Source organism: Salmonella sp. 32100201201700099SM, from assembly GCF_017572645.1.
GTDB classification, from domain to species: domain Bacteria; phylum Pseudomonadota; class Gammaproteobacteria; order Enterobacterales; family Enterobacteriaceae; genus Salmonella; species Salmonella enterica.
Genome location: NZ_JAGERQ010000012.1, coordinates 1 through 173,018 on the forward strand (window position 1 = coordinate 1; position 173,018 = coordinate 173,018).

The following is a 173,018-nucleotide window of genomic DNA, read 5'->3' on the forward strand; positions in this document are numbered from 1 at the left end:
TCCGGGTGTTAAGCCTGTATGCGTTCAGCGCCTTTGAGCAGCAGCGCTTTGGCGAGGCGGTGGCGGCCTGGGAGATGATGCTGAAGCTGCTGCCGGCGGGTGACGCCCGGCGGGCGGTGATAGAGCGTAGTATCCGGCTGGCGCAGGAGAAATAAGACCCTGACGGCCCGGTGGCGTGGCGCCACCGGGCCTGGCTTGTTACTGCATTCCGCGTGTTTGTAAAAATAGAATGGTCGCCGCGACGCGCGAGCGCACGTTTAGCTTACGAAGTAGATTACGAATGTGCACCTTAACCGTCTGCTCAGAAATATTCAGTACTGATGCAATCTGTTTGTTAGAAAGCCCCTGCGCCAGCTCATGCAAGACATCTAACTCTCGTTCGGTCAGGATACTAAAGGGATCTTCCTGCGCGCCAAACCGTTCGCGCTCACGCAGATATTCATTGACCCGATCGCTAAAGACTTTACCGCCGTTAGCGCCTTTGCGAATGGCCTCCAGCAGCACTTCCGGATCGCTATCTTTGAGCAGATAACCGTCGGCGCCGGCGTCGATCAGCGCGTAGATGTCGCTGGCGGAATCCGAGACGGTAAGAATAATAATTTGCGCCGTCACACCATCCCGGCGTAGCGCGTTCAGGGTATCTAACCCGCTCAGACCTTTCATATTCAGATCCAGCAGGATCAGATCGGGCTCAATGCGATTCGCCAGATCGATCGCACTCGCCCCGTCACCCGCTTCGGCAACGACATAAAAAGCCGGGTCCAGTTCCAGTAATTGACGAATACCTCGCCGCATAAGTGGATGGTCGTCCACAATAAGCACCTGAAAAGGTGTTACTTCAGGCATGCTATATCTCCTGAGTTTTATTAGAATGATTATTGTTTTCAGCGCGGAAATCGTCCAGATTTGCCACATTGTCAAGCGCGTAAATTTTACCTTAATTAGTGCATGGGTAAGTAGTAAAACCTGTGACAGGCGAGTCATTAGCTGAACGATAGAAAGGATAAAACAACCTGTTGTGAGAGAAAACAGAATACTCCCTGAAGTTGAATACTGGTCTGGACGCTTTTTTCGGACAATGTGACATAACAGAAGTGTGGCATATGTAGCTGCGCCCTTGCGCCCGTAAGTCCAGACTATCTTTACTGGCAGGAAATTCCTTATTAAAAGTCATAGCGTCTAAAGATTTTCATTATTAACAAATTATTTTAATTGAATTTATTTATGGTTTTATTAATGCCAATGAAATACATCTGAGCAGAACGAATAAACCGCGACATCTGTTAAATTAAATATTAAGTCAATAGCAGAGGTATTTTTATGCGATAAAGAGATTCTGACGATATTCTTATCATAAATGAAAATGTGGTCAGGAATGAGAGTCATTCACTTATAACTTATCCTGGATGTGCCTGAACAACACTCGCGGCGTTTTGAGCACCCGTTGGGGCGGCTCAAGGGGAGAGCGTAGTGTGGATGCTATATCAGCCGTTTCTGTGAGCGTAAGCATGGGGTAGAAAATTTTAAATATGTTATCCGGTTAAAAAACTATTGACATTGAAATGGTGGTGGAGTGTATATGAAGAGAATATTTATATATATATATTATTACTTTGTGCATTCGCATGTTCTGCTAATGATAATGTTTTTTTTGGCAAGGGCAATAAGCATCAGATCTCTTTTGCTGCGGGAGAAAGTATAAGAAGAGGAGGGGTTGAGCACTTATATACGGCTTTTCTGACATACAGTGAACCCAGCGATTTTTTCTTTTTACAGGCAAGAAATAATCTGGAGTTAGGAGGATTTAAGGCTAAGGGTATCGATGATTGTAGTAAACATTCTGGCAGCGTTCCCTGCAATAAATATAACCAGGGCGTATTGGGTATCTCGAAGGATGTGGCGCTGGTTCATTTCGCTGGTATCTATACCGGTATTGGTCTGGGGGCTTATATAAAATCTAAGTCGCGAGATGATATGCGTGTCAATTTTGCATTTACCTTTGGAGAAAAAGCGTTTCTTGGCTGGAACTTTGGGGCTTTTTCTACAGAAGCTTATATCCGGCATTTCTCGAATGGATCACTCACGGATAAAAATTCAGGGCATAATTTTGTAGGTGCTTCAATTAGTTATAATTTCTGAAGTTGAATAACAATTAGCGAGTTGCTGGCTGAAGGAGTAATTAATCACCGTACGTTGTCTACAAAAACGTGTTGTGGCTGGCCGATCATTATCGGCCCTATGGCGACAGGGAGGCTAATTGTTAGTGACAAAGAAGTGGTAGGCCGTTTACCTTACCAGAACGTTTTATTATTACTGCGACAGATTGCTTACTCATTTACCTGCCACTGCAAACATTTCTTCCAGCATAGGGTATAGATGCGCTTTTTCTGTTTTAGTACAAAAATGGTTTACGTTATTTGCCTGCATTGACTTTACGTTGACCACTGCACGGGAAAGGTGTCCGATCAGTTTATGCAAAATCAGTTCATGCAAAATAACGTCTCTGGCATCAGCTAACTTTTTAATTGCAGGCATAAAAAAACCAGCCCTGAGAGGCTGGTTTTTAAGGGGAATTTTGGTCGGCACGAGAGGATTTGAACCTCCGACCCCCGACACCCCATGACGGTGCGCTACCAGGCTGCGCTACGTGCCGACTTGTGGGTGCTAATACTACCTCTTTCCAACGCGAATGCAAGGGGAAACGGTGCTAACTGATTTATAATTAATCAGTTAGCGATAAAACGTTTCTCTTCTGTTAGCACTTGCAGCAGCAGACTGAGCTGCGGCTTCTGATCTTTGATCTTCTCGCCGTGTAAGTCATAGGTCTGATAATGACCGTTATTATTGAGCACCAGGGTCATTTGCGGCGTCGTGATTGCCAGCGTACTGCCGTCTGCCGCCGTTACCCAGTTATGGCGACGTGGAACGGTAAAGATGTCCTGGCCCTGTGAATATTCGTTCGCTGGCGTGCTGACATGTAACAGGCGTTGCATCAACGTGGTCATCACATCAGTATGATCGGTAAGCACATTAATACGCTGCGCAGGCGTCCCCGGCCAGTGGATCACCAGCGGTACTTGCAGATGTCCTCGCGACCAGTCGAAGCGATTTTCTTCCGGCGTCAACGGTATGCCGCGTCCTGCGGTAATGATCACGACGGTATTGTCGAATTTACCGGCCTCTCGCAGCGCGTTCAGAACCCGATTGATTTGCGCATCCACGTCGCTGGCGGCGCTGGCGTAACGCTTAACAAAATTCTTCTGATTACTGTCATCAATGTTAGTACCGTTAAACGATACCCATGAGAACCAGCGGTTATCTTCCTGTGCGTAGCGCCCAAGCCAGTCTATCCACTGGCTGGCCGTTTGCGCATCAGACTGCGTCTGCGCTGCCGGCATCGAGAAATCGGACAGTAATGCCTGACGGTAAAGCGGGCTGGCGAAGCCATCCGAAGAAAACAGTCCCAGTTGGTAGCCTTGCTGATTCAACGCGGTAATGAGCGCCGCAGGGGTTCTGGTGGATAACACGCCATCCATATAGCCTGGCGATATGCCATAGAACAGGCCGAAAATACCGTTATCAGTGGTATTCCCTGAACTCATATGACGGGTGAAGTCGATGTTTTGCTCGGCAAATGTAGCCAGCTCCGGCATCTGCTTCTCAAAGCGGGAATAGTTCAGGCCGTCTACGGTAATGAGCAGCACATTCTGACCGGTGCCCATATCGCGATAGTGCAAATTGCTGAGCGGGTACTGTACGGAGACCGCTTCCGGATTGCCTTGCTCTACCAGACGGCGCTGATATTCCTGCGCATCCAGCAGACCGTGTTTTTCAAGAAAACGTCGCGCCGTCATCGGATAAGAGAGCGGCAGGTTTGCCCGCTGCATGGTAATCGGCCGGTAAAAATTAGCGTCTGCCCAGATGTAGATAAGATGCGATGCGATAAAGGAGACGAAAAAGAATGCCGCAAGCGGCCTTGCGAAATGGCGGCGGCGCGTGAGACTGCGCAGCTTTTGCCAACTCCATGTCGCAAATAGCATCTCAATCAATAAGATAACCGGCACGCTAATAAACATAAGCTGCCAGTCGCGCGCCATTTCGTTCTGGTCAGGGTTGATGACCAGCTCCCAGACAATGGGATTAAGATGCAGGTGAAAACGGGTAAAGACTTCGCTGTCGATAAGCAACAACGTCATACCCGCGGTCGCCAGAATGGCTGATAAAAACCGCATCAGCCGCTGGGACATCACGATAAACGTGAGCGGAAAAAGAATAAGCAAATAGGTGGCGAACACCAGAAAGCTAAAGTGCCCGACAATGCTCAGGTAGGAGTATATGCGACCCGCAAGCGTTGTCGGCCAGTCGGCGACAAACAGGTAACGGCTGCCGAGCAACGTAGCCAACAGTATATTGAACAGAGCGAACCAGTGCCCCCAGCTAACCATCTGGGAGACTTTTTCACGGTAGCGCTGACGATGAGTTACCATACCTGTCGCTTGTTTCTCCGGAGTCGGCTTTTTAGTGCGCGTTGTCTTCGCTAATCGAAGACTGCAAGGCGCGGGCAAAAGAGTTCGCAATCGCCTGGCGTTGAGCCGGCGCAACGCTGGTGTTGATAAGGTTGGTGACCATATTTCCCAGCACCATCAGGGAAAGATCGGTCGGCGCCTTATGTTTTTCCAGTACACTGAGCAGTTCGCTCAGCAGTTGTTCAACATGTTCATCACTATAGCGGGAGAGTTGTGGCATAAATCAAAATCTGTTTGTTCATGAAAGGGCAACATATTACCGTAGCAACAGTTTTTTTTCTGCATTTTTATCCCCTAAATCATTCGCGTTACGGATAACGCCTGAAATGACAGGGCGATTGCTTGCGTCTTCCGGCAGGCGGTGGTTGAATACCGCCCGGTCTTAAAGGAGAGTTTATCATGAGTCTGGATATCAACCAGATTGCCCTGCACCAGCTTATCAAGCGCGATGAGCAAAATCTTGAGCTGGTCTTGCGCGATTCATTGCTGGAGCCGACAACCACCGTTGTCGAGATGGTGGCTGAACTGCATCGGGTCTATAGCGCCAAGAATAAGGCGTATGGCCTGTTTAATGAAGAGAGTGAACTGGCGCAAGCGCTGCGGTTGCAACGTCAGGGGGAAGAAGATTTTCTTGCCTTTAGCCGGGCGGCGACCGGACGCCTGCGTGACGAACTGGCGAAATATCCCTTTGCGGACGGCGGCATTGTATTGTTCTGCCATTATCGTTACCTGGCGGTGGAGTATCTGCTGGTTACGGTACTGAACAACCTGAGCAGTATGCGGGTCAATGAAAATCTGGACATTAACCCGACGCATTATCTTGATATCAACCATGCGGATATCGTGGCGCGTATCGATCTTACCGAGTGGGAAACTAATCCGCAATCGACCCGCTATCTGACGTTTCTCAAAGGTCGGGTAGGGCGCAAGGTCGCTGACTTCTTTATGGATTTCCTCGGCGCCAGCGAAGGGTTGAACGCCAAAGCGCAGAATCGCGGCCTGTTGCAGGCAGTGGATGATTTCACCGCAGAAGCGCAGTTGGATAAAGCAGAACGTCAGAACGTGCGTCAGCAGGTGTACAGCTACTGCAACGAGCAGTTACAAGCCGGGGAAGAGATTGAGCTGGAATCGCTGTCTAAAGAGCTTTCCGGCGTCAGTGAAGTCAGCTTCAGCGAATTTACTGCCGAAAAAGGCTATGAGCTGGAAGAGAGCTTTCCGGCGGATCGCAGTACGCTGCGCCAGCTAACCAAATATGCCGGCAGCGGCGGCGGGTTAACGATTAACTTTGATGCGATGCTGCTGGGCGAGCGGATTTTCTGGGACCCGGCGACCGATACCCTGACTATCAAAGGGACGCCGCCGAATCTGCGCGATCAGTTGCAGCGACGCACGTCGGGCGGGAAATAAAGGCATACGACATAAAAGGACGCCGTAGTGAGTAAAGGAATACGTCAGAAGCCGCCTGTTAATTTCAGTTTATTTCGGCAGGTTTTGTATGCGCACATTGTCGCATTTTTGATGATGTTGGTGCTCGGCATGGTGTTCACCGTTCTCTCGTTGGTACTGTTTTATACTTATGGCGCCAACTGGTTACTGAGCTTGTTCATATGCCCGCTGTTCTTCTTAAGTGGTTTATTCATTACTGGATTTGCTTTTAAATCAACCTGGTCCAGCATACGTTACTATTACGACAAGGGGCAGTTGAAACGGTATGGACTCAATCTTGATGCAACTTTGACGCATAAAGAGAAGGTGGAAATACGCATCGATAATGCAAAGCGTCAAGTGCGTGTAGATGAACTGGAGCTCCATGTCTTATTTGATTTTCAGTTTGATAGCAAGACATGGAGCTGCGGCGACTTACTGACCAATGAAAAGGTATTTGATGCGTTGAATGGCGGGCAAACGATACCAATACGAATTTTGCCATGGAAACCAGAAAGTGCCAGCGTTCGTCAACGGGCATTATTCAATCGGCTTAAAGGTATGAATACCGCGGCGGAAACTACAGATCCTCGATTAGGGGAGGCGCTAATTGAATATGGCGAGGTGTAAGAAAGCAGAAAAGTAAAGTGGGTTCTCGTTGCTCTGCATGTCGTCAAATTCAATTAAACGCATAAAAAAACCCCGCCGGGGCGGGGTTTTTCTTCAACTTCCAGGCGATTACGCGCGAACGAAGTCGATGTGAGTCAGCTTCGGTTTGTAAGCGTGACGCTGTACAGCCTGAGCTTTAACTTTTACTTCTTTACCGTCAACAACGAGGGTCAGAACTTCGCTGTAGAATTCAGCTTTAGCTTGCATGTTCATCACCTGGTCGTGGTCCAGTTCGATAGCAATCGGGGCTTCAGAACCGCCGTAGATGATTGCCGGGAACTTGTTAGCGGCGCGCAGGCGGCGGCTCGCACCCTTACCCTGCTCTTTACGTACTTCTGCGTTGATAGTAAACATTTAAATCTCTCTTTAATAATTCCTGCTACAGGCGACCCAGCAACAGGTAAGTGATCTGCTTTGCGTATGCAAAGGCGGGCGGGATTCTATACTCAAATCGCCGTTACATCAATGAAAAGTACAATTAACCACGTAATTCGTGCGCCCGGCGGAAGCGGCCTTCATAGTCGAACACTTTTTCACGCACCTGCCAGTACTGGCCTTTCATCCGCGCGACCACAAAATCGGGATGCCGCAACAGCGCCTGCTGCGCGACAATATCCGCCGCCGTGATCCAGCGTAAAGGAACGCCGGGCGTACAGGTATGCGGGCGAATAAATAGCTGTTCGAAAGCGGTACGCTGGGCGGGCGTGTGCAAGCGGAAGCGCTCACTGACATCCGCGCCGTCCTCGTCATAGTAAGTGATTTTCAGCCATTCGCCTTTCTCATCCTGCCCATGCTGCATCGTCATTCCGCTACAGCGCAGGACTAACGCATCCTTGAGCCTGAGCGCCGCTTTTAACATATCGTCCGGGTCGACCAGAATGGCGTCACATTCCCGGCAGCGTCGGGCGGCAATATCGTTTTCGGCATTACACTGCGGGCAGTTTTTGAAGCGAAAGCGAAAATCGCACTGCTCGCGATGGCCGTCGTCATCCTCAAACCAGCCCTGGCAGCGACGGCCAAAGTGTTCAATCAGCGTGCCGTCGGCAGTGGTTTTCCCCCAGAAGGTGTTGGCAAAGCCGCAGGCCGGGCAAAATACCTGGACAGGGACGTTATCGCTTTTTCCCTTCGGGCTACCGACCTCCGGGGCATACAGGTCGTGCGGGTTGCCTGCGTAATCAAGAATCAGGCAATCGGTCTTTCCCGGCGCAAGGCGCAGACCACGCCCGACAATTTGTTGGTAAAGACTAACTGACTCCGTGGGACGTAGAATCGCGATGAGATCAACGTGTGGGGCGTCAAAGCCGGTGGTCAGCACCGAGACGTTAACCAGATAGCGAAAACGCTGCGCCTTGAAATTATCAATCAGCGCATCGCGCTCGGGCCCTGGCGTATCGCCGGTAATCAGCGCCGCGTCTTCCGCCGGAAGCAGACCGACAATCTCTTTCGCATGTTCGACCGTGGCGGCGAAAATCATCACGCCTTTGCGCGTTTGCGCAAATTCCATAATCTGGCTGATGATGTGCGGCGTAATCCGCTGCTGCTTTTTCAGCTCGCGGTTCAGGTCGGCTTCGCTGAACAGCCCATTGCTTTGGGCCTGCAGGCGACTGAAATCGTATTGGACCACTGGCATATCAAGCCGCTCAGGCGGCGTCAGATAGCCGTGTTTAATCATATAGCGCAGCGGCAGTTCATAAATACAGTCGCGAAACAGAGCGTTGTCGTTGCCGCGCACCATACCGTGATAATGAAATTGATAAATCCAGCCTTTTCCGAGGCGAAAAGGCGTGGCGGTGAGTCCAAGCAGACGTAAGTGAGGATTAACTTTACTCAGGTGAGTGAGGATTTGCTGATACTGACTGTCTTCATCGTCACCGATGCGGTGGCATTCATCGACAATCAACAGCGAAAACTCCTCCTGGAAGGCGTCAAGATTACGCGCCACCGACTGTACGCTGCCGAACACGACTTTGCCCTGACTCTCTTTACGTTTGAGTCCGGCGGCGAAAATATCCGCTTCCAGCCCCAGCGCGCAATATTTGGCGTGGTTCTGCGCGACCAGCTCTTTCACATGCGCCAGCACCAGTACCCGTCCGCGGGCGACGCGCGCCAGTTCGGCGATCACCAGGCTTTTACCTGCGCCGGTCGGCAGAACAATCACGGCGGGCGTACGGTGGCGGCGAAAGTGGCTGAGCGTGGCGTCTACGGCTTCTTGCTGGTAGGGGCGGAGTGTAAAAATCATGGTCTCACTACGTTAAACGCTTCCGGGAATAGTATGCCATGAATCATTTCCCTTGAGGGATATAGTTAGCCCGCTATACTGAGCGGATAGCAATTCCCTTTTTTCGGGTAGAATGCCCGATTTCCGTATTATTACAGGCTAAATCACACACATGCGACTTGATAAATTTATCGCTCAGCAGCTTGGCGTCAGCCGCGCTATTGCCGGGCGTGAAATTCGTGGTAACCGCGTTACCGTCGATGGCGACATCATTAAAAATGCGGCCTTCAAACTGCTCCCGGAACATGCGGTTGCGTATGACGGCAATCCCTTAGCGCAGCAACACGGGCCACGCTATTTTATGCTTAACAAGCCGCAGGGATACGTTTGTTCAACCGATGATCCCGATCATCCAACGGTGCTGTATTTCCTGGATGAGCCGGTGGCGTATAAGCTGCATGCCGCAGGACGTCTGGATATCGATACTACCGGTCTGGTGTTAATGACAGATGACGGTCAGTGGTCGCACCGCATTACGTCGCCGCGCCATCACTGTGAAAAAACCTATCTGGTGACCCTGGAGTCGCCGGTGGCCGACGATACGGCAGCGCAATTTGCGAAAGGCGTGCAGTTGCATAATGAAAAAGATCTCACTAAACCCGCTACGCTGGAGGTGATAACGCCTGTGCAGGTCCGGCTGACCATCAGCGAAGGCCGTTATCATCAGGTGAAGCGGATGTTTGCCGCAGTAGGCAATCACGTTGTGGAACTGCACCGCGAACGGATTGGCGCCATTACGCTGGATGAGAATCTGGCTCCCGGCGAGTACCGCCCGTTGACTGAAGAAGAAATTGCCAGCGTCGGCTAACTATCTCGTTAAATTCAGGAGTTCGATGTGACCACCCGGCAGCACTCTTCCTTTGCTATTGTCTTTATTCTTGGCCTGTTGGCCATGTTAATGCCGCTGTCGATTGATATGTATCTTCCAGCGCTGCCGGTGATTTCTGCGCAATTCGGCGTGCCTGCCGGTAGCGCGCAGATGACGCTCAGCACCTATATTCTGGGGTTTGCGCTGGGTCAGCTTATCTATGGACCGATGGCGGATAGCCTCGGGCGTAAGCCGGTCATCCTGGGCGGGACGCTGGTATTTGCCGCTGCGGCGGTCGCCTGTGCGTTGGCGCAGACTATCGATCAACTGATCGTGATGCGTTTTTTCCACGGTTTGGCGGCCGCGGCGGCAAGCGTCGTCATCAATGCGCTGATGCGGGATATTTATCCAAAGGAAGAGTTTTCGCGCATGATGTCATTTGTCATGCTGGTCACTACGATAGCGCCGTTAATGGCGCCCATTGTTGGCGGCTGGGTGTTGGTATGGTTAAGCTGGCACTATATCTTCTGGATACTGGCCATTGCGGCGATTCTGGCGTCAGTCATGATCTTTGCTCTGATTAAAGAGACGCTGCCCGTTGAGCGGCGTCAGCCTTTTCATATTCGTACCACAATAGGTAACTTTGCCGCGTTGTTTCGCCACAAACGCGTACTGAGCTATATGCTGGCGAGCGGGTTTAGTTTTGCCGGTATGTTCTCTTTTTTGAGCGCGGGGCCGTTTGTTTATATCGAAATTAATCATGTTCCGCCGCAGGATTTCGGCTACTACTTCGCGTTGAACATCGTATTTCTGTTTGTGATGACGATTATCAACAGCCGTTTTGTCAGACGGGTAGGGGCGCTAAACATGTTTCGGGCCGGGCTATGGATTCAGTTTGCGATGGCGGTGTGGATGGTTTTCAGCGCGCTGATGGGCATTGGATTCTGGGCGCTGGTGGTTGGCGTTGCGGCGTTTGTCGGCTGTGTGTCGATGGTTTCGTCCAATGCGATGGCGGTCATTTTGGATGAGTTTCCGCATATGGCCGGAACGGCGTCTTCGTTGGCGGGCACTTTCCGCTTTGGTATTGGCGCTATCGTCGGCGCGTTGCTGTCGCTGGCTACCTTTAACAGTGCGTGGCCGATGATCTGGTCGATTGCGCTTTGCGCCGCCTGTTCCATTCTGTTTTATCTCTACGCCAGCCGTCCCAAAAAACGGTGAAGGGTGCGGTGTCCCTCAATGGCGCCGAAGAATGCGCAGGCGGCGTTGGGGGGCGCTATCCGCTACACGATGGCAAAGCCAAACGGCTTTCATAGTTGATGTATATCAATTACCAATTCATCATTTTCCTCCTTTATGTTTATTTTATGTAAAATCCATTTATGTAAAAAGTCACATCATTGTAGTTAAAAAGGTTGAGTTAGATCGCAGAAACGGGTACATATAGCCCGCCGCTATCTCCGCGTCGGTAAAACTATTTTAACTCCCGCTTGCTGTAGAGCCACTGACGGAGAGAAGGGCGTTAGCAATCTGTTTAAGGACGGGTTGTCAATGATGTGTTAATATAAATGTAAGTAAATTGTGAAGTAATTGTGCTTCCGGGGAAAGAAAGTGAATACATTACAGCTCTCAATTGTTCACCGTCTGCCGCAAAACTATCGCTGGTCGGCGGGTTTTGCGGGGTCAAAGGTTGAACCGATTCCGCAAAACGGGCAGAGCACCGAGAATAGTCTGGTGGCGCTTAAACTGTTGAGTCCGGCAGGCGATAGCGCGTGGTCAGTGATGCATAAGCTCAGCCAGGCGCTAAGCGATATTGAAGTTCCTTGCTCCGTGCTGGAATGCGAAGGGGAACCGTGCCTGTTCGTTAATCGTCAGGATGAGTTTGCCGCCACCTGTCGGCTGAAAAATTTCGGCGTGGCGATAGCGGAACCTTTTTCTAACAATAATCCTTTTTAGGCGTCAGCTTAACGCGAGTAGCTGACGCGTATAGGCCTGTTGCGGTGCGGTAAACACGCGCTCGCATTGCCCCTGTTCAACCACCTCCCCCTGCCGCAGCACGATAACCTGATGGCACAGCGTGCGTACTACATGCAGATCGTGGCTAATGAAGATATAGGCCAGACGGTGCTTTTGCTGGAGCGATTTCAGGAGGGCAAGAATCTGCGCCTGAACGGTTTTATCCAGCGATGAGGTCGGTTCATCCAGAATAATAAGCGACGGTTTTAAAATCAGCGCCCTGGCGACGGCGATACGTTGACGCTGGCCGCCGGAAAACTCAGCGGGGTAACGATGCCGTGTTTCCGGGTCCAGGCCGACTTCCATCATGACCGCTTTCACCTGCTGTTCGCGCTGCGCGCCTGAAAGCGTAGGCTGGTGGACGCGCAGGCCTTCTTCGATAATTTGCAACACGTTTAAACGCGGGTTTAGCGATGAGTTCGGGTCCTGGAATACGACCTGGATACGGTGGCGAACAGGTAAAAGCTGGCGGCGGTTTAACGTATCCAGCGATTGACCGTCAAATACGATGCGGCCTTCGGAGCGGATAAGCCGTAACAGCGCCAGACCGGTGGTGCTTTTTCCCGATCCTGACTCGCCGACCAGACCCAGCGTTTCGCCTGGATGCAGGGTGAAACTGATATTGTTAACCACCACATTATGATCCACGACGCGCTTCAGAATGCCTTTGCGGATCGGGAAGGCGACGCGCAGCCTGTCCACTTCCAGCAACGGCGTCTGCCCGGCGGGGAGCGGAACCGGATCGCCAGTGGGTTCGCTGTTGAGTAGTTTTTGCGTGTACGGATGGGGCGGCGCGGAGAGCAGCGTGTCGGCGCGTTGGTTCTCTACGCACTTGCCGTGTTGCATTACCGCCACTGAATCCGCCAGTTTTTTTACAATGCTGAGGTTATGGGTGATAAACAGCAATCCCATATTGAGCTCGCGCTGGAGTTCCCGCAGTAGAGATAAAATCTGCGCCTGTACGGAGACGTCGAGGGCGGTGGTCGGCTCATCGGCGATCAGTAATTCCGGCCGTGTTAACAGCGCCATGGCTATCATGACGCGCTGGCGTTCGCCGCCGGAAAGCTGATGAGGGTAATCGCGCAGACGCTGGCTCGCCTGGCGGATACCGACCCGATCCAGACAACCGATCATCTCCGCTCTTGCCGCCTCCCGACGCATTCCCCGATGGAGCGACAGCACTTCATAGAGCTGTTTTTCCAGCGTATGCAGCGGGTTAAGTGAAACCATCGGTTCCTGAAAAATCATGGCGATTTTATTGCCGTGCACGCCGCGTAGCGTCTGCTCGCTGGCATGAAGCAATGATTCGCCGTGAAAGCGAATATCGCCGGAGAGGTAGACGGCGGGAGGGGTAGGCAAAAGACGCAGAATGGAAAGCGCCGTCACGCTTTTTCCTGACCCGGACTCGCCGACCAGCGCCAGCGTTTCCCCGGCGTTCACCTGTAACGAAATGGCGTTAACGACAGGGCGCACGTGCTGTTGCTGACGGAAACCTACCGATAAATTTTCAATCGCAAGCAATGGAGATGTCATCTTATACCGCCTTAGCAGGATCAAAGGCGTCGCGTACCGCTTCGCCGATAAAAATCAGCAGCGATAGCAGAATGGCGACAGACAGAAAGGCGGCGATCCCCAGCCAGGGAGCCTGTAAGTTGTTTTTCCCCTGTAAAAGAAGTTCGCCGAGAGAAGGGGAGCCAAGCGGCAGACCGAATCCCAGAAAATCCAGCGACGTCAGGGTGGTGATGGAGCTACATAAAATGAACGGTAAAAATGTCAGGGTAGCGACCATCGCATTAGGCAACATATGGCGCAGGATAATGTCACGATCGCTGACGCCAAGCGCCTGCGCGGCGCGGATATAGTCAAAATTGCGGGTCCGTAAAAACTCGGCGCGCACCACGCCCACCAGACTCATCCAGCCAAACAGTACGGTTATGGCCAGCAGCCACCAGAAGTTAGGCTGCACTACGCTGGAAAGTAAAATAATCAGAAACAGGGTCGGCATCCCCGACCAGACTTCGATGAGACGTTGCCCCCATAAATCGACTTTGCCGCCATAATAGCCCTGTAGCGCGCCCGCCAGTACGCCCATGACGCTGGAGCAAATCGTTAACATCAGGCCAAATAAAATAGAAATGCGGGTGCCGTACAGGATGCGGGCGAAAACGTCGCCGCCATTCGCATCGGTGCCCAGCCAGTTTTTCGCCGAAGGCGGGGAGGGGAAAGGCTGCGTGGTGGCAAAATTAATGGTATTGGCGCCAAAGCGTACGGGGGCCCACAACACCCAGCCCCGATTCTCAAGCTGCCGTTGTAGCCAGGGGGCCTGATAGTCTGCCGTTGTCGCCAGCGGGCCGCCGAAATCGCGCTCGCTGTAATTTTTTACCAGCGGAAAATACCACTGGCCTTCATAGCGCACCAGCAATGGCTTATCGTTAGCAATCAGTTCCGCGCATAAGCTCAGGCTGAACACGACCAGGAAAATCCATAGTGACCAGTAGCCCCGGCGATTATGGCGGAAACGCGCCCAGCGGGCCTGATTGACCGGGCTTAATCGCGGCATTATCGTCCCTCAAAATCAATGCGTGGATCGACCAGCGTATAGCTGATATCGCTCAGGATATTCAGTAATAAGCCAATCAGGGTAAAGATATAAAGCGTGCCGAACATCACCGGATAGTCGCGCGAAACGGTTGCTTCATAACCCAGCAGCCCCAGGCCGTTGAGCGAGAACATGACTTCAATTAGCAACGAGCCGGTGAAAAACATACTGATAAAAGTGGCGGGAAACCCGGCGATCACCAGCAGCATGGCGTTACGAAAAACATGTTTCCAGAGAATGTTTTTTTCACTCACGCCTTTAGCGCGAGCGGTAACGACATACTGTTTACGCACCTCGTCGAGAAACGAATTTTTCGTCAGCATCGTCAGGGCGGCAAAACCGCCGATGACGGTCGCCAACACCGGCAGCGTAATATGCCACAAATAATCGGTGATTTTCTGGTACCACGGTAACGTGTCAAAGTTGGCGGAGACCAGGCCACGTAGCGGAAAGATATCGTAGTAGCTGCCGCCGGCAAAAAAGACGATTAATAAAATAGCGAACAGAAAGGCGGGGATCGCATAACCAATAATGATAAACGCGCTGCTCCACACATCAAAGCGACTGCCGTTATGGACGGCTTTGCGAATCCCCAGCGGGATAGACACCAGATAAATAATCAGCGTGCTCCATAATCCCAGGGTAATGGAGACGGGAAGGCTATCTTTGATCAGCGTTAGTACGGATGCGCTGCGAAACAGACTGTCGCCGAAGTCAAAAGAGAGATAGTCCCGTAGCATCTTGAAATAACGCTCATGCAGCGGTTTGTCGAAGCCGTAGCGATGGGTGATCTCCGCGATCACCTCCGGATCGAGTCCCCGGCCGCCGCGATAATGGCTGTCGCTGATATTGCCGACGCCGGTTTGCGCATGACTGGCGCGAACGCCTTCGCCGCTGGCGCCGGGCAACGCGCCGCCCTGACCAAATTCAATCGCGGCAATAGCCTGATCGACAGGGCCGCCGGGAGCGATCTGCACGATAAAAAAGTTAATGGTAATAATGGCCCATAGCGTGGGGATCACCAGTAACAGACGGCGGATAAGATAGGCGCCCATTGATTCTTACTACCTCCTGGCTGCCGGTAGTTTGGCGGCTTTGTTGACATCATACCACCAGGTATCTAACCCGATGGTATATACCGGGCGAATCGCCGGATGGGAGAATTTATCCCACCAGGCGAGCCTGTCTTGCGCCATATACCACATCGGCAGCATGTAATAGTTCCAGGTCAGCACGCGATCCAGCGCCCGTCCCAGCGGCACCAGTTTCGCTTTATCACCCTGCGCTGCGATAATTTGCGCGATCAGTTTATCCACCACCGGGCTTTGTACGCCGGGAGCGTTATAACTGGAGTCAATGTATTCCGACGCCCATGAGATTTGTAGATCGGAGCTGGGCCAGGGCATCGCCCGCCATAGCCTCGGCATCATGTCATAGTCGCGGCTACGCATCCGGTTGGTGAGTTGAGAATTATCAACCTGACGGATAGTCATCGTAATGCCCAGACGCTGAAGATTATGCTGGAAGGGCAGAACCCACTGGCTATTACTGCTGGCAGGAAGGAGAAGTTCAAACGTCAGAGGCTTACCGGTGACGCTATTGACCCGTTGCTGTCCGTTGATCACCCATCCGGCCTGCGTCAACAAGGCGTCAGCTTTAAGAAGATTTTCGCGATCGTAGCCGTCGCCGTTAGAGACCGGCGGCTGATAGATCTGAGTGAAGACTTCAGGAGGAAGATCTTTTTTCATCGGCGCGAGTAATACCAGTTCGTCGGCGTCAGGATAATTTCTGGCGGCGTACTCGGTATTCTGGAAGTAACTGTTGGTTCGGCTCCAGGCATTATAGAACAGCGCTTTATTCATCCACTCAAAATCGAAGGCCAGGGTGACGGCTTCACGTACCCGCCGGTCTTTAAATACCGGGCGCTGAATATTAAAGGCCAGCCAGCGTGTGTCCTGCGCCGACTCGTTTTTCTGCTCTTCTTTAATGATGTAATGATTATCGAAATTTTTACCGATGTAGCGCGTTGCCCAGTTTTTAGCGTCGTTTTCCAGCCGTAGATCAAATGCGCCCGCTTTAAACGCCTCGAAAGCGACATTGTCATCAAGGTAGTAATCGTAGCGGATAGTGTCGAGGTTAAAACGTCCACGATTGACCGGCAGATTAGCCGCCCAGTAGTTTTTGACGCGTGAATAGACAATGTACTGGCCCATTTTCCACTGAGTAATCCGGTATGGCCCGCTGGCTAAGGGCGGCGTTGAAAGCGGATCGCTAAGTTTATGATTTTTCCAGAATTTTTCGGGCATGATCGGTAATGAAAACAGACTAAGCATGTCTTCTTTACCAGGCTTCGCCAGCTCAATTCGCACGGTTAAAGGCGCAATCGCCTTCACGGTAGTACCTTTATAGACCAGACGGAACTGCGGTACGCCTTCGGTCATAAACTTATGAAAGGTAAAGGCCACATCGCGGGCGGTAATGGGCGTGCCATCGTGAAAACGAGCGCGGGGGTTAATCGAGATTTCCACCCAGGAATAGTCGGCGGCATAGCGGGCATGGTCGGCAATCAGCGGATAATAGCTTCCGGGCTCATCATCCGAGGTGGTAAAAAGCGTATCGTAAAGGGCTTCGGTACGTACGCCGGGATTGCCGCGCAGCGAATAGCGATTGAAATTATCGAACGTACCAATGGCGGAAAGCGTCATCTGACCACCTTTCGGCGCAGCAGGATTCACATAATCAAAGTGATCAAAGTTAAAAGCATACTTAGGTTCGCCGAGTACGGCGAAAGCGTAGCTTTCTTTGATTTCCTGGGCCTGGGCGCCAGCGCTAACCAGTGCGACAAGCAGAAGTATTACGCGCGCAATCATCTGAAAGCGGTTTCCTTATCGTATTGCCCGCTGCAAACCGGCAGGCGTTTCGCTGAATAATAAGTGACGTTGCGTCTGATGTGAATCCGTTAAAACCGTAAGGGGACTACCATTCAGGCACGGAAGGCGCCGACATCCACAGCACGAAATCTTTTAGGGGTAAAGGACGGCTAATCCAGTACCCCTGCAAGTAATTAACACCGTGATCGCGTAGCCAACGGGCCTGCTCCGGCGTTTCAACGCCCTCGGCCACCGTCAGCATATTCAGGCGTCTGGAGAGCGTCAGCACGGTATCCAGAACCGGAGACGTGACGGTTTCCGTGCCGATCGCCTGGATAAAGCCGCGATCGATTTTCAGATAATCTAAAGTAAATCGCTCCAGATAAATCAGGGCGCTATGGCCTGTACCGAAATCATCTATAGCGATTTCAAACCCGGCGGAATGCAGCCATTCGAACAGTTTGGCCGCTTCATACTGCTGGAGCATATCGCGTTCAGTGATTTCCAGCACGATATGAAAATGGTGCGCGGGCAGGGCGTCCCTGAGCCGGTGCATATCCTCTTTAAAACTGTCGCTGTGCAGATGTTCCGGCGCGATGTTAATGCCAAATTTGGCACCGACGGGCATCACCTTCTGTAACGTGGGCGCGTCGCGGGCGATCAGCTCGAACAGATGCTGCGTTAACGGTACGATAAGTTGCTGCGCTTCGGCATAGTGGATAAAGGCATCCGGCGGAATCTCGCCTGCCGTAGGGTGACGCCAGCGCAGTAAGACTTCAAGCCCGGTGACGCTCAGCGTACGAGTATCGACGACGGGCTGATAAACCACATAAAACTGCTCGTGTTTGATTGCCGTTAAAATCTCTTTGCCCGGTCGCGTCCGGAGGACATAGATAAAGTAACAGATAAACCCTGCTACGATGCCGCTAATGCAGCCCAGCATCAACGCATACCACAAGTCATTGTAGGTCCAGCTATCGGCATAAAGCCGTATTTTAAGCGGCAGGCCGTTGATAGTTGCCAGTCGTGATGGCGTGCCCGGCAGCTCCGCGACAGTCAGTAGACGCGAAGAAAAGGTCGACAGAGCGGTATTGCCGACAATCAGCGCGATGCCGTTAAAATCATCCTGGCGCGTGGTATAGAGTAAGTAGGGCGTCAGGTTAATATTCAGCGATGTGAATACGCCGCTGTCATTTAATAATGGGTTTCGATACCAAATCACCATTGTCGGTTTGTTGGGCATCATTGGCGTGCCGGGCAGAATCGCCATAGCAACGTCTTTGCGGATATCTATATCCGGTACCAGTTGCTGAAGCGGCATATTCATGGCGCCAGTGGCGGAAGAGCAGAACACTTTTTTATCTTTAATCAATAAGAAGGCGCGGACATTAAGGCTAAAAGCGGCTCTTGAGGTGAGTTCTGCGCCAACCTGCTGACAGGTGTTGATCGTCAACGGTTGAAGAATATCGGTGGTGGCTTTCAGGTCGGCGAAATAGCTGGCCAGGTAATGTTGTACATCAGAAAGGAGCGTATTGTATTTAACATCCCGTTTATGCCACGACAGGAAAAATTGCAGGCTACCAATAAGTAATGCTGCCGCTATCCCCGTAATGATACAGGTAAGCAGGATTTTCCGACCGGAAGAGGAGTCGCGTGTTAGCATAATTCCTGGTGTGACCTGAAAAGGCGGATGCCGGTTAAACTGGTTGATTTATAAGACTATAGCCTGGATTACCCCGGATAGTCATGCTTTTCTGTGATGCGCAGGAAAGCGTATTGTCGCAGTAGCCGTTGGCGGAAACGACCTGAATGTCTGATGGCGCTATGTTTATCAGGCCTACGTTCGTGTGTTGTAGGCTGGATAAGACGCCACACGTCGCTATTCGGCAAAACGGATTCAGAAGGGATAATAAGCAAAAACACTGCCGAAGCAGTGTTTTTTATGTCGTCTCATCAGGTAAGCCAAGGGAGGTGCTGCCTGATGAAGATTAACTGCGGCTCAGAACTCGACGCGCTTCATTATAGCGTTTTTTCCAGTACGGTTCGTTCATACTGGAGATAATGACGCCGCTACTGGTAGACGCATGGACAAACTGGTTATTGCCGATATAAATACCGACATGACGACCAGTGGAACCGGCGCGGAACAGAACCAGATCGCCCGTACGCAGGTTATTGCGTGAAACCGCTTTGCCCATTTCCTGCTGTTCATAGGTTGAACGCGGAAGCTCTAAACCAAACTGTTCACGGAAGGTGCGCTGTACAAAGCTGGAACAGTCGACGCCTTTCTTGGTGCTGCCGCCCAGGCGGTAACGCACGCCTTTCCAGTCAGCATACTGATCCATAATCCGCGACTTAACGTCGAGGTTACGCACCATATTTTCAAATTCATCCTGAGAGGCTTGCAGTGAAGAGCTATCGCTATTGCCCACAGCATGCGTCTCAGAATGCATATTCTTTGCGGTATTGGTGGTTGTGCTACAAGCAGAAAGCAGAACCGCAACTGCAATCGCAGGAATCCCGCGCAAAATATATCTCAAAATCGGTTGAGATTTGACCATGTTGTTTGTTTTCCCTTGAAGTCCTTAACGATAAATATCGTTATAAAAATGCCAAACGTGATGAGACTAATTACCTGCACAGCTTGAGACAATTCTTTGTGCACAAATCTGTGGCGGAACGCACAAATTTATTCGCAATGAGAATAATTATCTGGCGAGGCAAAACGAGTTTGAGATTACCCGATTGTTGCTGTCATTGCGAGCGATTTCGCGTGATTTTTTATAAGAATTTATGATACGAAAAGTGAACTATCAGCACGGGTCAAATTAAACGCAAATCGTTTAAAAATCGGGCAACCTATTCATTTTGTAGAGGAATAATATGACCGAAAAATGATGGGCTGGGGGAATATCATCATAAATTACCTTCAACGATGTAAAATTATCGCTGAAGGTAATGTTAATGGCATGGGTTATTTGTTTGAGATTTGTTTATTTCCGCCCGGGAGATAATTCTCAAAAAGCGCTATCGCCCGGTCGCTGAGCGGGGTCATCAGCCACCAGGGGAGGCCAATCAAAATAACCGTGAGCGAACCGACCACAATATCGGTGAACCAGTGAGCGCCAATCATAACGCGCGGAAACGAGAAAACCACAAATATAATAAGGGCGATGATCCCCGCCGTTTTGCCGAAATAACGCAGCATAAAGGCGGAAAATATCAGCAGCATCATACCGTGATCGCCTGGGAAACTGTCTTTTGACGCGTCTTTTGTCGGGATGTGCAGCAACTCGCTGACGCGATAAATATGCTCAAAAGAGAGCGTTGGGCTGGCGCGCTTGACGGGGATCAGCGCCTGACCGAGTTGGTTAAGCACCACCGCTGTTAGCAGCATGACCAATCCGATTATCACAATGTGCCGCCGGCCCGACGCGTCTTCTTTTAGCCAGAAACTGAGCATCAGTCCGCCCATCGCCAGCAGCGAACAGCCGTCAAACGCCCGATTATTGGTAATAGCGACCCACCAGAGGAACGCGTGGCTTTCCACCAGTTTCTGGTTAAAGAAGTGGAATATGCCGAAATCAATGGTGAACCAGAAGCCGTGATTGACGGGAAGATACCATGACAAAAACAGCGCCAGACCGGCGGCATTAAGCAGAATTATCAAGGAATAGCGGGTTTTCATCGTCATTTCGCCATAGTTTTTAAACGGTGGCAACCTTACGCGTGCGTCGCTAAACGAAGCTTCAACAAGGCCGTCTGTAACGTATTCCAGTCGGTTTCTGTGTTTGAGATAAGTTCAACCCGGCTATCCGGCGGCGCGACACTCTGTGTTTCGATGTGCAGGTCATCGCCCTGGCGATTGATGCGTACCAGCCCCTCTTGTATGCGCATAACGCCTTTCACCCGGCCCACCGGCGCCAGACGAGCCCATTCGAGGAGGCCAATGGTGTCAAACACGGTATCGGCATCGAAAATCCAGCCGCAGGCCTGATGACCCTGTCCGCTATTGAGGCTGCGTCGCCAGCGCTGCTGTGCGGGCAGATTTAGCGCGGCGAGTCCTTTTTTACTGGCATGAGTGTGAGAATGCGCGGCGCTGGCCGGCAGTTCCGCCAGATTTTGTCGCGGTAAATCCAGAAGCTTACCATCTATCTGTCCATGTTCGGCATGAATCAGTTGACGATCGCCGTCGTACTGTCGCCACCACTGTTGCAGGGCGGCATCGCTCTGCGCCGTGGCGCGGTCGGTTTTATTGGCGATGATAATATCGGCTGAGGCGAGCTGATCGCGGAAATTTTCATTGGCGACGCTCTGTTGGTCCAGTAGCAGGCGAGGGTCCAGGATGCAGAGCGTGGCGCGTAAATCAATCCACGGCTCATAAACTGGCGCAGTTAATAAATCCAGAATCTGTTTTGGGTGCCCCAGTCCGGTTGGTTCAATCAGCAACCGGTCAGGTTTGCCCTGGCGCAGCAGCGTGTTGAGCCCCACCTGCATAGGCAATCCGTTGACGCAGCACATGCAGCCGCCGGGAATCTCTTTTAGCAGTGCGCCGCTGTCGGCAAGCAGCGCGCCGTCAATACCCACTTCACCAAATTCATTAACCAGGACGGCCCACTTTTCAGCCGGATCTTTATGAGCTAATAAATGAAGGATAGAGGTGGTTTTTCCGCTACCGAGAAATCCAGTAATAAGATTGGTTTTGGTCACGTCAGCTCCAGAATATTGATACAACATAACAACTTTAATAATCCTGGCGAATAAACGTGAAAAAGAGAAGCGCTGAGTTGACGAAGTCGTGCTTCTGCCATCTTAAGAGCAGAAAATGTTAAATTTTTAACGTTTCTCTTGCCTGGTGCAGAACAGTCAATAAATAAAAGGGGCAGACTGCGCCCTGGGGCGCAGCCGAAAAATGTGAAACTTAATCCGCGCGCCCCATATAACGGCGCTCTTCGATATGAATGCGGATTTTCTCACCTGCGCTCAGGTATTCGGGAACCTGAATCACCAGACCGGTGCTTAATGTCGCGGGTTTGTTACGTGCGCTGGCGGACGCTCCTTTAATACCCGGCGCGGTTTCGACGATTTCCAGATCCACGGTCTGCGGAAGCTCTAGCGCCAGCAGTTGGCCGTCCCAGGTCAGAACCTGCATATCCGGCATTCCGCCTTCAGGCATAAACAACAACTCTTCTTCAATCTGATCTTTGGTGAAGGTATACGGCGTATAGTCTTCTTTATCCATGAACACATATTCGTTGCCATCGACATAAGAAAAGTCAACGCCGCGACGGCTCAGGGTGACGGTATCAACGATATCGTCGCCTTTGAAACGTTCTTCCACTTTCAGACCGGTGCGGACATCGGAAAAGCGCATTTTATACAGTGTGGCGGCGCCACGGGCGGTAGGCGACTGAATGTCGATATCTTTCACAATCAGCAATTTGCCGTTGTAGTTCAGTACCATACCTTTTTTGATTTCGTTCGCTCTTGGCATCGAGGAGATCCTGTTGTAGAGATTATCTAAAATATCGCGTAAAACTACTCGCGCCGGGCCGTCCAGGCAAGTGGAATTGTCACTTTTGCTGGTGCAAAAAAGGTGATACTGTTCGCCCGCTTTCCGCTCCGCGTTCAACGAGAATAGGCGATGGCATGTCGCCTGGAGGGGGGAAGTGTGCTGTGTTGTCCCTTCTGTTTCCAGCCTTGTCTTCGGAATGTCTGAGGACAGGCCTGATCATGATGACGTCCACATTTTAAATCTGGATTTTTCTTTGGACAAATTCTGTTATCTTTCATTTGGTTATAAATAGAGGGGCTGAGCATGGACTGTCGTAGCGGTTGTGGCGCTTGCTGTATTGCGCCTTCAATTTCGTCGCCGATACCCGGAATGCCGAATGGCAAGCCGATGAATACCAGATGCGTGCAGCTTTCGGAAGATAACTTGTGCCTTATCTTTGGCTCGCCTTTACGCCCAAAAGTGTGCTCTGGTTTGCAACCGACAGGGGACATGTGTTTAACGACCCGGGAAGAGGCCATTATTTATTTGCTGGAACTCGAACAGAAAACCTTACCATGAGCTAAGAGCCTATCCCAGTAGGCGTAATTGTTGAAGCCAGTTTGGGGTCGGCCAGCGCGCAGAAACCGGAGCGTACACGTAGTACGTGAGGATTTCGAGCACTGCCCGGTCTCAAAATGGCGAATAAAATAGCCTAATGCGATAGGCTCTAAGCCAGCCGCTTTTGATAAATGTGCAGGGGCTTACGTTATATCCCGAAATAGTCTGCAAAAGCTGCGCATCAAATTACCTCCTTTTACCATTAAATAGCGTAATACATGCTTCCCTTATTTCGTGGCTTCTGAAGCGGTAGATGTCGCCGCTCAACCCCGTTGGTGCCTGAACGTGTACCGAACAAACCGTCACATAAAACAAAAACGATCAATTTTATTTATATGATAGTTTTTATCTATTAAAAAGAGGAATTTTGATCGATTTTAATTATTTATAACGATCGATATCATGAATTTGATAGTTTATATCTATCATTGATGTATTTACCGATCGATATAACCAGTGTGAATGTGTTGTTATTTTCCTTTAAAATACTCGAATTCTTATGTGTGGGTTTTATCTTATGAAGAAATATACGTTCGCAGCCAGGGCGTTTATTTTTACGCTGGTGTTGCTTTTTGTTATTTCAGTATTCGGGTTGACTATTAGCGTTTTAAAAGGGATGTGAAATGCGGGGAGAAAATAGTGAAATTGATTTAGTCGACGTTTCCTTATTCCTTATAAGAAAATGGCTAAGTATCGTGATCGCTACCTTTATTTTTGTCGCCATTGGCTATGTTTTTGTGAGCGTGCAGCATGATACAAAGGTTGTGAGTATTACGATCAAACCTAATCTGGATACGCCTGCTACCTATGCGTTATGTGGCTATACTAATGATATTCAATGTAAAACAACGGTTATCCTTAACCAGTTTAGCCGTTTCTTGCCTGCGAACTATAAAAATAAAATAAGTTTTGACGCGAAAAAACAGCTTGTTCTTTTTAAGGCGCAGGGGAGGGAAGAAAGGGTCAATAATATTATTTCCACCCTGAAAAATAGTGTCGATAAAATGGCAGCATGGTATATCGATGATGGTGACATTAAACGTTATAGTGTGCATAAAAATATGTTACAAACGGAAACATATGCAAAGCTATCATTGTTGTCGGAGGCGGTTAAAAATAATGCTAACATTGAAGTGATAGATGTTGCTGTAACACCAAAATATAAGATGCGGCTGGTGTTGGTCCTTTGCGGGCTGATGGGCGTAATTTTCTCAATAACCGGTCTTTTATGTAGGAGGGCGCTTACAGAATATCGTATTGAGAAAAAGACAATGAATGACCGTGCATGAACATTGCGCAGAGATAAACTCTGCGCTGAAATGTGTCGAAGAGTAAAAGTATCAGGCTTGCAAGTTAAACATCTTTAATACGCGCCAGGCAGAACATGGTGGCGACAATCATAACTAACGCAAACCAGAAGACCGCATGATAATTCCAGATTTCTGCGGCGATTCCCGCCAACGAACCGGCAATGATCCAGCCGACGCGAATGGTATTGGTATACAGCGTGGTGGCTGAACCCGCCTGGCCTGGCATGAGATCCTGAAAATAGAGCATGCCAATCCCGCCAAGAATGCCGATGTAAATCGCGTTCAGCAACTGCAAGCCGAGCAACGTTGCCGGCGTGTGCGCCAGCAACATCCCCGCATAAAAGCACAGTCCGGCGACAACGGCGATGCACATTAACAGGCGTTTTCCCAACCGTTTGGCGAAGTAACCTGCAATCAGCATTGTGGGAATCTCCAGCCCGGCGGCGGTGCCCATCATCACGCCTGCAAGTTTTTCCGGAAGATGTAGCTCATTGATGATAAACAGCGGCATATTAATGATATACAGGCTGTTAGTTCCCCACATTAACGTACAGATGACAAACAGCAACAGCGTATCGCGGCGATTACGACGCGGTGCTTCCAGCGTGCCGGTCGCCAGCGGCGCGTCTTTGCGCATTGACGGTAAAAAGAACCACACCATGACGCCGCAGACGATAAAAGCTACCGCCGCGCTCAAATACATCACCGTAAAGCTAAAACCCATCGCCAGCGCATAGGCCAGCGGCGGCCCAATGACCCAGGCCAATGAGACCTGGGCGCGGAGGATTGAGCTGAACATCACCGCTTCACGACCTGTACGATCGGCATGTTCACGGGCAAGCGCAAACATCTGCGGGTTGGCGGTAGAGCCGAAGCTACTGAGAAAGACGCCGATAAACAGCAAAATAAAGTAGTTGCGGTTCCAGGCAAACAACACGCAGGCCAACATGCCCAGCACGCAACAGAAAACGATCAGTTTCTTGCGATCGTCTTTTTTATCTGAGCGACCCGCCAGAAACTGGCTCACGATAATGCCGATAACCGCGCTGCCGGTAAAAAAGAATCCCACCATGCCGGGGCGGGCGTGAACCTCATCCGTCAGAAAAATACTGAGCGTCGGCGTCTGTAGCGCACCGGCAATACCGGTGAGAAAAGCGACGATCAAAAAGGCGGTAGACGTCAGGTCAAACGATTTGGGCGCAGCGGCGGCGGGACTGTTGTGCATGTTTCTATATCAGTGGTGTGAAGAGAGGCGGAGTTTACGCTGCCCGTCAGAAAATAAACAGGCGTCTGAATCAAAATCGACACGAAAAATCAAAATAGCATTCCAGTTTGTTACCAGGGCGTGCTAACGCAAGCTGAAAGAAAAAAGCTGAAGCCTTTTATGCGTCAGCTATTGAGGGGCTGTTGGAGAAAAAATGTGCTTTACCTCAAAAAATTGCTACAAAACCGGTAACTTTTCTTGCGTGCTGAAGCAGAAAGATCCAGACTTCTTGAAACGTTTCAGCGCGATCTGGTTTTTTTGACAACTCAGATTGGCGCTTTTTTTCTCATAGTGGCTGAATCGTTTCAATTCAGCAGGAGAGGAGACACATGTTCCAGTTATCGGTTCAGGACATTCATCCGGGCGAGCAGGCCGGAAATAAAGAAGAGGCCATCCGGCAAATCGCCGCCGCGTTAGCGCAGGCGGGGAATGTGGCGGGCGGCTATGTTGACGGTATGCTGGCGCGCGAACAGCAAACCTCGACCTTTCTTGGCAATGGTATTGCGATTCCCCATGGCACAACAGACACGCGCGATCAGGTGCTGAAAACCGGCGTCCAGGTCTTTCAATTTCCGCAGGGCGTTATCTGGGGAGAAGGCCAGGTCGCCTACGTGGCGATTGGTATTGCCGCCAGTTCGGACGAACACCTCGGCCTGCTGCGTCAGCTGACGCATGTGCTAAGCGATGACTCCGTGGCTGAGCAGCTGAAATCCGCGACAACGGCGGAAGAGCTGCGCGCATTGCTGATGGGCGAGAAGCAAAGTGAACAATTAAAACTTGATAACGAGACGATGACGCTGGATGTCATCGCCAGCTCGCTGGTCACATTGCAGGCGCTAAATGCGGCGCGTCTGAAAGAGGCGGGAGCGGTTGATGCGGCGTTCGTCGCAAAAACGATTAACGATAGTCCGATGAATCTGGGACAAGGCATCTGGCTGAACGACAGCGCGGAAGGCAATTTGCGCAGCGCTGTTGCGGTAAGCCGCGCGACCCAGGCGTTTGACGTGGAGGGTGAAAAAGCAGCCTTATTAGTCACTGTCGCGATGAACGACGAGCAGCCGATTGCCGTGCTAAAACGCCTCGGCGACCTGTTGCTGAACAATAAAGCCGATCGTCTGCTGAGCGCTGACGCCGCGACGCTGCTGGCGTTGCTGACCAGTGATGATGCGCTGACGGATGACGTACTGAGCGCGGAATTTGTAGTGCGTAATGAGCATGGTCTCCATGCCCGTCCGGGCACCATGCTGGTGAATACGATTAAACAATTTAACAGTGAAATTACCGTGACAAACCTTGATGGAACCGGCAAACCGGCAAACGGACGTAGTCTGATGAAAGTGGTGGCATTGGGCGTGAAGAAAGGCCATCGTCTGCGCTTTACCGCGCAGGGTGAAGATGCTGAACAGGCGCTGAAAGCAATTGGCGATGCGATCGCCGCCGGTCTCGGGGAGGGCGCATAATGAGCAGGCGTGTCGCCACCATTACCCTTAATCCGGCTTATGATCTGGTTGGGTTTTGCCCTGAAATCGAACGCGGCGAAGTGAACCTGGTGAAAACCACGGGTCTGCACGCGGCGGGCAAAGGCATTAACGTTGCCAAAGTGCTGAAAGACTTAGGCATCGACGTCACCGTCGGCGGTTTTCTCGGTAAAGATAACCAGGACGGTTTTCAGCAATTGTTCAGCGAACTGGGTATCGCTAACCGCTTTCAGGTGGTTCAGGGCCGGACCCGCATCAACGTGAAGCTGACGGAAAAAGATGGCGAAGTGACCGACTTCAACTTTTCCGGCTTTGACGTGACTCCCGCAGACTGGGAACGCTTTGTTAACGACTCCCTGAGCTGGCTGGGTCAGTTCGATATGGTCTGCGTCAGCGGTAGCTTACCGGCTGGCGTGAGTCCGGAAGCGTTCACCGACTGGATGACGCGTCTGCGCAGCCAGTGTCCATGCATTATCTTTGATAGTAGCCGTGAAGCGTTAGTCGCCGGTCTTAAAGCTGCGCCGTGGCTGGTGAAACCGAATCGCCGCGAACTGGAAATTTGGGCGGGTCGTAAGCTCCCGGAAATGAAAGATGTGATTGATGCGGCGCACGCGTTACGCGAACAGGGTATCGCCCATGTGGTGATTTCGCTGGGGGCGGAAGGCGCGCTGTGGGTTAACGCCTCAGGAGAATGGATCGCTAAACCACCGGCGGTTGACGTGGTAAGTACCGTCGGCGCAGGCGATTCCATGGTTGGCGGATTGATTTACGGCCTGCTGATGCGCGAGTCCAGCGAACATACGCTGCGTCTGGCGACGGCGGTTGCCGCGCTGGCGGTCAGCCAGAGCAATGTGGGTATTACCGATCGTCCTCAGTTGGCCGCAATGATGGCGCGTGTCGACTTACAACCGTTTAACTGACAGCAGGAGAGGCATAATGAAAACGCTGCTGATAATTGACGCTAATCTCGGCCAGGCTCGCGCTTACATGGCGAAAACCCTGCTTGGAGCGGCGGCGCATAAAGCAAATCTGGAAATTATCGATAATCCAAATGATGCTGAGCTGGCGATCGTGTTGGGCGAATCTCTGCCGAACGACAATGCTCTGAACGGCAAAAAGGTTTGGCTGGGGGATATTGGTCGCGCCGTCGCGCATCCGGAACTGTTTCTGAGTGAAGCCAAAAGCCATGCGACCCCTTACAGCGCCCCTGCTGCGGCTGCTCCTGCGGCGAGCGGCGGTCCGAAACGCGTGGTCGCGGTAACGGCCTGCCCGACCGGCGTCGCCCATACTTTTATGGCGGCTGAAGCCATTGAAACAGAAGCGAAAAAACGCGGCTGGTGGGTAAAAGTCGAAACGCGCGGCTCCGTGGGGGCCGGCAATGCCATCACCCCGGAAGAGGTGGCGGAAGCGGATTTAGTGATTGTGGCGGCGGATATCGAAGTGGATCTGGCGAAGTTTGCCGGTCTCCCGATGTACCGCACGTCGACCGGCCTGGCGCTGAAAAAGACGGCGCAGGAGCTGGATAAAGCCGTAGCGGAAGCAACGCCGTATCAACCGGCGGGTAAGGCATCGCAAGCGGCGACCGAAGGGAAGAAAGAGAGCGCTGGCGCATACCGGCATCTATTGACGGGCGTTTCTTACATGCTGCCTATGGTGGTTGCCGGGGGACTGTGTATTGCACTTTCCTTCGCCTTTGGTATTGAAGCCTTTAAGGTGCCGGACACGCTGGCGGCGGCGCTGATGCAGATTGGCGGCGGTTCGGCGTTTGCGCTGATGGTGCCGGTACTGGCGGGTTATATCGCTTTCTCCATCGCGGATCGCCCAGGCCTTACGCCGGGTCTGATTGGCGGTATGCTGGCGGTTAGCACCGGTTCCGGTTTTATCGGCGGGATCATTGCCGGCTTCCTTGCCGGGTATATGGCGAAGCTTATCAGTACCAAACTGAAACTTCCGCAAAGTATGGAAGCGCTGAAGCCAATCCTGATCATCCCGTTAATTTCCAGTCTGGTGGTGGGGCTGGCGATGATTTACCTGATCGGTAAACCGGTTGCCGGGATTCTGGAAGGGCTCACCCACTGGCTGCAAACCATGGGAACCGCAAACGCAGTGCTGTTGGGCGCGATTCTCGGCGGGATGATGTGTACCGACATGGGCGGCCCGGTGAACAAAGCGGCGTATGCGTTTGGCGTTGGTCTGCTGAGTACGCAAACTTACGCGCCGATGGCGGCGATCATGGCCGCAGGTATGGTACCGCCGTTAGCGCTGGGTCTGGCGACGATGGTGGCGCGCCGTAAGTTCGACAAAGCGCAGCAGGAAGGCGGTAAAGCGGCGTTGGTGCTGGGGCTGTGCTTTATCACTGAAGGCGCTATTCCGTTTGCGGCGCGCGACCCGATGCGTGTACTGCCGTGCTGTATCGTTGGCGGCGCGTTGACCGGGGCCATTTCTATGGCGGTAGGCGCAAAATTGATGGCGCCGCATGGCGGTCTGTTTGTTCTGCTTATCCCAGGCGCAATTACGCCGGTATTGGGATACCTGCTGGCAATTGTGGCCGGTACGCTGGTGGCAGGGCTGGCTTATGCCGTCCTGAAACGTCCGGAGACGGAAGTCGCGGCAAAAGCGGCGTAAGAGAAACACGCTAAAAAAGGCAGAGCGCGCTCTGCCTTTTTTATTGCCTGAGCGTCAGGCCATCACTTCGGCAATTTGCTGGGCTTTTAACCACGCAATCTCTTCCGCCCAGATATCAGGATTAATGGTCTCCAGTATCAGCGGAATACCGTCAAAACGCGCATCCTGCATAATCCAACGAAACGCATCGTGGCCGATATTGCCTTCACCCAGACTGTGATGGCGGTCAACGCGGCTACCGAATGCGCTTTTGGCGTCGTTAAGGTGCATTCCGCGCAAATACTGAAATCCGACAATTTTCCCGAATTCGGCGAATGTTTTTTCGCACGCCTCTGGCGTACGCAGATCGTATCCGGCGGCAAAGGCATGGCAGGTATCGATACAGACGCCAACGCGCGACTTATCTTCCACGCCATCGATGATGGCGGCTAACTGTTCAAACTCAAACCCCAGATTACTGCCCTGACCGGCTGTATTTTCGATAACCGCCGTAACGCCCTCGGTCTGCGCGAGGGCGATATTGATAGATTCCGCGATCCGCGCCAGGCAATCCTCCTGTGCAATCTGCATCAGATGGCTACCGGGATGAAAATTAAGCAAGGTTAAGCCGAGTTGTTCACAGCGCTGCATTTCATCGAGAAAGGCATCGCGTGATTTTTCCAGCGCTTCACTGACCGGATGGCCCAGATTAATCAGGTAACTATCGTGGGGAAGGATTTGCGCCGCCGAAAAATGATACTTTTCACAGGCGATTTTAAAGTCATCAATGACCTGGGGAGTAAGGGGGGCGGCACGCCACTGACGCTGGTTTTTTGTGAAAAGCGCAAAGGCCGTTGCGCCAATTTCAGCCGCGCGGGCAGGGGCGTTAGCCAGACCGCCAGCAGCGCTGACGTGCGCTCCGATGTATTTCATAAAAGACTCCTGTTAAACCCGCTAACGGTTCATTACGAACGCTATGATAACGGGTTAACAGGCGTGAAACGTAATAATTTATGCGATAAGGCTATGGATTAGGACGTTAATGGCGCCACCGCCAATAATCAGCCAGGCGAATAATGCCAGCGCCATCAGCAGCGGTTTCGCCCCCGCTTTTTTCAATGCGCTAACGTGAGTGGTCAGACCCAGCGCCGCCATTGCCATCGCCAGCAGCACCGTGTCCAGCGTCACCAGCATATCCACCACGGCTTTCGGCAGCAGGTGGAAAGAGTTGAAGATCGCCACTACGATGAAGAAAATAGCAAACCACGGAATGGTAATTTTGCTTTTTTCCGCGCCGGTCGCTGGTGAAAGCTGTTTAACGCGCGCCGCCAGAATGATCAGGAACGGAGCCAGCATCATGACACGCAGCATCTTAGCGATAACTGCCGCATTTTCCGCATCCGGACTAACAGCGTGACCCGCTGCGACCACTTGCGCGACTTCATGCATGGTTGAGCCGATATAGATGCCGTAAGTTTCCGGGCTGAACCAGTGCGCCAGCAGCGGATACATTGCCGGGTAAAGGAAAATAGCGATGGTGCCGAAAATAACGACAGTCGCGACGGCTACAGTAACCTTACTGGCTTCCGCTTTTACCACCGGTTCTGTCGCCAGTACCGCCGCCGCGCCGCAGATACTGCTACCGGCGCCAATCAGCCAGCTGGTATGCCTGTCCAGACCAAAGACTTTTTGGCCTAAGAAGCAGGCCAGCATGAACGTGCTGGAAAGCGTTAATACGTCAATCACAATACCGCTAATACCCACGTCGGCGATTTGTGAAAAGGTAAGGCGGAAGCCGTAAAGGATAATCCCTAAACGCAGTAAATGTTGTTTTGCAAACAGCACGCCGCCGTCGCATTGTTTCCATATTTGTGGATAGACGGTATTCCCGATAACCATACCCAGCAGGATAGCCAGGGTCAGGGCGCTGAACCCCGCGCCTGCAACGGCAGGGATAGCGCCGCCCCACAGGGCGACTCCTGTAATGACGGCGCTCAGAGCGAGCCCCGGTATAAAATGCCACATTGTACGACGATGATTCTGCAAGGTGAGTTCTGTCATAACCTTCTCCTGTATATGGACAATAAGGTTACGGTGATCTGGTTTAAAAATAAAATTGATTATATATTTATAATTAATCTTTATAAGTGGTAAGTGAAACGCTATCGGTGGGATACGACTATGCATATTACGCTACGACAACTTGAAGTGTTTGCTGAAGTACTGAAAAGCGGTTCAACAACCCAGGCGTCGGTCATGCTGTCATTATCGCAGTCCGCCGTTAGCGCCGCGCTCACCGATCTGGAAGGTCAGCTCGGCGTACAGTTGTTTGATCGGGTGGGGAAACGGCTGGTGGTCAACGAACATGGGCGCTTGTTATATCCGCGCGCGCTGGCATTGCTGGAGCAAGCGGTAGAAATTGAGCAGCTATTTCGTGAAGATAACGGCGCGATACGGGTTTATGCCAGTAGCACCATCGGCAATTACATTTTACCCGCCATGATTGCCCGCTATCGCCAGCATTATCCGGCCTTGCCGCTGGAGCTCAGCGTGGGAAACAGCCAGGACGTGATTAACGCGGTGCTGGATTTTCGGGTTGATATCGGCCTGATTGAAGGACCATGTCACAGTACAGAGATTATCTCTGAGCCGTGGCTGGAAGATGAGCTGGTGGTCTTTGCCGCGCCGTCCTCGCCGCTGACGCAGGGGCCGGTGACGCTGGAACAGCTTGCGGCATCCCCATGGATTTTACGCGAGCGCGGTTCCGGTACGCGGGAAATTGTCGATTATTTGCTGTTGTCGCATTTGCCGCGCTTTCATATGGCGATGGAGTTGGGGAATTCAGAAGCGATCAAACATGCGGTGCGTCATGGACTGGGGATAAGCTGTTTATCGCGCCGGGTGATTGCTGAACAACTCCAGGCGGGAACCCTGGGCGAAGTCGCGGTGCCGTTACCGCGCCTGGTGCGCACGTTGTGGCGTGTTCATCATCGGCAGAAACATCTTTCTAACGCGTTGCAGCGTTTTTTGAGTTACTGTGAATAAAGGTGAAGAGGAGGGCTGCCCGGGCGGCATCGCCATTTTTAGTATCCGCTTACGTATACGTTATTCTCTGCTTTACTTATAATCCGTGGCCGGTCATGAAGGTCTCTTATAACCGCGCATTTGTGTCGGAAGGATAGTATTTCGTCTGTTACAATCGCGCCTCATTTTTTGGATGGATAGCATTTCCACATGGGTTCCAAAACTAAAACCACAGAAGCGCCCGCGCTACGTCGCGAATTAAAGGCGCGTCACCTGACGATGATTGCCATTGGCGGCTCCATCGGGACAGGTCTTTTCGTTGCATCTGGTGCGACAATTTCTCAGGCGGGGCCAGGCGGCGCGCTGTTTTCTTATATTCTGATTGGTTTGATGGTCTACTTCCTGATGACCAGTCTTGGCGAGCTGGCGGCCTATATGCCGGTATCTGGCTCGTTTGCGACATATGGTCAGAACTATGTGGAAGAAGGCTTTGGTTTCGCGCTGGGCTGGAACTACTGGTACAACTGGGCGGTGACTATCGCTGTTGACCTGGTTGCCGCACAATTGGTGATGGGCTGGTGGTTCCCGGACACGCCGGGCTGGATCTGGAGCGCGCTATTCCTCTGCGTCATTTTCTTGCTGAACTACATTTCTGTACGTGGTTTTGGCGAGGCGGAGTACTGGTTCTCGTTAATTAAAGTCGCGACCGTTATTATCTTCATCATCGTTGGCGTAGCGATGATTATCGGTATCTTTAAAGGTGTCGAGCCGGTCGGCTGGAGCAACTGGACGACCGGCGATGCGCCTTTCGCTGGCGGTTTTGCGGCAATGATTGGCGTCGCGATGATCGTGGGCTTCTCTTTCCAGGGAACTGAGCTGATTGGTATTGCCGCCGGGGAATCTGAAAACCCGGAGAAGAATATTCCACGCGCGGTGCGTCAGGTGTTCTGGCGTATTCTGCTGTTTTATGTTTTCGCGATTTTGATTATCAGCCTGATCATTCCTTATACCGATCCAAATCTGCTGCGTAACGACGTCAAAGACATTAGCGTCAGTCCGTTTACCTTAGTGTTCCAGCATGCGGGCTTGTTGTCTGCGGCGGCGATAATGAATGCGGTTATCCTGACGGCGGTACTGTCTGCGGGTAACTCCGGGATGTATGCCTCGACCCGTATGCTCTACACCCTGGCCTGTGACGGTAAGGCCCCGCGTATTTTTGCGAAATTGTCCCGCGGCGGCGTACCGCGCAATGCGCTTTATGCCACCACCGTGATTGCCGGTCTTTGCTTTTTGACCTCAATGTTCGGCAACCAGACGGTCTATCTGTGGCTGTTGAACACCTCCGGTATGACGGGCTTCATCGCCTGGCTGGGGATTGCCATTAGCCATTATCGCTTCCGTCGCGGTTACGTGTTACAAGGGTATGATGTGAATGATTTGCCGTACCGTTCCGGGTTCTTCCCGCTGGGGCCGATTTTCGCCTTTGTACTGTGCCTGATTATTACGTTGGGGCAGAACTATGAAGCGTTCCTGAAAGATACCATCGACTGGGGCGGCGTCGCGGCGACCTATATCGGTATTCCGCTGTTCCTGCTTATCTGGTTCGGCTACAAGCTGATAAAAGGTACGCATTTCGTGCGCTATAGCGAAATGCACTTCCCGGAACGCGTTAAAAAGTAACGCGGTATTCTCGTCATAGGCCGGATAGGCTTTATGCCGCTATCCGGCACGGACAGCCTGAACCTGACCCTTCTAACCCTCTCATTCGAGAGGGTTTTTTGTTTTTTCTTTATGATTGGTTCAAATGACATAATTATTAACAATTAAATTGATAATTATTATCGTTTGCTTTATCGTTACGCTCGAAATCAGAAAGGATGAAGATTCGGGCGCGACCGTCACTAATGAGCCCGACTCGCCTGCATAAAAAGAGTTCGCCGTGATAACCGTTATCGCAGGCGAAACGTAATGCGTTGTGAGCGATAACCGATTTTTTTGTCGTATTTACCTCATGGAGAAATGGAATGTTTAGGTTTAACCCTTTCGTTCGGGTAGGGCTTTGTATGTCCGCAGTTACGTTGGCCTGGCCGGTTGCCGCGGCAACGGATGATGGTGAAACCATGGTCGTTACCGCGTCCGCCATCGAACAAAATCTGAAAGATGCGCCAGCAAGTATCAGCGTCATTACCCAACAAGATTTACAGCGCAGGCCCGTGCAAAACCTGAAAGATGTCCTGAAAGAGGTGCCGGGCGTACAGCTCACTAACGAAGGGGATAACCGTAAAGGCGTGAGTATTCGTGGTCTGGACAGCAGTTATACGCTGATCCTGATCGACGGTAAGCGCGTTAACTCCCGTAACGCGGTCTTCCGCCATAATGATTTTGATCTGAACTGGATACCGGTTGACGCTATCGAACGTATTGAAGTGGTGCGTGGCCCCATGTCCTCGCTGTATGGCTCCGATGCGCTGGGCGGCGTGGTCAACATTATCACCAAAAAAATTGGTCAGAAATGGCACGGCAGCGTCACGGTTGACTCCACTATTCAGGAACATCGCGACCGTGGCGATACCTATAACGGTCAGTTCTTTACCAGCGGTCCGCTGATCGACGGCGTGCTGGGAATGAAAGCCTACGGTAGCCTGGCGAAACGCGAAAAAGACGAGCAGCAGAGTTCCGCCACCACCGCTACGGGTGAAACGCCGCGCATTGAAGGATTTACCAGCCGGGATGGAAACGTCGAGTTTGCCTGGACACCAAACGAAAATCATGACGTTACCGCAGGCTATGGTTTTGATCGCCAGGACCGGGACTCCGACTCGCTGGATAAAAATCGTCTGGAACGGCAAAACTACGCGTTGAGCCATAACGGACGTTGGGATCTCGGCAACAGCGAGCTCAAGTTCTATGGCGAAAAAGTGGAAAACAAAAACCCCGGCAACAGTAGCCCTATCACGTCAGAAAGCAATTCGATTGACGGGAAATACGTTCTGCCGTTAGCGTCTGTCAACCAGTTCCTCACCTTCGGCGGCGAATGGCGTCACGATAAACTGAGCGATGCGGTGAACCTGACCGGCGGTTCCAGTACTAAAACCTCCGCCAGCCAGTATGCTCTGTTCCTTGAAGATGAGTGGCGCATCTTCGAACCGCTGGCGCTGACCACCGGTATTCGTATGGATGACCATGAAACCTATGGCGATCACTGGAGCCCGCGTGCTTATCTGGTTTATAACGCAACGGATACCCTGACGGTGAAAGGTGGGTGGGCTACGGCCTTTAAAGCGCCGTCGCTATTGCAATTAAGTCCGGACTGGGCGACCAACTCCTGCCGTGGCGGATGCCGCATTGTCGGTAGCCCGGATCTGAAACCTGAAACCAGTGAAAGCTGGGAGCTCGGCCTTTATTACCGGGGCGAAGAAGGCATACTGGAGGGCGTGGAAGCGAGCGTTACCACGTTCCGTAACGATGTGGACAATCGCATCAGCATTAGCCGTACCCCTGACGTTAACGCTGCGCCCGGCTATTCCAACTTTGTCGGTTTCGAAACCAACAGTCGGGGACAGCGCGTTCCGGTCTTCCGTTATTACAACGTGAATAAAGCGCGTATTCAGGGCGTGGAAACCGAGTTGAAAGTTCCGTTTAACGAGGCGTGGAAACTGTCGTTGAATTACACCTATAACGACGGACGCGACGTCAGTAATGGCGGGAACAAGCCGCTTTCCGATCTGCCGTTCCACACCGCGAATGGTACGCTTGACTGGAAACCGGCGCAGCTCGAAGACTGGTCATTCTACGTATCAGGGAATTATACCGGGCGTAAGCGGGCCGACAGCGCAACGGCGAAAACGCCGGGCGGGTACGTGGTCTGGGATACCGGCGCGGCATGGCAGGCGACGAAAAACGTTAAACTGCGTGCGGGCGTTCTGAACGTGGGCGATAAAGATCTCAAACGCGACGACTACGGTTATACCGAAGACGGACGCCGTTACTTTATGGCGGTGGATTACCGTTTCTGACAGAGACTGGCGACAGCCGCGTTTTGCCGCTGTCGCCAGAATGTTATAACCGATGCAGCCTGGAGAGCAGCGCCAGCGACAGAGTCGTTAGCAGAATGGCGATCACCGCATAGATATAAACGCCCGACCACGCCCAGCTATTTTTCACCATAATTACCGGCACACCGGCCATTGCCGCGCCGACATAGCTGAACAATCCCCGAAAGCCGGTAATCGATCCCGCCGCATCCTTATGGGTCACATCCAGACAGCCGACGGCAAAAAGCATATGCGGTCCGTATAAGGCGAAGCCCATGATGGTGAACAGAATCGCGGTGAGGGTGTAAGAGGTATCCTGAACTAGCGGCACCAGCACGATGCATATGCACAGCGCTAACGCGAAGATTAATCCGGTCATCCAGCGGTTACTTTTGAACATAAAGTCAGACAAGTAGCCTGCCAGCAACCCACCTGCCAGTCCGCCCGCCTCAAACCAGGAAATAATCGAGTTCGCTTTTATCAGGCTCCAGCCGTGAACCTGCGAATAGTAAATCTGCGGCCAGTCGTTAAGAATAGTGCGCGCAATATAAACCGACATATCACCGATAATAATGATCCATACCAGTGGATTGGTCAGGATATATTTCACAAAAATCTGCCAGAAGCTCAGGTTGACCGGGCTGGCCTTGACCTGGGCCAGTTCCGTCGGGTCGTTACGCCACTGCCCCACGTTGGGCAAACCTAACGTACCGGGACGATCTTTAATGGTAAATAGCGCCACTATCCCCATCAGCAGTGAAATGGCGCCGGGAACATAAAACCCCATTTTCCAGCTACCGCTAAAGGCGATAGCAAAGCTGGTCAGCAGCGGCGCGAGGCTGCCGCCGATATTGTGCGCCGCTTCAACGATAGCCCACCAGCGTCCCCGTTCGTTTTTCGAAAACCACGAGGCCATAATTTTCGCCATCGGCGGAAAGCTGGTGCCCTGTAATATCGCGTTGAGGCTGTACAGTACGTAGACTGCCGCCACGCTATCGGAAAAGCCGAACAGAATATTTACAATCCCCACGCCAATCAGCACCGGGCCGGTCATGGCTTTCGGGTTAATTTTATCGACCAGCATCCCGCCGACAAACTTCATCGCACCATAAAGAATGTAAAAAATAGAAGACATAATGGCGAAGTCTTCTGCGGTCAGCGACGTTTCCGTCAGCATGGCCGGCATCGCGGCGGAGAAGTTTTTACGGGTAAGATAAAAGACGGCATAAGAGATAAAGACCGAGGCGATAATCTCAAAACGAAATTTTTTATAGGTCTGGTCTATCTCTTTTTTCTCTTTTACAATCGGCTTATCGGGCTGGCTGAAAATAAATGTTTTTATACTCATTTTAAAATTCCCTTCCGGCGAGGTGAGTCGCGTTATAATTCATCTTCAATAAGAAAAAGAAGCAATTCGAAACCGTGATAATTAATCTGATGGTGGATTTTTTCCCGTACAACCGGCTTCGCTTTCCAGGCAATACCGGTGCCAGCATGTTCTAACATCGGCAGATCGTTGGCGCCATCACCGCAGGCAATAATATTCTCCGTGGTAATATTTAACCGGGCAGCCAGGTCAACCAGCGTCTGTTTTTTGTTTGCGGCATTCATAATCGGCAAAGTAATGTTATCCGTCAGAACGTTATCGCGTATTTCAACCGTATTCGAAAAGGCATAATCCAGTTGATACCGTTCTTTTAGACGCTGGGTGAATATATCCAGTCCCCCGGAGATAATCGCGGTTTTAAATCCTTTGGCCTTGATGACTGGCAGAATAGTTAACAGGCTTGGCGAAAGGGTCATGCGATCGCATACGGCGTTCAGCACTGCTTTCGGCGTGCCTTTCAACATTCCGATACGTCGGGTAAAACTGGCGTTAAAATCAAGCTTGCCCTCCATCGCCTGTTGGGTAATGGCGGTGATTTGCGTCGACATGCCAAGCTCGCGGGCAATTTCATCCACGCCTTCTTCCGCAATAAATGTGGAGTCCATATCAAACGCGATAATACCGTTAGCAGGCAGTGGCTGCGGCTTAATAAAAAAATCAAACTGCCATTGCAATGAGAGTTCGCGTAAATAGCGATAAAATTCAGGCGTCAGACATTCCGCTGGCAGCGTAAGTTTTAAATAAGCAGTATTGATAAGCGCGGCATAACGTTTATCAAATAATAGCGGAAACGGCATGGTGACGGCATTTAATAACGTTTCCTGTAATTTTTTCTGAAACGTATCGATATCCTGTGTAGTAATAAAATAAATAATGCTCATATGATAACTCCCTTAATTTACGGGTATTATAATGGCTCTTTTGCGGCGAAGATTCTCGTGCTATCACAGATATCACAGCCAGAAAAGGGCTAAAAAAGCGTTGTTTTTGATACCAGGTAAAGTTCAGACACAAAAGGTATCACTTTTGATATGCCAACTGTGCGAGGATGTTATTTATTACTGAACGCGAATGAGACTGAAAGGATTGATATAACGATGGAGAGTTGCCTTGATATATTCAAAATAGTAATAGGTCCATCCAGCTCACGTACCGTAGGGCCGATGCGCGCCGCCTGTCACTTTATTTCATTGCTCAGAGAACAAGAGACGTTGCCGCTAATTCGGGAAATTGAAATCGAGCTGTATGGCGCGTTATCGTTAAGCCGCAAGTGCCACAATGTGGATACCGCCCTTTATCTTGGGCTACTGGGTTGCCAGCCGGAGAATGTCGATCTCCGTTCGCATATGGCGGTGATTAAGCGTGCGGAAAATGAAAACAAAATCGAACTCCCGCTCTCCGACGCGGGCGGAATCACGATAAAAGTCAAGATTATCGCCAATCACCAGGCGCATCCAGGCCATCCTTATGCCATGACGTTTCGCGCCAGGGATGATTATTTTACGGTGTATGAAGAGACCTGGTTTTCTACCGGCGCCGGGCAGGTTCGTAAACATGGCGAGCCGCTGACGCCATCGCTTCCTTTGCGTACAGTGTCGCCCTTTGAATTTAGTCATGCCGCGCAGTTGCTGGCGCTGTGTCGGCGTAACGGCCTGTCCGTGGCGGCGCTGATGATGAAAAATGAGCTGTGCCGCCACTCGCCACAGACGTTGCAGAATTATCTGGCGCAAATATGGGACGTGATGTAGCAGGCGGTTTATCGCGGCCTGCATACTGAGGGGGTATTACCCGGTCCCTATCAGGTACCGCGGCGCGCCTGTGCGTTACATAAGACGTTACAGGCGAACCGTTCCGCCAGCGATTTTTTAACCGCGCTGAACTGGGTCAATGCCTTCGCGATTGCGGTAAGCGAAGAAAATGCCAGCGGCGGACAGATTGTTACCGCGCCAACCAATGGCGCGTGCGGCATCATTCCGGCAGCGCTTTGCTGGTATGATAAATTTGTCACGCCGCTGGAGCCCGGTGCTCTGACCCGTTTCTTCCTGACCGCCGCCGCTATCGCGATGTTGTTTAAACAAAACGCCTCTATTCTGGGATCTGAAGTTGGCTGTCAGGGGGAAATCGGCGTGGCGTGCTCAATGGCGGCGGCGGGCCTGGCTGAACTAATGGGCGCATCCGTGGAGCAAACGCTGAGCGCCGCTGAAATTGCCATGGAACATCATCTGGGATTGACCTGCGATCCGCTGGGCGGACAGGTACAAATTCCCTGCATAGAGAGAAACGCCATCTCTGCCGTGAAAGCGATAAACGCGGCGACGATGGCGATGAGTCGCGTAAGCGAACCCTGTATTTCGCTCGATGAGATCATTGCTGCGATGTACGAGACCGGTAAAGACATGAGCGCTAAATACCGTGAAACGTATCATGGTTCGCTGGGGAAAATTCAGCCGCGCAAGAGAGGGTAACAGCGTGAAATACAATACGATGAATAACGATGAGATTATCCTGTCGTTGTGCGCCCGCTTAAAGGAGACGCGTCTGTCTCTTTCGATGACCCAGCAGCAGCTTGCCGATCGCGCGCACGTTGGCATCGCCACCATCAAGCGTATCGAGAGGGGGGGAGGGCTCAATCTTGATACGTTAATTTCTCTCCTGCGGGCGCTGGATAAGTTGCATAATCTTGATGCGGTGCTGTTTGAATCCGAGCTGCGTAATTTTCACGAAAGTTATGAAGGCGGAGAGGGCAGCGGCCGCCTTCAGGTACGCCAGCAGGCCGCAGACTTAAATAATAAATCTTCCGCGCCGCAGTCAGAGGAGGTGAATTACAGCGCGGCGCTGGAAAATTCATTATGTTGGTGACGTCTCACGCTCGTCCCGTAAATACCGGGCATGAAAGCGCAGATGGTCCTCAATGAAGGACGCAATAAAATAATAGCTATGATCGTAGCCGGGCTGGATTCGTAGCGTCATCGGCCAGGCGGTTTGCCGCGCGGCTTCCGCCAGTACGGCGGGCTGAAGCTGATCGGCGAGGAATTGATCGCTGTCACCCTGATCGATGAGCACAGGAATGGCGTCCTGCGGCTGGCTGGCCAGCATTAATTCGCAGCTATCCCACTCAGTCCAGGCTGATTCATCTTCGCCGAGATAAGCGGTAAGCGCTTTGATTCCCCACGGCACGCGGCTGGGGTTGACGATGGGCGCAAAAGCAGAGACGCTGGTGTATTTTCCCGGATTTTTCAGCGCCATGATTAACGCGCCGTGGCCGCCCATCGAGTGCCCGCTGATGGCGCAATGGTCGCTGACGTTAAACTGTGTCTGGATAAGCGCCGGAAGCTCATCGCGCAGGTAATCGTACATGCGATAATGGCTGGCCCAGGGCGGCTGTGTGGCATTGAGATAAAACCCGGCGCCGTGGCCTAAATCGTATCCGCTATCGTCGGCGACCTGTTCACCGCGTGGACTGGTATCCGGCATCACCAATACAATGCCCAGTTCTGCTGCGATACGCTGCGCGCCTGCTTTGGTGGTAAAGTTCTCATCATTGCAGGTCAACCCGGACAACCAGTACAGTACCGGAGGCGGTTCATTATCCTGAGTCGGCGGAAGAAAAATGCTGAATGTCATGGCGCAGTTTAGCGTGGCGGCATGATGACGCCAGCGCTGCTGCCAGCCGCCAAAACATCGGTGCTCTTCGAGCATTTCCATGCGGGGGCTCCTTTTATGGTGAACCTGATAAGGTATGCAGATTCTTCATAATACAGATTATTCACCGCGTTGTGAGTAACTTTCACTTCCGTAATACATAAACATGCTTCATCATTTAAATAACGTTGCGTTAACAAATATGCCCTTTGTCCTGCCAGCATTCTCGCACCGGAAAAGATGTCATGAAAGGCAGCGACAATTTCAACAATTATGGGCGTGAATACTGGATTATGTGCGCTACCTCACGCACAATAATCACACTGTCACAATATTGACAAACTTTGCCCCATGCAGGGCAGAGGCGCCACACCTGCAGGAGAACACGATTAATGCCATCACTCAGTAAAGAAGCGGCCCTGGTTCATGACGCGCTGGTTGCCCGGGGGCTGGAAACGCCGCTGCGCCCGCCTATGGATGAACTGGATAATGAAACGCGAAAAAGCCTTATCGCAGGGCATATGACTGAGATTATGCAGTTGCTGAATCTCGATTTGAGCGATGACAGTCTGATGGAAACGCCGCATCGTATCGCTAAGATGTACGTTGACGAGATTTTCGCTGGCCTCGACTATGCCAATTTCCCGAAAATTACCCTCATTGAAAATAAAATGAAGGTGGATGAAATGGTCACCGTCCGCGATATCACGCTGACCAGCACCTGTGAACATCACTTCGTGACCATTGATGGCAAAGCGACCGTCGCGTATATCCCCAAAGATTCCGTGATCGGCCTGTCAAAAATTAACCGCATCGTGCAATTCTTCGCCCAGCGTCCGCAGGTTCAGGAACGTTTGACCCAACAAATTCTGACGGCGCTGCAAACCTTGCTCGGCACCAATAATGTAGCGGTATCGATTGATGCGGTGCATTACTGCGTGAAAGCGCGCGGTATTCGTGACGCAACCAGCGCCACGACGACGACGTCGCTGGGCGGATTGTTTAAGTCCAGCCAGAATACGCGCCAGGAGTTTCTGCGTGCCGTTCGCCATCATCCATGATTAAGGCGGAGACGATGGAGCGTAATGTCACGCTGGATTTTGTACGTGGCGTCGCTATCCTCGGTATCCTGCTTCTTAACATTAGCGCCTTTGGATTGCCGAAGGCGGCTTATCTCAATCCCGCCTGGTACGGCGCGATCGTTCCCGAAGACGCCTGGTCCTGGGCGATTCTCGATATTGTGGCGCAGGCTAAGTTTCTTACGCTGTTCGCGTTGTTGTTTGGCGCGGGGCTACAAATGCTGCTTCTGCGTGGTAAACAGTGGATTCAGTCGCGCTTAACGCTATTGGTACTGTTAGGTTTTATCCATGCGTTATTCTTTTGGGACGGCGACATTCTGCTGGCCTACGGTCTGGTCGGGTTAATTTGCTGGCGACTGGTACGCGACGCGCCTTCGGTAAAAAGCCTGTTCAATACCGGCATACTCCTTTATCTGGTCGGGATTGGCGTGCTACTGCTGCTGGGCGTGGTATCGAGTAGCGAAACCAGCCGCGCCTGGACGCCGGATGCGTCGGCAATATTGTATGAAAAATACTGGAAGCTGAACGGCGGCATGGAGGCTATCAGCAACCGGGCAGAGATGCTGTCGAATAGTTTACTGGCGCTCGGCGCGCAGTATGGCTGGCAACTGGCGGGTATGATGCTGTTGGGCGCCGCGCTAATGCGTAGCGGCTGGCTGAAAGGTCAGTACAGTCTGCGGCACTATCGCCGTACCGGGGCTCTGCTGGTGGCGTTAGGGCTAATGATCAACCTGCCTGCGGTCATTTTACAATGGCGGCTGGACTGGGCGTACCGCTGGTGCGCCTTCTTATTGCAGGCGCCGCGCGAACTGAGCGCGCCGTTGCAAACGCTGGGCTATGCCGCGCTGATGTTTGGCTTCTGGCCGCAGCTTAGCCGATGCAGACTGACGCTTGCCATTGCCTGCGTAGGGCGAATGGCGCTGACCAATTATTTGCTGCAGACGATCATCTGTACCACACTGTTTTATCAGTTTGGCTTATTTATGGAATTCAATCGGCTGGAACTCTTGTTCTTTGTCGTTCCGGTATGGGCAATAAACCTTCTCTTTTCCGTCATCTGGCTACGTTTCTGGCGACAGGGACCGGTCGAGTGGTTATGGCGTCAACTCACGTTGCGCGCGTCAGGATCGCTCAGATAACGATCTGAATCACATTCATTAACAAAATCGCTGTAACCGTTTCCATCCCTGTGATGTTTCTCACGTAGTCCTGTGCAGGGTGCTGACAAAATAGCCGCCTGTTAACGGGGCATTTGTGAGCATTTTTGAACTCAAACAGGGCAGTGAATATGATCACCATTCGTGATGTAGCGCGCCAGGCTGGCGTGTCTGTAGCGACCGTTTCCCGCGTACTGAATAACAGCGCGTTGGTCAGTCCCGACACCCGTGACGCCGTTATGCAGGCCGTCACCCTGCTGGGATATCGGCCAAATGCGAATGCGCAAGCGCTGGCCACCCAGGTGAGCGACACCATCGGCGTCGTGGTCATGGATGTTTCCGATGCCTTTTTCGGCGCTCTGGTGAAAGCCGTAGATCTGGTCGCGCAGCAGCACCAGAAATATGTTCTCATTGGCAACAGTTATCATGAGGCGGAAAAAGAGCGCCATGCGATTGAAGTCTTGATCCGTCAGCGTTGTAACGCATTGATTGTTCACTCAAAAGCCTTAACCGATCGCGAGCTGAGCGACTTTATGGATCAGATCCCCGGTATGGTGCTGATTAACCGTATCGTGCCGGGTTATGCGCATCGTTGTGTCTGTCTCGACAATGTGAGCGGCGCCAGAATGGCGACCCGAATGTTGCTGAATAATGGACATCAACGCATCGGCTACCTGGCCTCCAGCCACCGTATTGAAGATGACGCGATGCGCAGAGAAGGGTGGTTACACGCGCTGCAAGAGCAGGGGGTTGCTGCGTCGGAGAGCTGGATTGGCACCGGCACGCCGGATATGCAGGGCGGCGAGTCGGCAATGGTTGAGTTGCTGGGACGCAATCTGCAACTGACGGCGGTATTTGCCTATAACGATAACATGGCGGCGGGCGCGCTGACGGCGTTAAAAGATAACGGCATCGCCATTCCCTTGCATCTGTCTGTCATCGGTTTCGATGATATCCCTATTGCTCGTTATACCGATCCTCAGTTGACTACCGTGCGCTATCCTATTGCTTCTATGGCGAAAATCGCGACCGAGCTGGCGTTACATGGGGCCGCAGGCACGCTGGATATCACGGCGACGCACTGCTTTATGCCGACCCTGGTGCGGCGCCATTCGGTGGCGTGGCGACAGAATGCGGTACTGATCACTAACTGATTACGCCCCGCATGTAACCGTTTTCAATCTGTGAGTAAATTCACAGTTTATTAACATTGTGATAGCTATGATGACAACGTTTGTCGCACTGTAACTAATGTGTAACAGTTAGTTGTCAGTTTTGCTGGGGTATTTCGCTTATAAAAACCGTTATCACAATATCCCGCGACTACCGGACAAAAATAAAGAGTTGAATAAGAGCCTATCCCATTAGGGCTATTTTACTTGCCATTTTGGTCCTGGGCAGTGCTCGCCAAAACGCGTTAGCGTTTTGAACGCCGCTAGCGGCGGCCCGAAGGGCGAGCGTAGCGAGTCAAACCTCACGTACTACGTGTACGCTCCGGTTTTTGCGCGCTGTCCGTGTCCAAACTGGCTGCGCCAATAACGCTTGGTGGGATAGGCTCTAAATACGCTTCGGCGTTCAGTAACATGTGTTAACGTGCTGAACAGCCGGGCATTTTTTTACGCTATACCCTACATAATAAAACCGGAGCTACCATGAATAAGAAGGTACTGACCCTTTCTGCCGTGATGGCAAGTCTGTTATTCGGCGCGCACGCACACGCGGCTGATACTCGTATTGGCGTGACGATTTATAAATATGACGATAACTTTATGTCCGTGGTGCGTAAGGCTATTGAAAAAGATGGCAAATCCGCGCCGGATGTTCAGCTACTGATGAATGACTCGCAAAACGATCAGTCCAAACAGAATGATCAAATTGACGTTTTATTGGCGAAAGGGGTTAAAGCTCTGGCGATTAACCTGGTCGACCCGGCAGCCGCCGGTACGGTGATTGAGAAAGCGCGCGGGCAAAATGTGCCGGTGGTGTTCTTTAACAAAGAGCCTTCCCGCAAAGCGCTGGACAGCTATGACAAGGCGTATTATGTCGGGACTGACTCTAAAGAATCCGGTGTGATTCAGGGCGACTTGATTGCCAAACACTGGCAGGCGAATCAGGGTTGGGATCTGAATAAAGACGGTAAAATTCAGTATGTTCTGCTGAAAGGCGAGCCGGGGCACCCGGATGCGGAAGCCCGTACGACGTATGTGGTGAAAGAGTTAAATGCTAAAGGTATTCAGACCGAGCAACTGGCGTTAGACACCGCCATGTGGGATACCGCGCAGGCAAAAGATAAGATGGATGCCTGGCTGTCTGGCCCGAACGCTAACAAGATTGAAGTGGTTATCGCGAATAACGATGCGATGGCGATGGGCGCGGTAGAGGCGCTGAAAGCGCATAATAAATCGTCGATTCCGGTCTTTGGCGTCGATGCGTTACCGGAAGCCCTGGCGCTGGTGAAATCGGGCGCGATGGCCGGTACGGTACTGAATGACGCCAACAATCAGGCGAAAGCGACATTCGATCTGGCGAAAAACCTCGCCGAAGGCAAGGGCGCGGCTGACGGCACCAGCTGGAAGATTGAGAACAAAATCGTGCGCGTGCCTTATGTCGGCGTGGGCAAAGACAATCTGAGCGAATTTACCCAAAAATAACTTTTCCGTCTGTGGGCGCAATTTTGTTGCGCCCTGAAACCGTGGAAGGGTGACGCGCCGCAGACCGGATAACGTATTTCTTTTGCCATCCGGCGCGGATAGTCATAATTAAAAAGGCCGACAGGGTATCATTATGGGCAGCACGATCTCTCCGTCGTCGGGTGAATATTTGTTGGAAATGCGTGGCATTAACAAATCATTTCCCGGCGTGAAAGCGCTTGATAATGTCAACTTAAACGTTCGTCCGCACTCTATTCATGCATTAATGGGTGAAAACGGCGCAGGCAAATCAACATTATTAAAATGTCTTTTCGGTATTTATCAAAAAGACTCCGGCAGCATTGTATTTCAGGGAAAAGAAGTGGACTTCCATTCGGCGAAAGAAGCGCTGGAGAATGGGATTTCGATGGTACACCAGGAGTTAAATCTGGTATTACAACGTTCGGTCATGGATAACATGTGGTTGGGACGTTATCCCACCAAAGGTATGTTTGTCGACCAGGATAAAATGTACCAGGATACCAAAGCGATATTTGATGAGCTGGATATCGATATTGACCCGCGCGCGCGCGTAGGAACGTTATCCGTTTCGTAAATGCAGATGATCGAAATTGCGAAGGCGTTTTCCTATAATGCTAAGATCGTTATTATGGATGAACCGACCTCATCGTTAACTGAGAAAGAGGTTAATCATCTGTTCACCATTATTCGCAAGCTGAAAGAACGCGGCTGCGGTATTGTTTATATCTCGCATAAAATAGAAGAAATTTTTCAATTGTGCGATGAAATTACTATCTTGCGCGACGGTCAGTGGATTGCCACCCAGCCGCTGGAAGGGCTGGATATGGATAAGATCATTGCGATGATGGTCGGGCGTTCCCTGAACCAGCGCTTCCCGGATAAAGAAAATAAGCCGGGCGACGTGATTCTGGAGGTACGTCACCTGACCTCGCTGCGCCAGCCTTCCATTCGCGATGTCTCCTTTGATTTGCACAAGGGCGAAATTCTGGGCATTGCCGGTCTGGTTGGGGCAAAGCGTACCGATATCGTCGAAACGCTGTTTGGCATTCGTGAGAAGTCGTCCGGGACAATCACTTTACATGGCAAGAAAATTAATAATCACACTGCGAACGAAGCGATTAACCACGGTTTTGCGTTGGTGACGGAAGAGCGTCGTTCCACCGGAATTTACGCCTATCTGGATATCGGATTTAACTCATTAATTTCGAATATCCGTAATTATAAAAATAAAGTGGGCTTACTGGATAATTCCCGTATGAAAAGCGACACCCAATGGGTCATTGATTCCATGCGGGTAAAAACGCCGGGGCATCGCACGCAAATTGACTCACTTTCCGGCGGCAATCAGCAAAAGGTGATCATTGGACGTTGGCTATTAACGCAGCCGGAAATATTAATGCTGGACGAACCGACCCGCGGTATTGATATCGGCGCAAAATTTGAAATTTATCAGCTTATTGCGGAACTGGCGAAAAAAGGCAAGGGGATCATCATTATCTCTTCTGAAATGCCGGAGCTGTTAGGGATTACCGATCGTATCCTGGTGATGAGTAACGGTCTCGTTTCCGGCATTGTCGATACTAAAACAACAACGCAAAACGAAATTTTGCGTCTTGCTTCTTTGCACCTTTAAGATCAGGAGCTCCTTATGAGTGCGTTAAACAAGAAAAGCTTTTTGACCTGGCTGAAAGAGGGCGGAATTTACGTCGTTCTTTTAGTGTTGCTGGCGATTATTATTTTCCAGGACCCGACTTTTTTAAGTTTGCTGAATTTAAGTAATATTCTGACGCAATCTTCGGTACGTATTATTATCGCGCTGGGCGTGGCGGGACTCATCGTCACCCAGGGGACAGACCTGTCGGCGGGGCGTCAGGTAGGGCTGGCGGCGGTCGTGGCGGCAACATTACTGCAATCAATGGAAAACGCCAATAAAGTGTTTCCGGAAATGGCGACCATGCCGATTGCGCTGGTCATCCTGATTGTCTGCGCGATTGGCGCGGTGATTGGCCTGGTGAACGGCATCATCATTGCTTACCTGAACGTGACGCCGTTTATTACCACGCTTGGCACGATGATTATCGTTTATGGGATCAACTCCCTTTACTATGATTTTGTCGGCGCTTCGCCCATTTCCGGCTTTGACAGCGGCTTTTCCACCTTTGCACAGGGCTTTGTGGCGATGGGCAGTTTCCGGCTCTCATACATCACCTTTTACGCTCTGATTGCGGTAGCGTTTGTCTGGGTGCTGTGGAATAAGACCCGTTTTGGTAAAAACATTTTTGCTATTGGCGGCAACCCGGAGGCGGCGAAAGTTTCTGGCGTAAACGTGGCGCTGAACCTGCTGATGATTTATGCGCTCTCCGGCGTGTTTTATGCCTTCGGCAGCTTACTGGAAGCAGGGCGTATTGGTTCTGCCACCAACAACCTCGGCTTTATGTATGAACTGGATGCGATTGCCGCGTGCGTTGTCGGGGGCGTATCGTTTAGCGGCGGAGTGGGGACGGTCTTCGGCGTGGTGACCGGCGTCATTATCTTTACCGTCATCAACTATGGCCTGACCTATATCGGGGTAAACCCGTACTGGCAGTACATTATCAAAGGCGGCATTATCATTTTCGCCGTGGCGCTGGACTCGCTGAAATACGCGCGTAAGAAGTAGTTATCCAGACCTATTACTTTGCTTATCAGATAACCCGGCGCAGCGAAACTGCGCGCCGGGCTTCATACCGCGAGCTACAGCGTTAACGCGTGCTCTTTTTCGCCTTTTTTAAATTTGACCTCGCCTAAATCAATACAGGCGACCGGGCAGACATGACCGCACAGCAGACAACCGACGCATTTTTCCGTATTGCAATGCGGCGTGCGGCTGTGTTCATCCCACTCCATCGCCTGATGGCCGCCGTCATAGCAGGAGATATAGCAACGTCCGCAGCCGACGCATTTCTCCTGATTAATCCGCGGATAGACGATATAGCTGCGATCCAGATCTTCCGCCGGGATAATATTGCCATTCGCCAGCCCGATCATCTCCTGTAATGAGGCAAATCCCTGATCGGCCAGATAGTGGCTGAGGCCGCTCGCCATATCTTCTACAATGCGGTAACCGTATTGCATAATGCCTGTCGTCACCTGTAGGGTCGCCGCGCCCAGCAGCAGAAATTCGGCAGCGTCTTCCCAGGTTTCAATGCCGCCGATACCGCTAATCGGGAAATCGCGCAGTTCAGGGTGCATTCGCAACTGCTGGATAAAACGCAGCGCAATGGGTTTCACCGCTTTTCTTGAATAACCGGAGATGCTGGATTTACCGTTAACCACCGGCATCCCGATTTTGCGGTTCAGGTCGATGTTAGTAATGGATTTCACGGTGTTGATGGTGGCGATACCGTCGGCTCCACCGCGTTTAGCGGCCAGCGCGACTTCGCACATATCGCCAATATTCGGCGTCATTTTCGCCAGCATTGGCAAAGATGAACCGCGTTTTACGGCGCGGCAGTATTTTTCAACCAGTTCCGGGCTTTGCCCTACATCGCTTCCCATGGCGTGCGAGGTCATCTGCGGGCAAGAGAAGTTACACTCAATCATATCCGCGCCGGCTTCTTCAACCAGACGCGCCAGTTCCTGCCACTGCTGTTCATTTTCCCCCATGATGGAAGCAATCAGCACCTTATCCGGATAATCCTGTTTTAGCCGTCGAATGGCGGCCAGATTCTCTTCCAGCGGATGCTCAGCAATTTGCTCCATGTTTTTGAAACCAATAAAACCGGTATCTTCTTTCGTCAGGTGGTCAAAACGTGGAGAGACTTCGTTGGCAATAAAAAAACCAATGGTTTTAAAAACGATCCCGCCCCAGCCGGTATCATAGGCTTTGGCGCACATCTCATAACAATTGCCTACCGGAGAAGAAGAAAGGCAAAACGGATTGGGAAACTTAACGCCGCAAAAGGTAACAGACAAATCTTTTGTTAACATGAGCAGGCCTCCTCTAAATAATGATGAATAGCCTGAGCGGCTTCTTTTCCGGTTTTTACCGCATAAACGACGGTCTTATCACCTTTAACAATATCGCCAGCGGCAAAGATCGCCGGGTCGTCGGTTTGATAATTGTGCGTGTCGATAATATTATGCTGCGCTTTTATCTCCGCAAAGTTATCCAGTCGCGCGTGCTGCCCCACGGCCAAAATAATATTTTCCGCTTCCAGCGTCAGTTCTCCTGAGTGGCGTACATGGTGGAAGGTCACTTTATTTCCGCTGACGGCGACAGGCGTAAAGCCATCAATAATCGATACGCCTAATGCCTGCGTGCTGGTAAATTCTTTTTCGCTGGCGGGGAATTGGGCTAATTCTTCCCGCGCCACGCAGGTGACGGAAGGACAGCCGAGAATTTTTAACGTACTGGCGACATCCATCGCTACGTCGCCGCCGCCAATAATTAATGCGCTACGCGGAACGCTAATATCGCCGTCGGCCTGACGGGCGCGCTGTAAAAAATCAACGGCAATCTCTACGTGACTGGCTTGCTCAAATAACGGTAAATCAGAGCCACAGGACATCCCGACGGTCATCAGCACGGCGCGATATTCGGCTTTGAGTTGCGCAAGCGATAGCGACCCGCCCACCTCACAATTACATTTAATATTGACGCCCATTTCTACAATGCGGGCAATTTCCTGATCGAGTACGCTTTGTGGCAGACGAAATGCCGGGATGCCGTGACGCAGCCATCCGCCGGGCTGCGGCTGTTTTTCGTAAATGGTGACGTCATAGCCTAAATGCGTGAGCGTCACGCTTGCCTGCAAACCTGCCGGACCCGCGCCAATAATCGCGACTTTCCCGCGTGTTTTACTCCCGGGCTGATAAATCTGCATGGCAGTCTGCTGTTCAAAATCGGTAATAAAACGTTGCAGGCGTGCAATATCAATAGGTTTATCTATTCCGGAACGTGTACATCCGCGCTGGCATAATTTTTCCGTCGGACAGACTCTGGCGCAGACGGCTCCAAGCGCATTATTTTCCCGGATAGTTTCCGCTGCGCCTTTAAAATTGCGAAAGTAAATAGAACGAATAAATTTCCCCGGATCGGTTTGCGCCGGGCAATCCTGACTACAGGGCGCATCGTGACATAATAAACAACGTGAAGCCTCTTTTATTGCCAGTAATGGCGTAAAACCAGGCGTGAGTTCATCCAGATAATTTTGCTGCGGCATATAATCTTCCTTAATGCTTGAATAAATTAAGGCGAAACGCAAATAACGCGTTTTAATGATCCAAAATCTACCGCCAGCCTAAGCATTGAAAGAAGGGTATTCTGTGAAAGAATTCACAAAAAAATGAAACCAGAATGCAAAACAGCATTTGTTCCTTATATCATAATAATAACTATTCTCAATTTTAAAGGGATAATAAATAGATTAACGATAAAAAAGAAGATAAATAATCATTCCAGTAAATAAAAAACCGCAACCGGTATAAAGAAAAAGATAAGACCAATATTGTACGGGATCGGCATGGCGATAGACATAAACCGGTTTTCGCGCATTTTTGACAACTTTATCTACCGCGCCGGTTCGCCAGCCTTTCCAGGCCTCACAGAAGCAAAAAAGCGGGAGTAGCAGAAAGGCTAATATGACAAATATCGTCTGTACATCCATGATCATTTCCCTTTTTTCTTTTCCAGTTCAAGCAATTGTTCCGGCGTAACGGCCGGATATCCCTGGGCGTCATTCGGCACCTGATGCTGCGTGGGAATAGGTACCAGCGGGCCTAAAAAACGCGGTTCGCGTTTAAAAATATAGAGATCCGCCAGCGCGCTAAAGCGGGCGCCAAATTCGCGCAGGCGCACTGTCAGCATATTTTTGGGCGAAGGTACCGCGTAACACTGCGCCTGAATGCCCATATGCAACGCAATAAACAAGGCGCGTTCGCAGTGGAAGCGCTGAGTGATGATAATAAAGTCGTTGGTATCAAACACTTTGCGGGTACGCACAATGGAGTCAAGCGTACGGAAGCCAGCGTAATCAAGCACAATGTCCGCAGGATCGACGCCCGCCGCGATAAGGTCTTTGCGCATGGTCATCGGTTCGTTATAGCTTTGCAGGGCATTGTCGCCGCTGAGCAGCAGGTAATTGACTTTACCGCTATTGTAAGCGTTTAACGCGCCCTGGATACGATAACGATAGTACTGATTAATGACACCCTTGCGATAGTATTTGGCTGTCCCTAACACGACGCCAACCTGGCGGTAGGGGAGATCCTGTAGCTCGTCATAGATATAGGGCGCTGTTTTCCAGCTCATCCACCGATCGAGGCCAAGCACCGTCAACAGCAGCAAGCCTACCAGGACCAACAGGCTGTAAAACACGCGCTTTAACATGCAGGAAACTCGATACCAGGATGAAAGTACGATCAGGCTACTGTACCCGAAGACGTAGCGCAAGAAACCGCCGTCTGATTGCGGAGATTTTCAGCATGATTTCCCTTGTATCGAGTCGCGGGAGAGGAGAGTCAGGCCGGATAAGACGCCAGTGCGCCGCTATCCGGCACATTTGCTTAGCCGAGAAGCACGCGGTCAATATTATGGCAACCTAACGCTTTCAGCGTTGCGGCGGTGGCATCCCATTGAATTAATGCTGCATCGCCTTTTTCCGCCAGAATCGCGCGCTGAATATCCGCATAGTCATAACCATTGAGACTCAGCAGGTTTAGCGCGCCTTGCAGCGGGGGAAGCGTAGGGTTAAAGGCGGCGTTTTCCGCATAGCTGCCGGTGAAAATACGGCCATCTTTACATTCCAGCGCCACGCCGCTCGGCGAGTGGCTATAAGGCATATGGCTCTTATTGGCTGCCGTAATCGCCGCTTGCGTTAGCGTATCGCCCGTTAACGTAAAGCCATGATCCTGCTCGTCCATCAGCAGCGTTTTGATCTCCAGATCTTTTGGCCCGAAAGCGTCAGGCAGATAATCGCGTAACGTATGCGGCGCGCGGCCCGGCAGATGAATGCGCAGATCCAGACCGCTGTTCAGCTCGTTCATAAACTGGCGACAGTGGCCGCAAGGGGTGTAGTTAACGGTGACGGCGGCGAGCCCTTTTTCGCCGCGTAGCCAGGCGTGGCTAATCGCGCTTTGTTCAGCATGCACAGTTTGTTGCATGGTGGCGCCCAGGAACTCCATATTCGCGCCGAAATACCAGTTGCCGCTAACGCCGCGCGCAATCGCGCCGACGTTAAAATGGGACAAATCGGTACGGGCGCAGGCCGCCGCCAGAGGTAACAGTGCGAAAGCCAGCGCGTCTTCGTCCAGTCTCGCCGTATTTTTAAGCGTCGAGACCTGCTCTGCGGTCAGCATGGCGGGAAAATGGTGGTCCGCCAGGATAGGGGCCAGCGCTGATTGCAAATTATCCGCAAGCTGGGCAAAAGCAGTTTGAAAACGTGGATGCATGGCGTTGCCTCATAACAATGTAATGGAACCGTAGTTTACGGGCCTGCTATGTCTTAATATGTGATCTAAATCTCATTGCTTATGCAACTTGTGAAACTTAAATGAAAAATGCGCGACGTATCGCAAATTTTAACCCGGTCTTTTGTCCCGTCGTTAGCGCATTACCGCCAGAATGAGCGGAAACAAAAAGGGCGCTACCAGCGAGGTAATAATGCCGCAGATCACCAGCGCCAGGGAGCTAAACGCGCCTTCCTGGTAATCCAGCTCGGCGCAGCGCGCAGTACCGAGCGCATGTGAGGTGGTCCCCATTGCCAGCCCGCGTGCGGCTTTAGTACGGATGTGCATCGCGTTTAACAGCGTGTGGCCAAACACCGCGCCCAGAATACCGACAAAAATTACGCATACCGCGCTGATCGCGGGGATGCCGCCGATGCTGCCGCCCACCGCCATCGCGATAGGCGTAGTCACGGATTTAGGCAGTACCGATGCCGCGATTTCAGGCGTTGCGCCCATCAGCAAGGCAACGGATGTCCCGGTAATCATCGCTACCAGACTGCCGACAAAACAGATGCTAATAATGGATTTCCAACGCGCGCGAATCTGGTGCAATTGTTCATAAAGGGGATAGGCCAGTGCCACTACCGCCGGTTGCAGCAGATCGTTAAGTACTTCGCTGCCTTTGAAGTAGTGCTCGTAGGGAATACCGGTCAGCAACAGAAAAGGAATAATGACTACCATTGCCACCAGCAGCGGATTCAGCAACGGCATTTTAAAATGCGCCGCCAGTCGGCGGGCGGCGAAAAATACCGCCAGCGTCAGCGGTAACGACCACCAGATATATGTCATCATTTTTTCGTTCCCTTCTGCCCAACCACTTTACGCTCACCGTGTATCAGATGTGAACTCCAGCTTACGACCACAAAAACGACCAGCGTACTGATAGCGCAAGAGACCACCACCGGGCCGAATTGCGCGCGCAGTAAGTCAAAATATTGCATGACCCCAACGCCAATCGGCACAAACAGCAACGCCATATAACGAATCAGCACATAACAGCCGGGGTTAACCCACTTTGCCGGCAGAATTTGCAGCGCCAGCAATACAAACAGAATTAACATCCCGATAATGCTGCCGGGAATAGTGATAGGAAGCAGTGATGCAAGAAAAATGCCTGCGTACAAACAGGCATAAATCAATACAAAAGCGCGTATATATTGCCAGATAATATTCAGTGACTTACTCATGTTTAAAGCCCTTGATGAGATGGATTCATCATACAATTAAACGTTAAAACGTGCTACCGATCACATCATGAATTCTTAGCATAGTGGGTATAGACAGCAGGAACATCGGGCAATGCCCCTGGTCGGCGGCGTTAAACCTGGGCTAAAAAATACAAAAAGCGACTCAGGGCCAAAGACGGCGTCTCATTCTTACGCCAGAACATCCCTACGCTGCCTTTTTGCTCAATTCTTGGCAAGTTTAAAATCGCCAGTTGCCCCTGGCTGGCATAGCGTTGCGCCAGCCGTAAAGAAAGAATAGAGATCATATCGCTGCTTTGCAGCAAATTGGTGCTGACGTTCATTGACGCCGATTCAATGGTGTTTTCCGGGAGCATGACGCCATTATCGACGAGGGCGTTATCAATACTGATGCGAATAGGGGTGCCGGTTGGCCAGACTATCCACCGCCAGTGCGCCAGATCGCTCCAGGCGATCTGCGCTCGCGCGGCCAGCGGATGGTGCGGACGCGCCACAAAGCAGACCGGCTCGGTATAAAGTACCTGATAATTAAGCGGCAGTTGCAGGGCGCGGCCGCCGACACGCCCTACCACCACATCCACCTGACCGGCAAGCAAATCGTGCAGCAGCGGCGTCATTACCTTCTCTTCAATATTCAGATGCAGCGTCGGCATTTCGTTAAGCAGGCTCAGAATCGCCTGTGATACGCAGTCAGTCGCCACGGGCGAACAGCCGATCTTCAGGCTGCCAACCAGGCCGCCCTGCTTGAAACGGGCGATTTCATACTGTGAACGCTCCAGATCGTTAATTAGGCGCTGGGCGTGCTGGATCAGTAATTTACCGCCTTCCGAGGGCCGTAGCCCTTTACTGTGGCGCTCAAAAAGCGTGATGCCTATCTCATCTTCGAGTTGAGATAGCCACTTCGATAGCGCCGGCTGGGAGATATTCATCATCCGGGCGACGTGCGTCAGGTTGCCCTGTTCGCCCAGCGCAACCAGCGTTTGCAGGTGATGTAATTTCAATTTCTGCGCCCAGTTCGCCATTCGCTATAACCTCCAGGTTATGTCTCTGCCTGAAAAGCCATTGTACATTTTATCGCTCACTCTACAAACTCGTAACATAGCAAACATAAAAACAACATCTATCTCCCTGCACTGAGGCATTAGCTATGACTCAACGACGTGATCTACAAGCCCTTATTGATGCCGCGCCCGTCGGCAAAATGCAGTGGCGCGTTATCATCTGCTGTTTTCTGGTGGTTATGCTCGATGGTTTCGACACCGCCGCGATTGGCTTCATCGCCCCGGATATTCGTACCCACTGGCAGCTAAGCGCCAGCGAACTTGCGCCGCTGTTTGGCGCAGGGCTGCTGGGGCTTACGGCCGGCGCGCTGCTATGCGGGCCGCTGGCGGATCGCTTTGGCCGCAAGCGGGTCATTGAGCTTTGCGTGGCGCTATTCGGCGCATTGAGCCTGCTTTCCGCTTTCTCGCCGGATATAGAAACCCTGGTGTTGCTGCGCTTCTTAACCGGTCTGGGACTGGGCGGAGCGATGCCGAATACCATCACCATGACGTCGGAATACCTTCCCGCTCGTCGACGCGGAGCGCTGGTCACGCTGATGTTCTGCGGTTTTACCCTGGGGTCGGCGATGGGCGGGATTGTGAGCGCGCAACTGGTGCCGCTGATTGGCTGGCACGGAATTCTGGCGCTAGGCGGCATCTTGCCTTTGATGCTGTTTTTCGGCCTGCTGTTCGCGCTGCCGGAATCTCCCCGCTGGCAGGTACGTCGCCAACTACCGCAAGCCGTTGTCGCCCGGACGGTCAGCGCCATTACCGGCGAGCGCTATCACGATACGCAATTCTTTCTGCATGAGGTGGCAGCCGTCGCCAAAGGCAGTATTCGCCAGCTTTTTGCCGGGCGACAGCTTGTCATTACCCTGATGTTATGGGTGGTGTTCTTTATGAGCCTGCTCATTATCTATCTGCTTTCCAGCTGGATGCCGACGTTACTTAACCATCGCGGTATTGATCTGCAACAGGCGTCGTGGGTGACTGCCGCATTCCAGGTTGGCGGCACGCTTGGCGCGCTGTTACTCGGTGTGTTGATGGACCGGCTTAACCCGTTCCGGGTACTGGCGGTGAGCTATGCGCTGGGCGCGGTTTGCATTGTCATGATAGGCCTGAGCGAAAACGGCCTTTGGCTGATGGCGCTGGCGATTTTTGGTACCGGCATCGGTATTAGCGGTTCCCAGGTAGGGCTTAATGCTCTGACGGCGACGCTGTACCCCACCCAAAGCCGGGCGACGGGCGTGAGCTGGTCGAACGCCATTGGACGCTGCGGGGCGATTGTCGGTTCGCTCTCCGGCGGCATGATGATGACCCTCAATTTCTCTTTCGATACGTTGTTTTTTGTCATTGCTATTCCGGCGGCTATCAGCGCGGTAATGCTTACCCTGCTGACGGTGGTTGTCCGCCTTTCGATTTCTGTACCTGACGACCTGCCGCGTGCCAGCGTCGTAAACGAATAAGGAGAATCTCCATGTCTGAAATAAATCAGAACGTAAAAGATAGCCGTCAGCAGTATTACCAGCATATTTCCGGGCAGAATCTGACGCCGCTGTGGGAATCGTTACATCACCTGGTACCGCAGACGCCAAACGCCAACTGCGCGCCGGCCTACTGGAATTATCAGGAAATTCGTCCGCTACTGATGGAAAGCGGCAATGTCATTGGCGCGAAAGAGGCGATCCGCCGGGTGCTGGTGCTGGAAAATCCGGCATTGCGCGGTCAGTCGTCGATCACGGCGACCTTATACGCTGGTTTACAGCTGATCCTGCCCGGCGAAGTCGCGCCGAGTCATCGCCATAACCAGTCGGCGCTGCGTTTTATCGTCGAAGGTAAAGGCGCATTTACCGCGGTGGACGGCGAGCGCACGCCAATGCATACCGGCGATTTTATCCTGACGCCGCAGTGGCGCTGGCACGATCATGGTAATCCGGGATCAGAGCCGGTGGTATGGCTGGATGGTCTGGATCTGCCGTTAGTCAATCTCCTGGGCTGTGGTTTTGTGGAAGACTATCCCGAAGATCAGCAGCCGGTGACGCGAAAAGAGGGCGATTATCTGCCGCGCTATGCAGCGAATATGCTGCCGCTGCGCCACCAGCGCGGGAACTCGTCGCCGATTTTCAACTACCGTTACGACCGCAGTCGCGAGGCGCTGCACGATCTGACCCGTATGGGCGATCCGGATGAGTGGGAAGGTTACAAGCTGCGTTACGTTAATCCCGTCACCGGCGGTTATCCGATGCCGTCGATGGGCGCGTTCCTGCAATTGCTGCCAAAAGGCTTTGCCTCGCGTGTGGCGCGGAGCACCGACAGCACTATCTACCACGTCGTTGAAGGGGCTGGGCAGGTCACTATCGGCAACGAAACTTTTCATTTTTCCGCAAAAGACATTTTTGTGGCGCCGACCTGGCATGAGGTGTCGTTTCGCAGCAGCGAAGACACGGTATTATTCAGCTTTTCGGACAAGCCGGTTCAGGAAGCCCTGGGGCTGTTCCGCGAAGCACGTTATTAATTAGGGAGAGAGAACATGACCAAATATGTATTCCAGCCGCAGGCCCCGGTGACAGTACCCGTGGCGGGCAGTGATGAGCAGTTTCCGGTACGTCGCGTTTACTGCGTGGGTCGCAACTATGCCGCCCATGCCCGTGAAATGGGTTTTGATCCCGATCGCGAACCGCCGTTCTTCTTTTGTAAACCAGCGGACGCTGTCGTCCCGGTAGCGGCGGGGGATACCCTGGAACTGCCGTATCCGGCGCAGACCGATAACTACCATTATGAAATTGAGCTGGTGGTGGCGATTGGTAAAAAGGGGAGCGATATTCCGCTGGAAAAAGCCCATGAATATGTCTGGGGATACGCCACCGGTCTGGACATGACGCGTCGCGATCGTCAGATGGAAATGCGTCAGATGGGACGCCCGTGGGAAATTGGCAAAGCGTTCGATCTCTCCGCGCCCATTGCGCCATTACACAAAGCTGCTGAAACGCATAATGTGGATAACGCCCCTATTTGGCTACAGGTTAACGGCGAAGACCATCAGCGCAGCGATATTCGTCATCTGATTTGGTCGGTGAATGAAACCATCAGCTATTTGTCCGGCTTTTTTGAATTGCAGCCAGGCGATTTGATTTTCACCGGTACGCCAGAGGGGGTGGGCGCCGTGGTGAAAGGGGATGTCATCACCGGGAACGTAGAAGGTCTGACGCCGATTGCTGTGAAAATTGTCTGAGGTGAACGATGAAGCTGTACAGTTTCTTTAATAGTTCGGCGTCTTATCGTGTACGTATTGCGCTGGCGTTAAAGGGGATTGATTACCAGACGGTGGGCGTCAATATTCGTATCGGCCAGCAGAATGAGCTGGCCTACCGACGGATGAATCCGGTAGGCCTGGTGCCGACGCTGGTCACTGATGACGGCGAATCGTTGGGGCAATCGCTGGCCATCGTCGACTGGCTGGACCGACATTTTCCGCAAACGCCGCTGCTGCCGACGAGCGACCCGGCGCGCAGCCAGGCGCTGGAAATTGTCTACGCTATCGCCTGCGATATACACCCAATCAATAACATGCGCGTGTTGCGCTACCTGACCGATGAGCTGAAGGTTAGCGAAGAGGATAAAAAACGCTGGTACGCCCACTGGATACAGCAAGGGTTAAGCGCGGTAGAGCAGCTATTGCGTAAAAGTCAGTCCGGACGATTCTGCGTGGGCGACGCGCCAGGCCTTGCGGACTGCTGCCTGATTCCGCAGTGGGCGAATGCGCTCAGGATGGGCTGCGATTTATCAGGCTATCCGCGCTGTAAAGCCGTTTATGACGCCTGCGTACAGCTACCGGCGTTTATTGCCGCCGCGCCGGAAAATCAACAAGATAAAATCCCGGCCTGAAAAGGAGAATGACCATGACTCACGTGACAAGCGCAATTATTGTAGGTGGCGGAATCGGCGGCGCGGCGACCGCGCTGTCGCTGGCGCGCCAGGGAATAAAAGTCATGCTGTTGGAAAAAGCGCACGAAATTGGCGAGATTGGCGCGGGTATTCAGCTTGGGCCGAACGCTTTTTCGGCGCTGGATAGTCTCGGTGTGGGCGATGTTGCCCGCCAGCGTGCGGTGTTTACCGATCACATTACCATGATGGATGCCGTGAATGCCGAAGAAGTGGTATGCATTGAAACCGGACAGGCGTTCCGCGACCATTTTGGCGGGCCGTATGCGGTAATTCACCGGGTAGATATTCATGCAACGGTATGGGGAGCGGTGCTGACGCACCCTGGCGTGGAGTATCGTACCTCGACCCATATTGTCGATATCCGCCAGACGCCGGATGACGTTACGGTGTTTGATGAGCAGGGAAATAGCTGGACGGCGGATATTCTCGTGGGCTGCGACGGCGTTAAATCGGTCGTGCGGCAAAGTTTACTCGGCGACGCGCCGCGCGTAACGGGGCATGTAGTCTATCGGGCGGTGATTGATTGCGACGATATGCCGGACGATTTACGTATTAATGCGCCGGTGCTGTGGGCAGGCCCGCATTGTCACCTGGTCCATTATCCGCTGCGCGGAGGCCAACAGTACAATCTGGTGGTGACATTCCACAGCCGCCAGCAAGAAGAGTGGGGCGTGAAAGACGGCAGTAAAGAAGAGGTGCTCTCTTATTTTGCCGGTATTCATCCCCGCCCGCGCCAGATGCTGGATAAGCCGACCTCCTGGCGCCGCTGGTCGACCGCCGATCGCGAGCCGGTCGCGAAATGGGGAACCGAGCGTATCACTCTGGTGGGCGACGCCGCGCATCCGGTGGCGCAATATATGGCCCAGGGCGCCTGTATGGCGCTGGAAGACGCCGTCACGCTGGGCAAAGCGCTGGAACGCTGCGACGGCGACGCGCAGCAGGCATTTGCGCTGTATGAGTCGGTGCGTATTCCCCGCACGGCGCGTATCGTCTGGTCTACCCGCGAGATGGGGCGTCTCTATCACGCCGCCGGGGTGGAGCGTCAGGTGCGTAATCTGCTGTGGAAAGGGAAATCGCAGGAGGCGTTTTATCGCGGTATCGAATGGCTGTACGGCTGGAAAGAAGATAACTGTCTTGAGCCGCGTTGAGCGCCTTACGTGACGTAGCGTAGCGTTTGCGCCGCCACCCGGCAAAAAGTTTTGCTCATCGCAGAGAGGCGTTATGATAGCGCCTCTTTTTTTGCTGTGGATACCGATATGCGTGTTTTACTGGCGCCGATGGAAGGCGTGCTCGACGCGTTAGTGCGCGAGCTGCTGACCGAAGTGAATGATTACGATCTCTGCATCACCGAATTTGTGCGCGTGGTGGATCAGCTGCTGCCGGTAAAAGTGTTTCATCGCATCTGCCCGGAGTTGCATCACGCCAGCCGCACGCCGTCCGGCACGCCGGTGCGTATTCAGCTTCTGGGCCAGCATCCGCAGTGGCTGGCGGAAAACGCCGCGCGGGCGACGGCGTTGGGATCGTATGGCGTGGACCTGAACTGCGGCTGTCCGTCAAAAGTGGTGAACGGCAGCGGCGGCGGTGCGACATTGCTCAAAGATCCCGAACTCATCTATCAGGGCGCGAAAGCGATGCGGGCCGCGGTACCGTCGCATCTGCCGGTGACGGTAAAAGTGCGTCTCGGCTGGGATAGCGGCGATAGAAAATTTGAAATCGCCGATGCGGTGCAGCAGGCCGGCGCCAGTGAACTGGTGGTGCATGGCCGTACCAAAGCGCAGGGCTACCGCGCCGAGCATATCGACTGGCAGGCGATCGGCGAAATACGCCAGCGTCTGACTATTCCGGTTATCGCTAATGGCGAAATCTGGGACTGGCAGAGCGCGCAGGCATGTATGGCGATCAGCGGCTGCGATGCGGTGATGATTGGCCGTGGGGCGTTAAATATTCCTAACCTGAGTCGGGTGGTGAAGTATAACGAGCCGCGTATGTCGTGGCCGGAAGTAGTGACGTTATTACAAAAATATACCCGGCTGGAAAAGCAGGGCGATACCGGTTTATACCATGTCGCGCGTATTAAACAGTGGTTGGGATATTTACGTAAGGAATATATTGAGGCGACGGAACTCTTTCAGTCGATTCGGGCGTTAAACCGTTCGTCCGAGATTGCGCGGGCGATTCAGGCTATTAAAATCTAATCTCTACAGCGTCCAGAACGTGTGCCGGGCAGATACTATCGCTGCCCGGCGCAGGAATCAGAAAATCATCTTAAACACGCCCGTTACTACTAACAGCCCAATCAGAAAAATAATTAAGATTGCCCATAGAAGAATTTTCATTCTTTGTCCCTTTATTGGTAAATACAAACAAAGTATAGGAAAGTATTAAGCCATCTGCTGCCTTGTTGGGCGCGGCGACGTTTAACTCATGAAGGCTGCTGGCGCGTATTGCAGCAAAATCGTTCATTTATTAACGGGTTAGTGGGACTTTACATTGAAGTATTACATCAAAAAAATGTATCAGATGAAATTATTTACTAATCATATAAATTTCAAAATATGTCTTTTGTTGTCTGATGATGTATTGCCACGCGTAACTAAAAAATAGATCGCCGTAAGACGTACTCTCTGCGCACCTTTTTTTATCAGAACACCTCCATGAATCGTAATTCTTTCCTTGCCGCGACAGCGAGCTTACCGCTTTTTATTTTGCTGGCGGGCTGCGCCCCTATGCACGATACCCGCCAGTCGCTGACCCAGCAGACGCCCTCTTCTCATGTTGATTCCAGCCTGCCGGCGGCATTGAAAAACGGTTGGCCGGATAGCCAGTGGTGGAAGGCGTATCACGATGCGCAGCTTGACGCGCTGATTGATAATGCCATACAGCATTCGCCGGATATGCAGGTGGCTGAACAGCGTATTCAACTGGCGGAAGCGCAGGCGAAAGCGGTTGAGGCGCAGGACGGCCCGCAGCTCGACTTTTCTGCCGACATTGAGCGCCAGCGAATGTCCGCGGAAGGGCTGATGGGGCCATTCGCGATTACCGACCCCGCGGCGGGAACGACCGGGCCGTGGTATACCAACGGTACATTCGACCTGACGGCGGGCTGGGATCTGGATTTATGGGGGAAAAACCGCGCTGAAGTTACTGCGCGGATCGGGGCGGTCAAAGCGCGCGAAGCGGAGCAGGAGCAGACCCGACAATTGCTGGCAAGCGGCGTGGCGCGACTCTACTGGGTGTGGCAGACGCAGGCGGCGCTGAAAAATGTGCTGATGCAAATCGAGCATGAGCAGCAAAACGTGGTGACGGTAAACCGGGAGCTGTATCAACACGGCATTACTTCTTCTGTTGAAGGGGTCGAGACCGATATCGACGCCAGCAAAACCCAGCAGCAGTTGAATGACGTTAACGGTAAAATGAAGGTGATTGAAGCGCGGCTCAGCGCGTTAACCAATACGCAATCGGCGGCGCTCAAGCTGCGTCAGGTGAGTCTCCCCGCCGTTGAAAGCCAGTTACCATCGCAACTGGGGTATTCGTTGCTGGCGCGCCGGGCGGATCTACAGGCCGCGCACTGGTACATTGAATCCTCGTTGAGCAGCATTGACGCCGCGAAGGCCGCGTTTTATCCCGATATCAATCTGATGGCTTTTTTACAGCAGGATGCGTTACATCTGAGCGATCTGTTCCGCCATTCCGCACAGCAATATGGCATTACCGGCGGGTTGACGCTGCCGATTTTCGACAGCGGCAGGCTGAATGCCAACCTCGATATCGCCAAAGCGCAAAGCAACCTTTCTATCGCCAATTACAACAAAGCGGTGGTAGATGCGGTTAATGATGTGGCGCGTGCCGCCAGTCAGGTAGAGACGCTGGCGCAGAAAAACCAGCATCAGCAGCAGATTGAGCATGACTCGCAGCGTGTGGTCGGTCTGGCGCAAGCGCGCTTTAATGCCGGTATTATTGCGGGTTCCCGCGTGAGCGAGGCCAAAATCCCGGCACTGCGCGAGCAGTGTAACGGCTTGCTGTTGCAGGGCCAGTGGCTGGATGCCTCTATTCAGCTTACCAGCGCGCTGGGCGGCGGTTATCATTCCTGATTTTTCCGGATGATTCAGACAGGGTTCCTATACTTAGGCTGTGTATGATTCATCCGGAGAGGAATATGACCAAAGTCGCAATTGTAACGGCATCAGATTCGGGAATTGGCAAAGCGTGTGCGTTGTTATTAGCACAAAACGGTTTTGATATTGGTATCACCTGGCATTCCGATGAACGCGGCGCGCAGGAAACGGCGAAAAAAGCGGCGCAATTTGGTGTGCGGGCTGAGACCATTCATCTTGACCTGAGCCAGTTGCCCGAGGGCGCGCAGGCCATTGAACATCTTATTCAGCGCCTGGGGCGCGTTGACGTGCTGGTCAATAATGCCGGGGCGATGACCAAATCCGCGTTTATTGATATGCCGTTTACGCAGTGGCGGCAAATTTTTACCGTGGACGTCGATGGCGCGTTTCTCTGCGCGCAGATCGCCGCCCGGCATATGATTAAACAAGGAGAGGGAGGGCGCATTATCAACATCACCTCCGTCCATGAGCATACGCCGCTTCCGCAAGCCAGCGCCTATACCGCGGCGAAACATGCGCTGGGCGGATTGACTAAATCCATGGCGCTGGAACTGATTGAATATCATATTTTGGTCAACGCCGTCGCGCCAGGCGCTATCGCCACGCCGATGAATGATATGGATGACAGCGACATTGAGCCGGGATCGGAACCCTCGATCCCTATTGCCCGACCGGGTTCTACGCATGAAATAGCCAGCCTCGTCGCCTGGCTGTGTTCGGAAGGAGCAAGCTATACCACCGATCAGTCGCTGATTGTCGACGGCGGATTTATGCTGGTGAATCCGCAATTCAACGCAAAATAAACGCCGGGTGCCGGATGGCGGCGTTATGCCATCCGGATACCATCGGGTTTAACGGGCCTCCGCTTTGCCGCGTCTTTTCAGCCACCAGCGCACGCCCACCACCAGGACGATGGCCAGAATCAGCCAGACCCCGTGCCTGAGATGCTGATCGAGGTCGTGCAGCCATGGCGCGATCACCTCGCCGCCAAGATATCCCAGCGTGGTAAACAGCAGCGCCCAGATCAGCGCGCCTACAATATTCAGCGGCAGAAAAATTTTAGGCGGCAGGCGGCTGGCGCCAATCAGCAGCGGGCCAACCACCCGGAAGCCATACATAAAACGCGTGCCGATCACAAACAGATACGGATGGCGTTGGATCATTTTCTGCGCGCGACGAATCTTCGTATGATAACGCGGGAAACGACGCAGGATCTTCCCGCCATAGCATCGTCCTAACAGATAAAGTAGCTGATCGCCCATCATCCCTCCCAGCGCGACGGCCGCCGCCACCAGCGGAAACTTGAGCAATCCCTGATGCGCCGCGACGCCCCCCAACAGGGTAACGGTTTCACCTTCGGCCATACTGCCGATAACCAGCGCCGCATAGCCATAATGCGTAATAAGCGTGTTGATATCCATGCGTAAACCACCTCCGGCATTAAGCATACACCCTGGCAAGAGGCGTGCGCGGCAAAGCCGACGTTTTGCCGGAGACTATTTTGCTATTGCTCATAAAATAACCAGAAACTGAATTATACTTGAACATACTGGCATCTGAGGCAGCAGAAGGGGGCAGTATGAACCATGTATGGGGGCTTTTTTCCCATCCCGATCGGGAAATGCAGGTGATCAAAAGCGAAAACGAAACCGTTTCGCATCACTATACGCACCATGTTTTGCTGATGGCGGCGATTCCTGTCGTCTGCGCCTTTATCGGCACGATGCAAATCGGCTGGAATTTTGGCGACGGCAACGTGTTACAACTCTCGCTGTTTACCGCTTTTGCGCTGGCGGTTTTGTTCTACGGCGTGATGCTGGCGGGCGTCGCGGTGATGGGACGCGTCATCTGGTGGATGGCGCGAAACTATCCGCAACGGCCATCGCTTGCGCGCTGTATGGTTTTTGCCGGCTATGTCGCGACGCCGCTTTTTTTAAGTGGTCTGGTGGCGCTCTATCCCCTGGTATGGCTATGCGCACTGGTCGGCGCTGTCGCGCTCTTTTACACCGGCTATTTGCTGTATTTGGGTATTCCGACTTTCCTTAACATTAATAGAGAGGAAGGATTAAGCTTCTCCAGTTCGACGCTCGCTATCGGCGTGCTGGTCCTGGAGGTGCTACTGGCGATCACTGTGATCCTGTGGGGATACGGCTACCGCCTGTTCTGATGCGAAAAAGGGCTGGCGCAAAAGCCAGCAATGCAGCATTTGCTGACGATTCTTCTGTAGCGGCAACGCTGGCGTGCCGCTATGATGCCACTGCTAGCTTGAGTATAATCTTAGCTCAGGCGGTGTGCGTTACGACGCGCGTGAATCATTATCAGAAATCTCATCATGCTGAAATTCCGAGCTTCATTCCTGAGCTTTGCTCTGATGTTGGCCGTTCCTTTTGCCCCGCAGGCCGTGGCGAAAACGGCAGCGACAACCGCGGCGTCTCAACCTGAGATTGCCTCCGGTAGCGCAATGATTGTTGATCTCAACACCAATAAAGTGATCTATTCGAACCACCCGGATCTGGTGCGTCCGATTGCCTCGATAACCAAATTAATGACGGCGATGGTCGTGCTCGACGCGCGATTGCCGCTGGATGAAATACTGAAGGTCGATATCAGCCAGACGCCGGAAATGAAAGGGGTTTACTCCCGCGTACGCCTGAACAGCGAAATTAGTCGCAAAAATATGTTGCTGCTGGCGTTGATGTCATCCGAAAACCGTGCGGCGGCAAGCCTGGCGCACTATTATCCTGGCGGTTATAACGCGTTTATTAAAGCAATGAATGCGAAGGCGAAAGCGCTGGGCATGACGCATACCCGCTTCGTTGAGCCGACGGGGCTGTCGATTCATAACGTCTCGACCGCGCGGGATTTAACAAAACTGCTGATTGCCACGAAGCAATACCCGCTGATTGGCCAGCTAAGCACCACGCGCGAAGATATGGCGACATTCTCGCATCCGGCGTATACGCTGCCGTTTCGCAATACCAACCATTTGGTCTACCGTGATAACTGGAATATCCAGTTAACGAAAACCGGCTTTACCAATGCGGCGGGGCATTGCCTGGTGATGCGTACCGTGATCAATAACAAACCGGTCGCGCTGGTGGTCATGGACGCGTTCGGCAAATATACCCACTTTGCGGACGCCAGTCGCCTGCGTACATGGATTGAAACCGGTAAAGTCATGCCCGTTCCGGCTGCCGCGCTGAGCTATAAAAAGCAAAAAGCCGCGCAAATGGCGGCAGCCAGCGCCAGTGCCGGAGCGCAAACCGCACAGAACGATTAAGTCGCCGCAGGCCCGGCAGGCATCGCGCCGCCGGGTATTCACGGTAAACCGCACGGTGTTAATGCGTTTCGTCGGGCGTATTTTCCTGCCAGAATTTCCGCTTACTCGTTTTGCCGATACCGGGGTTCATACTGTTGGTCGGGTCATTTTGCCGATAAAAACGCGTCAGCGTTTCCGGCGCTTTATACAGATGTCCAACGTTGTGCTCCGCCGGGTATTGTGCCCCGCGCGCCTGCAACAGCTCCAGCATTTGCGCTTTCAGCGCATGGACGTCGACGCCTTTCTTCACGATATAGTCCTGATGAAAAACGTGGCACATAAAGTGACCGTAATAGAGTTTATGTACCAGTTGGCTGTTGATTTCCGGCGGCAGATGCTCGAACCAGTCGGTATCGTTGCGGCGCAGAGCGATATCCAGCGCCAGGATATCTTCCACTTCATCAGCGTGTACGGCCTGATAACGAATCGCCGCGCCAGCAGCGGCGAAGCGGTGCAGGAAGGCTTTGCTGCCTTCTTCCGGCGTACAGGTAAAGAAACCGCCCTCAGCGGATTTAAAAAATTCATTCAGCCAGCGCTGCGCTTCTGCGACGCCGTCTCCCGCCATTTTTAACAGCAGATGATGCTCATATTTATCGCGCCAGTTTTTCATTCGCTGCGGCATATGGCTGGGAAACAGATGGCCGAATTTCTGCATCGCGCGGTCGGTGAAATGCGGACGGAAAAATTTTACTTTTTCCAGCATCGCATCGGTTCGGCCTTTTAGCGTGAAAAAGAATGGCATCTTGTCGGTGCCGAGTTTATCGATCATCAGAAAGGTATCTTTACCGTACTGCTCCGCAATATCGTAGATATCGCGATGCATATATTCTCCCGCCACTGGCAGATTGTCGAAGTTCACCAGAATATGCCGACGGATTTCAGTCAGTACCGCGGGCTGATTGGTGCCGATATAAAAAACCTGCTGATTTTTTTCCGCTGCAAAGGTATCAAGGCGAACGGCAAAAACCGCCAGTTTTCCGGCGCAGCCGGAAGATTCAAACAAACGGTCCGGGTCGGCGTTATAGCGGGCGGGCGTATCGGCGTTGATATCTCGTACTCGCGTCACATAGTCGTGATCGTGCGCATGACGACCATCGTGGCGCACATCCTCATCTTTAATCCGTTCGTCATCCAGCTTGCTCAGGATCTGCTCCGGGGTATGCCCAAGATCGATACCCAGATGATTGACCAGTTGCAGTTTGCCTTGCTCGTCAATACGGGCAAAGAGCGACATCTCGGTATAGGCCGGGCCGCGCTGCACCAGCGAGCCGCCGGAGTTATTACAGATGCCGCCGATGACCGACGCGCCGATACACGACGAACCAATCACCGAGTGCGGTTCACGGCCCAGCGGTTTAAGCGCTTTTTCCAGCGCATAGAGCGTCGTACCGGGCCAGGCCAGAACCTGTTGGCCGTTATCCAGTAAGTGCAGCTTATCCAGCCGCTGGGTGCTGATAATCACAATATCGCGATCGTAGTCGTTGCCGTTCGGCGTGGAGCCTTCCGTCAGACCGGTGTTGGCGGCCTGCATCAGAATAATTTTGTCAGCGTTAACGCAGGCGTTGAGCACACGCCACAGTTCCAGTAATGAACCCGGGAAAACAACGGCCAGCGCGTCGCCCTGACCGGAACGGAAACCCTTGCGATAGCGGGCGGTTTTGGCGGGGTCTGTCAGCAGGTGAGAATGGCCTACCAGGCGGGCCAGCTCATTCAGGAACGTTTTATTATCAGTCATTGTTATGGAAGACATTCTCCACTCCTTGTGGTGGGACAAAATATCAGCGTTAAGCATAGCGCTTTGTATGACAATACGCTTTCTCATTCAAATTGTTTCTGTGTTGGTGGTATTCATTTGCCGCCTTGATACCATTTGCTGGCGGCTGCGTATTCGACTGTGCGGAAAATTAGGAGAATAACCTTCGCTTTCTTCTCCTCTCGCGTTTAGGCTTATGGCAAACTGCGGTTTTTATTCTGTTTTTACCGCCTCGTCGGGATAAAGATAAAGAGAGACTCAACATGAAATGGTTATGTTCAGTAGGTGTTGCTGTGAGTCTGGCGATGCAGCCAGCATTGGCGGAAAACCTGTTTGGCAATCACCCGCTGACGCCCGAAGCGCGCGACGCGTTCGTCACCGATTTACTCAAGAAAATGACTGTCGATGAAAAAATTGGTCAGTTACGTCTGATTAGCGTCGGCCCTGATAACCCGAAAGAAGCGAGCCGCGAGATGATCAAAGACGGGCAGGTAGGGGCGATTTTCAATACCGTCACCCGCCAGGATATCCGTCAAATGCAGGATCAGGTGATGGCGTTGAGCCGCCTGAAAATTCCTCTCTTTTTTGCTTATGACGTGGTACACGGCCAGCGAACCGTCTTCCCGATAAGCCTCGGTCTGGCTTCTTCTTTTAATCTGGATGCGGTAAGAACCGTAGGACGCGTATCGGCGTATGAAGCGGCGGACGACGGCCTGAATATGACCTGGGCGCCGATGGTGGATGTCTCCCGCGATCCGCGTTGGGGACGCGCCTCCGAAGGCTTTGGCGAAGATACATATTTAACCTCCATCATGGGCGAAACCATGGTGAAAGCGATGCAGGGCAAAAGCCCGGCGGACCGCTATTCGGTGATGACCAGCGTGAAACATTTTGCCGCCTATGGCGCCGTTGAAGGCGGTAAAGAATACAACACCGTGGATATGAGTTCCCAGCGTCTGTTTAATGACTATATGCCGCCGTACAAAGCGGGGCTGGATGCGGGGAGCGGCGCGGTGATGGTGGCGCTGAACTCGCTGAACTCGCTGAACGGCACGCCTGCGACGTCAGATTCCTGGCTATTGAAAGATGTCCTGCGCGATGAGTGGGGCTTTAAGGGAATTACCGTTTCCGACCACGGCGCTATTAAGGAACTGATTAAACACGGTACCGCGGCCGACCCGGAAGATGCGGTGCGCGTGGCGCTAAAGGCAGGGGTGGATATGAGCATGGCGGATGAGTATTACAGCAAATATCTGCCGGGTCTGATTAAGTCGGGCAAAGTGACGATGGCGGAACTGGACGACGCGACGCGCCATGTGCTCAACGTAAAATATGACATGGGATTGTTTAACGACCCCTATAGCCATCTGGGGCCGAAAGAGAGCGACCCGGTGGACACCAATGCCGAAAGCCGCCTGCATCGTAAAGAGGCGCGGGAAGTGGCGCGGGAAAGTGTGGTACTGCTGAAAAACCGGCTGGAAACGTTGCCGCTGAAAAAATCGGGCACCATTGCCGTTGTTGGGCCGCTGGCCGACAGTCAACGTGATGTAATGGGAAGCTGGTCTGCTGCTGGGGTCGCGAATCAGTCGGTGACGGTGCTAGCGGGTATTCAAAATGCCGTCGGCGACGGGGCGAAGATCCTCTATGCCAAAGGGGCGAATATCACTAATGATAAAGGCATCGTCGATTTCTTAAACCTGTATGAAGAGGCGGTGAAAATCGATCCGCGCTCACCGCAGGCGATGATTGATGAGGCGGTGCAGGCGGCGAAACAGGCCGATGTGGTGGTCGCAGTGGTAGGCGAGTCGCAGGGGATGGCGCATGAAGCCTCCAGCCGTACCGATATCACTATTCCACAGAGTCAGCGCGACTTAATCACCGCTCTGAAAGCCACCGGTAAGCCGCTGGTACTGGTATTAATGAACGGCAGACCGCTGGCGCTGGTAAAAGAAGATCAACAGGCCGATGCGATTCTGGAGACCTGGTTTGCCGGGACGGAAGGCGGCAACGCCATTGCCGATGTGCTGTTTGGCGATTACAACCCGTCAGGCAAACTGCCGATCTCCTTCCCGCGTTCGGTGGGACAAATTCCGGTCTATTACAGCCATCTCAATACGGGACGCCCGTATAATCCTGAAAAGCCAAACAAATACACCTCACGTTATTTTGACGAAGCAAATGGCCCGCTCTATCCGTTTGGTTACGGTCTGAGCTACACCACATTTACGGTGTCTGATGTCACGCTCTCCTCACCGACAATGCAACGCGACGGCAAAGTCACGGCCAGCGTAGAGGTCACGAATACCGGTAAACGCGAAGGGGCAACGGTCATTCAGATGTACTTACAGGATGTCACGGCGTCGATGAGCCGCCCGGTGAAGCAATTAAAAGGTTTTGAAAAAATCACCCTCAAGCCCGGCGAACGTAAAACCGTGAGTTTCCCGATTGATATCGAGGCGTTGAAGTTCTGGAATCAGCAGATGAAATATGACGCGGAACCCGGCAAGTTCAACGTCTTTATCGGCGTGGATTCCGCTCGCGTTAAACAAGGATCGTTCGAACTACTGTAAGCCTGCCGTCAACAGGGCGCGATAGCTGCGCCCTGTCTGGCAATGGCTTTTCCTGTCCACCCTTTTATTGCCTGCCTCGTCACTTACACTGGCGGAAAATCCCAGGTTAAACGCAGACTTTTCAACTATGCTTTTTTCTCAAGTCTCTGAAAAAGGCCGTAAAAGGATGAGGAAAGCATCATGACGATCTCAAAGCTATGGGTAAGTTCGCTGGCGTTGCTGGCGACGGTGAGTTTACCTCTACAGGCGGCATCGCCCGTGACGGTCGGGTCAAAGATTGATACCGAAGGCGCGCTGCTCGGCAACATGATTTTGCAGGTACTGGAAAGCCACGGCGTTAAAACGGTCAATAAAATTCAGCTCGGGACGACGCCAGTCGTTCGTGGCGCGATTACCGCCGGAGAGCTGGATATCTATCCGGAATACACCGGTAACGGGGCGTTCTTTTTTAAAGATGAAAACGATCCGGCATGGAAGAATGCAAAGCAAGGCTTTGAGAAAGTCAAAAAACTGGATGCGGAGCAGAATAAGCTGGTCTGGTTGACGCCTGCGCCGGCAAATAACACCTGGACCATCGCGGTACGCCAGGACATCGCGGAAAAAAATAAACTCTCCTCGCTTGCCGATCTCAGCCGTTATCTGAAAGAGGGCGGCACTTTTAAACTGGCGGCGTCTGCGGAATTTATCGAACGGGCGGATGCGCTGCCGGCATTTGAAAAAGCCTATGATTTTACCTTGAATCAGAACCAGCTCTTGTCGCTGGCGGGCGGCGATACGGCTGTCACGATCAAAGCCGCCGCGCAACAAACATCCGGCGTTAACGCCGCGATGGCGTATGGTACCGACGGCCCGGTCGCCGCGCTGGGTCTGCAAACCCTGAGCGACCCGAAAGGCGTCCAGCCTATCTATGCCCCCGCGCCGGTAGTGCGTGAATCGGTGTTACAGGCCTATCCGCAGATAGCCGACTGGCTGCAGCCCGTTTTCGCCAGCCTTGATGAGAAAACGCTGCAACAGTTGAACGCCAGAATCGCCGTAGAAGGGCTGGATGCGAAAAAAGTCGCCGCAGATTACCTCCGACAAAAAGGGTGGGTGAAGTAATCTGTGAGTGACGCTGCCAAAAAAATTACGGTTAATCGTGTGCTGTTGCTGTTGGTTGTTCTGGCCCTGCTTGCTGTCGCGCTGCCTTTCATTAATTACGCCCCGAATCGTCTGGTGAGCGGCGAGGGGCGCCAGTTATGGGAGATCTGGCCGGCGACCATCTGGATGCTGACTGGCGCGGGATGCGCGCTGTTTACGCTGTGCTTTGTGCCCGGTAAACGCGGTAGCGTACTGACGCTGATGATGGCGCAGACGCTTTTTATTGTCATGCTGTGGGGAGTCGGCAGGGCGGCGACCCAGTTGGCGCAGGAGGGCAGTCCGCTGGCGCGTACCAGTCTGGGAAGTGGATGGTGGCTGGGCCTCGGTCTGATGCTGCTGGCCTGTAGCGATGCGATCCGCCGTATTACCGTTGGGCCGCTGTGGCGCTGGTTGCTGCACGCGCAAATTGTCATTGTCCCGCTGGCGCTGCTGTTTTCAGGCACGTTCGACAACCTCTCGCTTCTGAAAGAGTATACCAACCGGCAGGATGTTTTCGATGCCGCGTTGGTGCAACATTTGATGTTACTGGCGGGCACGGTGCTGCCGGCGCTGGCGATCGGACTACCGTTGGGCGTCTGGTGTTATTTTTCCGCCTCGCGCCAGGGGCCGGTGTTTACCGTACTGAATGTGATCCAGACTATCCCTTCCGTCGCGTTGTTTGGCCTGCTGATTGCGCCGTTGGCCGGGCTGGTGAAACAGTTTTCGTGGCTTGCCGCATTCGGCGTCGCGGGAACCGGCATGACGCCTGCGCTGATAGCGCTGGTGCTCTATGCGTTATTGCCGCTGGTGCGCGGCGTGGTCGCCGGGCTCAATCAGGTGCCGCGCGATGTGCTGGAGAGCGCAAGAGCCATGGGAATGAGTAGCGGCCAGCGCTTCAGGCATGTGCAACTGCCGCTGGCGCTGCCGGTCTTTTTACGTAGCCTGAGGGTAGTCATGGTCCAGACAGTGGGAATGGCCGTCGTCGCCGCGCTGATTGGCGCGGGAGGTTTCGGCGCGCTGGTGTTTCAGGGGCTATTGAGTAGCGCCATTGATTTAGTCCTGTTGGGCGTCATTCCGGTGATTGCGCTGGCGGTAGTGATCGACGCGCTGTTTGATTTATGGATCGCGTTTTTGAAGGGAGCAACCGATGATTGAATTTAACCATGTCAGTAAAACCTTCGGCGATCAACAGGCTGTTAGCGACCTCAATTTGCACTTTAGCGAAGGCAGCTTTTCGGTGTTAATTGGTACCTCCGGTTCGGGAAAATCGACCACTCTGAAGATGATTAACCGACTGGTAGAGCATGATAGCGGAACGATCCGTTTTGCCGGGGAAGAGATCCGCAGCCTGCCGGTGCTTGAACTGCGCCGTCGCATGGGCTATGCCATTCAGTCTATCGGTCTTTTTCCCCACTGGACGGTGGCGCAAAATATCGCCACCGTACCGCAACTACAAAAGTGGTCGCGTGCGCGGATTAACGATCGTATTGATGAACTGATGGCATTATTGGGTCTGGAAAGCGCGCTGCGCGATCGCTATCCGCATCAGCTTTCCGGCGGGCAACAGCAGCGGGTCGGCGTTGCGCGGGCGCTGGCTGCCGATCCGCAGGTATTGCTGATGGACGAGCCTTTCGGCGCGCTTGATCCGGTAACGCGCGGCGCATTGCAGCAGGAGATGACCCGCATTCATCAGCTACTGGGACGCACCATCGTACTGGTGACGCATGACATTGACGAGGCGTTACGCCTCGCCGACCATCTGGTGCTGATGGACGGGGGCCACGTTATCCAACAGGGATCGCCGCTTTCGATGCTGACCTCGCCGGAAAATGATTTCGTGCAGGCGTTTTTTGGCCGCAGCGAGCTGGGCGTAAGGCTGCTTTCGTTACGTAGTGTAGGCGATTATGTACGCCGGAATGAACAGCTCAGCGGCGACGCGCTGGTGGAAGAGATGACGTTACGCGATGCGCTATCGATGTTTGTCGCCCGCCGGTGCGACGTCCTGCCGGTGGCGAATCAGCAGGGCGAGCCCTGTGGTACGCTCCATTTTCGCGATCTGCTTTCGGAGACGTCCCCCCGTGAAACGACTGTGTGATCCGCTTCTCTGGCTTATTGTTCTGTTCTTGCTTCTGCTGTTTGGATTGCCTTATAGCCAGCCGTTCTTCGCCGCGCTGTTTCCCGATTTGCCGCGCCCGGTCTACCAACAGGAGAGTTTTGCCGCCCTCGCGCTCGCCCATTTCTGGTTGGTGGGCATCTCAAGTCTGTTTGCCGTCGTGGTGGGCGTCGGCGCAGGGATTGCGGTCACGCGAGAAAGTGGGAAAGAGTTTCGTCCCCTGGTGGAGACTATCGCCGTCGTCGGGCAGACCTTTCCCCCGGTGGCGGTACTGGCGATCGCGGTACCCGTCATGGGTTTTGGTCAGCAACCAGCCATTATCGCCTTGATCCTGTATGGAGTGTTGCCCATCCTGCAGGCGACCCTGGCCGGGCTGGGCGCAGTGCCTGCCAGCGTGATGAGCGTTGCCAGCGGTATGGGAATGAGCCGTCGCCAACAGTTGTATCAGGTTGAGCTGCCGCTGGCCGCGCCGGTGATTCTGGCGGGCATTCGAACCTCGGTGATTATCAATATTGGTACGGCGACCATCGCTTCAACGGTGGGGGCCAGTACGTTAGGCACGCCGATCATTATCGGGCTTAGCGGCTTTAATACGGCCTATGTTATCCAGGGGGCACTGCTGGTGGCGCTGGCGGCGATCATCATCGATCGCCTGTTCGAAAGGCTGACGCGCGCGCTTACCCGGCACGCAAAATAAAACTGTAACCTGCCAGCATCACGCCGCCGATACCGCCAATAGCCATCAGCAGGAAAAGGGCGATCACCCCGATTTTCGCTACGCGCATTATGTACTCCTTATGTTAATAAAAGGAGTATACATTAAAGCGAATTTGTTAGCTGCTGTTTAAACGCCAAGGGGATGAATGTCGCGTCCCTGGGCGCGCCATGCCAGGAGTTGCTGCTGCTGCGCCAGCGTCTGGTTTTCTCCGCACCATACCAGTAACGTCTTGCCGTCAAACAGTTCCGGGCGGAACTGGCTAAGCGAATGCGCCAACACGTCGATTCGCCATCCCTGTTGGCTGGCGACCCAACCTTCCAGCCACAGGCGGGTGGTATCATGGATATTCCAGCCGATCACCAACGCATCTTTTCCCTGTTTCTTACGCGCAGACGCCAGGCAGAGTGCAATATAGTTGATCAGGATACCGTCAAGAATGCCGAGCAGCGCCTGAAGGGCGGGTTGTTGGCACTGTAATCGTCGCCGCAGCGGGACGAACAGGTTAGTGGTCAATGTTTGGGCTGGATAATCCTGACCGCGTTCTTTGACCCATAACCGTAAACTGTGCAGATTACTGCTTTGCAGATAGTGCAGCAGGATCTCCTGCTGTTCGCGCCAGCCGTTAGGTTGTTCGCTACTGTCGCTACTGAGCAGCACTTTGACTTTGCTGACCTGGACGCCGTTATCTATCCAGCGCTTGATTTCGCGGATTCTGTCGATATCGGCATCGTTAAACAGACGATGACCGCCATCCGTTCGCTGTGGTTTTAAAAGTCCATAACGTCTCTGCCACGCGCGCAACGTGACAGGATTGATATCACAAAGCAAAGCCACTTCACCAATTGTGTAAAGCGCCATCGTTTCACCCTTGCTCGCGAGGTCCCGGTTTAACTTTAGACGCTCTTTTAGGAACCAGGAAGTTTTGCCTGTTTTTTATGCATTAAAACGCGAAGTAGCGGGTTGCGGCGCGGCGTTTAAGTGATCGTATTCACGAATTCATATTTTTATGCAACAGTTCAAAGAAAGTTAATCGTACTCAATGTATGTTACGCGCTTTTAATTGAAGTGTGGTTTGCGGGTATGTACGAGTTTAATCTGGTGTTGCTGCTGCTTCAGCAGATGTGCGTGTTTCTGGTCATTGCGTGGCTAATGAGTAAAACGCGCCTGTTCATCCCGCTTATGCAGGTCACGGTTCGTCTGCCGCACAAGCTTCTGTGTTACGTCACGTTTTCTATCTTCTGCATTATGGGCACTTATTTTGGGCTACATATCGAAGATTCGATTGCCAATACCCGCGCGATTGGCGCGGTGATGAGTGGCCTACTCGGCGGGCCGGTCGTCGGCGGGCTGGTCGGCCTGACCGGTGGGTTACATCGGTATTCTATGGGCGGCATGACGGCGCTGAGCTGTATGATTTCCACCATCGTCGAAGGGCTGCTGGGCGGGTTGGTACACAGCGTTCTCATACGTCGCGGACGCCCGGACAAAGTGTTTAGCCCGCTGACGGCGGGAGCAATTACGTGTGTTGCCGAACTGGTGCAGATGCTGATTATTTTATTGATAGCCAGGCCGTTTGACGATGCCCTGCATCTGGTCAGTAATATTGCCGCGCCGATGATGGTGACGAATACCGTTGGCGCCGCGCTGTTCATGCGTATTTTGCTCGATAAGCGCGCCATGTTCGAAAAATATACTTCGGCATTTTCTGCTACCGCGCTGAAGGTCGCCGCGTCAACGGAGGGGATTCTGCGTCAGGGATTTAACGAAGTGAACAGTATGAAGGTGGCGCAGGTGTTATATCAGGAGTTGGATATCGGCGCCGTTGCCATCACCGATCGCGAAAAACTGCTGGCTTTTACCGGTATTGGCGACGATCACCATCTACCGGGCAAACCCATTTCATCAGGTTATACGCTGAAAGCAATTGAAACCGGAGAGGTGGTTTATGCCGATGGCAACGAAGTGCCGTACCGCTGTTCGCTACACCCGCAGTGTAAACTCGGCTCGACGCTGGTGATCCCGCTGCGTGGCGAAAATCAGCGAGTCATGGGCACCATTAAATTGTACGAAGCGAAAAACCGGCTGTTCAGCTCAATTAACCGTACCCTGGGAGAGGGTATTGCGCAGCTTTTATCCGCGCAGATCCTGGCCGGGCAGTATGAACGGCAGAAGGCGTTGCTGACGCAGTCAGAGATCAAGCTGTTGCACGCGCAGGTGAATCCGCATTTTCTGTTTAATGCACTCAATACCATTAAAGCGGTGATTCGCCGCGACAGCGAACAGGCCAGCCAACTGGTGCAGTACTTGTCGACCTTTTTTCGCAAAAATTTAAAACGCCCGTCGGAAATCGTCACGCTGGCGGATGAAATTGAACACGTGAACGCTTATCTGCAAATTGAAAAAGCGCGTTTTCAGTCGCGTCTGCAGGTACAGCTTGATGTTCCATCGACGCTTTCACGTCAGAAATTGCCTGCGTTTACATTACAGCCGATTGTTGAGAACGCCATTAAACATGGCACGTCGCAACTGCTTGATACCGGCAACGTCGCTATTCGCGCCCGACGCGAAGGGCAGCATTTGATGTTAGATATTGAAGATAATGCGGGACTGTATCAGCCTTCCGCCGGCAGTAGCGGGCTGGGGATGAGTCTGGTGGATAAACGTCTGCGCGAACACTTTGGCGATGATTATGGTATTAGCGTGGCCTGCGAGCCGGACTGTTTTACCCGAATTACATTACGACTTCCACTGGAGGAGGACGCATGATTAAAGTGCTGATTGTGGATGATGAGCCGTTAGCGCGGGAAAATCTGCGGATTTTGCTCCAGGGGCAGGATGACATTGAGATTGTGGGAGAGTGCGCGAACGCGGTAGAAGCGATTGGCGCGGTACATAAGTTGCGACCTGATGTGCTGTTTCTGGATATTCAGATGCCGCGTATCAGTGGACTGGAGATGGTAGGAATGCTTGATCCGGAACACCGCCCGTATATCGTTTTTTTAACCGCGTTTGACGAATACGCCATCAAAGCCTTTGAAGAACACGCTTTTGATTATCTGCTCAAGCCGATAGAGGAGAAACGGCTGGAAAAAACGTTACATCGTCTGCGTCAGGAGCGCAGTAAACAGGATGTTTCGTTGCTGCCGGAAAACCAGCAGGCGCTTAAATTCATTCCCTGTACCGGACACAGCCGGATCTATTTGTTGCAAATGGATGATGTCGCCTTTGTCAGTAGCCGTATGAGCGGCGTTTATGTGACCAGCAGTGAAGGGAAAGAGGGGTTTACCGAGCTGACGCTGCGCACGCTGGAAAGCCGGACGCCGCTACTGCGTTGTCATCGTCAGTTTCTGGTGAATATGGCCCATTTGCAGGAAATTCGGCTGGAGGATAATGGGCAGGCAGAGCTGATTTTACGCAACGGCCTGACGGTGCCGGTAAGCCGTCGCTATCTGAAAAGTTTAAAAGAGGCGATTGGCCTGTAAAAGACTGTTAGAATATCGTTTTGCCATAGAAACGACCGAAGGCCTCATGCTGAGTAACGATATTCTGCGTAGCGTGCGCTACATTTTAAAAGCTAATAATACCGATCTGGCGCGTATCCTGGCGCTGGGTAACGTTGATGCTACGCCGGAGCAGATTGCAATCTGGTTGCGCAAAGAAGAGGAAGAGGGGTTTCAGCGTTGCCCGGATATCGTGTTGTCCTCATTTCTCAATGGCCTCATTTATGAAAAACGCGGCAAAGATGAGGCGGCGCCTGCATTGACGGCGGAACGTCGTATCAACAACAATATTGTGCTGAAAAAGCTGCGTATTGCCTTTTCGCTAAAAACAGATGATATCCTGGCGATACTTACCGGTCAGTTGTTTCGTGTCTCAATGCCAGAGATCACCGCGATGATGCGCGCGCCGGATCATAAGAACTTCCGCGAATGCGGCGATCAGTTTATGCGTTATTTTCTGCGCGGTCTGGCGGCCCGTGAACACGCGGCGAAGTAATTCTGCGGTATTGTTCCCGGCAGCGTCCTGTCTGACCGGGAAAACGCATTATTATACTAATTGATTCTATGATACCCGCTCTCTTCCAACAGTTTCTGCGAGCGAATCATTGACAGATAGTACGCGGAACAGTTGTCAATTGATGATCCTGGCAATTTACAGAGGTCGCTTATTTTTGCCTGGGTAAAATCAATATCCACATATTCCGTAGCATAGCTATCATAATAGTCGATTCGTTCAGTCAAACCCGGCATACCCTGATAAGCTTCGCCGACTTGGCTCAGCATTTTTTGTGCTTCTTCTTTATTATTGGCTTTCAGGGTTTTATAAAGTATTTTATGTTCAGATATTTGACGTAAAACGATATCCCCTTTGTAGTAATAGGTTAACTTGATTTCAATACCGTTGAGATTACCTACATAGCGTTGTGTTTCCTCTGACTCTTTGCTAGCGGCTATCTTCTTGATAAACGCTGTCATGTTATTTTGGTTTCCCTGGAGAGTATCGTTTTTCTGATCGCAGCCAGTTATGCTAACCGATAGAGAGAGCGCGAATAGTGGCAGTGCCATAAGGCGTAGAACCCGCATAACAATTCCTTGTCGTTAAGTATTGGTGTGGCCAGGAATTCAGGGATTATAGGCTTTGGCGAGGGGACTTACAGCGAGGCTGTCTTTTTTCGGAATTCATAAAGAAAAGACGCTGCCGAAGCAGCGCCCTGAGCGACTTTACCAGTCGATGCAATACATTATGCCTGCCAGTTATTTCGCTTCTTTAAAACCAGCAGCTTCCAGCAGCGTCTGGGTTTGTTTCATGCTGATACCTTTACTGGTATCGCCGGACACCATTGTCCCTGAGATTTGCTGTAACGCTTTAAAGTCCACTTTTTCCATATCCACAGAGACGTTTTCCTGGGCATAGGTATCTTCATAGGTTAATTTTTCTTCCACTCCGGCGATATTTTTATATTTCGCGCTCAGCGGATCGAGAATTTGGGCGGCATCTTCTTTCGTTTTAGCGCCTACAGTGGCATAGCTGATTTTACTTTCAGACGTCTGCTTAATGATTTTGTCACCTTTATAGGTGTAGGTAATTGAAATTTCTGTCCCCGCCAGGTTTGCGTTAAAGGTCTTTGATTCTTCTTTATCGCCACAGCCAGCAAGAGAGAACACCAGTACGGAAGCCAAAGCCGCGGACAATAACTTGCCAGAAATTTTCATCTAAAACTCCATTTTATATAATGATTGGGTTTTTAAAATAATTTCAATGAATTAATTTAACCCAGTAATAGCAATGTATCAGGGAGGGATAGAATATGACTTTTAGCCGTTATTTAGCAGTCCGGATATGGAGTCTTGGCGCTATTGCTTATTAAGGAAAAAGTTAAAACGCGCGGAGGGGGCGATATGCCAGTCAGGATTAAGCGGTTAAAAAAGCCGGAGCATGCTCCGGCTTGTTGCTTATTTTACCTGCTGGCCAGGCTTCGCGCCGTCATCAGGGCTTAACAGGAAGATATCTTTCCCGCCAGGGCCTGCGGCCATCACCATTCCCTCGGAGACGCCAAAGCGCATTTTGCGCGGCGCGAGGTTGGCGACCATTACCGTCTGGCGGCCAATCAGCGCCTGCGGGTCCGGGTAGGCGGAACGAATGCCGGAGAAGACGTTACGCTTCTCGCCGCCCAGATCCAGCGTCAGACGCAGCAATTTGTCGGAGCCTTCTACGAACTCAGCGTTTTCAATCAATGCCACGCGCAGGTCAATTTTGGCAAAATCGTCAAAGGTGATGGTTTCCTGAATCGGGAAGTCGGCTAACGGGCCGGTAACCGGCGCGGCTGCGGCTTTCACCTCTTCTTTAGACGCTTCAACCAGCGCTTCAACTTGCTTCATGTCGATGCGATTGTAGAGCGCCTTAAAGGTGTTGACCTTGTGACCGAGCAGCGGCTGTTCGATGGCATCCCAGTTCAGTTCACTGTTCAGGAAGGCTTCAACGCGTTCAGAAAGCGTCGGCAGTACCGGTTTCAGGTAAGTCATCAGCACGCGGAACAGGTTGATGCCCATCGAGCAAATGGCCTGCAGGTCAGCGTCTCGGCCTTCCTGTTTAGCCACCACCCACGGCGCTTGCTCGTCAACATAACGGTTAGCGACGTCGGCCAGCGCCATAATTTCACGGATAGCTTTGCCGAATTCACGGCTTTCCCATGCTTCGCCAATCACCGCAGCGGCGTCAGTAAAGGTTTTATACAATTGCGGATCGGCCAGTTCAGCCGCCAGCACGCCGTCGAAACGCTTATTGATAAAACCGGCGTTACGCGAGGCCAGGTTGACTACTTTATTGACGATATCGGCATTGACGCGCTGGACAAAGTCTTCCAGGTTCAGGTCGATGTCATCAATACGTGAAGAAAGCTTCGCGGTGTAGTAGTAGCGCAGGCTGTCGGCGTCAAAGTGTTTCAGCCAGGTGCTGGCCTTAATAAAGGTGCCGCGAGACTTAGACATCTTCGCGCCGTTCACCGTCACGTAACCGTGAACGAACAGGTTGGTCGGCTTACGGAAGTGGCTGCCTTCCAGCATGGCAGGCCAGAACAGGCTGTGGAAATAGACGATGTCTTTGCCGATAAAGTGGTACAGCTCGGCGTCGGAGTCTTTTTTCCAGTACTCATCAAAACTGGTCGTGTCACCGCGCTTATCGCACAGATTTTTGAAGGAGCCCATATAGCCAATCGGCGCGTCCAGCCAGACGTAGAAATATTTGCCCGGCGCGTTCGGGATTTCGAAACCAAAATACGGCGCGTCGCGGGAAATGTCCCACTGTTGCAGGCCGGATTCAAACCACTCCTGCATTTTGTTCGCCACCTGCTCCTGCAGCGCGCCGCTGCGGGTCCACGCCTGCAACATTTCGCTGAATGACGGCAGGTCAAAGAAAAAGTGCTCGGAGTCACGCATTACCGGCGTCGCGCCGGACACCACGGATTTCGGTTCGATAAGTTCGGTCGGGCTGTAGGTCGCGCCGCACACTTCACAGTTATCGCCGTACTGGTCTGCGGATTTACATTTCGGGCAGGTGCCTTTCACAAATCGGTCCGGCAGGAACATGCCTTTTTCCGGATCGTAGAGTTGAGAGATGGTGCGGTTCTTAATAAAACCGTTCTCTTTCAGGCGCGTATAAATCAGCTCGGACAGCTCGCGATTCTCGTCGCTGTGCGTTGAGTGGTAGTTGTCGTAGCTAATATTAAAACCGGCGAAATCGGTCTGGTGCTCCTGGCTCATTTCACCGATCATTTGCTCCGGTGTAATACCAAGCTGCTGCGCTTTCAGCATGATCGGCGTGCCATGAGCGTCATCGGCACAGATGAAGTTAACCTCATGGCCGCGCATTCGCTGGTAACGGACCCAGACATCAGCCTGGATGTGCTCCAGCATATGGCCGAGGTGGATAGAGCCGTTGGCGTACGGCAGCGCGCACGTTACCAGAATTTTCTTCGCGACTTGAGTCATAGTGGGTATTACTTCTTCTGTTGTAAAAAAGGGCTTTGATAGTACCAAAATGGTAATTACTGCGCCAATCGATAAGGGCATTTATCCGTAAATGAATAATTGTTACCGCTGGAGTAAACTACAAAGTTACAATCGTACTTTTCAGAACTACAAAAGGAGTCGGGATGAACGAACAATCCCAGGCCAAATCACCAGATACCCTGCGAGCGATGGTCGCCGGGACGCTGGCGAATTTTCAGCACCCAACCCTGAAGCATAACCTCACCACGCTTAAGGCGTTGCACCACGTCGCCTGGATGGATGGTACGCTGCACGTTGAGCTGGTCATGCCGTTCGTCTGGAACAGCGCGTTTGAGGTATTAAAAGAGCAATGCAGCGCCGATCTGTTACGTATTACGGGCGCAAAAGCGATCGACTGGAAACTGTCGTACAACATTGCGACGCTGAAACGCGTCAAAAATCAGCCTGGCATTAATGGCGTGAAAAACATCATTGCCGTGAGCTCCGGTAAAGGCGGGGTGGGTAAATCGTCCACGACGGTAAACCTGGCGCTGGCGTTAGCGGCTGAAGGCGCAAAGGTCGGGGTTCTCGATGCCGATATTTACGGTCCGTCGATCCCAACCATGCTTGGCGCAGAAGATCAGCGCCCAACATCGCCAGACGGTACGCATATGGCGCCGATTATGTCTCACGGCCTGGCGACCAACTCGATCGGCTATCTGGTGACTGACGATAACGCGATGGTATGGCGCGGCCCAATAGCCAGTAAGGCGCTGATGCAGATGTTGCAGGAGACGCTGTGGCCGGATCTGGATTATCTGGTACTGGATATGCCGCCGGGAACCGGGGATATTCAGCTAACGCTGGCGCAGAACATTCCTGTTACCGGCGCGGTGGTGGTGACTACGCCGCAGGATATCGCGCTAATCGACGCCAAAAAAGGTATCGTGATGTTCGAGAAGGTGGAAGTGCCGGTGCTCGGCATTGTGGAAAATATGAGTATGCATATTTGTAGCAACTGCGGCCATCACGAACCGATCTTCGGCACGGGCGGCGCGCAGAAGCTGGCGGAAAAATACCATACTCAGCTTCTGGGTCAGATGCCGCTGCATATTAGTCTGCGTGAAGATCTCGATCGCGGTACGCCGACGGTGGTTAGCCGTCCGGAGAGCGAGTTTACCGCGATCTATCGCGAACTGGCCGATCGCGTTGCGGCACAGCTTTACTGGCAGGGTGAAGTGATTCCGGGAGAAATCGCCTTCCGCGCGGTGTAATCCTCCTGACGTATTCCAAAGAGAATATGACATTCACTGCATTAATATATATTGATGCAGTGAATGTATTAATAAAATAATAGCCCCCGCATTGTTAATTCCTGCTTAAACAGACAGGTGTTTATCTGAAATAATCGGCAAAAACATTATTTGAATTGATCATACCTATCCTACTGATTTATTTTTTCAATTGGTTTTAAGGTATCGATACGTTCATACTGCTCATCAGGACGGCCTGCATACTGTTTGACGTTCACCAGAGGAACAATTACTCACTATGAAAAAATATTTGCTGATGGGAATTATAGTTTCGGCTTATGGGATAAGCGTACCTGTTTTTGCCTCCGACACCGCAACATTAACCATCAGTGGAAAAGTGACCGCGCCAACGTGCAGTACAGAAGTGGTAAACGCACAATTGCAGCAGCGTTGCGGCAACACTATCCACGTTTCAACTCTGCAAACACCCGCCGCTACGCCGATGAGAGGTGTGACAACGCAGCTATACACGGTGCCTGGTGATAGCACCCGACAGATTATTGTTAATCATTACGACTAATTCTTATTAATTCCGCAAGCCCATATCATTGATATCAATGATATGGGCTTTTTTATTTGCTGTGTTTATATATAAGGGCAGTAAATTTCGGAAATTAATAAGTTTACAAAATAATGATAAGCAATGATTATTTGTTGCAATTATATTGCAATCTGTAAATTGTTTTAAATCAACAAAACATCGTGTTTACATTGCGATAACCTCCTGTCTATGAGAATTTTCGTTGCAAGGGTTAATAACTCTTAACAAATAGAAATTACTTCATTAAGGAAGAGATTATGAAACGTTCACTTATTGTTGCTTCTGTATTGTCTGCTGTATTTATGAGCGCTGGGGTTTTTGCTGCTGATGAAGATATGGGGGAATTAAAAATAAACGGAGAAGTGGTGGGAACATCCTGTACTTTCGAAGGTGCAAATAGCGCGACTATTGAATTATCCCAGGTAGGTGTTGATAGATTGACTGACTTAAACCCTGGCGATATATATACAGGATACACTAGCCCAGAAGCGATTTTAAAAGTAAAATGTTCGAATACAGCTAATCCACGAATTAGTTTTAACCGTTCTCAATTTGTGGATAATATGCAAATCACCAAAAATAATGCTACTAATAATGGTGCGGGCTTTGCTGTTTATCTTGATGGTACTCAGGTGAAACCGGATGAGGCGGGGAATTACACTCTGAATTCAAGTAAGTTTGAAAATGGTGTATATACCCTGAACTTTTCTGCCCGCTATGCCGCCGTTGAAAATACTGTAACACCAGGTTCTGTTGAATCTGTACTGACGATGACGGTATTAACTGATTAACAATCGTTTTTTGGCGGCTAAGCTTTTAGCCGCTTGTATCTCTTTTATAAGGTTATCGGCCATGAAATGGATGATTGCATTATGCCTGGCTTGTGCCGCTATGCCTGCGTGGAGCGGCATTTATATATACGGTACACGTATTATTTATCCGGCGCAGAAAAAAGATATTACCGTACAATTAATGAATGACGGTAAACGAAGTTCACTCATCCAGGCGTGGATTGATAACGGTGATACCAGCCTGCCGCCAGAAAAATTACAGGTTCCATTTATTATGACCCCCCCTGTAATTAGAGTTGCGGCAAATTCAGGTCAGCAATTAAAAATAAAGAAGCTCGCTAATAACTTGCCTGGCGATCGTGAAAGTCTTTTCTACCTCAATGTATTGGATATTCCACCAAATTCAGACGAGAACAAAGATAAAAATATCATTAAATTTGCGCTACAAAACCGGATAAAGTTGATCTATCGCCCACCGGGGATACAGAAAGTTGATAAAGCGACATTTTCCCGCTTGCAGTTGCTTCGTGCGCCAGGGAGTATTAGCGTGAAAAATAATTCCGCAAACTGGATCACTATTCCAGAAGTTAAAGCAAAAAGTAAAGTAAATAAAGAAACATTGTTACTGGCTCCATGGTCATCGCAGAGTATCACCACAACGGTAGTCGTAAATAGCTATACCGTGACGTTAATTGATGATTCTGGTAATTATTTAAACGAGACTATCAAAATAGAAAATTAAAAGCGGGGAATTCACCTAAGGATAGATAATGGAAAAGTTAAACGCCATCACGCTGTCACTTTTTGCAGCATTACTTATTTCACCCGCCTGGGCTGAAGAAGAAACATTCGATACTAACTTTATGTTCGGTGGGTTGAAAGGTGAAAAGGTGTCTCGTTATCAGATTGATAGCACCAAACCCATGGCTGGCGTTTATGAAATGGACGTTTATGTCAATAAAGAATGGCGTGGAACTTATGAGGTTAATATTCAGGATGACCCCGATAGCACCTGTATTTCTCCGGACCTGATCGCCAGCCTGGGAATTAAATTTACTCCGCAGAGTACAACAGTAGAAAATGAATGTATTGCGCTGAAAACGGTGGTCCATGGAGGTAGCGTTTCTTATGACACTGCCGCATTTAACCTTTATCTGAGCGTCCCTCAGGCTTATGTGCTGGAATATGAAGCGGGCTATGCGTCTCCAGAGACATGGGACCGCGGGATTAACGCTTTTTATACTTCCTACTATGCTAGTGAATATTACAGCCATTATAAAAGTGGTGGTAGTGAGAAAAATACTTACGCAAATTTTGTCAGCGGGTTGAATCTGCTTGGATGGCAATTACATTCTAATGCTAACTTTTCCAAAAGTGAAAACTTAGCTGGTAAATGGCAGAGCAATACTCAGTATCTGGAACGTGATTTCCCGGCGGTACTGGGGACAATGCGTCTGGGGGAACAGTACACCAGCGGGGATATGTTTGATACGGTGCGCTTTCGCGGGGTGCGCTTCTGGCGTGATATGCAAATGCTGCCGCACTCTAAGCAAAATTTCGCTCCGGTTGTGCGTGACGTGGCGCAAAGTAACGCCCTGGTGACGGTTGAGCAGAATGGCTTTATTGTTTATCAAAAAGAAGTTCCGCCTGGCCCCTTTGTATTTGAAGATCTTCAGCTGGCCGGGGGGGGAGCCGATCTGGACGTGAGCGTTAAAGAAGCTGACGGTACTGTTTCACGGTTTATTGTTCCGTATTCTTCCGTTCCCAATATGGTGCAGCCTGGCGTAGCAAAATATGATTTCGCCGCCGGACGAAGCAGAATTGAAGGAGCCTCTCAGCAAACTGATTTTCTCCAGGGAACCTATCAGTACGGGGTCAATAACCTGCTAACGTTGTATGGCGGAACCATGTTAGCCAGCGATTATCGCTCATTTACCCTTGGCACCGGGTGGAACACGCTGATTGGCGCAGTATCTGTCGACGGTACGTTGTCTCATAGCAAGCAGGATAATGGCGATGTTTTTGATGGGGAAAGCTACCAGGTTGCCTGGAATAAATATCTCCCACAATCAGCCACTCATTTTTCTCTGGCAGCGTATCGCTACTCATCACGTGATTATCGCACTTTTAACGATCATGTCTGGGCTAATAATCGGGACAACTATCGTCGCGATGATGACGATATTTATGATATTGCAGATTATTATGAGAATGACTTTGGGCGTAAAAATACCTTCACTCTCAATATTAATCAGACGTTGCCCGATGGGTGGGGATATTTTACTGCCAGCGCTCTGTGGCGCGACTATTGGGGGCGTAGCGGCACAGGAAAGGATTATCAGTTAAGCTACAGTAATACCTGGCAGCGGCTCAGTTTTACGCTATCGGCAACCCAGACTTATGACAGCGATAACCGTGAAGATAAGCGCTTTAATATCTATTTATCGATTCCCTTAACATGGGGGGTAAAGGAGAATGGGGGAAATCGTGATATCCATTTATCGAATTCCACCACCTTTGACGATCAAGGTTATGAGGCGAATAACACCAGCCTTAGCGGCACGTTCGGTAATCGCGATCAGTTTAATTATACGACTAACCTCAGCCAGCAGCGACAGGAACACCAAACGACATTCGGGGGATCGGTAACCTGGAACGCCCCGCTGGCGACGGTCGGCGGTAGTTACAGCCAATCCAATAAATATCATCAGGTTGGCGGAAATATTCAGGGAGGGCTGGTTGCATGGGCCGATGGCGTTCATTTAGCCTCTCGCCTTAATGATACTATCGCGATTATTAACGCGCCGTACCTGGAAGGCGCGGCGGTGCAGGGGCGTCCCTATTTACGTACCAATGCAAAAGGTTATGCCGTATTTGAAGCATTGACGCCATACCGGCAAAATTTTATCTCTCTTGATGTCTCCGGGAGTGAAAGTGATGTCGCCCTGCTGGGAAACCGTAAAGTTACAGTGCCTTATCGTGGAGCCGTAGTGGTGGTTGATTTTGAAACAGAGACCAGTAAACCTTTTTATTTCCTGGCGCGGCGCGCAGATGGCGAGCCTTTAACGTTTGGTTATGAAGTGGAAGATGACGAGGGAAATAATGTAGGACTGGTAGGTCAGGGGAGCCGGGTATTTATTCGTACTGAAAAGGTTCCCATTTCGGTAAAAGTCGCAACAGATAAACAACAGGGTCTTTTCTGTAAGATCACTTTTGATAAACAGATTGATGAAAATAACGTTTATATTTGTCGGTAATCCTTAGGTGACGCTATGAAAAGACTACTATTTTTATTAATGATGATGCAGTTTACGCAGTTGGGTTACGCGGCGTGTAATGCGACCTTAACCAACACGAAGGATTATACGATTCAATCCGACAGCTTAATGCTGGGGGGGGAGGAGTCAGCCATTATTACAAATGGTTTCACTGATGCTAATTGTTCTAATAGTGATGTTGTGACTAAATTAGAGACATCCGATCATATTATCGGTATGGGGCCGAATGACAGTGTTAAGTTAAAATTAAAAGTTGAATGGCAGAGCAGTAGTGCGATAAATATGCGCAATCAAAACGGTGTAATCGAAGCCCCCTATAAGATAACGATTTCAGAAATAAACTCACTGGAGGCGGTGACAGTGTCTGCCAGGGGGGGGTACTCGGTTACGATAGATAATATAACGGTGATGTCGGGTGCAAAGAATCAATGGAGCGGTAACGATTGGGTGCTATTTATTTTAAGATATATTGGCTGTTGGGGGAATAGAGAGTGTGTTGCGAACGTTATCACTGATCTGAATGGGAAAGGCGTTTATAAAGCCAATTTAACGATAAATTACAACCGTAAAGAAACTACCTGCGCCCCCCAGAATCTCACCATCACGCTGGACCCGGTGCCTATGATTAAACTCCGTGCTAAAGGAGAGGTTAGTGAGTTTTCTAAGCAGGGTGATATTATTCTGGATTGCAAAAATCAGGTGCGGAATGCGATGCTGACATCACGGCAAATAGCGGTAAATCTACGTAGTGATTTAGTCTGGGATGAGAATGAAGCAGTCCTGAAACCGGATAATGATAATGGCGTTGGGTTTATCTTAAGAGATTCAAATCGGAGCCTGCTTAAAATAAACAAAGGAGTAGCGATAAATAGTATTTTCAAAACCTATGCCAAAGGCAGCGCAGTGAATTCGGTGGAAGCTATTCCTGTCTTTGCCACATATTATGTTCTCGATCCTGCAAAAGTTAAAGCAGGGCCATTACAATCGAAAGCATTAATCGTGGTATCTTATAATTAAATTTATGCGGTACGCACTCTTTATAGAAAGAGTGCGTATATCATTATCGATGATAAAAAATCTCGCCATCATAGGCTTTGATGATTTTTCCATCGGTATCGTTAATCAGTACATACGCGCCGCCCATATAGGTCCAGTGAGTACCGGCATCTGGCGCGGGCAGATTACGTAATTTCCACTGTTTAATATTATACTCATCGGTGCGGTACATTTGCGGAACGGTATCGCCGGGCTTGAAGTGGGTGAAGTCGGCGATAAAGCTTTTTAACTCATATTGATCAATGCCCGTTGTCGCGGGGGCGGCCCATGCAAAACTGGTTGCAAGCAACAGCGCGCAAGGCAGCAACTTACTTTTCATACTTTTACCCTCCACATATGCGGGTCAGTTAACATCGTGTGTATCATTTCTGCTGGTGGCGTATCTGACAAGCGCTATTTTGTTATCTCACGCCCCTTTTCGTAAAAAGTGTAAACGAAAGCGTCGTGCAGCAACATATCCGCCAGCAAGTTTGCCAGAACCGAATAGGTTTTGAGAACTATCTGATAACGCTGAAATTATCGTCCGCCGCTGACTGTAAATTTACATTGTCTGGCACAGACAGTATGCTTAATAGCGAAACCCCGCTTAACACGGCGGGGCTTGACGACTCGGGGTGCCCTTCTTTGTGAAGGCTGAGAAATACCCGTACCACCTGATCTGGATAATGCCAGCGTAGGGAAGTCTGACACTGCTCGTGTCCCTTCTTCACGCGGGCAGGAGCTGAACCATGCAGCCTGACCTGCACTGCCGCACGCTTGCGGCGCATACGTTAAAACACTTTCGCGCGCTCTCCCCACTTACGCACTGTATGACGAATGACGTCGTACAAACGTTTACCGCCAATACGCTGCTGGCGCTGGGCGCTTCACCCGCCATGGTAATTGATCCTGTCGAGGCCAGACCGTTTGCCGCCATCGCCAACGCCTTGCTGATTAATGTCGGAACATTAACCGCCTCACGCGCTGACGCGATGCGTGCGGCGGTAGAAAGCGCTTATGATGCCAAAACGCCGTGGACGCTTGATCCTGTCGCGGTGGGCGTGCTGGAATTTCGCCGGCGATTTTGCCTGGATCTCTTGTCCCTGCGCCCGGCGGCAATACGCGGCAATGCCTCGGAAATCCTGGCGTTAGCCGGCATGGCGCTGGGCGGACGCGGCGTAGATACCACCGAGGCGGCGTTGGCCGCACTGCCTGCGGCGCAGGCGCTGGCGCGTCAAATAGACTGCATCGTTGTGGTTACCGGAGAGATAGATTACGTCACTAACAGTCAGCGCACGCTGAGCATTCCCGGCGGCGATCCGTTAATGACTCGCATTGTAGGCACCGGCTGCGCGTTGTCGGCAGTTGTCGCCGCCAGTTGCGCGTTACCGGGCGCCGCGCTGGACAATGTCGCGTCGGCCTGCTGCTGGATGAAACTGGCTGGACAGGCCGCGGCAGAGCGTAGCGAAGGACCGGGCAGCTTCATCCCGGCTTTTCTTGATGCGCTCTATCATCTGGATGTGGAGGCGGCCAATGCAACGAATTAACGCGCTGACGATTGCCGGTACCGATCCCAGCGGCGGGGCCGGTATCCAGGCGGATCTCAAGACCTTTTCCGCGCTGGGCGCGTATGGCTGTTCGGTCATCACCGCGCTGGTGGCGCAAAATACCTGTGGCGTACAGTCGGTGTACCGGATAGAGCCGGACTTTGTCGCCGCTCAACTTGATTCCGTGTTCAGCGATGTGCGCATTGATACCACGAAAATCGGGATGCTGGCGGAAACCGATATTGTCGAGGCCGTGGCGGAACGACTACAGCGCCACCATGTACGTAATGTGGTGCTGGATACGGTGATGCTGGCGAAAAGCGGCGATCCGCTGCTCTCGCCCTCTGCGATAGAAACATTACGCGTCCGGCTGTTGCCGCAGGTATCGCTGATTACGCCTAATTTGCCGGAAGCCGCAGCATTGCTGGATGCGCCCCATGCGTGTACGGAACAGGAGATGTTGGCGCAGGGGCGGGCGTTACTGGCGATGGGGTGTGAAGCGGTATTGATGAAAGGCGGGCATTTAGAGGATGCGCAAAGCCCGGACTGGCTCTTTACCCGTGAGGGCGAGCAGCGTTTTAGCGCGCCGCGTGTGAACACCAAAAATACGCACGGGACGGGCTGTACGCTGTCGGCGGCGCTGGCGGCGTTACGGCCCCGGCATCGCTGTTGGGGAGAGACGGTAAACGAGGCGAAGGCATGGCTTTCGGCGGCGCTGGCGCAGGCGGACACGCTGGAAGTGGGGAAGGGCGTTGGTCCGGTACATCATTTCCACGCGTGGTGGTAGTATACTGCCTACAGACCCGTCGTCAGGAAAGATAAATGGAACAAGCGCATACCCGGCTCATCGCGCAACTGAATGAACGAATTTCAGCGGCGGATAATACGCCGCTATACATGAAATTCGCCCAGACGGTAAAGGATGCCGTGCGCAGCGGTATTCTTGAGCACGGTAATATTTTGCCTGGCGAACGCGATCTCAGCCAGCTTACCGGCGTCTCGCGCATCACGGTACGGAAAGCGATGCAGGCGCTGGAAGAAGAGGGGGTTGTCACGCGCGCCCGCGGCTACGGTACGCAAATCAATAATATCTTTGAATATTCCCTGAAAGAGGCGCGGGGATTTTCTCAGCAGGTTGTCTTGCGCGGCAAAAAACCGGATACGCTATGGGTTAACAAACGCGTGGTAAGTTGTCCGGATGAGGTCGCGCAGCACCTGGCGATCCCCGCAGGCAGCGACGTCTTTTTACTCAAACGCATTCGTTATGTTGATGAGGACGCGGTATCGATTGAAGAGTCCTGGGTGCCCGCGCATCTGATTCATGATGTCGACGCGATTGGCATTTCGTTGTATGACTATTTTCGTCGCCAGCACATTTACCCTCAGCGTACCCGATCCCGCGTCAGCGCCCGGATGCCGGATGATGAGTTTCAGTCGCATATTCAAATGGATGGTAAAGTGCCGGTGCTGGTGATTAAGCAGGTGGCGCTCGATCAGCAGCAGCGGCCTATTGAATACAGCATCAGTTATTGTCGTAGCGACCTATACGTTTTTGTGTGCGAGGAGTAGCGCCTCGCGCGTGGGCGCGCAGTCGCCGCCGCGATGCCCGACCACCCAGCTTGCCACCGCATTTCCCAGCAGTACGGCATCCGCGAGCGGCCAGCCTGACGCCAGTCCTGCCAGCACGCCGCCAGCATGGCTGTCGCCCGCGCCGATGGTATCCACCACGGTTGCCGGAAACGCTGGCACAACGCCGGAAGATTGCGCGCTAAAATACCACGCTCCGTCTTTATCATGGCGCACCAACAGCGGCGCGGAAAAGCGTTTTACCCATGCTTCGCCGAAAGTGCGCGTATCGGTCGCAAGTCCGGCGCGTTCCGCGGCGATGATGGCTTCCTGGCGATTGAGGGAGACGATGGGTCGGCAGGCCATAATGCGCGCCATTACATCGTCTGTAATATCACCGATTCGTGGGCCAAAATCGATAAAAGGCGTGACATCGTCGACGGTTTCCAGCCACTGGATCATTGGTTCGCCACAGGACGAGGCCAGTTGATAGCCGGACAGGTAGACAAGACTGCCCCGCGGTGTCCTGAGCTGCGACAACCAGTCTGCATTCCACTGGTTTTCCACGCCGCTAAAAGACATAAACGTGCGTTCGCCATCCGGTTCGACTAACGCCAGACACCAGCCGTTATCTCCTTCAACCGCGTCAATCACGCTGGATAATCCCTCTTTTGCCAGACGGCGGCGAATCCTCTCCGCCCACACGCCCTGGCCCAGCGGCAGCGCATTGCTGGCGTCAATCCCCAGTTGTTTCAACGCCACGGCAATATTCAGCGCACAGCCGCCGACATTGACGCTCTGTTGTTGCAGTTCAATATCGCCTCCGCGACGCGGCAACGTCCAGGCGTCGGCAATGATATCGATCACTGCCGCGCCGATAACGGTGAGCGGACGCCGGGTATGCAGGGTCGGTAATAATGTCAGCAACCGTGCGCCGTTCATAGTGCCTCCCGCCGTTGACGATAACTCGCCAGCGCAACAGCATAGCGCGCAAAATTCAGCTGATTAACCTCGTCCAGCGTTTGCTTTAACTGGGGGTTAATGGCGCTTACCCCGTGCAACGCGCCGCAAATGGCGGTGGCCATCGCGCCGATAGTGTCGGTATCGCCGCCGAGGTTAGCGCACAGCACGGCACAGCGGTTAGGATCGGTATTCGCCAGTTCCACCATGGCGATAGCGCAGGGAACCGATTCAATGGTGCTGGTTCCCGCGCCGATGATCTGATAGAGCTGTTCGCTGGCAGATTCGACGCCGTCGGCATGGCGGACAATGTTTAGCGCCAGTTCCAGACGTGCCGATAGCGAGGCGCTAAACGTGGTAATACGCGCTGTCTGCGCCTGATGGGCGATGGCGGGGAGCGAGTCGGCAATACTTTGCCACGTGTCGCCGTTAACCGCTCGCGAGACGGCCCAGGCGACAACCACGGCGCCAGCCACCGCCAGATCGGATTTATGCGTCGGGCTGGAGGCTAACGCTACTTCTGCTATAAAGGCTGTCAGGTTAGTTGGCGGCAACAGGCAGCCCAACGGCGAAACGCGCATGGCCGCGCCGTTAGTCACGCCGTTATTTTCCAGCGCCGCGATGGGTTTGCCGTCGCGAATCGCATTCAGCGCAATTTTTGACGTCGGGCCGAGTACATTTTTATTGAACGCATCAAAGCGTTCCGCCCAGGCGAGGATGTTACGTCCAATAATCTCGGGATCAATGTTGCCTTCGCATTCGAGTAGCGCGTCGGCCAGGCAGAGCGCCATTGCGGTATCGTCCGTAAACTCCGCGCGGTTAAAATAGCAGGCGGCATTATTTTCTTTTGGGCCGGGCAGAAAGCGGTCAATCCAGCCGAAATGCGCTTTGACGCGCGTTCTCGGCCACAGCTCAGAGGGCATTCCCATCGCATCCCCTAACGCTTGCCCGTAAAGAGCACCGAGAATACGTTCTGCTTTCATTTTACTTCCCCTTGTGTCGACGCAATATCGCGATCGTCAATAGCAGTGATCTCTTTGTCCGATTCGCGAAAGAAAATCATAAACAGTAGCGCGATGACGGCAATCATCACTGCGCCAAACGTCCACATGCCCGCCCAGTTGAATGTCAGACCGTTAACCGGTTGCGGATAAGCAAACATTTTTTCCATCATCACGCCGCCGAGACGATAGCCCAGCAGGCTGCCGAATCCCTGACAGCAGAGGGTGATAAGCCCTTGCGCAGCGGTACGCATATGAACCGGCGCTTTTTTATCGACATAAATGTAGGCGGTGACGTAGTAGAAATCGTAACTTACGCCGTGCAGCAAAATACCGAGGAACAGCAGGGCGTAAGTGAAGTACGTTTCCGCGCCGCCATAGACAAAAAAGCCGTAGCGGATCGCAGCGGTAACAAGACCAAGCAATAATACCTTTTTAATACCAAAGCGCTTAGTGAAAAAGGGCAGCGCCAGCATAAAGAAGATTTCAGAGAACTGGCCGAGCGTCATCCAGCCGGTGGCGTTCTTCATTCCCACTTCCGTCAGATAGCCGTTAGCGAAGATGTAGTAGAAGGCCAGCGGCATCGCAAACAGGAAGGAACAGAAGAAGAAAACGAGAAAGTTTTTATCGCGCAGCAGGATCAGCGCATCCAGCCCCAGCATCACTTTAATATCCATCTTGCCGGTGCTTTTTGGCGGCGTGTCTGGCAGACAGAACGCAAAGACGCCCAGCAACGCTGAACTTGCGGCGGTTATTAGCAGTGGAATGTTGGTGGGAGAAATATCGTTATAGCCTAACATTTGCGGCAGGAATCCACAGGCGAGGCCGGAGGCTATCCACCCAATGGTACCCATAACGCGAATGCGTGGAAAATCGCGTTCAACGTCCGGTACGTTAGCGAAGGCAATGCTGTTTGTCAGCGCGATGGTCGGCATATAGGTCAGTGAATAGGCCAGAAGCAGCGGAAAGAATCCGGCAAAGGTGGTTTGCTGCGCCGCGAAATACATCAGCACGGCGCCTGCAAACATCAGTACTGCCAGGACTTTTTGCGCCGAGAAAAAACGGTCGGTAACGGAGCCGACCAGAATCGGCGACAGGATCGCCGCAATGGCGGTACAGGCATAAGACCAGCCTATTTCACCGGCGGAAAACCCGCTTTTATTTAGCCATAGCCACAGGGGGACGAACCAGGCGCCCCAGATAAACCACTCCACGAACATCATGAACGACAGTTTAAAGGTCGTTTTCATTTTTGAATCCTTCATGACAGGTAAGGTACGCCATGATAATACCATTTAATAATACCTTTTAAATACCATTGAGCATTAATTTTGACCGATCTAACACTTTTTCTGACGTGAATCGAGTCAGCAGATAGCGCCGAAAAAATGCGCTAAAGTTGGCAAAAATAGTCGGTCAGTACCAGGCTTATTGCGACCCGCAATCTGCGGGGCAGGACTATTCACCTTCCGATACCCTATCGGAACTTACGGGAGCATAGCTATGACTGATATTGCGCAGTTGCTTGGCAAAGACGCCGACAGCCTTTTACAGCATCGTTGTATGACCATTCCTTCCGATCAGCTTTATCTACCCGGCAAGGATTACGTTGACCGGGTGATGATTGACAATAATCGTCCACCAGCCGTTCTGCGTAATATGCAGACGCTCTATAATACTGGACGCCTGGCGGGAACAGGATACCTTTCGATACTGCCCGTCGATCAGGGAGTGGAGCACTCCGCCGGCGCCTCTTTTGCGGCCAACCCGCGCTACTTTGACCCAAAAAACATTGTTGAATTGGCGATTGAGGCCGGCTGTAACTGCGTGGCCTCTACCTACGGCGTACTGGCCTCGGTTTCACGGCGCTATGCGCACCGTATTCCGTTTTTGGTCAAACTGAATCACAACGAAACATTGAGCTATCCGACAGAGTACGATCAGACCCTGTATGCCAGCGTTGAGCAGGCGTTCAATATGGGCGCCGTGGCGGTAGGCGCGACGATCTATTTCGGTTCGGAACAGTCTCGTCGCCAGATTGAAGAGATCTCCGCCGCTTTTGAGCGTGCGCATGAGCTGGGTATGGTGACCGTATTGTGGGCTTACCTGCGTAATTCTTCCTTTAAAAAAGACGGCGTCGATTACCATGTATCCGCTGACCTGACGGGGCAAGCCAACCATCTGGCCGCTACGATTGGCGCGGATATCGTGAAACAGAAAATGGCCGAGAATAATGGCGGTTATAAAGCGGTCAACTTCGGCTATACCGACGACCGCGTGTACAGCAAACTGACCAGCGATAACCCGATCGATTTGGTACGTTACCAGTTGGCGAACTGCTATATGGGACGCGCCGGGCTTATCAACTCCGGCGGCGCGGACGGCGGCGACACTGATCTCGGCGACGCGGTTCGTACCGCGGTGATCAACAAACGAGCCGGTGGAATGGGGCTAATTCTGGGACGTAAAGCCTTTAAGAAATCGATGGCTGATGGCGTGAAGTTGATTAACGCCGTACAGGATGTCTATCTGGATAGCAAAGTCACCATCGCCTGAGTTCAACGAAGAAAAGCCGGATGTGAACGCATCCGGCCAGCGGCAGGTGTTATTAACGTAGCAACGGGCAGTCTGGTGGCAGTCGACAGCGTAATGCGCCAGGCAGCACCTCAATATGGAATTCTTGTCCGCTGAGTGGTTCGCCATCCAGATTAAAAGTGATTTCATGCGGCGCATGAATATCAAACCACGCCGAGGCGCCGTCAATAATATTCGGATTGTCATCTGACTGCGTGAGTGTGGAAAACAGCGCCGGCAGCAGCTCTTCGCCGGTAAAAATCCGTAGCTGTAACAGCCCGTCGTTAACCAGCGCGGTAGGACATAATTGCTGCCCGCCGCCGGCCTGACGACCGTTGCCGATGCCGATCACCAGCGCATCTCCCTGCCAGTGAAAGTTTTCGCCACGTATTTCGCAGCGGTCAGGGGTCAGCGTATCCATTCTCATCAGACCGTGAATAAGATAGGAGACGCCGCCCAACGCGGCCTTGAGTTTCTCCGGCGTTTCGGTGGTAATGCGGGTGCCAAAACCGCCCGTCGCCATATTGATAAAACAGGTTTTATCATTGACCCTGGCCATATCAATTTCCATCGCGTTTCCGGCAATCGCCAGTTTCAGCGCTTTGTCCAGCGCTTCAGGAATACCGGCGCTGGTGGCAAAATCGTTGGCGGTGCCGAGCGGCAAAAGGCCCAGTGCGGGGGCTACGCCGTCGCGGATCTGGATGAGCGCGGTAGACACTTCATTAATGGTACCGTCTCCGCCGCCGGCAATCACCGTTTCAACGCCCAGTCTACGGGCTTCATCAACGTAACGCTGCGCGTCGCCTTTTTCCCAAGTTACCCGAACGTGAATCTGTATGCCTTCGTCGCGAAGTAGCGTAATGGCCTCACGTAGCGGCTGGTTATCAGCGCTTTTGCCATTGAGGATCAGTAAGCTGGCGGGAAAGTTAGCCATCCGTTATGCCTTAATAGGTTGAACAACAATCTCCAGAAAGTGTATAGCAGAAATGAAAAAGCGAGGTCAGAACAGGATGAAAATTGAAACGTTGCGCACTTATTGCTTTACCGTTTTTCTTCCTGCTGTACGCAGCGGTAAGCGAAGCATGGTTTAAGGCAAATGGCGACAAGAGAGATGCCGGTATGCGCATTGAGTAGCGCTTGTGAGAGTGCAAGGAAACCACAAGGGGTAGTCAGACGCTTTCCGATATAGCGCCTTTAATAACGAAACGGAGGATTAACAAGACGAACATACGTCAGTTATCAGTATTAATTTCAAACACCACAATATCAGATAAAAACCTGATATTTATTACCAAACATATTTTTTAATAGCATAAAATCGAAATGTTCTTTAGACTGCTTTGGCAGGAACAAGACGCACTATTAGCAGTACACTATTCTTGTTATCAAATAAAACCTATTTAGATGATGACTTAGCGCGGTGTCTTATAGTCGTACCGTTGCCTGAGGTATCGCTTTTCTCATAAACATAAACAGGCATGTGCATGAAGAGGTTTATATGAATGTCACTTCAGGCGTGAATGCGCAAACGCCATTGCTCCCCCCTTCTGAACGGGGTGATGACGAAAAACCGGTAGCTGAAATCGTTGAGTTTAACGCTTACGGCAATAAACCCAGATGTTTAATGTGCCTGGGAACCACGGCATTGTTTACAGGTGTTTTCAGTGGGGTATGCTCAGGGGCTGTCGCCAGTGTCAGTAGTGGTGCTGCATATACTACCGCTCTGACGGTTTTAGGCGCATCGTTTGGCTTGGGGGGAATTGGTATGATGGGAATATGCGCCGGACTATACCTTAGCGCAAATGGCGTCAGAACCCGGCCAGCCTGGCCATAAATGAGCAAACACAGCAAGTCATAGGGAAAAGATGAATTCCGGAGATGACACGGGGTGTTAAGCGTCCAGACCAGAGGCTTATGACTTATATAGAAACGCTTTAGATAGAGTATGGGGTGTTATGTATTCAAGAGCCGATCGCTTATTAAGACAGTTTTCACTGAAATTAAATGCCGATTCAATTGCCTTTGACGAAAACAGATTATGCTCATTTATTATAGATAACCGTTACCGTATCTTACTAACAAGCACTAACAGTGAGTATATAATGATATACGGTTTTTGCGGAAGACCTCCGGATAATAATAATCTTGCTTTTGAATTTCTCAATTCTAATTTATGGTTTGCAGAGAATAATGGACCACATTTGTGTTATGATAATAACTCACAATCATTATTACTGGCTCTAAATTTCTCACTCAATGAAAGTTCTGTAGAGAAACTTGAATGTGAAATTGAGGTGGTTATTAGATCAATGGAGAATCTGTATCACATTTTACAGGATAAAGGAATAAATCTGGATACCGATTATACGTGACGGTGGGAAGGGTGTTTGGTGATCTGGTGGTAATAGAGGATAATCAACTCCAGCAAAACTTACATGGCCTGATGAAGGTGGACTGAGCGTAGGTGCGATGGTTTGAGTATTACTTTGACATGAAATCAAACCTCTAATCCGGGAAAACATTATTTTAATCCTTGTAAAAGCGGCATTAAAACGTGCCATATTTTTACACGCTTAAATTATCAGTTTTTAACCTTAATTTAATAACCTGGAAACTTTTTGTGTAAGTGCTTACAAAGCAGTTATTGATTTAATTCACTGATGTTAAACGTAAACGTCAGAATGCTAAGTCCTGAGTCTGACCGGATGCGGGAGGATTGTGACTTGCTGGCTGGCCATGAATAGGGGAGGTCTGTAAACCTAAGCGCCCATTTGCGCTTTGGTTAGTGTGGTCAATTTTGGATATGGCGGGAAGTACCACTTTTTTATTGATTATACGCAAAAAATAAGCCTGCGTAAGGGAGATTACGCAGGCCAAGGAGGTTATGGGTTATGTTTTTCAGCGCGTTGAATAATACCCGCATTGAGCGAAGCGGTATGTGATCAATTTCTAAGAATCTTCCCGCCATGAAAAAATAACCGCAATTAACTACTTAGCATGGGGGTTACGCGTTGATTCGCCTGAGAAATTACGCATCAATAGTGCGTAATCCAGCGTAACGTCCTGCGGGACGGGCATCCAGACGGTATAGCCATCGCCAGGCGCCACCGGCATAGCGTCGCCTTTGGCGTTCTCCATCTGTTCCAGGGTGAAATTGATATTTCCCTGCGGTGTCATCAGCTCCAGACTATCGCCAACGGAGAATTTATTCTTCACCGTCACGGCCGCCAGTTGGCCTTTACGCTCGCCGGTGAACTCGCCGACAAATTGCTGGCGTTCGGAAACGGAGTACCCGTACTCGTAATTCTGGTAATCGTCGTGCGTATGGCGACGCAGGAAACCTTCGGTATAGCCGCGATGAGCCAGACCTTCCAGCGTTTCCAGCAGCGTAGGGTCGAAGGGTTTACCCGCGGCGGCGTCGTCGATGGCCTTACGGTAGACCTGCGCGGTACGGGCGCAGTAATAAAAGGATTTGGTGCGGCCTTCGATTTTCAGCGAGTGGACGCCCATTTTTGTCAGGCGCTCCACGTGGGCGATAGCGCGCAAATCTTTTGAGTTCATGATATAGGTGCCATGCTCGTCTTCGAACGCGGTCATGTATTCGCCCGGTCTTTGGGCCTCTTCTATCATAAACACTTTATCCGTCGGCGCGCCGATACCGAGCGTCGGCTCAACGTTCTGTACCGGAATCGGTTCGTGCTTATGCACGATGTTGCCGACAACGTCTTCTTTTCCTTCCTGCACGTTATATTCCCAACGGCAGGCATTGGTGCAGGTGCCCTGATTCGGATCGCGTTTATTGATGTAGCCGGAAAGCAGGCAGCGGCCGGAATAGGCCATGCATAGCGCGCCGTGGACGAAAATTTCTATTTCCATATCCGGCACCTGCTGGCGAATTTCCTCAATCTCTTCCAGCGACAGCTCGCGGGAGAGAATCACACGGGTCAGCCCCATCTGCTGCCAGAATTTTACCGTCGCCCAGTTTACGGCATTAGCCTGTACCGACAGGTGAATCGGCATTGCCGGGAAGTGCTCGCGTACCAGCATAATCAACCCTGGATCGGACATGATCAGCGCATCCGGGCCCATCTCGACGACGGGTTTCAGGTCACGGATAAAGGTTTTGAGCTTGGCGTTATGCGGGGCGATGTTCACCACCACGTAGAATTTTTTTCCGAGCGCGTGGGCTTCGTTGATGCCAAGCTGCAAATTTTCGTGATTGAATTCGTTATTACGCACGCGTAAAGAGTAGCGCGGTTGGCCCGCATAGACGGCATCGGCACCGTAAGCGAAAGCGTAACGCATATTTTTCAGCGTTCCCGCCGGCGAAAGGAGTTCTGGTTTAAACATCATTTTCTCGTTCTGATGACAGGTCAGATCCGCTTCACCTGATGAGGCGGCTGGAGGAGAGTCCTCACTTTAAGGGCGGGCATTGTACGCTTACGGACAGGCCGAGTAAATATTGCGAGAGTATATTGGCGCTAATAGAACACCGGATGTTAATGGAGAGCCAATGATGAAAATGAGCCGCACGGCCATCGCGTTGAGTCTGCTGGGAATGGTCGCGCATCCCGTTTGTGCCGCTCCGTCGTTTGAAGAGACGGCAAGACAGGTGATTATCGCTTTTCAGCAGCGAGACAACGCGAAAATTAATGCCCTGATTGATAAAAAAGTTGGGATGTATGTGCTGTACCGAATTGGGGCTGGGCATGATTATGAGTGGATGAAAAGTTTTGATATTAATAAGCCGATACCCGGTTTTAACTACCTGTTGGGGCAGGTAGGTTGGTTTTCAGAGCATATTCCTGTGGATAAGGAATTTGATCACCACACGGAGGTTGAGTACGTTTGTGAAAAGGGATGGGATCACGCCGGTTTTTTTGTCAGCTATACCGGTTCTGATAATGCGCTGCTGACGTTTAGCATGGTGAATGGAGCGGATAATGGGGATCAGGCGTCTGATACCCGTATAGCAAACGCCAGGCGGCTTGAGCTGCAATCAGAGCGAGTGGTGGCAGTGCCGAAAAAATGGGGTGATGGTTTGATTTTTCATCTGAGCGAGCTTCATGGCTTGGGCAAAGGGTGGAGTTTAACGCTGCTGGATTTGGTCACGGAAGATTGTAGTGCGTGAGGCATATATGTTTAATCAGGGTAAATGGCTGCTTATTTATATCTTTCTGCTATCAGGATGTTATGGTACCCCTCAATATTCAGAATTTAAATAAAGCATTTCCTGAATATGAAACTAATTCACTAAAAAATAAAGGTGAAATCACCTCGGCAACATGCATTAAAGAAAATACAAAAGGTCATTTGACTTATTATAGCGTCAGTGATCCCGTCTTTGACTAACTTTGGCTCACGTTATGTATCCACTATGGGGAATCTTTATATATTCCGAAAAAAACACAGTGATATTCTTAATGCAGATAAGAGAGTAATCTTAGGGTGTGCAGGTTTGTAAACCAGGGTATGGCGGTAGCGTTATTTTTTAACGAGATAACATCAGAGGTAGAATTAACGATCGCAGACGATACTCAGTACTAAGAGGAAATCAGGTTGAGGTTGAACAGAAAATGATAAATACGTATTGATAAGATGAAATCCATTGAAGATACTTATTAGTAGATTTTATTATGAAAAATATATTTTTCTTGATGTTTTTTACGCATTGCGCAATAGCAAATCCTTACCGCCTTGATGCAACTTGAGTGATTTTGTGTATAGTGTGACAATGCTGAATACTGAATTGATACCTTCTATATATTAAATCAGGGGTTAGTGGTATGGGCGATTTTATAAAGTATCTATTTATTTTTTCTTGCTTATGGAGCGCAAATTCTTTTGCGATGACTCAAACCCAATGGGATGGTAACTTTAGAGTCGAGGAACTTGGCGAGCAGTTAAATGATGGGAGTCAGGTTTTTTTACAATATAATTTAAAGATAGATAGTAAAAATAATCGTGCTTCTTTATCTATGACAACCTGGCATGCGGGGATAACATGCATTGGTGACTACTCTTTAAAAATCAATTCTGGTGTTTTGGCATTATACTATAACGGCGACGAGGAAAATGCATGTCCATATCCATCACCGCAATTTGAGATAAGCAATAAAGGAAAAGCATATTATATAAAAGGGAAAATGTTTTCATATTCTCAGCCTGGTGAGTGGTTGCCACTCAAACGTATCACACTAAAATAATTCTATATTTCATAAATTATGATGATGAAGTTGATGATGGTATGAAATATTAATTGGATATGTCGTGAACATATTTTTGTTATATGTTTTCAATGTGTATGACAAGAAAATTTGCATGAAAACATTATATGAGACGGTTTGAAAAATGAATGAAGTTCACATAAAAGCAAGGTCATTCTGAAACGAATTTGTCAAATTTTTCTGAATTATATATCAATAATTCCTGACTATCGACAATAATGTAAAATCGAGTACAAATTCACGGATTCTCTTTTGCTGATGGTTTGTGCAGTAATTGGTAGGACTGAAGGTTAGGGGAGTATATAAAGAAAACAATATTGTCTTTTGTTCTGTGCTTTTTTGTGAATTTTTGTCTTGCAGATATGCGTATTTTAAAGATAAATAAATCACACTATATGCGCTTTTTGCCATAAAAATGTGTAATAGCACATCAATTATAAAGAATAGAGAATATGGCGGGTTAGTCTGTAAAACCTATAGTAATAAATGTATTGCAACTGAAGCTAAGCAGGGAAGCTTGGTTGGTTTTTCTCCGTCAAATAGCTCTTGTCCTTTTGGCTCGACTAAGGTTGGTGATTATCATACACATGGCTTTTACTCTGATCTAAAGGGGAATCCAGTATCACCTCAATATGAGGCATATGACTCTTTACATTTTTCACCGCAAGAAATTTCTGGGATTGCAAGTGATGGTATAGGTAATCCTGATTATACTGGCTTTTTGGGGACTCCAGATAATAAATATTATAAGTTTACCCCTGGAACTGGAAAAAACTGAGGGAATGAAATGAAATATATTATTTTTGCATTTATTTTTCTAATTCCGTTAAGATGTATGAGTGAAAAACTTGTTTTTTTAGATGAAGTACAAACAAAAACTATGAATGTTGCTTTTTCACATTTTAGAGAGCATACAAACTGGGGCTTATTTAATACCATGATACAGGATGATGATGAAAATATTAAAATCGCATTCTATTGTAAATCTCATCTGGAAGAAACCCGTGGTGGCGGTATGGAGCAAATTATTTATATAATTTCAAAAAAAGATTTTAAAATTGAAAAAATAAACAAAAATTATAGCAAATGAAATGATATAAATTGTTGAGTAATTAGTGAATATTCTCTGGTGTTACCCCGAGCAAATGGAACAAGTACAGCGAGCTATTGACTATGGTTCAACGAAAGGTGTGACAGTAGTTGTTACAGGAGCAGGAAAATGACATTTATATTTGATGTAAATAAAGAGTATCACGCGGGTGCTAACCTGACAGATAAGTTTTTATCTTTAGAAACTTATTCAGGATTGGGTCGCTATTCTTCAGATCCTGATTGCCCTTGTCAGTTATTATCTATCGATTCGGATGATGTTTGTATCAGCCATGAATTATTACAAGCATTAAAAAATAGCAGAACTTACACCTCAGAAGAGAGTGAAGAGTATCTTTCTTTAGAGAAAACACAGGTGGAGTATGATGAGTGGGTCACTGTATTGATGGCAAAATATAATTATAGAACCAGGCGTGCATTATTTAAAAACATGAAGTATTGCTCAATTATATGCGTGAATAATATTATTAAGATACAACCTACTCGACATACTAAACTTGAAGGGTGGAGCTGGGCCGGACATGACAAAGATGTAATTAGATTGCCTGTTACCAGCGAACCAGAGAAAATTGGAAGTGCATTGAGACAGGCATTTGAATGTTGTGATTAATAGCCTGATGATAGGTTATTTATGTTTGATAGAAATAAGACAATAAATTTACAATTGTTGTAAGGTCTGATTGATGTTAAAAATGGTTATGCTTTTTTTGATGTTTTTTCCCTGTTATTGCTTACCTATGGATATTAAAAATATAAAAGATTGTAAGTTGGAGGAAGGTAATAAAGTTAAATTAATTTCATTGAGCACTGTTGATGGTAGTACGCCATACTTAATCTTTGACAATGTTATTGTTAGCGCATTTCTTGATGGTAGTATCTATTCTGGGGACATTATCCTCTCAAAATGTATCCATCATTCCCTCATTTTTGCGCTGAATTACGGCGCTCCTTATATGAAAGGCTGTTTGATAACGGGTTTGAGTGCCAGTGCTGAGAGAAGCTATAAACCCAATGGCTTTTGTTTTGCGGAAAGAAATATTCCAGAGTCTGTCTGGTTTGGTGAAGATCATACGTTAATTATTATTAAAAATAATAATAGTGTTGGGGAATGGCGTGGTAAGTATATTATCTATGATAGCCGTGGAGATGAGGCTCAAACATTTAATAAATTGCCTGACACTAAAAATTATAAAATTTATCGATTAGATTTGAGTAAATGAAGTTCTCGGATAATTGGTGCATAATGACTGTGTTGATAAATGTGTTATATCTCTGGGAAGTGAAACTATGAAAATTAGATTTATATTATTTCTCATGCTATTTTTTCTGGGATGGTCGTCAGGTTATGCGAATTCAGAAAAAAGCATTTCTAAAGAACTTCTTAGTGAGTATAAAAAATTTTCACTTGCTGAGTGTATTGAAAAAAATTATGAAAAAATGGGCGTTGTTTTTACTAAGCTACCTTTAAAAGATAATACAAGAGGATTTATCGATTTGGATATAGGTCTTGCTTTTTATCGGAATAAAGATAATGTCTTAGCTTTATTTATAGAAAATAAAACGGGGGATTTTTATAAGCCCAGACAGGCTTATGGTGATTTGGCATCTGTAAACATGGTTATATATGACTGTATCGATTTTTATCATTCAAAAGAATTGAGTGTGTTTTTACGCAAAATAATTTCTGAAAGAAATATTGGAAATGAGGATAATTAACTTAAATAAAATGTTTAATTAAGTCTCAAATCTATTCTATTTCACCCGAAATGAATGAGATATATCAGATGTATAAAAAGGTAGTAACATTAGTGATTATGCTTATTATTATATTTTTCGGCGGTGGGTGGTATATGCATAAATCACAACAACAAATGGCAATCCTTGTTATTTCTGATAGTGAAAATGACCTCGACTATCCGAATAAACGTAAATGGTTTGATGCCAGTAGATGGCTCAGCACATCACAATATATTAAAATAGATGATTTTTATCTTTTAAATCTTAAGCATCATCCAGTTAATAATATAAATGATGCGGGGATTATTGTAATATTACACTTTGCAATTCGAGATGCGATAAAGAAATTTCCAGAGTTATCAAAATTAAGCCAGATGGATAATAAAGAATTTTTTCATTTCATGCAGCATAAACTTTCTAACGAGTATCTTAGAACCAAATTCAATGAAGATACACTGGAACCTACTGATGACTATTTTTTGTTCTTTTTTACTTATAATGAAATATCTTATGAGGTGGAATTATTACGGAAAGTTACTGAGCATGGTATTATGTTTGTGCCTTATGGATATCAAGTTAATAAAAAAGGGGATTGGCACAGAATGCATCCATCTACACATTCTTGTTTTAACGATAGCCAAAGTAATTAGTGAGACCTTACGAAAGCTTTTTAACACCATGGATGATGAGTCGTTTAATGTCGCTTTTGCAGCATGTAGCAGAGGATTTAATAATCCTGTCTGATATGGGAGGGGGTAATTGAAACATATGAAGCATTTTTTTCTAATCCTTTTTGGAATTTCTTCTCCATTTATATTTTTGGCTACTTCTCTTGAATTTAATGTTACAAAGGGAATAAAAGCATCAATCACTTGGGTGGATAATAAAAAAGTTGAGTATGAAATTACAGGTAGTGATCGTGTGGCAAAGAGAGGATATTATGATGTCGATACGGAAAATAATATCCATGTTAAATATAGTGATTATAATTTTGATGGTAAAGAAGATTTTGTGATTTGGTATACAGATGATGGTATGGGAATTTATGATATATATAGGGTTTTTCTCTATTCTGAGAAAGTGGCTGACTTTAAAGAAATAAAACCATCGTGTGGCGATGATTTTATAAATCTAAATCTGAATAAGAAGAAAAGAGAGCTTATTAGTCTGTATTATTCTCATAATGAGGCGCAGAGATGTATTACTAATGTTTTTGTTGACGAGAATAAATTAAAGTGACAAGTGGTGGTCTTTTATTTCAGGAGATGATTAATTGAGAGTTATTTTATTCTTTTTGGGATGCTTATTGGTTAGTTCTACTTATGGTGAAGAAAATTATAAAAATATTCATTTTAAAAACGCAACGATAAATATTCCTGCCAGATGGGTAGCTAATAAAAAAGATGATTGTTTATTGATTAGTAAAAATCATATAAATTTGTTCAGTTATCTTTATGTATGCACAGATGTGGCAACGAATAAAAATTCTTTTTTTACAAAGAATGATGATGGAGAATGGGAGGCCGTTACTGATGGCGTCCCTGTTTTAGCTGATGTAAATATTACGCCAAAATTTACTGGCATGAGTGCAATCGTTTCATGTAGGTACAAAGATGATGCTGGGTATCATATAGACCAGTGCTTTCAGGCAGCGATAGTATTGCCAACAAAAATAATGTTTGTTTTCATTGGTAGAGGCGATTCATCCTTATTTAATAATTATAAAGAAATATATCGCTCATTCAAGGTTAAATGGCATGTGATTAATTGATTGGGGTTGGGTGAATGTTTTTCATTAATTACGGCTATGTGATGCTTCATAATGAGCAGACTGGATATGGAATTAATCAATCGATGAGAATGTACTTTAGATGAAGTGGATAATTATGGTTTTAGTTTTTTCTTTTTCTAATGTTTATGCTGAAGACTGTTCACAACAAGACTTTGATAAAGCGGATATGGCGTTAGACTCTCTTGCATCATGGAAAGCTGTCGATGACTTTTATTCCCGACATAGTCAATGTGATGTGGGCTACCTCCGGGAAGGCACGTCAGAAAAAATTATCAGATTGTTAGTGGATAGATGGGGAGAATTGAATGAGTTATCTGCGCTTGTCAAAAGAAAGCCAGCCCTTGGCGATTATGTTGTTGATCATATTGGAGAAATACTCGATGTGAAAGATGTTGAAATAGTGAGGGATTATTCAGCATCTCATTGCCACATTGATAGTAAAGATCTATGTAAGAAGCTGCACGATGCAGCTGTTTATATTTTACCGTACATGTCTTCTCAGTATCAATATCTTAATAATTGACGCTTATTTAGCAATCATATCATGAGTTTTTTAATTGAAAAATACAATAATGCATGATGACAATATTTTATTATATAGTTTTCTACATATAACCCAATATTACTGCCGACTATGAATAGTTATAGATTAACTTTTTCTTTATGTTTACTGCGTTCGGCCATATTGTTTGGCATTATTTTAACAAGTGTTGGTTGTAATAATCAAAAGAGTAAGGCGTTGCTTCTACCTGTTGATTCTACGCAGTTTGCACAATTGGCTTGTTATTATAAAGATATTAATTCCGATGATAATATAATGGAGTTAAAATTACCAAGTGAATATAAAGAGAAAACTAACTTATTTAATCAACAGGAAATTAAGGTGCCGGTAAAAGGTGAGAATTTTCTTTCTCCGTATATTGGTGATGGTGTCCTTTATTATGAATTAGGGTACTTTGAACATGATGGTAATACTTACAAATTGATAATTTATAATAAAATTGGAGAGTCTGATACGTCATTGCTTAATGTGCAAATAAATAGTTACGATGTAAAAGGAAACCTGGTGGATGCTTTATTGCTTAGTAGCTTTTTTGCTTATGAAGATATCGTGCGTTTTTCTGATTTTGTCATTCGTCAGGATTACACAATAAGCATTGATAGTTATGTTATATATAGGTGGTATGAGGACAGCAAAGATGGTCATCTTGTAACTATAAAGTTTAAAGCTCAGGCGCCTCAGATTTATATAAAGGAACAATATCAAATGGAAAATGGTCGGTTCAAATTGATATCCAGAAATGAAGTATCACAGGGTGAAAAAAAGAAGCGAGCGTTAAATATACCATGCTTACGACATTAATAATTGTAATGGAGGTGTTAAGGTAATATGGATATCAGGAAAGAATGAGGAACGTTATGAGAATTATAAATAAATTGTTAATTTCAACTGAGCTTAGGTTAATCATAAAATTTCAGTTTCCGCGCCAGATTTATTCAACGCGCAGATAGTGCCCGTCGGCGCGGACATTTGCGCCAAAACCGCAGTCCACAAACGTATCGGTACTGGCATCAATGGTTTCAGAAGAAAAAGCCAGTGAAATGTCACAGTGAATGTCATCGCCTTCCCGAAGCGCCACGATGGTTTTATCGTTTTCCAGCGTTACCGCTGCGAAGAACTCGCCGATATTGGGGCCGAAGTAGATCCCCATTAAACCGAACCAGTAACCCTGAAAATTAACCTGATAGCGCGATGGGGTGGGTAATGCCTTCACGCTAAGCACGTTCCAGGAGGCGCGCCCGGCATAGCGCCAGTATTCACCCGCCGCAAAAACCGGTGGCGGCAGGGCCGATAGCTTATCTTTGATAAGTTTCAGGTTGTAGATCGACTTGCTATCATTCGGCCTTAGCATCAGCCAGGCGCGGGCTTTACGCCATTCGCCTTCACGTATCCAGGTTAGCGCCACGTTGTTGTAGGCCGTCGCGATGGCGTTGTCGTCAAGGGCGCAGCTTTCGCTCCATGCGGCCTGCTGTTCAAAAGCGTCGCGCGCTTTGGCATACTTTTGGGTCTTGTAAAGCTGTTCGCCCTGGCTGGCAAAAACTGGAATTTTTGCGCAGTCGGCCTCGAACTGCTGCTCCGTAATTTCAGCCCTGGCGGTGGCGCAGAGTAGAAGCAGGGCGCAAAGAAATAGAGATTTTTTTGTATTATCAGTCCATTACACCATTGAGTTGACCTGTCCCGGCAGCTCTGAATTCGGGATGCGGACGGTATACCAGGCGAAACGAAAGCGTTTCCAGAAAGAATCGAAATGCAGGTGGTCCAGGCAGTCCATAACGATTTCATTATCCGGGTAAAGCGTGAAGGCAAAATGCGCCCAGCGTGCGCTTAGCTTCATATTAAACAGCGTTCGATCGTGTTTATTACCGTGCAGGCGCGATAGGGTCACCATAGCATGTAGCGTGCCTTTGTTGGCCTCTTGTTGCACCAGTTCCAGATGCTTATGCGCCAGCGTAATATCCTTCACTTCAAAAATATTCAGCAGGAACAAGCCCCAGGCCTCTTTATGCCCGTACTGATGCGCCAACCAGAGATTATCGAGCAGTTCTTTTTCATAAGCGGAACGATTTTCGGTATCAAGTTCTTGTTTACTCAGACGCTGGTTGCAGATGCCGATGCTGAAATGAATATTTTGCAGGTCATTTTCATAGTCGGTATAGCCTCCGTTATCTATTAATTTGTACGGGGTGCTCTCGCGCAGCGCTAACTGCCGGTGCAAAATCTCCGCCGCGCGCTGAAAATACCCTAACGCGATGGCAGGATCGTAAGGTAGTAGGCCGTTGTTCTCTTTATTATTGTGTTCAAGGCCCAGCAGGTTTAGCGCGGCGGGTATATTTCTTTGTGCGCCCAGCTCTGCCAGCGGCACGAAATGTTCCGGGAGCCCGAACCAGTTGAAATTTTTAATCGCCGCCCGCCAGTTATGGTTATATTGAATGTCGGCGACGCTATCGAGCCAGGCGAGGCCTTGCGCCTCATCCTTTTCGAAACCCAATAACCCGGCGTACTGAAAGTAGCCACGACGGATTTTCGGCACTGTGAATTCCGTTTGCTGCGCATTCTGACAGAGAAAATTATACATCCACCAGGTGTCAGGAAAATCGCGCAGGGCGAACTTTATCGTGTCATCAAAGAAGTAATTGTTGAGCTTAACTTTTTCCACGATCGAACGCTGAAGGGTTCGCCAGAGCGCGTCATTATCGTCCAGATCGCTATAGCAGACCCGCAGCCACTCCAGCGCGTTGTGGCGAGATTCCTGAATATGCGCTCGCAGGCTAATCTCTTCGGCTTTGGCGATAATACGTTCCTGTTCTGCCGGGGAGTCAACCTCTTTGATGCGCAGATCGCGGTGATCGTCCCACCAGATCAATAGCTCCAGATGTTCACGTTCTGCGGCAGAAAGGTGATCGCATACGCTTGATTCCAGAAATTCGCGGATTTCCTCGTGAGACCCTCTCCAGCGTGGCATACGAAACGGGATATATTCATCCAGCACGTAAAATGCCGTCGGGAAAATAGCCAGGCAGACGGCGAGCCAGTATTTTTGCCCGGCATCGTCATTGCACTCCGGCAGCACGGACGGGCGCGGCAAATTTGGGCAAACCGCATCGGCAAACGACAGCCCGGAATGGGCCATCAGCGCGTCCACCTCCTGCGGTGAATGGCGATGATATTCAGCCAGATCTTCCATTAATGGCTGCCCGGCAACATCCGCGCCCACGAGGAACTCAACCAGCCAGTCGGGCTGGCCGAAGACTTTTGAGTTGGTGCTGGTCAGGGCCGCCGCCATCCACTGGCGCGGTTCACAGTCGATAGCATTGAGCGCGGCGATGACCATCCGTTCGTTGCAGGCGGCGGCGCAGATCCACATCGCTCGGGTGGTTTCTCTCGCCCAGCCATAGCTGCGGTAAAGCCACGCACGGTGATTCCAGTATTGCGCCTCGGCAAGCCAGGCGTGAGTGGAGCGGGGACGAGCGCGCTGCCACTTTTTGATCAGCGCTAATCCTTGCGGCCCAGCCTCAACCAGCGTGTCCATATCGTAAAAAGGGTTGTCCATTTGATTCCAGGCGAAGAAATAGCGCTTTTCCGCTTCGCGGCTGGTAAGGCTCTCCGTCAGCGCCTGGTTGTAGCGTTCGTCCAGTTCGTCATAGCGTTCTTCGCGCAGCAGGCCGGGAATATCGGCGATATGCCATTCGCGTTGCCCGTCATTGAGGGGATTTTTGTGGTTGCACATCTCAAACATAGCGTTGAGCAGACGATCATCCTGTTCCATAAATAGTCCTTTAAATCGGCTCGAAAATTTTGAATTCATTCCACGGCAGTTGTCGCCAGCGGCTGACCGGGTCTTGCAAATAATGGGTGGCTTCCTGTAAATCCCGTCCGGCAAGCGCTGTTGGCGTGTCACGTAGCGTGAGCCATACCCGGCGGGCGCGAACGTAGGCGGTGGCGTAATCCTCCCAGGAATCAAAACAGTCCTGAGCGCGCTGGGCGTTAAGTAATAACACCAGCCAGGCCTGATGTACGTCGCACCAGTCGAGCCCGGCGATACAGCGGGTCAGAAAGGCGGTGCGCATACAGTCGAAGGCCAGCGCGTCGCGGACCTGGCCCTGGGCCGCCAGATGATGATAAAACGTGCGCGGCGAGCTGCCGATGCCCGCAGGCCAGCGGCGTAAGATATCCTCAACCTTGTGGCGTAACGCCGCGCCGTCGAGGTTTTCGCTCAAGCCCAGCTCTTTTTTTACTTGCTGCGCCAGATAGCGGCGTTTGTCATCGTCAAGTTTGAAGACCAGCTCAACGCCTTTGATCGGTAGCCCGTTGCGCCGGGCGAGGATATCAGCTAGCGCCAGCGCCCATTGCCGCCGTCGGGTATCGCGACGCAGATCCTTCAGACGATCTTTTTCTTTCTCCTCGGCGATACGGGCCGCAATCAGCGGTTTGTTTTTTTTTGTAGTTGCGCCAGCTAAAAAATAGGGCGGCAATAATAAGAACAATCCAGAACATTATTGCACCTCCTTGATGACAGGAAGGTAACGCGTGGTTTGTAGCGTCAGGCTTTCAATTTCGAAAGGTTCGCTACTGGTGTTTTTCCCGGCAAGCGTAGGGTGCCATTCATGTCGTGGAAACAGCATTTCCGCAGCCGTCGCCACGTTAGGATCAACAACCTGAAGGTAGCGCAGTGCCTCCGGGGCGCTGTGCAGCAGCAGCCACTGTAAAGCTACCGGGGGAGTGGGGAAGTGCTCCATTAAATGAAAATTGTCATGCAACACATTGAGCAGAAAATTGAGGTCATGAATATGAGTAATAAATTTCCAATCTGAATATTCCGGCGTCGATTCATAAACTATTCCCATCCCTTCACAATCGGCGTGGCGCTCAGGAAGTGGTTGCAGATGGCGTAATAGAGATAAAACATCGTTAGCATATTTCTTAATAGGATGGCGATTTTGCTTACCTTTAATCTGATCAATACTCAGGCCGTTATTACCAACCACCAGGCTTATTGTGACGTGGGGAATATTATTGTCGTCGCGCAGGCTGAACAGGCGAAGTTTTTGTTGTTCCATTTGCCGGGCGTAGTAATCGCCGTAGCCGCCGGAAAGCTCGCCTTTATTATCAAAATCTCCGACGCAGTGTTGCATATGCCAGGATTCATACGCCATCTCACTGCGCAGGCCGGGGTTTGTTGCATCAAGCTCAACCAGTACACCGTTATTCACCGCCATCACCGGTTTTAGCGCCTCGCTGTTGGAGGGATACCAACCTTGTTCACGCAGGCGCTGCATTTTTTGATGCTCCGCTTCGCGCATTGCCAGCACGGTAAAGCAGTTGATGCGCTGTAGTTTAGTTTCCAGCCGCGTTCCTTCCTGCCGCGAAAGAAATTCCACTAAATCTCTTTCCATTGCCACAAGTTGCGGGTGCTGAACGTTAAGGTAGTAAAAGCGCTCATCGCCACCCAGCTTTGGCGCCAGCCAGGCGGGGATTTCTGCATCAGCGCTAAAATAAACGGCATAATCGGCGACGGAGCGCACAGGATAAACGTGAGGAAAGTCACCAATGATCCAACGATAAAAATGGTTGCTTAACCAGCGCTGGATAATTTCGCTGTCGCCGCGTTGTTGGCTCCGGGAAAAAATAGACGATTTTACATTTGGCGCATTTATTATATTGCGTGGTTTATAGCGGTGAGATGACGTTTCTGTCATAAAAATCCATGTATAATTAAGCTGGTATTATGTTTATGTATTTTTAGATTCACTTAATGAATTAATGCGCAATAAGTTTAAAAAACTACTCACAGTATATCGGTAAACTAAAAAGAGCGGCCAAATAATTTATTGTCCCCGATCGCGTTCGTCGTGGTTTTTGGGATACCGCCCGGCCAAAGGAAAGAGGACAGTGTGTTAATTCCGCCAGAATAGCGTTGGCGGAAAATATCGTCTTACGACCTTGTTATTGTTATGCCAATAATGATTATACCAGGCGACACGCATCCGCTTCCCAGCGATATCCCACCCCGTAGACCGCGCGGATAAATGACTGTTCGGCATCCAGCGATTCCAGTTTACGGCGCAGGTTTTTAATATGGCTGTCGATGGTACGGTCGGTCACCACACGGTAGTCGTCGTAGAGGTGGTTTAGCAACTGCTCGCGGGAAAAAACTTTACCCGGTTCAAGCGATAAGGTTTTTAGCAGGCGGAATTCAGCGGGGGTTAAATCCAGCGCTTTACCACACCAGGAGGCCTGAAAGCGGCTTTCATCAATCATTAACGGGCTTTCGGCATCCTGCTGCTGGAGTTCGCGCTGCGGTTTACAGCGGCGCAAAATGGTTTTCACGCGGGCCACGACTTCGCGCGGGCTGTAAGGCTTACAGATATAATCATCGGCGCCGATTTCCAGCCCAAGCAGCCGGTCGATCTCTTCGATTTTGGCCGTGACCATCACAATGGGGATGTCGGAAAAACGGCGAATCTCCCGGCATAGCGTCAGACCATCGGTACCCGGCAGCATCAGATCCAGCAGGATCAGATCCGGCGGCGTTTGACGCACATACGGCAGTACCTTGTCGCCATGATTGATGAGCGTGGGGGCGTAACTCGCCGCGCGTAAGTAGTCAATAAGCAGCTGTCCCAGCTTGGGTTCATCTTCAACAATCAAAATGCGCGGCGTGTTTTCATCAATGGGTAATTCAGTCATACTTCTCTCTGTAAATCGCGATCCAGCGGTAACTCTACTGTAATGCTAACCCCGCCAAAAGGCGAATGAGCGGCGTGAAGATGACCGTTATGCGCGTGTACAATATTGACGCATATCGCCAGCCCCAGTCCAGAACCGCCGCTGGCGCGGTTACGGGACACTTCCGTGCGGTAAAAACGGTCAAAAAGCTTTTGTAACTGCTCATCGCTGACGCCCGGTGCAGAATCGGCAAAGGTCAGGAATAATGATTTGTCGCGTTGTTCAGCGGAAATATGCAGGCCGCCGCCGCTGTCGGTGTAGCGCAGACTGTTTTCCAGCAGATTATTAAACAGTTGCATCAAGCGATCCGGGTCGCCGAAGACGGTCATGCTATCCGGCAACGCGTAATGTAGCGTTAGCCCCCGGCTGGTAAAGCGCTCTCTGAACGCGCCGCCAGCGACTTCCAACAGGGGGACAAGATCGACGGTCGTTTTTTGGTAAGCCAGCGCGCCCTCGTCAGACAACGAAAGCTGATGCAGGTCGTCAACCAGTTTGGTAAGCGTACCGACTTCCGCCTGTAGCGAGGTAACCGATTCTGGCGTGAACTGGCGAACGCCATCCTGAATGGCTTCCAGTTCGCCGCGCAATACCGCCAGCGGCGTGCGCAGTTCGTGGGAAATATCCGCCATAAAGTCGCGGCGCATCTGCTGGTTTTTTTCCAGCGTGCTGGCAAGCTGGTTAAAGTCCTGCGCCAGTTTTCCCAGTTCATCAGCGCTGGTTGGGGTCACGCGCGTGGTAAAATCCCCCGCCGCCAGTCTGTGCGTACCCTCGACCAACCGTTTGACCGGGGCGAGCAGGCCACGCGCCAGCAAAAATGTCGCCAGCGCGGCCAGCAAGGTTGATAACGCCACGATCATCCAACTGGCGCGCCGCTGCTGCATATCAAAATTAATATCCGTATTGCGCGTCAGCCGCTCGACAGGCGAGGCGATAATCGCGCCGACTTCGACGTCATTGACCAGAATGGGGCGGCGAGTACCGTCATGCGGCACCGGACCGCGTGGGCCGACCAGCACCCGGCCATTTTGATCGACGACCCAGAATTGGGTGCGCCAACCGTGCGGCGGCATACCGGGGCCGGGTTTATCGCGGTCGTTGTCATGCTCAAATGAACGCAGAATCTGGAAAACGAAGCGATCATTGTTACGTAAAAAACGCCAGTTGCCGTGTTGCTGGTACTGGTCGCCCAGCGCATCGCCCAGCATTTGTAGCCGCTGCTCGTTGCCGTGTTTGATATAGTCAATAAATCCGCGTTCAAAACTGACGCGCACGGCCCAATGCATACTGATCAGCAGCACGATGCAGGTGGCGAAAATCGCCAGAAACAGCTTGCCGGTGATTCCGGGCCGCCAGACTTTCATTACAGGCTCCTTTTACGCCGTGAAATGACCATGTTTTGCTGTGTATCGTTCGGCACGCGGGCAAAAATTATCGCCGGTAGCGCGATAATAACCGCCATACATAACCAGGTGTACATAAAGACGTGATGTGTGGCGCTACTGTCTATCCCGATATGCTGTTGGCCAAACATACCCAGCAGCATCCCGGCAATAGTGACGCCGATACTCATCGAGAGCTGCATAATCATCGATAATAAGCTATTGCCGCTGCTGGCCAGCGTATCGGGAAGGTCTTTTAGCGTTAAGGTATTCATGGAAGAAAAGCGCGCCGAGTTCACCATTCCCTGCAAAAGCAGTACCAGCGGCAGGAGATAATACCAGCCGAGCAGCGCGACCGACATAAACAACAGGCTAACCAATGCCAGTCCGAGCGTGGTCGCTACCAGAACCCGACGATAGCCAAAACGGTTAACTATCTGCACCACAATCCGCTTCATTCCCATGCTGCCCAGCACCATGGGGATCATCATCAAACCGGCATGAAACGGTGAAAAACCAAGACCAATTTGTAAAAAGACCGGCGTCATAAACGGCAGCATACCGCTGCCGATACGCCCGGCAAAACTGCCCAGCAACCCCAGTGAAAACGTGGGCGTGCGGAACAATCGCAGGCTGAATAACGCACCTGAGCTTTTTTTGGCATGGAAGAGATAGAGCAGAATGGCTGCCGCGCCACCCGCAGCAAGTCCGGCTAATGTCCAGGGCGAAATCCCCATGCTTTTACTACCGTCCAGCGCCAGCGTGAGTACCGCCATGCCGATAGCTAACAGCAGGAACCCCGGCAGATCAAAGCGCCGGGTCTCTATGGTGTAGTTTGGCATCAGCATAAAGGTCGCCATAGCGCCGACAATTCCCACCGGGATATTGATCAGAAAGATCCAGTGCCATGAAGCATATTCCACCAGCACCCCGCCCAGCGCGGGGCCGAGTAACGGCCCGATCTGTCCCGGTAGGGTGACGAAGGTCATCGCCGCCATATATTGCGCGCGCGGCACGATTTTCATGACCGTCAGGCGTCCGACCGGCACCATCATCGCGCCGCCTACGCCTTGTAAAACTCGCGCTAATACCAGTTGATTAAGCGTACCGGAGAGGGCGCAAAACAGCGAACCCAGCGTGAACAGCACGATGGCGGCAAAGAAAATATTACGCACGCCGATTTTGTCTGCCAGCCAGCCGCTGGCGGGGAGCATCACGGCGACGGTGAGAACATATGACACCACTACCATGTGCATATGCAGCGGGCTTTCCCCCAGGCTTTTCGCCATGGAGGGCAGCGCAGTGTTGACGATGGTGGTATCCAGCGACTGCATAAAAAAGCCGAATGCCACAATCCAGAGTTGCCAGCGGGTGTTGTCAGGAAGTTCTGTCATATCTCTACTACCGGTTTGCTATTTTTACGCGAAAAACGCAGCCGCAGGCGGTCGAAAAAGAGGTACACCACCGGCGTGGTATAGAGCGTCAGGAGCTGGCTCATGACCAAACCGCCGACAATGGTTATCCCCAGCGGCTGCCGTAATTCCGAACCGTCTCCGCCAGATAACACCAATGGCAGTGCGCCGAACAGCGCCGCCAGCGTGGTCATCATTATTGGACGGAAGCGTAACAAGCAGGCCTGGAAAATGGCTTGTTCCGGCGTCAGGCCGCCGCTTCGTTGCGCTTCAAGCGCAAAATCGACCATCATAATGGCGTTTTTCTTCACAATGCCAATTAATAGCATGATCCCTATCAGGGCGATTAGGCTGAAAGGGGCATTGAAGAGTTCCAGCGCCAGAAGCGCCCCAACGCCCGCCGATGGCAGAGTAGAGAGAATGGTCAGCGGATGGACGTAGCTTTCGTACAGTATCTCCAGCACAATGTAGACGGTAGCGATCGCCGCTACTATCAAAATAAGCTGTGAATTCATGGTCTGCTGGAAGACTTGCGCCGTTCCGGAAAAACTGCCGCGTACCGTCGAGGGGACGCCAAGCTGCGTCATGGTGCGATTAATGGCCTCCGTCGCCTGCGATAACGATGTGCCGGTCGGCAGGTTAAAGGCAATCGTGGACGCCGCGGAAAGTCCCTGATGGTTCACCGACAGCGGCGCATTGGCGGGCCGCCATTGGGCGAAATAAGAGAGGGGGATCGCTTTTCCGTCACGGTTGATAACGAACATTTTCTCCAGCGCGCTGATATCCTGGGTATAGCGCGGATCGACTTCCATCACCACTTTATACTGGTTCATCGGCTGATAAATGGTGGAAATTTGCCGCTGGCCGAAAGTATTATTTAACAGACTGTTTGCGGCCTGAACATCAATGCCCAGCCGTGACATGGTGTCGCGGTCGTAGATAAGGTTCATCTCCGCGCCGTTATCCTGCTGGTCGGAGTTTACGTCCGCCAGTTGCGGCAGGGCCGAGAGCGCTTTGCGTATTTTCGGCTCCCACTCGCGCAGCGCCGGCAGGGAGTCAGACAGCAATGTATATTGGTAACTGGCGTTAGCCTGCCGCCCGCCGACGCGAATATCCTGTACCGCCATCAGAAACAGCCTGGCGCCGGGTTCTTTTGCCAGTTTGACCCGCAGTCGATCAATGATTTGCTGCGCCGTCTCTTTGCGTTCGCCGCGCGGCTTCAGCGTAATAAACATCATGCCGCTATTCACCCGCGAGCCGCCGGTAAAACCAGTGACATTATTCACCGCCGGATCGTCGCGAATAATTTTCATAAAATCCTGCAGCTTGCCGCGCATGGCCTGGAAAGAGATGCTCTGGTCAGCCTGAATACCGCCCATCAACACGCCAGTGTCCTGCTCCGGAAAGAATGTTTTAGGGATGGCGATATAAAGCCAGATGTTCAGCGCAACGGTGCCAAGAAAAACCACACCGACAAGACGCGTATGGTTAAGCACCCATTTTAACGACGTGCCGTAACCCTGTTGCAAGGCGACCAGCAAACGGCCAACGCCCCGTTTACGCGGTTGGGTGCGCGGTTTGCTTGATTTAAGCATCCAGCCGCACATCATCGGCGTCAGTGTGAGCGAGACCACCAGCGAAATGCCAATCGCCACCGAGAGGGTAACGGCGAATTCCCGTAATAATCGTCCTGGCAGGCCGCCCATTAACAGCAGCGGCAGAAATACCGCCACCAGCGACAGACTCATGGAGATGACCGTAAACCCGACTTCCCGCGTACCCTGTAATGCCGCCTGCAAAGGTTTCATTCCCGCCTCCAGATGGCGGGCGATATTTTCCAGCACCACAATGGCATCATCAACGACAAATCCGGTCGCGATAGTCAGCGCCATCAGCGACAGATTGTTGAGGCTGAAGCCGCACAGATACATGGCGGCGAAGGTGCCGATGAGCGAAACGGGAACGGCGACGGCGGGGATTAGCGTGGCGCGCCCGGAACGCAGGAATAAAAACACCACCAGGATCACCAGCGCGACAGAGATAGCCAGCGTCTCTTCTACCTCTTGCAGCGATGCGCGAATTGTCGGCGAACGATCCTGGGCGATTTGTAAATCGATAGCGGCGGGGATCATTGCCCGCAGTTCCGGCAGTTTTGCCCGGATGCCGTCGACCGTCTGAATAATGTTGGCCTCCGGCAACTTGCGGATCATCAACAAAATAGCGGGTTTAGCGTTCGTCATCCCGGCGTTACGGACATCCTGCACCGAGTCGGTGACGCTGGCGACGTCGCCCAGGCGTACCGCCGCGCCGTTGTTATAGTGAATAATCAGCGGCTGGTATTCGGCGGCGGTTTTCAGTTCGTCGTTGGTCTGGATTTGCCAGCGGTGGACGCTATCTTCAATTGCGCCTTGCGGTCGGCGTACGTTGGCGCTGTCGATCGCTTCGCGGACCTCATCCAGCGAGACGCCCTGGTTAAAGAGCGCCTGCGGGTTTAAGCCTACACGTACTGCGGGCAGGGAGCTGCCGCCGACGTCAACATCGCCGACGCCGTCAATTTGCGCGATGGTTTGCGCCAGTTGAGTAGAGGCGAAATCATACAGTTTGCCTTGTGACCAGCTCTCCGAGGTGAGCGTTAAAATCATAATCGGCGCGTCGGACGGGTTGGCCTTGCGATAAGTCGGGCGGCTGGGCATTCCGCCTGGCAACAAGCTTTGCGCGGCGTTAATGGCGGCCTGCACATCGCGCGCCGCGCCGTTAATATCACGATCGAAATTAAATTCGAGAATAATGCGCGTACTGCCGAGCGAGCTGCTGGAAGTCATTTCATTGACGCCTGCAATGCGTCCCAAAGAACGTTCCAACGGCGTCGCCACCGACGAAGCCATGGTTTCCGGCGAGGCGCCCGGCAGCGAGGCGCTAACCATAATCACCGGGAAATCGACCTGCGGCAGCGGGGCGACCGGCAGCAGACGAAAGCCCAGAATGCCGCACAGCGTAATGGCGGCGGCAATCAAAATGGTGGCGACCGGGCGGTAGATGAAAAGGGCGAAAAAGCGCATCTACGCCTCCTCTTTATGGCGCGGAAAGCGACTTTTCACGTACAGCGACAGGCGGTCAAACAGGAGATAAATCACCGGTGTGGTAAACAGAGTTAATACCTGGCTGACCAGTAGGCCGCCCACCATCGCGATCCCCAACGGGCGACGTAATTCCGCGCCAACGCCGGTACTCAACATTAATGGCAATGCCCCGAGCAACGCCGCCAGCGTGGTCATCAGAATCGGTCGAAAACGCAGCAGACAGGCCTGGAAGATAGCGTCGCGCGGACTCATCCCCTGTTCGCGTTCAGCGGCGAGGGCGAAGTCAATCATCATGATGGCGTTTTTCTTCACGATGCCGATCAGCAAAATAATGCCGATAATGGCGATAATATCGAGCTCGCTACCAGCGATGATCAGCGCCAGCAGCGCGCCGACGCCCGCCGTAGGCAGCGTTGAGAGAATCGTGATCGGATGGATAAAACTCTCATACAGCACGCCGAGCACGATATACATCGCCACCACGGCGGCGACAATAAGCCAGACGGTGCTGCCCAGCGCCGCCTGGAAGGCGAGCGTACTGCCCTGAAACTGCGTTGTAATATCCGCTGGCAGGGCGAGCGTTTTTTCCGTATCGAGAATCGCCTGCACCGCATCGCCGAGCGAATAGCCCTCCGGCACGTTAAACGAAAATGTCGTAACCGGGAACTGATCTAAATGATTGATGGAGAGCGGAGCGAAGCGCTGCTCAATGCGGGCAATCGCGCTGAGCGATACGGTGCCGCCGTCGCGACTCGTCAGGCGAATCGTCTCCAGCGCCGCCAGGCCCGGCGTGCTGGCGGTATTATGCTCCAGCACGACGCGGTACTGGTTCGCCTGGGTATAAATCGTTGAAATCAGGCGTTGTCCGAACGCGTTGTAGAGCGCGTTATCCACATCCGCTATGCTGATACCCAGACGGCTGGCGCTGTCGCGGTCGACATTCACCCAGGCCGCTAATCCTCGATCTTGCCAGTCGCTGCTTACCTCAGAGAGCTGTGGTAACGACTGTAGCGCGTTCTGCAGTTTTGGCACCCAGTGGCTGAGCGCATCGAGCGTCGTGGCCTGCAGGGTAAACTGATACTGCGTGCGGCTGACCTGCGTGTCGATGGTTAAATCCTGCGTCGGCTGGAGATACAGCGCCACGACGGGAATCGTCGCCACGGCGGTTTGCAGCCGGGAGATCACCTGCTGCACGCGGTCATCACGCGCATCCAGCGGCTTGAGGTTAATTTGCAGGCGCGCGCTATTGAGCGTGGGGTTAGCGCCGTCTACGCCAACAAAAGTCGTCAGACTTTGCACCGCCGGGTCCTGTAATATCCGCTCCGCCACCTGGCGCTGACGTTGCGCCATACTGGCATACGATGACGATTGCGGCGCCTGCAGCGTCCCCTGGATAATGCCGTTATCCTGTACCGGAAAGAACCCTTTCGGGATGACTATCCACAGCATAACGCTGAGCAGGAGCGTGGCGAATGCCACGCTCAATGTAAGCCACGGATGGTTGAGCACTTTCGCTAATCCGCGTCCGTAGCTGGCGATCACGCGGTCAAACATCCGCTCGCAGGCGCGGGAAAAGCGGTTTTGTTTACGCAGAGATTGCTGGCTGAGCATACACGCGCACATCATGGGCGTGAGCGTCAAAGAGACGACGGCGGAGATTAAAATCGCTACCGCCAACGTCACCGCAAATTCGCGGAACAGTCGACCAACAATATCGCCCATAAAGAGCAACGGGATCAGCACCGCAATCAGTGAAAAGGTGAGGGAAATAATGGTAAAGCCGATTTCGCCCGCGCCTTTGAGCGCCGCCGCCAGCGGTTTTTCTCCTTTTTCGATGTAGCGCGAGATGTTCTCGATCACCACAATCGCATCGTCCACCACGAAACCCGTGGCGATAGTGAGCGCCATCAGCGTCAGGTTATTAATGGAAAAATCCAAAAACACCATCACCGCAAAGGTGCCGATAAGCGACAGCGGTACGGCGACGCCGGGAATAATTGTGGCGGGAATATTACGTAAAAACAGATAGATAATCATGACGACCAGCGCGATCGCCAGCATCAGTTCAAACTGGGTATCGCGCACGGAAGCGCGAATATTGGTGGTGCGATCGGACAGGACCGTGACCTTCACCGATTTCGGCAGGCTTTCGGTAAGCTGGGGCAGCATCTGGCGAATGCTGTCCGCTGTCGCAATGATATTGGCGCCGGGCTGGCGTTGAACGTTCATCACGATAGCCGGAGCTTGATTCGCCCATGCGCCGAGCCAGCTATTTTCCGCCCCCTGTTCGACGGTGGCGACATCGCCCAGCCGTACCGGCGCGCCGTTTTGATACGCGATGATAAGCTTGCGGTATTCGTCGGCAGACTGCATCTGATCGTTAGCAGAAAGCGTCACCGCCCGTTCGGGGCCATCCAGACTGCCTTTCGCCGAGTTGACGTTGGCGCCGGTAATTGCGGTACGGACTGTTTCGCTGGTCAGACCGAGCGCGGCGATAGCCTGAGCATTCAGTTTTACGCGTATCGCAGGGCGCTGCCCGCCGGCAAGCGTCACCAGCCCGACGCCGGAGACCTGTGAGATCTTCTGCGCCACGCGGGTTTCTACCATGTCCTCTACCTGGGTCATCGGCATCGCGTTTGAGGTGACGGCAAGCGTCATAATCGGCGGGTCCGCCGGATTGACTTTGCTATAAATCGGCGGATTCGGCAGGTCGGAAGGCAATAAATTGGTGGCTGCGTTAATCGCCGCCTGTACTTCCTGCTCGGCAACGTCCAGCGGCAGCGTTAACTGAAACTGTAGCGTCACCACCGATGCGCCGCCGGAGCTTTGCGACGACATCTGCTTAAGTCCTGACATCTGGCCGAACTGGCGCTCAAGCGGCGCGGTGACGGAGGAGGTCATGACATCCGGGCTGGCGCCAGGGTAGAGCGTAACCACCTGAATAGTGGGGTAGTCGACCTCCGGCAAAGCGGCGACGGGCAGGAAGCGATAGCCGATAATCCCGGCGAGTAAAATCGCCGCCATCAGCAGAGTGGTGGCCACGGGGCGCAGAATAAACAGACGCGAAGGGCCGCCCGTGCTGCCCGGAGGTAATACCTGCATCAGGCGCGCGCTCCTTTTTGACCTTCATGGCGGGAAGGGGATTTTTCATCCGCCATGGTGGTTTGCGGCTCAACGACCTCGACTTTTGCGCCTTCCGTCAGCCGATCAATACCATCGGTAACGACGCGATCGCCTGCCGACAATCCTGCGCTGATCACCACGTTTCGGTTATCCTGAATACCGATTTTTACCCGCTTCTTGCTGACGTTATTTTCGTCGTTCAGCACCCACACAAAGTGGCCCTCATTGCCCATTTGCACCGCCGCGGCAGGCACCACAACGGCATTTTGTTCGGTATCGACCAGCATCCGGGCGTTCACAAATTGATTGGGGAACAGCGTATCGTCCTGATTGGTAAAGCGCGCTTTAATTTTGATCGTTCCCGTCGTGGGATCAATCTGGTTGTCCAGACTGAGCAACACACCTTCGCTCAATTTGTGCGAGTTAGTCCGATCCCAGGCTTCTACGACCAGCGTTTTCCCCGCTTTTTGCGCCTGAACCACGGTCGCGATATCGCTTTCCGGCAGAGTAAAAATGAGATCAATCGGGTGCGTTTGCGTAATGACGACAATACCGGCGGTATCGCTGCTGGAAATCTGGTTGCCGACATCCACCTGTTTCAGACCCACGCGTCCCGAGACCGGGGCCGTGATACGACTCCAGTCGAGCTGTAACTGCGCGCTGGCGACATTGGCTTCATCCGCTTTAATGGTTCCCTGGGTTTCGTTGACCAGCGCCTGTTGCGCATCCAGTTCCTGACGGGAAACCAAATTGGTTTTTGCCAGTTGTTGATAGCGCGCCAGATCACGACGCGCATTCGCCAGCGTAGCGTTATCTTTCGCCAACTGTCCCTGCGCCTGCGCCAGGGCGACCTTAAACTGGCTGGGATCGATTTGCGCCAGCAGATCGCCTGCGTTGACCTGCTGACCTTCCTGAAAGTGCAGGGCGATGAGTTGACCATCCACGCGGCTACGCACCGTAACGGTATTCGCGGCGGTCACGGTACCCAGCCCGCTCAGATAGCGCGGTACGGCCTGCGTGGTCGCGGTCGCGGCCTGTACCGGCGCCAGAGGGCCGTCGCGCATACCGCGGCGACCTGCGGCGGCGGTATGCGGCGCTTGCGCGGCGACGCCCGGCTATGCCAGAACCAGAATGCGGCGGCGGCTACTACAACCCCAATCGCTATTGCCCAGCGGAAAGTATTACTGCCTTTCATCGGTATAAGTTTCTCATCCTGAAACGTTTTGCGGAATGTTGCTTCCTCTATTGTAGTCAGCAGGGAAGGGAGAAAAATGGAGGAATTATGGAACACGGTCGGGATTATTCTGAATGGCGACTCGCTTTGCGAGGCGCTACGCAACTCTCATCGGTGAAAATCGTTAACGCGCCGGAGTGCGGTAAAGTGGCGGCACGGCAATGAAGGTAAGCCACCGATTTCAGCAGGACGCTGAAACGGGAAAGCCCCTCCCGAGGAAGGGGCCAAAATAAGGAAAGGGTTATGATGAAGGTAGTCATCATACTGGTGATACTCTTAGTGATTAGCCTACCAGCTTACTAAGACACCAGGGGGAGGAGGAATCCTCCCTTACCCTCACTCCTGACGTTAAGCCACATCAAGAATAATGTCAATCCATCAGCGCTGGGCTTGCGAGGCGCTTAGCGGAAAACGACCTCCGCCCAGCGCGCCAGTCCTGCGGTGACGGAGCCGAAATCATCGCCGCCAGCGACGGGTATGCCCGGTAGCTGTTCGGAAAGCGCTTTTTTAATCAATGGCGAACGGGCGCTGCCGCCGGTCAGATAGATGACATCCGGTTTTTCCTGCGCACTGTCCAGCGCCAGTTGCACCTGTTCCAGAATACGCGCCAGCGGTTGATCCAGCGCCGCTTCCAGTCCTTGCTGGCTGATAGCGACCGCCAGGTCGTCGCTGATAAATGGCAGCCTCGCCGTAACATCCGCCTGGCCGGAAAGGGCGATTTTGCTCTCTTCCGCGCAGCGTACCAGGCGGTAACTAAGCCGCTGACGCCAGATCTTGAGCAGCAACGCGACCTTGTCTGCTTCACGCGCGTTGCGAACCAAATCGTTCAACAGACGACCATTCGCGCTACTGTAAAAATCGCTTTGCGCCGGGACGTCGTTAATCGCGACGGCGTTCCACCACGGCAGCACCGGCAGGGCGATACCTTTTTCGGTTTCGCCGCCCATGCCCAGCAAAGGCATCAGATTTTTAAAGGCCAGCGCGATATCCAGATCGTTTCCGCCCACGCGGCAACCGCTGTGCCCCAACAGGCTGTTTTCACGATCGGCGCGCTGACGCCACTGCGGCCCCATCAGCAGCATGGAGCAGTCGGTGGTGCCGCCGCCAATATCCACGACCAGCACACGCTTCTCTTCCCGCAGCGTAGCCTCGTAGTCCAGGCCCGCCGCAACCGGTTCGTACTGGAATACCACCTCCTGAAAACCGGCGCGTTTTGCCGCCCGCTCCAGAATACCCTGCGCCTGGCGGTTCGCGTCATCGCCGCCCAGTCCCTGAAAGTTGATCGGGCGACCGATCACCGCCTGGGTAATGGCCTCCGGCAATTGGCTGTGCGCCGTATGACGAATATGTACCATCATGGCGCAGACTAAATCTTCAAACAGCGCGACCTGCTGCGGTTTCAGGCCGCTGGCGCCTAAAAAGGATTTCGGCGATTTGACAAACCAGACCTCCTGGGGATCGTCAATATAGTGCGCCAGCGACGCCAGACCAAACTGTACGCTTTGCGCGCCAACCTCAATATCTTCCTCGCGGTTGTAGCGTATCGCGCGGCGTAGCAGCGCCTGGGTTTCTTCGTCCGTTGCCGGCACATCATGATGGCGATACAGCCACTCGCTCACCGCTTCGCGCGTCGGCGCGCACAGCATAGACGGCAGTAATGCGCTGTTATTCTCCATTGTCAGCAACTGTGGATGCCCGTCGCGCATAATGGCGACCGAGCAGTTTGCCGTACCGTAATCAAATCCGATAAACACCTTAAAATCCCCATGCCAGTGAAGAAGGGGCGTGACTTTAGCGAAATGTCGTCGCGGCGACAACTGGAATATGAAAGCAAGGCGTTACGTGCGATTAGCGTTTATGCTGAAAGGTCAAATAAAGGAGAAAAGTATGTTTACCCTGAGCTGGCAGCCGCCTTACGACTGGTCGTGGATGTTGGGCTTTCTTGCCGCGCGTGCGGTGGACGGCGTGGAAACAGTAGGCGAGGGCTTTTATGCGCGCAGCCTGGTGGTGGGCGAGCATCGCGGACTGGTCAGCGTGAGGCCCCATCTGCCCACCCACACTGTGCAGGTTAGCGTGAGCGCCGGATTACTTCCCGTCGCGCCGGCGTGTCTGGCGAAGGTTTCGCGTCTGTTTGATCTTGACTGCCAGCCCGCGCAGGTTGCCGCCGTGCTGGGGCCACTGGGCGAGGACAGACCGGGGCTGCGTTTACCGGGATCGGTTGATACGTTTGAACAGGGCGTGCGGGCGATACTGGGGCAACTGGTGAGTGTCGCGATGGCGGCAAGGTTGACGGCGAAAGTGGCGCGCCGCTATGGCGAGGCGTTGCCGGATGCGCCCGATTATGTCTGTTTTCCCGGTCCAGAAACGCTGGCGTTGGCCGATCCGCTGGCGCTTAAAGCTCTGGGGATGCCGCTGCGGCGCGCCGAAGTGCTGATTCATCTGGCGCAGGCGACGCTGGCGGGAAAACTGGCGCTCACCGCGCCGCCGGATATTGAGCAGAGCGTTAAAAATTTACAAACGTTTCCGGGAATTGGCCGCTGGACGGCGAACTATTTCGCCCTGCGCGGTTGGCAGGCAAAAGATATCTTTTTGCCCGATGATTACTTAATTAAGCAGCGCTTCGCCGGGATGACGCCCGCGCAGATCCGTCGCTACGCGGAGCGCTGGAAACCGTGGCGTTCCTACGCGCTACTGCATATCTGGTATACCCACGGCTGGCAACCGTCAATGGATAGCGAAATAGCTGGTATTCAGTAACAAATCCAGCGGTTGCGCTTCGGCGATAGTGTCGCCATAAATCAGATCCACGCCAATACGGGAGAGCGTATCCAGCACCTGTGGGTTTTGTACCGGCCCGGCGAGCGTTTTGATGTCCAGATGCTGGGCGTGTCCCTGGATGATCGAGGTCAGCATTTCATCCATTAAATTCTCATGAACGTTGGCGATAAGGTCGCTATCCAGCAGTAAATAATCAGCGATATGCGGGGTCAGTAAATTAAACAGCTGTAAATCGCGCCCGACATGGCTGAGAATCACCTGGCAGCCGCGTTGCCGCAGTTTTCGCAGAGTCGCAGCGGCGGTCTGCGCCTGCTTAACGATAACGTCAGCCGGGATAATCAGGTGTAATAACCGTGGCGGCAGTGGGCTATGCTCCAGTTGTTCCAGCAGCTCATCAATAAGGGTCGCGCTGTATAATCCCGCGGCGGACAGCGGCAGCGCAACGCTTAATCCCTTGCTGGCGACGGCGGTCGCCGCATGGCGGAAAAACTCATGGAATACCCGTCGGTCAAGCGCGTGATGCAGCGCGGAGTCGGCTAACCCTGCCCGGAACGCGCGCTCTTCCATCACTTCCCCTTCGCTGGTCCACAGCCTGAGTGAGACCAGCCAAAAGCTGGTGGCCTCCGGCGTACGCGGCGGCGCGACGTTTCTGGCAAGCATTAGCAGGTGGTTATTTTTAATCATATGCCACTGTTCTTCCAGCGGCATCATTCCCTTTGAGGAGGTTAATGCGTGCTGCGGTTCGTACACGGTCAGACGGCCTCGACCGCTATTTTTCGCGGCGTAGCAGGCAATATCGGCCTGAGACACGACCTCTGTGAGCTGGCAGTTATGTTCATTTATCATTGTGATCCCGGCGCTGGCGCCGATCCGATGCAGGCGTCCTTCCCACATAAAGTGATACTCATTAACGGCGTTGATAAGCCGCGTCACGATAAAGCGCGCGCTGTCACTATTACAATCCGGCAGCAACAGGCCAAACTCATCGCCACCCAGACGGGCCAGGAGATCGCCGGAGCGAAGCATACTGAGCATCAGTGACGCGAGCTCGCGCAATAAGGCATCGCCGGCGGCATGTCCCGCGCTGTCGTTAACCGCTTTAAAACGGTCCAGATCGATAAACACCAGCGCATGATGTTGAGGCGATTCCTGTATTGTTTGCAGGCGCTGTTGAAGCTGCTTTTCAAAACTGGCGCGGTTGGCAAGATGGGTGAGGGCGTCATGCGTTGCGCTGTAGCTGAGCTGGCGTAACATTTTTCGTGATTCGGTAACGTCCTGGATAACCAGAACCGAACCAATCTTATCGCCGTCAAGCGTACTGAGCGGCGTGATACTGTAATGAATATCGTAGCTACCGCCGTTATGACAATGGAGCACTATCTCCTGTTCCATGTCCGATCGCGACCTGTCGGCGCGATAAATATCCTCCAGCAGCGGCCCCTTATCACCTGACGTAATGCGCAGAACCGTTAATAATGGCGCGCCTAAAGCATCCTCTTGCCGCCAGCCGCTCATCTTCTCGGCGATCGGGTTCATAAAGGTGATATTCATCGCGACATCAATACACACCACCGCTTCTCCGATAGAGTCAAGCGTGATGTGCAACCGTTCTTTTTCCTGAAACAGCGCGTCGTTCGCCTGTGTAATACGCTCCATCAACCGCTGGTTTTCCTGCTCGCTTTGCTTGAGATCGTTAATATCTTCAATCTGAGCAATAAAATAGAGAGGTTTATTGTCTTTATGACGAACTAGCGAGACGGCCAGCAGCGCCCAGACGACATCGCCGTTGCGGGTGTAGTAGCGTTTTTCCATGGAATAGCTATTGATGTCGCCGCGCACCAGCATGTTTAGCTGTTCAAGGTCGTTATTCAGGTCTTCCGGCCAGGTCAATTGCTGAAATGTCATCGTGCGTAATTCATCCTGGCTATAGCCAAGAAAATGGCTCAGAGATTTATTGACCTGTAGCCACTGACCCTCCGTACCGACCAGCGCCATACCAATGGCGGAATACTCCATCGCGTTGCGAAAGCGGGATTCGCTCTCGGTGATATGTTTACGTTCCGTGCGAAACGCGTACATCACCATCGTCATCATATTGGCAGGCAGCAGGATCATTAAAAAAGGCAGCCACGGCATATTGACCATCACGTCGGTTTTCGGCGTGGCGAGCAGCGTGGGGTCATTGGCCAGCATGAGCGAGACCACGATAACGGTAGCTAAAAAAATTAAAAACGCCTCCATTCGCGGCAGGCGCACCGCACTCCACATCAACAGGACGATAACGCACGTAAACGGCCACGGAATATAGCGCATAGCGAGCCAGCTTAGCGCCAGCGTAATGACCAGCGTCAATAGCGTTTCCAGCAACAGATGCGGGTCGCGATGACGCAACAGATAGTGTGGTTTAAACAGTAAACCTAACGGCACCAGCGTCAGCGCGCCGATGGCTTCCGATAATACCCAAATCAGAAACGCTTTCGAGGCGACCGCTTCCGGCGCTATCAGCCAAAATAACAGGCCGCCGAGTAGCGGCGGAATCACGGCGCTGCCGATAGCCAGACGAAACCAGTCATTCAAATTTTGTAAGGGGTTGTAGCTGGGGAGCAGTTTTCGCAGCAGTATCGCGCCAGTGGCCGCCTCGATAATATTTATTGCCGTCCAGCTAAAGTTAAGCGAGGCGGCAGGAAATAAAGTCAGTGAGGCGCCGATGCTGCCGAGCGAGCAGGCGACCGCGATCCCAGGCCACAGACGGCCCGCATGGCGGTAAAACGCGACCATCATAATGGAGGTGGGGAACCACAGCGGCGCGAGTTGGGTGCCGACACGCGATAATACGAGCGAAAAGAGCGTAAAGACAAACGCGACCAGGCCTAAACTGACCAGACGCAATAGCGGGTGGGGGACGGTAACGAAAACATGTTGGGATGGTTTACTCATTACCACTCTATCCGAATCGCCGGTAACGTCGCGGAATACCGGACGCGTCAGTTTACTCTGTGATTATGCTAGTATAAACGCGTAATGATTTATACGCTGGCTGAATATAAATTGTGGCTCCCGGCGTATTCCTCCTCCAGACGGGTCGATAAATCCGCTGTCCGCGTTAAAACTGAACGCTTTTACGTCGCGACGTCGAATGCGCCGCCAACAAATTCACCGTGGCATAGCGCCGGACTGGTATCGCGCTGCTGAAATCCCTATAATTGCCGCGTTTGGTGTTTCGGCGCCCCCCTTCCTTACATCCAGGTTAATCAGGTCGCTAAATTTATGACTGATCAGTCTCATCAGTGCGTCATTATCGGTATCGCTGGCGCATCGGCTTCCGGCAAGAGTCTTATTGCCAGTACCCTTTACCGCGAATTGCGTGAACAAGTGGGTGACGAACATATTGGCGTTATTCCCGAAGACAGTTATTACAAAGATCAAAGCCATCTGTCGATGGAAGAACGCGTAAAAACTAACTATGACCATCCGAATGCGATGGATCACAGCCTGCTATTTCAGCATCTTCAGGCGCTCAAGCGCGGTTCGGCGATTGAATTACCGGTATACAGTTATGTTGAGCATACCCGTATGCAGGAAACGGTTCGCGTAGAACCGAAGAAAGTGATTATTCTTGAAGGTATTCTGTTACTGACCGACGCGCGTTTGCGTGAAGAGATGAACTTCTCTATTTTTGTCGATACGCCGCTGGATATCTGTTTGATGCGCCGTATCAAACGCGATGTGAACGAGCGTGGTCGCTCAATGGATTCGGTGATGGCGCAATATCAGAAAACGGTGCGTCCGATGTTCCTGCAATTTATTGAGCCTTCCAAACAATATGCGGATATTATCGTGCCGTGCGGCGGTAAAAACCGCATCGCTATTGATATTCTGAAAGCGAAAATCAGCCAGTTCTTTGAATAAATCTGGCGAATTGTGTACCGTTCAGTGATAACCTGGTTAGCCCTTGATGTGCTTGATTTAAGGGCTTGATGCGCGAAAGGAGAAAGTGCCATGCGTTTATGCGACCGAGATATTGAAGCCTGGCTGGATGAAGGCCGTTTGTCTATCACCCCGCGACCTCCCGTAGAGCGCATTAACGGCGCGACGGTCGATGTACGTCTTGGCAATAAATTTCGAACCTTCCGTGGCCATACGGCGGCGTTTATCGATCTGAGCGGGCCGAAAGATGAGGTCAGCGCAGCGCTGGATCGCGTGATGAGCGATGAAATCGTTTTGCCGGACGGCGAGGCATTTTATCTGCATCCGGGCGAGTTGGCGCTGGCCGTTACCTTTGAATCCGTTACCCTGCCGCCGGATTTAGTGGGCTGGCTGGATGGTCGCTCCTCGCTGGCGCGTCTGGGGCTGATGGTGCATGTGACGGCGCACCGTATCGATCCCGGCTGGTCGGGCTGCATTGTGCTTGAGTTTTACAACTCCGGGAAGCTGCCGCTGGCGTTGCGTCCGGGTATGCTCATCGGCGCGCTGAGCTTTGAGCCGCTGTCCGGCCCGGCGGCGCGGCCTTATAACCGCCGTCAGGATGCCAAATATCGCGATCAGCAGGGCGCTGTTGCCAGCCGGATTGATAAAGACTGAGCCATTCGGCGCAATACTGCCGGTCCATTGAGGGTAGCATGAGACGATTTCTGACGACGCTGATGATTCTCCTGGTCGTGCTGGTGGCCGGATTCTCTGCGTTGGTATTGTTGGTCAATCCAAATGACTTCCGCGCCTATATGGTGCAGCAGGTTGCCGCGCGTAGTGAATATCAGTTGCAACTGGACGGGCCGCTGCGCTGGCACGTATGGCCGCAACTCAGCATCCTTTCCGGGCGAATGACGCTAACGGCGCGAGGCGCCAGCGAACCGCTGGTGCGGGCTGACAATATGCGCCTGGATGTCGCTTTATGGCCGCTGTTGAGTCATCAGCTTCATGTTAAGCAGGTGATGCTGAAAGGCGGGGTGATTCAATTGACGCCGCAAACGGAAGCGGTACGCAGTGATGATGCGCCGGTCGCGCCGAAAGATAATACCTTGCCGGACGTAGCGGAAGATCGCGGCTGGTCGTTTGATATTCGTAGCCTGCGCGTTGCCGACGGCGTGCTGCTTTTCCAACATGAAAATGATGATCAGGTCACGGTGCGCGATATTCGTCTGAATATGGAACAAGATGCCGAGCATCGCGGCACGTTTGATTTTTCGGGACGCGTGAACCGCGATCAGCGGGATCTTGCTTTATCGTTTAGCGGAACGGTGGATGCTTCCGATTATCCGCATAATTTAACCGCGGGTATTGAGCAACTGCGCTGGCAATTGCAGGGCGCGGATCTACCGGCGCAGGGGATTGAGGGGCAGGGACAATTGCAGGCGCAGTGGCAGGAGGCGCAAAAACGTCTTTCATTTAACCACTTAAATTTAACGGCGAATGACAGTTCTCTGACCGGGCATGTTCAGGTAACGCTGGCGGAGCAGCCGGAATGGCAAATTGACCTCCAGTCCAGCAAGCTTAATCTGGACAACCTGTTGCCGCATCATAGCACAGTGGCTCAGACGGGCGGCGCGGTGTCGCAGGGGCAAAATACGCTCCCCCTGACCAGGCCAGTTATCGCGTCGCGTGTTGGTGCGCCGCCTTATCAGGGGCTGCAAAGCTTTACGGCGGAGATTGCTTTACAGGCGGATTCAGTTCGCTGGCGGGGAATGGACTTTACCCAGGTTTCGACGAAGATGTCTAATCAGGCCGGATTGCTGGATATCACCGAGTTGCAGGGGAAACTGGCCGACGGAGAGATGTCGCTGCCCGGCACGCTGGACGCCCGCACCGCCAGTCCACGCATCGAATTCCACCCTCGCCTCAACCATGTTGAGATTGGGACTATCCTGAAAGCCTTCAATTATCCGATTAGCCTGACCGGTAAGATGTCGCTGGTTGGCGATTTCTCCGGGGCGGATATTGACGCGGAGGCATTTCGCCACAGCTGGAAAGGAAAAGCGCATGTTGACATGAGCAATACGCGCCTCGAAGGGATGAATTTCCAGCAACTGGTGCAGCAGGCCGTAGAGCGAAGCGGCGGCGACGCGCAGCAGTCGCAGGAAAATATGGACAACGCGACCCGACTGGATCGCTTCACGACCGATCTGACGCTAAATAAGGGCACGCTGACGCTCGACGACATGGTCGGGCAATCTTCTATGCTGGCGTTAACCGGCAGCGGAACGCTGGACCTGGTTAAGCAGAGCTGTGATACACAATTTAATCTGCGTGTGCTGGGCGGCTGGAACGGCGATAGCAACCTGATCACCTTCCTGAAAGAGACGCCGGTGCCGCTGCGCGTCTATGGCAAGTGGCAGGAGCTGAACTATACCCTGCAAGTGGATCAGTTATTGCGTAAGCATTTACAGGATGAGGCGAAGCGTCGGCTCAACGACTGGGCGGAGCGCAATAAAGATACCCGCAATGGTAAAGATGTGAAGAAACTGCTGGATAAGCTGTAGTTTTTGGCCAAAGGGCAGAGCCGGATGGTGAGGCTAACGCGCCTCCGGCCTGTCTGGTAAGCAGGCCGGGGCAGGCGAACAGGCGTTACATCTCCTAGTCTGGCTCGCCGTTATGCAGCGGAATTAACTGCACTTTCTGCACTCGATGGCTTTCTACCTGCAATGTTTTCAGCAAATAATCGCCCACCTGAACCTCTTCACCGGTTTGCGGTATGCGCTGCAAATATTCCATCAATAATCCGGCAATCGTATGGTATTCCCGTTTTTCATCCAGCGGTAGCGGCACGTACTGCACCAAATCCTCCAGCGGCATATGGCCGTTTGCTGTCCAGGAACCGTCCGGGTTCTTCTGAATATCGTGGCGGGCGTCAATTTCCTCGACTTCATTCGGCAGATTACCGGCAATAGTCTCCATGACATCGCTTAATGTCACAATACCTTCAACCGAGCCAAACTCATCTACGACAAAGGCAAAATGGGTTCTGGCGTTACGGAACTGCTCCAGGGCAGGCAGCAGCGGCAATGTTTCCGGGAAAACCAGCGGTTGGCGAATTAGCGCCCGCAGGTTGAGCGGTTCGCCGCGCAGCGATTGTTGCAACAGATCGATGACGTGGACGACGCCGAGTAAATCTTCCTGTTCATTTTCACCCGTCACGACCAGACGCGTATGCTGGTTCTTTTCCAGCAGAGCGCGGATTTCCGCTTCCGGCGCGTTGAGATCGATATGCTCGATATCGTGACGCGACGTCATGATGCTACTTACGGTGCGCTGGTTGAGATTCAGCACCCGCTCAATCATCCTGCGCTCCTGCGGATTAAAAATCTGGCTGTCGTCATGGTCTGCCAGCATCGCGGCGGTTTCGGCATCCTCTTTTTTACCGCTAATCAGCCGCATCACGGCCTCTGTTGTGCGCTGGCGCAGCGTATGGTTAGCGGAAAGAAAACGGCGGCGGTTAAAAATAGCCAGTTGGTTGAGCGACTCGATCATCACCGAGAAGCCGATAGCCGCGTACAGATACCCTTTCGGAATGTGGAAACCAAACCCTTCCGCCACCAGGCTAAAGCCGATCATTAGCAGGAAGCTAAGGCACAAAATGACAATGGTGGGATGATTGTTCACAAATCGGGTCAGTGACTTGCTGGCGAGCAGCATCAGGCTAATGGCGATTATCACTGCCGCCATCATGACCGCCAGGTGATCGACCATCCCCACGGCGGTAATCACGGAGTCGAGAGAAAAGATAGCGTCCAGCACCACGATTTGCGCGACCACCGCCCAGAATTTCGCCCCCTTACGCTGGGTAGGGTTGGCGCTATCTTTCCCTTCCAGCCGTTCGTTGAGCTCCATGGTGGCTTTAAAGAGCAGGAAGAAGCCGCCGAACAGCATAATCAGATCGCGGGCGCTGAAGCTTAACGCCTGTACGCTAAAGAGCGGCTTAGTCAAGGTGACCAGCCACGAGATTGACGCCAGCAGCAGCAGGCGCATGATCATCGCCAGTATCAGGCCGGTAATGCGCGCGCGGTCGCGCTGCCCCGGCGGTAGTTTTTCAGCGAGGATGGCAATAAAGACCAGGTTATCAATGCCGAGAACAAGTTCGATAACGATTAACGTTACCAGTCCGGCCCAGATTGACGGATCGGCAATCCATTCCATAGTAAGAGCAATACCTTCTGTAATATGACAATTGTCACAATTCGATCATGGATAATACGGCGGAAAAATGCAATGCCGCAGAGCAATTTATCTTTGTTACGCGGCTATAAAATAACTTTAAAATAGCCGTAATGTTTCTGTCGGAAACTAAATAATGTCAAGAATATATTTAGGAAATATCGCAGGTGGAGTGGAGTAAATAAATATTGTCAACCTCAATAAAATCCTAAAATCATCTGTGAATTCATTTAATATTAATCTTAAAAATATAGGATGGCGGGTTTGTTACCTTGCCTGTCATTAGGTTAGCTGCAACAATTCTTGCAGGATTAAGATAGCGCTCTTAAATATCCTGTCACGACATCGAGAAAACTATTAATACGTAACCTTTATTTCGCTGAAGATTTTTATCTGAACGAGGATGAAATCGGAGGGGAATGCGAAAATTTAGAATAATCAGTGTATTGGTAGCTAAGAAGCCAGGGGCGGTAGCGTGCCTGAAAGCCTGAATATAAGCCTTTATTATTCTGTCAATAGCCTGCGGATGAATTGATTTTTTTTCAGAATGATGCCAGTTAATTTTCTCTGCCATTAACTGCAAGGTAAATGTGCACGGACGAAGCCGCTATTTAAATTGCACAGGATAATGACTCTGCCAAAGTGATAAATAATCAATGATGAAATCCAAAATGAAATTGATGCCATTATTGGCGTCGCTCAGCTTGATAAGTGGTTGCACAGTACTTCCGGGCAGCAATATGTCTACGATGGGGAAAGATGTGATCAAACAGCAAGACGCTGACTTTGATCTCGACCGGATGGTCAATGTGTATCCGCTGACGCCACGGCTGGTTGAGCAATTACGCCCGCGGCCCAATGTCGCGCAACCGAATATGTCGCTGGACCAGGAGATCGCCAGCTATCAGTATCGCGTCGGGCCTGGCGATGTGCTGAATGTCACCGTCTGGGATCACCCGGAATTGACCACGCCAGCAGGCCAGTACCGTAGCTCAAGCGATACCGGCAACTGGGTACAGCCGGACGGTACCATGTTTTATCCCTACATTGGCAAGGTTAGCGTCGTCGGTAAAACTTTGTCAGAGATTCGCAGCGATATTACCGGGCGTTTAGCGAAGTACATCGCGGACCCGCAGGTGGATGTCAATATCGCCGCTTTCCGCTCGCAAAAAGCGTACATCTCCGGCCAGGTGAATAAATCCGGTCAGCAGGCCATTACTAACGTACCGCTAACCGTCCTGGATGCGATTAACGCTGCGGGCGGCCTGACCGATATGGCGGACTGGCGCAACGTCGTGTTGACGCACAACGGCAAAGAACAGCGCATTTCGCTACAGGCGCTGATGCAAAATGGCGATCTTAGCCAGAACCGCTTGCTCTACCCTGGTGACATCCTGTATGTGCCGCGCAATGACGATCTGAAAGTCTTTGTCATGGGCGAAGTGAAAAAACAGAGCACCCTCAAAATGGATTTCAGCGGCATGACGCTCACCGAAGCATTGGGCAATGCGGAAGGCATCGATCTGACCACCTCCAACGCCAGCGGCATTTTTGTGATTCGTCCGTTGAAAGGCGAGGGGGGACGCGGCGGCAAGATCGCCAATATCTACCAGCTTGATATGTCTGACGCCACGTCATTGGTGATGGCGACGGAATTCCGACTTCAGCCTTACGATGTGGTGTACGTCACGACCGCGCCGGTTGCTCGCTGGAACCGCCTGATCAATCAGTTGCTGCCGACCATTAGCGGTGTCCGTTATATGACGGATACGGCCAGCGACATTCATTCCTGGTAATCGTTATGTTTAACAAAATCTTAGTGGTCTGTGTGGGGAATGTTTGCCGTTCCCCGACGGCAGAGCGTTTGCTAAAGCGCTTTCATCCTTCGCTGACGGTAGCGTCCGCCGGGTTAGGAGCGCTGGTCGGCAAAGGCGCCGATCCTGCGGCGGCGAGCGTGGCCAGCGCTCATGATCTGTCTTTGGAAAATCACTGCGCAAGGCAAATTTCCGCGCGTCTGTGCCGGGAATATGACCTGATTCTGACGATGGAGAAACGCCACATCGCCGCCCTGTGCGACATTGCGCCGGAAATGCGCGGCAAGGTAATGCTGTTTGGTCACTGGGACAGCGAGCGTGAAATACCGGACCCGTATCGCAAAAGCCGCGATGCGTTTGAGGCGGTGTACACATTACTGGAAAGGTCTGCCCGCCAGTGGGCGCAGGCACTGAATGCAGAGCAGGGAAAACCATGACAGAAAAAGTAAAACAATCTGCGGCGGTTACAGGTAGCGATGAAATCGATATCGGGTGTCTGGTCGGAACGGTGATTGAAGCGCGTTGGTGGGTGTTGGGGACGACGGCCATATTTGCGCTGTGCGCGGTAATTTATACGTTCTTCGCCACGCCCATCTATAGCGCCGATGCGCTGGTGCAGATTGAACAAAACGCCGGTAATTCGCTGGTACAGGATATCAACAGCGCATTAGCGAATAAGCCGCCGGCTTCCGATGCGGAAATTCAGCTCATTCGATCGCGCCTGGTGCTGGGGAAGACCGTTGACGATCTGGATCTGGATATTGCCGTCACCAAAAACACCTTTCCGCTGTTCGGCGCCGGGTGGGAGCGGCTGATGGGACGTCACAATGAAATGGTGAAAGTCACGACATTCACCCGACCAGAGACGATGAGCGGACAGATCTTCACCCTCAAAGTGCTGGGCGACAAACGTTATCAGTTGGTCAGCGACGGCGGATTTAGCGCGCAGGGCGTTGTGGGCCAGCCACTCAATAAAGACGGCGTGACGATGCGGGTAGAGGCGATTGACGCCCGTCCTGATACGGAATTTACGGTGAGTAAATTCTCAACGCTTGGTATGATTAATAACCTGCAAAATAACCTCACCGTAACGGAAACCGGCAAAGATACCGGCGTTCTGAGCCTGACGTTCACGGGAGAGGATCGCGACCAGATCCGCGACATTCTCAACAGTATTACCCGTAACTATCTGCAACAGGATATTGCGCGGAAATCTGAAGAGGCGGGGAAGAGCCTGGCGTTTCTGGCAAAACAACTGCCGGAAGTCCGCAGCCGTCTGGATGTGGCGGAAAACAAGCTAAACGCTTTCCGCCAGGATAAAGACTCGGTGGATTTACCGCTGGAGGCGAAGGCGGTGCTCGATTCGATGGTTAATATCGACGCCCAGTTGAATGAGTTGACGTTTAAAGAAGCGGAAATTTCCAAGCTCTTTACCAAAGCGCATCCGGCTTACCGCACCCTGCTGGAAAAACGTAAAGCGCTGGAAGATGAAAAAGCCAAACTGAACGGGCGGGTGACGGCGATGCCGAAAACCCAGCAGGAGATTGTGCGTTTGACCCGCGATGTGGAGTCCGGCCAGCAGGTCTATATGCAACTGCTTAATAAACAGCAGGAGCTGAAAATCACCGAAGCCAGCACCGTTGGCGACGTGCGCATCGTTGACCTGGCGATTACCCAGCCGGGCGTGCTGAAGCCGAAAAAGGCGTTGATTATTCTCGGCAGCATTATTCTGGGATTAATGTTATCGATTGTCGGCGTGCTCCTGCGCTCGCTGTTTAATCGCGGTATTGAAAGCCCGCAGGCGCTGGAGGAGCACGGGATCAGCGTCTATGCCAGTATTCCGCTGTCGGAATGGCAAAAAGCGCGCGATAGCGTCAAAACCATTAAAGGGATTAAGCGTTACAAGCAGAGCCAACTGCTGGCGGTGGGCAATCCGACCGATCTGGCGATTGAGGCGATTCGCAGCCTGCGCACCAGCCTGCATTTCGCCATGATGCAGGCGCAAAATAATGTACTCATGCTCACAGGCGTCAGCCCCTCTATCGGCAAAACCTTTGTTTGCGCCAACCTGGCGGCCGTCATCAGCCAGACGCATAAACGGGTATTACTGATCGACTGCGATATGCGCAAGGGCTACACCCATGAACTGCTCGGCACCAATAACGTGGACGGCTTATCTGACATTCTGGCGGGCAAAGGCGAGATAGCCTCCTGCGCGAAACCCACGGCGATCGCTAATTTTGATCTTATTCCGCGCGGTCAGGTGCCGCCTAATCCATCGGAATTGCTGATGAGCGAGCGCTTCGGCGAGCTAATCGCCTGGGTAAGCAGCCGCTACGACCTGGTATTAATCGATACGCCGCCGATTCTGGCCGTGACGGACGCCGCGATTGTGGGGCGTCACGTCGGGACGACGCTGATGGTGGCGCGTTATGCCGTCAACACTTTAAAAGAGGTGGAAACCAGTCTGAGCCGTTTTGACCAGAATGGCATTCAGGTCAAAGGCGTCATTCTCAACTCCATTTTCCGCCGGGCGACGGGCTACCAGGATTATGGCTATTACGAGTATGAATACCAGTCAGATTCCAAATAAAAAATAAGGCGTGCCGGATGGCGCGGCCTGTGACTGTAGGCCGGACAAGCGTAGCGCCATGCGGCAAAACTATCTGGGGAATAAGCATGACAACAGACAATCCGCTGATCTCAATTTATATGCCAACCTGGAACAGGCAGCAGTTGGCTATCCGGGCGATTAAATCAGTACTACGTCAGGACTACCGTCACTGGGAGATGATCATCGTGGATGATTGCTCTTCATCTTATCAGCAGCTACAACAATTTGTTGAGGAGCTGAACGACCCGCGCGTCCGTTATACCCATAACGCCAGGAATACCGGCGCCTGCGCGGTTCGCAACCAGGCCATTATGCAGGCGCAAGGGCACTACATTACCGGTATTGATGATGACGATGAATGGACGCCAAACCGTCTGAGCGTGTTTCTGGCCCATAAACACCAGTTGACTACGCACGCCTTTTTGTATGCCAACGACTATGTGTGCGAGGGCGAGGTCTACTCTCAGCCTGCCAGCCTGCCGCTGTATCCGAAATCCCCTTATTCGCGCCGCTTGTTCTACAAGCGCAATATTATTGGCAATCAGGTTTTTACCTGGGCCTGGCGTTTTAAAGCGAGTTTGTTCGATACCGAACTCAAGGCGGCGCAGGATTACGACATTTTTCTGCGCATGGTGGTGGAGTATGGCGAACCGTGGAAAGTCGAAGAGGCGACGCAAATTTTACATATCAACCACGGCGAGATGCAGATTACCTCTTCGCCGAAAAAGTTCTCCGGCTATTTCCATTTTTATCGTAAGCACAAAGATAAATTCGATCGCGCCAGTAAAAAATACCAGCTTTTTACGCTGTACCAAATTCGCAATAAGCGAATGACCTGGCGCACGTTGCTGACGTTGCTCTCCGTGCGTAATAGCAAACGCCTGGCGGCCGGGCTGCGGGGGCGATAACGATGCTGGAAGACTTACGCGCGAATAGCTGGAGCTTACGCCCCTGTTGCATGGTGCTGGCCTACCGTATCGCTCATTTTTGTTCCGTCTGGCGCAAAAAGAATGTGCTGAATAATCTGTGGGCTGCGCCGGTGCTGGTGCTGTATCGCGTAATCACGGAATGCCTGTTCGGGTATGAAATCCAGGCCGCCGCGACCATTGGTCGGCGGTTCACTATCCATCATGGTTACGCGGCAGTGATCAACAAACATGTCGTCGCCGGCGACGATTTTACCATTCGCCACGGCGTCACCATTGGCAATCGCGGCGCGGACAGCCTGGCTTGTCCGGTGATTGGTCACGGCGTTGAGCTGGGGGCGAATGTCATCCTGCTTGGCGATATTACTATCGGTAATCACGTCACGATTGGCGCGGGTAGCGTGGTGCTTGACAGTATTCCGGATCATGCGCTGGTGGTGGGAGAAAAAGCACGGGTGAAGGTCAGCACATGAATATTCTGCAATTTAATGTACGGCTGGCGGAAGGCGGCGCGGCGGGAGTGGCGTTGGATCTCCATCTGCGGGCGCAGCAAAAAGGGCTGACGTCACGTTTTGTCTATGGTTATGGCAAAGGCGGAAAAAAAAGCGTCAGCCACCACCGTTATCCGCAGGTGATAAAACAGACGCCGCGCGGCACGGCAATCGCCAATATCGCGCTATTTCGTTTCCTGAATCGCGATCTGTTTGGCAATCTCGACAATCTTTACCGCACGGTTATCCAGACATCCGGCCCGCTGGTGCTGCATTTTCATGTTCTCCACAGTTACTGGCTAAACCTGGCGGATATCGTGACGTTTTGCGAAAAAGTCAAAGCGCAAAAACCAGACGTCACGCTGGTCTGGACGCTGCACGATCACTGGAGCGTCACCGGGCGTTGCGCCTTCACCGACGGTTGCGAGGGCTGGAAAAGCGGCTGCCAAAAATGCCCGACCCTAAGCAATTATCCGCCAGTCAGGGTGGATCGGGCGCACCAGCTTATTGACGGCAAACGTCAGCGCTTTCGGGACATGCTGCGGCTGGGCTGCCAGTTTATTTCGCCGAGCCAGCATGTGGCCGAGGCCTTTAACAGCGTTTATGGCGCGGGACTCTGCCGGGTGATTAACAACGGTATCGATCTGGCGACCGAGGCGATTCTCGCGCAACTATCACCTGTGCCGCTGAATCCGGGCAAACCGCGGATCGCCATTGTGGCGCATGACTTGCGTTACGACGGCAAAACTGACCAGCGTCTGGTACACGACATGATGGCGCTGGGCGAAAAAATTGAACTGCATACCTTCGGTAAATTTTCGCCTTTTACCGGCCAAAACGTCGTTAATCACGGTTTTGAAACCGATAAGCGCAAATTAATGAGCGCGCTCAATGAGATGGATGCGCTGGTCTTTAGCTCGCGGGTCGATAACTATCCGCTGATCTTGTGTGAAGCGCTCTCGATCGGCGTACCGGTGCTCGCTACCCACAGCGAGGCGGCGCAGGAGGTGCTGGCGAAATCCGGCGGCCAGACCTTTGCCGCTACAGATGTACTGCGCCTGGCGCAGCGGCGTAAGCCAGAGATTGCTCAGGCGGTATTTGGCGCCACGCTGGACGCCTTTCGTATGCGTAGCCGCGTCGCGTACAGCGGTCAACAGATGCTGGAGGAGTATGTCTCGTTCTATCAGAATCTGTAGCTATCTGCTGCTGCCGCTGATCTACCTACTGGTCAATGTCAAGATTGCCCAACTGGGGGAAAGCTTTCCCATTACCATCGTCACTTTTTTACCGCTGTTGCTGCTGTTATTTGTGGAACGCATTAGCGTAAAAAAATTGATGATCGCCTTAGGCATCGGCGCGGGGCTTACGGCATTTAACTTCCTGTTCGGCCAGTCGCTGAATGCCGGTAAATATGTCACGTCCACGATGCTGTTTGTCTATATTGTGGTCATTATCGGGATGGTCTGGAGTATCCGATTCAAAACCATTTCCGCGCATAACCACCGAAAGATTTTGCGTTTTTTTTATCTGGTGGTGGGTATAGTGGTCGCGCTCGCCGCGGTTGAGATGGCGCAAATTATCCTTACCGGCGGCAGCAGTATTATGGAAGGAATTTCGAAATATCTCATTTACAGTAATAGCTACGTACTGAACTTCATAAAATTTGGCGGTAAGCGTACCACTGCGCTTTATTTTGAACCGGCATTTTTCGCTTTGGCACTAATCTCAATTTGGCTGAGCATCAAACAGTTTGGTATCAAAACACCGAAAAGCGATGCTATGATTCTGGCAGGGATAATATTATCAGGATCATTTTCAGGGGTAATGACCTTTATCCTGTTTTACCTTCTGGAGTGGGCGTTCCAATATTTGAATAAGGATGCGATAAAGAAAAAACTTCCACTGGCGCTGGTCTCATTAACTCTGTTTTTGGTTGGGGTAATTATTGCATTTCCTTATATCGCGACACGACTTGGCGATTTAGGGACGGAAGGCTCATCTTCTTATTATCGTATTGTGGGCCCGTTAGTCATGGTCGGATATTCCTTGACCCATATTGATGGCGTAGTCAGATTTGGCTCACTTTATGAATATGTTGCATCATTCGGAATCTTTAACGGTGCGGATGTCGGGAAAACCATAGACAATGGATTGTATCTGCTGATTATTTATTTTTCCTGGTTCGCAGTGCTAATGACGCTGTGGTATATGGGGAAAGTTTTAAAAATGGCGCTAAATGCGTTTGGCGATAATCGTAATTTTCGGGTGCAGCTCTATCTTTTTACGCCGGTGTCGCTGTTTTTTACCGGTTCAATATTTAGCCCGGAATATGCTTTTTTAATCGTCTGTCCGTTCATTTTGCGCAAGGCGTTAAAAATTTCATAACGGGGTGGTGGCATGTTTTTAAGCGTCGTTACCGTCGCCTTTCGCAATTACGAAGGGGTGGTAAAAACCTGGCGCTCGCTGCGCAATCTGGCACGCGATCCGGGTCTGTCATTTGAATGGATCGTAGTGGACGGCGGTTCGGAGGACGGCACGCGCGAATTTCTGCAAAAACGTCACGGTGAGTTTAACCTGCGTTTTATCAGTGAAAAGGATCGCGGTATTTATGATGCCATGAACAAAGGCATTGCGCTGGCGCAGGGGCGCTATACCCTGTTTCTTAATTCCGGTGATGCGTTCCATGATGATGCCGCGCTGTTTGTCCGCCAACTGGCGCGACAAAAGGGCGAGGCGATGTATATTGGCGACGCGCTGCTGGATTTCGGCGGCGGGCATAAAATACGCCGGAAGGCTAAACCCGGGTATTATATCTACCATAGTTTGCCAGCCAGCCATCAGGCGATATTTTTCCCGACGGCAGCGTTAAAAAAGTATCCTTATGATCTGCAATATCATGTCTCTTCAGATTATGCGCTGGCGGCCCGTCTCTATAAAGCAGGCTATCCTTTTCGGCGAATTAACGGACTGGTATCTGAATTTTCGATGGGCGGCGTGTCAACCTCGAATAATCTGGAATTATGTCAGGATGCAAAAAACGTACAGCGAAAAATATTACGTGTGCCAGGGTTTTGGGCGCAATTATCCTATTTATTACGCCTGAAAACGACGGGTAAAACAAAAGCGCGGTATAACAAAGTCTAATCACCGGGAGTTATTATGCAGGATCTTAGCGGCTTTACGGTGCCGAAGGGGTTCCGCGGCGCTAATGCGCTAAAAGTACAATTATGGTGGGCGGTACAGGCGACATTATTCGCCGGGTCGCCGCAAATATTGTATCGCTGGCGAGCCTTTTTGCTGCGTCTGTTTGGCGCCAAAATTGGAAAGAATGTGGTTATTCGACCGTCAGTAAAAATTACCTATCCGTGGAAATTAACCGTCGGCGATTATGCCTGGGTAGGCGACGACGCTGTGTTATATACGTTGGGTGAAATTAATATTGGCGCACATGCGGTCATTTCACAAAAAGGGTATTTGTGTACCGGTAGCCATGATTATACCAGCGCCCATTTCGATATTAACGCTGCGCCGATTGTTATTGGCGAAAAATGTTGGCTGGCAACCGATGTTTTTGTCGCGCCCGGCGTGACGATAGGTCATGGCTCCGTCGTCGGCGCGCGCAGCAGCGTATTTAAATCATTACCGGCAAATGCGATTTGTCGGGGCAATCCCGCAGTGGTAACGCGCCAGCGCGTTCAGAAAGTTACTCCCTAACGGGACTATTTGAGGAAATGAAAATGTCAAAAGTCGCTCTCATTACTGGCGTAACCGGACAGGATGGGTCTTACCTGGCAGAATTTCTGCTGGAAAAAGGGTATGAGGTGCATGGTATCAAGCGCCGCGCGTCATCGTTTAATACCGAGCGCGTGGACCATATTTATCAGGACCCGCACAGCTGCAACCCGAAATTTCATCTGCATTATGGCGACCTGACCGACGCCTCCAACCTGACCCGCATTTTACAGGAAGTGCAGCCGGACGAGGTCTACAACCTGGGCGCAATGAGCCACGTGGCGGTGTCGTTTGAGTCGCCGGAATATACCGCCGATGTGGATGCGATGGGCACGCTGCGCCTGCTGGAGGCGATTCGCTTCCTCGGTCTTGAAAAGAAAACGCGTTTCTACCAGGCCTCCACCTCTGAACTGTACGGGCTGGTGCAGGAAATTCCGCAGAAAGAGACCACGCCGTTCTACCCGCGTTCCCCCTATGCGGTGGCGAAACTGTACGCCTACTGGATCACCGTCAACTACCGTGAATCCTACGGTATTTACGCCTGTAACGGCATTCTGTTTAACCACGAGTCCCCGCGTCGCGGCGAAACCTTCGTCACCCGTAAGATCACCCGCGCCATCGCCAATATCGCCCAGGGACTGGAGTCCTGCCTGTATCTCGGCAACATGGACTCGCTGCGCGACTGGGGTCATGCGAAAGATTACGTGCGGATGCAGTGGATGATGTTACAGCAGGAGCAGCCGGAAGATTTCGTGATTGCCACCGGCGTGCAGTATTCCGTACGCCAGTTTGTGGAGCTGGCGGCGGTGCAACTGGGGATAAAACTGCGCTTTGAAGGCGAAGGCATTAATGAGAAAGGGATCGTGGTATCCGTTACCGGACACGATGCGCCGGGCGTGAAACCGGGGGATGTGATTGTGGCCGTTGATCCGCGTTATTTCCGTCCGGCGGAAGTGGAAACCCTGCTGGGCGACCCGTCCAAAGCGCATGAGAAACTGGGCTGGAAACCGGAAATCACCCTGTCGGAGATGGTCTCCGAGATGGTGGCGAACGATCTGGAAGCCGCGAAAAAACACTCACTGCTGAAATCTCACGGTTACGAGGTGGCTATCGCGCTGGAGTCCTGAGAATGAATAAGCAACGAATTTTTGTGGCGGGCCATCGCGGGATGGTGGGCTCCGCCATTGTACGGCAGCTTGCGCAGCGCGGCGACGTGGAACTGGTACTGCGCACCCGCGATGAGCTGGATCTGCTCGACGGGCGTGCGGTACAGGCATTCTTTGCCAGGGCGGGTATCGACCAGGTTTATCTGGCGGCGGCGAAAGTGGGCGGCATTGTCGCCAACAACACGTATCCGGCGGATTTTATTTATGAAAACATGATGATAGAGAGCAACATTATTCACGCCGCGCACCTGCACAACGTGAACAAACTGCTGTTTCTCGGTTCGTCCTGTATCTATCCGAAACTGGCAAGGCAGCCGATGGCGGAAAGCGAGCTGCTGCAGGGAACGCTGGAGCCGACCAACGAGCCGTATGCCATCGCCAAGATCGCCGGGATTAAACTGTGCGAGTCCTACAACCGGCAGTACGGTCGCGACTACCGTTCGGTGATGCCAACCAACCTGTACGGCCCGCATGACAATTTCCATCCGGACAATTCACATGTGATCCCGGCGCTGCTGCGCCGCTTTCATGAGGCTGCGCAGAGCCACGCGCCGGAGGTGGTAGTGTGGGGCAGCGGCACGCCGATGCGCGAATTTCTGCACGTTGACGATATGGCGGCGGCCAGTATTCACGTGATGGAGCTGGCGCGCGAAGTGTGGCAGGAGAACACCGCCCCGATGCTGTCGCACATTAACGTCGGCACTGGCGTGGACTGCACTATCCGCGAACTGGCGCAGACTATCGCAAAGGTGGTGGGTTACCAGGGCCGGGTGGTGTTCGACGCCGCGAAGCCGGACGGCACGCCGCGTAAATTGCTCGACGTCACACGCCTGCATCAGCTTGGCTGGTATCACGAAATTTCACTGGAGGCAGGGCTTGCCGGTACTTACCAGTGGTTCCTTGAGAATCAGCAACGGTTCCGGGGGTGACAATGTTTTTACGTCAGGAAGATTTCGCCGCCGTGGTGCGGGCCACGCCCCTCATCTCCCTCGATTTCATCGTGGAAAACGGCCAAGGGGAAATTTTTCTGGGCCAGCGTCTCAACCGTCCGGCGCAGGGCTACTGGTTTGTGCCGGGGGGACGGGTGCGCAAAGACGAAACGCTGGAGGCCGCCTTTGCACGCCTGACGCAGGCGGAACTGGGCGTGCGCCTGCCGCTGGCGGCAGGGACGTTTTATGGCGTCTGGCAGCACTTCTATGACGACAACTTTTCCGGTGAGGATTTTTCAACTCACTACATCGTGCTCGGCTTTCGTCTGCGCGTGACGGAGAGCGATTTACGCCTGCCTGACGCGCAGCATGGCAGTTACCGCTGGCTGACGCCGGAACAGCTTCTGGCAAGCGACAATGTTCATGAGAACAGTCGGGCCTACTTCCTTCCTGACGCGCCGGCGGTGGGCCTATGAAGATCCTGGTCTATGGCATTAACTATTCGCCGGAACTGACCGGTATCGGCAAATATACCGGCGAAATGGTGGCGTGGATGGCGCAGGAAGGCCATGAGGTGCGGGTCATTACCGCGCCGCCGTACTACCCGCAGTGGAAGGTCGGCGAGCGCTATTCCGCCTGGCGCTATCGCTGGGAAGAGGGCGAGGCTACCGTCTGGCGCTGCCCGCTGTATGTGCCGAAACAGCCCTCCACCTTAAAACGGTTGCTTCATTTGGGGAGCTTTGCATTGAGCAGTTTTTTCCCACTGATGGCGCAGCGTCGCTGGAAGCCGGATCGGATTATCGGCGTTGTACCGACGCTCTTTTGTACGCCGGGAATGCGTCTGCTGGCGACACTCTCCGGCGCGCGTACCGTACTGCATATTCAGGATTACGAAGTGGATGCCATGCTTGGCTTAGGAATGGCGGGAAAAGGTAAGCGCGGCAGCGTAGCGCGGTTAGCAACGGCCTTTGAACGTAGCGCGCTGCGTAACGTTGATAATGTTTCGACCATTTCTCGCTCCATGATGAATAAAGCGCGGGAAAAGGGCGTCGCGGCGGAAAAAATCCTCTTTTTTCCGAACTGGTCGGAGGTGGCGCGCTTTCAGGACGTTAATGACGCTGACGTGACGGCTTTGCGTCAGCAGCTTGGCTTGCCAGAGGGCAAAAAAATTGTGCTTTATTCCGGCAATATCGGCGAAAAACAAGGGCTGGAAAAGGTAATTGACGCCGCGGAACGATTACGCGATCGACCGTTGATTTTCGCGATTGTCGGCCAGGGGGGCGGCAAGGCGCGGATGGAGAACATGGCCCGCGAACGCGGCCTGGCAAATATTAAATTCCTCCCGCTGCAGCCTTACGACGCCTTACCCGCGCTGCTGAAAATGGGCGACTGCCATCTGGTGGTGCAAAAGCGCGGCGCAGCGGATGCGGTACTGCCCTCCAAGCTGACTAACATTCTGGCGGTCGGCGGTAATGCGGTGATTACCGCTGAGCCGCACACCGAATTAGGACAACTTTGCGCGCGCTATCCGGGCATCGCCGTTTGCGTGGAACCGGAATCGACCGACGCGCTGGTCGACGGGATTAGCCAGGCGCTCGCCATGCCGAAAAACAACATGACGGCACGTGAATACGCCGAACGCACGCTCAATAAAGAGAACGTGCTACGCCAATTTATTGCAGATATTCGGGGATGATAATGCGTCAGACAAAACTTTACCCGGTTGTGATGGCCGGTGGCTCCGGTAGCCGATTGTGGCCGCTTTCTCGCGTGCTTTATCCAAAACAGTTTCTGTGCCTGAAAGGCGATCTCACCATGCTGCAAACCACCATTTGCCGTCTGAACGGCGTGGAGTGCGAAAGCCCGGTGGTTATCTGCAACGAACAGCACCGTTTTATCGTTGCCGAGCAGCTCCGCCAGCTCAATAAGCTGACGGAGAACATTATTCTTGAGCCCGCCGGGCGCAATACCGCGCCGGCGATTGCGTTGGCGGCGCTGGCGGCGACGCGCCAGCATACGGACTGCGATCCGCTGATGCTGGTACTGGCGGCGGATCATTCGATCGCCAATGAAGAGGCCTTCCGCGACGCGGTGCGCGGCGCCATGCCCTATGCCGACGCGGGCAAACTGGTGACCTTCGGTATCGTGCCGGATCTGCCGGAAACCGGCTATGGCTATATCCGGCGCGGTGATGTCGTGCCGGGCGCGACGGATGCGGTGGCTTTTGAGGTGGCGCAGTTCGTTGAGAAGCCGGGGCTGGAAACCGCTCAGGCCTACGTCGCCAGCGGCGATTACTACTGGAACAGCGGCATGTTTCTGTTCCGCGCCGGACGCTATCTGGAAGAGCTGAAAAAGTTCCGCCCCGATATTCTGGCCGCCTGTGAACAGGCGATGCGCGGCGTCGATCCGGATCTTGACTTCATTCGCGTGGATGAAGAGGCCTTCCTCGCCTGTCCGGAAGAGTCCATTGACTACGCGGTGATGGAGCGAACGGCGGACGCGGTGGTGATGCCGATGGACGCGGGCTGGAGCGATGTCGGCTCGTGGTCCTCGCTGTGGGAAATCAGCGCCCACACCCCGGAGGGAAACGTCCACCACGGCGACGTCATCAGCCATAAAACGGAAAACAGCTACGTTTACGCCGAATCCGGCCTGGTGACCACCGTCGGCGTGAAGGATCTGGTGGTAGTGCAGACCAAAGACGCCGTGCTGATTGCCGATCGCCACGCGGTGCAGGACGTGAAAAAGGTGGTGGAGAAGATCAAGGCCGACGGACGCCATGAGCACCACATGCACCGCGAGGTTTACCGTCCGTGGGGCAAATACGACTCCATCGACGCGGGCGAGCGCTATCAGGTGAAGCGTATTACCGTCAAGCCGGGGGAAGGACTGTCGGTGCAGATGCACCATCACCGCGCCGAGCACTGGGTGGTGGTGGCGGGGACCGCCAGAGTCACCATCAACGGCGAGGTTAAGCTGCTCGGTGAAAACGAGTCCATCTATATTCCGCTGGGGGCGACCCACTGCCTGGAAAATCCGGGAAAAATACCGCTCGATTTAATTGAAGTGCGTTCCGGCTCGTATCTCGAAGAGGACGACGTGGTGCGGTTCGAGGATCGTTACGGGCGGGTCTGACGCCTGCAACGGTGCCCGGTAAGCGCAACGCGCCATCCGGCAATGAATAACAATAACGATGTTGGCCATTTACGGTCAGGGCTAACTGTTGCCTGAAGAAGGGTAAGAACATGACAAAATTAACCTGTTTCAAGGCCTACGACATTCGCGGCAGGCTGGGCGAAGAACTCAATGAAGATATCGCGTGGCGGATTGGCCGCGCCTACGGCGAATATTTAAAACCGAAAACCATCGTGCTGGGCGGCGACGTGCGCCTGACCAGCGAGGCGCTGAAGATGGCGCTGGCAAAAGGGTTACAGGACGCGGGCGTCGACGTGCTGGATATCGGTATGTCCGGCACCGAAGAGATTTACTTCGCCACCTTCCACCTCGGCGTGGACGGCGGTATTGAAGTGACCGCCAGCCATAACCCGATGGACTACAACGGTATGAAGCTGGTGCGCGAGGGCGCCCGCCCGATAAGCGGCGACACCGGTCTGCGCGACGTTCAGCGCCTGGCGGAAGCGGGCGACTTCCCGCCGGTCAACGACGCCACGCGCGGCAGCTACAGACAAATCAGCCTGCGCGACGCCTACATCGACCACCTGCTCGGCTACATCAGTGTTAACAATCTCACCCCGCTGAAGCTGGTGTTTAACGCCGGCAACGGCGCGGCGGGGCCGGTCATTGACGCCATTGAAGCGCGCCTGAAGGCGCTGGGCGCGCCGGTGGAGTTCATCAAAATCCACAACACCCCGGACGGCACCTTCCCGAACGGCATTCCCAACCCGTTGCTGCCGGAGTGTCGCGACGACACCCGCAAGGCCGTTATTGAACACGGGGCGGACATGGGCATCGCCTTTGACGGCGACTTCGACCGCTGCTTCCTGTTCGATGAGAAAGGGAAGTTTATCGAGGGGTACTACATCGTCGGGCTGCTGGCGGAAGCGTTTCTGGAAAAACACCCGGGGGCGAAGATTATCCACGACCCGCGCCTGACCTGGAACACCGAGGCAGTGGTGACGGCGGCGGGCGGGACGCCGGTGATGTCAAAAACCGGGCACGCCTTTATCAAGGAGCGGATGCGTACGGAGGATGCCATTTATGGCGGGGAAATGAGCGCGCATCACTATTTCCGTGATTTTGCCTACTGCGACAGCGGGATGATCCCGTGGCTGCTGGTGGCGGAGCTGGTATGCCTGAAGGGGCAGTCGCTGGGTGAACTGGTTCGCGACCGGATGGCGGCGTTCCCGGCGAGCGGGGAAATCAACAGCAGACTGGCGGAGCCGGCGGCGGCCATCGCGCGGGTGGAAGCGCACTTCGCGGAAGAGGCGCAGGCAGTGGACCGCACGGACGGCCTCAGCATGTCGTTCGCCGACTGGCGTTTCAGCCTGCGCTCGTCGAACACCGAACCGGTGGTGCGCCTGAATGTGGAATCACGCGGCGATATTCCGCTGATGGAAGCGCGAACACGCACTCTGCTGGCGCTGCTGAATCAGTAACGTCAGATCTCCCCTTACCGCCTGCGGGTAAGGGGCCAATCACAGGAACAACGATGACAAATCTAAAAAAGCGCGAACGAGCCAAAACCAATGCATCGTTAATCTCTATGGTGCAACGCTTTTCAGATATCACCATCATGTTTGGCGGGCTGTGGTTCATCTGTGAAGTCAGTGGACTGCCATTCCTGTACATGCACCTGTTGATGGCGCTGATTACGCTGGTTGTTTTTCAAATGCTGGGCGGGATGACCGATTTTTATCGCTCCTGGCGCGGCGTCAAAATGTCGACAGAGTTAACGCTGTTACTGCAAAACTGGACGCTGAGCCTGATCTTCAGCGCCGGTCTGGTGGCGTTTAATGATGACTTTGACAACCGCCTCGCCACCTGGCTGGCCTGGTATGCGCTGTCCAGCCTGGGCTTAGTGTTATGCCGTTCATTTATTCGTTTCGGCGCGGGCTGGCTACGCAATCGTGGTTATAACACTCGCCGGGTCGCCGTCGCCGGGGATTTGCCTGCGGGCCAGGCGTTGCTGGATAGCTTCCGTAATGAGCCGTGGCTGGGTTTTGAGGTGGTGGGCGTCTATCACGATCCTAAACCGGGCGGCGTCTCTGCTGACTGGGCCGGGAACTTCGAACAGTTAATTGACGATGCGAAAGCCTCGCGAATTCACAATGTTTATATCGCCATGTCAATGAGCGACGGCGCCATGGTGAAAAAACTGGTGCGCGAGCTGGCCGACACCACCTGCTCGGTGATCCTTATTCCCGATGTGTTCACCTTTAATATTCTCCACTCGCGCGTGGAGGAGATGAGCGGCGTTCCGGTCGTTCCGCTGTATGACACGCCGCTATCAGGGATTAACCGTCTGCTTAAACGGGCAGAAGATATCGTGCTGGCATCGCTGATTCTGCTGCTCATCTCACCGGTACTGTGCTGCATTGCGCTGGCGGTCAAATTGAGCTCGCCCGGGCCGGTGATTTTCCGTCAGACGCGCTACGGGATGGACGGCAAGCCGATCAAGGTCTGGAAGTTCCGCTCAATGAAGGTGATGGAGAACGATAAGGTCGTTACCCAGGCGACGCAAAACGATCCGCGCGTCACCCGGGTAGGTAACTTTTTGCGTCGTACCTCGCTGGATGAATTGCCGCAGTTTATCAACGTATTAACTGGCGGGATGTCCATCGTCGGTCCTCGCCCGCACGCGGTGGCGCATAACGAACAGTATCGTCAGTTGATTGAAGGTTACATGCTACGCCACAAGATGAAGCCGGGCATCACCGGCTGAGCGCAAATTAATGGCTGGCGCGGTGAGACCGATACGCTGGAGAAAATGGAAAAACGCGTGGAATTCGACCTAGAATACATCCGCGAATGGAGTATTTGGTTTGATATCAAAATTGTTTTTCTGACGATTTTTAAAGGGTTTGTTAATAAAGCGGCGTATTAAGAGCCTGACCCACAAGGCTATTTTACTTGCCATATTGAACCAGGGCAGTGCTCAATCTGGCTGCGCCAATGACGCCTTGTGAACAGGTTCTGGAGAAAAGAATGAGTTTACGACAAAAAACGATCAGCGGCGCTAAATGGTCGGCTATCGCCACGATAGTGATTATCGGTCTGGGGTTAATTCAGATGACGGTGCTGGCGCGGATCATCGACAACCACCAGTTTGGCCTGTTGACCGTCTCGCTGGTGATTATCGCGCTGGCCGACACGATCTCGGACTTTGGCATCGCGAACTCGATTATCCAGCGTAAAACGATTGGGCATCTGGAGCTGACCACGCTCTACTGGCTAAACGTTGGGCTTGGGATTGTGGTATTTGCGGTGGTCTTTTGGCTGAGCGATGCGATTGCCCATGTTTTGCATAACCCGGATCTTGCGCCGTTAATCAAAACGTTGTCGCTGGCGTTCAATAAGATCGGCATGATCGAAACGACCTCCGTGCTGGCGGGGTTCACCTTTACGGTGATTAGCGCCCATTACTGGCCGCTGGCGCTAACCGCGATTCTCGGCTATCTGGTGAACAGTGCAGTGCGGACGCTGCTCTTTGGTTACTTTGGCCGCAAGATTTACCGTCCGGGGCTGCATTTTTCGCTGGCATCGGTGTCCACGAACCTGCGTTTTGGCGCGTGGCTGACGGCGGACAGTATCGTCAATTACATCAACACGAATTTATCGACGCTGGTACTGGCGAGAATTCTCGGCGCAAGCGTCGCCGGGGGATATAACCTCGCGTACAACGTGGCTGTTGTGCCGCCGGCGAAGCTTAACCCCATCATTACTCGCGTGCTATTTCCGGCATTCGCCAAAATCCAGGACGATACCGAGAAGCTGCGCGTCAACTTCTATAAGTTGCTTTCCGTGGTGGGAATTATCAATTTTCCCGCGCTGTTGGGCCTGATGGTAGTGGCGAACAATTTTGTGCCGTTAGTGTTTGGCGAGAAGTGGAACAGCATTATCCCGATCCTGCAATTGCTGTGCGTGGTGGGGCTGTTGCGCTCGGTCGGCAACCCGATTGGTTCGCTGCTGATGGCGAAAGCGCGCGTGGATATCAGCTTTAAGTTCAACGTCTTTAAAACGTTTCTGTTTATCCCGGCAATTCTCATTGGCGGCCATCTGGCGGGGGCGATTGGCGTGACGCTGGGGTTCCTGGTGGTGCAAATCATCAACACCATTCTGAGCTATTTCGTGATGATTAAGCCGGTACTCGGCTCCAGCTATCGTCAGTATATTCTCAGCCTGTGGCTACCGTTTTATCTCTCATTGCCAACATTTATTACCAGCTACGGCGCAGGAAAGTTGGTCGACGGCTATTTACCGTTGTCAGGGGTATTCGCACTACAGGTTATGGTCGGTATTTTGAGTTTTATTTTAATGATTATTTTTTCACGCAATGCGCTGGTGATGGAAATAAAAAATCAGCTTGTTGGCAGTGCAAAACTGAAAAAGTTATTACGTGTCGGATGACGGGGATATAAGAGGCTATTTATGAAATTATTAATTTTAGGCAACCACACATGCGGCAACCGTGGTGATAGCGCCATTATGCGCGGTTTGCTTGATGCCATCCGTCAACAGGCGCCAGAGGCGGAGATGGATGTGATGAGCCGTTTCCCGGTGAGTTCCGCCTGGTTGCAGGGGCGCCCGATTATTGCCGACCCGCTGTATCAGTTAAGCCAGAAACAGCAGGCGGCGGCAGGGCTTAACGGTCGGGTGAAAAAAGTATTACGCCGTCGTTTTCAGCATAAAATTTTATTGTCTAAAGTCGCCCAGGAAGGATCGCTGCGTAATTTTGCTATCGCGCCGGAATTTGCCGAATTCGCGCAATTTATTGCGCAGTATGACGCCGTCATTCAGGTGGGTGGTTCAAACTATGTCGACTTATATGGTTTGACTCACTTTGAATATCCGCTGTGCGCGTTTATGGCGAACAAACCAATTTATATGGTGGGACATAGCGTCGGCCCTTTCCAGAACCCTGACTTTAACCAGCTCGCCAATTATGTTTTTGGCCGCACCAGTGCGCTGATCCTGCGTGAAACCGTCAGCCGCGATCTGGTGACCGCCGCGCAGATCGATACCCGGAAAGTGGAGCAGGGGGTGGATACCGCCTGGTTAGTCGAACGCCGTCACGACGAGTTTGTCGCCAGTTATGCTGTCCAGCACTGGCTGGACGTCACCGCGCGCCGCAAAACCGTCGCGATTACGTTGCGCGATCTGGAGCCGTTTGATAAACGCCTGGGCACCACTCAGCAGGCCTATGAGCAGGCTTTTGCCCAGGTCGTGAATCGCCTGATTGCGGACGGTTATTAGGTACTGGCGCTGTCGACCTGCACCAGTATCGATCGCTATAACCGCGATGACCGGATGGTTGCATTGCGGATGGCGAAGTATGTGAATGACTCAGAGCATTTCCATATCGCGATGGACGAACTCAATGACGTGGAAATCGGAAAGATCCTCGCATCCTGCGTACTTACCATCGGGACGCGCCTGCATTCCGCTATTATCTCCATGAATTTTGGCACGCCCGCTATCGCCATTAATTATGAACATAAATCCGCCGGGATTATGCAGCAGCTAGGCCTGGCGGAATTGGCTATCGATATCCGTCACTTGCTGAACGGTTCATTACAAAGCGTGGTGGCCGATACGCTCAATCAATTGCCTGCGCTAAAGGCAAAAGTGGCTAACGCCGTCACCGAGGAGCGGGCGAAAGGGTTCACGATGATCAAATCCGTTCTCGACAGAATTCGGGAGGAACAATGAAAGTCAGCTTTTTTCTGCTGAAATTTCCACTCTCATCGGAAACCTTTGTGCTGAATCAGATTACTGCGTTTATTGATATGGGCCATGAGGTGGAGATTGTCGCGTTACAAAAAGGCGATACCCAACATACTCACGCCGCCTGGGAGAAGTATGGCCTGGCGGCGAAAACCCGCTGGTTACAGGATGAGCCCCAGGGACTGCTGGCGAAACTGCGCTACCGGGCATGTAAAACGCTGCCGGGTCTGCATCGGGCGGCGACCTGGAAAGCGCTCAACTTTACCCGCTACGGCGATGAATCACGCAATTTGATCCTTTCCGCGATTTGCGCGCAGGCGGGCCAACCTTTTGTGGCGGATGTGTTCATCGCGCACTTTGGTCCGGCGGGCGTGACGGCGGCCAAACTACGCGAGCTGGGCGTGCTTCGCGGCAAAATTGCGACTATTTTCCACGGGATTGATATTTCCAGCCGCGAGGTGCTCAGTCGTTACACGCCGGAGTATCAGCAGTTGTTTCGTCGTGGCGATCTGATGCTGCCCATCAGCGACCTGTGGGCCGGTCGCCTGAAAAGTATGGGCTGTCCGCCGGAAAAGATTGCCGTTTCGCGCCTGACAGAAAAAAAAGGCCTGCATGTGGCGATTGAAGCCTGTCGGCAACTGAAAGCGCAGGGCGTGGCGTTTCGCTACCGCATTCTGGGGATTGGCCCGTGGGAACGTCGGCTGCGCACGCTCATTGAGCAGTATCAGTTAGAGGATGTCATTGAGATGCCGGGGTTTAAACCGAGCCATGAAGTGAAGGCGATGCTGGATGACGCCGATGTTTTTTTGCTGCCGTCGATTACCGGTACGGATGGCGATATGGAAGGTATTCCGGTAGCGCTGATGGAGGCGATGGCGGTGGGGATTCCCGTGGTGTCTACCGTGCATAGTGGTATTCCGGAACTGGTGGAGGCCGGCAAATCCGGCTGGCTGGTGCCGGAAAACGATGCGCAGGCGCTGGCGGCCCGACTCGCTGAGTTCAGCCGGATTGACCACGATACGCTGGGGTCGGTGATCACGCGCGCCCGTGAAAAAGTGGCGCAAGATTTTAATCAGCAGGCGATTAATCGCCAGTTAGCCAGCCTGCTACAAACCATATAAACGAGGTGGTATGCCCGCGACTAAATTCTCCCGACGTACCCTCCTGACGGCAGGTTCCGCGCTTGCTGTTCTTCCTTTTCTGCGCGCCTTGCCGGTACAGGCGCGTGAACCTCGCCAGACCGTCGATATTAAGGATTATCCGGCGGATGACGGTATCGCCTCGTTCAAACAGGCCTTCGCCGACGGGCAGACTGTGGTCGTGCCGTCAGGATGGGTGTGTGAAAATATCAATGCGGCGATAACGATTCCGGCGGGAAAAACGCTGCGGATACAGGGCGCGGTGCGTGGGAATGGCCGGGGACGGTTTATTTTGCTGGACGGGTGTCAGGTGGTGGGGGAGCAGGGCGGCAGTCTGCACAATGTGACGCTGGATGTTCGCGGGTCGGACTGTGTGATTAAAGGCGTGACGATGAGCGGCTTTGGCCCCGTCGCGCAAATTTTCATCGGCGGTAAGGAACCGCAGGTGATGCGTAATCTCATTATCGATGACATCACCGTTACCCACGCCAACTACGCCATTCTCCGCCAGGGATTTCATAACCAAATGGACGGCGCGCGGATTACGCATAGTCGCTTTAGCGATTTGCAGGGGGACGCCATTGAGTGGAATGTCGCGATTCATGACCGCGACATCCTGATTTCCGATCATGTCATCGAACGCATTGATTGTACCAATGGCAAAATCAACTGGGGGATCGGCATCGGGCTGGCGGGTAGCACCTATGACAATAGTTATCCTGAAGACCAGGCAGTAAAAAACTTTGTGGTGGCCAATATTACCGGATCTGATTGCCGACAACTGGTACACGTAGAAAATGGCAAACATTTCGTCATTCGCAATGTCAAAGCCAAAAACATCACGCCCGATTTCAGTAAAAATGCGGGTATTGATAACGCAACGATCGCCATTTATGGCTGTGATAATTTCGTCATTGATAATATTGATATGACGAATAGTGCCGGGATGCTCATCGGCTATGGCGTCGTTAAAGGAAAATACCTGTCAATTCCGCAAAACTTTAAATTAAACGCTATTCGGTTGGATAATCGCCAGGTTGCTTATAAATTACGCGGCATTCAAATTTCCTCCGGTAACGCCCCCTCATTTGTTGCCATCACCAATGTACGGATGACGCGTGCTACGCTGGAACTGCATAATCAACCGCAGCACCTCTTTTTGCGTAATATCAACGTGATGCAAACTTCAGCGATTGGCCCGGCGTTAAAAATGCATTTTGATTTGCGTAAAGATGTCCGTGGTCAATTTATGGCCCGCCAGGACACGCTGCTTTCCCTCGCTAATGTTCATGCCATCAATGAAAACGGGCAGAGTTCCGTGGATATCGACAGGATTAATCACCAAACCGTGAATGTCGAAGCAGTGAATTTTTCGCTGCCGAAGCGGGGAGGGTAAGTACCGCTATTTTTACGAAAATTCCTGGGAAAAAGTTGTTCATACTTAATGTTATGGTGCCGACTAAGACGTAATGTAGAGCGTGCCATCATTATCCCTGGCAGCAGAGTAATTCATGCTGGCGAAAACAAGCTAAAGAGCTATAATTCAGCAACCATTTTACAGGTGGAAGAAACAATGATGAATTTGAAAGCAGTTATACCGGTAGCGGGTTTGGGTATGCATATGTTGCCTGCCACCAAGGCAATCCCAAAAGAGATGCTACCGATCGTCGACAAACCGATGATTCAGTACATTGTCGATGAGATTGTGGCTGCAGGGATCAAAGAAATCGTGCTGGTGACTCACGCGTCTAAAAATGCCGTTGAGAACCACTTCGACACCTCTTATGAACTTGAATCGCTTCTTGAGCAGCGCGTTAAGCGTCAGCTTCTGGCGGAAGTGCAATCTATCTGCCCACCGGGCGTGACGATTATGAACGTTCGCCAGGCGCAGCCGTTAGGACTGGGGCACTCTATTCTGTGCGCGCGTCCGGTTGTGGGCGATAACCCTTTCATTGTGGTACTCCCGGATATTATTATTGATGATGCTACCGCCGATCCGCTGCGCTATAACCTTGCGGCGATGGTGGCGCGTTTCAATGAAACGGGTCGCAGCTAGGTGCTGGCAAAGCGCATGAAAGGTGATTTATCGGAGTATTCCGTTATCCAGACGAAAGAACCTCTGGATAATGAAGGCAAAGTCAGCCGGATTGTGGAGTTTATCGAAAAACCGGATCAGCCGCAGACGCTGGATTCCGATTTGATGGCGGTAGGCCGTTATGTACTTTCAGCCGACATCTGGGCGGAACTGGAAAGAACCGAACCGGGCGCCTGGGGCCGCATCCAGCTTACCGATGCGATTGCTGAACTGGCGAAAAAACAGTCGGTTGACGCGATGCTAATGACGGGCGACAGCTATGACTGCGGTAAAAAAATGGGCTACATGCAGGCATTTGTGAAGTACGGGCTGCGCAACCTGAAAGAAGGAGCGAAGTTCCGTAAGAGCATAGAGCAGCTTCTGCATGAATAAGTATTAACAACCGTGATAAATGGTTGGTGATAAACATAATAACGGCAGTGAACATTCGAAGCGGCAAGTTGGCTGAAACGAGTGTTGACTGCCGTTTTAGTTTTGTATAAAGGGCTTAAGTAACAAGGGGTTATCTGGAGCATTTTAATGCTGATTTTATAAGATTAATCCTTGTTTCCGGATGCAATTAATAAGATAATTAGCGTTTAAGTTTTAGTGAGCTTTGCCCTGCTGGGCGAGGTTTGTAACAAGTCGATATGTACGCAGTGCACTGGTAGCTGATGAGCCAGGGGCGGTAGCGTGTGTAACGACTTGAGCAATTAATTTTTATTGGCAAATTAAATACCACATTAAATACGCCTTATGGAATAGAAAAGTGAAGATACTTATTACTGGCGGGGCAGGTTTTATTGGATCAGCTGTTGTTCGCCATATTATTAAGAATACACAGGACACTGTAGTTAATATTGATAAATTAACCTACGCCGGTAATCTTGAATCCCTTTCTGATATTTCTGAAAGTAATCGCTACAATTTTGAACACGCGGATATTTGTGATTCCGCTGAAATAACGCGTATTTTTGAGCAGTACCAGCCGGACGCGGTGATGCATTTGGCTGCGGAAAGTCATGTGGACCGTTCGATTACCGGGCCGGCAGCATTTATTGAAACCAATATCGTCGGCACCTATGTACTTCTTGAAGTTGCGCGTAAATACTGGTCTGCGCTTGGCGAAGATAAAAAAAATAATTTTCGTTTTCATCATATTTCCACTGATGAAGTTTACGGCGATTTACCGCATCCTGATGAAGTTGAAAACAGCGTTACGTTGCCGTTATTTACTGAAACGACGGCATATGCGCCAAGTAGCCCCTATTCTGCGTCAAAAGCATCCAGCGATCATTTAGTCCGTGCCTGGCGGCGTACCTATGGTCTACCAACGATCGTTACCAATTGTTCTAATAACTATGGCCCTTATCACTTCCCTGAAAAACTGATTCCGTTGGTCATTTTGAACGCACTGGAAGGAAAGCCTTTGCCAATTTATGGCAAAGGGGATCAGATTCGCGATTGGCTATATGTAGAAGATCACGCTCGCGCGCTTCATATGGTAGTGACTGAAGGCAAGGCAGGGGAGACTTATAACATTGGTGGCCACAATGAGAAGAAAAATCTCGATGTGGTATTTACCATCTGTGATCTGCTGGATGAGATTGTACCCAAAGCGACTTCTTATCGTGAACAAATCACTTATGTCGCGGATCGTCCGGGCCATGATCGTCGTTATGCCATTGATGCAGGTAAAATTAGCCGTGAATTAGGCTGGAAACCGCTGGAGACCTTTGAAAGCGGTATTCGTAAAACAGTGGAATGGTACCTTGCAAATACTCAATGGGTAAACAATGTTAAAAGTGGGGCGTATCAGAGTTGGATAGAACAGAACTATGAAGGACGCCAGTAATGAATATCTTACTTTTTGGTAAGACAGGGCAAGTAGGCTGGGAGTTGCAACGTTCTCTGGCGCCAGTGGGGAATCTGATTGCCCTGGATGTCCATTCAAAAGAGTTTTGCGGTGATTTTAGTAATCCGAAAGGCGTTGCCGAAACCGTTCGTAAGCTTCGTCCCGATGTGATTGTTAACGCAGCAGCACATACTGCAGTAGATAAAGCAGAGTCTGAACCAGAACTGGCGCAGTTGCTTAACGCCACCAGTGTGGAAGCCATCGCTAAAGCGGCCAACGAAATTGGCGCATGGGTAGTGCATTATTCAACCGATTATGTATTTCCTGGTACCGGCGATATCCCATGGCAGGAAACGGACGCTACGTCGCCGCTGAATGTCTATGGCAAGACCAAACTAGCGGGAGAAAAGGCCCTGCAGGATAACTGCCCTAAATACCTAATCTTCCGCACCAGTTGGGTTTATGCAGGTAAGGGCAATAATTTCGCAAAGACAATGCTTCGTCTGGCGAAAGAGCGTCAGACACTTTCAGTCATCAACGATCAGTACGGTGCGCCAACCGGTGCGGAATTACTGGCTGACTGCACGGCTCATGCGATCCGTGTGGCATTAAATAAACCAGAAGTCGCAGGTCTTTACCATCTGGTTGCCGGGGGAACTACAACCTGGCATGACTACGCGGCGTTAGTCTTTGACGAGGCGCGCAAAGCAGGGATAACGCTTGCGCTGACTGAGCTTAATGCTGTGCCGACCAGCGCCTACCCGACGCCGGCGAGCAGACCTGGTAATTCGCGTCTCAATACTGAAAAGTTTCAGCGTAATTTTGGCCTTATTCTGCCGCAATGGGAATTAGGAGTTAAGCGTATGCTGACTGAAATGTTTACGACGACGACCATCTGATAAATTTAAATGCCCATAAGGGCATTTTCTATGAATGAGAAATGGAAATGAAAACGCGTAAGGGCATTATTTTAGCGGGAGGCTCCGGCACTCGTCTTTATCCGGTGACCATGGCGGTAAGTAAGCAATTGCTACCAATTTATGATAAACCGATGATTTACTATCCCCTTTCCACACTTATGCTGGCAGGCATTCGGGATATCCTGATCATCAGTACGCCACAGGACACGCCGCGTTTTCAACAACTGCTGGGAGACGGCAGCCAGTGGGGGCTGAATCTTCAATATAAAGTACAGCCAAGTCCGGATGGCTTAGCACAGGCGTTTATTATTGGTGAAGAGTTCATTGGTAATGATGATTGTGCATTAGTGCTGGGTGACAATATCTTCTATGGTCATGATTTACCAAAGTTAATGGAAGCAGCCGTTAATAAAGAAAGTGGTGCTACCGTCTTCGCTTATCATGTAAACGATCCAGAGCGCTACGGTGTGGTTGAGTTTGACCAAAATGGCACAGCCGTTAGTCTGGAGGAAAAACCGTTACAACCGAAGAGTAATTACGCGGTAACGGGGCTGTATTTTTATGATAATAGCGTGGTGGAGATGGCGAAAAATCTTAAGCCTTCCTCTCGCGGTGAGTTAGAAATCACGGATATTAACCGTATCTATATGGATCAGGGAAGATTGTCTGTCGCTATGATGGGGCGCGGTTATGCCTGGCTGGATACGGGAACGCATCAGAGTTTGATAGAGGCCAGTAATTTTATTGCAACCATCGAAGAACGCCAGGGTCTGAAAGTGTCTTGCCCGGAAGAGATCGCATTTCGTAAAAATTTTATAAATGCACAACAGGTTATAAAACTGGCCGGGCCATTATCAAAAAATGATTACGGCAAATATTTGCTGAAGATGGTGAAAGGTTTATAAGTGATGATTGTGATTAAAACAGCAATACCAGATGTCTTGATCTTAGAGCCTAAAGTTTTTGGCGATGAGAGGGGATTCTTTTTTGAAAGTTATAACCAGCAGACCTTTGAAGAGTCGATTGGACGTAAAGTTACATTTGTTCAAGATAATCATTCAAAATCCAAAAAGAATGTACTCAGAGGGCTACATTTTCAGAGAGGAGAAAATGCACAGGGAAAGTTAGTTCGCTGTGCTGTCGGTGAGGTTTTTGATGTTGCGGTCGATATCCGAAAAGAATCACCTACTTTTGGTCAGTGGGTTGGCGTAAATCTATCTGCTGAGAATAAGCGACAGCTTTGGATTCCAGAAGGTTTTGCTCATGGTTTTGTTACTCTCAGTGATTATGCAGAGTTTCTGTACAAAGCAACTAATTATTACTCACCTTCATCGGAAGGTAGCATTCTATGGAATGATGAGACAATAGGTATTGAATGGCCTTTTTCTCAGCTGCCTGAGCTTTCAGCAAAAGATGCTGCAGCACCTTTACTGCATCAAGCCTTGTTAACAGAGTAAGCATCGTGTCTCATATTATTAAGATTTTTCCATCAAATATTGAATTTTCCGGTAGAGAGGATGAATCAATCCTCGATGCTGCGCTATCGGCTGGCATCCATCTTGAACATAGCTGCAAAGCGGGTGATTGTGGTATCTGTGAGTCCGATTTGTTAGCGGGAGAAGTTGTTGACTCCAAAGGTAATATTTTTGGACAGGGTGATAAAATACTAACCTGCTGCTGTAAACCTAAAACCGCCCTTGAGCTAAATGCGCATTTTTTTCCTGAACTAGCTGGACAGACAAAAAAAATTGTCCCATGCAAGGTAAATAGTGCTGTACTGGTTTCAGGCGATGTTATGACTTTGAAGTTACGCACACCACCAACAGCAAAAATTGGCTTCCTTCCAGGGCAGTATATCAATTTACATTATAAAGGTGTAACTCGCAGTTATTCTATCGCTAATAGTGATGAGTCGAATGGTATTGAGTTGCATGTAAGGAATGTTCCCAATGGTCAGATGAGCTCGCTCATTTTTGGGGAGTTACAAGAAAATACTCTTATGCGCATTGAAGGACCTTGCGGAACATTTTTTATTCGTGAAAGTGACAGACCTATAATCTTCCTTGCAGGCGGTACTGGATTCGCTCCAGTTAAATCAATGGTTGAGCATCTCATTCAGGGAAAATGTCGTCGTGAGATCTACATCTACTGGGGAATGCAAGATAGTAAAGATTTTTACTCTGCATTACCGCAGCAGTGGAGTGAACAGCACGACAACGTTCATTATATCCCTGTTGTTTCTGGTGATGACGCCGAATGGGGGGGAAGAAAGGGATTTGTCCATCATGCTGTGATGGATGATTTTGATTCTCTAGAGTTCTTCGATATATATGCATGTGGTTCACCTGTGATGATCGATGCCAGTAAAAAGGACTTTATGATGAAAAATCTCTCGGTAGAACATTTCTATTCTGATGCATTTACCGCATCTAAATAATATTGAGGATAATTTATGAAAGCGGTCATCCTGGCTGGTGGACTTGGTACCAGACTAAGTGAAGAAACAATTGTAAAACCAAAACCGATGGTAGAAATTGGTGGCAAGCCTATTCTTTGGCACATTATGAAAATGTATTCTGTGCATGGTATCGAGGATTTTATTATCTGCTGTGGTTATAAAGGATATGTGATTAAAGAATATTTTGCGAACTACTTCCTTCACATGTCAGATGTAACATTCCATATGGCTGAAAACCGTATGGAAGTTCACCATAAACGTGTTGAACCATGGAATGTCACATTGGTTGATACGGGTGATTCTTCAATGACTGGTGGTCGTCTGAAACGTGTTGCTGAATACGTAAAAGATGACGAGGCTTTCCTGTTTACTTATGGTGATGGCGTTGCCGACCTTGATATCAAAGCGACTATCGATTTCCATAAGGCTCACGGTAAGAAAGCGACCTTAACAGCTACTTTTCCACCAGGACGCTTTGGCGCATTAGATATCCAAGCTGGTCAGGTCCGGTCATTCCAGGAAAAGCCGAAAGGCGATGGGGCAATGATCAATGGTGGTTTCTTTGTGTTGAATCCATCGGTTATCGATCTCATCGATAACGATGCAACAACCTGGGAACAAGAGCCATTAATGACATTGGCACAACAGGGGGAGTTAATGGCTTTTGAACACCCAGGTTTCTGGCAGCCGATGGATACCCTACGTGATAAAGTTTACCTCGAAGGGCTGTGGGAAAAAGGTAAAGCTCCGTGGAAAACCTGGGAGTAAGTAGATGATTGATAAAAATTTTTGGCAAGGTAAACGTGTATTCGTTACCGGCCATACTGGCTTTAAAGGAAGCTGGCTTTCGCTATGGCTGACTGAAATGGGTGCAATTGTAAAAGGCTATGCACTTGATGCGCCAACTGTTCCAAGTTTATTTGAGATAGTGCGTCTTAATGATCTTATGGAATCTCATATTGGCGACATTCGTGATTTTGAAAAGCTGCGCAGTTCTATTGCAGAATTTAAGCCAGAAATTGTTTTCCATATGGCAGCCCAGCCTTTAGTGCGCCTATCTTATGAACAGCCAATCGAAACATACTCAACAAATGTTATGGGTACTGTCCATCTGCTTGAAGCAGTTAAGCAAGTAGATAACATAAAGGCAGTCGTAAATATCACCAGTGATAAGTGCTACGACAATCGTGAGTGGGTGTGGGGCTATCGTGAGAACGAACCCATGGGAGGGTACGATCCATACTCTAATAGTAAAGGTTGTGCAGAATTAGTCGCGTCTGCATTCCGGAACTCATTCTTCAATCCTGCAAATTATGAGCAACATGGCGTTGGTTTGGCGTCTGTGAGGGCTGGTAATGTCATAGGTGGAGGCGATTGGGCTAAAGACCGTTTAATTCCCGATATTCTGCGCTCATTTGAAAATAACCAGCAGGTTATTATTCGAAACCCATATTCTATCCGTCCCTGGCAGCATGTACTGGAGCCTCTTTCTGGTTACATTGTGGTGGCGCAACGCTTGTATACAGAAGGTGCTAAGTTTTCTGAAGGATGGAATTTCGGCCCGCGTGATGAAGATGCGAAGACGGTCGAATTTATTGTTGACAAGATGGTTACGCTTTGGGGTGATGATGCAAGCTGGTTACTGGATGGTGAGAATCATCCTCATGAGGCACATTACCTGAAACTGGATTGCTCTAAAGCAAATATGCAATTAGGATGGCATCCGCGTTGGGGATTGACTGAAACACTTAGTCGCATCGTAAAATGGCATAAAGCATGGATTCGCGGCGAAGATATGTTGATTTGTTCAAAGCGTGAAATCAGCGACTATATGTCTGCAACTACTCGTTAAGAAAATAAGTTTAAGGAATCAAAGTAATGACAGCAAATAACCTGCGTGAGCAAATCTCTCAGCTTGTCGCTCAGTATGCGAATGAGGCATTGAGCCCGAAACCTTTTGTTGCAGGTGCAAGCGTTGTACCTCCTTCCGGGAAGGTTATTGGTGCCAAAGAGTTACAATTGATGGTTGAGGCGTCTCTTGATGGATGGCTAACTACTGGTCGTTTCAATGATGCCTTTGAGAAAAAACTTGGGGAATTTATTGGAGTTCCTCATGTTTTAACGACTACATCTGGCTCTTCGGCAAACTTGCTGGCACTGACTGCGCTGACTTCCCCAAAATTAGGCGAGCGTGCTCTCAAACCTGGTGATGAGGTTATTACTGTCGCTGCTGGCTTCCCGACTACAGTTAACCCGGCGATCCAGAATGGTTTAATACCGGTATTCGTGGATGTTGATATCCCGACATATAATATCGATGCCTCTCTCATTGAAGCTGCAGTTACTGAGAAATCAAAAGCGATAATGATCGCTCATACACTCGGTAATGCATTTAACCTGAGTGAAGTTCGTCGGATTGCCGATAAATATAACTTATGGTTGATTGAAGACTGCTGTGATGCCCTTGGGACGACTTATGAAGGCCGGATGGTAGGTACCTTTGGTGACATCGGAACCGTTAGTTTTTATCCGGCTCACCATATCACAATGGGTGAAGGCGGTGCTGTATTCACCAAGTCAGGTGAACTGAAGAAAATTATTGAGTCGTTCCGTGACTGGGGCCGGGATTGTTATTGTGCGCCAGGATGCGATAACACCTGCGGTAAACGTTTTGGTCAGCAATTGGGGTCACTTCCTCAAGGCTATGATCACAAATATACTTATTCCCACCTCGGATATAATCTCAAAATCACGGACATGCAGGCAGCATGTGGTCTGGCTCAGTTAGAACGCGTGGAAGAGTTTGTAGAGCAGCGTAAAGCTAACTTTTCCTATTTGAAACAAGGTTTGCAATCTTGCACTGAATTCCTCGAATTACCAGAAGCAACAGAGAAATCAGATCCATCCTGGTTTGGCTTCCCTATCACCCTGAAAGAAACTAGCGGTGTTAACCGTGTCGAACTGGTGAAATTCCTTGATGAAGCAAAAATCGGTACACGTTTACTGTTTGCTGGAAATCTGATTCGCCAACCGTATTTTGCTAATGTGAAATATCGTGTAGTGGGTGAGTTGACAAATACCGACCGTATAATGAATCAAACGTTCTGGATTGGTATTTATCCAGGCTTGACTACAGAGCATTTAGATTATGTAGTTAGCAAGTTTGAAGAGTTCTTTGGTTTGAATTTCTAATTTTTGAGGGGGGGGGGATTCCCCTCTATGATTTCATGAAAATTCTAATAATGGGAGCGTTTGGGTTCCTTGGATCACGACTTACATCCTACTTCGAAAGTCGACATACTGTGATTGGCTTAGCAAGGAAGAGGAACAATGAAGCTACCATAAATAATATTATTTACACGACAGAAAATAATTGGATCGAAAAAATACTAGAATTTGAACCGAATATTATTATTAACACTATTGCTTGCTATGGAAGACATAACGAACCTGCAACAGCTTTAATAGAAAGCAATATTCTTATGCCTATCAGAGTATTAGAATCTATCTCATCACTTGATGCAGTATTCATAAATTGTGGAACATCACTGCCACCAAATACGAGTTTATATGCATATACTAAACAAAAAGCAAATGAGTTCGCCGCCGCCATTATAGATAAAGTTTGCGGTAAATATATAGAGTTAAAATTGGAGCATTTCTATGGAGCTTTTGATGGAGACGATAAGTTTACCAGTATGGTTATTAGACGTTGTTTAAGTAACCAGCCAGTAAAGTTAACATCTGGTTTGCAACAGAGAGATTTCTTGTATATAAAAGATCTACTAACAGCGTTCGATTGTATTATAAGTAATGTTAATAATTTCCCCAAATTTCATAGTATTGAAGTTGGTAGTGGAGAGGCGACATCAATTCGTGAATATGTAGAGACTGTTAAAAATATCACAAAAAGCAATTCTATAATTGAATTTGGCGTGGTCAAGGAAAGAGTAAATGAATTGATGTATAGTTGTGCTGATATAGCAGAACTTGAAAAAATAGGATGGAAAAGAGAGTTCTCTCTTGTTGATGCATTAACTGAAATAATTGAAGAGGAAGAGAAATGAAGCTTTAATTACCGGTGGATGTGGCTTCCTTGGGAGTAATCTTGCCTCCTTTGCTTTAAGTCAAGGGATTGATTTAATTGTATTCGATAATCTATCACGTAAAGGTGCAACAGATAATTTACATTGGTTATCCTCCTTAGGAAACTTTGAGTTTGTACATGGTGATATTCGCAACAAAAATGATGTTACAAGATTAATAACTAAGTATATGCCTGATAGCTGTTTTCATCTTGCAGGTCAAGTGGCAATGACTACATCTATTGACAATCCTTGTATGGATTTTGAAATTAATGTAGGTGGAACTTTAAATTTACTTGAGGCAGTACGGCAGTATAATTCAAATTGTAATATAATTTATTCATCAACAAATAAAGTATACGGCGATCTTGAGCAATATAAATACAATGAAACAGAAACTAGATACACTTGTGTAGATAAGCCTAATGGATATGATGAGAGCACACAATTAGATTTCCACTCACCATATGGTTGTTCAAAAGGTGCTGCAGACCAATACATGCTTGATTATGCAAGGATTTTTGGTTTGAATACAGTGGTGTTCAGGCATTCATCAATGTATGGTGGGAGACAGTTTGCTACTTATGATCAAGGCTGGGTAGGTTGGTTTTGTCAAAAAGCGGTTGAAATTAAAAATGGTATTAATAAACCCTTCACTATTTCTGGTAATGGTAAGCAAGTTAGGGATGTTTTGCATGCTGAAGATATGATTTCGTTATATTTCACTGCCTTGGCAAATGTATCAAAAATTAGGGGGAACGCTTTTAATATTGGTGGTACCATTGTCAACAGCCTATCATTACTTGAATTATTCAAATTGCTTGAAGATTATTGCAACATAGATATGAGGTTCACTAATTTACCTGTAAGGGAAAGTGATCAGCGTGTTTTTGTTGCAGATATTAAAAAAATCACTAATGCAATTGACTGGAGCCCGAAAGTCTCGGCAAAAGATGGTGTCCAGAAAATGTATGATTGGACTAGTTCTATATGATGTTTCTGCCCGCGAAAGCGGGCAGAATTAAAGAATGAAATATTTTTTATAATTAAAAGATGAAGCTGACGTGAGGAAACTGAGGTTGGTTAGAATTCCAAGACATCTTATTATTGCCGCTTCCTCTTGGCTTTCAAAGATAATAATTGCCGGTGTTCAGTTAGTAAGTGTTAAATTTCTTTTGGAAATTCTTGGCGAAGAATCATACGCTGTATTTACTCTTTTAACTGGATTATTGGTCTGGTTTAGCATTGCAGATATTGGGATTGGTAGTAGTCTACAAAATTATATATCTGAGTTGAAAGCTGATAGAAAATCATATGATGCATATATCAAGGCCGCAGTTCATATTCTATTCGCATCCTTAATCATTTTAAGCTCTACATTATTCTTCTTATCAGATAAATTATCGTCACTATATCTTACTTCATTTAGCGATGAATTGAAAAACAACTCAGGAAGTTATTTTTTTATAGCAAGTATATTATTTATATTCATCGGCGTTGGGAGTGTGGTCTATAAAATATTATTTGCGGAACTGTTAGGGTGGAAAGCTAATATAATTAATGCATTATCTTATCTTTTAGGTTTTTTAGATGTAGTTGCGATCCATTATTTAATGCCAGATTCGAGTATTACCTTCGCTTTAGTAGCATTGTATGCTCCGGTAGCAATACTGCCCATTATATATATATCGTTTCGGTATATATATGTTCTTAAAGCGAAAGTAAACTTTAACACCTATAAATTATTACTATCACGTTCATCAGGGTTTCTGATTTTTTCGTCCTTATCGATAATAGTTTTACAAACTGATTATATTGTGATGTCTCAGAAATTATCTGCTGCAGATATTATAAAATATACTGTAACGATGAAAATATTTGGTTTAATGTTTTTTATTTATACTGCGGTATTACAAGCATTATGGCCAGTATGTGCTGAATTACGAGTGAAAATGCAGTGGAGAAAGCTGCATAGAATCATTTTCCTAAATATTATTGGTGGGGTATTTTTTATTGGTCTTGGTACGTTATTTATTTATGTTTTAAAGGATTATATCTATAGCATAATTGCTAACGGTATAGATTATAATATTAGTGAGGTTGTTTTTGTTTTACTGGCTGTGTATTTTAGTATAAGAGTTTGGTGTGATACATTTGCTATGTTACTTCAAAGTATG

At 51.2% G+C, this 173,018-nt stretch carries 151 protein-coding genes, 1 tRNA gene, 11 pseudogenes and 1 riboswitch; of the genes and pseudogenes, 104 read left to right on the forward strand and 59 right to left on the reverse strand.

The annotated features are described in order from the left end of the window. A pseudogene (locus tag J4685_RS17940) lies at window positions 1–155 on the forward strand (cytochrome C biogenesis protein); the annotation flags it as partial. Window positions 156–198: 43 nt separating this feature from the next. Here J4685_RS17940 and narP read toward each other — a convergent pair. Continuing rightward, window positions 199–846: a nitrate/nitrite response regulator protein NarP gene (gene narP / locus J4685_RS17945; protein WP_001115500.1), complete on the reverse strand. Its 648-nt coding sequence runs from the start codon at window positions 844–846 to the stop codon at window positions 199–201. Between the two features lie 711 nt (window positions 847–1,557). Between narP and pagL the strand changes: the two genes are divergently transcribed. Further along, window positions 1,558–2,139 (forward strand): lipid A 3-O-deacylase PagL, encoded by a 582-nt coding sequence (gene pagL, locus J4685_RS17950; protein WP_023211878.1) that lies wholly within the window; start codon window positions 1,558–1,560, stop codon window positions 2,137–2,139. A gap of 192 nt (window positions 2,140–2,331) precedes the next feature. Here pagL and J4685_RS17955 read toward each other — a convergent pair whose 3' ends face one another. From J4685_RS17955 to J4685_RS17970, 5 genes and pseudogenes are all read right to left on the reverse strand, one after another. Then, on the reverse strand, window positions 2,332–2,535 hold the full coding sequence (locus tag J4685_RS17955) for a DinI-like family protein (protein WP_001110925.1): 204 nt from the start codon (window positions 2,533–2,535) through the stop codon (window positions 2,332–2,334). Further along, window positions 2,529–2,621, reverse strand: a pseudogene (locus J4685_RS22610) (hypothetical protein); the annotation flags it as partial. The pseudogene J4685_RS22610 and the gene J4685_RS17955, both read right to left, overlap by 7 nt. After that, window positions 2,577–2,653, reverse strand: a tRNA-Pro gene (locus J4685_RS17960). The gene J4685_RS17960 and the pseudogene J4685_RS22610, both read right to left, overlap by 45 nt. Window positions 2,654–2,726: 73 nt before the next feature. Then, a complete protein-coding gene (gene yejM, locus J4685_RS17965) occupies window positions 2,727–4,487 on the reverse strand; it encodes an LPS biosynthesis-modulating metalloenzyme YejM (RefSeq protein ID WP_000256154.1) in 1,761 nt (586 codons plus the stop codon). Window positions 4,488–4,518: 31 nt separating this feature from the next. Further along, on the reverse strand, window positions 4,519–4,746 hold the full coding sequence (locus tag J4685_RS17970; RefSeq protein WP_001135904.1) for a YejL family protein: 228 nt from the start codon (window positions 4,744–4,746) through the stop codon (window positions 4,519–4,521). A 179-nt stretch (window positions 4,747–4,925) separates the two neighbouring features. Between J4685_RS17970 and yejK the strand changes: the two genes are divergently transcribed. Both yejK and J4685_RS17980 read left to right on the forward strand, forming a co-directional pair. After that, the gene (gene yejK / locus J4685_RS17975; protein WP_000050806.1) at window positions 4,926–5,933 is read left to right on the forward strand and encodes a nucleoid-associated protein YejK; all 1,008 of its coding nucleotides are present in this window, start codon (window positions 4,926–4,928) and stop codon (window positions 5,931–5,933) included. 27 nt (window positions 5,934–5,960) lie between these two features. Continuing rightward, on the forward strand, window positions 5,961–6,581 hold the full coding sequence (locus tag J4685_RS17980; RefSeq protein ID WP_000033428.1) for a hypothetical protein: 621 nt from the start codon (window positions 5,961–5,963) through the stop codon (window positions 6,579–6,581). Between the two features lie 108 nt (window positions 6,582–6,689). Here J4685_RS17980 and rplY read toward each other — a convergent pair whose 3' ends face one another. Together rplY and J4685_RS17990 are read right to left on the reverse strand one after the other, a co-directional pair. Next, on the reverse strand, window positions 6,690–6,974 hold the full coding sequence (gene rplY, locus J4685_RS17985; protein ID WP_000494192.1) for a 50S ribosomal protein L25: 285 nt from the start codon (window positions 6,972–6,974) through the stop codon (window positions 6,690–6,692). Window positions 6,975–7,098: 124 nt separating this feature from the next. Further along, entirely contained in the window at window positions 7,099–8,859 is a 1,761-nt protein-coding gene (locus J4685_RS17990) for a DEAD/DEAH box helicase (RefSeq protein ID WP_000578125.1), read from the reverse strand. 151 nt (window positions 8,860–9,010) lie between these two features. Between J4685_RS17990 and rsuA the strand changes: the two genes are divergently transcribed. The 3 genes from rsuA (at window position 9,011) to J4685_RS18005 (ending at window position 11,659) form a co-directional block, all read left to right on the forward strand. Then, the gene (gene rsuA / locus J4685_RS17995) at window positions 9,011–9,706 is read left to right on the forward strand and encodes a 16S rRNA pseudouridine(516) synthase RsuA (protein WP_001234835.1); all 696 of its coding nucleotides are present in this window, start codon (window positions 9,011–9,013) and stop codon (window positions 9,704–9,706) included. A gap of 27 nt (window positions 9,707–9,733) precedes the next feature. After that, entirely contained in the window at window positions 9,734–10,924 is a 1,191-nt protein-coding gene (locus J4685_RS18000) for a Bcr/CflA family multidrug efflux MFS transporter (RefSeq protein WP_000213347.1), read from the forward strand. 390 nt (window positions 10,925–11,314) lie between these two features. Next, complete coding sequence (locus tag J4685_RS18005; protein ID WP_001094639.1) at window positions 11,315–11,659, forward strand: YejG family protein; 345 nt, start codon at window positions 11,315–11,317, stop codon at window positions 11,657–11,659. Window positions 11,660–11,662: 3 nt separating this feature from the next. Here J4685_RS18005 and yejF read toward each other — a convergent pair whose 3' ends face one another. The 9 genes from yejF to yeiP all read right to left on the reverse strand — a co-directional run bounded on the left by yejF (window position 11,663) and on the right by yeiP (window position 22,682). After that, on the reverse strand, window positions 11,663–13,252 hold the full coding sequence (gene yejF, locus J4685_RS18010; protein ID WP_000203605.1) for a microcin C ABC transporter ATP-binding protein YejF: 1,590 nt from the start codon (window positions 13,250–13,252) through the stop codon (window positions 11,663–11,665). A 1-nt stretch (window position 13,253) separates the two neighbouring features. Continuing rightward, window positions 13,254–14,279, reverse strand: coding sequence for an ABC transporter permease (locus J4685_RS18015; RefSeq protein ID WP_001137756.1), 1,026 nt, complete (start codon window positions 14,277–14,279; stop codon window positions 13,254–13,256). After that, window positions 14,279–15,373 (reverse strand): microcin C ABC transporter permease YejB, encoded by a 1,095-nt coding sequence (locus J4685_RS18020; protein ID WP_000501623.1) that lies wholly within the window; start codon window positions 15,371–15,373, stop codon window positions 14,279–14,281. The genes J4685_RS18015 and J4685_RS18020 overlap by 1 nt, the downstream gene beginning before the upstream one ends. A gap of 9 nt (window positions 15,374–15,382) precedes the next feature. After that, window positions 15,383–17,188 (reverse strand): extracellular solute-binding protein, encoded by a 1,806-nt coding sequence (locus J4685_RS18025; protein WP_000561731.1) that lies wholly within the window; start codon window positions 17,186–17,188, stop codon window positions 15,383–15,385. Window positions 17,189–17,294: 106 nt separating this feature from the next. Next, window positions 17,295–18,851: a cyclic di-GMP phosphodiesterase gene (locus J4685_RS18030; protein WP_000957747.1), complete on the reverse strand. Its 1,557-nt coding sequence runs from the start codon at window positions 18,849–18,851 to the stop codon at window positions 17,295–17,297. A gap of 325 nt (window positions 18,852–19,176) precedes the next feature. Beyond that, window positions 19,177–19,749, reverse strand: coding sequence for a bifunctional murein DD-endopeptidase/murein LD-carboxypeptidase (mepS, locus tag J4685_RS18035; RefSeq protein WP_000241015.1), 573 nt, complete (start codon window positions 19,747–19,749; stop codon window positions 19,177–19,179). A gap of 413 nt (window positions 19,750–20,162) precedes the next feature. After that, window positions 20,163–20,882, reverse strand: coding sequence for a phosphatase PAP2 family protein (locus J4685_RS18040; RefSeq protein ID WP_000178086.1), 720 nt, complete (start codon window positions 20,880–20,882; stop codon window positions 20,163–20,165). Between the two features lie 29 nt (window positions 20,883–20,911). Beyond that, the gene (locus J4685_RS18045) at window positions 20,912–21,898 is read right to left on the reverse strand and encodes a CobW family GTP-binding protein (RefSeq protein WP_000169345.1); all 987 of its coding nucleotides are present in this window, start codon (window positions 21,896–21,898) and stop codon (window positions 20,912–20,914) included. Window positions 21,899–22,109: 211 nt separating this feature from the next. Then, window positions 22,110–22,682, reverse strand: coding sequence for an elongation factor P-like protein YeiP (yeiP, locus tag J4685_RS18050; protein ID WP_001136822.1), 573 nt, complete (start codon window positions 22,680–22,682; stop codon window positions 22,110–22,112). A gap of 324 nt (window positions 22,683–23,006) precedes the next feature. Between yeiP and J4685_RS18055 the strand changes: the two genes are divergently transcribed. The 3 genes from J4685_RS18055 (at window position 23,007) to J4685_RS18065 (ending at window position 24,589) form a co-directional block, all read left to right on the forward strand. Beyond that, window positions 23,007–23,261 (forward strand): YkgJ family cysteine cluster protein, encoded by a 255-nt coding sequence (locus tag J4685_RS18055; RefSeq protein ID WP_001523448.1) that lies wholly within the window; start codon window positions 23,007–23,009, stop codon window positions 23,259–23,261. A 538-nt stretch (window positions 23,262–23,799) separates the two neighbouring features. Further along, the gene (locus J4685_RS18060; RefSeq protein ID WP_001519564.1) at window positions 23,800–23,922 is read left to right on the forward strand and encodes a membrane protein; all 123 of its coding nucleotides are present in this window, start codon (window positions 23,800–23,802) and stop codon (window positions 23,920–23,922) included. A 1-nt stretch (window position 23,923) separates the two neighbouring features. Continuing rightward, window positions 23,924–24,589, forward strand: a complete 666-nt coding sequence (locus tag J4685_RS18065; RefSeq protein WP_001213889.1) for a GNVR domain-containing protein — start codon at window positions 23,924–23,926, stop codon at window positions 24,587–24,589. Between the two features lie 64 nt (window positions 24,590–24,653). On the opposite strand, the gene setB is transcribed toward J4685_RS18065, so the two are convergent. Continuing rightward, window positions 24,654–25,835 carry a sugar efflux transporter SetB gene (gene setB / locus J4685_RS18070; protein ID WP_000551928.1) on the reverse strand — a complete coding sequence of 394 codons (1,182 nt, stop codon included), beginning with the start codon at window positions 25,833–25,835 and terminating at the stop codon, window positions 24,654–24,656. 368 nt (window positions 25,836–26,203) lie between these two features. Here setB and fruB point away from each other — a divergent pair, with 368 nt between their 5' ends. Genes fruB through fruA form a run of 3 tightly spaced genes read left to right on the forward strand, consistent with a single transcriptional unit; the run spans window position 26,204 to window position 29,977 of the window. After that, window positions 26,204–27,334 (forward strand): fused PTS fructose transporter subunit IIA/HPr protein, encoded by a 1,131-nt coding sequence (fruB, locus tag J4685_RS18075; protein ID WP_000487280.1) that lies wholly within the window; start codon window positions 26,204–26,206, stop codon window positions 27,332–27,334. Further along, on the forward strand, window positions 27,334–28,272 hold the full coding sequence (gene fruK, locus J4685_RS18080) for a 1-phosphofructokinase (protein ID WP_000091249.1): 939 nt from the start codon (window positions 27,334–27,336) through the stop codon (window positions 28,270–28,272). Before fruB ends, fruK begins: the two co-directional genes overlap by 1 nt. 16 nt (window positions 28,273–28,288) lie before the next feature. Continuing rightward, window positions 28,289–29,977, forward strand: a complete 1,689-nt coding sequence (fruA, locus tag J4685_RS18085) for a PTS fructose transporter subunit IIBC (protein WP_000854408.1) — start codon at window positions 28,289–28,291, stop codon at window positions 29,975–29,977. Window positions 29,978–30,031: 54 nt separating this feature from the next. On the opposite strand, the gene nfo is transcribed toward fruA, so the two are convergent. After that, on the reverse strand, window positions 30,032–30,889 hold the full coding sequence (nfo, locus tag J4685_RS18090; RefSeq protein WP_000873907.1) for a deoxyribonuclease IV: 858 nt from the start codon (window positions 30,887–30,889) through the stop codon (window positions 30,032–30,034). Window positions 30,890–30,967: 78 nt separating this feature from the next. Next, complete coding sequence (locus J4685_RS18095) at window positions 30,968–32,017, reverse strand: YeiH family protein (RefSeq protein WP_000137966.1); 1,050 nt, start codon at window positions 32,015–32,017, stop codon at window positions 30,968–30,970. A 120-nt stretch (window positions 32,018–32,137) separates the two neighbouring features. Between J4685_RS18095 and yieE the strand changes: the two genes are divergently transcribed. The 3 genes from yieE to cirA all read left to right on the forward strand — a co-directional run bounded on the left by yieE (window position 32,138) and on the right by cirA (window position 36,996). Next, on the forward strand, window positions 32,138–33,001 hold the full coding sequence (gene yieE / locus J4685_RS18100; RefSeq protein WP_000548316.1) for a DNA-binding transcriptional regulator YeiE: 864 nt from the start codon (window positions 32,138–32,140) through the stop codon (window positions 32,999–33,001). Window positions 33,002–33,190: 189 nt separating this feature from the next. After that, complete coding sequence (lysP, locus tag J4685_RS18105) at window positions 33,191–34,660, forward strand: lysine-specific permease (RefSeq protein WP_000535000.1); 1,470 nt, start codon at window positions 33,191–33,193, stop codon at window positions 34,658–34,660. 344 nt (window positions 34,661–35,004) lie between these two features. Beyond that, window positions 35,005–36,996: a catecholate siderophore receptor CirA gene (cirA, locus tag J4685_RS18110; RefSeq protein WP_000488254.1), complete on the forward strand. Its 1,992-nt coding sequence runs from the start codon at window positions 35,005–35,007 to the stop codon at window positions 36,994–36,996. A gap of 43 nt (window positions 36,997–37,039) precedes the next feature. Here cirA and J4685_RS18115 read toward each other — a convergent pair whose 3' ends face one another. Then, complete coding sequence (locus J4685_RS18115; protein ID WP_000023810.1) at window positions 37,040–38,362, reverse strand: MFS transporter; 1,323 nt, start codon at window positions 38,360–38,362, stop codon at window positions 37,040–37,042. Window positions 38,363–38,394: 32 nt separating this feature from the next. Beyond that, window positions 38,395–39,282 (reverse strand): phosphoserine phosphatase SerB, encoded by an 888-nt coding sequence (serB, locus tag J4685_RS18120; protein WP_000022922.1) that lies wholly within the window; start codon window positions 39,280–39,282, stop codon window positions 38,395–38,397. A 216-nt stretch (window positions 39,283–39,498) separates the two neighbouring features. Here serB and J4685_RS18125 point away from each other — a divergent pair. Both J4685_RS18125 and J4685_RS18130 read left to right on the forward strand, forming a co-directional pair. Then, window positions 39,499–40,866 (forward strand): annotated as a pseudogene (locus J4685_RS18125) (L-serine ammonia-lyase). Between the two features lie 4 nt (window positions 40,867–40,870). Further along, window positions 40,871–41,260 carry a helix-turn-helix domain-containing protein gene (locus tag J4685_RS18130; protein WP_000876820.1) on the forward strand — a complete coding sequence of 130 codons (390 nt, stop codon included), beginning with the start codon at window positions 40,871–40,873 and terminating at the stop codon, window positions 41,258–41,260. Here the strand turns inward: J4685_RS18130 and fghA are convergent. Then, window positions 41,249–42,106 carry an S-formylglutathione hydrolase gene (gene fghA, locus J4685_RS18135; protein WP_000425480.1) on the reverse strand — a complete coding sequence of 286 codons (858 nt, stop codon included), beginning with the start codon at window positions 42,104–42,106 and terminating at the stop codon, window positions 41,249–41,251. The two genes, J4685_RS18130 and fghA, sit on opposite strands and share 12 nt — an antisense overlap. A gap of 329 nt (window positions 42,107–42,435) precedes the next feature. Between fghA and folE the strand changes: the two genes are divergently transcribed. From folE to mglC, 6 genes and pseudogenes are all read left to right on the forward strand, one after another. Beyond that, the gene (gene folE / locus J4685_RS18140; RefSeq protein WP_001139611.1) at window positions 42,436–43,104 is read left to right on the forward strand and encodes a GTP cyclohydrolase I FolE; all 669 of its coding nucleotides are present in this window, start codon (window positions 42,436–42,438) and stop codon (window positions 43,102–43,104) included. Window positions 43,105–43,118: 14 nt separating this feature from the next. Next, the gene (yeiB, locus tag J4685_RS18145; RefSeq protein WP_011232990.1) at window positions 43,119–44,261 is read left to right on the forward strand and encodes a DUF418 domain-containing protein YeiB; all 1,143 of its coding nucleotides are present in this window, start codon (window positions 43,119–43,121) and stop codon (window positions 44,259–44,261) included. Between the two features lie 149 nt (window positions 44,262–44,410). Then, window positions 44,411–45,433, forward strand: a complete 1,023-nt coding sequence (galS, locus tag J4685_RS18150; RefSeq protein ID WP_000628633.1) for an HTH-type transcriptional regulator GalS — start codon at window positions 44,411–44,413, stop codon at window positions 45,431–45,433. A 498-nt stretch (window positions 45,434–45,931) separates the two neighbouring features. Continuing rightward, complete coding sequence (gene mglB / locus J4685_RS18155) at window positions 45,932–46,930, forward strand: galactose/glucose ABC transporter substrate-binding protein MglB (protein WP_001036939.1); 999 nt, start codon at window positions 45,932–45,934, stop codon at window positions 46,928–46,930. Between the two features lie 133 nt (window positions 46,931–47,063). Further along, window positions 47,064–48,584: pseudogene (gene mglA / locus J4685_RS18160) on the forward strand (galactose/methyl galactoside ABC transporter ATP-binding protein MglA). Between the two features lie 15 nt (window positions 48,585–48,599). Further along, on the forward strand, window positions 48,600–49,610 hold the full coding sequence (mglC, locus tag J4685_RS18165) for a galactose/methyl galactoside ABC transporter permease MglC (RefSeq protein ID WP_001275102.1): 1,011 nt from the start codon (window positions 48,600–48,602) through the stop codon (window positions 49,608–49,610). 74 nt (window positions 49,611–49,684) lie between these two features. Here mglC and preA read toward each other — a convergent pair whose 3' ends face one another. The 8 genes from preA to J4685_RS18205 form a co-directional block, all read right to left on the reverse strand. Next, window positions 49,685–50,920, reverse strand: a complete 1,236-nt coding sequence (preA, locus tag J4685_RS18170) for an NAD-dependent dihydropyrimidine dehydrogenase subunit PreA (protein ID WP_000956100.1) — start codon at window positions 50,918–50,920, stop codon at window positions 49,685–49,687. Then, window positions 50,914–52,155: an NAD(P)-dependent oxidoreductase gene (locus tag J4685_RS18175; RefSeq protein WP_001136422.1), complete on the reverse strand. Its 1,242-nt coding sequence runs from the start codon at window positions 52,153–52,155 to the stop codon at window positions 50,914–50,916. The genes preA and J4685_RS18175 overlap by 7 nt, the downstream gene beginning before the upstream one ends. Before the next feature lie 204 nt (window positions 52,156–52,359). After that, complete coding sequence (locus J4685_RS18180) at window positions 52,360–52,605, reverse strand: DUF2542 family protein (protein ID WP_000605184.1); 246 nt, start codon at window positions 52,603–52,605, stop codon at window positions 52,360–52,362. Continuing rightward, entirely contained in the window at window positions 52,602–53,321 is a 720-nt protein-coding gene (gene sanA / locus J4685_RS18185) for an outer membrane permeability protein SanA (protein WP_000920081.1), read from the reverse strand. Before sanA ends, J4685_RS18180 begins: the two co-directional genes overlap by 4 nt. 176 nt (window positions 53,322–53,497) lie before the next feature. Further along, window positions 53,498–54,382, reverse strand: coding sequence for a cytidine deaminase (cdd, locus tag J4685_RS18190; protein WP_000553534.1), 885 nt, complete (start codon window positions 54,380–54,382; stop codon window positions 53,498–53,500). Between the two features lie 153 nt (window positions 54,383–54,535). Next, window positions 54,536–55,231 (reverse strand): CidB/LrgB family autolysis modulator, encoded by a 696-nt coding sequence (locus J4685_RS18195; protein WP_000989299.1) that lies wholly within the window; start codon window positions 55,229–55,231, stop codon window positions 54,536–54,538. Further along, the gene (locus J4685_RS18200; protein WP_000045719.1) at window positions 55,228–55,626 is read right to left on the reverse strand and encodes a CidA/LrgA family protein; all 399 of its coding nucleotides are present in this window, start codon (window positions 55,624–55,626) and stop codon (window positions 55,228–55,230) included. The genes J4685_RS18195 and J4685_RS18200 overlap by 4 nt, the downstream gene beginning before the upstream one ends. Before the next feature lie 131 nt (window positions 55,627–55,757). Then, window positions 55,758–56,666: a LysR substrate-binding domain-containing protein gene (locus tag J4685_RS18205; RefSeq protein ID WP_000024649.1), complete on the reverse strand. Its 909-nt coding sequence runs from the start codon at window positions 56,664–56,666 to the stop codon at window positions 55,758–55,760. A 125-nt stretch (window positions 56,667–56,791) separates the two neighbouring features. Between J4685_RS18205 and J4685_RS18210 the strand changes: the two genes are divergently transcribed. The 6 genes from J4685_RS18210 (at window position 56,792) to dusC (ending at window position 62,824) form a co-directional block, all read left to right on the forward strand. Next, window positions 56,792–58,150, forward strand: coding sequence for an MFS transporter (locus J4685_RS18210; RefSeq protein ID WP_000194224.1), 1,359 nt, complete (start codon window positions 56,792–56,794; stop codon window positions 58,148–58,150). Between the two features lie 11 nt (window positions 58,151–58,161). Continuing rightward, a complete protein-coding gene (gene gtdA, locus J4685_RS18215) occupies window positions 58,162–59,199 on the forward strand; it encodes a gentisate 1,2-dioxygenase (protein WP_001289860.1) in 1,038 nt (345 codons plus the stop codon). A 15-nt stretch (window positions 59,200–59,214) separates the two neighbouring features. After that, on the forward strand, window positions 59,215–59,916 hold the full coding sequence (locus J4685_RS18220) for a fumarylacetoacetate hydrolase family protein (RefSeq protein WP_000170621.1): 702 nt from the start codon (window positions 59,215–59,217) through the stop codon (window positions 59,914–59,916). Window positions 59,917–59,924: 8 nt separating this feature from the next. After that, complete coding sequence (gene maiA / locus J4685_RS18225; RefSeq protein WP_000781195.1) at window positions 59,925–60,569, forward strand: maleylacetoacetate isomerase; 645 nt, start codon at window positions 59,925–59,927, stop codon at window positions 60,567–60,569. Between the two features lie 14 nt (window positions 60,570–60,583). Then, complete coding sequence (locus J4685_RS18230; protein WP_000150108.1) at window positions 60,584–61,777, forward strand: 3-hydroxybenzoate 6-monooxygenase; 1,194 nt, start codon at window positions 60,584–60,586, stop codon at window positions 61,775–61,777. A gap of 108 nt (window positions 61,778–61,885) precedes the next feature. Next, window positions 61,886–62,824, forward strand: coding sequence for a tRNA dihydrouridine(16) synthase DusC (dusC, locus tag J4685_RS18235; protein ID WP_001264835.1), 939 nt, complete (start codon window positions 61,886–61,888; stop codon window positions 62,822–62,824). Between the two features lie 57 nt (window positions 62,825–62,881). Here dusC and yohP read toward each other — a convergent pair whose 3' ends face one another. Beyond that, the gene (yohP, locus tag J4685_RS22790) at window positions 62,882–62,965 is read right to left on the reverse strand and encodes a small membrane protein YohP (protein ID WP_000698460.1); all 84 of its coding nucleotides are present in this window, start codon (window positions 62,963–62,965) and stop codon (window positions 62,882–62,884) included. A 318-nt stretch (window positions 62,966–63,283) separates the two neighbouring features. On the opposite strand from yohP, the gene mdtQ reads away from it, so the two are divergent. Together mdtQ and J4685_RS18250 are read left to right on the forward strand one after the other, a co-directional pair. After that, a complete protein-coding gene (gene mdtQ, locus J4685_RS18245) occupies window positions 63,284–64,720 on the forward strand; it encodes a multidrug resistance outer membrane protein MdtQ (protein ID WP_001081450.1) in 1,437 nt (478 codons plus the stop codon). Window positions 64,721–64,785: 65 nt separating this feature from the next. Then, window positions 64,786–65,547, forward strand: coding sequence for an SDR family oxidoreductase (locus J4685_RS18250; protein ID WP_000169613.1), 762 nt, complete (start codon window positions 64,786–64,788; stop codon window positions 65,545–65,547). Window positions 65,548–65,595: 48 nt separating this feature from the next. Here J4685_RS18250 and J4685_RS18255 read toward each other — a convergent pair whose 3' ends face one another. Further along, window positions 65,596–66,165 carry a DedA family protein gene (locus J4685_RS18255; protein WP_001523476.1) on the reverse strand — a complete coding sequence of 190 codons (570 nt, stop codon included), beginning with the start codon at window positions 66,163–66,165 and terminating at the stop codon, window positions 65,596–65,598. A gap of 158 nt (window positions 66,166–66,323) precedes the next feature. Here J4685_RS18255 and J4685_RS18260 point away from each other — a divergent pair, with 158 nt between their 5' ends. Continuing rightward, window positions 66,324–66,911 (forward strand): Yip1 family protein, encoded by a 588-nt coding sequence (locus J4685_RS18260; RefSeq protein WP_001017052.1) that lies wholly within the window; start codon window positions 66,324–66,326, stop codon window positions 66,909–66,911. A gap of 165 nt (window positions 66,912–67,076) precedes the next feature. Then, window positions 67,077–68,024, forward strand: coding sequence for a D-alanyl-D-alanine endopeptidase (gene pbpG, locus J4685_RS18265; RefSeq protein ID WP_000911545.1), 948 nt, complete (start codon window positions 67,077–67,079; stop codon window positions 68,022–68,024). Window positions 68,025–68,082: 58 nt separating this feature from the next. Here pbpG and dld read toward each other — a convergent pair whose 3' ends face one another. Continuing rightward, window positions 68,083–69,813, reverse strand: a complete 1,731-nt coding sequence (gene dld / locus J4685_RS18270) for a D-lactate dehydrogenase (protein ID WP_000095239.1) — start codon at window positions 69,811–69,813, stop codon at window positions 68,083–68,085. Window positions 69,814–70,079: 266 nt separating this feature from the next. Between dld and bglX the strand changes: the two genes are divergently transcribed. The 5 genes from bglX (at window position 70,080) to J4685_RS18295 (ending at window position 76,312) form a co-directional block, all read left to right on the forward strand. After that, on the forward strand, window positions 70,080–72,386 hold the full coding sequence (bglX, locus tag J4685_RS18275) for a beta-glucosidase BglX (RefSeq protein ID WP_000871562.1): 2,307 nt from the start codon (window positions 70,080–70,082) through the stop codon (window positions 72,384–72,386). Between the two features lie 180 nt (window positions 72,387–72,566). Beyond that, window positions 72,567–73,484: an ABC transporter substrate-binding protein gene (locus J4685_RS18280; protein ID WP_000155876.1), complete on the forward strand. Its 918-nt coding sequence runs from the start codon at window positions 72,567–72,569 to the stop codon at window positions 73,482–73,484. 3 nt (window positions 73,485–73,487) lie between these two features. After that, on the forward strand, window positions 73,488–74,657 hold the full coding sequence (locus tag J4685_RS18285; RefSeq protein ID WP_001278106.1) for an ABC transporter permease: 1,170 nt from the start codon (window positions 73,488–73,490) through the stop codon (window positions 74,655–74,657). Continuing rightward, complete coding sequence (locus J4685_RS18290; RefSeq protein ID WP_000569167.1) at window positions 74,650–75,597, forward strand: ABC transporter ATP-binding protein; 948 nt, start codon at window positions 74,650–74,652, stop codon at window positions 75,595–75,597. The genes J4685_RS18285 and J4685_RS18290 overlap by 8 nt, the downstream gene beginning before the upstream one ends. Then, window positions 75,581–76,312 carry an ABC transporter permease gene (locus J4685_RS18295; RefSeq protein ID WP_000824856.1) on the forward strand — a complete coding sequence of 244 codons (732 nt, stop codon included), beginning with the start codon at window positions 75,581–75,583 and terminating at the stop codon, window positions 76,310–76,312. The genes J4685_RS18290 and J4685_RS18295 overlap by 17 nt, the downstream gene beginning before the upstream one ends. Here the strand turns inward: J4685_RS18295 and J4685_RS18300 are convergent. Both J4685_RS18300 and mlrA read right to left on the reverse strand, forming a co-directional pair. Beyond that, entirely contained in the window at window positions 76,293–76,400 is a 108-nt protein-coding gene (locus tag J4685_RS18300; protein WP_001261696.1) for a protein YohO, read from the reverse strand. The genes J4685_RS18295 and J4685_RS18300 overlap by 20 nt on opposite strands. A gap of 59 nt (window positions 76,401–76,459) precedes the next feature. Further along, on the reverse strand, window positions 76,460–77,191 hold the full coding sequence (mlrA, locus tag J4685_RS18305; protein WP_001240418.1) for an HTH-type transcriptional regulator MlrA: 732 nt from the start codon (window positions 77,189–77,191) through the stop codon (window positions 76,460–76,462). A 222-nt stretch (window positions 77,192–77,413) separates the two neighbouring features. Between mlrA and J4685_RS18310 the strand changes: the two genes are divergently transcribed. The 3 genes from J4685_RS18310 to J4685_RS18320 are packed head-to-tail and all read left to right on the forward strand — an operon-like array spanning window position 77,414 to window position 80,329. Then, entirely contained in the window at window positions 77,414–79,099 is a 1,686-nt protein-coding gene (locus J4685_RS18310; RefSeq protein WP_000272855.1) for a sensor histidine kinase, read from the forward strand. Next, window positions 79,096–79,815 (forward strand): two-component system response regulator BtsR, encoded by a 720-nt coding sequence (gene btsR / locus J4685_RS18315; RefSeq protein WP_000598637.1) that lies wholly within the window; start codon window positions 79,096–79,098, stop codon window positions 79,813–79,815. Before J4685_RS18310 ends, btsR begins: the two co-directional genes overlap by 4 nt. A gap of 46 nt (window positions 79,816–79,861) precedes the next feature. After that, on the forward strand, window positions 79,862–80,329 hold the full coding sequence (locus J4685_RS18320; protein WP_000950413.1) for a DUF1456 family protein: 468 nt from the start codon (window positions 79,862–79,864) through the stop codon (window positions 80,327–80,329). Between the two features lie 56 nt (window positions 80,330–80,385). Here the strand turns inward: J4685_RS18320 and J4685_RS18325 are convergent, their stop codons facing one another. From J4685_RS18325 to metG, 3 genes are all read right to left on the reverse strand, one after another. Then, entirely contained in the window at window positions 80,386–80,916 is a 531-nt protein-coding gene (locus J4685_RS18325) for a YehR family lipoprotein (protein ID WP_001265354.1), read from the reverse strand. A 171-nt stretch (window positions 80,917–81,087) separates the two neighbouring features. Next, a complete protein-coding gene (locus J4685_RS18330; protein WP_000703141.1) occupies window positions 81,088–81,546 on the reverse strand; it encodes a YehR family lipoprotein in 459 nt (152 codons plus the stop codon). A gap of 240 nt (window positions 81,547–81,786) precedes the next feature. After that, window positions 81,787–83,820, reverse strand: coding sequence for a methionine--tRNA ligase (gene metG, locus J4685_RS18335; protein WP_000195335.1), 2,034 nt, complete (start codon window positions 83,818–83,820; stop codon window positions 81,787–81,789). 164 nt (window positions 83,821–83,984) lie between these two features. On the opposite strand from metG, the gene apbC reads away from it, so the two are divergent. From apbC to J4685_RS18365, 6 genes are all read left to right on the forward strand, one after another. After that, a complete protein-coding gene (gene apbC, locus J4685_RS18340) occupies window positions 83,985–85,094 on the forward strand; it encodes an iron-sulfur cluster carrier protein ApbC (RefSeq protein ID WP_001005429.1) in 1,110 nt (369 codons plus the stop codon). Window positions 85,095–85,371: 277 nt separating this feature from the next. Continuing rightward, window positions 85,372–85,653 (forward strand): DUF2574 family protein, encoded by a 282-nt coding sequence (locus J4685_RS18345; protein WP_000760403.1) that lies wholly within the window; start codon window positions 85,372–85,374, stop codon window positions 85,651–85,653. A gap of 278 nt (window positions 85,654–85,931) precedes the next feature. Continuing rightward, complete coding sequence (yehD, locus tag J4685_RS18350) at window positions 85,932–86,465, forward strand: fimbrial protein YehD (RefSeq protein ID WP_000830701.1); 534 nt, start codon at window positions 85,932–85,934, stop codon at window positions 86,463–86,465. Between the two features lie 61 nt (window positions 86,466–86,526). Further along, the gene (locus tag J4685_RS18355) at window positions 86,527–87,207 is read left to right on the forward strand and encodes a fimbrial assembly chaperone (protein WP_000871806.1); all 681 of its coding nucleotides are present in this window, start codon (window positions 86,527–86,529) and stop codon (window positions 87,205–87,207) included. Window positions 87,208–87,235: 28 nt separating this feature from the next. Then, a complete protein-coding gene (locus J4685_RS18360; protein WP_000413357.1) occupies window positions 87,236–89,722 on the forward strand; it encodes a fimbrial biogenesis outer membrane usher protein in 2,487 nt (828 codons plus the stop codon). A 15-nt stretch (window positions 89,723–89,737) separates the two neighbouring features. Then, window positions 89,738–90,760 (forward strand): fimbrial protein, encoded by a 1,023-nt coding sequence (locus tag J4685_RS18365; protein WP_000825913.1) that lies wholly within the window; start codon window positions 89,738–89,740, stop codon window positions 90,758–90,760. A gap of 43 nt (window positions 90,761–90,803) precedes the next feature. Here J4685_RS18365 and rcnB read toward each other — a convergent pair whose 3' ends face one another. Beyond that, the gene (gene rcnB, locus J4685_RS18370; protein ID WP_000837534.1) at window positions 90,804–91,118 is read right to left on the reverse strand and encodes a Ni(II)/Co(II) efflux transporter accessory subunit RcnB; all 315 of its coding nucleotides are present in this window, start codon (window positions 91,116–91,118) and stop codon (window positions 90,804–90,806) included. Window positions 91,119–91,399: 281 nt separating this feature from the next. Beyond that, window positions 91,400–91,496: riboswitch (TPP riboswitch) on the forward strand. Window positions 91,497–91,527: 31 nt separating this feature from the next. On the opposite strand from rcnB, the gene thiM reads away from it, so the two are divergent. Genes thiM through J4685_RS18385 form a run of 3 tightly spaced genes read left to right on the forward strand, consistent with a single transcriptional unit; the run spans window position 91,528 to window position 93,894 of the window. Next, window positions 91,528–92,325: a hydroxyethylthiazole kinase gene (gene thiM, locus J4685_RS18375; RefSeq protein ID WP_001182160.1), complete on the forward strand. Its 798-nt coding sequence runs from the start codon at window positions 91,528–91,530 to the stop codon at window positions 92,323–92,325. Further along, window positions 92,312–93,112, forward strand: a complete 801-nt coding sequence (gene thiD / locus J4685_RS18380) for a bifunctional hydroxymethylpyrimidine kinase/phosphomethylpyrimidine kinase (RefSeq protein WP_001188954.1) — start codon at window positions 92,312–92,314, stop codon at window positions 93,110–93,112. Before thiM ends, thiD begins: the two co-directional genes overlap by 14 nt. Window positions 93,113–93,147: 35 nt before the next feature. Continuing rightward, window positions 93,148–93,894 carry a GntR family transcriptional regulator gene (locus J4685_RS18385; RefSeq protein ID WP_000434062.1) on the forward strand — a complete coding sequence of 249 codons (747 nt, stop codon included), beginning with the start codon at window positions 93,148–93,150 and terminating at the stop codon, window positions 93,892–93,894. On the opposite strand, the gene J4685_RS18390 is transcribed toward J4685_RS18385, so the two are convergent. From J4685_RS18390 to J4685_RS18400, 3 genes are read right to left on the reverse strand one after another with little or no spacing between them, the layout of a single operon-like run. Further along, window positions 93,868–94,833 (reverse strand): PfkB family carbohydrate kinase, encoded by a 966-nt coding sequence (locus J4685_RS18390; RefSeq protein ID WP_001012649.1) that lies wholly within the window; start codon window positions 94,831–94,833, stop codon window positions 93,868–93,870. The two genes, J4685_RS18385 and J4685_RS18390, sit on opposite strands and share 27 nt — an antisense overlap. After that, complete coding sequence (locus tag J4685_RS18395; RefSeq protein ID WP_000642788.1) at window positions 94,830–95,834, reverse strand: ADP-ribosylglycohydrolase family protein; 1,005 nt, start codon at window positions 95,832–95,834, stop codon at window positions 94,830–94,832. Before J4685_RS18395 ends, J4685_RS18390 begins: the two co-directional genes overlap by 4 nt. Continuing rightward, complete coding sequence (locus J4685_RS18400; RefSeq protein WP_000858689.1) at window positions 95,831–97,102, reverse strand: nucleoside permease; 1,272 nt, start codon at window positions 97,100–97,102, stop codon at window positions 95,831–95,833. Before J4685_RS18400 ends, J4685_RS18395 begins: the two co-directional genes overlap by 4 nt. 253 nt (window positions 97,103–97,355) lie before the next feature. Here J4685_RS18400 and fbaB point away from each other — a divergent pair, with 253 nt between their 5' ends. Then, the gene (fbaB, locus tag J4685_RS18405; protein WP_000129590.1) at window positions 97,356–98,408 is read left to right on the forward strand and encodes a class I fructose-bisphosphate aldolase; all 1,053 of its coding nucleotides are present in this window, start codon (window positions 97,356–97,358) and stop codon (window positions 98,406–98,408) included. Between the two features lie 52 nt (window positions 98,409–98,460). On the opposite strand, the gene yegS is transcribed toward fbaB, so the two are convergent. Beyond that, entirely contained in the window at window positions 98,461–99,360 is a 900-nt protein-coding gene (gene yegS, locus J4685_RS18410) for a lipid kinase YegS (protein ID WP_001273395.1), read from the reverse strand. Window positions 99,361–99,924: 564 nt separating this feature from the next. On the opposite strand from yegS, the gene steD reads away from it, so the two are divergent. Together steD and J4685_RS18420 are read left to right on the forward strand one after the other, a co-directional pair. Then, window positions 99,925–100,260 (forward strand): type III secretion system effector SteD, encoded by a 336-nt coding sequence (gene steD, locus J4685_RS18415; RefSeq protein WP_011232991.1) that lies wholly within the window; start codon window positions 99,925–99,927, stop codon window positions 100,258–100,260. A 121-nt stretch (window positions 100,261–100,381) separates the two neighbouring features. Then, complete coding sequence (locus J4685_RS18420) at window positions 100,382–100,798, forward strand: CesT family type III secretion system chaperone (protein WP_000287291.1); 417 nt, start codon at window positions 100,382–100,384, stop codon at window positions 100,796–100,798. 9 nt (window positions 100,799–100,807) lie between these two features. Here the strand turns inward: J4685_RS18420 and J4685_RS18425 are convergent. Together J4685_RS18425 and yegQ are read right to left on the reverse strand one after the other, a co-directional pair. After that, window positions 100,808–100,987, reverse strand: a pseudogene (locus J4685_RS18425) (non-LEE encoded effector protein NleB); the annotation flags it as partial. 427 nt (window positions 100,988–101,414) lie between these two features. Next, a complete protein-coding gene (yegQ, locus tag J4685_RS18430; protein ID WP_011232993.1) occupies window positions 101,415–102,776 on the reverse strand; it encodes a tRNA 5-hydroxyuridine modification protein YegQ in 1,362 nt (453 codons plus the stop codon). A gap of 163 nt (window positions 102,777–102,939) precedes the next feature. Between yegQ and J4685_RS18435 the strand changes: the two genes are divergently transcribed. The 12 genes from J4685_RS18435 to J4685_RS18490 all read left to right on the forward strand — a co-directional run bounded on the left by J4685_RS18435 (window position 102,940) and on the right by J4685_RS18490 (window position 110,655). Continuing rightward, on the forward strand, window positions 102,940–103,557 hold the full coding sequence (locus tag J4685_RS18435) for a hypothetical protein (RefSeq protein ID WP_000977166.1): 618 nt from the start codon (window positions 102,940–102,942) through the stop codon (window positions 103,555–103,557). A 655-nt stretch (window positions 103,558–104,212) separates the two neighbouring features. After that, a complete protein-coding gene (locus J4685_RS18440) occupies window positions 104,213–104,632 on the forward strand; it encodes a hypothetical protein (protein ID WP_000502179.1) in 420 nt (139 codons plus the stop codon). A 436-nt stretch (window positions 104,633–105,068) separates the two neighbouring features. Then, complete coding sequence (locus tag J4685_RS18445) at window positions 105,069–105,431, forward strand: DUF4329 domain-containing protein (RefSeq protein ID WP_001747579.1); 363 nt, start codon at window positions 105,069–105,071, stop codon at window positions 105,429–105,431. Between the two features lie 9 nt (window positions 105,432–105,440). Next, window positions 105,441–105,743, forward strand: coding sequence for a hypothetical protein (locus tag J4685_RS18450; RefSeq protein ID WP_000873939.1), 303 nt, complete (start codon window positions 105,441–105,443; stop codon window positions 105,741–105,743). A gap of 129 nt (window positions 105,744–105,872) precedes the next feature. Then, window positions 105,873–106,373: a contact-dependent growth inhibition system immunity protein gene (locus J4685_RS18455; protein WP_000142762.1), complete on the forward strand. Its 501-nt coding sequence runs from the start codon at window positions 105,873–105,875 to the stop codon at window positions 106,371–106,373. Between the two features lie 73 nt (window positions 106,374–106,446). Beyond that, on the forward strand, window positions 106,447–106,983 hold the full coding sequence (locus tag J4685_RS18460) for a hypothetical protein (RefSeq protein WP_000916514.1): 537 nt from the start codon (window positions 106,447–106,449) through the stop codon (window positions 106,981–106,983). A gap of 67 nt (window positions 106,984–107,050) precedes the next feature. Then, a complete protein-coding gene (locus J4685_RS18465) occupies window positions 107,051–107,479 on the forward strand; it encodes a hypothetical protein (protein ID WP_000701950.1) in 429 nt (142 codons plus the stop codon). 68 nt (window positions 107,480–107,547) lie between these two features. Then, on the forward strand, window positions 107,548–108,150 hold the full coding sequence (locus J4685_RS18470; RefSeq protein WP_000277221.1) for a hypothetical protein: 603 nt from the start codon (window positions 107,548–107,550) through the stop codon (window positions 108,148–108,150). Window positions 108,151–108,268: 118 nt separating this feature from the next. Beyond that, window positions 108,269–108,739 (forward strand): XAC2610-related protein, encoded by a 471-nt coding sequence (locus J4685_RS18475; protein WP_000680121.1) that lies wholly within the window; start codon window positions 108,269–108,271, stop codon window positions 108,737–108,739. Between the two features lie 67 nt (window positions 108,740–108,806). Then, window positions 108,807–109,271 (forward strand): hypothetical protein, encoded by a 465-nt coding sequence (locus J4685_RS18480; RefSeq protein ID WP_011232998.1) that lies wholly within the window; start codon window positions 108,807–108,809, stop codon window positions 109,269–109,271. Between the two features lie 100 nt (window positions 109,272–109,371). Beyond that, window positions 109,372–109,815, forward strand: coding sequence for a hypothetical protein (locus J4685_RS18485; protein WP_000871135.1), 444 nt, complete (start codon window positions 109,372–109,374; stop codon window positions 109,813–109,815). A gap of 111 nt (window positions 109,816–109,926) precedes the next feature. Beyond that, complete coding sequence (locus J4685_RS18490; protein ID WP_012532499.1) at window positions 109,927–110,655, forward strand: hypothetical protein; 729 nt, start codon at window positions 109,927–109,929, stop codon at window positions 110,653–110,655. Window positions 110,656–110,785: 130 nt separating this feature from the next. Here the strand turns inward: J4685_RS18490 and J4685_RS18495 are convergent, their stop codons facing one another. The 10 genes and pseudogenes from J4685_RS18495 to mdtA form a co-directional block, all read right to left on the reverse strand. Beyond that, window positions 110,786–111,469, reverse strand: coding sequence for a tetratricopeptide repeat protein (locus J4685_RS18495; protein WP_011233000.1), 684 nt, complete (start codon window positions 111,467–111,469; stop codon window positions 110,786–110,788). Window positions 111,470–111,508: 39 nt separating this feature from the next. Then, window positions 111,509–113,620, reverse strand: a complete 2,112-nt coding sequence (locus J4685_RS18500; RefSeq protein WP_000434248.1) for a DUF4034 domain-containing protein — start codon at window positions 113,618–113,620, stop codon at window positions 111,509–111,511. A gap of 10 nt (window positions 113,621–113,630) precedes the next feature. Then, window positions 113,631–114,348 (reverse strand): annotated as a pseudogene (locus J4685_RS18505) (DUF1266 domain-containing protein). Further along, a complete protein-coding gene (locus tag J4685_RS18510) occupies window positions 114,348–115,550 on the reverse strand; it encodes a PcfJ domain-containing protein (protein WP_000141047.1) in 1,203 nt (400 codons plus the stop codon). Before J4685_RS18510 ends, J4685_RS18505 begins: the two are co-directional and overlap by 1 nt. 268 nt (window positions 115,551–115,818) lie before the next feature. Beyond that, window positions 115,819–116,541 (reverse strand): two-component system response regulator BaeR, encoded by a 723-nt coding sequence (baeR, locus tag J4685_RS18515; protein WP_000137854.1) that lies wholly within the window; start codon window positions 116,539–116,541, stop codon window positions 115,819–115,821. Beyond that, window positions 116,538–117,941, reverse strand: coding sequence for a two-component system sensor histidine kinase BaeS (gene baeS / locus J4685_RS18520; protein ID WP_000870070.1), 1,404 nt, complete (start codon window positions 117,939–117,941; stop codon window positions 116,538–116,540). The genes baeR and baeS overlap by 4 nt, the downstream gene beginning before the upstream one ends. Next, complete coding sequence (locus J4685_RS18525; protein WP_000137820.1) at window positions 117,941–119,353, reverse strand: MFS transporter; 1,413 nt, start codon at window positions 119,351–119,353, stop codon at window positions 117,941–117,943. Before J4685_RS18525 ends, baeS begins: the two co-directional genes overlap by 1 nt. Continuing rightward, window positions 119,350–122,430, reverse strand: coding sequence for a multidrug efflux RND transporter permease subunit MdtC (gene mdtC / locus J4685_RS18530; RefSeq protein WP_001210079.1), 3,081 nt, complete (start codon window positions 122,428–122,430; stop codon window positions 119,350–119,352). Before mdtC ends, J4685_RS18525 begins: the two co-directional genes overlap by 4 nt. After that, on the reverse strand, window positions 122,431–125,553 hold the full coding sequence (mdtB, locus tag J4685_RS18535) for a multidrug efflux RND transporter permease subunit MdtB (RefSeq protein ID WP_001197809.1): 3,123 nt from the start codon (window positions 125,551–125,553) through the stop codon (window positions 122,431–122,433). Next, window positions 125,553–126,769 (reverse strand): annotated as a pseudogene (gene mdtA, locus J4685_RS18540) (multidrug efflux RND transporter subunit MdtA). The gene mdtB and the pseudogene mdtA overlap by 1 nt, the downstream one beginning before the upstream one ends. On the opposite strand from mdtA, the gene J4685_RS18545 reads away from it, so the two are divergent. Then, window positions 126,692–126,973: a hypothetical protein gene (locus J4685_RS18545; protein WP_162467019.1), complete on the forward strand. Its 282-nt coding sequence runs from the start codon at window positions 126,692–126,694 to the stop codon at window positions 126,971–126,973. The pseudogene mdtA and the gene J4685_RS18545 overlap by 78 nt on opposite strands. Window positions 126,974–127,051: 78 nt before the next feature. After that, window positions 127,052–127,111 carry a type I toxin-antitoxin system Ibs family toxin gene (locus J4685_RS18550; protein ID WP_105887528.1) on the forward strand — a complete coding sequence of 20 codons (60 nt, stop codon included), beginning with the start codon at window positions 127,052–127,054 and terminating at the stop codon, window positions 127,109–127,111. Between the two features lie 98 nt (window positions 127,112–127,209). Here J4685_RS18550 and yegD read toward each other — a convergent pair whose 3' ends face one another. Then, the gene (gene yegD / locus J4685_RS18555; RefSeq protein WP_000469622.1) at window positions 127,210–128,562 is read right to left on the reverse strand and encodes a molecular chaperone; all 1,353 of its coding nucleotides are present in this window, start codon (window positions 128,560–128,562) and stop codon (window positions 127,210–127,212) included. Window positions 128,563–128,695: 133 nt separating this feature from the next. Here yegD and alkA point away from each other — a divergent pair, with 133 nt between their 5' ends. After that, window positions 128,696–129,565, forward strand: coding sequence for a DNA-3-methyladenine glycosylase 2 (gene alkA / locus J4685_RS18560; protein ID WP_000494717.1), 870 nt, complete (start codon window positions 128,696–128,698; stop codon window positions 129,563–129,565). Here the strand turns inward: alkA and J4685_RS18565 are convergent. Further along, window positions 129,533–132,523: an MASE1 domain-containing protein gene (locus J4685_RS18565; protein WP_000042943.1), complete on the reverse strand. Its 2,991-nt coding sequence runs from the start codon at window positions 132,521–132,523 to the stop codon at window positions 129,533–129,535. The genes alkA and J4685_RS18565 overlap by 33 nt on opposite strands. A gap of 330 nt (window positions 132,524–132,853) precedes the next feature. On the opposite strand from J4685_RS18565, the gene udk reads away from it, so the two are divergent. The 3 genes from udk to asmA all read left to right on the forward strand — a co-directional run bounded on the left by udk (window position 132,854) and on the right by asmA (window position 136,062). After that, a complete protein-coding gene (gene udk / locus J4685_RS18570) occupies window positions 132,854–133,495 on the forward strand; it encodes a uridine kinase (protein ID WP_000132081.1) in 642 nt (213 codons plus the stop codon). A 90-nt stretch (window positions 133,496–133,585) separates the two neighbouring features. Beyond that, entirely contained in the window at window positions 133,586–134,167 is a 582-nt protein-coding gene (gene dcd, locus J4685_RS18575; protein WP_001234783.1) for a dCTP deaminase, read from the forward strand. A 38-nt stretch (window positions 134,168–134,205) separates the two neighbouring features. Beyond that, a complete protein-coding gene (asmA, locus tag J4685_RS18580) occupies window positions 134,206–136,062 on the forward strand; it encodes an outer membrane assembly protein AsmA (protein ID WP_001252252.1) in 1,857 nt (618 codons plus the stop codon). A gap of 94 nt (window positions 136,063–136,156) precedes the next feature. Here asmA and J4685_RS18585 read toward each other — a convergent pair whose 3' ends face one another. Further along, complete coding sequence (locus J4685_RS18585; protein ID WP_000454722.1) at window positions 136,157–137,716, reverse strand: TerC family protein; 1,560 nt, start codon at window positions 137,714–137,716, stop codon at window positions 136,157–136,159. Between the two features lie 674 nt (window positions 137,717–138,390). Here J4685_RS18585 and J4685_RS18590 point away from each other — a divergent pair. From J4685_RS18590 to J4685_RS18745, 32 genes and pseudogenes are all read left to right on the forward strand, one after another. Continuing rightward, window positions 138,391–139,530 carry a polysaccharide export protein gene (locus J4685_RS18590; RefSeq protein ID WP_000978077.1) on the forward strand — a complete coding sequence of 380 codons (1,140 nt, stop codon included), beginning with the start codon at window positions 138,391–138,393 and terminating at the stop codon, window positions 139,528–139,530. A gap of 5 nt (window positions 139,531–139,535) precedes the next feature. Next, entirely contained in the window at window positions 139,536–139,985 is a 450-nt protein-coding gene (gene wzb / locus J4685_RS18595; RefSeq protein WP_000482224.1) for a low molecular weight protein-tyrosine-phosphatase Wzb, read from the forward strand. Continuing rightward, a complete protein-coding gene (gene wzc, locus J4685_RS18600; RefSeq protein WP_000137217.1) occupies window positions 139,982–142,141 on the forward strand; it encodes a tyrosine-protein kinase Wzc in 2,160 nt (719 codons plus the stop codon). The genes wzb and wzc overlap by 4 nt, the downstream gene beginning before the upstream one ends. 86 nt (window positions 142,142–142,227) lie before the next feature. Then, window positions 142,228–143,070, forward strand: coding sequence for a colanic acid biosynthesis glycosyltransferase WcaA (gene wcaA, locus J4685_RS18605; RefSeq protein WP_000205696.1), 843 nt, complete (start codon window positions 142,228–142,230; stop codon window positions 143,068–143,070). Between the two features lie 2 nt (window positions 143,071–143,072). After that, window positions 143,073–143,561 (forward strand): colanic acid biosynthesis acetyltransferase WcaB, encoded by a 489-nt coding sequence (wcaB, locus tag J4685_RS18610; RefSeq protein WP_000888720.1) that lies wholly within the window; start codon window positions 143,073–143,075, stop codon window positions 143,559–143,561. After that, window positions 143,558–144,775 carry a colanic acid biosynthesis glycosyltransferase WcaC gene (gene wcaC / locus J4685_RS18615; RefSeq protein WP_001023853.1) on the forward strand — a complete coding sequence of 406 codons (1,218 nt, stop codon included), beginning with the start codon at window positions 143,558–143,560 and terminating at the stop codon, window positions 144,773–144,775. The genes wcaB and wcaC overlap by 4 nt, the downstream gene beginning before the upstream one ends. After that, a complete protein-coding gene (wcaD, locus tag J4685_RS18620) occupies window positions 144,750–145,964 on the forward strand; it encodes a colanic acid polymerase WcaD (RefSeq protein WP_000091392.1) in 1,215 nt (404 codons plus the stop codon). The genes wcaC and wcaD overlap by 26 nt, the downstream gene beginning before the upstream one ends. 12 nt (window positions 145,965–145,976) lie before the next feature. Further along, window positions 145,977–146,723, forward strand: coding sequence for a colanic acid biosynthesis glycosyltransferase WcaE (wcaE, locus tag J4685_RS18625; protein ID WP_000480132.1), 747 nt, complete (start codon window positions 145,977–145,979; stop codon window positions 146,721–146,723). A 15-nt stretch (window positions 146,724–146,738) separates the two neighbouring features. Further along, complete coding sequence (gene wcaF, locus J4685_RS18630; RefSeq protein WP_001153602.1) at window positions 146,739–147,293, forward strand: colanic acid biosynthesis acetyltransferase WcaF; 555 nt, start codon at window positions 146,739–146,741, stop codon at window positions 147,291–147,293. A gap of 23 nt (window positions 147,294–147,316) precedes the next feature. Beyond that, entirely contained in the window at window positions 147,317–148,438 is a 1,122-nt protein-coding gene (gene gmd / locus J4685_RS18635) for a GDP-mannose 4,6-dehydratase (RefSeq protein WP_000048163.1), read from the forward strand. Between the two features lie 2 nt (window positions 148,439–148,440). Beyond that, on the forward strand, window positions 148,441–149,406 hold the full coding sequence (locus J4685_RS18640; RefSeq protein ID WP_001041709.1) for a GDP-L-fucose synthase family protein: 966 nt from the start codon (window positions 148,441–148,443) through the stop codon (window positions 149,404–149,406). Between the two features lie 2 nt (window positions 149,407–149,408). Beyond that, window positions 149,409–149,882: a GDP-mannose mannosyl hydrolase gene (locus J4685_RS18645; RefSeq protein ID WP_011233003.1), complete on the forward strand. Its 474-nt coding sequence runs from the start codon at window positions 149,409–149,411 to the stop codon at window positions 149,880–149,882. Further along, window positions 149,879–151,102 carry a colanic acid biosynthesis fucosyltransferase WcaI gene (gene wcaI, locus J4685_RS18650; RefSeq protein WP_000699637.1) on the forward strand — a complete coding sequence of 408 codons (1,224 nt, stop codon included), beginning with the start codon at window positions 149,879–149,881 and terminating at the stop codon, window positions 151,100–151,102. The genes J4685_RS18645 and wcaI overlap by 4 nt, the downstream gene beginning before the upstream one ends. Then, on the forward strand, window positions 151,099–152,541 hold the full coding sequence (cpsB, locus tag J4685_RS18655) for a mannose-1-phosphate guanyltransferase (protein WP_000605956.1): 1,443 nt from the start codon (window positions 151,099–151,101) through the stop codon (window positions 152,539–152,541). The genes wcaI and cpsB overlap by 4 nt, the downstream gene beginning before the upstream one ends. Window positions 152,542–152,651: 110 nt before the next feature. Further along, window positions 152,652–154,022 carry a colanic acid biosynthesis phosphomannomutase CpsG gene (gene cpsG, locus J4685_RS18660; protein ID WP_000164209.1) on the forward strand — a complete coding sequence of 457 codons (1,371 nt, stop codon included), beginning with the start codon at window positions 152,652–152,654 and terminating at the stop codon, window positions 154,020–154,022. A gap of 53 nt (window positions 154,023–154,075) precedes the next feature. Beyond that, window positions 154,076–155,470, forward strand: a pseudogene (wcaJ, locus tag J4685_RS18665) (undecaprenyl-phosphate glucose phosphotransferase). Window positions 155,471–155,571: 101 nt separating this feature from the next. Then, on the forward strand, window positions 155,572–156,993 hold the full coding sequence (gene wzxC / locus J4685_RS18670; protein ID WP_016504780.1) for a colanic acid undecaprenyl disphosphate flippase WzxC: 1,422 nt from the start codon (window positions 155,572–155,574) through the stop codon (window positions 156,991–156,993). A 21-nt stretch (window positions 156,994–157,014) separates the two neighbouring features. Continuing rightward, window positions 157,015–158,295, forward strand: a pseudogene (wcaK, locus tag J4685_RS18675) (colanic acid biosynthesis pyruvyl transferase WcaK). Beyond that, window positions 158,292–159,431 (forward strand): glycosyltransferase, encoded by a 1,140-nt coding sequence (locus tag J4685_RS18680; protein ID WP_000868501.1) that lies wholly within the window; start codon window positions 158,292–158,294, stop codon window positions 159,429–159,431. The pseudogene wcaK and the gene J4685_RS18680 overlap by 4 nt, the downstream one beginning before the upstream one ends. Window positions 159,432–159,441: 10 nt before the next feature. Continuing rightward, window positions 159,442–160,845 carry a colanic acid biosynthesis protein WcaM gene (wcaM, locus tag J4685_RS18685; RefSeq protein WP_001111853.1) on the forward strand — a complete coding sequence of 468 codons (1,404 nt, stop codon included), beginning with the start codon at window positions 159,442–159,444 and terminating at the stop codon, window positions 160,843–160,845. A 177-nt stretch (window positions 160,846–161,022) separates the two neighbouring features. Then, window positions 161,023–161,916: pseudogene (gene galF, locus J4685_RS18690) on the forward strand (GalU regulator GalF). Between the two features lie 376 nt (window positions 161,917–162,292). Continuing rightward, on the forward strand, window positions 162,293–163,378 hold the full coding sequence (rfbB, locus tag J4685_RS18695) for a dTDP-glucose 4,6-dehydratase (protein ID WP_000697846.1): 1,086 nt from the start codon (window positions 162,293–162,295) through the stop codon (window positions 163,376–163,378). After that, the gene (gene rfbD, locus J4685_RS18700; protein ID WP_001023655.1) at window positions 163,378–164,277 is read left to right on the forward strand and encodes a dTDP-4-dehydrorhamnose reductase; all 900 of its coding nucleotides are present in this window, start codon (window positions 163,378–163,380) and stop codon (window positions 164,275–164,277) included. The genes rfbB and rfbD overlap by 1 nt, the downstream gene beginning before the upstream one ends. 47 nt (window positions 164,278–164,324) lie before the next feature. Then, complete coding sequence (gene rfbA / locus J4685_RS18705) at window positions 164,325–165,203, forward strand: glucose-1-phosphate thymidylyltransferase RfbA (protein ID WP_000857533.1); 879 nt, start codon at window positions 164,325–164,327, stop codon at window positions 165,201–165,203. After that, window positions 165,204–165,755: a dTDP-4-dehydrorhamnose 3,5-epimerase gene (gene rfbC, locus J4685_RS18710; protein ID WP_000973711.1), complete on the forward strand. Its 552-nt coding sequence runs from the start codon at window positions 165,204–165,206 to the stop codon at window positions 165,753–165,755. Window positions 165,756–165,760: 5 nt separating this feature from the next. Then, window positions 165,761–166,754, forward strand: a pseudogene (locus tag J4685_RS18715) (CDP-6-deoxy-delta-3,4-glucoseen reductase). After that, window positions 166,751–167,524: a glucose-1-phosphate cytidylyltransferase gene (gene rfbF, locus J4685_RS18720; RefSeq protein ID WP_000648782.1), complete on the forward strand. Its 774-nt coding sequence runs from the start codon at window positions 166,751–166,753 to the stop codon at window positions 167,522–167,524. Before J4685_RS18715 ends, rfbF begins: the two are co-directional and overlap by 4 nt. Before the next feature lie 4 nt (window positions 167,525–167,528). Continuing rightward, on the forward strand, window positions 167,529–168,608 hold the full coding sequence (gene rfbG, locus J4685_RS18725; protein WP_000565907.1) for a CDP-glucose 4,6-dehydratase: 1,080 nt from the start codon (window positions 167,529–167,531) through the stop codon (window positions 168,606–168,608). A 26-nt stretch (window positions 168,609–168,634) separates the two neighbouring features. Beyond that, window positions 168,635–169,948 (forward strand): lipopolysaccharide biosynthesis protein RfbH, encoded by a 1,314-nt coding sequence (rfbH, locus tag J4685_RS18730; RefSeq protein ID WP_000126347.1) that lies wholly within the window; start codon window positions 168,635–168,637, stop codon window positions 169,946–169,948. Between the two features lie 35 nt (window positions 169,949–169,983). After that, the gene (rfbS, locus tag J4685_RS18735; RefSeq protein ID WP_000697756.1) at window positions 169,984–170,823 is read left to right on the forward strand and encodes a CDP-paratose synthase; all 840 of its coding nucleotides are present in this window, start codon (window positions 169,984–169,986) and stop codon (window positions 170,821–170,823) included. Then, complete coding sequence (rfbE, locus tag J4685_RS18740) at window positions 170,804–171,835, forward strand: CDP-paratose 2-epimerase (protein WP_011233005.1); 1,032 nt, start codon at window positions 170,804–170,806, stop codon at window positions 171,833–171,835. Before rfbS ends, rfbE begins: the two co-directional genes overlap by 20 nt. 70 nt (window positions 171,836–171,905) lie before the next feature. Next, window positions 171,906–173,018 (forward strand): MATE family efflux transporter (locus J4685_RS18745; RefSeq protein WP_208202751.1); only part of this gene is annotated, 1,113 nt, incomplete at its 3' end.

Bases quoted from the DNA above. Each gene is read 5' to 3' on its own strand.
- narP (WP_001115500.1), bottom strand. From the start codon at position 846: ATGCCTGAAGTAACACCTTTTCAGGTGCTTATTGTGGACGACCATCCA.
- J4685_RS17955 (WP_001110925.1), bottom strand. From the start codon at position 2,535: ATGCCTGCAATTAAAAAGTTAGCTGATGCCAGAGACGTTATTTTGCAT.
- yejM (WP_000256154.1), bottom strand. From the start codon at position 4,487: ATGGTAACTCATCGTCAGCGCTACCGTGAAAAAGTCTCCCAGATGGTT.
- J4685_RS17970 (WP_001135904.1), bottom strand. From the start codon at position 4,746: ATGCCACAACTCTCCCGCTATAGTGATGAACATGTTGAACAACTGCTG.
- yejK (WP_000050806.1), top strand. From the start codon at position 4,926: ATGAGTCTGGATATCAACCAGATTGCCCTGCACCAGCTTATCAAGCGC.
- rplY (WP_000494192.1), bottom strand. From the start codon at position 6,974: ATGTTTACTATCAACGCAGAAGTACGTAAAGAGCAGGGTAAGGGTGCG.
- J4685_RS17990 (WP_000578125.1), bottom strand. From the start codon at position 8,859: ATGATTTTTACACTCCGCCCCTACCAGCAAGAAGCCGTAGACGCCACG.
- rsuA (WP_001234835.1), top strand. From the start codon at position 9,011: ATGCGACTTGATAAATTTATCGCTCAGCAGCTTGGCGTCAGCCGCGCT.
- yejF (WP_000203605.1), bottom strand. From the start codon at position 13,252: ATGACATCTCCATTGCTTGCGATTGAAAATTTATCGGTAGGTTTCCGT.
- J4685_RS18015 (WP_001137756.1), bottom strand. From the start codon at position 14,279: ATGCCGCGATTAAGCCCGGTCAATCAGGCCCGCTGGGCGCGTTTCCGC.
- J4685_RS18020 (WP_000501623.1), bottom strand. From the start codon at position 15,373: ATGGGCGCCTATCTTATCCGCCGTCTGTTACTGGTGATCCCCACGCTA.
- J4685_RS18025 (WP_000561731.1), bottom strand. From the start codon at position 17,188: ATGATTGCGCGCGTAATACTTCTGCTTGTCGCACTGGTTAGCGCTGGC.
- J4685_RS18030 (WP_000957747.1), bottom strand. From the start codon at position 18,851: ATGCTAACACGCGACTCCTCTTCCGGTCGGAAAATCCTGCTTACCTGT.
- mepS (WP_000241015.1), bottom strand. From the start codon at position 19,749: ATGGTCAAATCTCAACCGATTTTGAGATATATTTTGCGCGGGATTCCT.
- J4685_RS18040 (WP_000178086.1), bottom strand. From the start codon at position 20,882: ATGACGATGAAAACCCGCTATTCCTTGATAATTCTGCTTAATGCCGCC.
- yeiP (WP_001136822.1), bottom strand. From the start codon at position 22,682: ATGCCAAGAGCGAACGAAATCAAAAAAGGTATGGTACTGAACTACAAC.
- J4685_RS18055 (WP_001523448.1), top strand. From the start codon at position 23,007: ATGGACTGTCGTAGCGGTTGTGGCGCTTGCTGTATTGCGCCTTCAATT.
- J4685_RS18060 (WP_001519564.1), top strand. From the start codon at position 23,800: ATGTGTGGGTTTTATCTTATGAAGAAATATACGTTCGCAGCCAGGGCG.
- J4685_RS18065 (WP_001213889.1), top strand. From the start codon at position 23,924: ATGCGGGGAGAAAATAGTGAAATTGATTTAGTCGACGTTTCCTTATTC.
- setB (WP_000551928.1), bottom strand. From the start codon at position 25,835: ATGCACAACAGTCCCGCCGCCGCTGCGCCCAAATCGTTTGACCTGACG.
- fruB (WP_000487280.1), top strand. From the start codon at position 26,204: ATGTTCCAGTTATCGGTTCAGGACATTCATCCGGGCGAGCAGGCCGGA.
- fruK (WP_000091249.1), top strand. From the start codon at position 27,334: ATGAGCAGGCGTGTCGCCACCATTACCCTTAATCCGGCTTATGATCTG.
- fruA (WP_000854408.1), top strand. From the start codon at position 28,289: ATGAAAACGCTGCTGATAATTGACGCTAATCTCGGCCAGGCTCGCGCT.
- nfo (WP_000873907.1), bottom strand. From the start codon at position 30,889: ATGAAATACATCGGAGCGCACGTCAGCGCTGCTGGCGGTCTGGCTAAC.
- J4685_RS18095 (WP_000137966.1), bottom strand. From the start codon at position 32,017: ATGACAGAACTCACCTTGCAGAATCATCGTCGTACAATGTGGCATTTT.
- yieE (WP_000548316.1), top strand. From the start codon at position 32,138: ATGCATATTACGCTACGACAACTTGAAGTGTTTGCTGAAGTACTGAAA.
- lysP (WP_000535000.1), top strand. From the start codon at position 33,191: ATGGGTTCCAAAACTAAAACCACAGAAGCGCCCGCGCTACGTCGCGAA.
- cirA (WP_000488254.1), top strand. From the start codon at position 35,005: ATGTTTAGGTTTAACCCTTTCGTTCGGGTAGGGCTTTGTATGTCCGCA.
- J4685_RS18115 (WP_000023810.1), bottom strand. From the start codon at position 38,362: ATGAGTATAAAAACATTTATTTTCAGCCAGCCCGATAAGCCGATTGTA.
- serB (WP_000022922.1), bottom strand. From the start codon at position 39,282: ATGAGCATTATTTATTTTATTACTACACAGGATATCGATACGTTTCAG.
- fghA (WP_000425480.1), bottom strand. From the start codon at position 42,106: ATGGAAATGCTCGAAGAGCACCGATGTTTTGGCGGCTGGCAGCAGCGC.
- folE (WP_001139611.1), top strand. From the start codon at position 42,436: ATGCCATCACTCAGTAAAGAAGCGGCCCTGGTTCATGACGCGCTGGTT.
- yeiB (WP_011232990.1), top strand. From the start codon at position 43,119: ATGGAGCGTAATGTCACGCTGGATTTTGTACGTGGCGTCGCTATCCTC.
- galS (WP_000628633.1), top strand. From the start codon at position 44,411: ATGATCACCATTCGTGATGTAGCGCGCCAGGCTGGCGTGTCTGTAGCG.
- mglB (WP_001036939.1), top strand. From the start codon at position 45,932: ATGAATAAGAAGGTACTGACCCTTTCTGCCGTGATGGCAAGTCTGTTA.
- mglC (WP_001275102.1), top strand. From the start codon at position 48,600: ATGAGTGCGTTAAACAAGAAAAGCTTTTTGACCTGGCTGAAAGAGGGC.
- preA (WP_000956100.1), bottom strand. From the start codon at position 50,920: ATGTTAACAAAAGATTTGTCTGTTACCTTTTGCGGCGTTAAGTTTCCC.
- J4685_RS18175 (WP_001136422.1), bottom strand. From the start codon at position 52,155: ATGCCGCAGCAAAATTATCTGGATGAACTCACGCCTGGTTTTACGCCA.
- J4685_RS18180 (WP_000605184.1), bottom strand. From the start codon at position 52,605: ATGATCATGGATGTACAGACGATATTTGTCATATTAGCCTTTCTGCTA.
- sanA (WP_000920081.1), bottom strand. From the start codon at position 53,321: ATGTTAAAGCGCGTGTTTTACAGCCTGTTGGTCCTGGTAGGCTTGCTG.
- cdd (WP_000553534.1), bottom strand. From the start codon at position 54,382: ATGCATCCACGTTTTCAAACTGCTTTTGCCCAGCTTGCGGATAATTTG.
- J4685_RS18195 (WP_000989299.1), bottom strand. From the start codon at position 55,231: ATGATGACATATATCTGGTGGTCGTTACCGCTGACGCTGGCGGTATTT.
- J4685_RS18200 (WP_000045719.1), bottom strand. From the start codon at position 55,626: ATGAGTAAGTCACTGAATATTATCTGGCAATATATACGCGCTTTTGTA.
- J4685_RS18205 (WP_000024649.1), bottom strand. From the start codon at position 56,666: ATGGCGAACTGGGCGCAGAAATTGAAATTACATCACCTGCAAACGCTG.
- J4685_RS18210 (WP_000194224.1), top strand. From the start codon at position 56,792: ATGACTCAACGACGTGATCTACAAGCCCTTATTGATGCCGCGCCCGTC.
- gtdA (WP_001289860.1), top strand. From the start codon at position 58,162: ATGTCTGAAATAAATCAGAACGTAAAAGATAGCCGTCAGCAGTATTAC.
- J4685_RS18220 (WP_000170621.1), top strand. From the start codon at position 59,215: ATGACCAAATATGTATTCCAGCCGCAGGCCCCGGTGACAGTACCCGTG.
- maiA (WP_000781195.1), top strand. From the start codon at position 59,925: ATGAAGCTGTACAGTTTCTTTAATAGTTCGGCGTCTTATCGTGTACGT.
- J4685_RS18230 (WP_000150108.1), top strand. From the start codon at position 60,584: ATGACTCACGTGACAAGCGCAATTATTGTAGGTGGCGGAATCGGCGGC.
- dusC (WP_001264835.1), top strand. From the start codon at position 61,886: ATGCGTGTTTTACTGGCGCCGATGGAAGGCGTGCTCGACGCGTTAGTG.
- yohP (WP_000698460.1), bottom strand. From the start codon at position 62,965: ATGAAAATTCTTCTATGGGCAATCTTAATTATTTTTCTGATTGGGCTG.
- mdtQ (WP_001081450.1), top strand. From the start codon at position 63,284: ATGAATCGTAATTCTTTCCTTGCCGCGACAGCGAGCTTACCGCTTTTT.
- J4685_RS18250 (WP_000169613.1), top strand. From the start codon at position 64,786: ATGACCAAAGTCGCAATTGTAACGGCATCAGATTCGGGAATTGGCAAA.
- J4685_RS18255 (WP_001523476.1), bottom strand. From the start codon at position 66,165: ATGGATATCAACACGCTTATTACGCATTATGGCTATGCGGCGCTGGTT.
- J4685_RS18260 (WP_001017052.1), top strand. From the start codon at position 66,324: ATGAACCATGTATGGGGGCTTTTTTCCCATCCCGATCGGGAAATGCAG.
- pbpG (WP_000911545.1), top strand. From the start codon at position 67,077: ATGCTGAAATTCCGAGCTTCATTCCTGAGCTTTGCTCTGATGTTGGCC.
- dld (WP_000095239.1), bottom strand. From the start codon at position 69,813: ATGTCTTCCATAACAATGACTGATAATAAAACGTTCCTGAATGAGCTG.
- bglX (WP_000871562.1), top strand. From the start codon at position 70,080: ATGAAATGGTTATGTTCAGTAGGTGTTGCTGTGAGTCTGGCGATGCAG.
- J4685_RS18280 (WP_000155876.1), top strand. From the start codon at position 72,567: ATGACGATCTCAAAGCTATGGGTAAGTTCGCTGGCGTTGCTGGCGACG.
- J4685_RS18290 (WP_000569167.1), top strand. From the start codon at position 74,650: ATGATTGAATTTAACCATGTCAGTAAAACCTTCGGCGATCAACAGGCT.
- J4685_RS18300 (WP_001261696.1), bottom strand. From the start codon at position 76,400: ATGCGCGTAGCGAAAATCGGGGTGATCGCCCTTTTCCTGCTGATGGCT.
- mlrA (WP_001240418.1), bottom strand. From the start codon at position 77,191: ATGGCGCTTTACACAATTGGTGAAGTGGCTTTGCTTTGTGATATCAAT.
- J4685_RS18310 (WP_000272855.1), top strand. From the start codon at position 77,414: ATGTACGAGTTTAATCTGGTGTTGCTGCTGCTTCAGCAGATGTGCGTG.
- btsR (WP_000598637.1), top strand. From the start codon at position 79,096: ATGATTAAAGTGCTGATTGTGGATGATGAGCCGTTAGCGCGGGAAAAT.
- J4685_RS18320 (WP_000950413.1), top strand. From the start codon at position 79,862: ATGCTGAGTAACGATATTCTGCGTAGCGTGCGCTACATTTTAAAAGCT.
- J4685_RS18325 (WP_001265354.1), bottom strand. From the start codon at position 80,916: ATGCGGGTTCTACGCCTTATGGCACTGCCACTATTCGCGCTCTCTCTA.
- J4685_RS18330 (WP_000703141.1), bottom strand. From the start codon at position 81,546: ATGAAAATTTCTGGCAAGTTATTGTCCGCGGCTTTGGCTTCCGTACTG.
- metG (WP_000195335.1), bottom strand. From the start codon at position 83,820: ATGACTCAAGTCGCGAAGAAAATTCTGGTAACGTGCGCGCTGCCGTAC.
- apbC (WP_001005429.1), top strand. From the start codon at position 83,985: ATGAACGAACAATCCCAGGCCAAATCACCAGATACCCTGCGAGCGATG.
- J4685_RS18345 (WP_000760403.1), top strand. From the start codon at position 85,372: ATGAAAAAATATTTGCTGATGGGAATTATAGTTTCGGCTTATGGGATA.
- yehD (WP_000830701.1), top strand. From the start codon at position 85,932: ATGAAACGTTCACTTATTGTTGCTTCTGTATTGTCTGCTGTATTTATG.
- J4685_RS18355 (WP_000871806.1), top strand. From the start codon at position 86,527: ATGAAATGGATGATTGCATTATGCCTGGCTTGTGCCGCTATGCCTGCG.
- J4685_RS18360 (WP_000413357.1), top strand. From the start codon at position 87,236: ATGGAAAAGTTAAACGCCATCACGCTGTCACTTTTTGCAGCATTACTT.
- J4685_RS18365 (WP_000825913.1), top strand. From the start codon at position 89,738: ATGAAAAGACTACTATTTTTATTAATGATGATGCAGTTTACGCAGTTG.
- rcnB (WP_000837534.1), bottom strand. From the start codon at position 91,118: ATGAAAAGTAAGTTGCTGCCTTGCGCGCTGTTGCTTGCAACCAGTTTT.
- thiM (WP_001182160.1), top strand. From the start codon at position 91,528: ATGCAGCCTGACCTGCACTGCCGCACGCTTGCGGCGCATACGTTAAAA.
- thiD (WP_001188954.1), top strand. From the start codon at position 92,312: ATGCAACGAATTAACGCGCTGACGATTGCCGGTACCGATCCCAGCGGC.
- J4685_RS18385 (WP_000434062.1), top strand. From the start codon at position 93,148: ATGGAACAAGCGCATACCCGGCTCATCGCGCAACTGAATGAACGAATT.
- J4685_RS18390 (WP_001012649.1), bottom strand. From the start codon at position 94,833: ATGAACGGCGCACGGTTGCTGACATTATTACCGACCCTGCATACCCGG.
- J4685_RS18395 (WP_000642788.1), bottom strand. From the start codon at position 95,834: ATGAAAGCAGAACGTATTCTCGGTGCTCTTTACGGGCAAGCGTTAGGG.
- J4685_RS18400 (WP_000858689.1), bottom strand. From the start codon at position 97,102: ATGAAAACGACCTTTAAACTGTCGTTCATGATGTTCGTGGAGTGGTTT.
- fbaB (WP_000129590.1), top strand. From the start codon at position 97,356: ATGACTGATATTGCGCAGTTGCTTGGCAAAGACGCCGACAGCCTTTTA.
- yegS (WP_001273395.1), bottom strand. From the start codon at position 99,360: ATGGCTAACTTTCCCGCCAGCTTACTGATCCTCAATGGCAAAAGCGCT.
- steD (WP_011232991.1), top strand. From the start codon at position 99,925: ATGAATGTCACTTCAGGCGTGAATGCGCAAACGCCATTGCTCCCCCCT.
- J4685_RS18420 (WP_000287291.1), top strand. From the start codon at position 100,382: ATGTATTCAAGAGCCGATCGCTTATTAAGACAGTTTTCACTGAAATTA.
- yegQ (WP_011232993.1), bottom strand. From the start codon at position 102,776: ATGTTTAAACCAGAACTCCTTTCGCCGGCGGGAACGCTGAAAAATATG.
- J4685_RS18435 (WP_000977166.1), top strand. From the start codon at position 102,940: ATGATGAAAATGAGCCGCACGGCCATCGCGTTGAGTCTGCTGGGAATG.
- J4685_RS18440 (WP_000502179.1), top strand. From the start codon at position 104,213: ATGGGCGATTTTATAAAGTATCTATTTATTTTTTCTTGCTTATGGAGC.
- J4685_RS18445 (WP_001747579.1), top strand. From the start codon at position 105,069: ATGTGTAATAGCACATCAATTATAAAGAATAGAGAATATGGCGGGTTA.
- J4685_RS18450 (WP_000873939.1), top strand. From the start codon at position 105,441: ATGAAATATATTATTTTTGCATTTATTTTTCTAATTCCGTTAAGATGT.
- J4685_RS18455 (WP_000142762.1), top strand. From the start codon at position 105,873: ATGACATTTATATTTGATGTAAATAAAGAGTATCACGCGGGTGCTAAC.
- J4685_RS18460 (WP_000916514.1), top strand. From the start codon at position 106,447: ATGTTAAAAATGGTTATGCTTTTTTTGATGTTTTTTCCCTGTTATTGC.
- J4685_RS18465 (WP_000701950.1), top strand. From the start codon at position 107,051: ATGAAAATTAGATTTATATTATTTCTCATGCTATTTTTTCTGGGATGG.
- J4685_RS18470 (WP_000277221.1), top strand. From the start codon at position 107,548: ATGTATAAAAAGGTAGTAACATTAGTGATTATGCTTATTATTATATTT.
- J4685_RS18475 (WP_000680121.1), top strand. From the start codon at position 108,269: ATGAAGCATTTTTTTCTAATCCTTTTTGGAATTTCTTCTCCATTTATA.
- J4685_RS18485 (WP_000871135.1), top strand. From the start codon at position 109,372: ATGAAGTGGATAATTATGGTTTTAGTTTTTTCTTTTTCTAATGTTTAT.
- J4685_RS18490 (WP_012532499.1), top strand. From the start codon at position 109,927: ATGAATAGTTATAGATTAACTTTTTCTTTATGTTTACTGCGTTCGGCC.
- J4685_RS18500 (WP_000434248.1), bottom strand. From the start codon at position 113,620: ATGGAACAGGATGATCGTCTGCTCAACGCTATGTTTGAGATGTGCAAC.
- J4685_RS18510 (WP_000141047.1), bottom strand. From the start codon at position 115,550: ATGACAGAAACGTCATCTCACCGCTATAAACCACGCAATATAATAAAT.
- baeR (WP_000137854.1), bottom strand. From the start codon at position 116,541: ATGACTGAATTACCCATTGATGAAAACACGCCGCGCATTTTGATTGTT.
- baeS (WP_000870070.1), bottom strand. From the start codon at position 117,941: ATGAAAGTCTGGCGGCCCGGAATCACCGGCAAGCTGTTTCTGGCGATT.
- J4685_RS18525 (WP_000137820.1), bottom strand. From the start codon at position 119,353: ATGACAGAACTTCCTGACAACACCCGCTGGCAACTCTGGATTGTGGCA.
- mdtC (WP_001210079.1), bottom strand. From the start codon at position 122,430: ATGCGCTTTTTCGCCCTTTTCATCTACCGCCCGGTCGCCACCATTTTG.
- mdtB (WP_001197809.1), bottom strand. From the start codon at position 125,553: ATGCAGGTATTACCTCCGGGCAGCACGGGCGGCCCTTCGCGTCTGTTT.
- J4685_RS18545 (WP_162467019.1), top strand. From the start codon at position 126,692: ATGCCAGAACCAGAATGCGGCGGCGGCTACTACAACCCCAATCGCTAT.
- alkA (WP_000494717.1), top strand. From the start codon at position 128,696: ATGTTTACCCTGAGCTGGCAGCCGCCTTACGACTGGTCGTGGATGTTG.
- J4685_RS18565 (WP_000042943.1), bottom strand. From the start codon at position 132,523: ATGAGTAAACCATCCCAACATGTTTTCGTTACCGTCCCCCACCCGCTA.
- udk (WP_000132081.1), top strand. From the start codon at position 132,854: ATGACTGATCAGTCTCATCAGTGCGTCATTATCGGTATCGCTGGCGCA.
- dcd (WP_001234783.1), top strand. From the start codon at position 133,586: ATGCGTTTATGCGACCGAGATATTGAAGCCTGGCTGGATGAAGGCCGT.
- asmA (WP_001252252.1), top strand. From the start codon at position 134,206: ATGAGACGATTTCTGACGACGCTGATGATTCTCCTGGTCGTGCTGGTG.
- J4685_RS18585 (WP_000454722.1), bottom strand. From the start codon at position 137,716: ATGGAATGGATTGCCGATCCGTCAATCTGGGCCGGACTGGTAACGTTA.
- J4685_RS18590 (WP_000978077.1), top strand. From the start codon at position 138,391: ATGATGAAATCCAAAATGAAATTGATGCCATTATTGGCGTCGCTCAGC.
- wzb (WP_000482224.1), top strand. From the start codon at position 139,536: ATGTTTAACAAAATCTTAGTGGTCTGTGTGGGGAATGTTTGCCGTTCC.
- wzc (WP_000137217.1), top strand. From the start codon at position 139,982: ATGACAGAAAAAGTAAAACAATCTGCGGCGGTTACAGGTAGCGATGAA.
- wcaA (WP_000205696.1), top strand. From the start codon at position 142,228: ATGACAACAGACAATCCGCTGATCTCAATTTATATGCCAACCTGGAAC.
- wcaB (WP_000888720.1), top strand. From the start codon at position 143,073: ATGCTGGAAGACTTACGCGCGAATAGCTGGAGCTTACGCCCCTGTTGC.
- wcaC (WP_001023853.1), top strand. From the start codon at position 143,558: ATGAATATTCTGCAATTTAATGTACGGCTGGCGGAAGGCGGCGCGGCG.
- wcaD (WP_000091392.1), top strand. From the start codon at position 144,750: ATGTCTCGTTCTATCAGAATCTGTAGCTATCTGCTGCTGCCGCTGATC.
- wcaE (WP_000480132.1), top strand. From the start codon at position 145,977: ATGTTTTTAAGCGTCGTTACCGTCGCCTTTCGCAATTACGAAGGGGTG.
- wcaF (WP_001153602.1), top strand. From the start codon at position 146,739: ATGCAGGATCTTAGCGGCTTTACGGTGCCGAAGGGGTTCCGCGGCGCT.
- gmd (WP_000048163.1), top strand. From the start codon at position 147,317: ATGTCAAAAGTCGCTCTCATTACTGGCGTAACCGGACAGGATGGGTCT.
- J4685_RS18640 (WP_001041709.1), top strand. From the start codon at position 148,441: ATGAATAAGCAACGAATTTTTGTGGCGGGCCATCGCGGGATGGTGGGC.
- J4685_RS18645 (WP_011233003.1), top strand. From the start codon at position 149,409: ATGTTTTTACGTCAGGAAGATTTCGCCGCCGTGGTGCGGGCCACGCCC.
- wcaI (WP_000699637.1), top strand. From the start codon at position 149,879: ATGAAGATCCTGGTCTATGGCATTAACTATTCGCCGGAACTGACCGGT.
- cpsB (WP_000605956.1), top strand. From the start codon at position 151,099: ATGATAATGCGTCAGACAAAACTTTACCCGGTTGTGATGGCCGGTGGC.
- cpsG (WP_000164209.1), top strand. From the start codon at position 152,652: ATGACAAAATTAACCTGTTTCAAGGCCTACGACATTCGCGGCAGGCTG.
- wzxC (WP_016504780.1), top strand. From the start codon at position 155,572: ATGAGTTTACGACAAAAAACGATCAGCGGCGCTAAATGGTCGGCTATC.
- J4685_RS18680 (WP_000868501.1), top strand. From the start codon at position 158,292: ATGAAAGTCAGCTTTTTTCTGCTGAAATTTCCACTCTCATCGGAAACC.
- wcaM (WP_001111853.1), top strand. From the start codon at position 159,442: ATGCCCGCGACTAAATTCTCCCGACGTACCCTCCTGACGGCAGGTTCC.
- rfbD (WP_001023655.1), top strand. From the start codon at position 163,378: ATGAATATCTTACTTTTTGGTAAGACAGGGCAAGTAGGCTGGGAGTTG.
- rfbA (WP_000857533.1), top strand. From the start codon at position 164,325: ATGAAAACGCGTAAGGGCATTATTTTAGCGGGAGGCTCCGGCACTCGT.
- rfbF (WP_000648782.1), top strand. From the start codon at position 166,751: ATGAAAGCGGTCATCCTGGCTGGTGGACTTGGTACCAGACTAAGTGAA.
- rfbG (WP_000565907.1), top strand. From the start codon at position 167,529: ATGATTGATAAAAATTTTTGGCAAGGTAAACGTGTATTCGTTACCGGC.
- rfbH (WP_000126347.1), top strand. From the start codon at position 168,635: ATGACAGCAAATAACCTGCGTGAGCAAATCTCTCAGCTTGTCGCTCAG.
- rfbS (WP_000697756.1), top strand. From the start codon at position 169,984: ATGAAAATTCTAATAATGGGAGCGTTTGGGTTCCTTGGATCACGACTT.